At 65.7% G+C, this 227,517-nt stretch carries 213 protein-coding genes, 2 tRNA genes and 1 other RNA gene (2 of these 216 running past the window's edge); 99 read left to right on the top strand and 117 right to left on the bottom strand.

All coding sequences use genetic code 11. The features are described from left to right. A protein-coding gene (locus tag GN330_RS08800; RefSeq protein WP_156712315.1) for a hydantoinase B/oxoprolinase family protein crosses the window boundary here: on the top strand, window positions 1–179 show its end. 1,534 nt of this gene lie to the left of the window's left edge; only the last 179 of its 1,713 coding nucleotides appear in the window; the start codon falls outside the window, past its left edge; it ends in the stop codon at window positions 177–179. Between the two features lie 53 nt (window positions 180–232). Here GN330_RS08800 and putA read toward each other — a convergent pair whose 3' ends face one another. Next, on the bottom strand, window positions 233–3,844 hold the full coding sequence (gene putA, locus GN330_RS08795; RefSeq protein WP_156712314.1) for a bifunctional proline dehydrogenase/L-glutamate gamma-semialdehyde dehydrogenase PutA: 3,612 nt from the start codon (window positions 3,842–3,844) through the stop codon (window positions 233–235). Between the two features lie 177 nt (window positions 3,845–4,021). Between putA and GN330_RS08790 the strand changes: the two genes are divergently transcribed. Then, entirely contained in the window at window positions 4,022–4,471 is a 450-nt protein-coding gene (locus GN330_RS08790; RefSeq protein ID WP_106571730.1) for an Lrp/AsnC ligand binding domain-containing protein, read from the top strand. A 23-nt stretch (window positions 4,472–4,494) separates the two neighbouring features. On the opposite strand, the gene GN330_RS08785 is transcribed toward GN330_RS08790, so the two are convergent. Together GN330_RS08785 and GN330_RS08780 are read right to left on the bottom strand one after the other, a co-directional pair. Beyond that, window positions 4,495–5,700 (bottom strand): cytochrome-c peroxidase, encoded by a 1,206-nt coding sequence (locus tag GN330_RS08785; RefSeq protein ID WP_156712313.1) that lies wholly within the window; start codon window positions 5,698–5,700, stop codon window positions 4,495–4,497. A gap of 10 nt (window positions 5,701–5,710) precedes the next feature. Beyond that, entirely contained in the window at window positions 5,711–6,142 is a 432-nt protein-coding gene (locus tag GN330_RS08780; RefSeq protein WP_156712312.1) for a FixH family protein, read from the bottom strand. Window positions 6,143–6,297: 155 nt separating this feature from the next. On the opposite strand from GN330_RS08780, the gene GN330_RS08775 reads away from it, so the two are divergent. Continuing rightward, a complete protein-coding gene (locus GN330_RS08775) occupies window positions 6,298–7,227 on the top strand; it encodes a sugar kinase (protein WP_156712311.1) in 930 nt (309 codons plus the stop codon). Here the strand turns inward: GN330_RS08775 and GN330_RS08770 are convergent. The 6 genes from GN330_RS08770 to GN330_RS08745 all read right to left on the bottom strand — a co-directional run bounded on the left by GN330_RS08770 (window position 7,220) and on the right by GN330_RS08745 (window position 13,421). Beyond that, on the bottom strand, window positions 7,220–8,236 hold the full coding sequence (locus GN330_RS08770) for an aldose epimerase family protein (RefSeq protein ID WP_156712310.1): 1,017 nt from the start codon (window positions 8,234–8,236) through the stop codon (window positions 7,220–7,222). The two genes, GN330_RS08775 and GN330_RS08770, sit on opposite strands and share 8 nt — an antisense overlap. 72 nt (window positions 8,237–8,308) lie before the next feature. Continuing rightward, window positions 8,309–9,766 carry an NAD-dependent succinate-semialdehyde dehydrogenase gene (locus GN330_RS08765; protein WP_156712309.1) on the bottom strand — a complete coding sequence of 486 codons (1,458 nt, stop codon included), beginning with the start codon at window positions 9,764–9,766 and terminating at the stop codon, window positions 8,309–8,311. Between the two features lie 19 nt (window positions 9,767–9,785). Beyond that, window positions 9,786–10,793: an Ldh family oxidoreductase gene (locus GN330_RS08760; protein WP_156712308.1), complete on the bottom strand. Its 1,008-nt coding sequence runs from the start codon at window positions 10,791–10,793 to the stop codon at window positions 9,786–9,788. Beyond that, the gene (locus GN330_RS08755) at window positions 10,793–11,722 is read right to left on the bottom strand and encodes an NAD(P)-dependent oxidoreductase (RefSeq protein WP_156712307.1); all 930 of its coding nucleotides are present in this window, start codon (window positions 11,720–11,722) and stop codon (window positions 10,793–10,795) included. Before GN330_RS08755 ends, GN330_RS08760 begins: the two co-directional genes overlap by 1 nt. A 170-nt stretch (window positions 11,723–11,892) precedes the next feature. Continuing rightward, the gene (locus GN330_RS08750; protein ID WP_156712306.1) at window positions 11,893–13,074 is read right to left on the bottom strand and encodes a UxaA family hydrolase; all 1,182 of its coding nucleotides are present in this window, start codon (window positions 13,072–13,074) and stop codon (window positions 11,893–11,895) included. A gap of 59 nt (window positions 13,075–13,133) precedes the next feature. After that, the gene (locus GN330_RS08745) at window positions 13,134–13,421 is read right to left on the bottom strand and encodes a UxaA family hydrolase (protein WP_156712305.1); all 288 of its coding nucleotides are present in this window, start codon (window positions 13,419–13,421) and stop codon (window positions 13,134–13,136) included. A 119-nt stretch (window positions 13,422–13,540) separates the two neighbouring features. On the opposite strand from GN330_RS08745, the gene GN330_RS08740 reads away from it, so the two are divergent. Then, window positions 13,541–14,275 (top strand): GntR family transcriptional regulator, encoded by a 735-nt coding sequence (locus GN330_RS08740; protein WP_156712304.1) that lies wholly within the window; start codon window positions 13,541–13,543, stop codon window positions 14,273–14,275. A gap of 12 nt (window positions 14,276–14,287) precedes the next feature. Here GN330_RS08740 and GN330_RS08735 read toward each other — a convergent pair whose 3' ends face one another. The 3 genes from GN330_RS08735 to GN330_RS08725 are packed head-to-tail and all read right to left on the bottom strand — an operon-like array spanning window position 14,288 to window position 17,806. Next, window positions 14,288–15,238 carry an AEC family transporter gene (locus GN330_RS08735; protein WP_156712303.1) on the bottom strand — a complete coding sequence of 317 codons (951 nt, stop codon included), beginning with the start codon at window positions 15,236–15,238 and terminating at the stop codon, window positions 14,288–14,290. A gap of 59 nt (window positions 15,239–15,297) precedes the next feature. After that, entirely contained in the window at window positions 15,298–16,443 is a 1,146-nt protein-coding gene (locus GN330_RS08730) for a Gfo/Idh/MocA family protein (protein ID WP_246188597.1), read from the bottom strand. Beyond that, entirely contained in the window at window positions 16,391–17,806 is a 1,416-nt protein-coding gene (locus GN330_RS08725) for an L-fucose/L-arabinose isomerase family protein (protein ID WP_156712302.1), read from the bottom strand. The genes GN330_RS08730 and GN330_RS08725 overlap by 53 nt, the downstream gene beginning before the upstream one ends. Window positions 17,807–17,851: 45 nt before the next feature. Between GN330_RS08725 and GN330_RS08720 the strand changes: the two genes are divergently transcribed. Next, entirely contained in the window at window positions 17,852–18,406 is a 555-nt protein-coding gene (locus GN330_RS08720; protein WP_156712301.1) for a histidine phosphatase family protein, read from the top strand. Window positions 18,407–18,420: 14 nt separating this feature from the next. On the opposite strand, the gene GN330_RS08715 is transcribed toward GN330_RS08720, so the two are convergent. Together GN330_RS08715 and GN330_RS08710 are read right to left on the bottom strand one after the other, a co-directional pair. Next, window positions 18,421–19,467, bottom strand: coding sequence for a tagatose 1,6-diphosphate aldolase (locus GN330_RS08715; RefSeq protein ID WP_156712300.1), 1,047 nt, complete (start codon window positions 19,465–19,467; stop codon window positions 18,421–18,423). Next, window positions 19,464–20,360, bottom strand: coding sequence for a PfkB family carbohydrate kinase (locus GN330_RS08710; RefSeq protein ID WP_156712299.1), 897 nt, complete (start codon window positions 20,358–20,360; stop codon window positions 19,464–19,466). The genes GN330_RS08715 and GN330_RS08710 overlap by 4 nt, the downstream gene beginning before the upstream one ends. Window positions 20,361–20,635: 275 nt before the next feature. Between GN330_RS08710 and GN330_RS08705 the strand changes: the two genes are divergently transcribed. From GN330_RS08705 to GN330_RS08685, 5 genes are read left to right on the top strand one after another with little or no spacing between them, the layout of a single operon-like run. Then, on the top strand, window positions 20,636–20,914 hold the full coding sequence (locus GN330_RS08705) for an acyl carrier protein (RefSeq protein ID WP_343040466.1): 279 nt from the start codon (window positions 20,636–20,638) through the stop codon (window positions 20,912–20,914). A gap of 36 nt (window positions 20,915–20,950) precedes the next feature. Further along, window positions 20,951–22,126 carry a beta-ketoacyl-ACP synthase gene (locus GN330_RS08700; protein ID WP_156712298.1) on the top strand — a complete coding sequence of 392 codons (1,176 nt, stop codon included), beginning with the start codon at window positions 20,951–20,953 and terminating at the stop codon, window positions 22,124–22,126. A 34-nt stretch (window positions 22,127–22,160) separates the two neighbouring features. Then, the gene (locus GN330_RS08695; protein WP_156712297.1) at window positions 22,161–23,429 is read left to right on the top strand and encodes a beta-ketoacyl-ACP synthase; all 1,269 of its coding nucleotides are present in this window, start codon (window positions 22,161–22,163) and stop codon (window positions 23,427–23,429) included. 31 nt (window positions 23,430–23,460) lie between these two features. Next, window positions 23,461–24,489, top strand: a complete 1,029-nt coding sequence (locus GN330_RS08690; protein ID WP_156712296.1) for a zinc-binding dehydrogenase — start codon at window positions 23,461–23,463, stop codon at window positions 24,487–24,489. Between the two features lie 38 nt (window positions 24,490–24,527). Continuing rightward, window positions 24,528–25,496 (top strand): lipid A biosynthesis lauroyl acyltransferase, encoded by a 969-nt coding sequence (locus tag GN330_RS08685; protein ID WP_156712295.1) that lies wholly within the window; start codon window positions 24,528–24,530, stop codon window positions 25,494–25,496. 68 nt (window positions 25,497–25,564) lie between these two features. Here GN330_RS08685 and GN330_RS08680 read toward each other — a convergent pair whose 3' ends face one another. After that, window positions 25,565–26,404 carry a universal stress protein gene (locus GN330_RS08680; RefSeq protein ID WP_156712294.1) on the bottom strand — a complete coding sequence of 280 codons (840 nt, stop codon included), beginning with the start codon at window positions 26,402–26,404 and terminating at the stop codon, window positions 25,565–25,567. A 104-nt stretch (window positions 26,405–26,508) separates the two neighbouring features. Next, complete coding sequence (locus GN330_RS08675) at window positions 26,509–27,258, bottom strand: competence/damage-inducible protein A (RefSeq protein ID WP_156712293.1); 750 nt, start codon at window positions 27,256–27,258, stop codon at window positions 26,509–26,511. Between the two features lie 188 nt (window positions 27,259–27,446). On the opposite strand from GN330_RS08675, the gene wrbA reads away from it, so the two are divergent. The 3 genes from wrbA to GN330_RS08660 all read left to right on the top strand — a co-directional run bounded on the left by wrbA (window position 27,447) and on the right by GN330_RS08660 (window position 29,622). Further along, window positions 27,447–28,046 (top strand): NAD(P)H:quinone oxidoreductase, encoded by a 600-nt coding sequence (gene wrbA, locus GN330_RS08670; protein WP_156712292.1) that lies wholly within the window; start codon window positions 27,447–27,449, stop codon window positions 28,044–28,046. Window positions 28,047–28,163: 117 nt separating this feature from the next. Continuing rightward, window positions 28,164–28,529: a TraR/DksA family transcriptional regulator gene (locus tag GN330_RS08665; RefSeq protein WP_156712291.1), complete on the top strand. Its 366-nt coding sequence runs from the start codon at window positions 28,164–28,166 to the stop codon at window positions 28,527–28,529. A gap of 130 nt (window positions 28,530–28,659) precedes the next feature. Continuing rightward, a complete protein-coding gene (locus GN330_RS08660; RefSeq protein WP_246188596.1) occupies window positions 28,660–29,622 on the top strand; it encodes an alpha/beta fold hydrolase in 963 nt (320 codons plus the stop codon). A gap of 62 nt (window positions 29,623–29,684) precedes the next feature. On the opposite strand, the gene GN330_RS08655 is transcribed toward GN330_RS08660, so the two are convergent. Beyond that, window positions 29,685–29,760: transfer RNA gene (locus GN330_RS08655), tRNA-Thr, on the bottom strand. 154 nt (window positions 29,761–29,914) lie between these two features. On the opposite strand from GN330_RS08655, the gene GN330_RS08650 reads away from it, so the two are divergent. Both GN330_RS08650 and GN330_RS08645 read left to right on the top strand, forming a co-directional pair. Then, window positions 29,915–30,688, top strand: a complete 774-nt coding sequence (locus tag GN330_RS08650) for an NAD kinase (protein ID WP_343040465.1) — start codon at window positions 29,915–29,917, stop codon at window positions 30,686–30,688. A 205-nt stretch (window positions 30,689–30,893) separates the two neighbouring features. After that, on the top strand, window positions 30,894–32,435 hold the full coding sequence (locus tag GN330_RS08645) for a DEAD/DEAH box helicase (protein ID WP_343040464.1): 1,542 nt from the start codon (window positions 30,894–30,896) through the stop codon (window positions 32,433–32,435). Window positions 32,436–32,802: 367 nt separating this feature from the next. Here GN330_RS08645 and sufA read toward each other — a convergent pair whose 3' ends face one another. The 7 genes from sufA to GN330_RS08610 all read right to left on the bottom strand — a co-directional run bounded on the left by sufA (window position 32,803) and on the right by GN330_RS08610 (window position 39,956). Then, window positions 32,803–33,189 (bottom strand): Fe-S cluster assembly scaffold SufA, encoded by a 387-nt coding sequence (sufA, locus tag GN330_RS08640; RefSeq protein ID WP_156712288.1) that lies wholly within the window; start codon window positions 33,187–33,189, stop codon window positions 32,803–32,805. Window positions 33,190–33,282: 93 nt separating this feature from the next. Next, window positions 33,283–33,663 carry an SUF system Fe-S cluster assembly protein gene (locus GN330_RS08635; RefSeq protein WP_156712287.1) on the bottom strand — a complete coding sequence of 127 codons (381 nt, stop codon included), beginning with the start codon at window positions 33,661–33,663 and terminating at the stop codon, window positions 33,283–33,285. Beyond that, window positions 33,660–34,901: a cysteine desulfurase gene (locus GN330_RS08630; RefSeq protein WP_156712286.1), complete on the bottom strand. Its 1,242-nt coding sequence runs from the start codon at window positions 34,899–34,901 to the stop codon at window positions 33,660–33,662. Before GN330_RS08630 ends, GN330_RS08635 begins: the two co-directional genes overlap by 4 nt. A 101-nt stretch (window positions 34,902–35,002) precedes the next feature. Further along, on the bottom strand, window positions 35,003–36,268 hold the full coding sequence (gene sufD, locus GN330_RS08625) for a Fe-S cluster assembly protein SufD (RefSeq protein WP_156712285.1): 1,266 nt from the start codon (window positions 36,266–36,268) through the stop codon (window positions 35,003–35,005). 9 nt (window positions 36,269–36,277) lie between these two features. Next, complete coding sequence (gene sufC / locus GN330_RS08620; protein WP_156712284.1) at window positions 36,278–37,033, bottom strand: Fe-S cluster assembly ATPase SufC; 756 nt, start codon at window positions 37,031–37,033, stop codon at window positions 36,278–36,280. 73 nt (window positions 37,034–37,106) lie between these two features. Continuing rightward, the gene (gene sufB / locus GN330_RS08615; protein ID WP_156712283.1) at window positions 37,107–38,621 is read right to left on the bottom strand and encodes a Fe-S cluster assembly protein SufB; all 1,515 of its coding nucleotides are present in this window, start codon (window positions 38,619–38,621) and stop codon (window positions 37,107–37,109) included. Window positions 38,622–38,792: 171 nt separating this feature from the next. After that, window positions 38,793–39,956, bottom strand: coding sequence for a cysteine desulfurase family protein (locus tag GN330_RS08610; protein ID WP_156712282.1), 1,164 nt, complete (start codon window positions 39,954–39,956; stop codon window positions 38,793–38,795). 216 nt (window positions 39,957–40,172) lie between these two features. Between GN330_RS08610 and GN330_RS08605 the strand changes: the two genes are divergently transcribed. Both GN330_RS08605 and GN330_RS08600 read left to right on the top strand, forming a co-directional pair. Continuing rightward, entirely contained in the window at window positions 40,173–40,847 is a 675-nt protein-coding gene (locus GN330_RS08605; protein WP_156712281.1) for an alpha/beta hydrolase, read from the top strand. A gap of 10 nt (window positions 40,848–40,857) precedes the next feature. Then, window positions 40,858–41,508, top strand: a complete 651-nt coding sequence (locus GN330_RS08600) for an FMN-binding negative transcriptional regulator (RefSeq protein WP_156712280.1) — start codon at window positions 40,858–40,860, stop codon at window positions 41,506–41,508. A 22-nt stretch (window positions 41,509–41,530) separates the two neighbouring features. Here GN330_RS08600 and GN330_RS08595 read toward each other — a convergent pair whose 3' ends face one another. Then, window positions 41,531–42,658 carry an anhydro-N-acetylmuramic acid kinase gene (locus tag GN330_RS08595; protein WP_156712279.1) on the bottom strand — a complete coding sequence of 376 codons (1,128 nt, stop codon included), beginning with the start codon at window positions 42,656–42,658 and terminating at the stop codon, window positions 41,531–41,533. Window positions 42,659–42,785: 127 nt separating this feature from the next. Between GN330_RS08595 and tyrS the strand changes: the two genes are divergently transcribed. Then, entirely contained in the window at window positions 42,786–44,036 is a 1,251-nt protein-coding gene (tyrS, locus tag GN330_RS08590) for a tyrosine--tRNA ligase (protein WP_156712278.1), read from the top strand. A 31-nt stretch (window positions 44,037–44,067) separates the two neighbouring features. On the opposite strand, the gene GN330_RS24105 is transcribed toward tyrS, so the two are convergent. Continuing rightward, on the bottom strand, window positions 44,068–47,472 hold the full coding sequence (locus tag GN330_RS24105; protein WP_156712277.1) for a YhdP family protein: 3,405 nt from the start codon (window positions 47,470–47,472) through the stop codon (window positions 44,068–44,070). Window positions 47,473–47,568: 96 nt separating this feature from the next. Between GN330_RS24105 and GN330_RS08580 the strand changes: the two genes are divergently transcribed. The 4 genes from GN330_RS08580 to GN330_RS08565 all read left to right on the top strand — a co-directional run bounded on the left by GN330_RS08580 (window position 47,569) and on the right by GN330_RS08565 (window position 51,107). Next, window positions 47,569–48,036 (top strand): peroxiredoxin, encoded by a 468-nt coding sequence (locus GN330_RS08580; RefSeq protein ID WP_156712276.1) that lies wholly within the window; start codon window positions 47,569–47,571, stop codon window positions 48,034–48,036. Continuing rightward, a complete protein-coding gene (locus tag GN330_RS08575; RefSeq protein WP_343040461.1) occupies window positions 48,033–48,887 on the top strand; it encodes a ferritin-like domain-containing protein in 855 nt (284 codons plus the stop codon). The genes GN330_RS08580 and GN330_RS08575 overlap by 4 nt, the downstream gene beginning before the upstream one ends. 132 nt (window positions 48,888–49,019) lie before the next feature. Continuing rightward, complete coding sequence (locus GN330_RS08570) at window positions 49,020–50,288, top strand: M23 family metallopeptidase (RefSeq protein ID WP_343040460.1); 1,269 nt, start codon at window positions 49,020–49,022, stop codon at window positions 50,286–50,288. A 225-nt stretch (window positions 50,289–50,513) separates the two neighbouring features. After that, the gene (locus GN330_RS08565) at window positions 50,514–51,107 is read left to right on the top strand and encodes a plasmid pRiA4b ORF-3 family protein (RefSeq protein ID WP_156712275.1); all 594 of its coding nucleotides are present in this window, start codon (window positions 50,514–50,516) and stop codon (window positions 51,105–51,107) included. A gap of 58 nt (window positions 51,108–51,165) precedes the next feature. On the opposite strand, the gene GN330_RS08560 is transcribed toward GN330_RS08565, so the two are convergent. The 4 genes from GN330_RS08560 to GN330_RS08545 all read right to left on the bottom strand — a co-directional run bounded on the left by GN330_RS08560 (window position 51,166) and on the right by GN330_RS08545 (window position 56,303). Further along, window positions 51,166–52,092, bottom strand: coding sequence for a dimethyl sulfoxide reductase anchor subunit family protein (locus GN330_RS08560; protein WP_156712274.1), 927 nt, complete (start codon window positions 52,090–52,092; stop codon window positions 51,166–51,168). Beyond that, entirely contained in the window at window positions 52,093–52,863 is a 771-nt protein-coding gene (locus tag GN330_RS08555) for a 4Fe-4S dicluster domain-containing protein (protein WP_156712273.1), read from the bottom strand. Further along, entirely contained in the window at window positions 52,860–55,700 is a 2,841-nt protein-coding gene (locus GN330_RS08550; protein WP_156712272.1) for a molybdopterin oxidoreductase family protein, read from the bottom strand. Before GN330_RS08550 ends, GN330_RS08555 begins: the two co-directional genes overlap by 4 nt. Before the next feature lie 171 nt (window positions 55,701–55,871). Further along, window positions 55,872–56,303, bottom strand: a complete 432-nt coding sequence (locus tag GN330_RS08545; RefSeq protein ID WP_156712271.1) for a L,D-transpeptidase — start codon at window positions 56,301–56,303, stop codon at window positions 55,872–55,874. A 259-nt stretch (window positions 56,304–56,562) separates the two neighbouring features. On the opposite strand from GN330_RS08545, the gene GN330_RS08540 reads away from it, so the two are divergent. The 5 genes from GN330_RS08540 to mmsB all read left to right on the top strand — a co-directional run bounded on the left by GN330_RS08540 (window position 56,563) and on the right by mmsB (window position 60,338). Then, window positions 56,563–56,994, top strand: a complete 432-nt coding sequence (locus tag GN330_RS08540) for a L,D-transpeptidase (RefSeq protein ID WP_156712270.1) — start codon at window positions 56,563–56,565, stop codon at window positions 56,992–56,994. A 141-nt stretch (window positions 56,995–57,135) separates the two neighbouring features. After that, the gene (locus tag GN330_RS08535) at window positions 57,136–57,564 is read left to right on the top strand and encodes a VOC family protein (protein ID WP_156712269.1); all 429 of its coding nucleotides are present in this window, start codon (window positions 57,136–57,138) and stop codon (window positions 57,562–57,564) included. Between the two features lie 4 nt (window positions 57,565–57,568). Continuing rightward, the gene (locus GN330_RS08530) at window positions 57,569–57,976 is read left to right on the top strand and encodes a cupin domain-containing protein (RefSeq protein ID WP_156712268.1); all 408 of its coding nucleotides are present in this window, start codon (window positions 57,569–57,571) and stop codon (window positions 57,974–57,976) included. Window positions 57,977–58,164: 188 nt separating this feature from the next. Beyond that, on the top strand, window positions 58,165–59,340 hold the full coding sequence (locus GN330_RS08525; RefSeq protein ID WP_156712267.1) for an acyl-CoA dehydrogenase family protein: 1,176 nt from the start codon (window positions 58,165–58,167) through the stop codon (window positions 59,338–59,340). A 113-nt stretch (window positions 59,341–59,453) separates the two neighbouring features. Then, window positions 59,454–60,338 (top strand): 3-hydroxyisobutyrate dehydrogenase, encoded by an 885-nt coding sequence (gene mmsB / locus GN330_RS08520; protein ID WP_156712266.1) that lies wholly within the window; start codon window positions 59,454–59,456, stop codon window positions 60,336–60,338. Window positions 60,339–60,680: 342 nt separating this feature from the next. Here mmsB and GN330_RS08515 read toward each other — a convergent pair whose 3' ends face one another. From GN330_RS08515 to GN330_RS23455, 3 genes are all read right to left on the bottom strand, one after another. Continuing rightward, the gene (locus GN330_RS08515; protein WP_156712265.1) at window positions 60,681–61,091 is read right to left on the bottom strand and encodes a carboxymuconolactone decarboxylase family protein; all 411 of its coding nucleotides are present in this window, start codon (window positions 61,089–61,091) and stop codon (window positions 60,681–60,683) included. Between the two features lie 98 nt (window positions 61,092–61,189). Continuing rightward, a complete protein-coding gene (locus GN330_RS08510; protein WP_156712264.1) occupies window positions 61,190–62,569 on the bottom strand; it encodes an aspartate aminotransferase family protein in 1,380 nt (459 codons plus the stop codon). A gap of 50 nt (window positions 62,570–62,619) precedes the next feature. Next, window positions 62,620–62,745 (bottom strand): capsid protein, encoded by a 126-nt coding sequence (locus GN330_RS23455; RefSeq protein WP_197435099.1) that lies wholly within the window; start codon window positions 62,743–62,745, stop codon window positions 62,620–62,622. A gap of 207 nt (window positions 62,746–62,952) precedes the next feature. Here GN330_RS23455 and GN330_RS08505 point away from each other — a divergent pair, with 207 nt between their 5' ends. The 4 genes from GN330_RS08505 (at window position 62,953) to GN330_RS08490 (ending at window position 69,584) form a co-directional block, all read left to right on the top strand. Further along, window positions 62,953–64,533 carry a trimethylamine methyltransferase family protein gene (locus GN330_RS08505; protein ID WP_156712263.1) on the top strand — a complete coding sequence of 527 codons (1,581 nt, stop codon included), beginning with the start codon at window positions 62,953–62,955 and terminating at the stop codon, window positions 64,531–64,533. A 141-nt stretch (window positions 64,534–64,674) separates the two neighbouring features. Beyond that, window positions 64,675–67,251 carry a GcvT family protein gene (locus tag GN330_RS08500; RefSeq protein ID WP_156712262.1) on the top strand — a complete coding sequence of 859 codons (2,577 nt, stop codon included), beginning with the start codon at window positions 64,675–64,677 and terminating at the stop codon, window positions 67,249–67,251. A 63-nt stretch (window positions 67,252–67,314) separates the two neighbouring features. Then, the gene (locus tag GN330_RS08495) at window positions 67,315–68,073 is read left to right on the top strand and encodes an NYN domain-containing protein (protein ID WP_156712261.1); all 759 of its coding nucleotides are present in this window, start codon (window positions 67,315–67,317) and stop codon (window positions 68,071–68,073) included. A gap of 131 nt (window positions 68,074–68,204) precedes the next feature. Then, window positions 68,205–69,584, top strand: a complete 1,380-nt coding sequence (locus tag GN330_RS08490; RefSeq protein ID WP_156712260.1) for a M24 family metallopeptidase — start codon at window positions 68,205–68,207, stop codon at window positions 69,582–69,584. Here GN330_RS08490 and GN330_RS08485 read toward each other — a convergent pair. Further along, window positions 69,554–70,387: a phosphate/phosphite/phosphonate ABC transporter substrate-binding protein gene (locus GN330_RS08485; protein WP_156712259.1), complete on the bottom strand. Its 834-nt coding sequence runs from the start codon at window positions 70,385–70,387 to the stop codon at window positions 69,554–69,556. The two genes, GN330_RS08490 and GN330_RS08485, sit on opposite strands and share 31 nt — an antisense overlap. Before the next feature lie 49 nt (window positions 70,388–70,436). Further along, window positions 70,437–71,447 (bottom strand): fatty acid desaturase, encoded by a 1,011-nt coding sequence (locus GN330_RS08480; protein WP_156712258.1) that lies wholly within the window; start codon window positions 71,445–71,447, stop codon window positions 70,437–70,439. Between the two features lie 182 nt (window positions 71,448–71,629). On the opposite strand from GN330_RS08480, the gene GN330_RS08475 reads away from it, so the two are divergent. Beyond that, complete coding sequence (locus GN330_RS08475; RefSeq protein WP_156712257.1) at window positions 71,630–72,490, top strand: helix-turn-helix domain-containing protein; 861 nt, start codon at window positions 71,630–71,632, stop codon at window positions 72,488–72,490. A 49-nt stretch (window positions 72,491–72,539) separates the two neighbouring features. Then, window positions 72,540–73,559, top strand: coding sequence for a betaine--homocysteine S-methyltransferase (gene bmt, locus GN330_RS08470; protein WP_156712256.1), 1,020 nt, complete (start codon window positions 72,540–72,542; stop codon window positions 73,557–73,559). A gap of 148 nt (window positions 73,560–73,707) precedes the next feature. Here the strand turns inward: bmt and GN330_RS08465 are convergent, their stop codons facing one another. From GN330_RS08465 to GN330_RS08455, 3 genes are all read right to left on the bottom strand, one after another. Next, window positions 73,708–75,543: a vWA domain-containing protein gene (locus tag GN330_RS08465; RefSeq protein WP_425487158.1), complete on the bottom strand. Its 1,836-nt coding sequence runs from the start codon at window positions 75,541–75,543 to the stop codon at window positions 73,708–73,710. Between the two features lie 185 nt (window positions 75,544–75,728). Continuing rightward, a complete protein-coding gene (locus GN330_RS08460) occupies window positions 75,729–76,292 on the bottom strand; it encodes an RNA polymerase sigma factor (protein ID WP_197435098.1) in 564 nt (187 codons plus the stop codon). Window positions 76,293–76,386: 94 nt separating this feature from the next. Further along, entirely contained in the window at window positions 76,387–77,004 is a 618-nt protein-coding gene (locus GN330_RS08455) for a TetR/AcrR family transcriptional regulator C-terminal domain-containing protein (RefSeq protein ID WP_197435097.1), read from the bottom strand. A gap of 89 nt (window positions 77,005–77,093) precedes the next feature. On the opposite strand from GN330_RS08455, the gene GN330_RS08450 reads away from it, so the two are divergent. Both GN330_RS08450 and GN330_RS08445 read left to right on the top strand, forming a co-directional pair. After that, window positions 77,094–77,483: a hypothetical protein gene (locus GN330_RS08450; RefSeq protein ID WP_156712252.1), complete on the top strand. Its 390-nt coding sequence runs from the start codon at window positions 77,094–77,096 to the stop codon at window positions 77,481–77,483. After that, window positions 77,480–78,055, top strand: coding sequence for an anthrone oxygenase family protein (locus GN330_RS08445; RefSeq protein WP_197435096.1), 576 nt, complete (start codon window positions 77,480–77,482; stop codon window positions 78,053–78,055). Before GN330_RS08450 ends, GN330_RS08445 begins: the two co-directional genes overlap by 4 nt. On the opposite strand, the gene GN330_RS08440 is transcribed toward GN330_RS08445, so the two are convergent. Next, window positions 78,021–78,569 (bottom strand): sugar O-acetyltransferase, encoded by a 549-nt coding sequence (locus GN330_RS08440; RefSeq protein ID WP_343040455.1) that lies wholly within the window; start codon window positions 78,567–78,569, stop codon window positions 78,021–78,023. The two genes, GN330_RS08445 and GN330_RS08440, sit on opposite strands and share 35 nt — an antisense overlap. A 197-nt stretch (window positions 78,570–78,766) precedes the next feature. Between GN330_RS08440 and GN330_RS08435 the strand changes: the two genes are divergently transcribed. After that, on the top strand, window positions 78,767–80,524 hold the full coding sequence (locus tag GN330_RS08435) for an adenylate/guanylate cyclase domain-containing protein (RefSeq protein WP_343040453.1): 1,758 nt from the start codon (window positions 78,767–78,769) through the stop codon (window positions 80,522–80,524). A gap of 32 nt (window positions 80,525–80,556) precedes the next feature. Here GN330_RS08435 and GN330_RS08430 read toward each other — a convergent pair whose 3' ends face one another. Together GN330_RS08430 and GN330_RS08425 are read right to left on the bottom strand one after the other, a co-directional pair. Then, entirely contained in the window at window positions 80,557–81,255 is a 699-nt protein-coding gene (locus GN330_RS08430) for a hypothetical protein (protein WP_156712249.1), read from the bottom strand. Window positions 81,256–81,406: 151 nt separating this feature from the next. Then, window positions 81,407–82,981, bottom strand: coding sequence for a trimethylamine methyltransferase family protein (locus GN330_RS08425; RefSeq protein ID WP_156712248.1), 1,575 nt, complete (start codon window positions 82,979–82,981; stop codon window positions 81,407–81,409). A gap of 273 nt (window positions 82,982–83,254) precedes the next feature. Between GN330_RS08425 and GN330_RS08420 the strand changes: the two genes are divergently transcribed. After that, a complete protein-coding gene (locus GN330_RS08420) occupies window positions 83,255–83,953 on the top strand; it encodes a corrinoid protein (RefSeq protein WP_156712247.1) in 699 nt (232 codons plus the stop codon). Window positions 83,954–84,129: 176 nt separating this feature from the next. Next, on the top strand, window positions 84,130–84,780 hold the full coding sequence (locus GN330_RS08415; RefSeq protein WP_156712246.1) for a DUF1638 domain-containing protein: 651 nt from the start codon (window positions 84,130–84,132) through the stop codon (window positions 84,778–84,780). 63 nt (window positions 84,781–84,843) lie between these two features. Here GN330_RS08415 and GN330_RS08410 read toward each other — a convergent pair whose 3' ends face one another. Continuing rightward, window positions 84,844–85,455, bottom strand: coding sequence for a class I SAM-dependent DNA methyltransferase (locus GN330_RS08410; RefSeq protein WP_156712245.1), 612 nt, complete (start codon window positions 85,453–85,455; stop codon window positions 84,844–84,846). 514 nt (window positions 85,456–85,969) lie between these two features. Here GN330_RS08410 and GN330_RS08405 point away from each other — a divergent pair. The 7 genes from GN330_RS08405 (at window position 85,970) to GN330_RS08375 (ending at window position 93,051) form a co-directional block, all read left to right on the top strand. Next, window positions 85,970–86,635, top strand: a complete 666-nt coding sequence (locus GN330_RS08405) for an exopolysaccharide biosynthesis protein (protein ID WP_156712244.1) — start codon at window positions 85,970–85,972, stop codon at window positions 86,633–86,635. A gap of 137 nt (window positions 86,636–86,772) precedes the next feature. After that, window positions 86,773–87,075, top strand: a complete 303-nt coding sequence (locus GN330_RS08400; protein WP_156712243.1) for a virulence factor — start codon at window positions 86,773–86,775, stop codon at window positions 87,073–87,075. After that, entirely contained in the window at window positions 87,068–87,655 is a 588-nt protein-coding gene (locus GN330_RS08395; RefSeq protein ID WP_156712242.1) for a methylenetetrahydrofolate reductase C-terminal domain-containing protein, read from the top strand. Before GN330_RS08400 ends, GN330_RS08395 begins: the two co-directional genes overlap by 8 nt. Next, on the top strand, window positions 87,652–88,755 hold the full coding sequence (locus tag GN330_RS08390) for a methylenetetrahydrofolate reductase (protein ID WP_156712241.1): 1,104 nt from the start codon (window positions 87,652–87,654) through the stop codon (window positions 88,753–88,755). Before GN330_RS08395 ends, GN330_RS08390 begins: the two co-directional genes overlap by 4 nt. A 61-nt stretch (window positions 88,756–88,816) precedes the next feature. Beyond that, on the top strand, window positions 88,817–89,785 hold the full coding sequence (locus GN330_RS08385; RefSeq protein WP_156712240.1) for a methyltetrahydrofolate cobalamin methyltransferase: 969 nt from the start codon (window positions 88,817–88,819) through the stop codon (window positions 89,783–89,785). Between the two features lie 169 nt (window positions 89,786–89,954). Then, window positions 89,955–92,024: an ASKHA domain-containing protein gene (locus GN330_RS08380; RefSeq protein ID WP_156712239.1), complete on the top strand. Its 2,070-nt coding sequence runs from the start codon at window positions 89,955–89,957 to the stop codon at window positions 92,022–92,024. A gap of 88 nt (window positions 92,025–92,112) precedes the next feature. Then, window positions 92,113–93,051, top strand: a complete 939-nt coding sequence (locus GN330_RS08375) for an alpha/beta hydrolase (RefSeq protein ID WP_156712238.1) — start codon at window positions 92,113–92,115, stop codon at window positions 93,049–93,051. On the opposite strand, the gene GN330_RS08370 is transcribed toward GN330_RS08375, so the two are convergent. Then, window positions 93,029–93,928 (bottom strand): LysR substrate-binding domain-containing protein, encoded by a 900-nt coding sequence (locus tag GN330_RS08370; RefSeq protein ID WP_156712237.1) that lies wholly within the window; start codon window positions 93,926–93,928, stop codon window positions 93,029–93,031. The genes GN330_RS08375 and GN330_RS08370 overlap by 23 nt on opposite strands. Window positions 93,929–94,047: 119 nt before the next feature. Here GN330_RS08370 and GN330_RS08365 point away from each other — a divergent pair, with 119 nt between their 5' ends. The 5 genes from GN330_RS08365 (at window position 94,048) to GN330_RS08350 (ending at window position 96,305) form a co-directional block, all read left to right on the top strand. Beyond that, entirely contained in the window at window positions 94,048–94,233 is a 186-nt protein-coding gene (locus tag GN330_RS08365) for a hypothetical protein (protein ID WP_156712236.1), read from the top strand. Window positions 94,234–94,264: 31 nt separating this feature from the next. Beyond that, a complete protein-coding gene (locus tag GN330_RS08360) occupies window positions 94,265–94,453 on the top strand; it encodes a hypothetical protein (RefSeq protein WP_156712235.1) in 189 nt (62 codons plus the stop codon). A gap of 84 nt (window positions 94,454–94,537) precedes the next feature. Next, window positions 94,538–94,687 (top strand): hypothetical protein, encoded by a 150-nt coding sequence (locus tag GN330_RS08355; RefSeq protein WP_156712234.1) that lies wholly within the window; start codon window positions 94,538–94,540, stop codon window positions 94,685–94,687. A 217-nt stretch (window positions 94,688–94,904) separates the two neighbouring features. Further along, a complete protein-coding gene (locus GN330_RS23450) occupies window positions 94,905–95,045 on the top strand; it encodes a hypothetical protein (RefSeq protein ID WP_197435095.1) in 141 nt (46 codons plus the stop codon). A gap of 321 nt (window positions 95,046–95,366) precedes the next feature. Then, window positions 95,367–96,305, top strand: coding sequence for a GlxA family transcriptional regulator (locus GN330_RS08350; RefSeq protein WP_343040592.1), 939 nt, complete (start codon window positions 95,367–95,369; stop codon window positions 96,303–96,305). Window positions 96,306–96,342: 37 nt separating this feature from the next. On the opposite strand, the gene GN330_RS08345 is transcribed toward GN330_RS08350, so the two are convergent. From GN330_RS08345 to GN330_RS08335, 3 genes are all read right to left on the bottom strand, one after another. Then, window positions 96,343–97,203, bottom strand: a complete 861-nt coding sequence (locus GN330_RS08345) for a DUF1194 domain-containing protein (protein WP_156712232.1) — start codon at window positions 97,201–97,203, stop codon at window positions 96,343–96,345. 62 nt (window positions 97,204–97,265) lie between these two features. Next, complete coding sequence (locus tag GN330_RS08340; RefSeq protein ID WP_246188595.1) at window positions 97,266–98,069, bottom strand: DUF1194 domain-containing protein; 804 nt, start codon at window positions 98,067–98,069, stop codon at window positions 97,266–97,268. Between the two features lie 116 nt (window positions 98,070–98,185). Beyond that, the gene (locus GN330_RS08335) at window positions 98,186–100,747 is read right to left on the bottom strand and encodes a GcvT family protein (protein ID WP_156712230.1); all 2,562 of its coding nucleotides are present in this window, start codon (window positions 100,745–100,747) and stop codon (window positions 98,186–98,188) included. On the opposite strand from GN330_RS08335, the gene GN330_RS08330 reads away from it, so the two are divergent. Next, entirely contained in the window at window positions 100,695–102,080 is a 1,386-nt protein-coding gene (locus GN330_RS08330) for a GNAT family N-acetyltransferase (protein WP_156712229.1), read from the top strand. The genes GN330_RS08335 and GN330_RS08330 overlap by 53 nt on opposite strands. Window positions 102,081–102,086: 6 nt before the next feature. After that, a complete protein-coding gene (locus tag GN330_RS08325; RefSeq protein WP_246188594.1) occupies window positions 102,087–103,004 on the top strand; it encodes a hypothetical protein in 918 nt (305 codons plus the stop codon). Between the two features lie 42 nt (window positions 103,005–103,046). Here GN330_RS08325 and GN330_RS08320 read toward each other — a convergent pair whose 3' ends face one another. The 8 genes from GN330_RS08320 to GN330_RS08285 all read right to left on the bottom strand — a co-directional run bounded on the left by GN330_RS08320 (window position 103,047) and on the right by GN330_RS08285 (window position 113,175). Beyond that, window positions 103,047–104,243, bottom strand: a complete 1,197-nt coding sequence (locus tag GN330_RS08320) for a hypothetical protein (protein ID WP_156712228.1) — start codon at window positions 104,241–104,243, stop codon at window positions 103,047–103,049. A gap of 29 nt (window positions 104,244–104,272) precedes the next feature. Beyond that, the gene (locus tag GN330_RS08315; RefSeq protein ID WP_246188636.1) at window positions 104,273–105,703 is read right to left on the bottom strand and encodes an aspartate aminotransferase family protein; all 1,431 of its coding nucleotides are present in this window, start codon (window positions 105,701–105,703) and stop codon (window positions 104,273–104,275) included. 53 nt (window positions 105,704–105,756) lie between these two features. After that, window positions 105,757–106,764 carry an NAD-dependent epimerase/dehydratase family protein gene (locus tag GN330_RS08310; protein ID WP_156712226.1) on the bottom strand — a complete coding sequence of 336 codons (1,008 nt, stop codon included), beginning with the start codon at window positions 106,762–106,764 and terminating at the stop codon, window positions 105,757–105,759. Continuing rightward, window positions 106,761–107,192, bottom strand: a complete 432-nt coding sequence (locus GN330_RS08305) for a DMT family transporter (protein WP_156712225.1) — start codon at window positions 107,190–107,192, stop codon at window positions 106,761–106,763. The genes GN330_RS08310 and GN330_RS08305 overlap by 4 nt, the downstream gene beginning before the upstream one ends. Window positions 107,193–107,312: 120 nt before the next feature. Further along, entirely contained in the window at window positions 107,313–108,659 is a 1,347-nt protein-coding gene (locus tag GN330_RS08300; RefSeq protein WP_156712224.1) for an FAD-binding oxidoreductase, read from the bottom strand. After that, window positions 108,659–110,092, bottom strand: coding sequence for a UbiA family prenyltransferase (locus GN330_RS08295; protein ID WP_156712223.1), 1,434 nt, complete (start codon window positions 110,090–110,092; stop codon window positions 108,659–108,661). The genes GN330_RS08300 and GN330_RS08295 overlap by 1 nt, the downstream gene beginning before the upstream one ends. Before the next feature lie 210 nt (window positions 110,093–110,302). Beyond that, window positions 110,303–110,566, bottom strand: coding sequence for a hypothetical protein (locus tag GN330_RS08290; RefSeq protein WP_156712222.1), 264 nt, complete (start codon window positions 110,564–110,566; stop codon window positions 110,303–110,305). A 155-nt stretch (window positions 110,567–110,721) separates the two neighbouring features. Next, a complete protein-coding gene (locus GN330_RS08285) occupies window positions 110,722–113,175 on the bottom strand; it encodes a mechanosensitive ion channel family protein (protein ID WP_156712221.1) in 2,454 nt (817 codons plus the stop codon). A gap of 271 nt (window positions 113,176–113,446) precedes the next feature. Here GN330_RS08285 and GN330_RS08280 point away from each other — a divergent pair, with 271 nt between their 5' ends. Genes GN330_RS08280 through GN330_RS08260 form a run of 5 tightly spaced genes read left to right on the top strand, consistent with a single transcriptional unit; the run spans window position 113,447 to window position 119,599 of the window. Continuing rightward, window positions 113,447–114,706, top strand: coding sequence for a sarcosine oxidase subunit beta family protein (locus GN330_RS08280; protein WP_156712220.1), 1,260 nt, complete (start codon window positions 113,447–113,449; stop codon window positions 114,704–114,706). Window positions 114,707–114,715: 9 nt separating this feature from the next. Further along, window positions 114,716–115,048, top strand: coding sequence for a sarcosine oxidase subunit delta (locus GN330_RS08275; protein ID WP_156712219.1), 333 nt, complete (start codon window positions 114,716–114,718; stop codon window positions 115,046–115,048). Then, entirely contained in the window at window positions 115,045–118,044 is a 3,000-nt protein-coding gene (locus GN330_RS08270; RefSeq protein WP_156712218.1) for a sarcosine oxidase subunit alpha family protein, read from the top strand. Before GN330_RS08275 ends, GN330_RS08270 begins: the two co-directional genes overlap by 4 nt. Then, complete coding sequence (gene soxG, locus GN330_RS08265) at window positions 118,037–118,624, top strand: sarcosine oxidase subunit gamma family protein (protein WP_156712217.1); 588 nt, start codon at window positions 118,037–118,039, stop codon at window positions 118,622–118,624. Before GN330_RS08270 ends, soxG begins: the two co-directional genes overlap by 8 nt. Window positions 118,625–118,636: 12 nt before the next feature. Continuing rightward, window positions 118,637–119,599, top strand: coding sequence for a M23 family metallopeptidase (locus GN330_RS08260; protein ID WP_156712216.1), 963 nt, complete (start codon window positions 118,637–118,639; stop codon window positions 119,597–119,599). Window positions 119,600–119,704: 105 nt separating this feature from the next. Here GN330_RS08260 and GN330_RS08255 read toward each other — a convergent pair whose 3' ends face one another. Together GN330_RS08255 and GN330_RS08250 are read right to left on the bottom strand one after the other, a co-directional pair. Further along, window positions 119,705–120,181: a DUF1772 domain-containing protein gene (locus tag GN330_RS08255; RefSeq protein ID WP_156712215.1), complete on the bottom strand. Its 477-nt coding sequence runs from the start codon at window positions 120,179–120,181 to the stop codon at window positions 119,705–119,707. A 340-nt stretch (window positions 120,182–120,521) separates the two neighbouring features. Next, on the bottom strand, window positions 120,522–121,232 hold the full coding sequence (locus tag GN330_RS08250; protein WP_156712214.1) for a nitroreductase: 711 nt from the start codon (window positions 121,230–121,232) through the stop codon (window positions 120,522–120,524). Between the two features lie 410 nt (window positions 121,233–121,642). Between GN330_RS08250 and GN330_RS08245 the strand changes: the two genes are divergently transcribed. Then, the gene (locus GN330_RS08245; RefSeq protein WP_156712213.1) at window positions 121,643–122,833 is read left to right on the top strand and encodes a pyridoxal phosphate-dependent aminotransferase; all 1,191 of its coding nucleotides are present in this window, start codon (window positions 121,643–121,645) and stop codon (window positions 122,831–122,833) included. A gap of 28 nt (window positions 122,834–122,861) precedes the next feature. Here the strand turns inward: GN330_RS08245 and GN330_RS08240 are convergent, their stop codons facing one another. From GN330_RS08240 to GN330_RS08230, 3 genes are read right to left on the bottom strand one after another with little or no spacing between them, the layout of a single operon-like run. Then, window positions 122,862–124,457, bottom strand: coding sequence for a 5-guanidino-2-oxopentanoate decarboxylase (locus GN330_RS08240; RefSeq protein WP_156712212.1), 1,596 nt, complete (start codon window positions 124,455–124,457; stop codon window positions 122,862–122,864). Further along, the gene (locus GN330_RS08235; RefSeq protein WP_156712211.1) at window positions 124,457–125,110 is read right to left on the bottom strand and encodes a TetR family transcriptional regulator C-terminal domain-containing protein; all 654 of its coding nucleotides are present in this window, start codon (window positions 125,108–125,110) and stop codon (window positions 124,457–124,459) included. The genes GN330_RS08240 and GN330_RS08235 overlap by 1 nt, the downstream gene beginning before the upstream one ends. Continuing rightward, the gene (locus tag GN330_RS08230; protein ID WP_343040442.1) at window positions 125,107–125,976 is read right to left on the bottom strand and encodes a dimethylarginine dimethylaminohydrolase family protein; all 870 of its coding nucleotides are present in this window, start codon (window positions 125,974–125,976) and stop codon (window positions 125,107–125,109) included. The genes GN330_RS08235 and GN330_RS08230 overlap by 4 nt, the downstream gene beginning before the upstream one ends. A gap of 212 nt (window positions 125,977–126,188) precedes the next feature. On the opposite strand from GN330_RS08230, the gene GN330_RS08225 reads away from it, so the two are divergent. The 10 genes from GN330_RS08225 (at window position 126,189) to GN330_RS08180 (ending at window position 136,371) form a co-directional block, all read left to right on the top strand. Further along, window positions 126,189–127,001 (top strand): ABC transporter ATP-binding protein, encoded by an 813-nt coding sequence (locus GN330_RS08225; protein WP_156712210.1) that lies wholly within the window; start codon window positions 126,189–126,191, stop codon window positions 126,999–127,001. Window positions 127,002–127,073: 72 nt separating this feature from the next. Next, the gene (locus tag GN330_RS08220) at window positions 127,074–127,826 is read left to right on the top strand and encodes a transporter substrate-binding domain-containing protein (RefSeq protein WP_484549432.1); all 753 of its coding nucleotides are present in this window, start codon (window positions 127,074–127,076) and stop codon (window positions 127,824–127,826) included. A gap of 107 nt (window positions 127,827–127,933) precedes the next feature. Beyond that, complete coding sequence (locus GN330_RS08215) at window positions 127,934–128,659, top strand: ABC transporter permease (RefSeq protein WP_246188635.1); 726 nt, start codon at window positions 127,934–127,936, stop codon at window positions 128,657–128,659. After that, entirely contained in the window at window positions 128,659–129,471 is an 813-nt protein-coding gene (locus GN330_RS08210; RefSeq protein WP_156712207.1) for an ABC transporter permease, read from the top strand. The genes GN330_RS08215 and GN330_RS08210 overlap by 1 nt, the downstream gene beginning before the upstream one ends. A gap of 128 nt (window positions 129,472–129,599) precedes the next feature. Further along, window positions 129,600–130,637, top strand: a complete 1,038-nt coding sequence (locus GN330_RS08205) for a BMP family protein (RefSeq protein ID WP_156712206.1) — start codon at window positions 129,600–129,602, stop codon at window positions 130,635–130,637. Window positions 130,638–130,785: 148 nt separating this feature from the next. Continuing rightward, entirely contained in the window at window positions 130,786–132,306 is a 1,521-nt protein-coding gene (locus tag GN330_RS08200; RefSeq protein ID WP_156712205.1) for an ABC transporter ATP-binding protein, read from the top strand. An 84-nt stretch (window positions 132,307–132,390) separates the two neighbouring features. After that, window positions 132,391–133,440: an ABC transporter permease gene (locus GN330_RS08195; RefSeq protein ID WP_156712204.1), complete on the top strand. Its 1,050-nt coding sequence runs from the start codon at window positions 132,391–132,393 to the stop codon at window positions 133,438–133,440. A gap of 2 nt (window positions 133,441–133,442) precedes the next feature. Then, complete coding sequence (locus tag GN330_RS08190; RefSeq protein WP_343040440.1) at window positions 133,443–134,387, top strand: ABC transporter permease; 945 nt, start codon at window positions 133,443–133,445, stop codon at window positions 134,385–134,387. Next, window positions 134,384–135,679, top strand: a complete 1,296-nt coding sequence (locus tag GN330_RS08185) for an amidohydrolase family protein (RefSeq protein WP_156712203.1) — start codon at window positions 134,384–134,386, stop codon at window positions 135,677–135,679. Before GN330_RS08190 ends, GN330_RS08185 begins: the two co-directional genes overlap by 4 nt. Further along, window positions 135,676–136,371: a gamma-glutamylcyclotransferase gene (locus GN330_RS08180; protein ID WP_156712202.1), complete on the top strand. Its 696-nt coding sequence runs from the start codon at window positions 135,676–135,678 to the stop codon at window positions 136,369–136,371. Before GN330_RS08185 ends, GN330_RS08180 begins: the two co-directional genes overlap by 4 nt. Window positions 136,372–136,378: 7 nt before the next feature. On the opposite strand, the gene GN330_RS08175 is transcribed toward GN330_RS08180, so the two are convergent. Beyond that, on the bottom strand, window positions 136,379–137,548 hold the full coding sequence (locus tag GN330_RS08175) for a DUF3095 domain-containing protein (protein WP_156712201.1): 1,170 nt from the start codon (window positions 137,546–137,548) through the stop codon (window positions 136,379–136,381). A 247-nt stretch (window positions 137,549–137,795) separates the two neighbouring features. On the opposite strand from GN330_RS08175, the gene aztA reads away from it, so the two are divergent. The 6 genes from aztA (at window position 137,796) to GN330_RS08145 (ending at window position 145,738) form a co-directional block, all read left to right on the top strand. Then, window positions 137,796–138,608, top strand: a complete 813-nt coding sequence (aztA, locus tag GN330_RS08170; RefSeq protein WP_156712200.1) for a zinc ABC transporter ATP-binding protein AztA — start codon at window positions 137,796–137,798, stop codon at window positions 138,606–138,608. Continuing rightward, window positions 138,605–139,471, top strand: coding sequence for a zinc ABC transporter permease AztB (gene aztB / locus GN330_RS08165; RefSeq protein WP_156712199.1), 867 nt, complete (start codon window positions 138,605–138,607; stop codon window positions 139,469–139,471). The genes aztA and aztB overlap by 4 nt, the downstream gene beginning before the upstream one ends. 98 nt (window positions 139,472–139,569) lie before the next feature. Further along, on the top strand, window positions 139,570–140,484 hold the full coding sequence (locus GN330_RS08160; RefSeq protein ID WP_156712198.1) for a PhzF family phenazine biosynthesis protein: 915 nt from the start codon (window positions 139,570–139,572) through the stop codon (window positions 140,482–140,484). A gap of 83 nt (window positions 140,485–140,567) precedes the next feature. Beyond that, a tRNA-Lys gene (locus GN330_RS08155) sits at window positions 140,568–140,643 on the top strand. Window positions 140,644–141,103: 460 nt separating this feature from the next. Further along, window positions 141,104–144,619, top strand: coding sequence for a peptidoglycan-binding domain-containing protein (locus GN330_RS08150; RefSeq protein WP_156712197.1), 3,516 nt, complete (start codon window positions 141,104–141,106; stop codon window positions 144,617–144,619). 78 nt (window positions 144,620–144,697) lie between these two features. Beyond that, a complete protein-coding gene (locus tag GN330_RS08145) occupies window positions 144,698–145,738 on the top strand; it encodes a hypothetical protein (protein WP_156712196.1) in 1,041 nt (346 codons plus the stop codon). A 21-nt stretch (window positions 145,739–145,759) separates the two neighbouring features. Here the strand turns inward: GN330_RS08145 and GN330_RS08140 are convergent, their stop codons facing one another. The 4 genes from GN330_RS08140 to GN330_RS08125 form a co-directional block, all read right to left on the bottom strand. After that, window positions 145,760–146,197: a DUF1284 domain-containing protein gene (locus tag GN330_RS08140; protein WP_156712195.1), complete on the bottom strand. Its 438-nt coding sequence runs from the start codon at window positions 146,195–146,197 to the stop codon at window positions 145,760–145,762. Then, window positions 146,194–146,784: a biotin transporter BioY gene (locus tag GN330_RS08135; protein ID WP_156712194.1), complete on the bottom strand. Its 591-nt coding sequence runs from the start codon at window positions 146,782–146,784 to the stop codon at window positions 146,194–146,196. Before GN330_RS08135 ends, GN330_RS08140 begins: the two co-directional genes overlap by 4 nt. Window positions 146,785–147,037: 253 nt before the next feature. Next, window positions 147,038–147,688: a GntR family transcriptional regulator gene (locus tag GN330_RS08130; protein WP_156712193.1), complete on the bottom strand. Its 651-nt coding sequence runs from the start codon at window positions 147,686–147,688 to the stop codon at window positions 147,038–147,040. Window positions 147,689–147,740: 52 nt separating this feature from the next. Beyond that, window positions 147,741–148,853 (bottom strand): endonuclease/exonuclease/phosphatase family protein, encoded by a 1,113-nt coding sequence (locus GN330_RS08125; protein ID WP_156712192.1) that lies wholly within the window; start codon window positions 148,851–148,853, stop codon window positions 147,741–147,743. A gap of 193 nt (window positions 148,854–149,046) precedes the next feature. Here GN330_RS08125 and GN330_RS23760 point away from each other — a divergent pair, with 193 nt between their 5' ends. Further along, on the top strand, window positions 149,047–149,562 hold the full coding sequence (locus tag GN330_RS23760; RefSeq protein WP_246188593.1) for a BA14K family protein: 516 nt from the start codon (window positions 149,047–149,049) through the stop codon (window positions 149,560–149,562). A 151-nt stretch (window positions 149,563–149,713) separates the two neighbouring features. Here the strand turns inward: GN330_RS23760 and GN330_RS08115 are convergent, their stop codons facing one another. From GN330_RS08115 to GN330_RS08090, 6 genes are all read right to left on the bottom strand, one after another. Further along, on the bottom strand, window positions 149,714–150,004 hold the full coding sequence (locus GN330_RS08115) for a PilZ domain-containing protein (RefSeq protein ID WP_156712191.1): 291 nt from the start codon (window positions 150,002–150,004) through the stop codon (window positions 149,714–149,716). A 158-nt stretch (window positions 150,005–150,162) separates the two neighbouring features. Beyond that, window positions 150,163–151,182, bottom strand: a complete 1,020-nt coding sequence (ilvC, locus tag GN330_RS08110) for a ketol-acid reductoisomerase (protein WP_156712190.1) — start codon at window positions 151,180–151,182, stop codon at window positions 150,163–150,165. Between the two features lie 2 nt (window positions 151,183–151,184). Further along, the gene (locus GN330_RS08105) at window positions 151,185–151,865 is read right to left on the bottom strand and encodes a TetR/AcrR family transcriptional regulator C-terminal domain-containing protein (RefSeq protein WP_197435094.1); all 681 of its coding nucleotides are present in this window, start codon (window positions 151,863–151,865) and stop codon (window positions 151,185–151,187) included. An 87-nt stretch (window positions 151,866–151,952) separates the two neighbouring features. Next, a complete protein-coding gene (locus GN330_RS08100; protein WP_156712188.1) occupies window positions 151,953–153,173 on the bottom strand; it encodes an FAD-dependent oxidoreductase in 1,221 nt (406 codons plus the stop codon). A gap of 239 nt (window positions 153,174–153,412) precedes the next feature. Further along, window positions 153,413–153,991 (bottom strand): transglycosylase SLT domain-containing protein, encoded by a 579-nt coding sequence (locus GN330_RS08095; protein WP_343040589.1) that lies wholly within the window; start codon window positions 153,989–153,991, stop codon window positions 153,413–153,415. 81 nt (window positions 153,992–154,072) lie between these two features. Further along, window positions 154,073–154,822, bottom strand: coding sequence for a pyridoxine 5'-phosphate synthase (locus GN330_RS08090; protein WP_156712186.1), 750 nt, complete (start codon window positions 154,820–154,822; stop codon window positions 154,073–154,075). Between the two features lie 114 nt (window positions 154,823–154,936). On the opposite strand from GN330_RS08090, the gene GN330_RS08085 reads away from it, so the two are divergent. Both GN330_RS08085 and GN330_RS08080 read left to right on the top strand, forming a co-directional pair. Then, complete coding sequence (locus GN330_RS08085; RefSeq protein WP_156712879.1) at window positions 154,937–155,338, top strand: SpoIIAA family protein; 402 nt, start codon at window positions 154,937–154,939, stop codon at window positions 155,336–155,338. A gap of 120 nt (window positions 155,339–155,458) precedes the next feature. After that, a complete protein-coding gene (locus GN330_RS08080) occupies window positions 155,459–156,433 on the top strand; it encodes a DUF3179 domain-containing protein (protein ID WP_156712185.1) in 975 nt (324 codons plus the stop codon). Between the two features lie 14 nt (window positions 156,434–156,447). Here the strand turns inward: GN330_RS08080 and GN330_RS08075 are convergent, their stop codons facing one another. The 8 genes from GN330_RS08075 to GN330_RS08040 form a co-directional block, all read right to left on the bottom strand. Continuing rightward, window positions 156,448–157,575: an ATP-dependent DNA helicase gene (locus GN330_RS08075; protein ID WP_156712184.1), complete on the bottom strand. Its 1,128-nt coding sequence runs from the start codon at window positions 157,573–157,575 to the stop codon at window positions 156,448–156,450. A 60-nt stretch (window positions 157,576–157,635) separates the two neighbouring features. Next, window positions 157,636–158,124: a hypothetical protein gene (locus GN330_RS08070; RefSeq protein ID WP_156712183.1), complete on the bottom strand. Its 489-nt coding sequence runs from the start codon at window positions 158,122–158,124 to the stop codon at window positions 157,636–157,638. Between the two features lie 46 nt (window positions 158,125–158,170). Then, window positions 158,171–158,497 (bottom strand): nitrile hydratase accessory protein, encoded by a 327-nt coding sequence (locus GN330_RS08065; protein WP_156712182.1) that lies wholly within the window; start codon window positions 158,495–158,497, stop codon window positions 158,171–158,173. Next, the gene (nthB, locus tag GN330_RS08060) at window positions 158,487–159,155 is read right to left on the bottom strand and encodes a nitrile hydratase subunit beta (RefSeq protein WP_343040437.1); all 669 of its coding nucleotides are present in this window, start codon (window positions 159,153–159,155) and stop codon (window positions 158,487–158,489) included. The genes GN330_RS08065 and nthB overlap by 11 nt, the downstream gene beginning before the upstream one ends. Beyond that, window positions 159,152–159,766: a nitrile hydratase subunit alpha gene (gene nthA, locus GN330_RS08055; RefSeq protein WP_156712877.1), complete on the bottom strand. Its 615-nt coding sequence runs from the start codon at window positions 159,764–159,766 to the stop codon at window positions 159,152–159,154. Before nthA ends, nthB begins: the two co-directional genes overlap by 4 nt. A 51-nt stretch (window positions 159,767–159,817) precedes the next feature. Then, window positions 159,818–160,414: a LysE family translocator gene (locus GN330_RS08050; protein ID WP_156712181.1), complete on the bottom strand. Its 597-nt coding sequence runs from the start codon at window positions 160,412–160,414 to the stop codon at window positions 159,818–159,820. Between the two features lie 207 nt (window positions 160,415–160,621). Further along, on the bottom strand, window positions 160,622–161,197 hold the full coding sequence (gene ilvN / locus GN330_RS08045; RefSeq protein WP_156712876.1) for an acetolactate synthase small subunit: 576 nt from the start codon (window positions 161,195–161,197) through the stop codon (window positions 160,622–160,624). Between the two features lie 70 nt (window positions 161,198–161,267). After that, window positions 161,268–163,055 carry an acetolactate synthase 3 large subunit gene (locus GN330_RS08040; RefSeq protein WP_156712180.1) on the bottom strand — a complete coding sequence of 596 codons (1,788 nt, stop codon included), beginning with the start codon at window positions 163,053–163,055 and terminating at the stop codon, window positions 161,268–161,270. A 330-nt stretch (window positions 163,056–163,385) separates the two neighbouring features. On the opposite strand from GN330_RS08040, the gene GN330_RS08035 reads away from it, so the two are divergent. Continuing rightward, window positions 163,386–165,272: an ATP-binding protein gene (locus tag GN330_RS08035; RefSeq protein ID WP_156712179.1), complete on the top strand. Its 1,887-nt coding sequence runs from the start codon at window positions 163,386–163,388 to the stop codon at window positions 165,270–165,272. Window positions 165,273–165,416: 144 nt separating this feature from the next. Then, complete coding sequence (locus tag GN330_RS23585; protein ID WP_156712178.1) at window positions 165,417–165,554, top strand: hypothetical protein; 138 nt, start codon at window positions 165,417–165,419, stop codon at window positions 165,552–165,554. 54 nt (window positions 165,555–165,608) lie between these two features. Here GN330_RS23585 and GN330_RS08025 read toward each other — a convergent pair whose 3' ends face one another. Then, window positions 165,609–166,391 (bottom strand): GGDEF domain-containing protein, encoded by a 783-nt coding sequence (locus tag GN330_RS08025; RefSeq protein WP_156712177.1) that lies wholly within the window; start codon window positions 166,389–166,391, stop codon window positions 165,609–165,611. 111 nt (window positions 166,392–166,502) lie between these two features. Continuing rightward, the gene (miaA, locus tag GN330_RS08020; RefSeq protein ID WP_156712176.1) at window positions 166,503–167,450 is read right to left on the bottom strand and encodes a tRNA (adenosine(37)-N6)-dimethylallyltransferase MiaA; all 948 of its coding nucleotides are present in this window, start codon (window positions 167,448–167,450) and stop codon (window positions 166,503–166,505) included. Between miaA and serB the strand changes: the two genes are divergently transcribed. Both serB and GN330_RS08010 read left to right on the top strand, forming a co-directional pair. Beyond that, window positions 167,449–168,339: a phosphoserine phosphatase SerB gene (gene serB / locus GN330_RS08015; protein ID WP_156712175.1), complete on the top strand. Its 891-nt coding sequence runs from the start codon at window positions 167,449–167,451 to the stop codon at window positions 168,337–168,339. The genes miaA and serB overlap by 2 nt on opposite strands. Continuing rightward, complete coding sequence (locus tag GN330_RS08010) at window positions 168,336–168,899, top strand: GNAT family N-acetyltransferase (protein ID WP_156712174.1); 564 nt, start codon at window positions 168,336–168,338, stop codon at window positions 168,897–168,899. The genes serB and GN330_RS08010 overlap by 4 nt, the downstream gene beginning before the upstream one ends. Window positions 168,900–168,980: 81 nt before the next feature. Here GN330_RS08010 and GN330_RS08005 read toward each other — a convergent pair whose 3' ends face one another. The 8 genes from GN330_RS08005 to GN330_RS07970 form a co-directional block, all read right to left on the bottom strand. Then, window positions 168,981–170,474, bottom strand: coding sequence for a DegQ family serine endoprotease (locus tag GN330_RS08005; protein ID WP_156712173.1), 1,494 nt, complete (start codon window positions 170,472–170,474; stop codon window positions 168,981–168,983). Window positions 170,475–170,595: 121 nt separating this feature from the next. Next, a complete protein-coding gene (locus GN330_RS23755; RefSeq protein WP_343040431.1) occupies window positions 170,596–170,781 on the bottom strand; it encodes a DUF2065 domain-containing protein in 186 nt (61 codons plus the stop codon). A gap of 1 nt (window position 170,782) precedes the next feature. After that, the gene (gene hflC, locus GN330_RS23750; RefSeq protein WP_156712172.1) at window positions 170,783–171,742 is read right to left on the bottom strand and encodes a protease modulator HflC; all 960 of its coding nucleotides are present in this window, start codon (window positions 171,740–171,742) and stop codon (window positions 170,783–170,785) included. Next, entirely contained in the window at window positions 171,742–172,824 is a 1,083-nt protein-coding gene (gene hflK, locus GN330_RS07990) for an FtsH protease activity modulator HflK (protein WP_156712171.1), read from the bottom strand. Before hflK ends, hflC begins: the two co-directional genes overlap by 1 nt. 259 nt (window positions 172,825–173,083) lie before the next feature. Beyond that, complete coding sequence (locus GN330_RS07985; protein ID WP_156712170.1) at window positions 173,084–173,773, bottom strand: dihydrofolate reductase; 690 nt, start codon at window positions 173,771–173,773, stop codon at window positions 173,084–173,086. A 182-nt stretch (window positions 173,774–173,955) separates the two neighbouring features. Beyond that, entirely contained in the window at window positions 173,956–174,750 is a 795-nt protein-coding gene (locus GN330_RS07980) for a thymidylate synthase (RefSeq protein WP_156712169.1), read from the bottom strand. A gap of 120 nt (window positions 174,751–174,870) precedes the next feature. Further along, on the bottom strand, window positions 174,871–175,326 hold the full coding sequence (locus GN330_RS07975) for a YHS domain-containing (seleno)protein (protein WP_156712168.1): 456 nt from the start codon (window positions 175,324–175,326) through the stop codon (window positions 174,871–174,873). Between the two features lie 119 nt (window positions 175,327–175,445). After that, window positions 175,446–176,036 carry a TetR/AcrR family transcriptional regulator gene (locus GN330_RS07970; RefSeq protein WP_156712167.1) on the bottom strand — a complete coding sequence of 197 codons (591 nt, stop codon included), beginning with the start codon at window positions 176,034–176,036 and terminating at the stop codon, window positions 175,446–175,448. Window positions 176,037–176,125: 89 nt separating this feature from the next. Between GN330_RS07970 and GN330_RS07965 the strand changes: the two genes are divergently transcribed. The 6 genes from GN330_RS07965 to GN330_RS07940 all read left to right on the top strand — a co-directional run bounded on the left by GN330_RS07965 (window position 176,126) and on the right by GN330_RS07940 (window position 179,144). After that, on the top strand, window positions 176,126–176,917 hold the full coding sequence (locus GN330_RS07965) for a crotonase/enoyl-CoA hydratase family protein (RefSeq protein WP_156712166.1): 792 nt from the start codon (window positions 176,126–176,128) through the stop codon (window positions 176,915–176,917). A 21-nt stretch (window positions 176,918–176,938) separates the two neighbouring features. Next, window positions 176,939–177,293, top strand: a transfer-messenger RNA (tmRNA) gene (ssrA, locus tag GN330_RS07960). A 131-nt stretch (window positions 177,294–177,424) separates the two neighbouring features. Beyond that, on the top strand, window positions 177,425–177,979 hold the full coding sequence (locus tag GN330_RS07955; RefSeq protein ID WP_156712165.1) for an AAA family ATPase: 555 nt from the start codon (window positions 177,425–177,427) through the stop codon (window positions 177,977–177,979). Between the two features lie 129 nt (window positions 177,980–178,108). Further along, a complete protein-coding gene (locus tag GN330_RS07950; RefSeq protein WP_156712164.1) occupies window positions 178,109–178,669 on the top strand; it encodes an SspB family protein in 561 nt (186 codons plus the stop codon). 29 nt (window positions 178,670–178,698) lie between these two features. Beyond that, complete coding sequence (locus GN330_RS07945; protein ID WP_156712163.1) at window positions 178,699–178,896, top strand: DUF4169 family protein; 198 nt, start codon at window positions 178,699–178,701, stop codon at window positions 178,894–178,896. Then, the gene (locus tag GN330_RS07940) at window positions 178,893–179,144 is read left to right on the top strand and encodes a ribbon-helix-helix domain-containing protein (protein WP_343040427.1); all 252 of its coding nucleotides are present in this window, start codon (window positions 178,893–178,895) and stop codon (window positions 179,142–179,144) included. Before GN330_RS07945 ends, GN330_RS07940 begins: the two co-directional genes overlap by 4 nt. A 100-nt stretch (window positions 179,145–179,244) precedes the next feature. Here the strand turns inward: GN330_RS07940 and GN330_RS07935 are convergent, their stop codons facing one another. Both GN330_RS07935 and GN330_RS07930 read right to left on the bottom strand, forming a co-directional pair. Further along, a complete protein-coding gene (locus tag GN330_RS07935; RefSeq protein ID WP_156712162.1) occupies window positions 179,245–183,618 on the bottom strand; it encodes an AsmA family protein in 4,374 nt (1,457 codons plus the stop codon). Between the two features lie 91 nt (window positions 183,619–183,709). After that, window positions 183,710–185,122, bottom strand: a complete 1,413-nt coding sequence (locus tag GN330_RS07930; protein WP_156712161.1) for an FAD-binding oxidoreductase — start codon at window positions 185,120–185,122, stop codon at window positions 183,710–183,712. A 132-nt stretch (window positions 185,123–185,254) separates the two neighbouring features. Between GN330_RS07930 and GN330_RS07925 the strand changes: the two genes are divergently transcribed. The 3 genes from GN330_RS07925 to GN330_RS07915 all read left to right on the top strand — a co-directional run bounded on the left by GN330_RS07925 (window position 185,255) and on the right by GN330_RS07915 (window position 187,736). Next, window positions 185,255–185,731 (top strand): thioesterase family protein, encoded by a 477-nt coding sequence (locus GN330_RS07925; protein ID WP_156712160.1) that lies wholly within the window; start codon window positions 185,255–185,257, stop codon window positions 185,729–185,731. Between the two features lie 9 nt (window positions 185,732–185,740). Continuing rightward, on the top strand, window positions 185,741–187,372 hold the full coding sequence (locus GN330_RS07920; RefSeq protein ID WP_156712159.1) for a chloride channel protein: 1,632 nt from the start codon (window positions 185,741–185,743) through the stop codon (window positions 187,370–187,372). Between the two features lie 166 nt (window positions 187,373–187,538). Continuing rightward, on the top strand, window positions 187,539–187,736 hold the full coding sequence (locus GN330_RS07915) for a hypothetical protein (RefSeq protein WP_156712158.1): 198 nt from the start codon (window positions 187,539–187,541) through the stop codon (window positions 187,734–187,736). Window positions 187,737–187,832: 96 nt separating this feature from the next. Here GN330_RS07915 and GN330_RS07910 read toward each other — a convergent pair whose 3' ends face one another. Next, the gene (locus tag GN330_RS07910; RefSeq protein WP_156712157.1) at window positions 187,833–188,738 is read right to left on the bottom strand and encodes a sterol desaturase family protein; all 906 of its coding nucleotides are present in this window, start codon (window positions 188,736–188,738) and stop codon (window positions 187,833–187,835) included. A gap of 221 nt (window positions 188,739–188,959) precedes the next feature. On the opposite strand from GN330_RS07910, the gene GN330_RS07905 reads away from it, so the two are divergent. Both GN330_RS07905 and GN330_RS07900 read left to right on the top strand, forming a co-directional pair. After that, the gene (locus tag GN330_RS07905; protein WP_156712156.1) at window positions 188,960–189,952 is read left to right on the top strand and encodes an MBL fold metallo-hydrolase; all 993 of its coding nucleotides are present in this window, start codon (window positions 188,960–188,962) and stop codon (window positions 189,950–189,952) included. Window positions 189,953–190,211: 259 nt separating this feature from the next. Further along, on the top strand, window positions 190,212–192,815 hold the full coding sequence (locus tag GN330_RS07900) for an ATP-dependent helicase (protein ID WP_156712155.1): 2,604 nt from the start codon (window positions 190,212–190,214) through the stop codon (window positions 192,813–192,815). A 269-nt stretch (window positions 192,816–193,084) separates the two neighbouring features. Here the strand turns inward: GN330_RS07900 and GN330_RS07895 are convergent, their stop codons facing one another. The 4 genes from GN330_RS07895 to GN330_RS07885 form a co-directional block, all read right to left on the bottom strand. Next, entirely contained in the window at window positions 193,085–193,471 is a 387-nt protein-coding gene (locus tag GN330_RS07895) for a type II toxin-antitoxin system PemK/MazF family toxin (RefSeq protein ID WP_281349387.1), read from the bottom strand. A 253-nt stretch (window positions 193,472–193,724) separates the two neighbouring features. Continuing rightward, window positions 193,725–194,369 (bottom strand): GSU2403 family nucleotidyltransferase fold protein, encoded by a 645-nt coding sequence (locus GN330_RS07890; protein WP_343040424.1) that lies wholly within the window; start codon window positions 194,367–194,369, stop codon window positions 193,725–193,727. A 239-nt stretch (window positions 194,370–194,608) separates the two neighbouring features. After that, on the bottom strand, window positions 194,609–194,743 hold the full coding sequence (locus GN330_RS23970) for a hypothetical protein (protein WP_281349386.1): 135 nt from the start codon (window positions 194,741–194,743) through the stop codon (window positions 194,609–194,611). Between the two features lie 150 nt (window positions 194,744–194,893). Continuing rightward, entirely contained in the window at window positions 194,894–196,291 is a 1,398-nt protein-coding gene (locus tag GN330_RS07885) for an aminotransferase-like domain-containing protein (RefSeq protein WP_425487157.1), read from the bottom strand. 107 nt (window positions 196,292–196,398) lie between these two features. Between GN330_RS07885 and GN330_RS07880 the strand changes: the two genes are divergently transcribed. Further along, window positions 196,399–197,262 (top strand): DMT family transporter, encoded by an 864-nt coding sequence (locus GN330_RS07880; protein ID WP_156712153.1) that lies wholly within the window; start codon window positions 196,399–196,401, stop codon window positions 197,260–197,262. A 28-nt stretch (window positions 197,263–197,290) separates the two neighbouring features. Here the strand turns inward: GN330_RS07880 and GN330_RS07875 are convergent, their stop codons facing one another. Then, a complete protein-coding gene (locus GN330_RS07875; protein ID WP_343040423.1) occupies window positions 197,291–197,650 on the bottom strand; it encodes a DUF488 domain-containing protein in 360 nt (119 codons plus the stop codon). A gap of 628 nt (window positions 197,651–198,278) precedes the next feature. On the opposite strand from GN330_RS07875, the gene GN330_RS07870 reads away from it, so the two are divergent. Beyond that, window positions 198,279–199,451, top strand: a complete 1,173-nt coding sequence (locus tag GN330_RS07870; RefSeq protein WP_156712152.1) for a hypothetical protein — start codon at window positions 198,279–198,281, stop codon at window positions 199,449–199,451. Between the two features lie 71 nt (window positions 199,452–199,522). Here the strand turns inward: GN330_RS07870 and GN330_RS07865 are convergent, their stop codons facing one another. The 3 genes from GN330_RS07865 to GN330_RS07855 form a co-directional block, all read right to left on the bottom strand. Then, complete coding sequence (locus tag GN330_RS07865; RefSeq protein WP_156712151.1) at window positions 199,523–199,834, bottom strand: hypothetical protein; 312 nt, start codon at window positions 199,832–199,834, stop codon at window positions 199,523–199,525. Between the two features lie 173 nt (window positions 199,835–200,007). Then, window positions 200,008–200,643, bottom strand: coding sequence for a DapH/DapD/GlmU-related protein (locus tag GN330_RS07860; RefSeq protein WP_156712150.1), 636 nt, complete (start codon window positions 200,641–200,643; stop codon window positions 200,008–200,010). An 83-nt stretch (window positions 200,644–200,726) separates the two neighbouring features. Beyond that, window positions 200,727–201,218, bottom strand: a complete 492-nt coding sequence (locus tag GN330_RS07855; RefSeq protein ID WP_156712149.1) for a CreA family protein — start codon at window positions 201,216–201,218, stop codon at window positions 200,727–200,729. Between the two features lie 136 nt (window positions 201,219–201,354). Here GN330_RS07855 and GN330_RS23440 point away from each other — a divergent pair, with 136 nt between their 5' ends. The 4 genes from GN330_RS23440 to GN330_RS07840 are packed head-to-tail and all read left to right on the top strand — an operon-like array spanning window position 201,355 to window position 204,175. Next, complete coding sequence (locus GN330_RS23440; RefSeq protein ID WP_197435092.1) at window positions 201,355–201,498, top strand: hypothetical protein; 144 nt, start codon at window positions 201,355–201,357, stop codon at window positions 201,496–201,498. Between the two features lie 43 nt (window positions 201,499–201,541). Then, window positions 201,542–202,123 carry an SCO family protein gene (locus tag GN330_RS07850; protein WP_156712148.1) on the top strand — a complete coding sequence of 194 codons (582 nt, stop codon included), beginning with the start codon at window positions 201,542–201,544 and terminating at the stop codon, window positions 202,121–202,123. A gap of 23 nt (window positions 202,124–202,146) precedes the next feature. Further along, window positions 202,147–203,277: an FAD-dependent oxidoreductase gene (locus GN330_RS07845; RefSeq protein ID WP_156712147.1), complete on the top strand. Its 1,131-nt coding sequence runs from the start codon at window positions 202,147–202,149 to the stop codon at window positions 203,275–203,277. A gap of 25 nt (window positions 203,278–203,302) precedes the next feature. Further along, window positions 203,303–204,175 (top strand): 50S ribosomal protein L11 methyltransferase, encoded by an 873-nt coding sequence (locus GN330_RS07840; RefSeq protein ID WP_156712146.1) that lies wholly within the window; start codon window positions 203,303–203,305, stop codon window positions 204,173–204,175. Window positions 204,176–204,357: 182 nt separating this feature from the next. Here the strand turns inward: GN330_RS07840 and GN330_RS07835 are convergent, their stop codons facing one another. Then, a complete protein-coding gene (locus tag GN330_RS07835) occupies window positions 204,358–204,537 on the bottom strand; it encodes a hypothetical protein (RefSeq protein ID WP_156712145.1) in 180 nt (59 codons plus the stop codon). Window positions 204,538–204,745: 208 nt separating this feature from the next. Here GN330_RS07835 and GN330_RS07830 point away from each other — a divergent pair, with 208 nt between their 5' ends. Beyond that, entirely contained in the window at window positions 204,746–206,581 is a 1,836-nt protein-coding gene (locus GN330_RS07830) for an aminopeptidase P family protein (protein WP_156712144.1), read from the top strand. A gap of 31 nt (window positions 206,582–206,612) precedes the next feature. Here the strand turns inward: GN330_RS07830 and GN330_RS07825 are convergent, their stop codons facing one another. From GN330_RS07825 to GN330_RS07745, 17 genes are all read right to left on the bottom strand, one after another. Then, the gene (locus GN330_RS07825) at window positions 206,613–206,909 is read right to left on the bottom strand and encodes an AzlD family protein (RefSeq protein ID WP_156712143.1); all 297 of its coding nucleotides are present in this window, start codon (window positions 206,907–206,909) and stop codon (window positions 206,613–206,615) included. Further along, a complete protein-coding gene (locus GN330_RS07820; protein WP_156712142.1) occupies window positions 206,906–207,667 on the bottom strand; it encodes an AzlC family ABC transporter permease in 762 nt (253 codons plus the stop codon). Before GN330_RS07820 ends, GN330_RS07825 begins: the two co-directional genes overlap by 4 nt. A 119-nt stretch (window positions 207,668–207,786) precedes the next feature. Beyond that, window positions 207,787–209,910: an NAD-dependent DNA ligase LigA gene (gene ligA, locus GN330_RS07815; protein WP_156712141.1), complete on the bottom strand. Its 2,124-nt coding sequence runs from the start codon at window positions 209,908–209,910 to the stop codon at window positions 207,787–207,789. 84 nt (window positions 209,911–209,994) lie between these two features. Beyond that, a complete protein-coding gene (gene recN, locus GN330_RS07810) occupies window positions 209,995–211,668 on the bottom strand; it encodes a DNA repair protein RecN (protein WP_156712140.1) in 1,674 nt (557 codons plus the stop codon). 18 nt (window positions 211,669–211,686) lie between these two features. Next, the gene (locus GN330_RS07805; protein ID WP_156712139.1) at window positions 211,687–212,553 is read right to left on the bottom strand and encodes an outer membrane protein assembly factor BamD; all 867 of its coding nucleotides are present in this window, start codon (window positions 212,551–212,553) and stop codon (window positions 211,687–211,689) included. A 138-nt stretch (window positions 212,554–212,691) separates the two neighbouring features. Next, window positions 212,692–213,642, bottom strand: a complete 951-nt coding sequence (lpxC, locus tag GN330_RS07800; RefSeq protein ID WP_156712138.1) for a UDP-3-O-acyl-N-acetylglucosamine deacetylase — start codon at window positions 213,640–213,642, stop codon at window positions 212,692–212,694. Window positions 213,643–213,930: 288 nt separating this feature from the next. Next, the gene (gene ftsZ / locus GN330_RS07795) at window positions 213,931–215,550 is read right to left on the bottom strand and encodes a cell division protein FtsZ (RefSeq protein WP_156712137.1); all 1,620 of its coding nucleotides are present in this window, start codon (window positions 215,548–215,550) and stop codon (window positions 213,931–213,933) included. Between the two features lie 67 nt (window positions 215,551–215,617). Then, window positions 215,618–216,928, bottom strand: coding sequence for a cell division protein FtsA (gene ftsA, locus GN330_RS07790; RefSeq protein WP_156712136.1), 1,311 nt, complete (start codon window positions 216,926–216,928; stop codon window positions 215,618–215,620). Continuing rightward, window positions 216,925–217,854 carry a cell division protein FtsQ/DivIB gene (locus GN330_RS07785; RefSeq protein WP_156712135.1) on the bottom strand — a complete coding sequence of 310 codons (930 nt, stop codon included), beginning with the start codon at window positions 217,852–217,854 and terminating at the stop codon, window positions 216,925–216,927. Before GN330_RS07785 ends, ftsA begins: the two co-directional genes overlap by 4 nt. Then, window positions 217,842–218,768, bottom strand: a complete 927-nt coding sequence (locus GN330_RS07780) for a D-alanine--D-alanine ligase (RefSeq protein WP_156712134.1) — start codon at window positions 218,766–218,768, stop codon at window positions 217,842–217,844. Before GN330_RS07780 ends, GN330_RS07785 begins: the two co-directional genes overlap by 13 nt. 251 nt (window positions 218,769–219,019) lie before the next feature. Beyond that, a complete protein-coding gene (gene murB, locus GN330_RS07775; protein WP_156712133.1) occupies window positions 219,020–219,982 on the bottom strand; it encodes a UDP-N-acetylmuramate dehydrogenase in 963 nt (320 codons plus the stop codon). Continuing rightward, complete coding sequence (murC, locus tag GN330_RS07770) at window positions 219,979–221,385, bottom strand: UDP-N-acetylmuramate--L-alanine ligase (protein WP_156712132.1); 1,407 nt, start codon at window positions 221,383–221,385, stop codon at window positions 219,979–219,981. The genes murB and murC overlap by 4 nt, the downstream gene beginning before the upstream one ends. Further along, window positions 221,382–222,506: an undecaprenyldiphospho-muramoylpentapeptide beta-N-acetylglucosaminyltransferase gene (gene murG / locus GN330_RS07765; protein WP_156712131.1), complete on the bottom strand. Its 1,125-nt coding sequence runs from the start codon at window positions 222,504–222,506 to the stop codon at window positions 221,382–221,384. Before murG ends, murC begins: the two co-directional genes overlap by 4 nt. Window position 222,507: 1 nt before the next feature. After that, on the bottom strand, window positions 222,508–223,662 hold the full coding sequence (gene ftsW / locus GN330_RS07760; protein WP_156712130.1) for a putative lipid II flippase FtsW: 1,155 nt from the start codon (window positions 223,660–223,662) through the stop codon (window positions 222,508–222,510). Next, on the bottom strand, window positions 223,662–225,062 hold the full coding sequence (murD, locus tag GN330_RS07755) for a UDP-N-acetylmuramoyl-L-alanine--D-glutamate ligase (protein WP_156712129.1): 1,401 nt from the start codon (window positions 225,060–225,062) through the stop codon (window positions 223,662–223,664). The genes ftsW and murD overlap by 1 nt, the downstream gene beginning before the upstream one ends. Window positions 225,063–225,064: 2 nt before the next feature. Beyond that, window positions 225,065–226,147, bottom strand: coding sequence for a phospho-N-acetylmuramoyl-pentapeptide-transferase (mraY, locus tag GN330_RS07750; protein ID WP_156712128.1), 1,083 nt, complete (start codon window positions 226,145–226,147; stop codon window positions 225,065–225,067). Window positions 226,148–226,166: 19 nt separating this feature from the next. Further along, window positions 226,167–227,517 carry the 3' portion of a UDP-N-acetylmuramoylalanyl-D-glutamyl-2,6-diaminopimelate--D-alanyl-D-alanine ligase gene (locus tag GN330_RS07745; protein ID WP_156712127.1) on the bottom strand. The gene runs 89 nt beyond the window's last position, so 1,351 of the gene's 1,440 nt are visible here — the last part of the coding sequence; the start codon falls outside the window, past its right edge; its stop codon occupies window positions 226,167–226,169.

Raw genomic sequence — 227,517 nt, 5'->3', positions numbered from 1 at the left:
CGCTCAAGCCCGGCGACCGCGTCAGCGTCGGCACGCCGGGCGGCGGCGGTTACGGGAACCCGCGCGAACGCGATCCCGCCCTGGTGCGCCGCGACGTCGCACTCGGCTATTACACCGAAGCCGAGGCGGAAGAAAAATTCGGCGGCGCGCTCGACCGGCCTGTCCGCGAAAAATCCTGAGACGCGCCGACGAACCTCACCTCGCCGTTGCGCCGTCCCGGCCCGATCCGGGCTCACACGGCGGCGAGCAGGCTCGCATTGCCGCCGGCCGCCGTGGTGTCGACGCACACAGCCCGCTCATGCGCATAGGCCGCCGGATCGATCACCTCCACCAGCACCGGCACGATCGGCCCGGTGCGCTGCGCAAGCTCTGTCCTGACAGCCCGCAGCGCCCCGTCCTCGGCTGCGAAGGCGACCAGGTCGACGGCGATCTCGGAAAGCACCGCCGGCGCCACCACGCCGTCGAGCGCGTTGAGCGGCAGCCCTTTTGACAGAAGCGGCTGCAAGGCCTGCATGGCCCCCGGCGCGACCGCCACGACCGCGTTGCCGGCGGCCAGCGCCTGCACGGTCTGGGCCAGGAGCATGTCGGGCTCCGGCCCCAGGCACAGCACCCGCCCGCGCGGCGGCAGCATCAAGGTGTTCGCCTCGCCGGTCGGCCCCGGCAGGTCGTAGGGTCCGAGATCGAGGCTGGCGGCGGCCGCCACCGCTTCGGCGCCCTTGCCGCGCAGGTGCTTTCTCAGGATGGCGATGCGGTCGCCGCGTCCGGCCCAGCCGTGCTTCACCGGATCGACGAAATGCTCCACGATCATGGTGGCGTTGACCGGCTCGCCCGCCACCGGCGCCGGGCGGTCTGCGCCGGACTTGCGGAAACGGCGCAGATAATGCGGCCCGCCCGCCTTCGGCCCGGTGCCCGACAGTCCCTCGCCGCCGAACGGCTGCGCGCCGACGACGGCGCCGATCTGGTTGCGGTTGACGTAGAGATTGCCGGCATGCACGCCGTCGACGAAACGCTGCACGCGCTCCTCGATGCGCGTGTGCAGGCCGAAGGTCAGCCCGTACCCCTTCAGGTTGACCGCCGCGATCACCCGGTCGATCTCGTCGGCTCCAAAAGTCGCCACGTGCAGCACGGGTCCGAAAATCTCGCGCTCCAGTTCGCCGATCCCCGATACGCGCACGATGTGCGGGGCCACGAACCGGCCCTCGGCCGGCACCGGCAGCTTGAGCGCGACCTTGCCCTTGGCCTCCATCTCGGCGCAATAGGCGTTGATCGTCGTCTGCGCCTCGTCGTCGATCACCGGACCGACATCGCAGGCGATGTCGCGCGGATCGCCGACCACCAGCGCCTCGGCCGCCCCGCGCAGCATCTCCATCATCTTCTTTTCGACGTCCTTTTGCACGTAAAGCACGCGCAGCGCCGAACAGCGCTGGCCGGCGCTCTGGAACGACGAGGCGAGAATGTCGCGCACCGCCTGTTCGGGCAGGGCGGTCGAATCCACCACCATGGCGTTGAGCCCGCCGGTTTCGGCGATCAGCATCGCGTCCGGCGGCGCCGTCTCGGCGAGCTGGCGCTCGATCAGCCGTGCGACCTCGGTCGAGCCGGTAAAACACACCCCGGCGATCTCGGGCCGCGCCACCAGCGGCGCGCCCACCGACGGGCCGTCACCCGGCAGAAGCTGCAGGATTGCGGCGGGAATGCCGGCCTCGTGCAGGAGCGCCACCGCCCTGGCGGCGATCAGCGGCGTCTGCTCGGCCGGCTTGGCGATCACCGCATTGCCGGTGACGAGCGCGGCCGCGATCTGGCCGGTGAAGATGGCGAGCGGAAAATTCCAAGGCGAGATGCAGGCGATCACCCCGCGCGCCTGGCTGTTGGGCTGTGCCTTCGCCGCCTCGGCCGCGTAGTAGCGCAAAAAATCGACCGCCTCGCGCAGTTCCGCCACGCCGTCGGCCAAGGTCTTGCCGGCCTCGCGGGTGCACAGCGCGAAAAACTCGGCCGCATTGTCCTCGTAAAGATCGGCGGCTTTGGCAAGCATGGCCGCGCGAGTCGCGACCGGTAGCATGGCCCAGTCCGGCTGCGCGGCGGCCGCGACCCGGACAGCGTCCTTGACGATATCCGCCGTCGCCTCCTCCACCGTGCCGACCGTGTCGTCGGGCCGGGCCGGATTGACGATCACCCGTTTTGCGCCCGCGCCGGCGGCCGGCGTGATCGGTTTTGCCGTCCAGGTGAAGCCGGCATCGAACGGTTTGCGCGCCGCCTCGATCTCGGCGAAGGTGACCGGGTCGGTCAGGTCCCATCCCCTGGCGTTGCGCCGTCCGCGGCCATAAATCCCGGCCGGCATCGGGATTGCCGGATTGTGGGCGCGGCCCTGGCCGGCGATCACGGCGAACGGATCGCGCGCGATCTCCTCCGCGCTCACCTCCTCGTCGACGATCTGGTGCACGAACGAGGAATTGGCCCCGTTTTCGAGCAACCGGCGCACGAGATAGGCCAGAAGGTCGGAATGCGCGCCGACCGGCGCATAGATGCGGCAGCGCGTGCCTTCGCGCTTGCGCACCGCCTCGTGCAGCGCCTCGCCCATGCCGTGCAGGCGCTGGAACTCGAAGCTGCTTCTGTCGTCGGCAATCGCCAGGATCGCGGCCACGGTGTGGGCGTTGTGGGTGGCGAATTGCGGATAGATGCGGTCGGTCATGGCGAGCAGCTTGCGCGCGCAGGCGATGTAGGACACGTCGGTGTTGACCTTGCGGGTGAACACCGGATAGCCGGCAAGCCCGAGCACCTGGGCGCGCTTGATCTCGGTATCCCAATAGGCGCCCTTGACGAGCCGCACCATGATCCTGCGGTCGAGCTTTTCGGCGAGTGCGTGCAGCCAGTCGATGGTGAAGGCCGCGCGTGGCCCGTAGGCCTGCACGACCACGCCGAACCCATCCCAGCCGGCGAGCTCCGGGTCGGCCAGCACCTGTTCGATCACGTCGAGCGACAGGTCGAGCCGCTCGGCCTCCTCGGCGTCGATATTGAGCCCCATGCGGGCATCGCGCGCGGCATAGGCAAGCGCGCTGAGACGCTCGACCATCACCGGCAGCATGCGTTCGCGCTGGGCGAATTCGTAACGCGGATGCAGTGCCGAGAGCTTGACCGAAATGCCGGGATTGCGGCGAATGTCGTCGCCCGAAGCATGAACAGCCAGCGCCGCGATCGCATCGGCATAGGCGCGATGATACCGCTTGGCGTCGGTCTCCGTACGCGCCGCCTCGCCGAGCATGTCGTAGGAATAGAGATAGGCTTTCTGCGTATAGGCGCGGCCGCGCTTGACCGCCTCGGCGATGGTGCGGCCGAGCACGAACTGCTCGCCCATCTCGCGCATCGCCGCCGACACAGCGGTGCGGATCACCGGTTCGCCGAGCCGGCGCACCATGCCGCGCAGGGTGCGTTCGATGCCGCCCTCGCCTTCCTCCAGAACCCGTCCGGTCAGCATCAGCGCCCAGGTCGAGGCGTTGACGAAGATCGAGCTCGATTCGCCCGAATGCGCCGACCAGTCGTGCGGCGCGATCTTGTCGCGGATCAGATCGTCGACGGTCTCGGCGTCGGGCACCCTGAGCAGCGCCTCCGCCAGGCACATCAGCGCCACGCCCTCCTTGGTCGAAAGCCCGTATTCCGACAAGAACACTTCCATCATCTGCGGATCGGACGAGCCGCGCACGGCCCGCACCAGATCGGTCGCCCGCGCCGAGATCGCCATACGCTCTTCGGCCTGCAATCCGGCCAGTGCGACCAGGCGTTCGAGCGCGGCATCCTCGTCGGGCAGATAATTGGCGCGGATCAGCGCCCGATGCTTGGAAAGTGCGGACATCGTCATGGACCTCCTCTCGTCACAATAGGCTTGCCTGCCGTAGAGCGGTCAAGCTGAGCCGTCGGGAACGGTCATACCATTTCGCCAGGCATGGCAACGCCCAAAACGCTGGCATTTTCGGCGCAATTGACCTAAAAATACGGATCATCTCAAATCAATAGATTTACTGAACGAGCAATGACAGATCGTTTGGACCGTATAGACCGCAACATCGTCGCGGCGCTGGCGCGCCAGGGCCGGCTGTCCATGGCCGAACTCGCCGCCAAGGTCGGCCTGTCCAAGACGCCGGTGCAGGCGCGGGTCCGGCGGCTGGAGGCCGACGGCTATATTCGCGGCTACGCGGCAATCGTCGATCGCGAGCGCATGGGCGAAGGCCATATCGCCTTCGTCCAGGTCAAGCTCTCCGACACCCGTTCGGCCGCGCTCGACGCCTTCAACCGCGCCGTACTCGGCGTGCCCGAGATCGAGCAGTGCCACATGATCGCGGCGAGCTTCGACTATCTGTTGAAGGTGCGCACCAGGGACATCGCCGCCTATCGCCGCGTGCTGGGCGAAAAGATCTCCGCCCTGCCCCATGTGGCGCAGACCTCGACCTATGTGGCGATGGAAACCGTCAAGGACCGCTGAGGGGGTTCTTCGCAACCGAAGGCCTAGTTCAGCGTCTTCAGAAACGCCACCAGCGCCGCCTTGCCGCGCTCGGTCAGCCGCACCGGCCGCAGCTCGCTTGCGCCGGCCGGCGATGTCGGCGCGTTCGCATAGTGCTCGACCACCGCTTCCAGCGTCGCGATCTGCCCGGCATGCATATAGGGCGCGCGCAGCGCCACGCCGCGCAGCGACGGCGTCTTGAACGCCCGTTCCAGCTCGGGACCGTTGCGCAGCATGAAACGCAGCTCCGCGCAGTCGCCTTCGGCTGCGTCGCTGAAATCGCCCTGGCAGTTGAACGGGTCGGCCAGAAGCCGCGCAATCGCTCCCGCGCGCTCGCGGCCGGCCGGCGCCTGCGGATCGTCGGCAACACCGGTATTGTGGAAATGGTCGTCGGTGAAGCGCGGTCCGTTGTGGCATTCCAGACAGTTGGCGCTGCCGACGAACAGCCGGAGCCCTTCCCGTTCGAGATCGCTGAAGGCGGCATCGCCTTCGGGCGGCTCGCCGCGCGCGAGCGCGGCCGCATAACGGTCGAAGCGTGTCTTGACCGGCGGGATCGTGCGTTCGAAGGCCGCAATCGCCTTGCCGACATTGGCGAAAGCGCCGTTGACGGCCCGTCGCGCCGTCTCGTCCAGCCCAGCCCAGGCCGCCCGCTCGGAACCAGTGCCGAACGGGCCGGCGGCCGCCGGCAGAACCGCAAGCGCCGGCAGCGGCCCGAACACCGCCTCGTAGCCGGCGCGATGATGACGCGCGACCAACCGAACGACAGCGGTGCGCGTCAGCCCGTGCTCGAGCGGGTTTTCCAGCGGCTCGAGCGCCTGGCTCCACAGCGAATCCTTGCGCCCGTCCCAGAAGAAGAACAGGTTCCACGCCGCGCCGGCGAGCGGCATGGTGCGGCGCGGGCCGGTGCCGAGCGCCTGGGCGCGCGGCAGGTCGTCCTGGAACTGGCGTTGCGGATCGTGGCAGGTAGCGCAGGCGACGGCGCCGTTGGCGCTCAGCCGCGTGTCGAAAAACAGCGCCTCGCCGAGGGCGGCCGCGCCCGGATCGTCGGCCACCTTGTTGGAAACGGATGCCGGCGCAGCGCCGAGCGCGGCCAGCGACAGCGAGGCGACGGCCTCGCGCTCGGCCAGGCTCAGCCCGTCCTCGCCGCAGCCCCCAAGCAACGCCGGCGCGGCGGCGACAAGGACGCGGGCGAGAGTATTCAGGCTGGCCATGGTCTCACGGTCACAGTCTGATGTTGAAGCGGACCGTATCCTCGCCGGGTCCGGCCCGCACGGTGAAGTCCAGCACCCACCAGCCGCCCATGTTGAACCGCACCCCCTCGATCCGGTAGCGCCCCTCGCCGAGATAGGTCGTCATCTCGGGGCTGGTCGGCAGGCCGTGGCCGTGATCGGGCATGCCGCCGCCGACCTCGATCTGCGCATCCTCGACCGGCGCGCCGTCGGGCACGGTCAGCGTCAACACCCAACCGTGCAAGACACCGGTTTCGACGGGTTCCGCCTCGGGCGCGATGGCGACGATGTAAAGCCCGTTCACCGACGGTTTGGAACGCGCCAGATCGAGCGTCTCCGAGCCCGCCCCGCCGGGGTCGTAGAAATAGATCACGCCGAGGGCCAGGACGGCTGCGGCAACCAGGGCGACAAGGAATCTGCTCATGGGTCCTTTTCGAACCAAATCGCGCCGAAGACAACCGCTTCGCGACCTCGGGACGGCAGAACGCACCACAGCACTCTCGCAACGAGCCAATCCGACAATCGACATCCCAGTGTCGACCCGTGTAGGAGCAAGGTCCAGGATCGGAGAGAGACGGAATGCGGGCAGGACATATCGCGGCGGTCGGGGAATGCATGCTGGAGCTTGCCGGCGCCGAGGACGGATTGTGGCGCATGGGCCATGCCGGCGACACGTTCAACACGCTGTGGGCGCTCCGCGCGCTGACCGACACCGCGCACGCATGCGACTACGTGTCGGCCTTCGGCGACGACCCGTTCTCGGCCGCGCAGATCGGCTTCATGCAGGAAAACGGCATCGGCGTCGCGGCAAGTCCGAAAATCGCCGGCGCCCGCCCCGGCCTTTACGCCATCACGCTCGATGGCGCCGAACGCTCCTTTACCTACTGGCGCTCCGACGCCGCCGCCCGCCGGCTCGCCGACGACGCAGACCCATTGGCGAAAAGCCTTCAAAACCGGACGCTTATCTATTTTTCCGGAATCACTTTGGCAATTCTCGACGTGCCCGCCCGGCAACATCTGCTCGACGCGCTCGCCACCGCGCGCGCCGCCGGCGCGACGGTCGCCTTCGATCCCAATTACCGCCCGCGCCTGTGGCCGTCGGCCGCCGCCGCCAAGGCCGCGATCGGCGAGGCGCTGGCGCTCACCGACATCGCCCTGCCGACCTTTCCCGACGAAAACGCGCTTTTCGCCGACCCAAAGCCGCAGGCGACCGCCGACCGGCTGGCCAAGGCCGGCATCGGCGAAATCGTCGTCAAGGACGGCGCCGATCCCGCGCTGGTTGTCTGCAACGGCCGTGCCGAACCGATTGCCGCTGTCGCGGTGGAAAACCCAGTCGACACCACCGGCGCCGGCGATTCCTTCAATGGCGGCTATCTGGCCGCGCGCCTTTCCGGCCATCCGCCGCACGAGGCGGCGCGACGCGCCCACCAGGTCGCAGCGGCCGTGGTCCAGGTGCGCGGCGCGCTGGCGCCGTTTTCGATCCTGCGGGCGGCGTTCGAGCCTATCTGAAACGGTATTCCGTCACCTGGCGGTAGCGGTCGCCGGGCCACAGAACGGCCTGCGGAAAATAGGGCCGGTTCGGCGCATCCGGCCAGACCTGCGGTTCGAGGCAGAAACCGGCATGCGCACGGTAGCGGCGCCCGCCGAGCCCGTCGGCCTGCGGCGCGAGCTTGTGGCCGGCGTAAAACTGGATGCCGGGCTCGGTGGTCCACACCTCCATCTCCACGCCCGAATGCGCGCTCTGCACCCAGGCCGCCTGGCGCAGGGGGCCGCGCGCGGCCGCCAGGCAGAAATTGTGGTCGTAGGCGAGTTGAGCGTTGTGTTCGTCGGCATGACGGATCGGCCGCGGCAGCAGAAAGTCGAACGCCGTGCCTTCCACCGGCTCCACCACGCCGGTCGGGATCATCTCCGCGTCGACCGGCAGATAGGCCAGGGCCGCGATCATCGCCCGATGGTCCAGAATGTCGCCGGTGCCGCCGTCGTCGAGGTTGAAATAGGAGTGATGGGCGAGATTGCACAGCGTCGGCGCCTCCGCGGTCGCGCTCAGTTCCACCGACAGCGTGCCCGGAAGCTTCAGCCGATAGGTGCACGACATGTCGAGCTCGCCCGGAAACCCCATCGTGCCGTCGGCATCCTTCAGCGACAGGGCGACGAAATCCTCGCCGTGTGCCTCGAGCCGCCAGACGCGCTTGCCGGTCCCCGTCGAGCCGCCATGCAGCGTGTGCTTGCCGAGAAAATTGCGGTCGGTCTCGAAGCGCTGGCCCTCGATGGTGAAATGTCCGTCGCGGATCCGGTTGGCGTAACGACCGGCAATCGCCCCGAAATAGGGCGAATGCGCCGGATAATCGGCAAAACGCTCAAATCCCAGCACCAGCGGCGCGTCATGGCCCGACAAACGCAGATCCTGGACGACGGCGCCCCAGGTCAGGATGTTGGCCCGCAGCCCGCCGCCGGAAATGGCGAGGCGGTGCACCGTCTCGCCCGCCTCGGTCGTGCCGAACAATTCGGGGCCTGCCATGTCCCGCTCCGTCGATGGCTACAATCGGTGGATCGCCGCCCCCCCCCCCGCGGGGCCGGCGGCTGCGTCGCATCAGAGGCCGAGGCCGCCGATGCAGACATATTTGGTGTCGAGATAATCGTCGATGCCCTGATGGCCGCCCTCGCGCCCGAGACCGGACTCCTTGACCCCGCCGAACGGCACCTCGACCGTGGTGATCAGGCCCTCATTGACACCGACCATGCCATATTTCAGCGCCTCGGTGACCCGGAAGGCGCGGCCGAGATCGCCGGAATAGAAATAGCAGGCCAGGCCGAATTCGGTGTCGTTGGCCATGGCGACCGCCTCGTCCTCGGTCTCGAAACGGAACACCGGCGCGACCGGACCGAAAATCTCCTCCTTCATCACCCGCATGGCGGTGGTGGCGCCGGAAATCACCGTCGGCTCGAAGAACGAGCCGCCGAGGTCGTGGCGCTTGCCGCCGGTGACGACCGTGCCGCCCTTCGCGGTCGCGTCGGCGATCAGTTCCTCGACCTTCTCGACCGCCTTCACGTCGATCAGCGGCCCCTGCTGGGTGCCGTCGTCGAGCCCGGCGCCGACCTTCAGCTTGCGCGAGGCGGCGGCGAGCTTCTCGACGAAGGTGTCATAGACGCCGGCCTGGACGAAAAACCGGTTGGTGCACACGCAGGTCTGGCCGGAATTGCGGTATTTGGCCACCATCGCGCCTTCGACGGCGCGGTCGATATCGGCATCGTCGAAAACCACGAACGGCGCATTGCCGCCGAGTTCCATCGACACCTTCTTCACCGTCGAGGCCGATTTCTCGATCAGCATCTTGCCGATCTCGGTCGAGCCGGTGAAGGTGATCTTGCGCACCAGCGGATTGGAGCACAATTCGTCGCCGATCTCGCTCGCCGAGCCGGTGACGATATTGATGACGCCCTTCGGGAAACCCGCCTCCTCGCACAGCGCGCCCCAGGCAAGCCCCGAATAGGGCGTCTGCGAGGCGGGCTTGACCACCGCCGTGCAGCCGGCGGCAAGCGCCGGACCGATCTTGCGGGCCAGCATCGAGGAGGGAAAGTTCCACGGCGTGATCGCCGCGACCACGCCCACCGGCTCCTTGGTGACCAGCAGGCGACGGTCCGCCCACGGGCTCGGCACCACGTCGCCATAGGTGCGCCGCCCCTCCTCCGCGAACCACAGAATATAGGCGGCCGAGATCGCCACCTCGCCCTTGGCCTCGGCAAGCGACTTGCCCTGCTCCATCGTCAGGAGCTCGGCCAGCGGGTCCTGGTTCTCCAGGATGAGGTCGTGCAGCCGGCGCAGCAATTTGGACCGTTCGTTGGCCGACGTCTTCTTCCACGACTGGAAAGCCTTTTCGGCCGCCTCGATGGCGCGCCGGGTCTCCGCCGTGCCCGATTTCGGCACCGTGCCGATCGTTTGCCCGTTGGCCGGGTTGGTCACGTCCAGCGTCGCGCCGGAATCGGCATCGACCCATTCGCCGCCGATCAGGTTGGCCTGACGCATATAGTGGCTGGTCTTCTGCAACATAAATCGCCTCCGTACCGCGCTACCCGGCGGCAATGGTTTCAATATCCTGAATAAGCGCCGAATCGAGCGGAATGCCGTCGCGCCGCAAACGGTGTCGGATTTCGTGCCGTCTTTGCCCCGGCACTCGCGCTCCATCCGTTTCGGCGACAATTTGCGACATTTCGGCAAAACGGGCAACCGCGCTGACAGCACCGAAGGCGGCTGGATCAATCGCAATCAGAAGCTGGCCGGTTCCCGGCGGCGCGCCCTCGGCATCGAAGAACGAGGTCTGTTCGTAAGCATAGTTGGCGCCGGTCAGCCCGGCCGCCAGCAATTCCACCATCAGCGCCAGCGCGGTGCCCTTGGCATCGCCGAGCGGCACCATCGTGCCGGCAAGCGCGGCCTCGGCGTCGGTGGTCGGGTTGCCGGCGCTGTCGAGCGCCCAGCCCTCGGCAATCGGTTCGCCCTTCTGCCGTGCGGCCATGATCCTGCCGCGGGCGACTTTCGACAGCGACACGTCGACCACCACCGGCGCGCCGCCCTCCACCGGACAGGCAAAGGCGATCGGATCGGTGCCGTAGAGCGGCCGCCGTCCGCCCCAGGGCGCCATCGCCGCCGGCGCGTTGGCAAAAAGCAGCGCCACCAGCCCCCGTTCGGCCAATGCCTCCACCGTCAGCCCGGCCACCCCGGCATGGTGCGAGCGCCTGATGCCGGCAAGCGCCACGCCCTGGGCCGGCGCGATCTCGGCAAGCCGGGCGACGGCGAGTTCGAGCGCGGGATAGGCAAAACCGTGCGCGGCGTCGATCTGGACGGCGCCCGGCCGGGTCAGGGTCGCAGTCGCGGTGGCGAAGCCGTCGACCTTGCCCGCCCGCGCCTGGGCGGCATAGGCCGGCACCCGGCTCAGGCCGTGACCGCCCTGCCCGGCCAGTTCGGCGCCGACCAGCGCGCGCGCCACCGCCTCGGCATTGTTGGCCGTCGTGCGCGAGGCCGTCAGCGCCGCCACGCACAGGCGATGCGCGTCGTCGGCCGTCAAAAGACGTTCGCCCATCACCGCGCCTCCAGATGCGCCAGCACCGCGTCGGCGATCACCGCCGAGACGCGGATATTCGATTCCACCGTCACCCCGGCAATATGCGGCGTCAGGATCAGATTGGGCAGGCCGACGAATTTTTTCCCGGCCTCGGCCGTCAGCGGCTCGGCCTCGAAAACGTCGAGCGCGGCCCCGCCGATCCTTCCCGCACGCAATGCGGCGGCAAGGGCCGTCTCGTCGATCACCCCACCGCGCGCCGCGTTGACGAGGATCGCATCGTCCTTCATGCGCGCGAGTTCCGCCGCGCCGATCATGTGTCGGGTGGCCTCCGTCAAAGGCACGTGCAGGCTGACGACATCGGCCGCCACAAGCAGCGCGTCGAGCGTCATCGGCCGCGTCGTTCCCCAGGCCGGATCGGCCGCGTCGAGCAGCGGGTCGTGCGCAACGACCGCCATGCCGAGCGCGCGCGCCCGCGCCGCGACCTCGCGCGCGATCGCGCCGTAGCCGAGCAGCCCGATCGTCCGGCCCGACAATTCGCGGCCGATCAGCGTCTGGCGCGGCCAGGCGCCGGCGGCCACCGCGCCGCTTGCCGCATAGGCGCCGCGCAACAGCGTCATCGCCGTCGTGATCACATATTCGGCCACCGACAGGTCGTTGGCGCCGGTCGCCGGAACCACGGCGATGGCGCGCGCCGCGCAGGCGGCCAGGTCGATATTGTCGAGGCCGACACCGAGACGGCCGACCATCTCCAGGCGCGGCGCCGCCGCCAGCAGCGCGCCGCGCACCTGGGTGCGGTTGCGCACCACGAGCACGCGCGCTTCGGCAAGGGCGGCGGCCAGGGCATCCGGCCGGTCGACGAGCGTGGCGTCGTAGAGCGTGTCGTGGCGCTGACGCATGTGCTCCACGGCGGTCTCGTCCATGAATTCGGCGATCACGATTTCAGGCATGGGCAATGCGGTTTCCCGTTTGAACGCCGCCCGGCATCAGGCGGGCCTCCGATAATATCAAATCGCCGCCGCCGGCCGATAATCGGCACGAGCGGCGGCAAAAGGATGAGCCGCGACAGGATCGTCGCGAAATTGCGGGCGATGGAGCCCGATCTCCGCAACTGGAGCGCTCAGGCGCTCCGGTAGAGCTTGGTCATGACGAATTCGCGATGGCCAAGCGCCTCGGCGGCGGTGCTGCGGCCGCTCGCCGTGCGCACGATCATGTCGATCAGCGCGTCACCGGCATCGTCGATCGTCATCTCCCGGCGCAAGATGCCGGACACGTCGAGGTCGACATGTTCGCCCATCGTGCGCACCGTGCGCGGATTGGCGGTGATCTTGATCACCGGCACGATCGGGTTGCCGATCACATTGCCCTGGCCGGTCGGAAACGTGTGCACGACATAACCGCCGGCCGCCATCAGCGTCACGCATTCGGCTGCCGCCGACGAACTGTCCATGAAATAGAGCCCCTTGCCCGATCGGGGCGCCTCGGCCGGCTCCAATATGTCGATGAATTTCGACGTGCGGCCGATCTTTTCCAGATTGCCGAGCGCCTTTTCCTCGATCGTCGTCAGCCCGCCCTCGATATTGCCCTTGGTGGGCTGGCTCTCCGACAGATCGTCGGTCTGATGCGCGAAAATGACGTCGTCCTGATAGGCCTTCCACATCGCGTACCAGCGCTCGCCGACCTCCGGGCTGGCGGCGCGCTGCTTGCAGATATGCTCGGCGCCCGTGATCTCGGAGGTCTCGCCGAAACAGCCGTAAATGCCTTCCGGCAGCAGCTTGTCGTACATGTTGCCGACCGTCGGGCACGAGCCGAGCCCGGTTGTCGTGTCGCTCTCGCCGCATTTGGTGGACACCCACAGCTCGCCAACCGCGCAATCCTCGCGCTGCAGCTCGGTGGCGTAATGGACGAATTCCTTCGCCTTGCGCGAGGCGTCCATGATCGTCTTCAGGTCGCCGTTCTGCTCGATCGAGAACCCGGCCACCGGCTTGCCGGTTTCAGCGATTCCGTCGACGATCTTTTTGGTCCAGCCCGGCTCGATGCCGATCACGATGCAGGCGGCCACGTTCGGGTTGGCGCCGGTGCCGATCATGGTGCGGAAATGCAGGTCGAGGTCGGCGCCGAACTGCAGCCTGCCATAGGCGTGCGGCAGCGCCAGCGTGCCCTTGATATTGTTGGCCACCGCCTCGCAGGCGGCATTGGAGATGTCGTCCACCGGCAGGATGACGACGTGGTTCCTGACGCCCACCCGGCCATTGTCGCGCCGGTAGCCCTTGAATGTCAGATTGGAATAGTTCGCGGCCATCTTCGCTTTTCCCGTGCCAATTTCGTGCGATGCGGAAAACCCGTTCCCGCGTCCGGCGCCTACCAGCGCTTGGTCTTCAGATTGTGGACGTGCACGTGTTCGCCGCGCGCCACATCGGCTACGAAGCGCCCGATATCCTCGCCATATTTGATCGCGGTGTCGCCGTCGGCGATGTCGCGAAGCGCCACTTTGTGACCGATCGGAACGTCGTTTCCGGCTTCGATCTCGAAGCTGGAATCGTCCTCGGTGACGGCGGCCAGCATGCGGGTTCCCGCCGTCAGCCCCTCGACCACGACAACGCCGACATTGTCCTTCCGATCATGCACGAGCAGGTGTGGAATGGTCATGAAATCCCGTCAGCCCCCATTTGGAATGCTCAAGTCTTATATAAGACATAAGATATAAAATTCTGGCAAAGTCAATTCCGACCGGCTAGAAAATCGGGGTCCGATACGGGGATTCGGTCATGAACGAGAACGCGCCAGCCACCACATTCGCCTACAAGCCGCTCTACATGCAGGTGAAGGACCAACTCGTCCGGCGCCTGATCGACGGCGAGTGGCAGCCGGGCCAGTTGATCCCCTCCGAGATGGAGCTGGCGCGCCAGGTCGGGGTCAGCCAGGGCACGATCCGCAAGGCGCTCGACGCGATGACGGCGGAGAACCTTTTGATCCGGCGCCAGGGTCGCGGCACCTTCGTCGCCAGCCCGGAGGAAAGCCGCATCCTGTTCCAGTTCTTCCGGATGGTGCCGGACGACGGCGAGACCTCGTTTCCGCAATCGCGCATCCTCAAGCGCGACCGGGCTCGCGCGACCCGCCGCGACGCCCGGGCGCTGGACCTGCAGGCCGGCGAGGCCGTGTGGCTGACCGAGCGGCTGCGCTCGATCCGCGACAAGCCGCTCCTGGTGGAAACGATCCGCCTGCCCGCGGCGCGGTTTGCGGGCTTTGGCGACGTCGCCGACCTGCCCAACAACGTTTACGGCCTCTATTCGCAGCGTTGGGGTGTCACCATCGCAAGGGCCAGCGAGCGGTTGAAGGCGGTCGCGGCGTCAGAGGCGGACGCGGCCCATCTCGGCTGCGCAACGCACACGCCGCTGCTGGAGATCACGCGCGTGGCCTTCGACCTGGAAAACAAGCCGGTCGAGCTGCGCGTCTCGCGCTGCCTGACCGACATGGCCCATTACGCCGCCGAACTGCGCTGATCCCGCCCCGCCTCAGCCGAACACGGCCTGCAGCACCAACAGCCACAGCGAAATCGTGACCACCGCGCAGCTCGTGGCGATCATCATCGCGTTTGTCGAGATCGCCTGACCGGTTCCGAACTGGACGGCGATCAGATAGGCGTTGACGCCGGTCGGCAGCGACGCGGTGATGACGGCGACCTGGGCGGCCAGCGGCGGCAGGCCGAGCGCCAGCGCCAGGACCAGGGTCAGCGTCGGCATCAAGACGAGCTTGAACCCGGCAAGGGCGACGCCGGCGCGCAGATTGCCGGCAATGCCGTAGCGACGCAGCCCGAGGCCGATCGAAAACAGCGCCAGCGGCCCGGCAATGCCGGCCAGCGCGTCGACGAAACGCAGGCCGAGGCCGGGCAGTTGCCAACCGGTAAAGCGGAAGGCGAGACCTGCCAGAATGCCGATGATGATCGGATTGCGCAAAAGCTTGCCGAAAAAATCGGAAACCATGGCGGACGGGCGCGGCGCGCCGTCGCGGCTGCCGTCGAGAATAGCGAAAACGACGATCGAGGCCGCCATCATCACCACCAGATGCACCGACACGATCAGCGCCAGGATCTCGAATCCGGCCTGGCCGAACACGCCGAGCACCAGCGGAATGCCGAGCAGAACTGTGTTGGAAAATGAGGCCGACACGCCGCCGACCACCCCGGCGCGCGCATCGCGACCGAAGACCCGCGTGGTGACGAACTGGCCGAGCGCCCAGGCGATCGCCACCGAGGCGAAATAGGCAATCCACAACGACCAGGGCGCCGCGCCGTGGAAATCGGCGCTTTGCATGGTCTTGAACAACAACAGCGGCACCGCGACCGAGACCGCGAATTCGGCCAGCGCATCGCCGGCCTCCGCCTTCAGATAGCCGCTCACGCCGGCGAGGTAGCCAAGCGCGATCAGACCGAAAATGAACAACACGGCTTCGACTTCGGCGGACATGCCTGCCTGATAGGCAAGTCGGCGGCCGCCGGCAAGGCACGCCGCCCGCCGGCCCGGCCTCAGAGCGCGATCGCCGAGCCCGTCCTGGCGCTTTCCTCCGCCGCCTGGCCGATCATCACCGCGCGCATGCCGTCCTCGAGCGTGACTTCGGGCGTTCCGCCGTGGCGCACCATGTCGAGAAATTTCTGATGCTGGAAAAAGGTCGAGCCGTGATGATCGCCCGCCGCCAGGATGACGGGATCGACATGGATTTCCTCGCGCACGGGCTGTTTGGTGGCGCGTGGCGAAACGACCAGTTCCGACAGCCGCACGCGCCCGTCGGGCGAAAATCGGGCCGGTCCGGGCACGAACGCCTCGATCGAGGCCAGATCCCCGGTCGCGGCGATCTGTTCCTGCCAATAGGACCCTTCGGCAAACATGCACAGATCGAGCATGGCGCGCACGCCGTTATCGAAATCGACGACGACGAAGGCGTTGTCGAGAATGTCCGCCGGCCGGCCGCCATAGGTCTCGCCGACAAAATTGACGTCCATGGCGCCCGAGGCGTAGACGCGCCTGGCCTCCGCCCCGGCCATAAACCGCATAAGATCGAAGAAATGACAGCATTTTTCGACCAAAGTGCCGCCGGTACGCACGGAAAACCGGTTCCAATCGTCGATTTTCTGCAAAAACGGAAAGCGATGCTCGCGAATCGCGATCATTTTGAGCCGTCCCGCCTCGCCGGCCCGCAATTTGTCGATCAGCCGCTCGACCGGCGGCATGTAGCGATATTCCATCGCCACCCAGGCCGGAGCGACCGCCTTTTCGGCAAGCCGCAGCATCGCGCGGCAATCCTCGAGCGTCGCGCAAAGCGGCTTTTCCACCAGCACCGGCTTTTGCGCCGCCAGCACGTCGGCGAGCACCGCGGCATGGGTGTCGTTGGGACTGGCGATCACCACGCAGTCGAAGCCGCCGGCCGACAGCAGCGCGCGGTGATCCCGGTATTGCGCCAGTCCGGCGCGGCCGCCCGCCACCGCCTGCGCCAGGCTGTCGGCATTCGGATCGGCGAGCGCGGTGATTTCGGCCCCCTCGAGCAGGGCGATATTGCGCATGTGCTCGCGGCCCATCATGCCCGTGCCGATCACGGCGTAGCGTATCGTGCCGGCGCGCATGTCAGAGGTCGAGGATCGGGATGCCGAGGGTTTCGGCTGCGGCTCCGAGAGCATCGCGATGGTCTCCATAAGCGAGCGCGAGGTGATGCTCGAGCGCCGCGCCCATGACGCGATCGAGCAGTTTTGCCGCCGGGGTGTCGAAGCGCACCACGCCCGACGTGCCGGTAAAAGCCATCGGCCGCTTGAGCATCTCGCCGCCACCGATCACCGCCACCGTTCGCCCCCGCGCCTGGCTGATGCGCAAAAAGGTGACCCGGCCGGGCCTCAGCGGGAACTGGTAAAGCAGCGGCATCCTGCGGTTGGTGTGGATGGTCGCCTGCGGCGCGAAACCCGGATCGGCCATCGACAGCGGCGCCTGGCCGCAATGCCACACAACACCGCTATTGTCGGCCGCGTCGAGATCGACAAGGTCGGTCAAAAAGGCCGGCGTGCCGGCGACACGCTGCAGAAGCAGGCTCGACAAAGCGCCATAGACGTCGGCCTCGCAGGCGCACGGAACGCGCGCCTCGCCCAGCATCGCCACCGGCCCGCACACCGCCCCGCCATACTCGGTAAAGCTTTCCGGCCAGCAGCGGATCGCAAACGCATCGTAGCGATTGTCGACGCGCAACCCGTCGAGCGCGACCTTGAGACGGTAGGACCGGTCGAGCTGGCCCTGATCGATGCGGTCCAGTCCGCCAAGCGTCGTTTGCGCATGCGTCGCGACCGTTTCGACGGCGGTGTTCTCCGCCGCGCCTGCGCGGTGGAACAGGGTGTCGAGTTCGAGTTCTTCGACATGCACGCCCGCCAGCGCGGCGATCTTCGCCTCGTCGTAGGCGCAGGTATCGAAGCCGTCGGGATGCTTGCCGATGCGACCGATACGCGTACCGCGCAGGCTGAGGGCGGCCTGCCGCCCGCGCGGATCACCGCCTGTCGCCGGGCGCGTCGGCTCCGGCCGCGCGATGCGCTTGCCCGCAAGCAGCGCAGCCAGATCGCGATCGACCTCCGCCGCCTGCGGGTCGGCGTAGAGATAGCCGAACGCCCGTTCAGCCAGGCCGAGCGCGTGCGCGGCGAGGTTGAGCCCGCAAAACGCGTTCAGCCTCAACCGTCCGCCGAGACGCGGCTCCGGCACCGCCCAGATCGACAACGGGCCGGAAAAGGCCCGCGCCGCCTCGGCCACCATGCCGGCATCGGTGAAAGTGACCTGCAGCACAAGCACCTGGTCGGGGACGCTCGCCGACAGGTCGGCGATCGCGGCGCGCGCGGCATCAAGGTCGAGCAGCAGCGAGCGGGGGCCCGTCAGTTCGGCGCCGGCGCGCTCGAGCGCGGCCAGCATCGCCGCCAGTCTCTCCTCGGCAAAGGGGAGGTCGAAAGTCGGCCGCCCGAGCGGCAGGATCGCGATCTTGCCGTTGCCGGGCGCTTTGGCTTTGCTTCCCATCCCGTATCCCTATATCCAGTGTTCGGCGATCCGACAGGAAGGCGCATGATCCGGATATTCACCACCCTCGCACTGATTTTTTTCGCCCTGCCGGTCCAGGCGACCGAAGCCGGATGGGCGCTGCTGCGCGGCGGCGGCCAGGTCGTGCTGATGCGCCATGCCTATGCGCTCGGCACGATCGAACCGCCCAATTTCGATATCGAAAAATGCAACACCCAGCGCAACCTGTCCGAACGTGGCCGGAACCAGGCGCGCCGTCTCGGCTCGCTGATCGCCGCGCGCGGCGCGCCGGTGGAACGCGTCCTGTCGAGCCGGCTCTGCCGGGCCCTGGAGACGGCGCGTCTGGCCTTCGGCGCCGACGCGGTGGAAGCCTTCGCGCCGCTCGACCCGCCCGGCGAGGACGAGACGGCCACCGCCGAGGCTCTGGCCGCAACCGTCGAGGCGGTGCATGGCTTTTCCGGCTCCGGCAACATGATCATGGTCGCCGATCTGACCGTCATCAAGGCGCTCACCGGACGCGCGACGCGCGAGGGCGAGGCGCTGATCGTCGCGCCCGACGAGACCGGCCTGGTCGTGCTCGGCCGCATCGTCTTCAACTGACCCGGCAAGATGTCTCACGCCAGCTCTCCGTAGCTGTGGCGGAAACCCGCATCGGCGGGACAAAACCGCGCGCCGTTCGCGCCATAGGCCGGATGGACGTCCCAGGGCATCGCCTTTGCATCGGTCAGGCTGTTTAGGGTGCGCATATAGGCCGCCGCGTCGGTTTCCAGCGCGGCGCGCATGCGCGGCCAGTCGGGGAAATGCGAAAACGCCTCCAGCCAGATCGCCCGGCCGGCGAGATATCCCGACGCGCCGGCGCGAAAGGCATGGGTGAGTATCCTGCGGAACGCCTCCTCGCCCGCGCCCGCCGACAGCATCACCCAGGGCCGCCCCGCAAGCCGGCCCATCTCGTCGAACAGCGCCTGGACGGCGGCCGCCCCGTCGCCATCGGCGCCCGGCACGTCGTCGGCATTGACCGGGCTTTCGAGCTTGAACAGATCGACGCCGTAGTCGGAGGCAGCGAAGGTCTCGACCGATTTCAGCACGTCGTCCGCCTTCTTGCCCTTCAGTTCGACATAGTCGCGCGTCTGATGCGCATCGGCCGCCAACGGATAGACCAAAAGCTCGAAAACGAACGGGATATCAAAGCGCTGGCAGGCTTCCCCGATTCGTTTCGTGAAGTCACGTTGCTGCGCACAGACAGCAGCGCCGGCATCCGGCCGATACCAGGCCAGAACCTTGACCGCATCGCCGCCCATGCGTTTGATCTTGCCGACGGACCAGTTGTCGATCTCCTGCGACACCCGCCCCTGCCCGGTCTCGCGAAACACGGAATCCTCGAGCGTGACCACCAGCCCCTTTTGCGGCGACAGGAACCGGAGGCCGCGCGGAATGGCAAAATGCGGGTCGAGCAGCATCGCCGAGGATTCGGCCTGCAGGGTTTCGATCAGCAGCGCCTTGAAGCCGGCGACGTCGTCGTAGGGCGCCTCGTCGAGGCCGTAATGCGCCGCGATCGGCGCCTTGATCGGCGGGCGCTGGTCGACCGCTGTCATCTTGAAGCGACCGCCGGTATCGGCCAGCCTGCGCATGCCCCACAATTTTCCCGGCGAAAGCGCGATCATGCCGCTGCCCTCAAAAACCTGTCCGCCTCGATCCGGTCCGGCGTTCCTTCGCGGCCGCCAAAGCGGGTGCATTTGATCGCCGCCACCGCATTGGCGAAGCGGATCGCCTCGGCTTCCGCCTGGCCCTCGCCCAGCGCCAGCGCGAAGGCGCCGTGCCAGACATCGCCCGCGCCGAGCGTGTCGACGATGTCGACGGCAAAGGCAGGCACGCGCCCGCCCGACGCGCCGTCGAGAAAGAAAACCCCTTTCGCGCCATTGGTGTAGCAGACCCAGGCGCCGGTCTCCGCACGCGCTGTCGCCAGAGCGCGGTCGAGATCGTCCATGCCGGCGAAATCGCGCAGGCCCTGGGCCGAAAAGGCGATGTGGGAGGCATGCGCGAGCGCCTCTTCGGCCTCGCGCACCGGCGCCTCGGCATCAAGGATGCCGGGCACGCCCAAGCGCCGCGCCGCTCGCATCGCGACAGCCGCGCCTTGCGGCCAGCGCGTGTCGGCCAGGATCGCGTCGACATTCTGCGGCATGTCCGCCTCGAGCCACCCGGCATCGAAGCTGAGCTCCATATCGCGGAAATTGACGATCTGACGCTCGCCGCCAGCATCGACAAACACCGAGGAAAACGACGAACGCCCCTTGTCCAGCCGGCGCACCCGCGTGCAATCGACCCCTTCCGCCTCCAGCTCCGCAACGATCATGGCGCCGATCGGATCGCGCCCGACACGCGCGCACAGCAACGCCTCGCCGCCCAGCCGCGCCACGGCCACCGCCGCGTTGGCCGCGCAGCCGCCGCCGACGATCGCCGCATCGCGGGCGCGGTATTTTTCGGCCTTCCGCGGCATCTCGTCGACCGACATCACGATGTCGATCACGGCGACGCCGGCAAGCAGGATTTTTGTCATGGCGACCGGTTCTCTGAAGGCACGCGGAGGTTACACTGACCAGACTATCAAGTCTTATATAAGATACAAGAATAACCTTGCGAAAATCCGAGCCGTGCCCGCCGGGCGTCGTCCGTTTCGAGCCGCGCCGGCCGTTGTTTGATGTTACGCCACACCGCAAGCGCGCGTCGACGACGCCCTTCGCGCGTCGCGGCGGGCAATTCACCCTTCCCCTAAAGGCAAAAACGGACTAGACACCGCGACCGACCATTTCGAGATTTCCCAAGGATAAAACCGTGCCCTCCACGTTCGACAGAGTTGCCGACATCATCGCGGAGACCAGCGAGATCGACCGCGACACCATCACCGCCGAAAGCCACACGATCGACGATCTCGGCATCGACAGCCTGGACTTCCTCGACATCGTGTTTGCGATCGACAAGGAATTCGGCATCAAGATCCCGCTCGAGAAGTGGACCCAGGAGGTCAATGACGGCAAGGTTCCCACAGAGGATTATTTCGTCATGAAGAACCTGTGCGCCAAGATCGACGCGCTGGTTGCGGCCAAGGCCTGACGGGTCGTCATTCACTCGCAAAGACGTGACAGGGGCATGAGCGACCAGGACGTCGTCATCACCGGCATCGGCATCGTCTCCTGCCTGGGCGTGGGCAGGCAGGCGCATTGGGATGCGCTGACCGCCGACAGCCCCGCGCCGGTCGTCGACGCCGAGCGCTTCAGCCCCTACAGCGTCCACCCTCTGCCCGAAATCGACTGGAGCGCGCAGATCCCGCGACGCGGCGACCAGCGCCAGATGGAGACCTGGCAGCGGCTCGGCACCTATGCGGCCGGCCTCGCGCTCGACGACGCCGCCATCAAGGGCGACGAGGCTCTGTGCGCGACGATGGACATGATCGTGGCCGCCGGCGGCGGCGAGCGCGACCTGGCCGTCGACACTGCAATCCTGGACGCTTCGCTGACGCGCAACGACCAGGACCTGCTGTTGAACGAGAAGCTGACGACGGAACTCAGGCCGACGCTGTTTCTGGCCCAGCTTTCCAACCTTCTGGCCGGCAACATCTCGATCGTCCACAAGGTCACCGGCTCCTCGCGCACCTTCATGGGTGAGGAAGGTGCCGGCGTTTCGGCGCTGGAGACGGCGGTGGCCCGCATCCGCGCCGGCCAGTCGAGCCATCTCCTGGTCGGCGGCGCCTTCCAGAGCGAGCATCCCGACTATCTGTTGAGCTACGAGCTGGACGGCCTTCTGCATCGTGGCGACTGGGCGCCGGTATGGGCGCGCGGTGAGCGGGGCGGCATCATCACCGGTTCGGGCGCGGCCTTTCTGGTTCTGGAAACGCGCGCGCACGCACAAGAGCGCGGACGCAAAGCCTATGCCATGATCGGCCGGATCGTCTCGGAAGGAAGCAGCCGCGCGCCGGAAACCTTTCCCGACAGGATCGGCGCGCTCATCGAGACGGCGTCGAACGGTGTCACGCCGGCCTTCGCCATGTCCGGCGCATCCGGTGCCGCGGCGGCGACCGTCGCGGAAAAGACCGCTCTCGACAAACGCGGTCTGGCCGCGCGCGGCTTTTCCTCCCTGACCGGCCATTTGAAGGAAGCCCAGTTTCCCTTCGCCGTCGCGCTCGCCGCCCTGGCGGTGGAGAAAAACCATGCCCTTGCCCCCTTCGATGCCGGTTGCGAAACGGCCGCCGCCGCCGTCGGCGCCGTGGTCGCGACCACGATCGGGTATCGCCGGGGCGAAGGCGCGGCCTTGATCGAACCGGCCTGAATACCGCGGCCGCCGGCGCGGTTTGGAGCGTGAGATGAGCAAAAACGATCGTTTTGGCAGGCGTACCGTGGCAGTGACCGGGATCGGCGTCGTGACCGCGCTGGGCGTGGGCAAGCGCGAGAACTGGCAGGCGCTGACGGCCGGCAAGTCCGGCATCCATGCGATCACCCGCTTCCCCGTCGATCTGCTCTCCACACGCATTTCCGGCATGGTCGATTTCCTGCCGTCCAGCACAAGGGGCGCTTCCGCGCTGACCGACGAGCTCGCCGAAACCGCCGGCCGCGAAGCGCTCGCCGAAGCCGGGCTCGATACGGCTCTGGGCGGGCCGCTCTTTCTCGCCGCGCCCCCGGTCGAACTCGACTGGCACGAGCGCTTCGCGCTTTACCGCCATGGCCCCGAACAGGAAGAAGGCTATCGGCGGTTGCTGGCCGTCGCCCGCGACGGGCGTCGCCCCGACGCCTACGACCAGACCCAGTTCGGCATGATCGCCGAGCGGCTCGCGGAGCTGTTCGGCGCGCGTGGCCTGCCGGTCACGCTGTCGACGGCCTGCGCCTCCGGCGCCACGGCGATCCAGCTCGGCGTGGAAGCCATCCGGCGCGGCGAATGCGACCGGGCGCTGGCGATCGGCGCCGACGGCTCTGCCACCGCGGAGGCGCTGATCCGCTTTTCGCTGCTGTCGGCGCTATCGACCCAGAACGAGCCGCCCGAAAAGGCCTCCAGGCCGTTCTCCAAGGATCGCGACGGGTTCGTGATCTCCGAGGGCTCGGCGGCCCTGGTGCTGGAATCGCTCGAAAGCGCGCAGGCCCGCGGCGCCGAGATACTGGGCGTGATCCGCGGCTGCGGCGAAAAGGCCGACGATTTTCACCGTACCCGCTCCAAGCCGGACGGCTCGCCGGCGATCGCGGCCGTGCGCGCGGCCCTGGCCGACGCCGGCATGGCGGCCGACGAGGTCGGTTACATCAACGCCCACGGCACCTCCACACCCGAAAACGACAAAATGGAGCACCTGTCGCTGTCGACCGTTTTCGGCGAGCGCATGCGCGAAATCCCGATCTCGTCCAACAAGTCGATGATCGGCCACACATTGTCGGCCGCCGGCGCGATCGAGGCCGCCTTTTCACTGCTGACCATGCGCGAAGGCGTGATCCCGCCGACGATCAACTACGACACGCCCGACCCCGCGATCGAGCTCGACGTGGTGCCCAACATCAAGCGTCACGCCGACGTGGCGAGCACCTTGTCGAACTCCTTCGGCTTCGGCGGCCAGAACGCGTGCCTTGTCATGGGCCGCGAACCGGTCTAAGCGGACGCCCTTTACCAAGGACCCGCCGCCCATGCGCGCATTGCAGCTCGTCGAGGATCGTAGGCTCGAACAGGTGGACCTGCCGCCGCCGCCGCAGCCCGGCCCGGGCGAGGTGACGGTGGCGATCCGCGTCGTCGCGCTCAACCATATCGACGTGTGGGGTTGGCGCGGCATGGCCTTCGCCAAGCGCAAGATGCCGCTGGTGATCGGTGCGGAAGCCTCCGGCGTGGTCGAAACGCTCGGCGCCGGCGTCGGCCATTTGGCGCCGGGCCAACTGGTCTCGATCTATGGCGCGCGCACCTGCGGGCTCTGCCGCCCCTGCCGCGAGGGCCGCGACAATCTGTGCGAGCACGTGTCGGGCGTGCACGGTTTCCACCTCGACGGTTTCGCCCAGGAACGCATCAACCTGCCGGCGCGGCTTCTTGTGCCGGCGCCGCCCGGCGTCGACGATGTCGGCGCGGCGGTCGCCCCGGTCACCTTCGGCACGGTCGAGCACATGCTGTTCGACAATGCCCGGCTCGAGCCCGGCGAAACGATCCTGGTCCATGCCGGCGGTTCGGGCATCGGCTCGGCTGCGATCCAGCTCGCCAGGAAGATGGGCTGCACCGTCATCACCACCGTCGGTTCCGACGACAAGGCCGAACAGGCCAGGGCGCTCGGCGCCGATCACGTCATCAACTACCGCGAGGACCGTTTCGAGGGCGTGGTGCGCAAGCTGACCCGCAAGAAAGGCGTCGACGTCGTCTTCGAGCATGTCGGCGCCGACACCTGGGCCGGCTCGATGCTGTGCCTCAAACGCGGCGGCCGGCTCGTCACCTGCGGCTCGACCTCGGGCGTGTCGACCAGCATGAATTTGATGCAGCTCTTCCAGCAGCAATTGAAGATTTTCGGATCGTTCGGCTGCCGCATGGAAAACATGGCCGACGCCATGCAGAAAATGGCCGCCGGCCACGTCGCGCCGGTGATCGACACCGAGGTCGGCTTCGACGGCATCGCCGCGGCGCTGGCGCGCATGGAAGGCCGCGACGTCTTCGGCAAGATCATCCTGCGCGTGGCATAGACCGCCATGCCAGGCAGCGAGCCCTCCGGGACGGCACGATGGCTGCAACGGCACCAGACCTGACCCGCCGGGCGGCGATCCGCGCCACGCGCGCGCTGCAAACGGCGAACTACTGGCTGATCGCGAAAGTCACGCTCGGCCTGCTCGCTCTTTTGCGCCGGCTGCCGGCCGACTCCGCCCTCGCCTTCCTCGACCGCGCCGCGCGCCGCATCGGTCCGCTTGCCGGGCGCCATCGCACCGCGCTCGCCAATCTGCGCGCCGCCTACCCCGACAAGACCGAGGACGAATTGCAGGCGATCGCCTCCGACATGTGGGGCAACATGGCCCGGCTCGCCGGCGAATACGTCTTTCTGGAAAAGCTGATCGAGGAAGAGGATGAACACGGCCTGCCCGCCCGCGTCGAGGTGGTCGGCGCCGACATCTTCCTTGACCTGCGCGACAACCCGGCGCCGCGCATCCTGTTCACCGCCCATCTCGGCAATTTCGAGCTGCTGCCGATCATCGCCGCCAAATACGGCCTGCCGGTCAGCGCGCTCTACCGCGCCCCCAACAACCCCTATCTGGCGGCGGCGCTGATGGAAAAGCGCGAGGCCACGATGGGCGACCTGATCGCCTCGCGCCCCGGCTCGGTGTTCGCGCTGGCCCGCGTGCTGGAGGATGGCGGCCATGTCGGCATGCTCGTCGACCAGAAATTCATCGACGGCGTGCCGACCACCTTTTTCGGCCGGCCCTGCCAGTCGAGCCCGGTGCTGGCCCGGCTGGCCAGGCAGTTCGACTGCGAGGTCCATCCCACCCGCTGCACGCGCCTGCCCGGCAACCGCTTCCGCATCGAGATCGGCGAGAAAGTCGTCCTTCCGCGCACCGACAAGGGCCGCATCGACATCGAGGCCGCGACCCAGACGATCAACGACGTCGTGGAAGTCTGGGTGCGCGAGGATCCCGGCCAATGGATGTGGTTTCACCGCCGCTGGCAGATCAAGACGCACGGCAGGAAACGCGGACGCTGACGGCGTCCCTCGGGGCCGGCACCCCGTGTGTGCGTCTTTTTTCTACCGTCCCTGCCGGTTTGCCAGACTCAGCGCGCCAAAAGGGTCAGACAGGGCGGGTTTTCGATCGTCGTGCGCGTCGTGCCGCCGAAAAACATCTCCTTCAGCCGCGAATGGCTGAATGCGCCGAGCACGAGCAGGTCGGCCTTCTTGTCGGTCACGACTTGCGCGATGGTTTCGGCAACGGACTGGTCGCCGGAACCGCGGTTTTCAACCGTCACACGCGCGCCGTGGCGCGCCAGTGCGGCCGCGATCTCGGCGCCCGGAAGCGCGCCCTGCTCGCCCGGATTGGCGACCGGATCGACGCTCAGGATCGTGGTTTCGTCGGCCTCAACGATCAGAGCCAGGGCGTCGAACGCCGCGCGGGCGGCCTGGCGCGAGCCGTTCCAGGCGACAACGATCCGTTTGGCGCTTGTCGTCGCCGTGCCGCGCCACGGCACGACCAGCACCGGGCGCCCGGCCCCCTGGATCAGGGTTTCGATATCGGGTGATCCGGCTGCGCCCTTTTCGGGATCGACCTGGCCGGCGACCACGAGGTCGCCGCAGCGCGCGCTTTCGAGCGCCGACAGGGCGCTGTCGCCGGAAAAACTGTACATGGAGCGCCACTCCCACGACACGCTTTCGCGCTTCATGCGCTGCGAAAACAGCTTTTCAAGCCTGTCCGCGCGTTCGCGGCTCATATCCTCTTCCGCGCCCATCAGAGCGGCGTCGGGAAAGCCCATCGGCGAGGCGATCGGCACCGGCAGCGCCTCGGCGTGGACCCCGATCAGATGCGCATCCGATCTCTGGGCGAACGCGACCGCGACGTCGAGCGCGCGCCCGGCATCGTCCTCGTCCTGCAACACGGCAACAATCGTCTTGTAGACCATGACAACCTCCGTTCACGCCGGCGCACCGGCTGTCTTCGGGGAAACCCTAATCTACATCGATCCGTTCCGCTTTTGACCAAAATCAGCAAAAGCGGGAAAAAAGATCAGATCGCGGCAGCCGAGTCCGTCAACCGGGCCACCATCTGGCGCACCGCCTCCTCAGCCGGGGCCAGCGCCTCGGGCGTGCGGGCGCGCACCACCAGTTCGGTCCAGAACTTGCCGTCGAGATATTTCGGATAAGAGCCGATGATCGTGTCGGGGTGCTGCTTCTGGATCTCGCCCAGCGGGCCGCCGATCGTGCCCTCGCCGGCCGGGCAGTGGATCGAGACCGAAATCAGCCTGGTCCCGGTCTTCAGGCCCGGCACGACATTGTCGAGCATGGCCTGGAAGATCGACGGCACGCCGGCCATGACATGAACGTTTTCGATCCTGAACCCCGGCGCGATCGACACCGGATTGTCGATATGCACCGCACCGCGCGGCATCCGCGCCATCCGCTTGCGCGCCTCGGTGAAATCCATGCCACGCTCGGCATAATTTTCGGCGAGCATGGCATAGGCGCGCTCGTCATGCTCGCAAGGCAGCCCGAACGCCTTGGCGACCGCGTCGGCGGTGATGTCGTCGTGAGTCGGCCCGATACCGCCGGTGGTGAACACATAGGTATAGCGCGCCCTGATCGCGTTCAGCGCCTCGACGATGGCGTCCTCGTCGTCGGCGACGATGCGCACTTCCTTCAGGTCGATGCCGATCGCCGTCATCATCTCGGCCAGATGGCCGATATTGCGGTCCTTGGTCCGCCCCGACAGGATCTCGTCGCCGATGACGAGCATGGCCGCTGTCACGATGTCGCTCATCTGCTTCCTTTCACGCACTGCCATCGCCCCATAGCGCCCTCCGCCGACGCGGGCAATCGCGGGGAGTCAGTGAACGAACCGTCACCAATCGCGCACTTTTATCGAACGACGCCGCTCCGCACATAGGAACCATGGCCCGGCAGGAGAGTTGTCGGGCCGTGAAATACGGACAGTCAGGAGACGATTTGATGACCAAGATATTGGTGCTTTACTACTCGAGCTGGGGCCACATGGAGGCGATGGCCAAGGCCGCGGCCGAGGGCGCGCGCGACGCCGGCGTCGACGTGACGGTCAAACGGGTGCCCGAACTCGTTCCCGAAGACGTCGCCAAGGCGGCGCACTACAAGCTCGACCAGGACGCGCCGATCGCCGAGCCGTCCGAACTCGCCGACTATGACGGCATCATTTTCGGCATCTCGACGCGCTATGGCGCCATGGCCGCCCAGATGAAGAATTTTCTCGACCAGACCGGCTCGCTGTGGGCCAAGGGCGCGTTGATCGACAAGGTCGCCTCGGTGATGTCGTCGACGGCGACCCAGCATGGCGGGGCCGAATTCGCCCTGATCAGCGCCCAGGTGTCGCTCCAGCACCATGGCATGATCATCGTGCCGCTGTCCTACGCCTATGAGGGGCAGAGCGGCAACGACGTCGTGCGTGGCGGCGCGCCCTACGGCATGACCACGACCAGCAACACGGACGGCTCGCGCATGCCCTCCGAGCAGGAACTGGAGGGCGCGCGCTTCCAGGGCAAACGCGTGGCCGAACTCACCGCGCGCCTGCACGGCTGACAGCACACTGGCCATGACGCCGGCGGGCGGCTTTCGGGCCACCCGCGAGCGCGCAGCCGGCGTGCGCGGCGATTTCCTTTGCCGAACCGGCGCATTCGCGCCATTGTCGCGCGCAGCATGACCACGGTCGAACCGGACGACGACGCGCTTGCCGCCCGCTACCGCTGCCTGATCGAGGCGGAGCTGGCGCAGCTTGAGGCGCAATCGCACCAAACGGCCGCCGACCGCGCCCCGGTCGAACTCGACCAGCAAAGCGTCGGCCGGCTGTCGCGCATGGACGCCATGCAGCAACAGGCGATGGCGCAGGCGGTCGAACAGCGCCGCCAGACCCGCCAGGCCCGGCTGGGCGCGGCGCTGAAGCGCATCCAGACGGGCGATTTCGGCTATTGCCTCGACTGCGGCGCCTTCATCGGCTGGAAGCGCCTCGACGTCGACCCGACCGTGCCGCTGTGCGTGGCCTGCGCCGGCAGGTCGGGCCGGTGAGGAAACAGCGCCGAAGCCGGGCAGCCGCAACGCCGAACGCCTTGTCCGAAACCCGGTATCGGCCGCGAACCGGTTCCCATTCCGGCTTGTCCTGATATAGGCTCGCGGCCGCCTCATCGGAGCCTTGCCCTTGCTGACCTTCTTGTTGTGGTTCGTCCTGGTCGCGGTCGGCCTCGTCGCCGCTGTCGTGGCCTATTTTGCCTGGCGGACAGAAAAACTCGCCGCCGATGCCGAACGGGCCGTCCCGCAAACCGGCAAGACCGTCGAGATCGACGGCGATACGATCCACTATGTCGAGCAAGGCCGGGGCCGGCCGATCCTGTTCGTTCACGGGCTCGGCGGCCAGCTGCATCATTTCCGCCAGCCGCTTTTTCCGCTCCTGGCCGACGATTTTCGCCTGATCGCGATCGACCGGCCCGGATCGGGCTATTCGACAAGAAGCGGCAGCGCGGCCGACATCGGCGATCAGGCCCGGGTGATCGCCGCTCTCATCGACCGGCTTAAGCTGCAAAAGCCGCTGCTGGTCGGACATTCGCTCGGCGGCGCGATCGCCTTGCGCGTCGCGCTCGATTTTCCCGACACGGTCGCCGGCCTGGCGCTGCTTGCCCCGCTCACCCATCACCAGGGCGAAAAGCCGAGCGGCTTCAAAGGGCTCGACATCCCCTCGCCCGTCCTGCGCGCCGTTCTTGCCCATACGGTTGCGATCCCGATGGCGCTCAGACGGGCCGAGGCCACGCTCGATTTCGTCTTCGGCCCGCAGGCCGTTCCGGCCGACTACGCCATCGGCGGCGGCGGCTATCTCGGCCTCAGGCCGAGCCATTTTGCCGCCACGGCGGCCGATTTCGTCGCCGCGCAGACCGCCATGCCGGGCCAGCAAACCCGCTACGGCGCGCTCGCCATGCCGGTCGGCATCCTGTTCGGCGACGCCGACCGGGTGCTCAACCACGCCGTGCACGGGCTCGCGATGCGCGATGCGGTCGAAGGACTCGATCTGGAAATCCTGGAAGGCGTCGGCCACATGCCGCAATTCGTCGAGCCGGCGCGCACCGCAGGCTTCATCCGCCGCATGGCGCAAAAGGCGTTCGCCGGCTGAACGGAACGGCGGTCTCGGGCGGCAAGCCGTCCCGCGTGTCTCCGCGATGGACCGTTGGAAAATGGTGCCCCCGGCAGGAATCGAACCCGCGACCTTCGGTTTACAAAACCGCTGCTCTACCAGCTGAGCTACAAGGGCACGCCCGTCCGTTATCATATTTTCCGCACCAGTAAAGGGGTGCCTCCGGCGTTTGCCCGACACGCCGCGGCTTTGCCTGATGCCCGGCGCGTGCTAACCGGCGGCGTGCGCGCCGTTGCCCGACCGCGATCGCGCCTGTGGAGGAGAGACAAAGGTGAGCGAAAACCCGCCGAGCCTGGCCTTTATTTCGGCCGACACGCCGGACGCGCGCGAGGCCGCCAACCGTCTCTCCACGCTTTACGGCCAGGAACGGCTCGAGGAGGCCGACGTCATCGTCGCGCTCGGCGGCGACGGCTTCATGCTCCAGACGTTGCACCAGATGATGAGTTCGGGCCGCAGCATTTACGGGATGAACCGCGGCACGATCGGTTTCTTGATGAACGAATACCGCGAAACCGACCTGCGCGAGCGGATCGAGGACGCGGTCGCCGAAACCATCCGGCCGCTGCACATGCGCACCGTCGACACGGACGGCAACACGACTGACGCGCTCGCCATCAACGAGGTTTCGCTGCTGCGCCAGTCCTATCAGGCGGCCAAGCTCCGCATCACCATCGACGGCAAGGTGCGCCTGGACGAGTTGATCTGCGACGGGGTCATGGTCGCCACGCCGGCCGGATCGACGGCCTATAATCTGTCCGCGCAGGGCCCGATCCTGCCGCTCGAGGCCCCGCTTCTCGCCCTGACCCCGGTCAGCGCCTTTCGGCCGCGGCGCTGGCGCGGCGCCCTGATCCCGAACCGCTCGACCGTGCGCTTCGACGTGCTGGAACCGCAAAAACGGCCCGTCAACGCGGTCGCCGACCACACCGAGATCAAGTCGGTCGCTTCCGTGACCGTGCGCGAGGCGCACGACACGACCGCCACCATCCTGTTCGACGCAAGCCATAGCTGGGACGAGCGCATCCTGTCCGAGCAGTTCCGCTACTGAACGCCGTCCCCGGCAGATACACGGCAAATCGACAACAACCCGCCTGAATCGGGCTCCAGGGGCATCCGCGCCGCCGATATTGGGGGTAAACGGTTGACTTTCCGGCCCATGCAACGTAACGCCAGCTTCAGAAAGCGGGCTTGAGTGCCCTGCTTGCCGCGTGCGACGTGCCCGGCAACACAAGCCAAAAAGACATTTCAACATCGTGCCATCAAACGAGCAGACTGCCGAACAGGCGAAAACTTTTGCGGATCTGGGTCTGTCGCCCAAGGTCCTGTCCGCGGTCACCGACGCAGGCTACACGACGCCGACACCGATCCAGGCCGGCGCCATTCCCTATGCGCTGGAAGGCAAGGACATTCTCGGCATCGCCCAGACGGGGACCGGCAAGACCGCCTCCTTCGTGCTGCCGATGCTCACCCGGCTCGAAAAGGGCCGTGCCCGGGCGCGCATGCCGCGGACGCTGATCCTCGAACCGACGCGCGAACTCGCCGCGCAGGTCGAGGAAAACTTCATCAAATACGGCAAGAACCACCGGCTCAACATCGCGCTTCTGATCGGCGGCGTATCGTTCGACGAGCAGGAAAAGAAGCTGGAACGCGGCGCCGACGTGCTGATCGCCACGCCCGGCCGGCTGCTCGACCATCGCGAGCGCGGCAAGCTGCTTCTGACCGGCGTCGACATTCTCGTCATCGACGAAGCCGACCGGATGCTCGACATGGGCTTTATCCCCGATATCGAACGCATCTGCGAGATGATACCCTTTACCCGTCAGACGTTGTTCTTCTCGGCCACCATGCCGCCGGAGATCACCAAGCTGACCGAAAAGTTCCTGCAGGCGCCGGTGCGCGTCGAGGTCGCCCGCGCGGCGAGCACGGCCGCAACCGTGGCCCAGCGCCTGGTGAAATCGCCGGGCAAGGCATGGGACAAGCGCGACACGCTGCGCCGGCTGATCCGCGAGCAGGAAGACGAGCTGACCAACGCGATCATCTTCTGCAACCGCAAGGTGGACGTGTCGGAGTTGTTCCGCTCGCTGACCCGGCATGAATTCGACGCCGGTGCGCTGCATGGCGACATGGACCAGCGCGCCCGCATGGCGATGCTGGCCAATTTCCGTGACGGCAAGCTGAAGCTTCTGGTCGCCTCCGACGTCGCCGCGCGCGGGCTCGACATCCCCGCCGTCAGCCATGTGTTCAATTTCGACGTGCCGATCCATGCCGAGGACTATGTCCACCGCATCGGCCGCACCGGCCGGGCCGGGCGCGCCGGCAAGGCCTTCACGATCGCCACCCGCTCGGACAAGAAATATGTCGACGCGATCGAAAAGCTGATCGGCCAAACGATCGAATGGCACGACGGCGACCTGTCGACCCTGTCGGCGGACGAAGAGGACGAGGCGCCGCGCCGCGGACGCGGCAGCCGAGCCGCCAAGGGCGAAAAGACGCGCGGCAAGCCCCGCAGCAGGAAGGCCGAAACCACCGAGGAGCAGGCACCGGCGGCTCCCGTGGCGGCAGCGCCCGCGCAAACCGGCGAGACCGATGACGGCGACGCCAAGACGGCCCGCAAAAGCGCGATCAAGGCCGACAACGCCAATCGCCGCGACACGACCGGCGGTCGTGACAGCGGACCTCGCGACGCCCCCCCGCGCGAAAAGCGGAACCGCTCGCGCAAGGACGATCTCGGCGACGCGCCGGTTGGCTTCGGCGACGACATGCCCGATTTCATGAAGGTCGTGGTCAAGGTCTGAAACGTAGCCGCCGCCGCAGACGCGGTTTCACGCCCCGGCCCGCATTTCCGCTTCGAACGCCAGTCTCGGCCAGTGCGGCATCGTCGACGGCGCCGCCCAACGGCATCCGCATCTGCTTGCCGCGCAAAAAATTGACGTAGGTCCGGCGTTCCGCCCCGGCCGCCTCGTGAGCGCCGGCAACCTCTAAGTCCCTCTTCAGCATCGGGCTCGCAGCCCAGGATCACGGCGATGACGACGCCGTCGTGCCGATGCGCCCATGCCGCCAGAAAAAACCGCTTCGAGAACAGTCCTTGTTCATGGCTGATCGACGGCGGCAACCGTCCGTTCTGTCAGCGACGATACGAAAGGCACGGACCGCGCGCGTCGCTCAAACGGCGCCGGCTCCGCGCGCCTCGGCGAGCGCTTTGAGATCGGCCGGCTTCAACTCCACCGACTCGCCGCAGCCGCAGGCCGAGGACTGGTTGGGATTGGAAAAGGTGAAGCCTGAGCGCAGCGTCGACACCTCGTAGCCCATTTCCGTGCCGAGCAGGAACAGGCTCGCCTCGGGCGCGACATAGACATGCGCGCCACCATGCTCGACATGATCGTCCTTGGCGTCCGCCTCGGTCACCAGATCGACCGTATATTCCATGCCGGCGCAGCCGCCCTTTTTCACGCCGACACGCACGCCTCGCGCGCCGTCGCGGTTTTCGACGATCTCGCACACTCGCGCGGCCGCCTCGTCCGTTATCGTGATGACCTGAAACCGGCCCATGATCGTTTCTCCATTGCGCGCGGGTTCAAGGCCCGCCGAATGATGATGCTGACATTAAGATGGTAAAGATTCGCGTCTTGCGCAACCCGCCGGTCAATACCAGCCGACCGCGACCTGGGCTTCTTCCGACATCCGGTCGGGTGTCCAGGGCGGGTCGAACACCATGCTGACCTCGACGCCGGACACACCTTCAACGGTGCCGACCGCGTTTTCAACCCAGCCCGGCATCTCGCCGGCGACCGGACAGCCCGGCGCGGTCAGGGTCATGTCGATCTTGACCGAGCGGTCGTCCTCGATGTCGATCTTGTAGATCAGGCCGAGCTCGTAGATATCGGCCGGAATCTCGGGATCGTAGACGGTCTTGATCGCGCTGACGATGTCGTCGGTCAGCCGTGCCAGCTCGTCCTGCGGGAGAGCCGATGCCGGCGCCGTTTCTGCGTGCGGTGTGGTGGTGTCGTCGCTCATCTCGCTCATCCGAAAAATGTCCGCGCCTTTTCCAGCGCCTCGACCAGGGCGTCAACCTCGGCCCTGGTGTTGTAAAGGCCGAACGAGGCCCGGCATGTCGACGTCACCCCGAACCGCTTCAACAGCGGCTGGGCGCAATGGGTGCCGGCCCGGACCGCCACGCCGGAGCGGTCGATCACCATTGACACGTCATGGGCGTGTATCCCCTCCAACTCGAAGGAGATGATCGCCCCCTTGTCCGGCGCATTGCCCAGAATACGCAGCGCGTTCACCCCGCGCAGGCGCTCATGGGCGTAATCGCGCAGATCCGCCTCGTAGGCGGCGATGCGCGCCCGCCCGATCGATTCGACATAATCGATCGCCGCGCCCAGCCCGATCGCCTGGGCGATCGGCGGCGTTCCGGCCTCGAAGCGATGCGGCGGGTGGTTGTAGGTCACGCCCTCCATCGCCACGTCCTCGATCATCTCGCCGCCGCCCTGGAAAGGTATCGTCGCTTCCAGTGCCTCCATGCGGCCGTAGAGCACGCCGATGCCGGAGGGGCCGTAGAGCTTGTGGCCGGTAAACACATAAAAGTCGCAGCCCAGCTCCTGCACGTCGACCGGCATGTGCACGGCCGCCTGGCTGCCGTCGACCAGGACCTTGATGCCGCGCTCATGCGCGATGCGGCAGATCTCGCGGATCGGCACCACCGTGCCGAGCACGTTTGACATGTGGGTGATCGCGATCAGCTTGGTGCGCGCGGTCAGGCATTTCTCGAATTCGTCGAGATGGAACACTCCCTCCTCGTCGACCGGGGCCCACACCAGTTTCGCGCCCTGGCGTTCGCGAATGAAATGCCACGGCACGATGTTGGAATGATGCTCCATGATCGACAGCACGATCTCGTCGCCGTCGCCGATATGCGGCATGCCCCAGCCATAGGCGATGGTGTTGATCGCCTCGGTCGCGTTCTTGGTGAAGACGATCTCATCGACGCTCGCCGCGTTGACGAAGCCGCGCACGGTCTCGCGCGCCTTCTCATAGGCGTCGGTCGCCGCATTGGACAAAAAATGCAGGCCGCGATGCACATTGGCGTATTCGACGCCATAGGTATGGGCGATCGCGTCGAGCACGGCCTGCGGCTTTTGCGCCGAGGCGCCGTTGTCGAGATAGACCAGCGGCTTGCCGTAGACCTCGCGCGCGAGGATGGGAAAGTCGCGGCGGATCGCCTCGACGTCGTAGGGAGCGGATTCGACTTTCTGATCCATGGTCCTGCTACTCCCGGTTGGTTGGCCCGCTTGCCGGCTGCGAAGCGCTCACACCGGCGCGGTCGGCGCCGGCCGCCGAGACCGCCCCGCTTCGTCCGGCATTAGCCATGCGTGGCAAACCACGCCGTCAGCTTTTCTTCCAGCGCCTCGACCATCGCCTCGTTTTCCAGATCCTCGATCACCTCGGCCAGAAAGGCGCGCACCAGCAATCCGCGCGCGGTCTTTTCGTCGATGCCGCGCGCCATCAGGTAAAACAGATGGCCCTGGTCGATTTCCGTCACCGTCGCGCCGTGCCCGCACGCCACGTCGTCGGCAAAGATCTCCAGTTCCGGCTTGGCCGAGAACTCGCCCTCATCCGTCAGAAGCAGGGTGTTGCAAGCCATCTTGGCGTCGGTCTTCTGCGCCTCGCGCGCAACGCGTATCTGACCCTGAAACACGCCCTTGGCCTGGTCCGTGACGACGTTGCGTATCACTTCGGTCGAGACCGTGTTGGCCGCGGCGTGGTCGAGCACCATGGTCACGTCGCAATGCGTCCCGCCCGCCAAAAGGTTGACGCCGCGCAGGATGAACTCGGACCCCTCGCCCGCGACATTGACCGTCACCTCCTGACGCACCAGCTTGCCGCCGGCGTTCATGAAGAACAGCGTGAACTTCGCGTCCGCGCCGATCTCGATATTGGTCTGGCCGAGAAAAGTCGCATCGTCCGGCTGTTCCTGGAGAATGATCCAGGTCAGCTCGGCGCCGTCCTCGACCGTGATGTGGCTTATGGCCGAAACCAGCGCCTCGCCGGTCCCGGTCTGGCGCTCCACGATCGTGGCGCGTGAGTTGCGGCCGGCGTGGGTGGCAAAACGCACATGCGTCTGGCCGCCTTCATGCAGGTTTTGCAATTCGATCGGTTTGGCGATCTCCGCGCCCTCGGCGATGTCGAGCGCGTAGCCGTCGCCGACAAAGGCCGTGTTGATCGCGCCGATCGCGTCGGCCGCATCGCCGTCGAAAAGCTGCGCCGCGAGACTGCCGTCGCTCAGCCGGTCGAATATCCGCCGGATCGCGACGCCCTCGATCTGCGGCATGGACGTGACCGTGCCCGAAAGCACAGGCAACACCGTGGCGCCGCTCAACAGCGCCGGTTGCTCCTTTGCACGCGCGAGAGGATCGAAGGCCGGAACCGTGCTCAAAAGCCGGCGCAGATCGGTGTAGTGCCAAGCCTCGACACGGCGTGTCGGCAGGCCCGATTTCAGCGCCTCGACCGCCTCGTCGCGCCTGACGACAACGGCGGTGTCGCCCGGCAGATCGGAAAAGAGCTGGCCATAGGTGTCGATCAGCGCCTGTTCGGCCGCCGTCATTTGCGGGGTGGCATGAACATTCATCGTGGTCACCTACGCGGCCTCGCCGACGACACCGGCGTAACCGTTCTTCTCGAGTTCCAGCGCCAGACCCTTGTCGCCCGACTTCACCACCCGGCCGCGCGACAGCACATGCACCGTGTCGGGCACGATATAGTCCAAAAGGCGCTGATAGTGGGTGATGACGACCATGGCGCGCTCGGGCGAACGCAACGCGTTGACGCCGTCGGCGACGATCTTCAGCGCGTCGATGTCGAGACCGGAATCGGTCTCGTCCAGCACGCACAGCTTCGGCTCCAGAAGCATCATCTGCAGGATCTCGGCGCGCTTCTTCTCGCCGCCGGAAAACCCGACATTGAGCGGCCGCTTGAGCATCGCCATGTCCATCTCGAGCGTGCCGGCGGCCTCCTTGACCTTCTTCAGAAGGTCGGGAATCTTCAGCTCCGCATCGCCGCGGGCGCGGCGCTGCGAATTGATCGCGACCTTCAGAAACTCCATCGTCGCGACCCCGGGTATCTCCATTGGATACTGGAAGGCGAGGAAGACGCCGGCGGCCGCGCGCTCGGCCGGATCCATCTCCAGGATCGACTGGCCGTCATAGAGGATATCGCCGTCGGTGACCTCGTAATCCGGACGACCGGCAAGGACATAGGACAGCGTCGATTTGCCCGAGCCGTTCGGGCCCATGATGGCGGCGACTTCGCCGGCCTTCACGGTCAGGTCGAGCCCGCGGATGATCTCGGTGCCGGTCTCGGCGACGCGGGCGTGAAGGTTCTTGATCTCAAGCATTCTTGTCTCGTTTCGAAGTTTTCCAACGGCGCCAGGGGCGCGTGTTCATGTTGCGCGGACCGGAAGCCCGCGATTACCCCACGCTGCCCTCGAGCGAGATGCCGATCAGCTTCTGCGCCTCGACGGCGAATTCCATCGGCAGTTCCTGGATGACTTCCTTGACGAAGCCGTTGACGATCAGCGCGATCGCCTCCTCCTCCGGAATGCCGCGCTGCATGACGTAGAAGAGTTGATCTTCCGAAATTTTCGACGTCGTCGCCTCGTGCTCGAGCTTGGCGGTCGCGTTCTTGGCCTCGATATAGGGCACGGTGTGTGCGCCGCAATCGTTGCCGATAAGCAGCGAATCGCAATTGGTGAAATTGCGCGCGTTGGTCGCCTTGCGATGCACCGACACCTGGCCGCGATAGGTGTTGTTGGACCTGCCCGCCGAAATGCCCTTGGAGATGATACGCGACACCGTGTTCTTGCCCAGATGCAGCATCTTGGTGCCGGAATCGATCTGCTGGTGGCCGTTGGAGACCGCGATCGAATAGAACTCCCCCTGCGAATTGTCGCCGCGCAGGATGCAGGAGGGATATTTCCAGGTGATCGCCGAGCCGGTTTCGACCTGGGTCCAGGAGATCTTGGAATTCTTGCCCCGGCAGTCGCCCCGCTTGGTGACGAAATTGTAGATGCCGCCCTTGCCGTCCTTGTCGCCGGGATACCAGTTCTGCACCGTCGAATATTTGATCTCCGCGTCGTCGAGCGCGATCAGTTCGACGACAGCCGCGTGGAGCTGGTTCTCGTCGCGCTGCGGCGCCGTACACCCTTCCAGGTAGGACACATAAGCGCCCTCCTCGGCGATGATCAGTGTGCGTTCGAACTGGCCGGTGTTCTTTTCGTTGATGCGGAAATAGGTCGACAGCTCCATCGGGCAGCGCACGCCCTTGGGCACGTAGACGAACGACCCGTCGGTAAAGACCGCCGTATTGAGGGTCGCGTAATAATTGTCGCTGGTCGGCACCACCGTGCCGAGATATTTGCGCACCAGATCGGGATGCTCGCGGATCGCCTCGGAAATCGAGCAGAAGATCACGCCGGCCGCCGCCAGCTCCTTTTTGAAGGTCGTCACCACCGAGACCGAATCGAACACCGCGTCGACGGCCACTCGTCGTCCGCCATTGCCCTCGATCGCGTCGAGATCGGACGGCTCGCCCTGCTTGCGCACGCCGGCCAGGATTTCCTGCTCCTTGAGCGGAATGCCGAGCTTTTCATAGGTGCGCAGCAATTCGGGGTCGACCTCCTCGAGCGAGGTCGGACCGGAGGTGCTTTTGGGAGCGGCGTAATAGTGGATGTCCTGGAAATCGATCTCGGGATAGGACACCCGCGCCCAGCTGGGCTCGCTCATCGTCTGCCAGCGCCGAAACGCTTCCAGACGCCAGTCCAGCATCCATTCCGGCTCGTCCTTCTTGGCCGAGATCAGCCGGATGATGTCCTCGTTGAGGCCCTTCGGCGCCTTGTCGGTCTCGATGAGCGTCTCGAAACCATATTTGTACTGGTCCACGTCGATATTGCGGACCTGCTCAATCGTCTCCTGCACGGCAGGCATCAGCGTTCTCCATCCTCGCCAGGTTCAAGGCCCGGCAGTCTTCAAACTATGGCACCACTCGCGGCGTATGCCTCATGTAGTGTGCACAACCGGGAAAATCACCCCGGTAAAAGCCCGTTTCCGGCCATAGCGACAATTTTTCCTGACATTTTCGGGCAAGTTTCCCGAATGTCAGGCGGCGTGACTTTTTTCCTCTGCTCCGCGCGCGACGACACCGCGTAGGGCGCTTGCAAAACGTTCGATATCGCCGGCTCGCGTCGCCATGCCGAGCGAAACCCGCAACGCCGACGCCTCCTCGCCGTAGCCCATCGCCGCCAGCACGTGGCTCGGACCGACCTTGCCCGACGAACAGGCCGACCCCGCCGACAGCGCGATCCCGGCGAGATCGAAGCCGATCTGCGCGGTTTCGGCCTTCAGCCCCGGCACGGAAAAGAAGCTCGTATTCGGCAGGCGCGGCGCCGACGCGCCGAATATCGTTGCCCGTGGCGCGATCTCGCGGATTGCCCGTTCGGCCTCGTCGCGCAAGGCGCGCACACCGTCCATCAGCTCCACGGCCCGCGCGGCCTCGCGCGCGGCGGCGCCGAAGCCGGCAATCGCGGCCACGTTCTCGGTTCCGCCGCGATGGCCCTTTTCCTGGCCTCCGCCGCGCACCAGCGGCTCGGGCATGACCAGCCCGGAAGCGGCCACCAGGGCGCCGGCGCCCTTGGGCCCGCCGATCTTGTGCGCCGACAGGATCAGGAAATCGGCCCCGAGATCGGCGATGTCGAGCGGAATGCGCCCCGCGGCCTGCACCGCGTCGAGCGCGAACAAGGCGCCCGCCTCCTTCGCGACGCGGGCGATATCGGCGACCGGCTGGATGACGCCTGTCTCGTTGTTGGCCATATGGATCGCGACCAGGCTCTTTCCTGCGACCCCATTGGCGGCGAGTATCGCCTTCACCGCGTCCGGATCGATCAGCCCGTCGCGGTCGACCGGCAGAAGATGGACGTTTTCGTGCGCGAAATGCCCTCCGCCGAGCAGGCAAGGATGATCGCTCGCCGCCACAAACAGCCGTTCGAGTCGCAGTGGGGCACGGCCCATGCGCCAGTCCGGCAAAGCCAGCATCGAGGCCGCTTCGCTGGCTCCGGAGGTAAAGGTGACATGCTCGGCGGCGCCGCCCACAAGCGCCGCGATCTCGCGCCGGGTTTCCTCGATCAGGCGCCGCGCCGCCCGCCCCTCGGCATGGACCGAAGAGGCGTTGCCGCCGGTGTCCAGAGCAGCCAGCATCGCCGTCCGCGCCGTCTCCAGGAGCGGCGCGCTGGCGTTATAATCGAGATAAGCGCGCTGTGCGTGCATGCCTGCCGGTTCGATCCTGCTTTCCGATTTCGCGGCGCCGCGCGCAATTTCCTTGAAATCACGCCACGACACGTCCTATCTACCCGCCTTGCCAGATTGACGGCTCTTCGCCAAGTTTGGAACGGTTCTAAACTAGCTTCTATGGAGGCGTCGGCCCCGCGTCAAGGTCGGACCGGCGCCGAATAACGTCCTGATCGGACGGTTTGTGGAGTATTCATGCCCGAAGTGATTTTTGCCGGACCGGATGGCCGCCTGGAAGGCCGCTACCAGCCGTCAAAGGAAAAAAACGCCCCGATTGCCCTGGTGCTGCATCCGCACCCGCAATTCGGCGGCACGATGAACAACAAGATCGTCTACGATCTGTTTTACATGTTCCAGAAGCGCGATTTCACCACCTTGCGTTTCAATTTCCGCGGCATCGGCCGCAGCCAGGGTCAGTTCGACCACGGCACTGGAGAATTGTCCGACGCGGCGGCCGCGCTCGACTGGGTGCAGTCGCTGCATCCCGATTCGAAGAATTGCTGGGTGGCCGGTTATTCGTTCGGCGCCTGGATCGGCATGCAATTGCTGATGCGCCGTCCCGAGATCGAGGGTTTCATCTCGATCGCGCCGCAGCCCAATATTTACGACTTCTCCTTCCTGGCGCCGTGCCCGTCGTCGGGTCTCATCATCCACGGCGATGCCGACAAGGTCGCGCCACCCAAGGACGTGCAGACGCTAGTCGACAAGCTGCACACCCAAAAGGGCATCACCATCACCCAAAAGACGCTGGAAGGGGCGAACCACTTCTTCACCAGCCACGCCGACGATCTGATCGGCGACTGCTCGGACTATCTCGACCGGCGCCTTGCCGGCGAATTGGCCGAACCACGGCCGAAGCGGCTGAGATAAGGCGCGCGGGATGTATCAGCCGCCGCATTTCCGCGAACAACGGCTTGATGTCCTGCACGATCTGATCCGGGCGCACCCGCTCGGACTTCTCGTAACCGCCGGGCCGCAGGGCCCGGTCGCCGACCCCCTGCCCTTCCTGCTCGACGTCGACAGGGGAGGAAACGGCACGTTGCGCGCGCATCTGTCGCGTGCCAACCCGCACTGGAGGCTGATTGTCGACCGGCCGCAAAGACCGGTATTGGCCGTGTTCCAGGGTGCAAACGCCTATGTGACACCCTCCTGGTATGCAACCAAGCGCGAGACCGGCAAGGTCGTGCCGACCTGGAATTATGCCATCGTCCAGGCGCGCGGCAGACCGGCGATCATCGAGGACAGGGACTGGCTGGCACGCCAGATCGGCGATCTGACCCGAATGCACGAAGACCACCGCGCCGAGCCCTGGGCGGTGAGCGACGCGCCGCAACGCTTCGTCGACGCCCAGATCGGCGGCATTGTCGGCTTGGAGATCGAAATCGCCTCGATCGAAGGCAAATGGAAGGTCAGCCAGAACCGGTCCGAAGTCGATCGCCTCGGCGTCGCCGCGGGCCTGGAGAGCGAAACCGCCCCGGACGCGCAAAAAGTCGCCGGGCTTGTCCGCGCCCATTCTCGCCGCGAAGGCTGACGCGCCCGCCAAGTCCGCGCTGTCAGGGAAGCGCCAAAACGCCGCCGCTTGCCGGCTTGCGGCAGCCCGTCGTCGTCGGCCAGGTAAGCGGCAGGCCCGTGCGCGAGCGCGCGGCGAGATAGGCCCAGGCCTCGGCCTCCATCGCGTCGCCGTCCAGCCCCGCATCCTCGGCCAGGATCACGTCACCCGCGCCGCGCCGCTGCGCCTCCTCGCGCATATCGGCCACGATATGCGGGTTTTTCCGACCGCCGCCGCACAAAATCCACAACCGTGGCGTCTTGGGCAGGTTTTCGACCGCCTTCATGATCGCCGCCGCCGAGACCGCCGCCAGCGTGCGCGCGCCATCGGCAAGTTCGAGCCCGCGCGCCGGTTCGAGCGTAAAATCGGCCCGGTCGAGCGATTTCGCGCCCGTGCGTTCGAACCAGGGATTGGCGAGATAGGCTTCCACGACGCCCCCACGCACCCGGCCCTCTGACGCGATCATGCCGTCGGCGTCGAACGGCACCCCGCCCTCGCCCGCCACCCATTGGTCGATCAAGGCGTTTCCCGGCCCGGTGTCGAAGGCGATGGGGTCGCCGCGTTGCGGCACGACGCTGATATTTGAAATGCCGCCAATATTGACGAACGCCACCGGCGGCCGGCCCGCGAACTCGGCCGGAAGCGTTCTGGCGAGCGCGGCGTGATAGGCCGGAACCAACGGTGCGCCCTGGCCGCCCTGCGCCATATCGTTGGCGCGCATGTCGAACACCACCGGCAGGCCGGTTTCCCGCGCCAGCAGAGCGCCGTCGCCCAGTTGCACCGTCAACGCCCGTTCCGGGCGGTGCAGCACCGTCTGGCCGTGAAAGCCGATCAGCGTCGGTTTCGGTCCCGATTTCGGCAGGGTGTCAACGAACGCCCTGACGGCGACGGCATGGCGCCTGGTGATCTCGTCCTCGAGCGCGGCGAGATCGCCGGGCCGCTCGTGCCGCGCCTCGATCGAGCGGGCGGTTTCCAGCGCCGCCTCGAGCCGGCGCCGGAACCCGGCCTCGTAGGCGACGAAATACGAGGCGCCACGGCGCACCCGCGCATCGCCGTCGGTCTCGACCAGCGCCAGATCGATCCCGTCCATCGACGTGCCGCTCATCAGGCCGAGCACGCAAGTCTCCGTCATGGCGCGCCACCCTTCCCGTGCGATCCCAACTTTCTTGTGATTCTGCCGCAAGCGATGCTAAAGCCGCATCGTCCCGATTGCCACGGCCGCGCGCCGGGCATTTTTCACGCCACCGAAAGTCAAGACGATGTCCGCGTTCAAATCCGATTTCCTGCGCACCCTGTCCGAGCGCGGTTTCATCCATCAATTGTCCGATGAGACCGGCCTCGACGATCTGTTCGCCAGCGAAACCGTGACGGCCTATATCGGCTTCGATCCGACGGCGCCCAGCCTGCATGCCGGCGGCCTGATCCAGATCATGATGCTGCACTGGATGCAGAAGACCGGCCACCGTCCGATCGCCCTGATGGGCGGCGGCACCGGCATGATCGGCGACCCCTCCTTCAAGGATGAGGCGCGCAAGCTGATGACACCGGAAACGATCGCCGACAACATCGCCGGCATCAAGCGTGTGTTTTCCAACTACCTGACCTTCGGCGACGGCCCGCGAGAGGCGGTGATGGTCGACAATGCCGACTGGCTGCTCGACATCAACTATGTCGAATTTCTGCGCGATGTCGGACGGCATTTCTCCGTCAACCGCATGCTGGCGTTCGATTCGGTCAAAACCCGCCTCGACCGCGAGCAGTCGCTGTCCTTCCTGGAATTCAACTACATGATCCTCCAGGCCTATGATTACGTGGAACTGAACCGGCGCTATGGCTGCCGCCTGCAGATGGGCGGCTCCGACCAGTGGGGCAACATCATCAACGGCATCGATCTCGGCCACCGCATGGGCACGCCGCAGCTCTACGCGCTGACCTCGCCGCTTTTGACCACCTCGTCCGGCGCCAAGATGGGCAAGAGCGCGGATGGCGCGGTGTGGCTCAACCCGGACATGCTGGGCGCCTACGAGTTCTGGCAATATTGGCGCAACACCGAAGACGCCGATGTCGGCCGCTTTCTGAAGCTCTATACGACGCTGCCGCTCGACGAGATCGCGCGGCTGGCTGCTCTCGGCGGAGCGGAGATCAACGAGGCCAAGAAGGTCCTGGCGACCGAGGTCACCGCGATGCTGCATGGCCGCGACGCAGCCGGGACGGCGGCCGAGACCGCCCGCAAGACCTTCGAGGAAGGCGCGCTTGCCGAAAGCCTGCCGACCATCGAGATCGCCGCCGCGGCACTCGGCGAAGGAAGCGGGCTCCTCAGCCTGCTGGTCAAGGCCGGATTGGCGGGTTCGAACGGCGAGGCCAGGCGTCACGTCAAGGGCGGCGCGGTGAAGGTCAATGACGAGCCCGTTTCCGACGACCGCCGCGTCATCGGCGAACCAGATCTGCGGGACGGCGTCGTCAAGCTGTCCGTCGGCCGCAAGAAGCACGTGCTCGTGCGCCCGGCCTGACCGGACGCCCGCACGGACGATCGCGGCCGGCCTACCGAAACTCGAAGATCGAGCGAAAGATGCCGGGTGCGATCACCGAAATCGGATTGACCTGAAGCTGCGGCGATTTGGCGTTGCCCGACAGCTTGAAGGTGATGCCGATCAGACCCCGGTCGCGGCCATTGCCGAGGATCTGGCCCAGGAGCGGAATCTCCGCGAAAAGCCGGTTGAAGCCGTAGGCCGGCATGAAGGTTCCGGCGATGCCGATATTGCCCTTGGTATCGTAGAGTTGGCCGCGGAAGGTCGCGCCGATCACCGGCCCGCGCAGGATGCCGCGATCGATCGAAAGGTAGCCGTCGCCCTTTTCCACCATCGCGTAACCGCGATCGAAATGCGCCTTCGACACGTCGATGTCCCGGCGCACGGCCTCGTTGAGACTGCGCCCGTCGCCCTCCGGCGGAGCCGTTGCCACCAGCGAGCGCAGCTTGGGCTCGTTGACGATCCGGAACTCGCGCGCGTCGATCTGGCCCTTGAGCGGCCCCTTGCCTTGCGCGGCCAGCGCCAGGTTGATCGTCCCGCCCTGCATATATTCGTAGATATTCAAGAACCGCAGCACCGCGCCGGCGTCGCCCGATTCCACGGTGACGGTGCGGCCACCGGCGTCGGTCCCGTTGACGATCGCGATTTTGCCGCCGTTCGACGATTGGGCCTTCATCGTCAACATGCCGACATCGGTGCCGGTGCCGGCGAGGTCGATCGACACGGTCGACAGCACCTCGTCTCCGAACCCGGTCACCCGGTCCACCGACGCCTTCAGCGAGACGGGAATCTGCTCCACGCTCTCCTCGGCCTGATCGGTGTCGGACAGGTAGAGCTTGATGACGGAGCGGGCATCGAACGCCTTGCCGTTGATCGCGATGTCGTAGCGGCCGCCCTTGCGCACGATCGTCAGCGCGACATTGTCGCCCCGGTTGAGGGCGACCTTGCCGAACTCGGCCCTCGCCAGGCTGCCGTTGTCGAGCCTCACGTCGCCATCTACGGCAAAACTCTTGCCGGACAGGTGGAAGTCCGACAGGCGCGTCGAGCTGCCATCCGTCTCCAGGACGAAGCTCGCCTTGGCCGGCACGCCGGCACCCTTGCTCCAGCCCACCCAGGGAAATTGCAGCCGCGCCTTCGTCAGATCGGCCACGATCCGTTGCGCACCGCCCTCTTCCACCGACACATCGAGGTTGATCTCGCCGGAGAGCATCTCGTTGAGTTCCGGCGCGATCTTCTCGCGGGCCGCATCGTCGAGGGTCAAGGTGATGTCGCGGGCACGACCGGGCGCGGCGCTGTCGAGCGGCTCCGTCATGCTGATTGTCGCCGGAAGACCGTTGAGGCGCGCCTTGGCCTCGATGACCGCCTTTTGCGGATCGACCACGATCGATCCCTGCGCCTCGCTCACCTGCTGGCCGTCGATCGGCTCGGCCAGGGCCAGGCCCTGGTAGTCGAGCGACACTTTCCAGTCGAGGCTTTCGATCGGAACGTCCTTCTGCAGCGGGATCTCCGCCCAGACCTGTCCGCTGACATCGCCAGAAAAATCCGTCGGTTCGAAACGCAAATGGCGCATCGCGTCGATCGGCTTGTAGGACGCGAACTCGATGATCGAAGGGGCGATGCCGGAAACGTCGATTTGCATTGTGCCGATCAAGGGGTGGGCGCCCGCATCCGCGATCCCGAAGGTTCCGTTGCTTGCGGCGACCGTGCGCCCGGTCGGCATGAACACGGTCCCCGAATCGAGTGTTATATCGACTGCGTTGCCCCGGAAATCGACGGTGCCGAACGCGTCGCGCACGGGCGGCAGGTCGCCGGTGATGTCGAAGCGCGCATCCTCGACACGGAAGCGCCCGTTCACCTCCTCGCCCGACAGCGCGACGCCGTTGCCCAGACGGCCGGCCTCCACTTTCAGGCGCACATGGCTGTCGGTGATTGTCCCGCCGAAGACGTTCGCGATCACCCAGGCGCGCGCGCCCGGCGCGGTTTCCGTCGGCCACAATTGCTTGACATGGGCGACCGGCATCGACGGCACGTCCATGGCAAACACGATCGACGGCGCCATGTCGGCGAAAAACCGCATCGAGGCGCGGGCCAACAATTCCCCTCGACCGGTACGCACTCCGATCTCGGAGGCGGTCAGCAAGCCGGTTTTGGGACGGTAGCGGCCGGCGAGCCGAGCAAGAAATGTCAGGCTCGGCTCCGGCACGTCCGCAACGGCGGCGCGCGACTGGTCGCTGACGAACTCGTAACGATAGGCCGGTTCGCTTCCCGGCTTGGGATCCGGAACCGGCCCGGCCGCCCCGTTGAACAGGAAACGCGACCGTCCCGTGCGGACGTCGATCCGGCTGAACTCGACCTTTCCCGTTCCCGCGACCAAAGCCGCCGCGATGTCGACCTTGCCGCTGACCGGCGTGCTGTCGGGCACCGATACGACCAGGTCGGCCGTCGCGAGGCCGACCTGCAGACGATCCGGCCCGCCGAGCGCCGAGCGCGTGCCTTTCAGGGTTACGACACCGCTGCCCTCCACCAGCGGCGACGCGGCGGGCTCAGCCTTGTCGCCGGCTTGCCCGGCCGCGGGCGCCGGCGCGACATTCGCGCGCAGCTGGAAGTCGAGCCCGGGCCGATCGCCGCCGACACGCGATGCCTCGGCCGAAACCGTGAGTGGCCGGCCCGCCACGACGAACTCGCCCTCGATTCTCACCATTTCCGTACTGTCGCCGGTCAGGTCGGCGCTGCGGATGACGACGGCATGGCTGTCATCCAGCGCGAACTCCACATTTCTCAGCGAAATCAGGCGCGTCGCGCGGGCCCCCAACATATCGAGCGCTTGCTCGACCGCGCCGAAGACGAGCGATAGCACCCGGTCCGGCTCGATCAGCCCATGCGCGTTCGTCACGCGGCCAAGGAGGTCGCCGTCCCCGCCACCGGGCAGCGCACCGGGCGCGATCCTGGCATTGCCGAGTTCGATCCGGTCGATGGCGAGACGTCCGCTCAGCAGCGCGCCCAGGTCGAGGCCGAGCCGCAGGGCACCGATATCGGCGAAACTGGCGTGCTGCGAGGCAATCGACACGCTGACCTCGGGAACCTCCAGCGCGATGAACCGGCCGCCACTCAGCGAAAACCGCGCCGGACCAGACGACAGCTCGACCGGAACGCCCAGGGTCGACGACAACGCCTTCTGCGCCTCGTCGCGCAATCGCTCCGAGCCGAGCCCCATCGTGCCGGCGAGATAGAGCGCCCCCAGCGCGGCCGCCACGATCACAAAACCCGCGATCAGCCCGGCCATCGCCCAGCGCGGCACAAAACGGCGCGCGCGGCGCGGCCGCTCTTCGAGCGAGGCGGCCGACGGCAAGGAATCCAGCGCGCGGATATCCTCGCGCCGAAACCGAACCCACTGATGTTTTTCGGTGCCCTTGTTCACCTCGACGACCGTCTCGCCCTCTTGGCATGGACGAATCCATGGATTGCATTATATGGCCTTCGCGAACCCGGTCACCGAGAAAGAAAGGACAAGTCCATGGCTCAGCCAGAAATCGGCCAGCAGGCACCCGACTTCGATCTGCCGCGCGATAGCGGCGGCTCGCTCAGGCTTTCGGACCTGCGTGGAAAGCCCGTCATTGTCTATTTCTACCCGAAGGACGACACGAGCGGCTGCACCACGGAAGGAAAGGATTTTTCCACGCTCCTGCCCGAATTCGAAAAAGCCGGTGCCACCGTCATCGGAATATCGCCGGATAGCGCAAAAAGTCATGACAAATTCAAGGCAAAGCACGGACTTTCGATCATTCTTGTCGCCGACGAAGACAAGAGCGCGATCGGGGATTACGGCGTGTGGGTCGAAAAGAGCATGTATGGGCGCAAGTTCATGGGCGTGGAACGCACCACCATCCTGATCGACAGGGACGGCCGTGTCGCGCGGGTCTGGAACAAGGTCAAGGTCGCCAACCACGCCGCCGCGGTGCTTGAGGCCACGAGAGCGCTGTGAGCCCGCCGGCCGCTGTGGCGAAGACTGCCGGTGACGACAGTTTCGACAGCCTCCGCGGCGGTTGCGTCGAGGCAGTTGCCGCGCCCGACCTCGACCGCAAGGTGGCGATTGTGCGCGCCGTGCACGCGCGCTGGTCGGCGCGTACCATGTCCCTCATGCGGCCGGGCGACCCGCCCGTTCCCGATCGTCCGGGACGGCCGGCCAAGCCGGAACTGGTTGATCCCCGCAGGGTCGCCAGGCGCACGCTGAACAGCCTGCGCGGCCGGATCGCCCTGATCCACGCGCTTGCCCATATCGAACTCAACGCCATCGACCTGGCGCTCGACATCGTCGCCCGTTTCGCGCCCGAACGCCCGCCGGCTAGCTTTTTCGACGGCTGGATGCAGGTCGCCTTCGAGGAGGCCAAGCATTTCTCGCTGCTGCGAGCGCGGCTGCGCGAACTGGGCGCCGACTATGGCGATCTGTCGGCGCATGGCGGCCTGTGGGAGGCCGCCCACCAGACCCGCAACGACCTTTATGCCAGGCTGGCGGTCGTGCCGCTGATCCTGGAGGCGCGCGGCCTCGACGTCACCCCGTCGCTGATCGACAAGATGACCGAGACCGGCGATCGCCAGACGGCCGCGATCCTCAATATCATCTACACCGACGAGAAGAAGCACGTCGCGATCGGGGCCAAATGGTTCCGATTTTATTGCGCCCGCGAGCGCACCGATCCCGCCCGGCGCTTCCGCGAGCTTGTACGGGCCAATTTTCGCGGCGACCTCAAGCCGCCCTTCAACGACCGCGCACGGGCCGAAGCCGGACTGACGCCGCTGTTTTATCGCTCCCTGACCGCGACATCGAACGCCTGAGCCGGTCTCGGGCGTAATTTGGGGACAGGACCGCCGGATTTTCCAGCTCCGGAGGGGCCCCGGGCAAAAGTTTATTAACCCTAATAATGTGTACTGGACGTGGAGTTTGAGCGCAGTCTGGATTTCGTATCAGTGACAGAACCACGCACGCCCCCGGTTTTCGGCAAACGCACGGAACCGCATACCGTCATCATCGCCCGTGGCGACCAGATACGCCATTTCACGGTCAGGCCATGGGTAGCCGCGCTTGCCGGCTCGGTCATCGCCGCCTTTGCCATCGGCTATCTGCTCGCCACCTCCTATCTGGTCCTGCGCGACGACCTGATCGGCGCCACGGTCGCGCGCCAGGCACGGCTTCAGCAGGCCTATGAGGACCGCATTTCGGCGCTGCGCGCGCAGGTCGACCGGATCACCAGCCGGCAGTTGCTCGATCAGCAATTGATGGAAAACAAGGTCGCGGAGCTTCTGGGACGCCAGGCCGAACTCACCGCCCGCGACGGAAGGCTGCGCCCCCTGCTCGAACGCGCCAGCGGCGAACGCCTTCCCAGGAGCGCGCCATTGCCGTCGCAGAAACCGGATCTGCGCGCCGATTTGTCGACAATGACGGGCTACGCGGCGGCGGCTGAAAAAACCGCCGCCGTCACCGCGCTCGACGGCTTCGCCGCCGCCGCACCCGACCCGTTGACGACCGGTTCGGTCGCCGACGAGGCGGATCGGATATTCGTCCAGATCAACCAGTCCTTGCGCCGGATCGAAACCCAGCAGATCACGCGCATCCGCGATCTCACCGAAAATGCCTACCAGACGGCCGAATCGATTTCCGACGCGCTCAAATCCGCGGGCCTTTCGCTCGACGCCAGCTATGGCGAAAGGGATGTCGGCGGGCCGTTGGTCTCATTCGAGGCGCCGGCGGCTTTCGAGGCCGAAGTGGTCGAGCTCGACGACGCGCTCAACACGCTCGACGCCATCAAGGCCGCGGCAAGACGGTTTCCGATCGGCAACCCCATGCCCGGCCAGCCCGTTACAAGCAGCTTCGGCGTGCGCAAGGACCCGCTCCTTGGCCGGCCGGCCCATCATAGCGGCATGGATTTTCGCGCCCGCACCGGCCATCCGGTACGTTCCACCGGCGCCGGCGTGGTCGTGAAGGCAGGATGGAACGGCGGCTATGGCCGCATGGTCGAGATCGACCATGGCGGCGGCCTGACCACACGTTACGCCCATATGAGCAAGGTGCTGGTCCGCAAGGGCGAAAAGATCGAAAGCGGCACCATCGTCGGCAAGGTCGGCAGTTCCGGCCGCTCGACCGGCCCGCACCTGCATTACGAAGTCAGGCGCAAAGGCGGCGCCATCAATCCGCTGCGCATGCTCAAGGCCGGCAAGAAGGTCCGCGAGTTTCTTTAGAATCTCCCCGGCGTTAAACGGACTCGTTGCGCCACCGGGATTTCGGGCGCCGGTTTGGCGGCTGTCTTCAAGCAGCAGGGGCACAAGCCTTCAAATGGCCCGCGATCCGGTCCACCGGCCCGTCCTTGCCTTTCCGATCCGGGGCCGCCAATTGAACGGCATAAGCAGTCCGATATCGACGCGCTACCGCCGTGAAATTACACTGCGCCTTGACAAAGGACGGTCATGCAGATCATCAAAATTGCCGTGACCTTGCGCGATGTCGCGCCCAAAGTCGCGCGCACGCTCGAAGTCCCCGCCGACATCCCGCTCGACCGCCTGCACCAGACGTTGCAAGCGGCATTCGGCTGGCAAAGTGCCCATCTCTACCAGTTCTGCATCGGCGAGCCGTACCAGTGGGAGGCCGAACGCTGGGTCATGCCGGATTACCTCGAAAGCGCGCAGGACCTGCCCGCGGATAAAACCACGCTCATCCAGGCCCTCGGCAAAGCCGGGGACGCTGGCCTGACCTATCTCTACGATTTCGGCGATGACTGGAACCACGATATCCATGCCGCCCCGCAGGCCGCCGCTGATCCCGACAAAACCTATCCGCGCCTGACCGAGATCGCGGGACATTGCCCGCCCGAGGACGTCGGCGGACCGCCCGGTTACGAGATGTTCGTTGAGGCCATGGCCGACACAAAGCATCCCGAACACAAAGAATTCAAGGCCTGGCACGGCGGACCGTTCAATCCCGCCAAGCCGGATGAAAAGACCCTCACCGCCAATGTCGCAAAACTCGCCAAACGCTGGGCGAAAAAGCGCACAACCTCGTAGCCTGGCAGGACCGCTGGTTCGACGCGGCAGACGCACCGCGCCACCGCCCCAGCCCGGTTCACCTGCCGTAATAGTTCATCACGCTGTGCCTCGCCTCGGCGAAAAACAGCCAGCGCTCCACGAGCATCCCGGTCGCGTAGGCCGCGAGCGCCAGAAAGGCGAAAACCGGCCAGCCAAGGCCGCCTTCGGCCGCAAACAGAGCCGATGCCGCAAGCAGGACGAACGGCACACCGCCGCCGAGACCGAAAGCGATGGCGGCCAGTTTTCGGGCATGCTTGCGCGCGATGCGAAAACCCATCTCGCGGGTGAGGTAGTTTTCCGTGACATGCGGCCGTTCGAGCAACCGCACCCGTCCGAGCGCGCCGAGCCCGGTCGCGGTCTCCGGTGTCGAGGTCGATGAAAGCGCGCGCAGGCGCCGGCGCCAGACGAGTTTCGTTCCCCAGGCAAGGACAAGCAGAACCAGCGCAAGCACGGCCGTCAGACCGGCATTTCCGCCGCCGAGCGCGGCAAAAAACGTCGCCAGCATCGCACCGCCTGCCCCGGCGAAGGCCAGGAAGGCGGCCGGCGTGAGCGGCGTGTGCCAGGCCTCCACGGTCCGCAAGGAGGCATAGATCATCGCCGTGCAATAGACGGTCACCGCACAGCCGAGCGAACCGGCCAGCCCGGCTGGCCAGGAATGACGGCCCTCGAAGATCACGAACCAGGCGGACAGGCAAAGCGGCACGAAACTTACGATCGCCAGCACGCCCTCGCGCGACAGCCAGCTCGATCGCCATTGCGACAAGGCGCGCCACGCGCGCTGCGGATTGCCGAGGTGCAGCGTCGACGACAACAGACCGACCGAGATCAGGCCGAGGGCAATCACATGCGCCGCCTTGGTGGCGAATGCGGCGGGATCGAGCAGACCGAATCCGAGAAAGAAGGCGAGCCCGTAACCAAGGCCCGAACTGGTGGTGAAAACGATGATCGACAATGCGGGATGCATTCAGATCTTCTCCAGCATGGTGTCGATCCAGGCGAAAAATCCGGTCGCGCCACCGGTGTCCTCGTCGGCGGCAGGCCCGGCTTGCCCACGCGAGGCGAGCGTGGTGCGCGGCCGCGGCGGCAGATATTTGTTGACAGGCCGCGTGCCCTGCTCCGGCATCAGATCGATGCCGCCGCGCGCGGCGACCATCTTGGAGACCTGCGAGGCGGGATCGCCGAGATCGCCGAAATGGCGCGCATTGGCCGGACATGTGCGCACGCAGGCCGGCACACGATCCTCCTCGTCAAAGGTCTCGTTGTAGATGCGGTCTACGCACAGCGTGCATTTCTTCATCACGCCGGCGGCCAGATCCATTTCGCGCGCGCCATAGGGGCACGCCCAGGCGCACAGCCCGCAGCCGATGCATTTGTCCTCGGCGACCAGCACGATACCGTCCTCGGCCCGTTTATAGGAGGCGCCGGTCGGACAGACCGTCACGCATGGCGCCTCCTCGCAATGCAGGCAGGATTTCGGGAAATGCACGATGCGCGCCTCGCCCGCCTCGCCGACCAGTTCTCCGCCTTCCGGCACGATCTCGAACGTGTGGATGCGGTTGAGCCAGGCGCCCGAGACATGTTCGCCATAAGGGTCCTGGTCCGACAATGCCGCGCCGTAGCCGCCGGTGTTCCACTCCTTGCAATTGACCACGCAGGCATGACAGCCGACGCAGATGTCGAGATCGATGACCAGACCGAGTTTGGTGGCGGAAGGCTGTGAAGGCAGCGCCGTCATGAGTTCCACTCCTGCCCGTATCGTAATTCGTCCGGTGCCTTGCCGTGCCGTTCGACGGCGCGAAATTGCGGCTCGGAACGCGCGCCCGGCTCGGCCTTCTCGATCCTGACGCGCAAATCGTACCAGGCCGCCTGGCCGGTGACCGGATCGGAATTCGACCATCGCAGCCCGTCGCCCTTCGGCGGCAGCAATTCATGGATCAGATGGTTGAGCAGAAAACCCTTCTTGGCTTCGGGCGCGTTCTCATGCAGCCCCCAGGCGCCCTTACGCTTGCCGATCGCGTTCCAGGTCCACACCGTCGCGCCGTTGACGGCCTCCATGCGAGCCACCTCGACCTTGATGCGCCCGTGCGGCGAGATCACCCAGGCCCAGTCGCCATCGACCAGCCCCGCCGCGTCGCAAACGGCACCCGGCACGTAGAGCGGGTTGGTGGTATGGATTTGCCGCAGCCAGGCATTCATCGAACCCCAGGAATGATACATCGCCGCCGGCCGCTGGGTGATGGCATGCAGCGGATAGCGCTCGCGGTCGATCGCCGCCTCCTCCAGCGGCCGGTACCAGCCCGGCAGCGGGTCGAAACTGTCCAGGATGCGGGCGCGGTGCGTTTCCGGCGCGAACGGTTCGCGCAGCCCTTCGGCGGAAAGTCGGAATTTTTGCAGGTTTTCCTGGTAAAGTTGAAAAATTACCGGCTGCGGTTGGTCGAAAAACCCCATTTTGACGGCAAAGTCCTGATAGGCGCGGTTGGCGTGCTTGAAATATAGCGCTTCGGCCGGAACGGGATGGACGAAGAACGAGCCGTTTTCGATATAGCGCTCGAGCTGGGCCGGGTTGATCGCGCCGCGCCCCACCCGGTCACCCGCCGTGCCGCGAAACCCGGCCAGCGGGCCGATGCCCGGCCGGCGCTCGTGGCGCACGATATAATCGGCGTAGTTGCGGTAAAGCGGCGTGCCGCGCGCGTCGACGAAACCCGGCAATTTCAACCGCGCGCCCAGATCGAGCAGCACCGACTGGAAACCGCGCACGTCCCGGTCGGGCTCGACCACCGGCCAGCGGATCGCGTCCTGGACCGCGTCCGGCTCGGAGATCGGCCTGTCGAGCATCGAAATGCAGTCATGCCGTTCCAGATAGGTCGTGTCGGGCAGGACCAGGTCGGCATAGGCCGTCATCTCGGAGGCATAGGCATCGGCGACGATGATGCGCGGGATGCGGTATTCGCCGGTCTCGCCGTCCTTGTCCTCCAGCATCTCGATGACGCCGGCGGTGTTCATCGACGAGTTCCAAGCCATGTTGGCCATATAGAGAAACAGCGTGTCGATCGGATAGGGATCGCCGGCATGGGCATTGGCGATCACCATGTGCATCAGACCATGCGCTGAAATCGGCGCGTCCCAGGAAAACGCCTTGTCGATGCGCGTCGGCTGCCCGTTCTCGTCGATCAGAAGATCCTCGGGCCCGCGCGGAAAGCCGAGATGCGGCCCGGCCAGCGGCTGCTCGGAGCCGAAATGCTCGGCCCGCCCATGCGGACGCGGATGCGCCTCGACCGGCTTGGGATAAGGCGGCTCGTAACGGAACCCGCCCGGACAGTCGATCGCCCCGATCAGCACCTGCAAAAGATGCAGCGCGCGCGCGGTCTGAAAGCCATTCGAGTGGGCCGAAATGCCGCGCATGGCGTGGAAGGAGACCGGCCGACCGACGAAACCGTCATGGCGTTCGCCATGCATGTCGGTCCAGGGCTGGTCGACGAAGACTTCCTCCTCGAAGGCGACCCGCGCGATCTCGGCGGCAAGCCCGCGGATCGTCTCGGCCGCGACCCCGGTTTCGGCGGCGACCGCATCGGGCGCGTAACCCGCGTCCAGATATTTTTCGGCCAGCAATTGGAAGGAGGGTCGCGCGAACCGCCCGTCGGCAAGCTCGTAGCGGCCCGAGAGCGCCGGGCGCGCGCCCTTGAGATCGTGGTGAACCGCCTGCTCGGTCACGGTTTCCCAGATCAGCGCCCGGCCCTCGCGGTCGCGCGCGAAAAGCCCGTGCTCGGCCGTGCCCGGCGCATCGACGACCAGCCACGGCGCGTTGGTGTAGCGCACCAGATAGTCGACATCGATCCGGCGCGTGCGCAATAATTCGTGGACCAGCGCCAGGATCAGAAGCCCGTCCGTGCCGGGACGAATGCCGATCCAGTTGTCGGCGATGGCCGAATAGCCGGTGCGCACCGGATTGACCGACACGAACCGCGCGCCACGGCTCTTCAGTTTGGAAATGCCGAGCTTGAGCGGGTTGGAATCGTGGTCTTCCGCGACCCCGAACAGGACGAAGAGCTTGGTACGTTCCCAGTCCGGCGCGCCGAATTCCCAGAACGCGCCGCCGATCGTCATGATGCCGGCCGCCGCCATGTTGACCGAGCAGAAACCGCCATGGGCGGCATAGTTGGGCGTGCCGAACTGCTGCGCCCAGAAACTGGTTAGCGCCTGGCTCTGGTCGCGGCCGGTGAAAAAGGCGAGCTTTTTCGGGTCCGTACGACGCACGGAACCCATCCACTCGGTGGCGAGCGCGAGCGCCTCCTCCCACGAAATACGCCTGAACTGGCCAGAGCCGCGCGGACCGCTTCGCAATAACGGCCCGTCGAGACGCGCCGGCGCGTAATGCTGCATAATGCCGGCCGACCCCTTGGCGCACAGCACGCCGCGATTGACCGGGTGATCGCGATTGCCTTCGATGTAGCGGATCCTGCCATCCTTGAGATGGACGTCGATGCCGCATCGGCAGGCGCACATATAGCAGGTGGTCTTGCGCACCTCGTCGCCGACCGGGTTGGACAGCGCAAGGCGTGGTTGAGGACTCATGGGCACTCCCTTTCACGCAAGTCTTATACAAGACTCAGGTACAAGGGAATGGACGACACCGGCACTTTTCACGACAAAGCCGACGATCCTGTGCGCGCCGCCAAAATCCTGACGAAAAGACGCCGCGCCGCCCGGCCGGCGACGCGGCGCGCGATCGGGGAGGATTGATCGTCAGTTCACCACGACGATGCGCGTATTGCCGGGACCCACCTGCTTGACCAGCGCGTAGAGTTTGGCCGCGTTGGCGGTGCGCAGGCGCACGCAGCCATGCGAGGCCGGCCTGCCAAGGCGATTAACGGCATTGGTGCCGTGGATGGCGTAGCCGCCGTGATAGAAGATCGAATAAGGCATCGGCGACATATCGTATTTGCGCGAATGCCACATCCGATGCATGCGGATCGGCCGGTACTGGCCGCGCGGCGTGACATAACCCCTACGCGCCGTCGACACCTTCCAGCGATAAATCACCCGGCCGTGCTTCTTGACCGTCATGGTCTGCGCCGACACGTCGACCGTCGCCACCAGGCTCGCTGCCAGGCCGCTCCCGCTTGCCGCCAGCACGACCGCCACGGCAGAAAGGACAGTCAGAACCAGTTTTTTCATCCGTTCAACCCCAAGCCACTTTACCCTGTTACCCAGCGTAAGGCGGTGCTCGTGAACGGTAAGTGAACAGTTTTACAGAGGCCGCCGGCGTGAAACCCTAGGATAGTCTCGGCACCTTGACGTAACGGCAACCTTGTGGACAAGCTGTGGACGAACCGGCGGCGGGGTCTGACGAAAAATTGAAGCGCCGATAACGGGAAGGAAACCCCAACCTGTTATAGGGTCTTGAAATTGTTCCTGTAAGGGCGGGGTCGAGTTCATGTTTCGCTATCTGTTTTCCTTGGTTTTTGTCGGTTTCCTCATGCTCGCCACGCCAGCGGACGCACACGCCGCTCGGCTGGAGGCGCGGGTCGACCTGTCGTCGCAGACGATGACGGTCGTGCACCGCGGTGTGGTGAAATATCGCTGGAAGGTGTCGACCGCACGGCGCGGCAAGGTGACGCCGGTCGGCACTTGGCGGGCCAAATGGCTGTCGCGCCACCACCGATCGAGCCGCTACAACAACGCGCCGATGCCTTATTCGATTTTCTACAGCGGCAACTACGCCATCCACGGCACCAATGCGGTAAAACGGCTTGGCCGCCCGGCCTCGGCCGGCTGCATCCGGCTGCATCCCTCCAACGCCGCGATCCTGTTCCGGCTGACCCAGCGCGAGGGGTTGAAGAACATGCGCGTGGTCGTGCGCCGCTGATTGCGGCCGGCCCGCCACTTGAAGGACAGCGGGGGATGCGGAACCGCCGCGCGTGACCGCCGGCCGAAGGTAACATTTCTTCAAGACCGACCGGCCGGCTTCTGCGATGGATGATGCCATCGCAACGCCAGGAGCACGGTCATGCAAACCTTCACCGCCATCGAAGCCCCGCGCATCTTTCCCGCCATGCGTTTTCGTGACGCTTCAAGAATGATCGATTGGCTATGCGAGGCCTTCGGCTTCACCGTGCACGCCAAATATATGGACGGCGCCACGGTCGTCCACGCCCAGCTTGCCTTCGGCTCGTCGATGATCATGTGCGGCGACATGCGCGACAGCGCCTATGGCGATCTGGTCGGCGCCCCCGACGGTGCCGGCGGCAAATCGCTCTATATCGCCGTAGACGACGTCGACGCCCTGTGCGCGCGGGCCGCCAAGGCCGGTGCCGAGATCGTCGAGGGGCCGGTCGAGCGCGACTATGGCAGCCGCGAGATCGTCTGCCGCGATCCCGAGGGCAATATCTGGGCTTTCGGCACTTATTGGCCGAAAGCCCACGAACCGGCGGAGTGAGGCGATGGAGGACACCACTGCCCTGCCGGCCGGCGCGGTCGTACTTGGCCCCGGCGAGGGCCGCGGCTACGACATGCCGACGATGCGCGCCGTCTTCAAGGCCGACGGCGTGGAGAGCGGCGGCCGCTTCAGCGCTTCGGAATGGTGGCTCGCCCCGCGAAGCGCGGGACCCGGCCCGCACAGCCATGCCGACAATGACGAAATTTTCTACGTCGTCGAGGGAACCGCCTCGATCCGGGTCGGCGACAACTGGATCGAGGCCGACAAGGGCACTTTCGTCCTTGTCCCTGCCGGCATCACGCATGATTTCGAAAACCGCGGCGATCGACGCGCGGGGCTGTTCAACCTGTTCCTGCCGGGCGGTTTCGAGCACAACATGCCGGCCATTCTCGCCTGGTACGCCCGCGCCTAAAGCCCATAGTCCGGTCGACATCCGGCCGCCGGTCGCTGCGTTGACTGCGCTGTTGCCGGCTTGGCCAGAATCCGCACCCCGGATGCGCGAATTCGCACATCGGATTGTCGACCGTCGAGTTGCGCGGGCTCCTCATTGGTCTAGATTGGCCTCTCAGGACGGGTGAACACCGTTTCCGGGAGGACCAGATGGACGCGATCGTCGACGCCGCCGCAGGCCAGTTCGAACTCAACCAGGACCAGCGCGCGATCCAGGAGATGGCGCAGAGCTTCGCCGCCGACAAGGTCGCCCCGCATGCGCTCGACTGGGACCGCGACGCGCATTTCCCCACCGACGTGGTGCGCGAGACCGGGCCACTTGGCTTCGGCGGCATTTACGTCGGCGACGATGTCGGCGGCTCCGCGCTCGGCCGCCTCGACGCGGTGCTGATTTTCGAGGCGCTGGCTCATGCCTGCCCCGGGTTTTCCTCCTTCATTTCCATCCACAACATGGCGGCATGGATGATCGACATGTTCGGCAATGACGAACAGCGGCAAAAATTCCTGCCACGGCTGTGCTCGATGGAATTGCTGGCCAGCTACTGCCTGACCGAGCCGGGCTCGGGTTCCGACGCCGCCGCGCTCAAGACCCGGGCCGCGCGCGCCGGCGGCAATGGCAGCGACTATGTGCTGAACGGCACCAAGCAGTTCATCTCCGGCGCCGGCGGCAACGACCTCTACGTGGTGATGGCGCGCACCGGCGAGGACGGCCCGAAGGGTGTGTCGACCTTCGTGGTCGAAAAGGGCACGCCGGGGCTTTCCTTCGGCAATGACGAGCGCAAAATGGGCTGGCACATGCAGGAGACACGCCAGGTCGTGTTCGAGGATTGCAAGGTGCCGGCCGAAAACCTGCTCTCCGGCGAAGGAGCCGGCTTCAAGATCGCCATGGCCGGGCTCGACGGCGGCCGGCTCAACATCGCCGCCTGCTCGCTCGGCGGCGCGCAGTCGGCGCTCGACAAGGCGCTCGCCTATGCCGGCGAACGCAAGGCATTCGGCAAGACGATCGACCAGTTCCAGGCGCTGCAGTTCAAGCTCGCCGACATGGAGACCGACCTGAACGCTGCCCGGCTTTTGCTCTACGCCGCCGCCTCCCGGCTCGACCGCAAGACCCACGATGCCTCGAAATGGTCGGCCATGGCCAAGCGTTTCGTCACCGATGCCGGCTTCGAGATCGCCAACGAGGCGCTGCAGATCCATGGCGGCTACGGATATCTGCACGAATACGGCGTCGAGAAGCTGGTGCGCGACCTGCGGGTTCACCAGATCCTCGAAGGCACCAACGAGATCATGCGCGTCATCATCGCCCGGCACCTGGTCGGCCGATAGCCGCCGGGCAGCCGCACCGGGCGGGCCCATAGCCTGCTTGCCGGGCGCGCGCTTGTGCGCGTTTCATCATCGACCGACTATCCGCATTTCGCATATCCGGAGGAGACCCCGACATGACCACCATCGCCTTCATCGGCCTCGGCAATATGGGCAACCCGATGGCCGCCAATCTCGTCAAGGCCGGTCATCAGGTCCGCGGCTACGACCTCGTGACCGACAATCTGGCGGTGGCCAAGGAAAACGGCGTCACGATCATGGCCAACGCGGCAGCCGCGGTGAAGGGCGCGGATGTGGTCGTCACCATGCTGCCGGCCGGCAAGCATGTGATTGCGGTCTACGAGGATGTAGTGCCCGGCGCGCGCGCGGGCACCTTGTTCATCGATTCCTCCACCATCGACGTGGACTCCGCCCGCAAGGCGCATGCGATCGCCGAAGAACACGGCATGCTGTCGGTCGACGCCCCGGTGTCGGGCGGCACGGCGGGCGCGGCCGCCGGCTCCCTGACCTTCATGGCCGGCGGTGCCGACGCCGCCTTCGCCGGCGCCGAGCCGATCCTGGAACCGATGGCCGGCCGCGTCGTGCATTGCGGCGGGCCCGGCGCCGGCCAGGCGGCCAAGATCTGCAACAATATGATACTCGGCATTTCGATGATCGGCGTGTCGGAGGCCTTCGTGCTCGCCGAAAAGCTCGGCCTGTCGCACCAGGCCCTGTTCGACGTCGCCTCGACCTCGTCGGGACAATGCTGGTCGATCACCTCCTATTGTCCCGTGCCCGGCCCCGTGCCGGCCTCGCCGGCCAACAAGGACTACAAACCCGGCTTCGCCGCAGCGCTGATGCTGAAGGATCTGCGCCTTGCCCAGGAGGCCGCCGCATCCGCCGGCGCCGTCACGCCGATGGGCGCGGAAGCCGCCCAGCTTTACGCGCTGTTCAACGCCCGGGGCCATGGCGGCGACGATTTCTCCGGCATCATCAATTTTCTGCGCGGCGACACCGATTGAGCCGCGCAAGCAGCGGCGATCGCCCCGCCACACCGTCCCGTCGTGCGATGCAATCCCGCGGCGGAAATTTTTCCAGGCGCCTTAACCGGAAAAAACACCGAATTTAGACTTGCTTAAGTGCTTGCTAACCGCGCGGTAACGATGTCGGGCTAGAACGGTTCACGAGGCGGTTGCGCAAGGCCGCCCTCCGCTCCGGATCAGGTCTCGCGTACCGGAGCTGTACGTTTCGCAAGCGTGTCAGTTGTCGCGAAATGCCTGCGTATCTCGCAAAACCGCGTTCTTCCAGGCCGGAAGAACGCGGTTTTCGCATGCCTCGTCCGTGCTTTGCCGGCCCGGCCTTCTTCAGCCCTTCGGCAAAAAAGCCGTGTCGACCGGCGGACGCAGCCCGTTGGCAAGCCGGTTGGTCTCGTTCGCCATGCCGACCACGGCGAGGAGCTCCATCAGCATCGCCTCGCTCATGCCCTTGGCGCGCGCGGCGGCCGTGTGCGAGTAGCTGCAATATTCGCAGCCATTGGTCGCCGACACCGCGACATAGATCAGTTCCTTGGTGAGCGGATCGAGCGCGCCGGGCGCCATCACCGCCTTCAGGCCTTCCCACACACGCTTCAGCTGCGCCGGGTCGTGCGCCAACACCTTCCAGAAATTGTTGATCCAGTCGGTTTTGCGGGTCGCCATGATGTCGTCATAGACGGCGCGAACCTCGGGCGATGCGTCCGCGTAGTCGATGGGTTTGACGATCGGCGGATTGGCCATGAAAAGTCTCCGTTGTCCACATTGGTCCCTCATCCGACCGTCCCGCGCGCTCCTCCCATAAGGGACGGCAGACCCGGACCGGGTCAGGAAACCTTTCCCTATGCGCCTTGCAAATCCCGCCTCGCCAGGTCGAGCGCCTTCGCGATCCGTTCGCAGGCCATATCGATCGTTTCCTTCGTCCAGATCAGCGGCGGCGACAGGATCATCGTGTCGTTGACGGCCCGCATCATCAGCCCATTGGCGATCGCGTGATCGCGGACGAGTCCGGCCGCGCGCCCGACCGGGTCGAAACGCGTCTTGGTCTTCTTGTCCTTGACGATCTCGACCGCCGCCAGCAAGCCGAAGCCGCGAACCTCGCCGACGAGGTCGTGATCGCCGAGTTTTTCCCTCAAAGCCTGGCCGAGATAAGGCCCGGTTTCGTCGCGCACCCGCTCGATCAACCCTTCCCGCTCGATAATCTCGAGATTCTTGAGCGCCACCGCGCAGGCGACCGGATGGCCGGAATAGGTGTAGCCGTGAAAAAATTCGCCGCCCTTCTCGACCAGGGCCGTGGCGATGCGGTCGCCGACCAGCAGCGCCGACAGCGGCTGGTAGCCGGAGGTGAGCGCCTTGGCGGTGGTGATCGTGTCCGGCTCGATGCCCATCGACTGGGCCGCGAACCAGGCGCCGGTGCGGCCGTACCCGGTGATCACCTCGTCGAGCATCAGCAAGACATCGTATTTGCGGCAGATGCGCTGGATCTCGGGCCAATAGCTCGCCGGCGGAATCTTGACCCCGCCCGCCCCCATCACCGGCTCGCCGATGAAGGCGGCGACTGTGTCCGGCCCGGCCTCCAGGATCGCCTCTTCGAGCGCGCGCGCCGCGCGCAGACCGAATTGTTCGTCGCTTTCGCCCGCCTCGGCCAGTTCGTAGGCATAAGGCGGCATGACGTGGACGATGTTTGGCACCGCGCCGTGCAACTGGTGGTGCATGGCCGCCATCCCGCCGAGCGACGTGCCGGCAATCGTCGAGCCGTGATAGGCCCAGTCGCGCGAAATCACCCGGTTCTTTTCCGGCCTGCCTTCCAGCGCCCAGTAATGACGCACCAGCCGCAGCGCGGTATCGTTGGCCTCCGAGCCCGACGAGCCGTAAAACACCTGGTTGAGCCCGTCGGGAGCGATTTCGGCCAGCTTTTTTGCCAGCAGCACCGGCGTCGGCGTCGAACAGCGGAAGAAGGAATTGTAGTAGGGCAGCTCCCTCATCTGCTCGAAGGCCGCCTCGGCGAGTTCGTCCCGGCCGTAGCCGACATTAACGCACCACAGCCCGGCCATGCCGTCAAGGATCTCGTTGCCGTCCATGTCGTAGACGAACGGCCCGTCGGCGCGGCTGACGATGCGGCTGCCGGCGGCACGCAAATCCTTGTGATCGGTGAACGGATGTAAATGGTGCGCGGCGTCGGCCTGGCGAAGCTGCGCAAGCGAATAATTCTGATAAGTCATGGCTTTGTCGTCCTTGCTTGAATCGATCCGGCAGAAAGCCGGTGGCGACTTCAGGCAAGGCCGGGTGGCGAATAGCCGATACGCGCGCACAGCCGCAAGAGCTCGGCGTGGCGCGTTCGGGGCGACGGCGTGATCGCCGCGCTCGCGTTCTGCAATTTCCAAGGCGCAGCCTGCATGATCGCTCAAGGATGCCCGAGATGGCGCGGGTCTTCAAGCGCCGCCACAGTCCTTAGCACCCGGCCGGAGCGGGCGATGTCGCATTTGTCTTACAAGCCAACCGCCGCCATGTCGCTTTGCTTGCCCTTCTGGTCGCCGCCCCCCCTATCGGTTAGGCGCGGATAGGCGACAATGCCCTCTACCGTGAAACAACGCCGGAGCGTCGCATGAGCCTTGAAACCCCGCCGCCCTCTCCCGCAGCGACCGGCGAGCGCGGGCGGCGCGGCGGGCGCTCGGGCAAGCGCGCGGGACATGCGGCGGCGGGCATCGAGCAGCCGCCCTTCCGTCAACGCACCATTCCTTTCCAGCCGACCGCGCTGCTGTCGGACGACGAACTCGAATCGATCCATCTCGCCTCGCTGGATGTGCTCAAGGAGATCGGCCTCGACGTGCTGCACGACGAGGCGCGCGCGCTGATGAAGAAGGCCGGCGCCGATGTCGCCCCGGGATCGGCGCGGGTGCGCTTCGACGCCGACATGATCATGGAGCATATGGCGCATTGTCCGCCGGAATTCACGCTGCACGCCCGCAATCCCGAACACAATGTCCGCTTCGGCGGCAACAACGTCATCTTTTCGCTGATGGCCTCGGCGCCCAATTGCTGCGACACCGATTCCGGTCGCAGGCCCGGCAACCAGGTCGATTATCGCAACCTGCTCAAGCTCGGTCAGCAGCACAACATCATCCAGTGCACGGGCGGGTATCCGGTCGAGCCGATCGACATTCATCCCTCGATCCGCCACCTCGAATGCATCCGCGACCTGGCGCTTTTGACCGACAAGGCGTTCCACATCTATTCGCTCGGCAAGGAGCGCAATCTCGACGGCATCGAGATCGCCCGCATCGCGCGCGGCGTCTCGCGCGAACAGCTCCTAGACGAGCCTTCAACCTTCACGATCATCAACACCAATTCGCCGCTCAAGCTCGACATCCCGATGATGGAAGGCATCATCCAGATGGCGGGCGCCGGCCAGGCGGTCATCGTCACGCCGTTCACGCTCGCCGGCGCGATGGCCCCGGTCACGGTCGCCGGCGCATTGGTGGAACAAAACGCCGAGGCGTTGGCCGGCCTCGCCTTCGCGCAGATGGTGAGGAAGGGAACGCCGGTCGGTTATGGCGGGTTCACCTCCAATGTCGACATGAAGTCGGGCGCGCCCGCCTTCGGCACGCCGGAATATATGAAAGCCCAGCTCGTCGGCGGCCAGCTCGCGCGGCGCTACAAGGTCCCCTACCGCACCTCCAATGTATGCGCGGCCAACACGGTCGACGCCCAGGCCGCCTATGAAAGTGTGTTTTCGCTGTGGGGCGCGATCCAAGGCGGCGGCAATCTTCTCATGCATGGCGCCGGCTGGCTCGAAGGCGGCCTGCAATGTTCCTACGAAAAGCTGATGCTCGACATCGAGCTTTTGCAGATGGTGGCCGAATTCATGACCCCGCTCGACCTGTCGGAGGACGCGCTCGGCGTCGACGCCATGCGCCAGGTCGGTCCGGGCGGGCATTTCTTCGGCACCCCGCACACCCAGTCGCGTTACAAGACCGCCTTCTACGCGCCGATCATCTCCGACTGGCGCAATTACGAAAACTGGCAGCTCGCCGGCAGCCCGACCGCAATCGAGCGCGCCAACACACTGTGGAAGGAACGGCTCGCCGCTTATGAAAAACCGCCGATAGACCCGGCAATCGAGGAGGAGATCAACGATTTCGTCGGCCGTCGCATCGCCGAGGGCGGCGCCCCGACGGATTTTTGAGGCGCGTATCGCCATGCCGAACCTCGCCGAAGCCCGCGTAGAGCGGGTGTCACTTCGAAAAGTCGCCTCCCACCATCGCGGCGTACGCCAGCATCATCCTTCCCGCCTGAATCATCCTGCGAGAAACACAGGACCAAGATCATGAAATCACACGTCAAAACGGTTGTGATCGGCGGCGGCGTCGTCGGCTGCTCGGTGCTCTACCACCTGGCACGGGCCGGCTGGACCGACGTGATGCTGATCGAGCGCTCGGAGCTCACCTCCGGCTCGTCCTGGCATGCCGCCGGCGGCTTCCACACGCTCAACGGCGATCCCAACGTGGCCCGGCTCCAGGCCTACACGGTCCAGCTCTACAAGGAGCTGGAAGAGCTGTCCGGCCAGTCCTGTTCGCTGCATCTGACCGGCGGCGTGATGATGGCCGACACACCCGAGCGGATGGATTTCCTGCGGCTCGCGCACGCCAAGGGCCGTTATCTCGGCATGGACACCGAACTGATCACGCCGTCGGAAGCCAAGGCGATGTTCCCGCTGATGGACGAGACGAATTTCGTCGGCGCGATGTGGGATCCGGTCGAAGGTCATCTCGATCCCTCCGGCACTACCCACGCCTATGCCAAGGCGGCCAAGAAACTCGGCGCCGAGATCGTGCTGAGAAACCGCGTCACCGAGCTGACCCAGGAAGCGGACGGCACCTGGAACGTGGTCACCGAACAGGGCACGGTGAAGGCCGAGCACGTCGTCAATTGCGGCGGGCTGTGGGCGCGCGAGGTCGGCCGCATGGTCGGGCTCGAACTGCCGCTGCTTGCCATGGAGCACATGTATCTGCTGACCGAGCCGATGCCCGAGGTCGAGGCGTTCAACCGCGCGACCGGGCGCGAAATGGTCGGCGTGCTCGACTTCAAGGGCGAGATCTATACCCGCCAGGAACGCAACGGCATCCTGCTCGGCACCTACGAAAAGGCCTGCAAACCGTGGTCGCCGCAGACCACGCCGTGGGAATTCGGCCACGAATTGCTGCAGCCCGATCTCGACCGCATCGCGCCGTCGCTGGAAATCGGCTTCAGGCATTTCCCCGGCATCGAAAAGGCCGGCATCAAGCAGGTCATCAACGGCCCCTTCACCTTCGCCCCCGACGGCAACCCGCTGGTCGGCCCGGTTCAGGGGCTGACCAATTATTGGGTGGCGTGCGCGGTCATGGCCGGGTTTTCGCAGGGCGGCGGCGTCGGGCTGGCCCTGTCGAACTGGATGGTAAACGGCGATCCGGGCTTCGACGTGTGGGGCATGGACGTCGCCCGCTTCGGCGAGTGGGCGAGCCTGCGCTACACCAACGCCAAAGTGCGCGAAAACTATTCCAGGCGCTTTTCGATCCGCTTTCCCAACGAGGAGCTGCCGGCCGCCCGCCCCGCGCAGACAACGCCGCTCTACGACGTGATGGTGCGCGACAACAACGCCGTCATGGGCGATTCCTGGGGGCTGGAGACACCGCTCTGGTTCGCGCCCGAGGGCACGGAAGCAAAAGATATCGTCTCCTTCCATCGCTCCAACGATTTCGAGCATGTCGGTCGCGAGGTGCGTGCCGTGCGCGAGCGTGTCGGCGTGACCGAGATCGCCAATTTCGCCAAGTACGAGGTCACCGGCCCGGGCGCGGAAGACTTTCTCAACCGGCTGATGACCAATCGCATGCCAAAAAGAGAGCGTCTGGTGCTGACCCCGATGCTCAACGAATTCGGCAGGCTGATCGGCGATTTCACCATCGCCAAGGCCGGCGACGAGCGTTTTATGATCTGGGGGTCCTCGGCCGCCGCCATCTACCACATGCGCTGGTTCGAAAAACACCTGCCCAGCGACGGGTCGGTGCGTATCCACCGCTTCGACCAGACCCTGGTCGGCCTGTCGATCGCCGGGCCGCGTGCCCGCGACGTGCTGCAAAAACTGGCCGACGAGGATGTCTCCAACGCGGCCTTCCGCTTCATGGATTTCCGCGAAATGGCGGTTGCCGGCGCGCCCTGCATGGTCAACCGCGTCACCTATACCGGCGATCTCGGTTACGAGATCTGGATGCCGCCGGCCTATGAACGCCTGGTTTATCAGGCGATCAAGGACGCCGGCGCGGACTACGGCATCGCCGATTTCGGCATGCGCGCTTTGTTGTCGATGCGGCTTGAAAAGAACTTTCCGACCTGGTTCCGCGAGCTCAGACCGATCTACGGGCCGTTCGAGGGCGCGATGGAGCGTTTCGTCAAGCTGGAAAAGAACGACTTCATCGGCCGCGACGCGGCCGCCAGGGAGCAGGAAGCCGGCCCCAAACTGCGGCGGGTCTCGATGATCATCGACGCGCTCGACGCCGACGTGATGGGCGACGAGCCGGTCTGGGCCCGCGTTAAAGGCAAGGATTTCGGCACGATCCAGCCGCCGCACGGCTACGGCGCGCCGCGTTTCGACGCCAGCGGCGCCGAGACCCGGCTCTCCAAGGCCGATCACGGCGCCTCTTCGGTGCGCGGCATCCACGACGGCGACTGGAGCGTGGTCGGCTGGGTGACGTCGGGCGGCTACGCCCATCATGTCGGGCTGTCGATGGCGCAGGCCTACGTACCGGCGGCACTCGCCGACCAGGAGAGCGAAAGCCTGTTCGAGATCGAGATTTTGGGCGAGCGGCGGCCGGCGCGCATCACGGTCGAGCCGCCGTTCGATCCCGGCGGCGACAAGATGAGGGGGTAGCGACGCGGGCGCATCTGGTGTCTGTTGCGCCTTCAAACCGGCCCCGACTCGACGGATACCAGCATGACCAACGACACCCGCTCGCCCCGCCTCGCCGTACTGATCGACGCCGACAACGCCTCGGCGCGCATCGCCGACGGCCTTTTCGACGAAATCGCCAAGATCGGCGAGGCCAGCGTGCGGCGCATCTATGGCGATTTTTCCGGCACACGCTCCAAGGGATGGGCCGACATCCTGGCCCGTCACGCCATCATTCCGCACCAGCAATTCGCCTACACGACCGGCAAGAACGCCTCCGACATCACGCTGGTGATCGACGCCATGGATTTGTTGCACAGCGGCCGGTTCGACGGTTTCTGCCTGGTGTCGTCCGACAGCGACTTCACCCGGCTCGCAGCCCGCATCCGCGAACAGGGCGTGGACGTCTACGGCTTCGGCGAGCGCAAGACGCCGGAAAGTTTCCGTCAAGCCTGCCGCCGCTTCATCTATACCGAAAACCTCTTGCCGGGCGCCGCCGCCAATCAGGAACCCGACGCCGAAAAGGCCAAGCCGCTGCAGCCGCCGAGCGCTGCGACCCCGATCATCACCAAGGTGATCGAGCAGATGGACAGCGACGACGGCTGGGTGCCGCTGGGCGCGGTGGGCACGCATCTGGCCAATCTGGCGTCCGATTTCGATCCCCGCACCTACGGGTTTCGCAAACTGTCCGACCTGGTGCGCAAGACCAACGCCTTCGAGATCGACCATCCCGAGGGCGGCGCGCTGCGCATCCGCATCAAGCCGGAAGGCAAGGCCGGCGGCGGGCGGGCAAAAAGGGCCTGAAGCGGCGGCACGCGGCAGACGTCCGCGCGATCGCACGCCGGCGCGCGAAGGTCCGAATCCGGGCAGTTCATGTCGGCTTTGCGCATTGCCGGGCGCCGAAAGTGCCGCCAGTCTCCTTGTCAGGAGGAGACATGGAAACTTCTGATGCCAAAGGCCTTTTCGGCCGTCATCGCAAGATCATGCCGTTTTCGCCGGACGATGCGGCGATCGCCGGCCAGCCCGATGCGGCGCTGTTGCGCGCCGCCCGCGACAAGGCCGCCGCCCTCAACCAGCACGTGCTCGGCTACGGCGCGCTCGCCGAGGGCGAATGGGCGGCCGCCGGCATTCCGGCACCCGACCTGGCGGCCATGCGCACCTACCGGCTCGAGCGCATCCGCGCCGAGCTCGCGCGCCGCGACTATGCCGGACTGCTCGTCTACGATCCCGTCAACATCCGCTACGCCACCGATTCCACCAATATGCAGCTTTGGGTGACGCACAACGCCACCCGCTTCTGCTTCGTGGCGACCGACGGTCCGGTGATCCTCTACGATTATCACCACAGCGAACATCTGTCGGACCATGCCGGCGTGGTCGACGAGGTCCGGCCCTGCCTGTCGACGATCTTCATGTATGGCGGCGATTTGATCGAGGAGCGGATCGGGCGCTGGGCCGACGAGGTCGCCGCCCTCGTCGCCGAGACCTGCGGCACCAATCGCCGCATCGCCATCGACTGCCTGCAGCCCGGCGCCCATGCAGCACTGATCGCGCGCGGCATCAAGGTGCATGACGGCCAGCAGGTGATCGAGCGCGCCCGCGCGGTCAAGTCCGCCGACGAGATCGTGTGCATGCGCCGCGCGGTCGTGGCCTGCGAGCGCGCCATGGCCGAGATGGAGGCCGGCCTGCGACCCGGCATGAGCGAGAACGATCTGTGGGCGCTGCTCCACCACGGCAACATCGTGCGCGGCGGCGAATGGATCGAGACCCGGCTGCTGGCCTCGGGCCCGCGCACCAATCCCTGGTTCCAGGAATCCTCCGCGCGTCCGATCGAGGCGGGCGATCTCGTTGCCTTCGACACCGACCTGATCGGCCCGTACGGTTTTTGCGCCGACCTGTCGCGCACCTGGCTCGCCGGCGACGGCGCCCCCACCGACGAGCAGCGCGCGCTCTACCGGATCGCCGCCGACCAGGTCGCCTACAATATGGAATTGCTGCGTCCCGGCCTGTCGTTCCGCGACTTGTGGGAGACGGCGAAATCCTTGCCGGCCGACTGCCTGCCCAACCGCTATGGCTGCCTCTATCACGGCGTCGGACTGTGCGACGAATACCCGACCATTCCCTATCGCGACGACGTCGAGCCCGACATTCCCGCCGACGAGACATTGGTGCCGGGCATGGTGTTGTGCGTTGAAAGCTATACCGGCCGGCTCGGCGGCCACGAGGGCGTGAAGCTGGAAGAGCAGGTGCTGATCACCGAGGCCGGGTTCGAAAAACTCTCCGCCTACCCGCTCGACGCGCGGCTGAACGGCTGATCCGGCCCGCCGGCGGCGATCGCGCCGGCTATGCGCGCGTGCAAGGGCGCCAGCGCGGCCGCCGAAATGTAGGGCAGGCCCGGGCGCCGACCGGTCCAGCCGACCGGGACGAGGCCGGCGGCGGCCGGCTCGAACCGCTTCGCCAAATGCCAGCTCCGGCAGTCGACGGCGCAGATATCCGCCCGGCCCGCCGCGACGGCCTCGATCGAGGCGCGGTGGCCGCCGGTCTCGATGCGGTCGCCAAAGATGTAAAGGCGTTCGCCGGCGGCGGCAAGGTCGCGGGCAAGCGCGATCAGGCCGGACATCGACGCGGTTTCGTTGAAGGCCAGCCGCCGGCCCCGCAGCCGCTCAAGCGGCAGCACGGCCCGGCCGTCGCCCGGCGCGGCGACGGGAGCGGCCTCGCCGCGCCGCATCAGCACGGCGCTCGAATAGAACGGCCCCGCCCCGCCCTCGAAAGGGGAATAGTCCGGCTGGCCGACGACGCCGACATGGGCGGCGAGCCCTGTCGCCTCCATCGGCCCCCAGCAGGTCTGGGCAAGGAGCAGGCGCGGATGGCGCCACAGCGTGGCGAAATCGAGCCCGTCCGGCGACAGGGTGGCCGGATCGGGCGCGATCAGCGCCCCGGCGGCGTCGCGGATGCCGCCCGGCACCGCCGGCATGTCGGCGTTGCGCCGCACGAGTTGCGCCGGCGCGTCCACGCCGGCCGCGTGCAGCCGCCCGGCCAGCGCCGCCCATTGGGCGTCGGTCTCGGAGCGGACCTCGGGCCAATCATACATCGGCAAGGCGGCGATAAAGGCGCTCATCATCCCTTATGCGCAAGGCGAAGGTCGGCGCGCAAGACTTGGAAAAGACTCATTCCTTCGGCGGCCTGGCCGGGACCAGCGATGTTCCGGCGATACCGCCGACACCGCGACTGCGCTGACGCGGCCGAAAGGCGCGACCCGGCTCGGGCGCCCGGCGCAGCACCGGGTGGGCGACCGGCTCCTTCGCTCGGAAGGCGAAGCTGCGGAACAGTGCGAAATAATTGGCGAACACATAGCCCTCGTTGCGGGCGATCCATTCTCGGCGCCGTTCGGCAAACAGGCGCGGCAGCCGGTACCACGGCGCCTGCGGCAGCGTGTGGTGGACGAGGTGCAGATTGTTGTTGAGAAAAAGCAGCGCCAGCGGCGAGCGCTCGACGATGATGGTGCGCCCGTCGGGCCGCTCCGACCATTGGTGCTCCGCATAGGTTCTGACCGAAATCAGCGCCTGGCCGATCCACACCGGACCGACGATGTAAAGCCAGAGCGGCATCTCGAAAACGAACACGATCACCGGCGCCACGATCACCAGCCCCGCCGCATGCAACAGCCAGGCTCGACGCACCGCGCGGGCCCCGCGCAGCATCAGCCCGGCTTCGGTGATGAAAAAGCCGAGACTGCCGAGCCAGGGATTGAGCAGCACGCGCCCGACCATGGTGTTGTTGATCCGCAGGATGAGCTTCATCGCCGCCGGCATCGCCTCATAGCGCCACAAGGCCCGGTAATAGCTTTCGGGGTCGTCGAAAGGATCGGTCAGCCGCTCGTCGGCATGGTGGCGCAGATGGATCGACCGAAAGCGCCGATAGGGCCACACCAGCCCGAGCGGCAGGAAGACCAGCGCCTCGTTGACGCGCGCGTTGCGGGTGGGATGGCCGTGGCAGACCTCGTGCATCAGCGACGCCTGCAGCGCCAGCACGACCCCGAGTATGGCGATCGCGGTCATCGGCCAGTCCGGCCAGATGAATATGCCGGTGCCCAACCACGCAGCGTGGCAGATGATGATGAGGGCCATAGTCGGCCATTCGATGGCGCCGAAGCCACCACGAGCACGTTGCCTGTCCATTCCTTGTCAATTGCCTTTCATGCGGAACGCCCCGGTTCCTGACAGGAAAATGTCAGTAGCAATCGTTTCCGACAATGCGAGAACGCGCACGAAATGTTTATTTTGCGAACCTTGCCTACCTTGTGTTTACTAATGTAAACAAGAGAGTGGATGAGGCGTCGACGGGCACGAGGGAAACGGCCATGGACAAGCGCGATCTTTCCGGACAGTTCCGCGAGCGGCTGAAAGCGCTGGTGCAGCGCTCCGGCGCCAACCAGTCGGCCTTTGCCGCCGGTATCGGCATCGATCGCTCGGCGCTGTCGCAGCTTCTCTCCGGGGCCACGACCCGGCTGCCGCGCGCCGAGACGCTGATGAACATCGCCGAACGCCATCGCGTATCGCTCGATTGGCTATTGGGACTCAGCCAGGACGAGGGCCTGACCGGCGAAATCCGCGAGACTTTCGAGATCGAGGAAGGCGGCGGCGCCTTCGACCGCACGCTGCTGGCGAAATGGCACGCCGAGGCGGCGGGCACGAAGATCCGTTACGTGCCGGCCGGCCTGCCCGACCTTTTGCGCACCGACGCACTGATCGAATACGAGGCCAACATCACCAGCCGCAGTCGCGAAAGCCAGTATGACGAGACCCAGTACCGGATCGATTACACACGCCGGCCGGAGACCGACATGGAAGTGTGCATGCCGCGCCACATGCTCGACATCTTCGCCGCCGGCATGGGCGTGTGGAACGAATTTCCCGAGCGCCTGCGTCGCGCCCAGCTCGAACACATGGCGCGCCTGCTCGACGAGCTTTATCCCGCCTTCCGGCTGTTTTTATATGACGGGCTGGCGCGTTATTCGATCCCCTATACCATCTTCGGTCCCTACCGGGCCGCGATCTTCGCCGGCGACATGTACCTGGTCCTGAACGCCACCTCCGCGATCCAGACGCTGACACGCCATTTCGACAATCTGATCCGCGCCGCAATCATCAACCCGCACGAGGCCGCCGCCTACGCGGCCGCGCTGGCTGGCCCGCGATCCGGCCCGATTGACGCGATATAAGGAATTCTTTATATCGTTATATAGGTTCCTTCATCCCGAAAGTCGACCGATGCTCAACCCGATCGAGGCCCTTCTCGCCGAAAAGGGCGTGCTTCTCGCCGACGGCGCCACCGGCACCAACCTGTTCGCCATGGGGCTTCTGTCGGGCGAGGCGCCGGAGCTATGGAACGAAACCGAGCCCGACAAGATCACCGCCCTGCACCGGGGTTTCGTCGAGGCCGGTTCCGACATCATCCTGACCAACTCCTTCGGCGGCACCCGCCATCGGCTGAAATTGCACCAGGCCGAGGACCGCGTCTTCGAGTTGAACCGGCGCGCGGCCGAGATCGCCCGCGCCGTCGCCGACAGTGCCGAGCGGCGGGTGATCGTGGCCGGCTCGGTCGGGCCGACCGGCGAACTGCTGCAGCCACTTGGCGCGATGACCTATGAGGAGGCGGTGGAGGCTTTCGCCGAGCAGATCGAGGGGCTGAAGGCGGGCGGCGCCGAGATCGCCTGGATCGAGACCATGTCCTCCCCCGACGAAATCCGCGCCGCCGCCGAGGCGGCGATCCGCGTCGGCCTGCCCTACAGTTTCACCGCCTCCTTCGACACCGCCGGCCGCACCATGATGGGGCTTGCGCCCTGCGACATTCACGGCGTCGCCTCGGGCCTCGCCGAAGCCCCGCTCGGGGTCGGCGCCAATTGCGGCGTCGGCGCCTCCGACATCATGGCCTCGCTGTTCGACATCACCGAAGCCGATCCGGCCGCGACCGTGATCGTCAAGGGCAATTGCGGCATCCCCGAATTCCGCGGCTCTGAAATCCATTATTCCGGCACGCCGGAGCTGATGGCCGATTATGTGCGGCTCGCCGTCGACGGTGGCGCAAAGATCATCGGCGGCTGCTGCGGGACGTCCTTCGAGCACCTGGCCGCCATGCGTCGCGCGCTGGACGCGCATCAGCGCGCCGAACGCCCGAGCGTGGATGAGGTGGTGGCGCGCATCGGCCCGTTGCGCAACAAGACCGCCGACCAGAGCGGGCAGGCCGGCAGCACCGAGGGGCGCAGGGAACGCCGCCGCGCCCGCGGCTGATACGCCGTTCTGCGCGCTCAAGCCGACCCTCTTGCCAGCGAAAAAGGCCGGCGGGAGTAAAATCCCGCCGGCCTGCCTCACCCGCCCAAAGGAACGCCGGGTTGCTGCCCCAAGCCATTGCAGCATGCAAACGGCGTCCCGATCGCCCTCACCGCTTGGAGGCATCGAGCGCCGAGGCCAGGCGCACGAGCTGGAGGAACTCCGCGCGGTAGCCGAACGGGTCGGCGCCGCGCGCGGCGGTGGCGATTTCAAGGATGCGGTCGTAGCCGAAATCGGCGGTCTGGTCCGCATCGCGCAGTTTCTGGCCGAAGGCGGCAACGGCGACCGAAAAGCGCTGGTCGTCGGTAGCCGCGCCGAGCCGGTCGATCTCGTTGGCCGCCGTCACCGGCGTCTCGATCAGCTTGGACACATCCTCGTCCGGCAGCTTGTAGCGGATCTTGACGAAGGCATATTCGTCCGCATTGGCGATGCCGGCATCGTTGTCGACCTTGGCCTCGCCATAACGCAGATCGTCGATCATCTGCGCCGGGCTGCCCTTCGGGGTGATCTCGTAGATCGCGGTCACGGCGTGGCCGGAGCCGATATCGCCGGCGTCGACCCGGTCATTGTTGAAATCCTCGCGCTTCAGCGCCCGGGTCTCGTAGCCGATCAACCGGTATTCGGCGACCGCGTCGGGATTGAACTCGACCTGGATCTTGACGTCCTTGGCGATCGAAAACAGCGTCGAGCTCGCCTCCTGCACCAGCGTCTTTTCCGCCTCCGCCAGCGTGTCGATATAGGCGGCGGTGCCGTTGCCGTTCTGGGCGATGGTCTGCATCATCTGGTCGTTGTAATTGCCGCGGCCGAAACCGAACACCGACAGGAACACGCCCGACCGGCGCTTGGCCTCAATCAGCCGCTTGAGATCCTCGTCCGAGCTCTGGCCGACATTGAAATCGCCGTCGGTCGCCAGCATCACCCGATTGACGCCACCCTCGACAAAGCTCTCCTGGGCCAGCCGGTAGGCCTCGCGCAGTCCCGCCTCGCCGGCGGTCGAGCCGCCGGCGCCGAGCCGGTCGAGCGCACCCAGTATCTTGGCCTTCTCCGATCCCCTGGTCGGTTCCAGTACGGTTCCCGCGCTGCCGGCATAGGTCACGATCGAGATCGTGTCGTCGCCATCCATGCGCTCGACCAGAAGCCGGAAGGCCGACTTCAAAAGCGGCAGCTTGTCGGGCGCGTTCATCGAGCCCGAGGTGTCGATCAGGAACACCAGGTTCGATTTCGGCTCCGCCGCCGGCGCCACGTCGTAGCCCTTGATCGCCACATGCATCAGCTTGGTGTGATCGTTCCAGGGCGTCGGCATCACCGTTATGGTCGAATTGAACGGCGTTTCCGCGTTCTGCGGCCCCGGCCAGTCATAGTTGAAATAGTTGATCATCTCCTCGACCCGCACCGTGTCGGCCTGCGGCAGCGCGCCGTTTTTCAAAGTCGCGCGGGTGAAGGCGTAGGACGCGGTGTCGACATCGATCGAAAATGTCGAGACCGGATTTTCCAACGCCGACCTGACCGGGTTGGTGTCGAAGGCTTCAAGCCGGTCGCGGTCTTCGGCCGGAAGCGGCATGACGTCGGGTGCCGCCACCACCGAAGGCGACGGCGGCGCGGCATAACGCTTCTTGGCCAGCGCGTTCGCGCCGCCGCGCAGGTCGCGCGTCCCGCCCCCGAGCGTCTGCAACGTGCCGACCGGCGGCGCGGACATGGTCGAATCGAGCGCGATTTCGGCCTCCTCGCGCGGGCTGGCCGGCGCCGGCTCGAAGGCAAGCGAACGATCGTCCTCGCCGGCCTTTTCATCGTTAAGGCCAAGCAGGCCGCCGCCCGTCTCCTGGACGGCCGTGTCCTGGCGCAACGCGAACGGACCGTCATTCACCAGATAATAGGTGGCGTAGCCGGCGACCGGCAGAACCAGCAGGCTGGCGATGGCGGGCGTGGAAAGGAATTTGCGGTCCATGATGCGGCTCCAGATTTTTCGTGTTCCGGAGCTTTGACGCCGCCTATCGGCCGATCCTTGGGGTGCGGTCGCAAAATTTTCGTCGAACGACGTCAAAGCGGCCGAAAGCGCCCTGTCGCGCGCCGCCGCGTCGGGTTTAGGAGTGCGCGCCGTGCGCAAGATGTCCAGTTCGTCCTTGGCCATGATCAGCCTTCCCCGGCCCGGTCCGCCATCAGGACCTTGAGCCGCTTTTTCGCTTCGTGGATGTGCCAGGAGACGGTCGCCTCCGCACATCCCATCACATCGGAGGCCCGCTCGTGCGACAGGCCCTCGCCGTAGACCAGAAGCACCGCCTCGCACTGCTTGGCCGGCAGGCGCCGCACCGCTTCCCACAACGCCTCGGTCGCGTCGTCCGAACTGTCGGCGATCGCCGCCTCGCTCAGGGCGTGAACGGCATAGGCCGCCGCCTTGACGTGCTCGCGCGATGCCTTGCGGGCATGGTCGCGTGCCGCGTTAAGAGTGAGCGTGTACAGCCAGGTGGTAAGCCGGCCCTCGCCGCGAAAGCCCGCGATCGCCTTGCCGAGCCGCACGCACACATCCTGGGCGATATCCTCGGCGTCGGCCTGCCGCCCGATGCGACGGTAGGCGACCCGGTAGATGAAGTCGTAATGCCGCTCGACAAGCCGCGCGAACGCGGCCCGGTCGCCGCCGCGCGCGCGCGCGACCAGTTTGTCGTCCTCACTATCGTTGCCGGCAAGCATCAGCGCCATCATTTGTCCGTTTGACGATGCAATCCAGCCATTCCTTGGGTCAGGCGCGAAAAAATCCGACCGGATTTCCGGAAAGGACGAAAATCCCCTCGCCTCAGCGTAGCGGCGATGGGCCGAAGAGCCGGAGAAAAAGCCCCAACGCGGCCGCGGCGCGAGTTTCCGCTTCCTGCCGCGAGGGGGCATGCAGCACGCCGATCACGCGACGGATCTGAAGGTCGCCGATCAGCAGGCGGACATAGATCTCCGCCGCCTCGGCCGCGTCCGTGTCCACCAATTCCCGGGCGTCGATCGCCTTTTGCATCAGCCGTTCGAGCAATGGCACGACCGCCGCACGGCCGCTGGCGGCAATCGTCGGCCCGAGCGTGGCGGTCTCGTCGACATCGCCAACGGCGGCACGATTGAGCGCGACCGCCCTGTCGCCGGCGACGAGTTCGACAAGCAGCGGCCCGATCCGCCCGAGCGTGGCAAGGGCATCGTCGCCGTCCTCTAGGCTTCGGCTCAGCCGCTTGCGCACGGCGCGCGCGTTCGCCTCCACCAGGGCGGCAAACAGCGCCTGCTTGCTGCCGTACCAGCGATAAAGCGTCTCGTTCGATGCCGCCGCCCATTTGGCGACCGCCAGCATCGAGGTTGCCTTGTAGCCCTTCTCGGCCAGCACCTCGTAGGCGGCCGCCTCGATCTCACGCTGCCGCGCCTCCTGCCGTTCCGTTCGCACGTTCCACTCCATGCCCGACTTGACAATATCCGTACATGGGAATACGCCTTTGTCAAATCGTACACGTCTATACGGAAAAAGGAGTTCCCATGCCGATCGACGCTTCCGCCACCCCGACACGCGCCGCGCTCGCCGTCTTGATCACCCTGCAAACGGTAATGCTTTGGGCCTTGTTCGCCCGCACGCCGCCGCATCCGCCCGCCGAAATCGTGCTGTTCGGCATGGCGCCGTTTCTCGCCGTGGCGATTTCGGCGGCGCTGGCCGCCCTGTTGCTAACCGACGAACGCTGCCGCGCCGGCTCCGCTCTCGCTCTCCTGGCGGCCCTTCTGGCGCTTGTCTCCTTCGGTCCGCAAAAATGGGTCGATCCGTCGATCGCGAAGATCTGGCCCGCCGTGCTCGCGGCCGAGATCGCCGTCGCCGTCATCGCGATCCGATTGGGCACCGCCCTGCGCCGCGGCGGCCGGAGCGAGCGGCCATGAGCGAGACCAGTGCGAAGACCGCCCTCGTCCTCGCCACATTGTTGAACGGGACGATGGCCGGCTTTTTCTACGCCTTTTCCGTCAGCGTCATGCCGGGGCTCGACGCGGCGCGCCCGGCCGCGGCAATCGAGGCGATGCAGGAAATCAACCGCGCCATCCGCAATCCGGTGTTTTTCGCAAGCTTCTTCCTGACGCCCGTCGTGACGGCCGCCGCCGCGGCCCTGTACTGGCGCGCGGGGGTTGGAATGACAGCGCTTTCAGCCGCCCTGGCCGCGCTGGTCTATCTGGCCGGCGCGATGGCGCCGACCGTTCTCGTCAATGTGCCGCTGAACGAGGCGCTTGCCGCCTTCCCGCATGTCGGCGGCGAGATGCCGGCGGCCGACACCTGGCAGTCCTATTCCGCGTCCTGGACAGGCTGGAACACGGCGCGGGCCGGTTTTTGTCTCCTGGCCATGCTGATCGTCCTCGCCGGACACGCAAGCGAGACGAACGCGGCAAAAGCCAGGACGTCAACGCGCGCCCCGCGGTCGAAACCCGTCAGCGCGGCCGCGCCGGATTGCCCGCGACCGTGACGCCGGCCGCGACATCGCCGGTCACCACCGCGCCGGCGCCGACGATCGCGCCGTCGCCGATCGTCACGCCGGGCAGGATGATCGCCCCGCCGCCGACCCAGACATCGCTGCCGATCCCGACCGGCAGTGCCCGTTCCAGGCCCTGCCCGCGCAGAACCGGGTCGCGGTGGTGGTCGGCGCAATAAATATGGACCGACGGGCCGAACATCGTACCGGCGCCGATCGTGACCCGCGCCGTGTCGAGGATCACGCAGCCCGTGTTGAAATAGACGCGGTCGCCGATGAACAGGTTGAGCCCGTAGGCGCAGTGGAACGGCGCCTCGATCATGACATTGTCGCCCAGCCGCCCGAAAAGCGCGCCGAGCGCCGGCGCCAGCGCCCCGCGCACGCCGGGATGGGCGGTGTTGTGCGCATGCACGGCGGCCCGCGCCGCCGCGCGCAGGTCGTCCAGTTCCGGATCGACGCAGCGATACCAATCACCCGACTGCATCCGCTCGCGTTCGCTCGATGTCACCAGCTCTGTCCTCCGCCCTTGTGAAACCTGTTCGCCACGACCACATAGGCGACACCCCCGCGGCCAATCCCCAAACGCCGTCGCGGCCCCGCGATCGGTCTGGCATCACGGCCCCGCCTGCCCGTTCGGCCAATGGACTTTGCCTGGAGCGCCCGATAATTTTGGACAGAATCGCAAGCCATGGAAAGGCCCACCCCGTGAGCCAGCACCGCGTGCAGCGCCGGCTAGCCGCCATCCTGGTTGCCGATGTCGTCGGATATAGCCGGATGATACGCGCCGACGAGGCGACAACGCTGTCGCGACTGATGCATCTGCGCAAGGATCTGCTCGATCCCAGGCTCGCCGAATATGGCGGTCGGCTGGTCAAATCGACCGGCGACGGCTTGCTGGCCGAATTCCCGAGCGCGGTCGACGCGGTCCAGTACGCCGTCGACGTCCAGGATGCGATCGCCGCCGAAACCTCCGGAGCCGAGGCCGAGCCGATGCGCCTGCGCATCGGCATCAATCTCGGCGACGTGGTGGTCGAGGGCGACGACCTGCTCGGCGACGGCGTCAACGTCGCCGCCAGGATCGAGGGCATCGCCCGGCCGGGCGGCATCTGCATTTCCGCCTCGGTTTACGATCAGGTCCGCCACAAGCTCGATCTCGATTTCGAGGACCGCGGTCTGCGCGAGGTCAAGAACATCGCCGAACCGGTGCGCACCTATGCGGTCAACCCGAAAGGCCTCGCCCTCGACGCCGGCGATGACGGGCGCCTTGTGATCGCCGGCGCGCCGTCGATCGCCGTTTTGCCGTTCGACAATATGAGCGGCGATGCCGAGCAGGATTATTTCTCCGACGGCATCACCGAGGACATCATCACCGATCTGTCTAAAATTTCCCGGCTGATGGTGATCGCCCGCAACTCGTCCTTCACCTACAAGGGCCGCGCCGTCGACGTGAAGCAGGTGGCGCGCGAACTCGGCGTGCGCCACGTTCTGGAAGGTTCGGTGCGCAAGGCCGGCAACCGCGTCCGGGTGACGGCGCAGCTGATCGACGGCGCAACCGGCGGCCATGTCTGGGCCGAGCGCTACGACCGCGTTCTGGAGGATATTTTCGCCATCCAGGACGAGATCACCCTGGCGATCGTCGACGAGTTGAAGGTCAGGCTCGACCTCGGCGAGAAGGACCGGCTCGGCACCACCCCGTCCGCGAATGTCGAGGCTTACGACCTGGCCTTGCGTGGCCGCGAAAAGCTCATGGCCGGTGTCGACCACGCCAATATGGAAGAAGCGGTAGCCATGTTCGAGCGCGCGCGCGCGATGGACCCCCGCTTCGTGGCGCCCCATGTCGGCCTCGCCTTCGCCCACATCATGGCCTACACCAACGCTTGGCCGCCCGATCCGGATGCATCGCTCGACTACGGGCTTGAGATGGCTCAAAAGGCGGTCGATCTCGATACGAACGATCCTCTTGCGAGCCGCGCATACGCAGTCGCGCTGTTGTGGAAGCGCCGTCTCGACGAGGCCTGCACGGAACTGGGCCGCGCAACGGCGCTGGCACCCAACGACGCGGAACTGCTGGCCACTCGCGGCAACATGCTGGTCTATATGCACGACGCCGACGCCGCGGTCGAAAACCTGGAAAAAGCGATCCGTCTCGACCCGCTTTATCCAGACATGTGGCTGCATTTCCTCGGCCACGCCTATTTTATGAAGGGCGACTACGAAACGGCGGCGCGGTATCTGCGCGAGCGCATCCTTAGACAACCGAACACCGATCTCTCCCGCACCATGCTCGCCGCCGCCTACGGCCATCTCGGCCGCGCCGACGATGCGCGCCGGCTGTGGGACGAAGTGTTCGAGGTCAATCCGCATTATTCGCTGGAGCAGAAGGAACGGGTCCTGCCCTACAAGGATCCGTCGGATTGGACCCGCTTCGTCGACGGGTTGAAAAAGGCCGGCCTGCCGCGGTAGCGCCACGCCGGCCGCGCGCTATGCGGCCGGTCTTATCGATCGACCGGCGCGCCCGCAAATGTACGCATGTGGAAAGTCTGCTGGGCGTCGTCATAACGCCAGCCGGCCCCGACCGGACAGGCAAGGCGTGCCAGGCAGCCGCCGCCCATGCAGGCGCCGCCCCGGCCGGAGCGCAGATGGGCAAGACAGGCGGCGTGGTCGTGCCGGACCGACGAAACCGCATCGGCCGGACAGACGAAAAGACAGGGTTTTTCGGCACATGCATCACAGGCGTGACTCAGCGCATGAGGACGAGCCTCCGCCACCTGCGTCTCAAACAGCAGCGCCCCGCGATAGGCGTGCCACAGCCCGTATTCGGGATGGATCAGGATGCCGAGCGGCGACGGCTTCAGCCCCTCGGCGCGCATCGCCCAGCGCTGGAACGGCAGAAAGGGCTTTTCGAACGGAAACACCGCCCGCGCCGTAAACCTGCCGGCGATGGCGCCGATCGTTTCGCGCGACCAGCAATCGAGCGGATCGGCCAGATTTGCCGGCTGGTCGGCGAGCCAGCGCGAAAAATGCGGCCAGATGGTCGAACCGGCATGGCCGACCAGCACCACAGCTCCCGCGGCGGCACCCGATGGCCCGGCCGGCGCCGCCTCGTCATCGTCGAAGACGAAGCCGCCGCGCGCCATCAGCCCATGCGCGGCAAGCGCGTCCGCCAGATTTTCGGGCATTGTCGCGGCAGCCATCACCGCACGCGCACAGCAATGCCCGGCAACAGCTCCCGTACCGGCCGCTTCGCGCGCACGCCTACCCTCCGTCCGGCCCCTTGATGGCGGAGCGCCAGACTTCCTTGTGGATGATGTCGGCCACTTTAGCCCGGCCGTCCTCGGGCTTCTTTCACGTGAAGGCGTCGGGCATCGACTCCTTCTTCTTGGCCACGAAATCGTTCAACCCGTCAGCGATACCCTGATCGAGACCCGGCGCCTCGTAGCTGTCCAGCCAGCGCCGGGCAAGCCCGTTGGCGCGCTGCGGTGCGGTCTTTTCACCCTCGGCCTGCCATTGCTCGAAGGAGTTGTTGTCGGCGATTGAGGAGCGGTAGAAGGCGGTCTGGAAATTGGCCTGGGTGTGCGCGCAGCCGAGATAGTGGCTGCCCGGTCCAACCTCTCGGATCGCGTCCAAGGCTTGGCCGTTCTCCGACAGGTCGACCCCGGTCGCGAGCTTTTGCGCCATGCCGAGCTGGTCGACGTCCATGACGAATTTTTCGTAGCAGGAGGCCAGCCCTCCCTCGAGCCAGCCGGCAGAATGAAGCACGAAATTGGTGCCGGCAAGCAGCGTCGCGTTGAGCGTGTTGGCGCTTTCATAGGCCGCCTGCGCGTCCGGCACCTTGGACGCGCACAGCGACCCGCCGGTACGGAAGGGCAGGCCGAGCCGGCGCGCCAATTGCGCCGCGCCGTAGGAGACCAGCGAAGGCTCCGGCGTGCCGAAGGTCGGCGCGCCGGACTGCATCGAGATCGACGAGGCGAAGGTGCCGAACACCACCGGCGCACCCGGGCGCACGAGTTGGGTGAAGGCCGCGCCCGCCAGCACCTCGGCCAGCACCTGGGTCAGCGTGCCGGCAACCGTCACCGGGCTCATCGCTCCGGCCAGGATGAAGGGGGTGATGATCGTCGCCTGGTTGTTGCGGGCATAGACCTTGGCAGCGCCCAGCATGGTCTCGTCGAACACCATCGGCGAATTGGCGTTGATCAGATTGATGACGACGGTGTTGTTGTCGACGAACTCGGCCCCGAACAGAATCTTGCACATCTCGACCGTGTCCTGCGCCCGTTCCGGCGCGGTCACAGAGCCCATGAAGGGTTTGTCGGACAAGGTCATATGCGCCAGTATCATGTCGAGATGGCGCTTGTTGACCGGCACGTCGACCGGCTCGCACACCGTGCCGCCGGAATGGTGGATCGACGGCGCGAGATAGGCGAGCTTCACGAAATTGCGGAAATCCTCGATCGTGGCATAGCGGCGCTTGCCGTCGAGGTCGCGCACGAAAGGCGGGCCGTAGACGGGCGCGAACACGGTCGCGTCGCCGCCGATCTCGACCGAGCGCTCCGGATTGCGGGCATGCTGGGTGAACACGGACGGCGCGCTCTTCAAAAGCGAGCGGCACAGTCCTTTGGGAAAATGCACGCGCTCGCCCTTCACCTCGGCGCCGGCCTCCCGCCATAACTGCAGCGCCTCGGCGTCGTCGCGGAACTCGATGCCGATCTCTTCCAGCACCTGGTCGGCATTGGCCTCGATCAGCGCCAGTCCTTCCTCGTCCAGCACCTCGTAGGGCCGGATTTTGCGGTGGATGAAGGCCTGCTGGGCACCGGGCCCGCCGCCGGAACGCGCCGCCCTGCGCGCCGCCGCGCCGCCGCGATCACCGCGGGCGCGCCGTGATGCGCCGGCTTCCTGCTCGACTGCCAGATTCTCGACCATCGACTGTCTTCCCGAAAGTGGTTGCGGGCCGGCCGACGCTGACTTGCGCGGCGGATCCGGCCCCTTGAGCGGATCGTATTCATCGGCCTTGGCCAAACCGTCCCGCAAACGCCAAGTGCTGTCGCAAAATCGACAGGAAAGCGGTAAAAAATTCAGTCGCTTTCGTATTGGCGAACGTCGCAATTCGGCTATGCGTCGGCCGGCCATGGCGAATACACATGATGGGTGTGCCGGTCGCCTGTCATTGCCGGTTCGCACCTTTGGGAGGCGCCGATGTCCGATGATGAAATCATCCTCTCCGAACTCGACGACGACGAGCTCGTGCAGCAGATGCACGACGACCTTTATGACGGTCTGAAGGAGGAGATCGAGGAAGGAACCCGTATCCTTCTCGATCGCGGCTGGCTGCCCTACAAGGTGCTCACCGAGGCACTGGTTGAAGGCATGCGCATCGTCGGCGAGGATTTCCGCGACGGGATCCTGTTCGTACCGGAGGTCCTGTTATCGGCCAACGCGATGAAGGCCGGCATGTTCATCCTGCGCCCGCTGCTTGCCGCCACCGGCGCGCCCAAGCAGGGCAAGATGGTGATCGGCACCGTCAAGGGCGACATCCACGACATCGGCAAGAACCTCGTCGGCATGATGATGGAAGGCGCCGGGTTCGACGTGGTCGATCTCGGCATCAACAATCCGGTGGAAAAATATCTCGAGGCGCTGGAAACCGAAAAGCCGGACATTCTCGGCATGTCGGCGCTTTTGACCACCACCATGCCTTACATGAAGGTCGTGATCGACGCGATGAAGGAAAAAGGCATTCGCGACGATTTCATCGTTCTGGTGGGCGGCGCGCCACTCAACGAGGATTTCGGCAAGGCGGTCGGCGCCGACGCCTATTGCCGCGACGCCGCGGTGACGGTCGAAACGGCCAAGGATATGATCAAGCGCAAGCACAATATCCGCGCCTCGGCCTGACCCGCGCGGATACGGCGCCGGTCAGTCGCCGCCACCGTCGACATATTGCCCAGGCGTCGCGCAGCCGGAAACGGCCAGGCCGCCGACCAGCGTCAGCAGGACGGTCAAGGAGGCGATGAACTTGGTCACGGCGTTGCCTTTCCCAAAGGTGGAATGAACCGAAGCAGGATCGTAACATGACGGGCCATCACTCCCAATCTTCCCAGACGCAAAGCATGCTGGTGATCGGGTGTGGCATGATCGCCCGCGAAATCCTTGCGGTCAAACAACAGCTTGGCCTCACACATCTCGAACTCACCTGCCTGCCGGCCGAACTCCATTATTATCCCGACCGCATCCCCGCCGCGATGGACAGCGCCATCGAAAAGGCCAAGGCCGACGGCTACCGTCACATCTTCGTCGGTTATGCCGATTGCGGCACGGGGGGACTGCTTGACAAAGTGTGCGCCAAACACGGCGTCGAGCGGCTGGCCGGACCGCATTGCTTCGCCGTCTACCAGGGGTTAGCCGCCTTCGAGACGATCGCCGACGGCGACATGACGGCCTTTTATATGACGGATTTTCTGTGCCGCCATTTCGAGACCTTCTTCCTGAAGCCGCTCGGTCTCGACCGCCACCCCGAGCTGATAAACGACTTTTTCGGCAATTACGAAAAGGTGGTCTATCTCGCCCAGACCGACGATCCCGCCCTCGACCGGGTTGCCGAGCGGGCGGCACAAATGCTCGGTCTGGCCTATGAACGGCGCGCGACCGGCTATGGCGAGCTTCCCGAAGCGCTTGGGGCGGCTTACGCCCCGGCCGGTCCGGTAGGCTTGAACGACGGATAGCCGATGAGGGGGACGTCCGGTTCCGCGCGCTGCCGGACCGTGACATCCCGGCAATCAAACGATTCAGTCCAAAGACGAACGGCTCCGGGTCGTTCCAACGCCAATCAGAACGGGCAGATCCGTACCGTTCGCCGCCATGGAGAACGCCCGTCCGGCTTGTACGGACTGCAATCCGGCCTTGCCGAGCGCGCGCTCAATCCGACCCATCGTCAGCCCCGTGCCGTCATCGCCCGATGCCAGCCAATCCCATTGGACAAACCGCCCCCCGGGCTTAAGCAGTCGAGCGAGCGAAACGACCGTCTTTTCGTAATCGGGCAAAAAACCGCATACGGAGGACGCATAAATCAGATCGAAACCCGAAGGCCCGATGCGCGCGCGCAAAGCGTCGTCGAAAATGTCGCCGCAAAGAGCACTCACACGGTCGAGTTTCTTCCTCTCCAGCACCGCGATCATTTTGTCCGAAGTATCCACGGCGATCAGGCCGCCAACATAAGGCGCGACTTTTTCGGCCAGCAAACCGGTCCCGCATCCAAAATCGAGGACCCGTTTCGATTTCCAGACCGGAGCGCGTATGTCCACGGTCGAGACCAAAGAGGCAAAGGCGCGGTCGGCATAGAGCCTGACATCGCTGCTGTCATCCCAGCCGTCCGCGTAATCGTTCCAGTCTTCAGCCATGACGCAACCGCTTCGTCCTCAACCTGTGCTGTCTTGTCGGGAAAGTCGCAAATCGTCAAATCCTCGTTGCCCGCGCCGCGGTAGCGCGACGAGCCTGCGCAGGCGCCCTTGCGCCAACGGCAACGGGCCGGCCGCGAGCAGTGCTGAAAGATCGCCCCGTCTCGAAAGCGCCGAATTCTGGGTCTATCCGATCGCTCCTCCGCAACGGACACCATGCATGCGATGCGTCTTCTTCCCTGTATTCACCCTGCCCGCGGCGGAGCGTTGACGCTGGCGCTCGTCCCGCCCCCCGTTAATGTCGGCATGGCGAGGCACAATGTATAAGAGTTTCGCGCGCCATGTCGTGACACAAGGCGCGACATGGTCGAATTAGGCCGTTAAGGACAGGCTGGTGAATGGCGTGCGCAGCCGTTATTGCAGCACCGTCACAATGGGTTAACCGCTCCCGGCCTATGCTGGGTGGTGGGGCGTAGGAAACAGCCGGCGGTGAAAGCGCCACGGACAAAAACGGAACATGGACACCTTTAGCGACATGGCGGTGGAACCGCGGCCCGTGCGCCGCAGACGCCCGCGTCGGCTGTCGGAAGTCTTTGCCAGGCTTGCCGCGGAAGCGGACGGCCCGATCACCATCGGCCAGATCCGCGACGCGCTCGGCGACCGCTCCTTCGCGGCCCTGCTGGTGTTTTTCGCCGCCTTCAACCTGCTGCCGCTGCCGCCCGGCGCCTCCGTCATCCTGGGCGCGCCGCTGATCATCGTGTCGGTGCAGATGGTGGCCGGCAGCAGCACGGCCTGGCTGCCACGCTTCCTGATGCGCAAATCGCTGAGCCAGGCGCAGTTTCGGGCGCTGTCGGAACGACTGATTCCACGCATGGTACGGCTCGAGACCCTGATCCGGCCGCGCTACTGGCCGTTCTGGCGTCGCCGGGGCGACCGCGTGATCGGCGTGGTAGCGCTGATCCTGGCGATCGCCGTCGTTTTACCGGTGCCGCTCGGCAACTGGCTGCCCGCCTTCGCCACCGCGCTCATCGGACTGGCCATGTCGGAGCGCGACGGCATCTTGTTTGCCATCGCCGTCATTGTCGGCATCGCTTCCCTGGTCGTGATCGGCCTCGTCATCGCCTCGGCCGGCGCCGTGCTACACATGGTCTTCGCCCATGCCGGATCGGCGGGCTGGTGGTGAGATTGCCACCGCCCTGAACGACTGACGCCCTTGTCCGGCAGCGACGTCGCATTTGAATGGCCAGGCGTCGCCTCATAACAAGCGGCGCTCGTAGCGTTGCGGCAATGCTCCGCCAGTACCATTGCGGAGTCGGGCCGATGGCCGATCTGATCGTCGTCTACTGGCGGGATATTCCGGCTCAGGTGATTGTCCGGAAGGGCCGGGCCAACGCCAAGCGCGAATTGCCGGCCCGCTTTTCCGAGGCGATCGACATGGCCGCCATGCGCTCGGGCGCGGCCGACACCGACGCCTATCTCGCAGAATGGCGCAAGGCCGACCCCGTCAGCGTCGGCGACGATCTGGAGGCCGAGGCCGACAAGGCAGCCGCCGCACTCGAGGCCGATTACGACAAGCAGCGCCTCGTCGCGCTCGCCAAGCAGGGAGGGCGCGCCGATGGCTGAACACACCGCAAAGGTCACGCTCGCCACCCGCATCCGCAAGGCCGCCGCCCGCAAGGACTATCGTCCCGCCGACGTCTCGCCGCAGCGCCGGGTGCAGCGCCGCTATTCCATGCGGCTTTGGTCGGTGCGCCATGCCCGCTTTCTCGAGCGGCTCTACAATTTCTTCGCCGACGCGTTCCTGCTGTTGCACCCGTTCTGGAAAGCCGTCGGCTACGCTCGTGCGGAAGCCCCGGTGAAATTCGTCGAGAAGCGGGTCAAGGGGTTGTTGTTCGATTGCCGCATGTGCGGCCAGTGCGTCTTGTCGTCGACCGGCATGTCGTGCCCGATGAACTGCCCCAAGCAGTTGCGCAACGGCCCCTGTGGCGGTGTGCGCGCCAACGGAAATTGCGAGGTCGAGCCCGACATGCCCTGCGTGTGGGTCAAGGCCTGGGAAGGCTCGCGCGCCATGGCGGGCGGCGATGCGATCCTGACGGTGCAAAAACCCGTCGACCAGTCCTTGCGCGAGACTTCGGCCTGGCTGCGGGTGACCGCCGAAGCCGCCGCCGAGCGCGAGCGGGAACGCGCCGGAGAACCGGCATGAGCACGCACCGCCCCGTCCAGCCCGACGAAAATCCCGCCGGCATCGACTTACCGCTCGATCCCCTGCCCGGCCATTCCTCGCTCGGTCGGCTCGAACGCGTTCTCAGGCGCGGCGAATTCGCCGTGACCGCCGAGCTCAACCCGCCCGACAGCGCCAACCCGCACGAGGTCTACGAGCGCGCGGCGATCTTCGACGGCTGGGTCGACGGCATCAACGCCGTCGACGCCTCGGGCGCCAACTGCCACATGTCCTCGGTCGGCATTTGCGCGCTCCTGACCCGTATGGGCTACGCGACCATTCTCCAGATTTCATGCCGGGACCGGAACCGGATCGCCATCCAGGGCGACGTGCTGGGCGCGGCCGCCATGGGGGTGGGCAACATTTTGTGCCTGACCGGCGACGGCGTGCAGGCCGGCGACCAGCCCGGCGCCAAACCGGTTTTCGACCTCGACAGCATGTCGCTGCTGGAGACCGTGCGCATCATGCGCGACAAGGCGAAATTCCTCTCCGGGCGGAAGCTGAGCACACCGCCGGCCGTGTTTTTGGGCGCGGCGATCAACCCCTTCGCCCCGCCGCATGATTTTCGCGCGCATCGGCTCGCCAAAAAGGTCGCCGCCGGCGCCCAGTTCGTCCAGGGCCAATATTGCTACGACGTGCCGATGTTTCGCGACTACATGCAAAAGGTCCGCGATCTCGGCCTTCTGGAAGACGTGTTCGTGCTGTGCGGCGTCGGCCCGCTTGCCTCCGCGCGCACCGCGCGCTGGATGCGCGCCAACGTGCCGGGCGTCCACATTCCCGACCACGTTATCGCCCGTCTCGAGGGGGCGGCCGACCAGAAGGCGGAAGGCAAACGGCTGTGCATCGACATCATCAACGAGGTCAAGGACATCCCCGGCGTGTCCGGCGTCCACGTCATGGCCTACCGCCAGGAGGAATACGTCGCCGAGATCGTGCACGAATCCGGCGTCCTCAAGGGCCGCACGCCCTGGAAACGCGAGGCCCGCGCCGACGACGTCATGGTGGCCGAGCGGCTTGAGCACATCCTGCATGACGAAAGCAGCGAAACCCCGCAACAGATCGTCAAAGAGGCCGCCAACTGATGGCCACGGCGCAACCAGAAACCCAACCGGCACGGCCCCGGCCCTGTCTTCGGAGACAAGCATGACCCGCACCATCGTCGCCTCGGCGCGCAAGGAAATCGTCATCGGCTTCGACCAGCCGTTTTGCGTCATCGGCGAACGCATCAATCCGACCGGGCGCAAGAAGCTCGCCGCCGAGATGACGGAAGGCAATTTCGACACCGTGCGCAACGACGCTCTTGCCCAGGTCGCCGCCGGAGCGACCATGCTCGACGTCAATGCCGGCGTCACGGCCGTCGACCCCAACGCCACCGAGCCGGCGCTGTTGGTCAAGACGCTGGAAATCGTCCAGGACCTCGTCGACGTGCCCCTGTCGATCGACAGTTCCGTGACCGCCGCGATCGAGGCGGCGCTCCAGGTCGCCAAGGGCCGCCCGCTGGTCAATTCCGTCACCGGCGAGGAGGAGAAGCTCGAGGCGATCCTGCCGTTGATCAAAAAATACAACGTCCCGGTAGTGGCGATCTCCAATGACGAGACCGGCATTTCCATGGACCCGGACGTGCGTTTCGCCGTTGCCAAAAAGATCGTCGAGCGCGCCATGGATCACGGCATCAAACCCGAGGACGTGGTCGTCGATCCGCTGGTCATGCCAATCGGCGCACTCGGCGACGCCGGCCGGCAGGTTTTCGCGCTGCTGCGCCGGCTGCGCGAGGAGCTGAAGGTCAACACCACCTGCGGCCTGTCCAACATTTCCTTCGGCCTGCCGCACCGCCACGGCATCAACGCCGCCTTCATTCCCATGGTGATCGGTGCCGGCATGACCTCGGCGATCATGAATCCCTGCCGGCCGCAGGAGATGGAGGCCGTGCGCGGCGCCAACGTGCTTGCCGGCACCGACAGGGACTGCGCCACCTGGATCAGGACCTATAAGGACTACAAGCCCGCCGAGGGCGGCAACGCGGTCGCCGCATCCGCCGTCGGCGGCGAAGGCGCCGCCTCGGGCGGCCGGCGCCGCGGCGGGCGCGAGGCGCGTATGGGCGCGAGAGGATAGGAAAACGCTGACTCATGTGCGAGCGCGAGACAGCCACGAACGCGATGCGCCCCGCGCGCCCCACCGTCGGCCCCGCGAACCTGTCCGCGATGGCGCGGTGCGGCGGTGGGCGTAGAATGCGATGCGGATCGTGGAGCCTGATTCGCTTCGGGACCATGGATCGACACGCATGAACTCGCCACCCAACCTCACCGATCCCCTGGTTCTGTTCATGCCGTCCGGCAAGCGCGGGCGGTTTCCCAAGGGCACGCCGATCCTCGACGCCGCGCGCGAGCTCGGCGTTTACGTGGAAAGCGTGTGCGGCGGGCGGGCCACCTGCGGGCGTTGCCAGATCGAGGTGCAGGAAGGCCAGTTCGCCAAGCACAAGATCGTCTCGTCGCTCGACAACATTTCAGTCATGGGCGGCAGGGAACGCCGCTATGTCGACAAACGCGGCCTGGCGGACGGCCGCCGGCTGTCCTGCTCGGCCACCATCGAGGGCGACCTCGTCGTCGATGTGCCGCAAGACACCGTCATCAACGCCCAAGTGGTGCGCAAATCCCCGATCGAGCGCACCATCGAACGCAACCCGGCGGTCCAGCTCTGTTATGTCGAGGTCGACGAACCGGACATGCACAAGCCGCTCGGCGATCTCGACCGGCTGAAGGCGGTGCTGGAGCGCGACTGGGGCTGGGAGGATCTGCTGGTTTCCCAGCACATTATTCCGACCGTGCAGGCGACCCTGCGCAAGGGCAATTGGGGCGTGACGGCCGCCATCCATCAGGATCTCGACTCCTCGCGCCCCACCATCATCGCGCTGTGGCCCGGTCTGCACAACGAGGCCTATGGCATCGCCTGCGACATCGGCTCGACCACCATCGCCATGCATCTGGTATCGCTGTTGTCGGGCCGCATCGCCGCCTCCTCGGGCACGTCGAACCCGCAGATCCGCTTCGGCGAGGACCTGATGAGCCGGGTCTCCTACGTCATGATGAATCCGGACGGACGCGTGGCCATGACCAAGGCGGTACGCGGTGCCGTCAACGCGCTGGTCGAAAAAGTCTGCCGGGAAGGCGGCGTCGACCAGGACAACGTTCTGGACGCCGTCTTCGTCGGCAACCCGATCATGCACCACTTGTTTTTAGGCATCGACCCCACCGAACTCGGCCAGGCTCCGTTCGCGCTTGCCGTATCGGGCGCGGTCCATTCCTGGGGCAGCGAGCTCGGCCTGGCGATCAATTTCGGCGCGCGCGTCTACGTGCTGCCCTGTATCGCCGGCCATGTCGGGGCGGACGCGGCCGGCGCCGTTTTGTCCGAACAGCCGCATCACCAGGAGCGCATGATGCTGATGGTCGATGTCGGAACCAATGCCGAGATCGTGCTCGGCAACAGCCAGCGCGTCGTCGCGGCGTCGTCGCCGACCGGGCCCGCCTTCGAGGGCGCCGAAATCACCTCCGGACAGCGCGCCGCCCCAGGCGCCATCGAGCGCGTGCGCATCGACAAGGATACGCTGGAGCCGCGCTTCACCATCATCGGCTCGGAGCTGTGGTCCGACGATGAAGGCTTCGAGGCCGACGCCGCCCGGCTCGGCGTCACCGGCGTCTGCGGGTCCGCCATCATCGAGGTGGTGGCCGAAATGTATCTCGCCGGCATCATGTCCGAGGACGGCGTCATCGACGGCGCACTGGCGGCCAGGAACCCGCGCATCGTCGCCGACGGCCGAACCTGGTCCTATGTGCTGCACCAGGGCACGCAGAAGATCCTGATAACCCAGACCGACGTCCGCGCCGTCCAGCTCGCCAAGGCGGCGCTTTACGCCGGCATCCGGCTGTTGATGGAAAAGCTTGGCATCGACCATGTCGACACGATCCGCTTTGCCGGCGCCTTCGGCTCCTTCATCGACCCGAAATACGCCATGGTGCTCGGCCTGATCCCCGATTGCGAGCTTGCCGAGGTCAAGGCGGTCGGCAACGCCGCGGGCACCGGTGCGCTGATGGCGCTGCTCAACCGCGACTATCGCCGCGAGATCGAGGAGGTCGTGCGCCGCATCGAAAAGATCGAGACCGCGCTCGAGCCGCGTTTCCAGGCTCATTTCATCCACGCGATGGCGCTGCCCAACAAGGTCGATCCGTTCCCGAAACTCGCCGCGCAGGTCGCCCTGCCGCCGAGGGCGCAATCGTCCCCCGGCGGCGAACCCGGCCAGGCCGCGCCGCGCCGGCGCTCGCGCGAGGAACGGACCGCGCGCCGCGCGCGCACCTGACCTCCGGCAAGGCCGCGTCAGGCCACAAGCGCGCTTGACGGCGACACCCCTGCGTAATTCACTTCCGCGCATATGAGCGGAGAAGAATATGCAGAGCCTGAAAAGCCGCCTCGTCGCGCTGGTCCTAAAATACACCCGCAAGAAATCGTTCCGGTCGGCCGCCGCGCTGCACAAGCGCATCGCCGCCGCACGCAAGGTGGAAGATTACCGCCCACCGCAGACGATCGGCCGAAGACTGGATATCAAGCAACGGCAGGTGGAGGGTTTTCCCGTCTACGAGGTCGCCCTGCCCACGCTGCGCAGCGAAAGACGTCTGATCTATTTCCACGGCGGCGCCTATTGTTTCGAGATCACGCCGTTCCACTGGAACCTGATCGCCGAACTGGCCGAGCGGCTCGCAATCAGCATCACCGTACCGATCTATCCGCTCGCGCCCGAGCACGACATTCACGCCATGTTCGCCATGGCGACGACGCTTTATCGGCAGATGGTGGCGCAAACTCCGGCGGGCGACATCCTGCTTGCCGGCGATTCGGCCGGCGGCAACATGGCCGTGGTGCTGACCATGATGGCCGCCCGGGAGGGGCTGCCCCTGCCCGCCGCGCATCTTTTGATTTCGCCCGGCCTCGACATGACGATGACCAATCCGCAGGTCGAGGCCGCCGCGCGGCGCGATCCCTGGCTCGACATTCCCGGCGGGCTGGAGGCGGTACGGCTTTATTCGGCCGGTATCGACGTCGCCGACTGGCGCGTCAGCCCGCTTTACGGCGACCTTTCGGTGCTGCCGCCAAGCCTGGTGTTTTCCGGCACAAGCGACCTGCTTTATCCTGATACGCTGGTCTTCGTCGAAAAGGCCCGCCGGGCCGGCGTCGAGATCGAGCTCGTCACCGGCGAAAAAATGTTCCACGTCTGGCCGCTGATCGACATGCCGGAAGCGCGTGAGGCCCGCGAACGCATGGTCGCCTTTCTGTCCGAACGGCTGGCCGCGCCCCCGGCGCCACCGGTCAGAACCGCCCCGTCGTCTTGAACGCCTCGAACGTCGCGCGGATGTGGTCGGCGGCCGCGCGCACCGGCGCGCTGGCCTCCGGCGCGACCATCATGGCGAGATTGTAGTCGCTGAGTTCCGGCATGCCGTCCTTCGGGCCGAGCGCGACCAGGTCGCCCCCGATGAAGGAGCGGGGCAAGGGTGCCACGGCGAGATCCGCGAGGATTGCGGCGCGCTGTCCGGCCGTGTGCGCGCTCATATAGGCGATGCGGTAGTTGCGGCCCTGCTCGCCGAGCGCGTCGAGCGCGTTGGCTCGCCAGATGCAGCCTTCCTCCCACAGCGACACCGGCAGCGGCTCGCGCAGATGCGCCGAGCCTCCGCGCGCCCCGCCCCACACGATCGGCTCGGTCAGAAGGATTTCCGCCTCCTCCGGTACCGTCTTCGCGCAACAGGTGATGATGACGATGTCGAGTTGACGCTCGGCCATGCGCCGCTTCAGATTTACGCTCTGGTCGATGGTGACGTCGACGGCGATCGCCGGGTGGGTTTCGGCAAAGCGCCGCAGCACCGCCGGCAGCACCCGCTCGCCGTAATCGTCCGGCGAACCGAGGCGCACCACCCCGGTAATGTCGGGAATGATGAATTTCGACACCGCCTCGCGGTTGATCGCCAGCAGCCGGCGCGCATAGCCGAGCAGCACTTCGCCGTCATTGGTCAGTGATACCGAGCGTGCGTCGCGCGTGAAGACCGAACGCCCCAACACCTCCTCCAGTTTCTTGATCTGCATGGAAACGGCCGACGGCGTGCGGAACACCGCATTTGCCGCCATCGTGAAGCTGCCCGTCTCGGCGATCGCCACGAAGGTTCGCAACACATCGAGCTCGAGCAGCGGAAGCGGGTGGTTGAGTGGCGCGGTCATGGCCTGCTTTCAGTTTTCTTGAATCAAAGCATCACTTCATTTCGTTTGATTGAAACCAAAAACATTCCCATAGTCAAGGTCGAAACGGGCAACCCCCGCCAGAACCGAGGAGACAAACAATGTTGTCGCAAACCGCTTTCGTGCATTTCGTCGAGGGTTTCGCCGTCGCCCGCGCTTACACCGACCGGGCCGACCGGCAGACGGGCACGGAGTGGCCGCGGCCGGTTCGCTGGCATCACCGGTTCATCCGTCCCTTCGGCGGCGAGACTGGCGCGCCGCCTCGCCGCGAGCGATCCCCCGACTGATCCAACCCGATCCAGAAGAAAGGAAACTGTCATGTCCATGTTCAGCACCGTCGGCCGCATGTTTTATGCCTATGCCGAAATGCGCAGGTTGAGCCGCAACGAACGTATCATCGCGGCACTGCCGCCAGAGATCCAAAAGGACATTGGCTGGCCGGACGCCAGCGCGCGGAACCGTGCCGCCCGGCGGAACCCGCGCTCTCTGCAACTGTCGAGCTCGTGACATCGACGGCAAAAAATCGGCGGCCGGCTTCACCGACAACGGCACCGGCCGCCCCCTGGACTTCGTTACGCATGGGAGAAAACGATGCGCGCCCTGACCCTGCTCCGCGATTTCATCGCCGAATTCGACGCCATCTGGGATCATGCCCGCACCGGGCGGGATCCACGCAGCGCCCGCTTGCGCGACCGCCCGGCGACGGGCACGAGCCGCGCAAAAACGACAGGGCACGCATGACATGTGCGCATGGCGCCGATCTATACTTTTAACGGACTGTTTTTGTTATATTTTCAAAAGCAGCTTGTACATGCGCCGATGTCGCATTTCGCATGGTCCGCTTCGCATTTTCCGTAGCGAAACCGACCGGGCATCCCTATATGTCCGGCATAGCGAGGTGCCCCACTCCAGTGCGCGAAGGCAAACCCGTACGACCCCTAATGTATGGAGAACTGTCATGAAGCTTTTCGCCCGCATGTTCGCCGGTCACCGCAACGGCAACCTCATCACCGTCTTCGAGCGCCAGCGTCTCAGCAAAACGATGCCCGGCCAGACCGGCGCTCTGGCGGCGTCACGCCTTGGTTACATCGTCAACTGACGCCGCGGCGATCGCGGGCCCAGCGCCTGCACGGTCAATAGAGAACGCCCGTCCGGCACCGCCGGAGGGGCGTTTTTCATAGAACCACGGGCAAGTGGCGGCAGCCACCGGACCGCTATGGATCAGCATGGATTCAAGGCTACGAAAATATTCACGGCCGAACCGCCCGAGACCGTTGACAGCCAATACGTTTCAAGACGACAGTTTGATAAAGGCGACGCAGCCGCGCCGGTGGAACACAGGATTGTCATGGGGGCCGATGTGAGCATCAGGGGCACCGTCAAAAGGTCCATCGTCTTCTTTCTGGTTCCCGACTTCACCATGCTCGCCTTCTCGACCGCGGTCGAGCCGTTGCGCGCGGCCAACCGCATGCTCGGTTATGACGCTTATCGCTGGCGCCTCGCAAGTCTGGACGGCAAGCCGGTCAGGGCCTCCTGCCAGGTCGAATGCGCGGTCGACGCCTCGCTCGATGACGAGCGGCGCAAGATGTCGGGCCAAGAACGCCCATCGATGGTCGTCGTGTGCAGCGGCGTCAATGTCGAGAAATACACCAACAAGTCGACCTTTGCCTGGTTGCGCGAGGAGGCCAATCGCGGCGTGGCGATCGGCGGCCTGTGCACCGGCGCCTATATTCTGGCCGCCGCAGGCCTGCTGTCCAACCGCCGCTGTGCCATTCATTGGGAAAATCTGCCCGGCTTCGCCGAGCGTTTTCCCAAGGCAAACGTGATCGCCGACCTGTTCGAAATCGACCAGAACGTCCATACCTGCGCCGGCGGCACTGCCGCGCTCGACATGATGCTCAAGCTGATCGGCGACGATTTCGACGACGGCCTCGTCAACCGCATCTGCGAGCAGGTGCTGACCGACCGCGTGCGCAGCCCGACCGACCGCCAGCGCCTGCCGCTGCGCGCGCGGCTCGGCGTGCAGAACACCAAGGTGCTGTCAATCATCGAACTGATGGAGGCCAACCTGTCCGAGCCGCTATCGCTGGTTGAGATCGCCGACGGCGTCGGGCTGTCGCGGCGCCAGATCGAGCGGCTGTTCCGCCAGGAGATGGGCCGTTCGCCGGCGCGTTATTATCTGGAAATTCGCCTCGATCGCGCCCGCCACCTGCTCATCCAGTCCTCCATGCCCGTGGTCGAGGTGGCCGTCGCCTGCGGTTTCGTGTCGGCTTCGCATTTTTCCAAATGCTACCGCGAGCTTTACGCCCGCTCGCCGCAGCAGGAGCGCAACGACCGCAAGAGCCTGCTCGCCGCCTGAATATCCGGCACGCTCGCCGCCTGACGCGGGCACGGCTTCAATTCTCGTCCCAGAACCGCAGCCGATTTTGCCACATTCTTTCGCCGATCAGGCAATCGTAATCTTCGGCCCGTGATTGCGCCGGGGTCGCCGCGACCCGAACGACCCTCACGTCCCGAGATGACAGGTGCGCGGACTGCACCGGCTGCGGACCGGCCAATTCAAGCACGAGCTTGCGCCGGATGGCTTCAGGAAAATGCGACCATTCGGTCACCGGAATGACGAACGAGCCCGGCCCGCCGATGACGCAATGGGCGTAGTAGCGGTCGAGGTCGGGCACGTCGAAGCTGGTGGTCATACCGCTATTGGTCATCAGCGGCAGCCCGTTGACGACGATACCGCGCGCCACGATCCCGTCGCGGGTCGTATCGACCCGCGGACCTTGATTGTTGGGGCCGTCGCCCGAGACGTCGATAACCCTTTTCGTCCCCCTGAAACCGTTATCCTCAAACAGGCTTTCGGCAAAGATCAGCCCGCTGGAAATCGAGGTGCGGCGTGCGCTCCTGGCCGGGATCGCCGTTAGCAGCGCCACGAAGGCCTGCGCATCGTCGAGCGAGGCGATCCGCGTCCACGGCACCACGAGACGCTGGCTGGTTTCACCCGCCCATTCGAAATAGGTCACCGCGATCTTGCCATGCAGGCCGTCGCGGATCGCCGCGATCACCCGCTCGTGCATGAGCGCGGCCATATAGCCTTCGCGCTGGATCTTGAGTTCGCTCGGCGACATCGACAGCGACACGTCGACGGCCAGAACCAGTTCGACGTCGACCACCTCGTCGGCCTCGTCTCCGCCACCGGCCCACGCGCGGGCAGCAATGGCTGCGGCCAGCGCGACCGCGCCGACCAGCCTCAGCGCCATCCCCGGCATCGGGCCCGCGAGACGGGACGATCGGCTTTTCGGCCACCGCGTCTTCCAGACCATCAGTCCTGCTCCATGCCGCTCCACATCTTCTCGCCTATCAGGCAATCCACCCCGCGCGCGTCTTCGGTGCCGGTCCGGTTGGCGACCGTCAATACCGGCATGGCGACACCCGACAGTTCAAGCACCAGCTTCCAGCGCACCGCCTCGGCGAAATGGTCCCAATCGCGCACCGGCAGGATGAAGGCGCGCGGCCCGCCTATGACGCAGTCGGAGTAGTAGTCCTCCAGCAGCGCGATCGTCTCGTCACCAAAGGCACGACCTTCCAGGATCATCGGCAAACCGTTGATGGTGATCCCGTTTTCGACTGCAATGTCACGCCATGCCGCCACCATGCCGCCCTGATTGTTCGGGCCGTCACCGGAAATGTCGATCACGCGGCGAGTGCCGCGAAAGCCGCTATCCGCGAAAGCGCGCATTGAATGGCGGATCGCGCCGGCAATCGACGTCTGGAACAGGTTGCGCACCGGCGCCCGTTCCAGCAGCGCCGCCACGCGCTCGGCCTGGGCCATGCCGTCGATCAGGGTCCACGGCACCAGAACGCGGCGCGAATTCGACGCCCCCCATTCGACATAGGTCACGGCGACCCGGCCGTGCCGTCCGTTTTCGATCGCCCGCAGCACCTCCGGCGAACGCAGGGCCGCGATATAACCACGCCGCTGCAGGGCGAGTTCGTCGGCTGTCATCGAGCTCGACACATCGACGGCCAGCACCAGTTCCACATCGACGGCCTCGCCGCCTTCACCGCCAAAGACGCCATTCGCCGGCGCGCCAAGCACCAACGCCACGAAAACCAGTCCCGCCAACGGGCTCCAAGCGACTGACATGGGCCCATGATAGGGCAATCGTCGCGGCAAAAAAGGCAACTGTCCGGTGTTTGTCGAACCCGGCTTTCACATTTGCGCGACCGTGACTTGTCGCCTCAGCTGCGCGGCTTCAGGTTTTCGGGATCGTAGAGCGGCTTGTAACCGACCGCGGCGACCTCGACCGGGTAGGTTTCGCCAAAATACTCCACCCCCAGCCGCCGCCCCTCCTGGCAATAGGCCCATGGCAGATAGGCGAGCGCGATGTTTTTGCCGATCGTCGGGCCGTAGGCGACCGAGGTCGTGAAGGAGCGGCGACCAAGCGCGTCGACCAGCGTCTCGCCGGTGTCGGGATCGATCACCGGCATGATGCCGACCGGATAGCGCGCGACGCCGGCCGCATCGACGTTGGCGGTCATCACCAGCGTGCACAGCATCGCCGGCTGATGATCGCGGGCACGATATTCCAGATGTTTCGCCTTACCGCAAAAATCGGCGTCCTTGACCTTGGGGCGGGCGAGGTCGGCCTCATAGAGATTATATTCGGTCAGGAGGTCGGCATTCTGCAGCCGAAGGCTTTTTTCCATGCGCCGCGAATTGGCGTAGGTTTCCACGCCGAACGCCATCACGCCGGTCGCCCTGAGTGCGTCCCAGACCGCGAGCCCGTCCTCGTAGGCCATATGCAGTTCCCAGCCCTGCTCTCCGACATAGGAAAGCCGGAACGCGGTGACGTTCCTGCCGGCGATCCGCACCGGCCGAATGGCGGCGAAGGGAAAATTCTGCGGGCTGAGCGCACCCGGATCCTCGACCGCCTTTTGCAGCGTAACGCGCGCGTTCGGTCCCCAGATGCCGATCGTGACGTAGCGTTCTGTCACGTCGGTGATGGTGACGTCGAGCCCGCGCTCCTGCGCCGTCCGGCGCATATAGTGGAAGTCGCGCGGCCCGGCGTCGGCCCCGTCCACCACCCGGCACCGGTCGGCCATGCGGATCACGGTCAAATCGGCGCGCACCATGCCTTCCTCGTCGAGGAAATGCGTGTAGATGCCCTTGCCGATATTGGCGTCGCCGCCGATCCTGGCCGCGCACAGCCACTCCATCAGCGCGACATGGTCCGGCCCCTCGACATCGTAAATGGCGAAATGCGACAGGTTCACGATGCCGCAATTCTCGCTCATTTCCAGATGTTCGGCGTTGGAGACGCGCCAGAAATGGCGATTGTCCCATTCGTTTTCGCGCACCGGCACGCGCTCGGCGTATTTTTCCACAAGAGGCGCGTTGGCGGCGTAACCGTGTGCGCGTTCCCAGCCGCCCAATTCCATGAAATGGCCGCCGAGTTCGACCTCGCGCGCGTGGAACGGCGAGCGGCGTAGATTGCGCGCCTTGGAAAACGGCTCGCGCGGATGCACCGCCGGATTATAGACCTTCATCGCCGTCTCGGTGCAGCGCTCGGCAATAAAATCCTCTTCCATCTGGTGCGGATAAAACCGCGCGTAGTCGATCGCGTGATGGTCGATATGGGTGCGCCCGTCCGTCATCCAGTCGGCAATCAGCTTGCCCATGCCCGGACCGTCCTTCACCCAGATGGCGACGGCGTACCACAGCCCCCTCGCCTTCTGGCTCTCGCCGATCGAGGGGCCGCCGTCGCTGGTCACCTGCAACAGGCCGTTGAAGGAGCGCTTTTCCTCGTAACCGAGTTCGCCCAGGATCGGCGTCAGTTCGATGGCGCGTTCCAGCGGCTCCATGATCTGCTCGATGTCGAGGTCGCGCTGCGAGGGCGACAGCCGCGCCTGCTCCTTCGACTGAAGGTCGCGCGGATGGCAGAGCCTCGGCTCCTTTTCCTCGTAATAGCCCCACTCGATCATGCCGCCTTCCGAACTCGTCGGGTCGCCGGTATCGCGCATATAGGCCGAATTGCCCTGGTCGCGCATCAGCGGCCAGCCGATCTCCTTGCCGGTGCCGGCGAACTCCCGATACGGGCCGAAAAAGGTCAGCGGATGGTCGATCGGCATCACCGGCAGGTCCTCGCCCACCATCTCCGCCACCAGCCGCCCCCACAGCCCCGCGCACACCACCACATGGTCGGCCAGGATCGTGCCGCGCGCGGTCTCCACGCCCCGGATGCGGCCGTCCTCGACCACAAGCCCGGTTGCCGGCGTGTTGGCGAAAGCCTTGAGCTTGCCGGCCGCGACCCCCTGGTCGACCAGCTTGCCGGCCACCGTCTGCGAGCGCGGGATGACGAGGCCGGCATCGGGGTCCCACAGGCCGCCCTGCACCATCTCCTCCTCGATCAGCGGGAATTTCCGCTTGATCTCGGCCGGATCAACGAGATGGGCGCGTGTGCCGAAGGCCTTGGCGGAGGCGACTTTGCGCCGGATCTCGTCCATGCGCGCGTCATCGCCGGTGCGCGCGACCTCGAGCCCGCCGACGCGGGCGTAATGGCCCATCTTCTCGTAGAAATCGATCGAGTAGAGCGTCGTCCAGCACGACAGGAAATCGTGGCTGGTCGCGTAGCAGAAATCCGACGCATGCGCCGTCGAGCCGATATCCGTCGGAATACCGGACATGTCGATGCCGACGATATCGTCCCATCCGCGCTCGATCAGATGATGGGCGACCGAGGCGCCGACGATGCCGCCCAGCCCGACGATCACGACCTTGGCCCGTTGCGGAAATCCTGCCATCTGCCCACGCCTCCGGAAGCTTCGGAGGCGGACTATAAGTCGGCGCGCGGGCCCGATTGCAGCCTGTTTGCGACACAAGCCAAACGGCCCGCGACTTCAAATTTTCCATGTTCGCGACAGCAACCGAATTAACCTTGCCGGAAGCCAATCGTCCCGCTCGACCCCGAATCGTGTTAGGCGCAAACCGGGTCGGAGCAATGGGGGAAGACGCGTGTCGTATCACGTGGTCGAATCGACGCGGAAGGTTGACGCCATCAGCGGACGATCGCGCCAGCCAATCGTGGCGCAAGAAGACGATTTCGAGTTCCGCGGTCCCGATTACGCTGCCCTTTTTGACTGCTCCAATGCAACCGCCTTCCAGCACCCGGTTTGGCTGGACGCACTCTACGCGCGGTTGGCGCCGCGCCGCGACGCCGAAAAGATCGTGGTGACGGGTCGCGCGCCCGATACCGGCGCACTCGAATTCGTATTGCCGCTGATCAGGCGCAAGAAAGCCGGCATCATTCTGCTTGAGGCGACGGATCTCGGCGTAAGCGACTACGCCGCGCCGGTTTGTCGCAGATCTTTCCGGGCCGATGCCAGCCTCGCGTCGAAGGTTCGCGGTGTGCTGCCGGATTTCGATATCATGCGGCTGCGTCCGGTGCGTAGCGAGCATGTCGCGGCCTGGCAATTCTTTCTCGGAGGCGAAGCCCGAAAGCAGGATTTTTCCGCGCACGCCAGCGTGCTTGCGGACTCGTTCTCCGGCTGGCGCGACACAGCACTCGGCGCGAGCTTCAAGAAGACGCTCGACCGAAAGAAGAAGCGGTTCTTCAAACACGATGGCGCTACGGTCAGGCTGCTCGACGCCCGACACGACATCCAAGCGGCAATCGCCGCGATCGCACGCCTCAGGGCGGGCCGCTTCGAAGGCGACCTGATCCAGTCGGATTTCGTGCGCGAGTTTTACGAGGACGTCGCCGTCGAAGGCGCCCAACTGGGCCTTGCGCGCACCTATACAATCGAACTGGCAGACAGTCCGATCGGCTATGCTTTTGGTCTGACCCATGCGGGACGTTTCTACTATCTACTGATCGGTTGCGACTATGACGGCCATGGGCGGCATTCGCCGGGTCTGATCCTGTATGATTCGATGATCGAGGATTGGATCGCAAACGACGGGAAAATATACGACTTCACCATCGGTGACGAGCCCTTCAAGAAGGAGTTCGGAACCGAGGAGACGGCGATCTACGAAATCTGCGAAAATGCGACTTGGCCCGGCCGGCTAGCCACGGCCGGTCTTTCTGCCCGCGAGCGGCTACGTCGCCTGTGGGACGGCGGGAGGCGGACGTAGAAGACTATGGCCAAAGTTGAAGGGACAATGGGCGGGCGACATCCGTTTTTGAAGAATTCGGTCGTGATCGGGGCGCATCCCGACGATGAACTCCTGTGGTTCAGCTCGATCCTGCGCGATGTTGACGAGGTCGTCATCGTTTATCGCGACTTCTGGGCCCAACCAGGCCTTGGCGGCGCGCGGAGTGCGGCTATCGCCGACTATCCACGTGCGAACGTGACATGCCTGGACATCGCCGAATCCGGTGCATATGGCTGCGCCGACTGGCGCGATCCGGTGCTGACGGAACATGGCATCGGCTTGGGCATCGAGGTCGGCAAGCGCGAAGCCACGCGATTGGCCCGCAAATCGCTCTCCGCGTTGCGCGCCATCGATGGCGGCCGCATTGCCTCGTCGAGCACGGCTGAACTTTACGCGAGAAACTTCACGCGCATCTGCGCGGCGCTGGAAACCCGGCTCAGGCCGGACATGAACGTCTTCACCCACAACCCTTGGGGAGAATACGGGCACGAGGAGCACATCCAGGTCTTCCGCGCGCTGCAACTGTTACGGGACAAGATCGGCTTCAAGCTGTGGATGTCGAACTACTGCACGGAACGGGCCCTGCCGCTCGCCATGCGCTATTTCACCGACGCTCCCGAATCCTACGTCCGCCTGCCGACCGACAAGGCGTTCGCGCAGGAAGTCGCCGACATCTACAAGAAGCACGGCTGCTGGACGTGGGCCGACGACTGGAGCTGGTTCGACGAGGAATGCTTCATGCCGGCGCCGCGCGCCGAAACGCCGGCCGCCGCCCACCGGCACCTGTTTCCCCTCAACTTCTTCACCATTGGCGACGGCCCGCAGCGCAAATGGCTGCCGATTGCGCTGACCATGTCGGCGGCTTCGGCGGCGATCGCCGCCACGATCGCCGAAAGCATGTAATCGGTCTTGGCGCATATCGCGGCCGCGGTCGAGCCGGCGAGACTACCGGTCCGGCGACAGGTCGAAGCGCGGCCGCCAGCGAGCCGCCAGAAGCACGACCATGCCGCCGGTGAAGACGAAATAGAACCGGTCGTCGGGCAGCGGAAAGCTGGCGAATTTGCCCAGCGTGCCGATCGCCAGCGCGAACACCAGCATGTTGGTGCGCGGCGTCATGCGCCCGGCGCGCGCCAGCAGCGCCCAGGCTGCGACAAGCACCAGCAACAGGCCCGGCCAGTCATTGTGCATCAGCGCCACGAGCACGCCGCGCATATAACCGCGAACGAAGTCGACGATCGAGAAGTCGGGCGCGAAGCCGGCCATCGAATTCTGGATCTGGACGCAGGAAAAATAGAAATGCGCCCACCAGCCCGGATGGCCGCCCTGTTTCTGGACCAGGATGACGGTCAAAAGGGAAATGGCGAAAGTGGCCAGCATCGGCAGGGCGCGCCAGCGAAACAGCACCGCCGCAATCAACAGCGCGAACACCAGCACGATATTGTCCGGCCGGATCAGCACCGACGCGAAAAGCAGCCCGTAGGCGGGCAGATCGCGCCCCGAAGCCAGAAGCAGGATCGCCGCCAGCGACACCAGTGCCAAAAGCATGTCCGGCGTAACCGCGGTGGTCATATGGGTGTAGTCGGCCACCAGCAGGAACGGCATCGCAAACAACGCCGCCTGCCAGGCGTCGTTGCGCCCCAGCCACCACAGGCACAACAACCCGACCCCGATCGACGGCAGGATCGACAACAGGATCGAGCCTGCCGCCAGTCCGGTCAGCGGTTCGAGCCAACGCAACAGTGCTATATAGGCGATTTTGACCCGGTACATCGACAGTTGCGACTGGAAATCTGCGGGATTTTCCCACTGGTTCAGATTGTAGGGATTGCTGAATTTCAGGTGATAGAGCTGTGATTCGCGCGCGCCGGGCTCGATCACCGCCCAGGTCTCGCGATGCAGGTCCGCCGCCTCCGTATGCCGGTTTTCCAGCGCTGAGGCGACATAGGCCACCATGTCCCAATTATAGTCGGGCCGCACCCAGGCGTAGAGCGCGGTCCCCAGGATGACGACCACCATGAAGGCGGCCGCCAGACGGTCGAAGACCGGCTTCGTCGCGAGCCGGCCGAGCAGCGACCCGACGACCGGCGCACCGAGCGCCCAGTCGATCGGGCTGTTGCGCTCGGCCCGTTGCGCTGTGTTCATCTTAGAACTCCCCGCCCCTCGCCGCGTCCTCAGGACATCTGGCTTTTCACGAAATCCTTCACGATCGCGACGATGCCGCGACCAAGCAACGTGTCGAGCGCATCGACGAAGGCGTCGACATGCTCGCGGCCGCAGATCAGCGGCGGCTCGAGCCGGATAACGTTGCGGTTATATTCGGTAAAGGCGACCAGAACGTCGTGGTCGCGCAGAAGCAGCGCGCCGACGAAGCCCGACAAAGAGCCCTTGAGCTTGTCGTCTAGCACGCCGACCAATGGCCGCAGCACCATCGGCAGGGTCCGCGAAAAATCCTGGAATTCCAGGCCGACCATGAAACCCCTGCCCCGCACATCCTTGATGATCTTGGGATATTTGTCCTTCAGCGCGTTCAGCCTTTCGAGCAGATAGGCGCCGGTGTCGGCGGCATTGTCGATCAGCCCCTCGTCGTAAAGGATGTTCATCGCCTCGATCGCGGTGATCGACGCCTCGCCGATGCCGCCAAAGGTGGCCGCGGCATGGATCATCGCCGTCTTCGGCGCCCCATAGGCCTTCATGTAGATTTCGCGGCGGGCGATCATTGCCGCCATCGCCGTCTTGCCGCCGCCGAGCGATTTGGCGAGCGCGGTGATGTCGGGCACGACGCCGTAATGCTCGAAGGCGTAGAAGCGGCCGGTGCGCCCGAAGCCGCACTGCACCTCGTCGGCGACCCAGATCACCCCGTACTGATCGCACAGCGCCCTGAGCTTGACCCAGAATTCGGCCGGAGCCTGAACGATGCCGCCACCGCCCTGGACCGTCTCCAGCACGATCGCACCGATCTCGGGATCGGACCGGAAGGCGCGCTCGATGGCGTCGATGTCGCCGAACGGGACGCGCACATTGTCACCCGGCAGACGGAAATCGGCGCGGTAGAGCTGGCCGTCGGTAATCGCCAGAACGCCCTTGGTCTTGCCGTGGAAGGAGTTCTCCGCATAGACCATTTTCGGCCGCTTGGGTCCGGCCGCGCGCTCGGCGAGCTTGACGGCGGCTTCCATCGCTTCCGACCCGGACGAGCCCAAAAACACCATGTCGAGATCGCCGGGCGAGCACTGCGCGAGATTGTGCGCGAACGCGGCCGCATATTGCGACATGAAGGCGATCGCGATCTCGTGGCGCTTTTCGTCCTGGAACTTCTTGCGCGCCTCGAGGATGCGCGGGTGGTTGTGGCCAAAGGCCAGCGAGCCGAAACCGCCGAAGAAGTCGAGGATCTTGCGACCGTTCTGGTCGACATAATACATGCCTTCGGCACGCTCGATCTTCACCTTGTGGAAGCCGAGCAGCTTCATGAAATGAAGCTGACCGGGATTGAGATGCGCCTTGAACAGTTCCGTCATGCGCGGCACGTCGAGCGCCTTGGCGTCCTCGACCGACAAAAGCTCCGGCTTGGGCAGTTTTGCCGGGGCGAGTTCGGGCGCGTCCACCATGGCGCGCGCGGTCTTGATTTCAGGCTTGGCCATCACGGTCATCTGTTGGTTCCTTATTCCGCCGGCTGCAGGGTTGCGGGCACGGCGCGCCCCTCGCGCTTGGCGCGATATTCGTCATAGGCGGCGATCAGCATGTCGCCATCGTTGTATGCGGGCACCCAGCCCAGCTCGCGCTCGCCCTTCGACACGTCGAGCACGCACATCTCGTCGGCGATCAGATATTGCTCGGGATCCATCAGCGGCAGATTGATCAGGTCGAGGAAGTCGAGCGTGCGCTTGACCGCCCAGCCCGGCGTCGGCAGCAGGAAGGATTTCGAACCGGCGTGGCGAACCAGGTCGCCGAGCAGCTTGCGCACCGGCGGCGGGTTGAGCGAGCCCAGATTATAGGCCTCGTTGGGCACGCCCGCCTTCCAGCCGAGCCTCGCAGCCTCGGCGCAGTCGAATACCGAGATGAACTGGTAGGGGTTCTTGCCCGACCCGATCATCGGCACCGGCAGGTTGAGATCGACCAGCTTGAACAGTTTTTCCAGGATGCCGAGCCGGCCCGGCCCGATGATCAGACGCGGCCTGAACAGCGATATCTTCATGCCGCGCGTGCGCCATTCGGCGGCGAGTTCCTCGGTCTTCAGCTTGGAAAGCCCGTATTCGCCGAGCGGATTGGCCGGGTGATCTTCCGTCTGCGGCCACACGAATGTATGGCCGTAGATCATGTCGGTGGTGAAATGCACCAGCCGGCCGGCGCCCCTGATATCCATTTCCTGGATGATGTTTTCCGTGCCGTGGTAATTGACCGGCCAGAAGAAATCGTGCCGCTTGGCCCGAACCTGGATCGGCGACAGCATCTTGGCCGACAAATTGTAGACCATGTCGTCGGCCTTAAGCCCCACGGCCGCGACAGAGGCCTTGTCGGTCACGTCGCAATGGACGAACTGCGCCTGGCCGTAATGCGGCAACTCGCTGCGCACGATATCGGCGACGATTACCTCCTGGCCCTCGGCCAGAAGTTTCGGGGCAAGATGGCGGCCGACGAATCCGTCGCCGCCGAAAATCACATGTCTCATCGGGTCAACTCGCTGGTCTGTACGGTCGGGGAAGAAACGGTGGCCGGCTCGTCGTGCGCCCGCCCGCTCTGGGCAATCAGCACGGTGCCGACGCAGATGAAGGCGATGCCGGCGATCCTGAGCGCGTTCAAATCCTCGCGGAAAACGAAATAGGCAAACACTGCGACCGCGACATAGGCCAGGCTCAGGAAGGGATAGGCGAAGGACAACTCCACCTTCGACAGCACGAACAGATGCGACGCCATCGAGATCACGAAGGTCAGCAGCCCGAAGAACACCCACGGGCTGAACACGATCTGCAGGATCTTGAGGATCGGATTGACGCCGGCGAAGGAGAGCGGCCCCATCGTCATCATGCCGTGTTTCAGCATGAGCTGGGCCGCGGCGTTCGTCATCACCGTAAACAATATGAAGCCGATATATTTCATGTCACCACCACATCCATCCTGGACATAATATCAAAATGAGAAATAATCGTGAATCTCATTCGATTGTCTGAATGAAAAACAGATATACTTATTGATAACCATATTTTCTTCCAATTTTATCTATTCCGCCGCCATGCGCGCCGACTCGCGCGCGATCAGGCCGTCGATCACGGTGCGCCGCCAGAAATCCGACATGAAAGCCGGATCGCGCAGCGCCTCGACCCGCCGCCAGGCCGGAAAGGAGGCCGCGAAAACGTCCGGCGCCATCAAGGCGTGCTTGTAGGGATTGATCGCGCCGCCAGCCGCAACGGTGATGCGGTCGAGCTCGGCAAGCAGCGACAGGGTGCGCGCGCCGAGATCGGGAAAATCGAGCGTCAGCGTGTAGCCCGGGCGCGGAAACGACATCAGGCCCGGCGACGGCAAGTCGCCGAAGCGCTTGAGCACGGTCAGGAAAGACCCCTGGCCGGCCCGGCGCGCTGCCGCCAGCAGGGCCGGAACCGCCTCACGCGCCGTATCCATGGGGATGGCGCTTTGGTGCTGGTGCAGCCCGCGCGGCCCATAAAGCCGGTTCCAGTCCGCCACGCCGTCGAGCGGGAAAAAGAAGCCGCGCGCATTGACCCGCCCGCTGCCGCGCGCCGTCCTGGCCCGGTAGGCCGCATTGAACAGTTTGAGTGCCGGCCGGTTGAGCAGGTTGAGCGGCGGCTGGAACGGCACTTTCAGCCGCGCCTGGCGCACATCGTAGCGCAGCGTCCCGCTGTCGGCGTGATTGCCGGTCAACAAAAGCCCGCGCCCGGCATTGACGCCGGCGGCGAGCTGATCGATCCAGGCAACCGCATATTCATTGGCCGCGTCGACCGCTTCCGCGAGCGCGAAATACTCGTCGAGCCGGTCGAACGGGCGCACCTTTTGCTCGATATCGAGCGCGGCGACCGGCATCAGCCGGATCGAAGCCCCGGTGATCAGCCCGGTCAGCCCCATGCCGCCGATGGTGGCGCGGAAGAGGTCTGCATTTGCGTCCGAGCGGCACTCGAGCGCGCGCCCGTCGGACCGCAGCAGTGAAAGCCTCTCGACATGGCAGCCGAACGTGCCGCGCCGATGGTGATTCTTGCCGTGAATGTCGTTGGCGATCGCACCGCCCAGCGTCACCCATTGCGTGCCCGGAAGCACCGGCGGCAGGAATCCGTGCGGGGCGGCGTGGGCGATGATGTCGGCCAGAAGCACGCCGGCTTCGGCCTCCAGAATGCCCGTCTCGGGATCGAACGCCAGAATGCGCGCGGCCGGGCGCATGTCGACCAGCCGGCCGGAACTGTTGAGGCAGGTGTCGCCATAGCTGCGGCCATTGCCGAAGGCGAGCAGGCTTTGCGCCCTCGCCTCGCCGGAGGACAGAAGCCCGGCCGCTTCATCGAACGTCAGGGACGATTGCCGGGCCGCGTTCGGCCGTCCGAAACTCTGCAGACCGTTTTTCATCACATGCTCGCCGCTACCAGCAGCAACGCCCCGAAGCCGGCGACGAGCTGGCTGCGCCAATCGCGGATGATGAACACGACCGGGTCCTCATGCATCTCGCCGCGGCGCGCCAGCACCCAGATGCGCATGACGATGTAGAGCACGATCGGCGCCAGCGGCCACACCATCCACGGCTCGCCGTAGAGTTCGCGCACGCTGCCGGAATCGATATAGAGCGCCAGCACCAGCACCGCCGCGAAGCCCGAAGCGACACCGGACTGGCCGATAATGTCGATATCCTCGGCCCGGTAGCCGCGTCCGGCCAGACGCACGCCGCGTTCCAGTTCGCCACCGTCGAGTTCGACGAAGCGTTTGACCAGCGCCAGCGACAGGAAGAAGAAGATCGAGAAGGCAAGCAGCCAGAACGAGACTTCCGTTCCCGTGGCCGCCGCCCCGCCGAGGATGCGCATCGTGTAGAGACCGGCGAGCGTCAACACGTCGATCAGAAGCATACGTTTGAGCGACACCGAATAGGCCGTGGTGGCGACCAGATAACCCGCCAGCACCAGCCAGAATTGCGGGTCGAGAAACGCCGCCAGAACGGCGCTGGTTGCAAGCAGCACGACGATGCTGGCAAGCCCGAACGGGATCGACAGCCGCCCGGACGCGAACGGCCGGTTGCACTTGGTGGGATGTTTGCGGTCGAGCGCAAGGTCGAAGAAATCGTTGATGATGTAGATCGCCGAGGCGGCGGTGCTGAAGGAGAAGAAGGCGATCAGGCACGCCACGACCATCTCGACATTAAGATATTCGTGCGACAGCACCATCGGCACCGCGATCAGTGTGTTCTTCAGCCATTGATGCACGCGCAGCATCTTGACGACGGCGCGCAGGTCGGGCCGTTCGCCCGGCACGAGGTCGCAGCCGTGGGCGGCTTGCCAGCGCGCGGCCGCGCGGTCGGGCGCGACCACGATCGATTCGCGGGCGGCACCGAACACCTGCAGGTCGTGGCGGCTGTTGCCGACATAGTCGAACCCGCCATCGCCGAAAATTTCGACAAGCCGCGCGCGCTTGCGCGACGACGTCAGGTTAACACCGTCCTCGGTCGCCAGCACATCGTCGAACAGGCCCAGATGCGCGGCGATCGCCTGCGCGAATTTTCGCGGCGTGCCTGTCGCCAGGATGATGCGGCGCCCGGCCGCCTTTTCCTCCGCAAGCCGCGCCGTCACCGCCTGGCGATAGGGCAGGCTCGCCGGATCGATGTCGACACGCGCCGCGATTTCGTTTTTGAGCCGCGCGGGTCCGCCAAGCAGCCAGAACGGCACAAGCAGGAAGGCGAGCGGGTGCCGGCGCAGCAGCAGGAAAAGCCCTTCCCACAACAGATCCGTCGCGATCAGCGTTCCGTCCAGGTCGACGGCCAGCGGAATGGCGGTACGATCGGTGCGAGCGTCCATGTCAGGCAACCTTCACAAGCAGGGCGCGCCGGTCTTCGGGTGCGCCGTCTCGTGAAGGTCTAGCCGGGTTTGCCCTACGGAAAGTTGAATCCGAGCCGTAACACCACCCTCGTGGGCGGCTTTTCGAAACGCAGGCTTAACAGGCGGTTAGCCGGAAAGATAAAAGGCCGGACAGAGCCCGGCCTTTGCAGGCGGTGTGCACAAACCTCGCTATCGGATGCGCCCGCGCCCGCCATCTATCTCGACCGCCTCGGTGCCGGTCAACGCCTCGCGGTCGCCATTCGGCATGGTGACGAAACAGCCATTGGGGCAGAACTGGACCGTTTCGCCACCGGCCAGGACGAGTTCGCTTTGTGAGCCGCCTTCCGTGACGATCACCGTGCGCGGCTCCGAATCGCGATTGACGATGCTGGCCGCGAAGGCCGGCGCGCCCGCGACAAGCAGGGCTGCAATAGTCATGAAGGGTCTTTTCATCTGTCGAATCCGGTGTTTCCACCGCCTCTCATAGGGTTTGGACGAGCCGTGGCTCGGCTTTTGACTTAGTCTATAGGGCTTCCATGCTGAACGGCAACTGAACGCGGCAACGCGGCCCTCGTTCCCGCCGGAACTGGCCCCTCGGGTCGGCCGCCTCAACTGTCCGGATCGATACGCCCGCGCCGCCGCCGCCTCGGCTTGGGCTCGGCCGGCTCGGTCTGAGCGACGGGGGGCGCCGGATCGTCCTTTTCAACCATCCCGGCCTTGGGCGGGCCGGCCGGCCGCGCGGCGTCCCCCAGCAGGCCCGTCGCGTCCTTGATGTGGATGTCGCGCTGCGGAAACGGAATTTCGATGCCCTCGCGCTCGAATGCCTCCACGATCTGGAAGCGAATAGCGTTTTGCACCGAAAGTCCGCTCAAAATGTCGGACAAATACAGCCTGAGTTCGAAATCGAGCGACGATGCGCCGAAATCGGCGAAAAAAACGAAGGGTTCGGGATTTTTGAGCACCAGCGGGTGACTGCGTCCGATCTCCAGCAGGATATCGTGGACGCGCTTGACGTCGGAGCCGTAGGCCACGCCGATGCGGATCTCCACGCGGCCGAGCTTGTTGCGGTGGGTCCAGTTGCCGACGGCGGCGTTGATCAGGTCGGAATTGGGCAGGATCACCGTCTGGCGCTGAAAGGTTTCGATCTCGGTCGCCCGCACGCTGATGCGCTTGACGGTGCCCGTCACCGCGCCCGCCTCGATCCAGTCGCCCGCCTTGAAGGGGCGTTCGGCGAGCAGGATCAGGCCGGAGACGAAATTCGATACGATGTTCTGCAGCCCGAAGCCGATGCCCAGCGACAGCGCGCCGGCGACCAGCGCGAGATTGGACAGATTGATCCCGGCCGCCGAAACGCCGATCAGCGCCGCGACCGCGATGCCGGCATAGCCGACCGCGGTGCGGATGGAGTTGCGCACGCCGGCGTCCACGCGCCCGCGCGCCAGCACCGAGCCGTCGAGCCAGCCTTGAAAACCGCGGGTCAGGAAATAGCCGAGCGCGAACACCAGAACGCCGGTTAGGATGCCGACCAGCGAGAACGAGACCGAACCGATCGTGATCTCGTTGGCGAGCCGGTAGGCCCAACTGGTGATGTCCCCCCACTGGAAACCCCATTGCAGCAGAATCAGTGGAAAGCCGATGGCGATGATCAGGATGTTGGTGCAGACGCTGGCGACCAAGCCAAGCTGGTCAAGCGAGGTATCTTCGAGCAGGAAGCGCCGGCGCACGAAGCGCCCGAGCGCGGTGTCGATGAACGCGCCCTCGCGCGAGATCGCGCTCGCCGACAGAAAGCCGATATACATCGTCGCCCCGATCGCGCCGGTGATGACGATCTGCTTCGACAGGAAACGCGCAAAGCCGATATAGCCCAGTATCGCCGCGACCGTGGTGCCGATGCCGAGCACGAGAAAGAAATAGTTGAGCGGCCTCAGCCGACGCGGCCCCTGCGTGTCCTCGTCGCCGCGCGCCGGGCGCACGAGACCGATCAGCGTCACCAGCACACCGACGATTACCGTGGCGATCAGGCTCTTGGCGATGGTCAGCGACAGCGGCGAGCCCATCACCTGGTTGATCTTGTTCATCGCCACGTCGAGGCCGTTGATGACGGCCGTCATCCAGGCGAGCCAGAACAGGCGGAAGGCGGATTTCGAATCGACCGGAAGCAGTCGCCAGTCGGCGCGGCCCGGCGACAGCGCCGCGCGCGCCAGCCGGTTGACGAAGAACACGATCACCGCGACCTGGGCGAAGGTCGACAGCATCTCCGCGATATCCGAGCGCAGAACGTTGAAATAGTCGAAGAAGAAATAGCTGGCGCCGAAGAAAACGGCGAGCGAGGCCGACGGCAGCAGGGTCGACCAGAACGCGACCGAAAGCCGCGACAGATAGGTCGGCGACGGCTGAGCCTCGTCGACTTCCACCATCCCCGAGAAAAACCGGTTACCGATCAACAAAAGCAGCCCCGCCGCCCCGACCGCCAAAAGGGTCGCGATCAGCACCGACTGCCATTTGAAGGTGGTGACGAAACGCAGCCAGGACGCGAACGCCCTGTAGAGGTCGCGGGCCTCCGCGATCAGGTCGTCCAGCGTACCGGGGCTCAGCGCGGAGACGATGTCGTAGCGTTTCGACAGCGTGTCGGTGAACAGGTCGCGGCGCATCGCGCTGATCTGATCGATCAGCCGGTTGACCCGGAGCGATTCGCTTTCGGCGCGCCCGAGCAGCACGTTGATCTCCGCCTTTTCCCGAACCAGCGCCGCCCGTTCCTCGGCGACGATCTCCGGCTCCGGCGGCTGATCCTCTCCCGGTGCCGGTCCGAGCGTGTCGAGGCGCAGATTGATTTCGTTGAGGCGCGGGCGGAATTCGACGCCGGCCCCCAGAAACGCGGCCGCCAGATCCTCGAGTTGGAGCCGCAATTCGACCAGCCGCGCATCGTCGGTCGCGTTCTGCTCGACCAGTCGCTGGAGGTTCTCCACCCGCTTTATCAGCGCCTCGATCGCGGCCCGCTGCCTGTCGAGCAGGCTGCCGCCGGCTGCCGCCTTGGCCGTTTCCGTTTGGGCCGAGACAGGCATGACCGCCGTGCTTCCGGCCGACAGCGCCAGCCCGGCCACTACGAGAAAAAAACGGACAAATCGAAACAAGGATAAAATCACGCGCTGCTTCCGCCCACGGGCAATCGGCTTCGGCTCCATCATTAGTAACACCGCTTCGATGGAGCAAGCCGGCCAGAGGCGATGGGCCGGCGCGGCATGGTCGGTCCAGCGAAAGGCGACGGCGTATTCCAGGCTTTCCGACCGGATTGCGGGCCTATAGTGTCGCACCGACTGCGAGCGGACAGGCACCATGGCCGAATATTCCTTTTTCTCCCTTCTCAAGAACGCGTGGAACGGCAATCGCGACTGGAAACCGGCCTGGAGCAAGGCTGAACCCAAAACCGACTACGACGTCATCATCGTCGGCGGCGGCGGTCACGGGCTGGCAACGGCCTATTATCTGGCCAAGGAACACGGCATCACCAATGTCGCGGTACTGGAGAAAGGTTGGCTCGGCTCCGGCAATATCGGCCGCAACACCACCATCGTACGCTCCAACTATCTGCTGCCCGAATCGATCCGCTTCTACGATTTTTCCGTGAAATTGTGGGAGGAACTCGCGCACGACCTGAACTATAATGTGATGTTCTCGCAGCGCGGCATCCTCAATCTCGCCCATTCGCCGGCCCAGGCCGACGACTATATCCGCCGCGGCAATGCCATGCTGCACGGCGGCGGCGACGCCGAATGGCTCACCCCGGGAGAGATCGCAAAGAAGGTGCCGGGCGTCGACCTGAGCAAGTCCGCCCGCTTTCCCGTCGTCGGCGGTCTGTTGCAGCCGCGTGCCGGCACGGCGCGCCATGACGCGGTCGCCTGGGGATATGCACGCGGTGCCGACCGGCGCGGCGTCGACATCGTCGAGAATTGCGAGGTCACCGGTTTCCTGCGCGAAGGCGACCGCGTGGTCGGCGTCAAAAGCACACGCGGAGAAATCCGGGCCAAGAAAATCGCCGTGGCCGTCGCCGGCTCGACCGGCCGCGTCATGAAACTGGCCGGCATCGACGCGCTGCCGATCGAAAGCCATGTCCTGCAGGCCTTCGTCACCGAATCGCTGAAACCCTTCGTCGACACGGTGGTCACCTTCGGCGGCGGTCACCTTTACATGTCGCAGTCCGACAAGGGCAGCCTTGTCTTCGGCGGCGATCTCGACGGCTATAATTCCTACGCCCAGCGCGGCAACCTGCCGGTGGTGGAGGAGGTGATGAGCGAGATGGTGGCGCTGTTTCCCGGCCTCGCCCGGGTGCGTCTGCTGCGCTCCTGGGGCGGCGTGATGGATATGTCGATGGACGGCTCGCCGATCATCACCACCGGCCCGCTGCCGGGCATGTATCTGAATTCGGGCTGGTGTTACGGCGGGTTCAAGGCGACGCCGGCCTCGGGCTGGACCTTTGCCTGGACTATCGCCAAGGACGCCCCGCACGCCATCAACGCCCCGTTCACGCTCGAGCGCTTCCATCGCGGCGCGCTGATCGACGAAAAGGGCCAGGGCGCCACGCCCAAGCTTCACTAGGATCGCCCGATGCTGATCACCTGCCCCTATTGCGGTCCGCGCGACCTTGCCGAGTTCTCCTACCAGGGCGACGCCAACCGGCCGCGCCCCGACCAGCACGACACCGACCAGGCCCGCTGGAACGCCTATGTCTACGACCGTTCCAATCCGGCAGGCCCGCATCGCGAATATTGGCAGCACGCCGGCGGTTGCCGCAAACATCTGCTGATCGTGCGCTCGACCCTGACGCATGCGATCGAAAGCGTCGCCTTCGCGGGAGCCCAAGGCGCGACGCCGCGGCCAGCCAGGCGCTCGCCCAAGAGCCGCACGAAGACCGGACCGGCCAAAGGGAAAAAACCATGAGCCCGCGCCGCAGCACCGAGGGCGGCCGGATCGACCGCGGCCGCACGATCCGCTTCAGTTTCGACGGCAAGTCCTATCATGGCCATCCCGGCGACACGCTCGCCTCCGCCCTGATGGCCAACGGCATGAGGCTTTTCGGACGCTCGTTCAAATATCATCGCCCGCGCGGCCTGCTGGCCGCCGGCGTCGACGAGCCCAACGCGCTGGTCACCGTGCTCAAGGGCACGGTGCGCGAGCCCAATATCGCCGCCACGCAAATCGAGATCCACGAAGGCCTGACGGTGGAAAGCCAGAACCGCTTTCCCTCGCTCGATGTCGACGCCGGCGCGGTCAACCAGCTCGCCGGCGGGCTGCTGTCGGCCGGCTTTTACTACAAGACCTTCATGGGCCCGGTCGTCGGGCCGCTCAGGGGCACGCGGTTCTGGATGGCGTGCGAACATTTCATCCGCCGCGCCGCCGGCCTGGGACGGGCCGGCCGCGACGCCGATCCCGACCGCTACGAACGCATGAACGCGTTTTGCGACGTGCTCGTCACCGGCGCCGGACCGGCCGGCCTGATGGCCGCCAAGGTCGCCGCCGAGGCCGGCAAGCGCGTCATCCTGGCCGATCTCGAGCCGGTGCCGGGCGGTTCGGCAAAATGGTCCGGCGACACGATCGACGGCCTGCCGGCCGCCGCCTGGGCGCAAAGGACGATCGAGGCGCTCGGCGCCATGGACACGGTGCGGCTTTTGCCGCGCACGACCGTGTGGGGTTATTACGACGGCAACACGCTGGCGGCACTGGAGCGTGTCACCGATCACAAGCCGGCGCCCGACAAGGGCGAGCCGCGCCATCGCCACTGGACGATCCGCGCCGGCGCGGTGGTGCTGGCGACGGGCGCGTTCGAGCGCCCGCTGGTCTTTCCCGGCAATGACCGGCCTGGCGTGATGCTCGCCGACGCGGCCGTGCGCCTGCTGCGGGAATACGGCGTCGTGGCCGGCTCCAGGGTCGCGCTCTTTGCCAACAACGACGATGCCTATCGCGCCGCTGCCGCGCTGGCCGAGGCCGGCGCGACAATCGCCACCATCGTCGACATGCGCGACACGGTCTCGTCGGCCGCCCGGGCGCTCGCCGAACGGGCCGGCGCGGAGATACTTGCCGGCCACGCCGTCTCCGGCACCAAAGGCGGCAAGGCGCTCCGCGAGATCGCCGTCCAGCGCCTGCGCGAGGGCGAAATCACCGGCCAGCCGCGCAGGATCGCGGTCGACTGCCTGTTGATGTCGGGCGGCTGGTCGCCGGCGATCCACCTGGCGAGCCAGGCCGGCACGGCGCCGCGATGGGACGAAGCGCTGCAAGCGTTCCTGCCGCCGGCGCCGACCCAGAACTGGATCGGCGCCGGCGCCTTTGCCGGCCATTTCGCGACCGCCGCCGCGCTCGCCGACGGGCTCGCAGCCGGCGCGAAGGTGGCCGGCGGCAAGCCGCCGCGCAAATCCGCGCTGCCCAGGGTCGAGACCCTGGAACTGGACATCGCTCCCGCGCCGGTCTTCGCTATCCGCCCGTCCGGCAAGGCCGGCAAGGCCTTCGTCGACTTTCAGCACGACGTCACCGCCGAGGACGTGCGCCAGGCGCATCGCGAGGGTTTCGTCTCCGTCGAGCACCTCAAGCGCTATACCACGCTCGGCATGGCGACCGACCAGGGCAAGACTTCCAACGTGCCGGGGCTTGCCATCATGGCCGAGGCGCGCGGAATAACCGTTCCCGAGGTCGGCACGACGCGTTTCCGCCCGCCCTTCACCCCCGTCTCGTTGGGCGCACTGGCGGCCGAGCGCTATGGCGAGTTGCGGCCCGACCGGCTCACCCCGATGCACGACTGGCACGTCGAAAGCGGTGCGACCATGTATGCGGCCGGGCTCTGGTACCGGCCGATGGTCTATGGCGGGCGCGGCGAGACCGTCGAGCAGGCCTATGTGCGCGAAGCCGCCGCCACCCGCGCCGGCGTGGGCATCGTCGACGTCTCCACCCTCGGCAAGATCATGGTTCAGGGTCCCGACGCGGCCGATTTCCTCGATCGCGTCTACACCAATAAATTCTCCACCCTGCCGGTGATGAAGGCCCGCTACGGGCTGATGCTGCGCGAGGACGGGCTGGCCTATGACGACGGCACGACCTGGCGCCTGTCGCAGACCGATTTCCTGATGACCACCACCACGGCCAATGCCGGCAAGGTCATGCAGCAGCTCGAATATTATCTCGACATCGTCTGGCCCGACCTGAAGGTGGCGCTCACCTCGGTCTCCGATGAATGGGCCGGCGCCGCGATTGCCGGCCCGCATTCGCGCGACGTGCTGGCCGCCTGCGTTGCCGGTACGGCCGTCGACAACGACACCCTGCCCTTCATGGGCATCGTCCGCGGCGAGATCGACGGCGTGCCGGTGATGATCTGCCGCCTGTCCTTTTCCGGCGAGCGCGCCTACGAGGTCTATTGCGGCGCCGGCCACGGCCTGCATGTGTGGGAAGCGTTGATGGAGGCCGGCAAACCGTTCGCCATCGTGCCGTACGGGCTCGAGGCGCTGGGGACGCTGCGTATCGAAAAGGGCCATGTCACCGGCGCGGAGATCGACGGGCGCACCACCGGGCGCGATCTTTATCTCGACTGGATGCTGTCGAAGAAAAAACCCTTCGCCGGGTCGATGATGATGGATCGCGAGGGCCTGTGCGACGACGACCGCATCCGCCTGGTCGGCATCGTCGCCCTCGACGACAGGCCGCTCGGCGGCGGCGCCCATATCGTGGAACACAACGACCCGGCCGAAATCCGCGATTCGATCGGCCACGTCACCGCCGGCTGCTATTCGCCCGCACTGGGCAAATATATCGCGCTGGCGCTCGTCAAGGGCGGCAAGACGCGCCACGGCACGCGCGCCTTCGTCTCCGACCCGCTGCGCAAGCGTTTCGGGCCGGTCGAGATCGTCAGCCACCATTTCTACGATCCGGAAGGGAGCCGCATGCATGGTTGAACCCGTGTCGCCGCTCGGCGCGGCTTGGAAACCGGGCGCCTATCCCAACACCGCCGGCGAGACCGGTCTGGTCCTGAGCGAGACCCGGCCGGGCTCGATCGTCCAGGCCGCCGCCTGGCCCGGTCGGGAAAAGACGCTGATTGACGCTATCAAGTCGGTTACCGGCCTGGCGCTCGCCGACGGCGCCGGCGCCGGACAGGTCGATGGCGCCAAGGCCGCATTCGGCTTCGCACCCGGCAAATTTCTAGCCATCGACCAGAAGGAGGGCCTCGCCGCCGCCCTTGGCGCCGTAATCGACGTGGACACCGGCACAGTCACCGACCTGTCGCACGGCCGCACGGCGCTGCGCCTGGCCGGACCGAAGGCGGACTGGGTGCTGGCAAAGTTCTTCGCGCTCGACTTTTCCCAGACCACCTTTCCGCTCGGCGCCGGCCGCGCGACCAGCCATCACGATATTTTCGCCCAAATCCAGCGCTCCGGCGCCGAGCAGTTCGACCTTTACGTCTTCCGCTCCTTCGCCCGCGCTTTCTGGACGGCGTTGTGCCACGCGAGCGAGGAAACCGGCTACACGGTCGGCTGAAACCGTTCATTTTTGGATGAAAGCGGTTTGAGGGAACGGATTTTCGTTCCCGCACGGAGAATTCCCCGGAAGGAGGTGAGAGTGGGTTTCTTGATCATTGTTCTTCTCGCCGTCTGCATTTTTATGCCCTTGTTCTACACCGTCCGGGTCTTGCGTCTGGCCGAAGGCTCGAAAACCGGCTGGTTCATCGTTGTCGCCGACGCCACGGTTTTCGTCTCGCTGATTTTTCTCGTCGGCCGCTGGGACATCGCCGGATATTATACCCGGTTCGTCTTGTTGGGCCTGTTCTGCGCCGCGATCCTGTGGTCGCTGCGCGCGCATCTTTCGCTGCCCTGGCGCCCCGGAGCGAGCGCGTTGAAAAAACACTGGGCATCGATCGTCACGCTTGTGCTATTTACCGGCGCCCTCCTCCACGTTCTCTCAGGGATGTCCCCGCCGCCCGACACACGGCAATTGGCATTTCCTCTCCAAGGCGGGCGATTCTTCGCCGCTCAGGCCGGCGCAGTCGGAATTCTCAACCGCCACGCCGGACATTCGACACAGCGCTTTGCCGCCGATATCACCGCGCTTTATCCCAGCGGGTTCCGCGCGCGCGGGATCATGCCGAACGAATTGGAGAATTATGCCGCCTTCGGCGCCGCCGTCGTCAGCCCCTGCGCCGGCGAGGTGGTTGCCATACGCACAGACCTCCCCGATCTCGTGCCGCCGGAGAGGGACCGGGACAATGCCAGCGGCAATCACGTCGTCCTTGCTTGCGGAGACCTGGCGGTCGAGTTGGCGCATCTCATGCAGGACAGTGTGCACGTCGAGGTCGGAGAGCAGGTCTCGATCGGCGATGCGATCGGCAAGGTCGGCAATTCAGGCAACACGACCGAACCGCATCTGCATGTTCACGCCTTCGACCCGGCAACCGATAGGGGCGTGCCGATCGCATTCGATGGACGATTTCCCGTGCGCAACGACGTGTTCGAGTAGGTCGCCGCTCCCATAGCTTACCCGGCACATGGATTGCGCAACGGGTAAGGAAACACCCGTGCTACCTCCGTTGCTCCTCCAAAACCCGTCCGGTTGAGCGCCCGTTCAAGATGAGCCGCGCTGCAAGGACGCGTCCGGCTTCCAGACCAGCGCCGCCAGTGTTGCGCTCAAAAGCGCGAGGAACGTGATAACGGCGTTGATCGCATGCCCGTTTTCCCACTGCGCGCGCACGGGACGCCACGCCTGCGGCAATATCGTCCATTGCTCGGTCACCGCGTTCATCGGCGCCACGCGCGTGAGGAACACGATAAGAACGGCCGCCATCAGCACGAACGCCAGGGATGCCAGCAGTGCCGGCAGCGTTTGAGTGCGGCTGAAAAACGCCAACGCCAGTGTTGCGGCCAAGGCGCCGAAAAGCACGAAAGCAGCGTAAGACCAACCGGCATAGATTTGCTGGACCGCGAAATAGGCTTCCCGGTCCATGATGATTTTCCCGGGATATTCAATCAGGTGCGCGGCCTGAGGAACCATATAGATCGCAATGAGAATGATCGAAAGAAACTGCAAAATCCGTGCAAGCATGGCCACTGAAGTCCGATTTTCGTTCTCCTATGCGATTGCAACGCGTGGGATCGGAACCGGTTCCAGGTTCCCTCGGCGACGATACCCAGAACGGCAGCCGCGACACGGCCACGTTTCATCGTGACGGGGCACCGGACCAGTCGTATCCAACCGTCACATACGCACGATTGCCGACAATGTTACTGCGTTACTGCCGCCGTAGGCATTCGCAAAAACCGGCCGTGATCTTCCGGATACGCCCGATGCGCTTCAGCCTGTTGAATTTGGGCCTGTCTCGATCCTGAAATCGGATCCCACTTTAGCCCTGACCCGGCGAGCGAAGGGCCGTAGCCTTCCCGTTTCAGTCGATAAAGGTCACGAACTCTTCGAGATCGGCGCGCTCCGTGCGCAGCTTGTTTTCCGGCTTGGACGTGTCCTCGTGGCCGAGCGCCATGCCGCATACCACGATCTCCTCGTCGGGGATGCCGAGCACGGGCCGGATCTGGCGATGGTAGGGCGCGAACGCCGCCTGCGGGCAGGTATGCAAGCCCCTGCCACGCGCGGCCACCATGATGTTTTGCAAAAACATGCCGTAATCGACCCACGACCCCTGGTTCAGCCGGCGGTCGATAGTGAAGATCATGCCGACCGGCGCGTCGAAGAAGACGAAATTGCGGTCGTGCTGGGCACGCATCTGATTGACGTCGCGGCGTCCGATGCCGAGATGGCCGTAGAGCGAGAATCCGACCGCGCGGCGGCGTGACAGATAAGGCTCGAAGAACTGGTCCGGATAATAGCGGTATTCGTCCCACTTGGCCTTTTCGGCCCTGATCCCGGAATTGAGGATGGCATCGGCGATCTGGCGTTTCTTTTCGCCGGTCGTCACATAAACCTTCCAGGGCTGCATATTGGTGCCCGACGGCGCACGGCTCGCGACCTTGAGAATATCGCGGATCGTCTCCTGGTCGACCGGATCGGACAGAAATGCGCGCACCGACCGCCGCGAAATGATCGCCTCGTCGACGATGTCGGCGTCCAATACCGTGTCGTTGTGTTTGTCTGGCGCCAGCATCCCGCCGTCCCTAACCTGCTTCGCGTCCAGTCGCGCGGTCGTTGCGCGCCAAGACCATCCTTACCGTAACCGTCGCGGCGACGGTCGCACAACAGGCTCGTGTGCTGACCCACTCCGCTATCCCGTCCTTCCTTCGCATATTGCCGGCGACGGGTCGACTCCGCCGGGGCGCAACCCTCACACGGCGTCCCGGCGCCGATTTCCTATCATAAACCGCAAAAAGGCGATTGGACTTTTCACGACGAAAGCGGCTTTCTAGGCGGACGCGGCGGATTCTTGGCGGACATCACGCTGCGGTCGAAGCCGATACGTCAGGAGGCGCGGCTGGCGGGGTGGACAAATCACGCGCGCTCGCGAACCATGCGGACCGGCGCGCTGAGTGCGCCCTAGCGTTTTCGGAAGGCCTCCAAATGCCCAACCCTTCGTCCCGCATCTCCGGCATCACCCCCCATGGCAAGGATGGCTGGGAGGTTCATTTCGCCGCCATGACACGCAAGCAGGCCGGCGAGGACATCATGATGCTGTCGGTCGGCGATCATGATTTCGACACGCCGGCCAAAACCGTCGAAGCCTGCGTGGCAGCGGTCCGCCAGGGCCGCCACCACTACACGCAGCTCGCCGGACTGCCCAGGCTGCGCGCGGCCATGGCCGCGATTTCGGCGCAGGCGACCGGCCTCGAGACGCGCCCCGATCAGGTGATCGCCACGCCGGGCGGCCAGCTTGCCCTGTTCGCCGCCGCCCAGGCCACGCTCGACCCCGGCGACCACGCGATCATGATCGCGCCCTACTACGCCACCTATCCCGGCACGTTTCGCGCCGCCGGCGCCGATTTCACCGTCGTGGAAGCGCGCGCCGAGGACGGGTTCGAGCCGCGCGCTGAAGCGATCGAGGCCGCCATCCGCGACAATACCCGGACGCTGCTGATCAACACGCCGAACAACCCGACCGGGGCGGTCTATTCGCCCGACACGCTGGAGGCGATCGCCGCCCTGTGCCGGCGCCACGATCTCTGGTTGATCTCCGACGAGGTCTACTGGACCTTGCCCGGCAGCAAGAAACATGTCTCGCCGCGCGCCCTGCCCGGCATGGCCGAGCGCACGCTGGTGATCAATTCCATGTCCAAGAGCCACGGCATGACCGGCTGGCGGATCGGCTGGCTGACCGCGCCGGCCGATCTCGTCGCCAGGCTGGTGAGCCTCAACCTGGTCACCACCTACGGCCTCAACGACTTCGTCAGCCGCGCCGCGATCGAGGCGCTGGAAAACGCCTATGGGGTCGACGAGATCGCCGAGCGCTATGGCGCCCGCCGCAAGGCCTTTCTGGACGCCGTGCGCGGCTTCAACGACATCACGGTGCGCGGCTCGCAAGGCGGCATGTATGTCATGCTCGACATCTCGGCCGTCGATTTCGATTGCGAGCAGTTCGCCTGGCGCTTCCTGGAAGCGGAAAAGGTCGCCGTCATGCCGGGGCTCAGCTTCGGCGAGGCCGCGAGAAGCCATATCCGTATCAGCCTGTGCCAGAGCGAGGCCGTGCTGCATGAAGCCGCCGACCGGCTGCGTCGCTTCATCGCCGGCTACGGCGAGCGCCGCCGCTCCGCCTGAACGCCCTCATCGCGGACGCGGGTCTTTCTCAAAGCTCCGGCGCGCCGGCAAGCTCGATCAGCGCCGGGCCGCCGGCGCGCCGCGCCCGCGCCACCGCCGCGCCGAGATCTGCCAGCGCTCCGATCCGCTCGGCGGCCATGCCGTAGGCGGTGGCGACAGCGCAAAAATCCGGCGCCGACGGGCGCACGCCGACCGGCACGATACCGGCCGCGCGCATCGACGCCTCGATTTCTTGGAAACCGCGATTGTTCCAGACAACGAAGATCACCGGCGCGCCCTCGTCGACCGCCGTGCCCAATTCGGCCAAAACGAACTGCATGCCGCCGTCGCCGCTCAGGCAGATCACCGGCGCGCCCGGCCGGCCGAGGGCCGCGCCGATCGCCGCCGGCGGCCCGTAGCCGAGCGCGCCATAGCCGGTGGCGGCGTTGAACCAGCCGCCCGGCCGGTCGTGGTCGTAAAAAAGATTGCCGGCATAGATCGCCTGGGTGGAATCACCGACGATGGTCGCGCCGGGCACCGCGCTGCGGATCGCCTCGAGCGCGCCGACATGGGTCCGCATGCGCTGCCCGATCTCGTCCCATGCATCGTCTCGCGCCTTCCGGGCGCGTTCGGCGCCCGTGCCTGCCGAACCATCACCGCCGCCGCCGAGGGCCGCGACCAACGCCGCGGCGGTGGCCGCCGCATCGCCGGCGAGCGCGACCGCGCACGGGGTTTTCTCGAGCTGGCCGCCGTCGCAATCGACCCGCACCAGATTGGCGAGCGCCGGCATCCCGCCATCGGCATAGACGTCGTAGTCGGTCGGCCCCATTTCGGTGCCCAGCGCCAGCACCGCATCGCTGTCGGCCAACAAGGCGCGCACCGCTTTCAGGCTCGGGCTTGCCGGCACCGCCAGCCGATGGCCATGCATGATGCCGCGCGCATTGGCCGTCGAAATCACCGGCGCGTCGAGCCGTTCGGCCAGCCGCGCGACGGCGTCGGCCGCGCCGCGCGCGCCGCCACCGATCAGGATCGCCGGTCGGCGGGCCTGGGCCAGGATCTCAAAGGCGCGGTCGCGCTCGGCCTTGGCGGGCGTCGCATGTAGCGGTCGCGGCGCGGTCTCGAGGGACAGGTCGCCGGCAGGCAGGCCCATCACGTCGAGCGGGATCTCGATATGAACCGGGCCCGGCCGGCCGCAGGCGAGACGGTCGAAGGCGCGACTGACGGTTCCGCCGAGGTCCTGCGGCCGCTCGACGCGTTCCGACATCAGGCACACGCTGCGCATCAACGCGCGCTGGTCGGGCAGTTCGTGCAGATGGCCGAGCCCCCGGCCGAGGCTGTCTAGCCGGTTGACGCCGGAAATCACCAGCATCGGCACGCTGTCGGCGCGCGCCTGGGCGATCGCGGTGACGGCGTTGGTCAGGCCGGGTCCGGTGATCAGCAGGGCCACGCCCGGCCGGCCGGTCGCGCGCGCATAGCCGTCGGCCATGAACCCCGCCGCCTGCTCGTGACGCGGCGTGACGTGCCGGATAGGCGAGCCCGCAAGGCCACGATAAAGCTCGATCGTGTGGACGCCGGGAATGCCGAACACCGTGTCGACCCCATGCGCCTCCAAAAGCGCAACCAACGCCTCGCCGACTGTCTTCATCAATGCCCGCTCCCTGCACGGCCCGGCAGGTCGACGCCGAGTTGCGCGGCGACGCTGGCAATCGCGATTCCAGCCAGTTCGCCCTCGCCAAACAGGCTGCTGGCCATGCAGCCCTCGATCCATAGCCCGTCGATAATGGCGTTGATGGCGATCGCATGCCGGCGCAGCATCGCCGTGTCAGCGGGGCGGCCGGCTTCCTCCAGCACCGCGCCCACCAAGCTTTCGACCTCGTCGCGAAAACCGAGATAGCCTTCCCGGTGCACGGCGGCGAGCGCGGTATCGGCATGGGCGCGGGCGATGAAGCCGGCCCACAGCGAAAAGATGCGCGCGTCGACGACCGGCGGACCGAGATTGGCGCGCACGAAGGCGGCAAGCCGCTCGGCCGGGCGCGCCTCGCGCGCGGCGAGCGCGTCCTTGGCCTGGTCGGTCATCCTTTTGACCACCGCCGCATAGGCGGCCTGCAGGAGGTCCGCCTTGCCGGGGAAATAGTGCCGGATCAGTCCGGCGCTGACACCGGCGCGCAACGCGATCGCCCGCACCGTTGCGCCTTCGATGCCGTTTTCAGCCACGCAGTCCAGCGTTGCCTCGATCAGATCCCGGCGGCGACGCCCCTCGCCTTCGCGGCGAAACTTGCGGCGTCCATTGGTCGTCATTGCCGCAGGATCGGCCGGGTCAGGCAGGTCGGCCCGCCCTCGCAGGCAATGCACAAAGCATCGGCCTCGAAGGTCGCGACGCTGCAGCCGGCCCGTTCCATCGCCGCCTTCGTCCGGGGAAAGCCGGCAACCGCGATCGCCGCCCGCGGCGCGGTCGCCAGCACGTTGAGCGACAGCCCGTTGCTGGCCGCGAATTCGTCCGGATCGCCCTCCACCAGCACCATGCCGCGCGCCCGCAGCATCTGCCAGAACGGCGCCGGCAGCAGCGGCGCATGGACCAGCGCCAGATCGTCGGCGAGTGGGCTGATCACCGACATCAGATGCAGGCAGGCGTCGGCCCCGTGCCACAAAGGCAGGTCGAAACCGTGCACGGTCACGCCCAGCGGTTCGAGGATCGCGGCCAGTTGGCCGATACCGGCCCCGTTGGTGCGTACCCCGCGCCCCACGGCAAGCGTGGACGGGTCTAGCCACACGCAATCGCCGCCCTCGACCTGGCCCGGCGCCGCGATCCGGCCGAGAACGGGAATGCCGAGATCCCGGTAATGTGCCTCGTGCAGGCCCGGCTCCGGCCCGCGCAGCGCCTTGCCCATCGACAGGATCACCGCGCCGCGATCGGTCATCAAGGACGGATCGTGGGTGAAGACGGAATCCGCCAGCCCGTCGGCGCCGTCGAGCCAGTCGATCCGCGCGCCGGCTGCTTCCACCAGCGCGCTTAGCCGCGCATGCTGGGCCGCCGCCCTGGCCGGATCGAATTGCGGTCCGTAATGCCAGCGCGCCGGATCGGCGCCGCGCATGGCGGTGCCGGCGGAACACATCAATACGCGCTTCAGCGGCGCGGCCATGGATTGCGAGCCGTATTGCGTCACGATTTTTCCATTCCTCCGGCCCACGAAATCGGGCGCCCGTATTTATACGCTTGCATAACAAGCCGGCAAGTGCCGTAATGGCCTCGAAAAACAAAGGCCGGTCCGCCGCCACAGCGACCACGGATCCGGCGAAAGAAACGGGGAACGATGCGACAGGCGATGGCGCACCGGGTGGGTCTGCGGGTGTTCGATACGCCGCGAAAGCGTGACCGATGACGGTCGCGGCCGCGCAACCCGAAGCACAAGAGCCATCCGGCACACCGGCCGAGGCGATCCATGTGGAGGACCTGCACAAGAAGTTCGGCGCCCTGCACGTATTGAAGGGAGTGTCGCTGTCGGCGCGCGACGGCGAGGTGGTCGCCATCATCGGCGGCTCGGGATCGGGCAAGTCGACGCTGCTGCGCTGCATCAATTGTCTGGAAAACCCCACCAGCGGCATCATCCGCGTCAATGGCGAGCAAATCCGGCTGAAACCGGACGGCCACGGCGACATGATGCCGGCCGACCGGCGCCAGATCGAGCGCATCCGCTCCCGGCTCGGCATGGTGTTCCAGAGCTTCAATCTGTGGAGCCACATGACGCTGATCGAAAACGTCATCGAGGTGCCGGTGCATGTGCTGGGCATCGCGAGGGCCGAGGCGATCGCAACCGGCGAGGCGCTGCTCGAACGGGTCGGGCTGGCCGAAAAGCGCGATGTATACCCCGCCTTCCTGTCCGGCGGCCAGCAGCAGCGCGGCGCCATCGCCCGCGCGCTCGCCGTCGAGCCGCGCGTCATGCTGTTCGACGAACCGACCTCCGCGCTCGATCCCGAACTGGTCGGCGAGGTGCTCAAGGTGATCGCCGACCTCGCCGGCGAGGGCCGCACCATGGTGCTCGTCACCCACGAGATGAAATTCGCCCGCGAGGTCGCCAGCCACGTCGTCTACCTGCACCAGGGCCTGGTCGAGGAGGAAGGCCGGCCCGAAGACCTGTTCGGCGCGCCGAAATCCGACCGGTTGCAGCAATTTTTACGCACGGTCGGCTGAGACAGCAATCAGGGAACCGCAACCAAACAAAGGGAGTTTTCCATGAAATCCTTCGCCAAATTCGCCGCCGGCATGTTCGCGGCCGGCATGATGTCGCTCGGCGCGGCACAGGCAGAGACCGTCAAGGTCGGCATCGCCGCCGAACCCTACCCGCCCTTCGCCTCGCCGGACGCGTCGGGCAAGTGGGTCGGGTGGGAAGTCGAGATCGCCGACGCGATCTGCGCTGCGGCCGAACTCGACTGCGAGATTACGCCGGTGTCGTGGGACGGCATCATTCCGGCGCTCAACGCCAAGAAGATCGACTTCATCGCCGCTTCCATGTCGATCACCGCCGAGCGGATGAAATCGATCGATTTCAGCGACAAATATTACAATACCCCGACCGGGATCGCCGGCGCCAAGGGCGTCGAGATGGACGCCACGCCCGATGGGCTGAAGGACAAGATCCTCGGCGTCCAGGTCTCCACCGTGCACGACGTCTACGCCAAAAAACATTTCGGCGATGCGGTTGCCGAGATCAAGGTCTACCAGACCCAGGACGAGGCCAATGCCGACCTGGCCGCCGGCCGCATCGACGCCACCCAGGCGGATTCGCTCGCCCTCGACGCCTTCCTGCAAACCGACCAGGGCAAGGCGTGCTGCGAGATGAAGGGCAATGTCGCGCCCGATCTGGACGTGTTGGGACCGGGCGTCGGCTTCGGCGTGCGCAAGGGCGAGGACGATCTGAAGGCCAAGCTCAACGCCGCCATCGGGGCGATCCGCGACAGCGGCAAATATAACGAGATCACCAAGAAATATTTCGATTTCGATATTTTTGGCGGCTAGCCGACGCCAGAGCTTGAACGCCCCTCGATCGGCACGCCGCCGGGCGGCGCCGGCGGGGGGCGCGACGCGCATTCACCGCCGGAGACAAGCACCTGCTTGAGACCCTGCTGCAACTGAGCCTTTTCGACCTGCTCGCACCGAGCCCGCCCGGCTGGGGCGGAACGCTGCTGCGCGGCCTCGCCAGTTCCGTCCAGATCGCGCTCGGCGCGTTCGGCATCGGCCTTGTGATCGGCACCGCCGGCGCATGGGGCAAGCTTTACGGCGGCCCGGTCGTCCGCGACCTGTTGGAGGTCTACACCACCGTGGTGCGCGCGGTGCCCGAACTGGTGCTGATCCTTTTGCTTTATTACGCCGGCACCGATCTGGTGAACCGGGCGCTGGAGGCCTTCGGCTACCCGCCGGTCGACATTTCCGGCCTCGTCGCCGGCATCGCCGTGCTCGGCGTCGTCCAGGGCGCCTATTCGACCGAAGTCATTCGCGGCGCCATTCGCGCCATCCCGCAGGGCCAGATCGAGGCCGCGCGCGCCTACGGCATGGCGCCCGGCCTGCTCCTGCGCCGCATTACCCTGCCGGCAATGCTGCCCTACGCCATACCCGGCCTGGCCAATCTGTGGCTGATCGCCACCAAGGACACCGCGCTGCTCGCCGTCGTCGGCTTCAACGAACTGACCCTGGCGACCCGCCAGGCGGCCGGCGCGACCAAGGCCTATTTCACCTTCTTCGTCGCCGCCGGCGTGCTCTATCTGCTCCTGACCCTGTTTTCCAACGTCATCATCGCCCGCGTCGAGCGCTGGGCGCGTCGCGGCATGCCGCATGTCGGAGGCGCGGGCTGATGGCAAACGTGATCGAGGTCACCGGCAAGCCGCTGCCGCCGCTGCGCGCCTGGCTGAAACCGCACCGCATCGTGCTGATCGCCATCGCGTTGGCGCTCGCCGCCTATGCCGGCTGGACCATGCGCTGGGACTGGATCCCCGACTATGCCCCGCTCGCCGTCGAGGGGCTTTGGCGCACGCTGTGGCTGCTGGTCGTGACCTGCATGCTCGGCTTCGCGCTCGCCGTGCCGCTCGGCCTCGCCCAGGCGGCCGGGCCGGCCTATCTCGCCTTGCCGGCGCGCGCCTTCTGCACGGTGATCCGCGGCACGCCGCTTTTGCTGCAATTATGGCTGCTTTATTTCGGGCTCGGCTCGCTGTTTCCGCAATTTCCCTGGATCCGCGGCTCGGAACTGTGGCCGTATCTGCGCCAGGCCTGGCCCTATGCCGTGCTGGCGCTGACCATGTCGTTCGCCGGCTACGAGGGCGAGGTCATGCGCGGCGCCTTTGCCGGCGTGCCGCGCGGCCAACTGGAGAGCGCGCGCGCGTTCGGCATGAGCCGCTGGAAGATTTTCCGTCGCATCTGGCTGCCGCAGGCGATCCAGCGCGCGCTGCCGACACTCGCCGGCGAGACCGTGCTGCAGCTGAAGGCGACGCCGCTGGTCGCCACGATCACCGTCGTCGACATCTACGCCGTGTCGAGCCGTGTGCGCCAGGACACGTTCATCATCTTCGAGCCGCTGCTGCTGCTGGCGCTGGTCTATCTGGTCATCACCGGGCTGATCGTCCTCGCCTTCCGGCGCCTCGAAGCCCGCGTTCCCGCCAGGCTGGGCTGAGCGCGCGACACCGGTGGGCAACGCGCCGATCGCGATTGCCGGGCGGCAAAATTTCTTCTAGTCTTTACCAATTGATAAAAAATGAGGCGGGCAACGTCCTCGCGCACGTTCCAACCAGAGGTGGACCCATGACGAAATTCTCTCCCGGATCAGCATCGTCCCTCGTCTCGCGCCGCACCGTTTTGAAGGTCGCCGGCGCCACGGCGGCCCTTGCCGGCGCCGCCACATTGCCCACCAGACTGTTCGCCCAGGAGCCGGTCAAGGTCGCCGCGATCTACACGGTGCCGGTCGAACAGCAATGGGTCAGCCGCATCCACAAGGCCGCCAACGCCGCCAAGGACCGCGGCGACATCGACTATGTGTTTTCCGAGAACGTCTCCAACAGCGATTATGAGCGCGTGATGCGCGAATATTGCGAGGCCGGCCACCAGCTCGTCATCGGCGAGGTGTTCGGCGTCGAGGACGCCGCCCGCACCGTTGCCGCCGACTACCCCGACACCGCCTTCCTGATGGGATCGAGCTTCAAGCCCGACGACGCCCATCCCAATTTCGCGGTGTTCGACAACTATATCCAGGATGCCTCCTACCTGACCGGTATCATCGCCGGCGCGCTGACCAAGTCGAACAATATCGGCATGGTCGGCGGCTTCCCGATCCCCGAGGTCAACCGGCTGATGCACGCCTTCATGGCCGGCGCGCGCGAGACCGCGCCCGACATCGCCTTCCAGGTCGCCTTCATCGGCTCCTGGTTCGACCCGCCCAAGGCCAAGGAGACCGCCTTCGCCCAGATCGACGCCGGCGCCGACATTTTGTACGCCGAGCGCTTCGGGGTCTCCGACGCCGCCCAGGAGCGCAAGCTTCTGGCGATCGGCAACGTCATCGACACCCAGGCCGACTATCCCGAAACCGTCGTCGCCTCGGCGCTGTGGCATTTCGAGCCGACGCTCGACAAGGCGATCGCCGAGGTCAAGGGCGGCTCCTTCAAGGCCGACGATTACGGCATCTATTCCTTCATGAAGCATGGCGGCTGCTCGCTCGCCCCGCTCGGCACGTTCGAGGGCAAGGTGCCCGACGCGGTGATGGCCAAGGTGGCGGAGAAGGAAAAGGCGATCAGGGACGGCTCGTTCACCGTCGAGATCAACGACGAGGAACCGAAATCGAGCTGATCGAACGGCCTCTCCCACAAGGGAGAGGCCGGATCGGCATTTTGCCATCCGCAATCGACCCGCGATCCGGGCGAAGGCCGAGACGTCGTTTCGGCGGCCTTCGCTCCAACGCGCAGAAAGGGTCGTGACCGTCGCGACCGGGATCCCGATGACCGCCACACCCGTCCTGCATCTGCACAACATCACCAAGCATTTCGGCCCGCTTGTTGCCAACGACGCCATCTCGCTCGAACTGCGGCGCGGCGAGGTCGTGGCGCTGCTGGGCGAAAACGGCGCCGGCAAGACGACGTTGATGAACATCCTGTTCGGCCACTATGTCGCCGACGAGGGCACGGTCGAGGCGTTCGGCAAGGCCTTGCCGCCCGGCGATCCGCGTGCGGCGCTCGAAGCCGGCGTCGGCATGGTCCACCAGCATTTTACCCTGGCCGACAACATGACGGTGCTGGAAAACATCGCGCTCGGCACCCAGTCGTCCTGGTCGCCGCGCTTCGACCGCGCCACGGCGCTCGCCCGCATCCGCACGCTTGCCGCCGATTTCGGGCTCGCCGTCGAACCGGACCAGACGGTCGCAAACCTCACCGTCGGCGAGCGCCAGCGCGTGGAGATCCTCAAGGCGCTTTATCGCGACGCGCGCGTGCTGATCCTCGACGAGCCGACCGCGGTGCTGACGCCGATCGAGACCGAGGCGCTGTTTGCAACCCTGAAGAAACTGGTCGCCTCGGGGCTTTCGGTGATCTTCATTTCCCACAAGCTCAACGAGGTGCTGGCGATCAGCGACCGCGTGCTGGTGCTGCGCGCCGGCCGCCTGTCGGGCGAACGCGAAACCAAGGGCACGACGCGCCAAGAACTGGCCGCGCTGATGATCGGCCAGGAAATCGCGCCGCCGGCGATCGCCGAGGCCACGCCGGGACCGGTGCTGCTCGAATGCGAGGCCGTTTGCGCCGCGCCCGCCTCCGGTCCCGTCGGCCTGGAAAGCGTCTCGCTGGCGCTGCGCGGCGGCGAAATCGTCGGGCTGGCCGGCGTGTCGGGCAACGGCCAGACGACGCTGGCGGCACTGTTGTCGGGCATTCACCGTCCGCGGTCGGGACGGTTTCGCATCGCCGGCGAGGCGGTGGAGACGTGGTCGCCGGCGATCGCGCTGCAGGCCGGCGTCGCCCGCATCCCCGAGGACCGGCACGCTGTCGGCACGATCGGCGACATGAGCGTCACCGAAAACGTCATCGCCGAGCGTTACCGCTCGCCGCGTTTTTCCCGGCACGGCTTTCTCGACTGGGCCGCCGCGCGCGGTTTCGCCGAGGAGCTGATCCGCGATTACGACGTCAAATGCCCCTCGCCGGAGGCGCGCGTGCGCCTGCTTTCGGGCGGTAATATGCAAAAGCTGATCCTCGGCCGGGCGCTCGATCCCGATCCGAAGATCATCCTGGCCAACCAGCCGACGCGCGGGCTCGACGTCGGCGCGATCTCTTATGTGCACCAGAAACTGCTGGAGGCGCGTGCGCGCGGCGCGGCGGTGCTGCTGATCTCGGAGGACCTCGACGAGATCCTGACGCTTTCCGACCATGTCTGCGTGATGTTCAAGGGCCGGCTTTCGCCGCCCTCGGTGCGCGGCGAACGCTCGGTGCGCGAGCTTGCCGAACTGATGGCCGGCCACGGCATGGAGGCGGCATGACGGTGTTTCCCCGCCCCGCGATCGCACGTGCCGCCCGGGGGCCCGGCTGCGACATCCTCCACAAAGGCCTTGGACGCCCTCATCATGCGGCTTGAACCCAAATCCGCACCCTCGCTCGCCGCCACGCTCGCCTATCCGGCGGGCGCGATCCTGGCCACCATGGCGATCGCCGCCATTTTGGTGCTGGCGGCCGGCGCCTCGCCGCTGTCGGTGTTCGCGCTGGTGGCCAAGGGCGCGGCCGGCTCGCAATTCGCCCTGCTGGAAACCCTGACCCGCGCCACGCCGCTGATCTTCACCGGGCTTGCGGTCGCGGTCGCCTTTCGCGCCAAATTGTGGAATATCGGCGCCGAAGCCCAGCTTTACGCTGGCGCCATCGTCACCGTCGTGCTCGGCACCGGCGCCCTGCCCCTGCCGGCGATCGTCCTCATCCCGCTGATCATGCTGGCCGCGATGACGGCCGGCGCCCTGCTTCTGCTCGGTCCGGCCTTCTTGAAAACCCGGCTCGGCGTCGACGAGGTCGTCACCACGCTGTTGTTGAACTTCATCATGCTGCTCGTGGTCTCCATGCTTCTGGAAGGCGTCTTGAAGGACCCGATGGGGCTCGGCTGGCCGCAATCCGAACGCGTGATCGCGGAGGCCAAGCTGCCGCGCATCGTCAGCGGCAAGCGCCTGCATTACGGCTTCGTGATCGCCGTCATCGCCGCGCTCTGGGTCTGGGTGATCATGAAAAAGACCGCGCTCGGTTACGAGATGCGCGCCGTCGGCCACAACCCCGCGGCCGCGCGTTTCGCCGGCATCCCCGTCAACACGGTGCTGATGAAGACGGCGCTCCTGTCGGGCGGCCTGGCAGCGCTCGCCGGCTTCTCCGAAGTGTCGGGACTGAAGGGCAACCTTACGCTCGATCTGTCGCCGGGCTTCGGCTACACCGGCATCGTGGTCGCCATGCTCGCCATGCTCAATCCGCTCGGCGTCATCGCCGCGGCGATCTTCGTCGCCGGCATCTTCGTTGGCGCCGACGCCATGAGCCGCACCGCCGACGTGCCGAGCTACATCGCCAACGTCATGACGGCGACCGCATTGCTGACCATGGTCACGGCGATCATGCTGACGCGTTACCGCATCCGGTGGAGGTGAGCGTGGCCGAAGCTCTGGAAATCCTGTTCACCGCCTCGTTCTGGGTCGCCGCGATCCGCATCGCCTCACCGCTGATCTTCGCCACCATGGGCGAACTGATCTGCGAGCGCGCCGGCGTGCTCAATCTCGGCATCGAGGGTATCATGGTCGCCGGCGCCTTCACCGGCTGGTTCACCGTCTATTCGGGCGGCGATCTGTGGACCGGGATCGCGGTCGCCGCGGCCACCGGCGCGGCCTTCGGGCTGCTGCACGGCACGCTGACCGTGCCGCTCGGCCTGTCGCAGCACGTGGTCGGCATCGGCATCACCCTGCTCGCCACCTCGCTGACCTATTTCACCTATCGTCTCGCCCTGCCGGAAGTGACCTCGCCGCCGAAAATCGACTCGTTCCAGCCGCTGGAAATCCCGCTCCTGTCCGACATTCCGCTCGTCGGCCCGGCGCTGTTTGCCCAGACCCCGTTCACCTATCTCGCCTTCGTCACCGTCGCCGTGGTCGGCTGGGTGCTTTATCGCACGCCGCTGGGGCTGGCCGTGCGCGCCGTCGGCGAAAACCCGGCCGCCGTCGAGGCCCAGGGCATCGGCGTCACCGCCACGCGCATCGGCGCGGTTATGGCCGGCAGCGCGCTAATGGCCGTCGGCGGCGCCTTTTTGACCATGTCGGCCTTCAACTCGTTCTTTTTCGAGATGGTCAACGGCCGCGGCTGGATCTGCATCGCGCTGGTCGTGTTCGGCTCCTGGCGTCCGGGCAAGGCGCTGCTCGGCGCGGTGCTGTTTGCCGCCTTCGACGCCTATCAGGTGCGCCTGCAGCAGGTCACCGGCGGCGTCATCCCCTATCAGCTCTTCCTGATGCTGCCCTATGTGTTATCGGTGCTGGCGCTGATTCTCGTCGCCCGCCGCGCGACCTATCCCAAGGCGCTGATGATCCCCTACCAGAAAGGCGAGAGATGAGTTTCGACCTGATCGTCAAAGGCGGCACCCTGCCTGACGGCCAAATCGCCGACATCGCGATTGCGGGAGCCAGGATCGTCGCCATCGAGCCCGGCATCACCGCCGAGGCCGGACGCGTCGTCGACGCGAGCGGCAATCTGGTCGCCCCGCCGCTGGTCGATCCGCATTTCCACATGGACGCCACGCTGTCCTACGGCCTGCCGCGCACCAACGCGTCGGGCACGCTTTTGGAGGGCATCGCGCTGTGGGGCGAGCTGAAGCCGCTCCTGACCCACGAGGCGGTCAAACAGCGCGCGCTTGCCTATTGCGACTGGGCGGTTTCCATGGGGCTGCTGGCGATCCGCAGCCATGTCGATGTCTGCGACGATCGACTGCTCGCCGTCGAGGCGCTGCTGGAGGTCAGGAAGGAGGTCGCGCCCTATATCGACCTGCAGCTGGTCGCCTTTCCCCAGGACGGGTTCTACCGCTCGCCCGGCGCGCGCGAAAACACGCTGCGCGCGCTCGATATGGGCGTCGACGTCGTCGGCGGCATCCCGCATTTCGAGCGCACCATGGCCGACGGCACCCGCACGGTCACCGCCCTGTGCGAGATCGCGGCCGAGCGCGGGCTGATGGTCGACCTGCATTGCGACGAGACCGACGATCCGCTGTCGCGCCACATCGAGCAGCTCGCCTACGAGACCCAGCGTCTCGGCCTCGGCGGCCGCGTCGCCGGCTCGCATCTGACCTCGATGCATTCGATGGACAATTATTACGTCTCCAAGCTCCTGCCGCTGATCGCCGAGGCCGGGGTCGCGGCGATCCCCAACCCGTTGATCAACATCATGCTTCAGGGCCGCCACGACAGTTTTCCCAAGCGCCGCGGCCTGACCCGGGTCAAGGAAATGCACGCCCACGGCATCCGCGTCGGCTTCGGCCAGGACTGCGTGCTCGATCCCTGGTATTCGCTCGGCACCGCCGACATGCTCGACGTCGCCTTCATGGGCCTGCATGTCGCCCAGATGTCGCACCCGGACGAGATGCGGCGCTGTTTCGACATGGTGACGACCGAGAGCGCTGCGATCATGGGGCTTGATGATTACGGCGTCGCGGTCGGCAGCAAGGCAAGCCTCGTCATCCTCGACGCTGGCGATCCTGTCGAGGCGCTGAGGCTGCGCGCCGAGCGCCTGTGCGTGATCGCCGCCGGCAAGGTGGTGGCCGAGCGCGACCGGCAACAGACCCGGCTTGCGCTACCCGGCCGGCCATCGGCCGTCGCACGCCGCCATCGCGCCCCGACCGCACGACAGGAATGACGCGACGCCCGCGCCTGACAGCCGAGCTCGTCCGGCAGGTTCATCGCGACCTCGCCGATCCCGGGCCGATGCAGCGGCAAAAAAATGTCCCGAAAAGCTGGTTCGCCGACACCGCGACATCCTTGCGCGCCGCGCTGGCGCCCGGCGAGCCGTTGTGGGTGTTCGCCTTCGGCTCGCTTATCTGGCGCGCACCGATCGCCTTTTCCGACCGGCGCACCGGCCTCGTGCGCGGCTGGCACCGCGCCTTCTGCCTCGGCTGGGATACGCGTTATCGCGGCAATGTCGACCAGCCGGGCCTGATGCTGTCGCTCGACCGGGGCGGAAGCTGCAAGGGCGTGGCGCTGAAGATCGCGCCGGAACGTCTCGACGCCGACCTCGTTCGGCTGCTTGAACGCGAGCCGCCGATCCTGCCGCGCTGGGTCAATGTCGCCACCGACACGGGCCCGCTGCGCGCCATCGCCTTCGTCGCCGAGCACAATTATGCCGGTTATGTCGGCGGCCTGAGCGAGACCGAGATCGCCGACCGGCTGGCGGTCGCCGTCGGCTTCTGGGGCACGATGGCCGAATATCTCCTCAACACGGTCGAGCATCTCGAACGGCTCGGGCTGCATGACCGGCATTTGTGGCGGATGCAGGACCTGGTGGCCGAGCGCATCGCGGCCAGGCAACCGGACACAGGAGCCGACCGCTGAAAGCACGCTATCCCCGCCTTTTGATGGCCAACGCCGCCGTGGTGTAGCCGCCCGACGCGCCGTCGACGAAATGCACGTGGTCGTCGCTCGACACCGACGGCACGATGCAGGTCATGATCGCCTCGTCCTGCTCGAACAGGCCGTAGTCGAGCAGCCCCTTGGCCGCCGCCTCGGCCAGCATCGCCTCCAGTTTTTTATAGGTTTCGGCGTCGCAATCGATCGTCATCTTCAGACCGTCGTCGAATTTGCGGAAATCGGCGTTGGCGCTGGTCGTCTCGACATAATGGCCCGGATCGAAACCGCCGACCCCGCGCCCGGTCCTGAACAGGAAAAGCGCAAACAGGGTTTCGGCCAGGAGTCGCAGCTTGTTGAGTATCAACGAGCCGCCGCCGCGCCGGGCGCGCGCCTCCAGCTCCAGCCCGAGCGGCGGCCATTCGAAACCGGGCCCCGCCGCCGGCACCGGGTGGCCGCCGCGCTCCAGCCCGACCGTCAGCGCGATGATCCGGCGCATGGCGTCAGCGACCGCTGCTATCGGCGCGTCCGCTCTCGGGATCGCCAGCAGCGACAGGATCCTGCCGTGCCTCGCCCGCATCGGCGTCCAGCGGCACGACAGGCCGGCCAGATCGGGATATTGGTCGGCCGGCGCGGCCTCGACCCGGTAGCGCCCCCGTTTCATCTCGCCTTCCGCCCAGGCCATGCCGCCGCCGGAAAACATCGCGTAATCGACGCCGGGCGACGGCGCGTAGCGGGCGACGGCAAGCTCGTGGCCCGCCGCGCGGATCGCCCCGACCGGCACGATCGCGCCGCGCATCTCGATCTCGAACTCGCGCCTGGCCCAGCCGATCACGCGCGCCAGCGCATCGCGCGCGGCCTCCAGCCGGTCCGCTTCAAAGCTGAACCCGGCGCCGTCGCCGCCGAACACGAACGGAAACCGCCTTCCGCCGGCCGCGTTGATCTGCGCCGAGATCACCGCCGCGCCGACCGTGTTGACGACCTTGTAGCGACCGGCCGCGATCAGCTCGGTCGAACCGACAATATCGGCGGTACCGACGAACCAGTCGTCCGGCACCGGCCGGTAGGCCGCTCCGTCCGCAAGGCCCTCGAAGCCGGCATGAATAGGCAAAGCGTCGTAGAAGTCCGGGCGGAGCGCGCCGCTGCCTGCAGATTGTTCGTTCATTGGCCACCACCCGCCTTGCTGCCGCACCATCCAAGCCGGCTATGCCGCCGCCTTCAAGGTAGTTTCGCAAGGATAGACGCGCGCCACCCGGTATGGTTTCAATTCCGACCCGGTTTTACGAACACAGTTGCGTGTTTGCCGTCCGCCGGCCCCGATCGTGATCCGATCCCGCCATTGACGAACGTAATAACATCACATAACCAGACGGGATCGGCCGGCAGCGTCGGCGATTATTCCGGACATGGCAATGAGCGACGCCAGCCTGACCTTTAGCGACCTGACCCTCGGCTATGGCAGCCACCCGGCCGTCCACCATCTGAACGGCCCCGTCGAACGCGGCTCGCTGACCGCCGTGGTCGGCCCCAACGGATCGGGCAAATCCACCCTGATGAAAGGGATCGTCGGCATCGTGAAACCGATGGCCGGCGCCGTGAAGACGGCACCCGGCCAGCGTCTCGCCTATCTGCCGCAGCAATCCGAGATCGACCGCAGCTTTCCCGCCCGCGTTCTCGACCTCATTGGCCTCGGGCTTTGGCCGAAACGCGGCCTTTTGAGACGCTACGACCATCGCGACCGGGAGAACCTGCGCGACGCGCTCGACGCGGTCGGCCTTGCCGGCTTCGAGCACCGGCCGATCGACACCTTGTCCGGCGGCCAGTTGCAACGCGCGCTTTTTGCCCGCGTGCTCGTCCAGAAGGCCGATCTGATCCTGCTCGACGAACCGTTCAATGCTATCGATGCCAAGACGACCTCCGATCTGATCGCCCTCATCCGGCACTGGCATGGCGAAAGGCGCACCGTGCTGGTGGTGGTCCACGATTTCGAGCTGGTGCGCGACCATTTTCCCCAAACGCTGGTTCTGGCCCGCCGCCCGATCGCCTGGGGCCGCACGCAAGACGTCATGCAGCCCGACATTCTGGCGCGCGCGCGCCGCTTCGACGAAGCCTGGCACGACGACGCCCCCTGGTGCGCGGCCGACGGCCCGCATGCCGGCCACGACCATACCGGAACGGCGTCATCGCCGGTTCCGGCCGCGGCACAGCGCAGCGGCTCGCTATGATCGACCTCCTCGTTTCACCCTTTGTCGAATTCGCCTTCATGCGCCGCGCGTTGCTCGGCGTGGTGCTGTTGTCGATCTCCTCGTGTCCGGTCGGCGTGTTCTTGATGCTGCGCCGCATGAGCCTGGCCGGCGACGCGATGGCGCACGCGATCCTGCCGGGCGCGGCGACCGGCTTCCTGCTGTTCGGTCTCGCCATCGTGCCGATGACCGTCGGCGGGCTGATCGCCGGTGTTTTGGTGGCGCTCGGCGCCGGCGCGGTTTCGCGCCTGACCGTCCAGAAGGAGGACGCCTCGATGGCCGCCTTCTACCTGATCTCGCTCGCCGTCGGCGTCTTGATCGTGTCGCTGCGCGGCTCCAGCGTCGACCTGATGCATGTGCTGTTCGGCAGCGTGCTGGCGCTCAACGACGAGGCGTTGACGCTGATCGCCGGCATTTCGATCGCGACGCTCGCCGCGCTTCTGCTTTTGTGGCGCGGTCTGATCGCGGAATGTCTCGACCCGCTGTTCCTGCGCTCGGTCAGCGGCATCGGCCCGCTGGTCCATTTCGTCTTTCTGGGTCTGGTCGTGCTCAATCTGGTCGGCGGCTTCCAGGCGCTCGGCACGCTGTTGTCGGTCGGCCTGATGATGCTGCCGGCCGCCGCCGCCCGTTTCTGGACCGCGCGCGTCGACACGATGTGTCTGCTGGCGATCGCCATCGGCATCGCGTCGAGCACGGCCGGCCTGCTTTTGTCCTACCATTTCACCCTGCCGTCGGGTCCGGCCATCATCCTGTCGGCCGGCCTGGTCTATTTCGTCTCGATCCTGTTCGGCGGACGCGGCATCCTGCGCGTGCTCGTCACCCGCCACCGACATCGCACGGCCTGAGGCCCCGCCCATCCGGCGTACGACGCTTGCCAAGCCGGACGCAAACCGCTCTTCTGGACCTCAAACTCCCGACACCGACCCGCGAGCGGAGACGAAGAATGGCCGGACGGCGCTATGAGATCTACGATGTCTTTACCGACCGCGCGCTTGCCGGCAATCCGCTGGCGATCGTACGCGACAGCGACGGGCTCGACGGCATTGCCATGCAGGCCGTCGCCGCCGAATTCAACCTGTCGGAGACCGTGTTTGTCGGGCCGCCGCGAAATTCCACCCATGCCGCCGGCGTGCGCATCTTCACACCCAAGAGCGAATTGCCGTTTGCCGGCCACCCGACCGTCGGCACCGCAATCGCGCTCCATGAAGGCGGCAAGGCGCGGGCCGGCGACACTGCCATTCTCGTGCTTGAGGAAAAGATCGGCCCGGTGCGCTGCGCCGTCAGCGCCACGCCCGGCCGGGCGAGCTTCGCCGAATTCGACCTGCCGCGCCTGCCCAATCCCGTCGCGCTGTCGGCCGAGCCCGAACTGATCGCCGCCGCGCTCGGGCTCGACGCCGGCGAGATCGGTTTCGAGAACCACCGTCCCTCTGCCTGGACGGCGGGCGTGCCCTATGTCTGCATCCCGGTCGCCGACCTTAAGGCGGCCGGCCGGGCCCAGTTCGATCCGCGCTTGTGGCTCGACATCGCGCCGCCAGCCGACAACATCATCCCCAGCGCCTATGTCTATTGCCGCGAGACGGTCGGCGAGGACTGCGCCTTCCACGCCCGCATGTTCGCCCCGCATGACGGCATTGTCGAAGATCCCGCCACCGGTTCGGCGGCCGCCGCCTTCGCCGGAGCGCTGGTCGCCTTCGACGCCCCTGTCGACGGATTCGGCCGCCACTGGATCGAACAGGGCATCGAAATGGGCCGTCCTTCCCATATCCGCCTGGAGGTAGAGACCGCCGCCGGCGCACTTACGGCCGCACGCATCGGCGGCTACGCGGTCCGGCTGGCAGAGGGAACGCTTTTCGTCTGAATTCTTCCCCCGCCAAGGCTTGCAACCGCCGGAACGAGCGGCTATAGAGCCGCACGCTCGCGCTCCTTGAGACGCGGCTCCGTGGGTGATTAGCTCAGTTGGTAGAGCAGCTGACTCTTAATCAGCGGGTCGTAGGTTCGATCCCTACATCACCCACCAAAAATTTCCAATAAAATCAACACTTCTTAAGAAACGAAACCGGAACGCCGTGCGAGAAAAACCCGCCGTGCGAGAAGATTTTCTCGCGCGGCGGGCGCATCGCCGTCGTGACAGTCACCGCGCCGCGAAACTTCATTGATCGCGCCAGGATTGGCCTGCCCGCCTCCGTCATCAGCCGGAAGCCGTTCAGCCTGGGTTCACACGGGATCGGCAAGGTTTCGGCCAGTCAAAGGCTCCGTGGTCGAAATCGCCGAAAAGTTGAAAAATCAGCGGCGGTTTCATGCGGAAGTAAGGCTAAAACAGGAACAAGGCGCGCCTGCGCTTTACCAAGACGAGATTTCGTGCCTAGCTTTGTGTCCCGCGGGTGGTGTGAAGTGCTTCATTTACCCGGAGGGCAAGCGGACCTAGTGAAGGCCCGGATAAAAAGGGACTGATAGCCTGCCAGGAGGAGGAGCATCCCATGGCCGCCAACCCGTTACGCACCCGCCATTTTTCACGCAACGCCCTGAAAGGCAAACGTCTCGCCTTCGCCTCAGCCCTGCTTTTGGGGTCGTCCGCGCTGGTTCCCGCAGCCCTTGCCCAAGAGGCGCTGTCGGCCGGAGAGGCCTTTGCGACGCGCTTTTCCGGCACCACCGAAATCACGCTTGCCGACGGCGAGCGCCTGACCCTGATCGATGAAAGCGGCGTCGTCGGCTCCGTCGTCGACATTCGCAATCCCGGCTTCGCCGCCGACGGTCGCCACTGGATCGACGAGCCGCAACGCCTTCCCGTCACCGCCGGCCAGGTCGGCCAGGTCTTCGGCATCGCGATCGATGACGCCAGTCCGGCCAATATCTACCTGACCGCCACGTCGCAATTCGGCCTGCATCGCGATCCCGACAATACCGACTGGCTGCCCGGACAATGGGGCGAAGGCGGTCCCGGCGGGCTTTACAGGCTCAACGCCGACAATGGCTACCAGCCCGAACTGCTCGCCGCGATCACACTGGACGGGCGCGAAAACACCGGCGCCGGCCTCGGCAATGTCGCCTTCGACAAGGCGCACGGACAATTGTTCGTCTCGGACCTCGAAACCGGCATGATCCATCGCCTGGCGCTCGACGGCACGCAGATCGACCGCTTCGACCATGGCGCCGACGCGCGCGCCAGCTTCCTCGACGCCGTTACCGGCGAGGCGGCGACCTTGCCCGCGATCGCTTTCGATCCGGCCTCGACGGCCGCGGTCGGCGATTGCGCGGACGCCTCCGGAACGCCGCAGGCCTTCGCGCAGACGCCCGAATGCTGGAACTATGCCGATTTCCGCCGCCGTGTGTTCGGCCTCGCCGTGTTCACCGATCCGCTGTCGAACGAAACCCGGCTCTATTATGCCGTGTCGGGCGCGGACGGCATGGGCAATCCCGACTGGGACGGCGCCGGCGATGACGCCGCCAACAGCGTCTGGTCCATCGGCCTGGACGAAAATGGCGGGTTCGATGGCGCCGATGTGCGGCGCGAAATCGTCCTGCCGGCATTCGGCGGCGATGACGCGACGCCGCGCGCGGTGCCTGACCTGGCCATTTCAGACGAAGGCGTGATGCTGATCGGCGAACGCGGCGGCGTGCGCAATCTCGGCCTCGACCAATCGCAGCCATTCGCCAAGCCGCATGCCGCGCGCGTGCTGCAATATACGCTGACGGGCGAAGGGTTCTGGTTCCCGCTCGGCCGTTACGATGTCGGCTTTAATGACCGCAAATCGCTTGGCGCGCCGCATATCCGCGCCAATGCCGCCGGCGGCGTCGATTTCGGTTACGGCTATACCACCGACGGCACGATCGACGCCGAACGGCCCTATGGCAGCATCTGGGCCTCCGGCGATTCGCTGTGCTCGCCCGACGGGCCCTGCCTGGAGCCTTCGACCGGCGAACGCAGCGATCTCTCCGAGGTGCACGGCATCCAGGGCACACCCGCCGAAGCACTCGACGAGGTGCTGCCCGAGGCCGCTCTCGGCGCCTATCCCGCCACCGGCGATCCCTACCCCGCCGACGCGGTGCTCGCCTCCTACATGATCGACCTCGACACCAATATCGACGAGGCCGGCAATCCTATCGCCATCGAGGCGCTCAAGCACGACGCCACCAAGATCGGCGACGTGGAGGTTTACCGCGCTGGCCCTGGCGGCGCACTCCCGCCCGGAGAACCGGCACTGCCGCAGCCACAGGGCTACGATCTCGACATCGACAAGAGTGGTCCCGTCGAATGCCTGCCGGGTTCGGAATGCAGCTTCACCATCAAGCTGACGAATAACGGCCCGGCCGATTTCTCGGGTCCGGTCTATCTCTGGGACGTGATCGAACCCGAGGCCGCGCCCTTCGTCGAGACCATCGGAACGGGTTGGAATTGCTTCGAGCTCGACGCGGGCATCCAGTGCTACAATCCGAGCGTGACGCTTGGCGTCGGCGAAGCGACGGAATTCGCACTCAAGATATCGATTCCGGCGGATTATGGCTCCGACATCCTCACCAATTGCGTCAGCATCCAGTGGCTGTACGGCGAGGACGGTGGCGTCGACGCGCAGGCGATCCAGGTCGCGCTCGCGCTTCTGGGTTACGATCCAGGTCCGATCGACGGCATTCTGGGACCGCAGACCCAATCGGCGCTGGCGCAATTGCAGTCCGACAGCGGTCTCGATCCGACCGGCGAACTCGACGACGAAACGCTCGGCTTGCTCTATCCCGGCATGGTGGGGATCATCGGCGATCTCGACAGCACCAACGACCAGGATTGCCACGATGTCGGCACCGGCGATCCGACGCCCATCCATTCCAAGTGGAACTCGCATCTGAAGACGGGTTCGCCGCACAACAAGATCCAGTCGCATCTGAAGACAGGCTCGCCGCATAACAAGCTGCAGTCGCATCTGAAGACCGGATCGCCGCACAACAAGCTGCAGTCGCACCTCAAGACAGGCTCGCCGCATAACAAGCTGCAGTCGCATCTGAAGACCGGATCGCCGCACAACAAGCTGCAGTCGCACCTCAAGACAGGCTCGCCGCATAACAAGCTGCAGTCGCACCTCAAGACAGGCTCGCCGCATAACAAGCTGCAGTCGCATCTCAAGACAGGCTCGCCGCACAACAAGATCCAGTCGCATCTGAAGACCGGCTCGCCGCACAACAAGCTGCAGTCGCATCTGAAGTCCGGATCGCCGCATAAGAAGATCCAGTCGCACCTCAAGACCGGCTCGCCGCACAACAAGATCCAGTCGCACCTCAAGTCCGGCTCGCCGCACAACAAGCTGCAGTCGCATCTCAAGACAGGCTCGCCCCACAACAAGCTGCAGTCGCACCTCAAGACCGGCTCGCCGCATAAGAAGATCCAGTCGCATCTCAAGACCGGCTCGCCGCATAAGAAGATCCAGTCGCACCTCAAGACAGGCTCGCCGCACAACAAGCTGCAGTCGCATCTCAAGACCGGATCGCCGCATAAGAAGATCCAGTCGCATCTCAAGACAGGCTCGCCGCACAACAAGCTGCAGTCGCACCTCAAGACCGGATCGCCGCACAACAAGCTGCAGTCGCATCTCAAGACAGGCTCGCCGCATAAGAAGTTGCAGTCGCACCTCAAGACCGGCTCGCCGCATAAGAAGACGCAGTCGCATCTCAAGACCGGCTCGCCGCATAAGAAGTTGCAGTCGCACCTGAAGACCGGCTCGCCGCATAAGAAGACGCAGTCGCATCTCAAGACCGGCTCGCCGCATAACAAGACGCAGTCACACCTGAAGACCGGCTCGCCGCACAAGAAGATCCAGTCGCACCTGAAGACCGGATCGCCGCATAACAAGGCGCAGTCGCATAAGAAGACCGGTTCGGTGAGGCCGCACAACAAGGCGCAGTCGCACAACAAGACCGGTTCCGTGAGGCCGCACAACAAGCTGCAGTCGCACCTGAAAAAGGGCTCGGCGATCGAAAAACCGCCGGCATTCCTGCCCAAGCTCTAGGCTTGCGCAATTCAGATGCGCGGGGAGCCTACGCGCCAGGCTCCCCGGCAGTTCCCGATGATTGGAATGGAGATCGACATGACACCGGCATCATTCATGCCGCGGGGCTTTCGCTTTGCCCGGCTTTGTTTCGGCCTCGCGGCCGCAGCGATGGTTTGGGCGCAGCCGGTCGCGGCCGCATCCGCCAATACGATCACGACCAACGAAGCCTATGTGGACGCCGTGCGCGCCGCGCCGGCTTTCGACATCACCGACATCGACGCGGTCTTCGACCACGTCTTTTCCCAGCTAAACGACGAGGTCACCGTCTATCCGACTGAAAACTACTACTATTTCAAATTCATCCACGACGCGGTGCCTTATGCCGGCAATTTCCGCCTCGACATCGCCGATCGCGACGACGGCATCGTTCATTTCGCCTATTTCACCGAAAACAACCCCTTCACCGAGCAGCAACTTTCCAAGCATCGCGCCTATACGGCCGAGCTTGGCGTGACCGTGGAGAAAAAGGACAGTCTCACCTATGCGCTGACCCGCAAGGGGCGCACGGTGACGTTCCGGCTCAACGATTTGCGCGATGTCCGGGTCCCCAAATCCAAGCTCGGGCCGGGCGAGGACTATCTCGGCCCGGTCTTCGACGAAGCCGGCGTGCAGATGTTCTTGTTGTGGAACAAAGAGCTAAAAATGTTCCTTTATGTGCTCGACGAGAACGTGCCGTCGGAGGACTATTTCCAGTCTGAAACCTCGAACCAGGTCAGCATCGGCCTGCGCACCGGTTTTGCCTGGTACCAGGACCGCTATCTGGATCGCCGGATCCTGGTCGGGGTGCGCGCCTATGAAACCTCGCTCAACACCTTCTTCGACGGGCCGTTCGACCAACTTCCGGACAATTTCCTGGAAGGCGACGTGCTGCGCCGCGCCCTGCTCGAACTCAGCCCGGAAGTCGAGGGCCAGATCGACAGGTTCGGCAATTCGCGCGACCTCACCGGCCGCATGCTGGTCGATCCCTATCTGCTCTACGACGACCAGAGCGAATTCACCGTGCTCGACCAATGCGCCGCGGCCGCCGTCGACCCGGCGACCTATTATCCCTGCTTCGCCATCGGCCAGAGCAAATAGGCCGCCGGCGTGGCGCGAGGCTCACGCCTCATGCGCCGGCGCGGCAATCACCGCGTGCGCAAAACCGTCTTGCGCAATCGCCGTGCACAGTTCGGCCCATTCGCACTCGTGACACGCAGAGCGGACTTGACCGGTCGCGAAGGCGGCGCGAAGCTGACCGAGCCGTGTCGCATCCAGCACCAATCGGCCGCCGGGGCGCACGGGCAACCCCAGCACGCCGCCGAGATCGTCCATCGCGGCGCGATCGCGTTCGCTCACGCTGGCACGATGGCAATGGGGCTGCTGACCGCTTAGAAGCGGCGCGCAAATGTCGTCCGGCCCGGCCACGATGTCGACCTCTTCGCCCGCTGCCAGGCGCCCCGCTATCGCAGTCAGATTGACCGTGAAGGCGGGGCTGTAGCCCTTGCCCACATAGGTCAGGACGCAAAGCAGGTGATGCGGGCGCAACCGCACCGTCATTTGGCGGCGGGCCTTGGCTCGCGCGCCATCAGCCGGAGCGTCAACGCCCCGAGCGCCGCTTTGAGAACAGCGCCGGCGAGGAAAGGCACGATCCCGGCCATCACCGCCTGCCCGAGACCTATCAGGGCCGCCAGCCACGCCGCGCCGACGGCGAGGCAAAGCATATTGCTGATCAGCATGCCGACAAAGGCCAGGCCGGGACGATGCCCGTTCCAGCCGCGCTCGGCCAGCCAGCCCATGGCCATGCCCGCGATCGGGAAGGCAAACAGATAACCGGCGGTCGGCCCGACGAAATGATGCGCGCCCGCGGCCCCGCCGGCGAGCACCGGCAGGCCAAACGCCCCTTCCAGCAGCCAGGCGGCGATGGTCGCGCCGCCGAGACGCCAGCCATAGAGTGCGCCCACCAGCGCGACGGCAAAAGTCTGCATCGTCACCGGGACGGGAATCATCGGCACTTCGATATAGGACGACAGCGCCAGAAACAGGCTGCCGAAGAACACCGCGCCGATCTTCCAGATCAACGGACGACGCTGCAGATCGAGCGGGCTGAAGGTCGGCCTTTGCCGGACGCTGGTCGAGAGGGTCATGGCTGTCCTTTTAAGATTATAGATAATCTTGATATTCTATCGCTAATGGAGTCCACAAAACCGCGCCCATTGCAAGCCCGGCGCGCGCATCCGCCCCGCGCCAGGCGCAAATCGTTTCAGCAACAGGAAAATTGCGCTGGCCGGCACAGCGGCCGTCAGGCGACTGGGCCTATGCGTGCGGCGTCGCCCGCCGCACCCGTTCCGGCAATACGTGTTTCGTCACGATGCCGGCCGCCTGGTTTTCTGTCGCGCCCTATCGACCTGCGCCGACGGCGCCCGGCCGTTCCGGTTTTTTTCCGATCCACTGCACATGCCGCGCCAGCACGGCCGTGGCGGCATCGATGTCCCCCGCACGCAGCGCCGCGAGGATGGCCCTGTGATCGCGATCGGTCGGCGTTTCCCACTCCGCCCGCCAGCCCGAAAACAGGAAGCGGGCGCTGGCAATGTGCAGATCGTCGATGGTCCGCAGCAGGCGCGGCATGCCGCAGGGCGTTATGATCAGCCGGTGGAAGGCGCGGTTGGCGTCTTCCCAGGCGTGAACGTCGCCCGCGTGATCGCCGGCGCGCGTGGCGTCCTCGGCCTCGTCGAGAATGGCCTTGGTCAAATGCGGCGCGGCGTTGCGCAGGGCGAGAACCTCGAGTGCGGCGCGCATCTCGGCAACCTCGCGCACGTCCTCCAGGCTGAAGCCCGCCACCCGGACGCCCCGGTGCGGCTCGCTTTCGACCAGCCCCTGCGCTTCGAGGCGGCGGAAGGCTTCCCGCACCGGCACGTGGCTGGCGCCAAACTCCTCGGCGACGTGATCCTGCCGCAGCCGCGCGCCGGCACCGATCTGGCCGGAGATGATGCGGTCGGCGAGCTCGCGGCCGATCCGCGCGGCAAGAGGTTCTGATTTGTGACGCGACATAAGATTATAGATAATCCGAACGGGGTGGCGCGTCGAGTGTGCCGCCCCGGCCTTAGACCAGGTCGAGCGTGATCGCGATCGGGCAATGATCCGACGCTTTCGGCCGGTCCCAGCCGATACGCGGATAACGCTCCACCGTCTGGCCCGGCGGAAACAGGGTGCGAAACGGTTGCCCGGCGCGGACGATGTCGGGCACCGCCTTGGCATTGCCGCGCGCCAGCGCCGGCGACAGCAAGATGTAGTCGAGCTGGCACAGATGGCGCTCCTGCGGCCCCCGCGTGTGGTAGAGCGTCCAGCGGTCCAGCTCGGGCCGTCGCTCGACCGGGTTGACGCTGAAACCGTCCCTGGTCAGGAGATCGACACAGGAAAAATCCTCGCGCACCGGTGTGAAGCCATAGCCGGAAAACCGGTCGCCGCTGATGACGACCCGTTCCTGATAGTCGTTCATGTCGCCGCAAATCACCCAGCGCATGTCCTGCGCCTTGTCGGCCCCGAACCGATCCTCGATGATGCGGCGCACCGCGCTCGCCTCGGCGACCCGCACCGGCATGCTGGCGTCACGACCCGGCAGGCCGTTGCGCGGCGTCCCCATCGATTTGAAATGAACCGTGTAGATGGTCAGCGGCCGCCCGTCGACGCGGACGTCGACCTCGAGGCAATCGCGGCGGAAGATGCGGGCGACGGGTTCGATGCCGAGTTCGGCCAGTTCGGGCGTATGGAGATCGAAATCCTCGAAGGTGATGTGGGCATGGCTTGTCATGGCCACGAATTCGATCGGTTGACCGTGCCGGGTTTCGGGCCGCATCATCACCGCGACGTCGATGCCGCGACTGTCATTGCCTGTCGTCATGTATTTGTTGCGGTAGCCATGCCCGACCATCTTGAAGAGATAGCCATATTCGAACGCCTTCAGCGCGTCGATATTGTCGACTTCCTGCAGGCAGATGATGTCGGCGCCGGTCTCGGCGATGGCGAGCGCGGAGAGCTGGCGCGTGTCGTCGGTGTGGGCGATGGCGCGCGCGCGCTCGACCTCGCGATACTCGGCCTCGTCCTTGATGTCGAACAGCGCCACGGCCCGGTCTTGCCACAGCTCGTTGCGGTAACCGGAAAAATCGAACCTGTTCATCAGGTTCTCGACGTTGAAGCTGGCGATGCGCACGGACATGGGCGGCATATTTGCCTGCCGCCACCGCAAATAACAAGGCAACCTTCTTCATCTTCCCGCCCGCTTTTGCGTGTAATGGTTGAAACGGCTTCGTTCATCCCTAGTTCAGGTAGGAGTGAATACGCTTTTCGTTTGCTAATGCCTTTTGCGCCCCCGCAGGCGCGGCTAGGCTCGTACGCAAGGAGACACGACAATGTGTAGAACCTTTCCGCTTCTCGCCTGGTGCGCGGCGCTTGTCGTCGGCGCGCTGGCGATGGGCACCAGTTCGGCATCGGCCGGTGAGCGTCTTTGGCGCCACCAGGGCGGTCTGAACGCGATCGGCTGCGCCGGCGGCTCGACCGATTGCCCGACGATCATCAATCGCGGCGGCGGCGTCTATTTCGACCGCCGGGCAAAGCGCCGGCACGTTTACCGGGATCGCGACTACCGTGAACGCCGCATCTACAAGCGTCGCTATGATCGCCGCCACAACCGCCGCATTTACCGCCATGGCGGGCCGCGCATCTATCTCAACGTGCCCGGGCTGCTTTACGACGGCTATGCGCCGCGGCGCTACGTGCAACCGCGCCGTTATTACAAGCGGCATCGCGGCCTGTCGAACGCCCATGTCCAGTGGTGTTTCGACCGCTACCGGTCTTACCGGGTGCGTGACAACACGTTCCAGCCCTATCACGGACGGCGTCGCCAATGCGTGTCGCCCTATAGCTGAGTTGGTGCGGCCTAACGCCGAATAACGCAAAACGCCGCCTTTCGGGCGGCGTTTTCCGTTTCGCATCGAGGCCTTGAGGCCGCTCGGGAATTACGGCTGGCCGGCCCGCCCCACGCCGCGACCGGCCAGCCTGGCATGCGCTTGTTTTTTGTTATGTGAAGCGCACGCCGATCTCGCCGATGCCGCGCCAGCACACGTCGGCTTCGTAAGTGCTCCTCTCGCCGGCAATGTGAAGCCGGAACCGCCGCGGCACGCCGAACGTGTCGCCGAACGCGAGCTTCGCCCCCTGTTCGGACAGGTTGCGCACCACGCATTCGCTCGCCCCATATCCGTTGTTGAAGGAAAGTTTCGCGCCTTTCAGGACCCGATGGCGCAGTTCGCGGCGACGGTCGGGAAAAATGCGGCCGTCAATGGCGATCGACTTCTTGGTAATCGGCATCATGTCGAGCCTCCTCGCACTGATGCGGCTGAAGAAGCGAATTTCGTGCCAGAAAGACTGTGCCGGAACGGCACAGGCGCCGACCAGAAGGCCGGCGCCTGTGCATTTTTCAATCGTGCGAACCGGGCCGGCCGGCCGCAGCCGCCGTCAAGGCGCCCGCGTCAGTTCTTGGCCTTGTCGACCAGCTTGTTGGCCGAAATCCACGGCATCATGCCGCGCAGCTTCTCGCCGACCTGTTCGATCGGGTGGTTGTCGTTCATGCGGCGGATGCCCTTGAAGCGCGCCGCGCCCGAGCGGTATTCCTGCATCCATTCCGAAGTGAACTTGCCGGTCTGGATATCCTTGAGCACCCGCTTCATCTCCGCTTTGGTCTCAGCGGTGATGATGCGCGGACCCGAGACATATTCGCCCCATTCGGCCGTGTTGGAGATCGAGTAGTTCATATTGGCGATGCCGCCCTCATAGATCAGGTCGACGATCAGCTTGACCTCGTGCAAACATTCGAAATAGGCCATTTCGGGTGCATAGCCGGCTTCCACCAGCGTCTCGAAACCGGCCCGGATCAATTCGACCAGACCGCCGCACAGCACCACCTGCTCACCGAACAGATCGGTCTCGCATTCCTCGCGGAAATTGGTCTCGATGATGCCCGAGCGGCCGCCGCCGACGCCGCATGCGTATGACAGCGCCAGATCGAGCGCGTTGCCGGACGGATCCTGATGGACCGCCACCAGGCACGGCACGCCGCCGCCCTTCTGGTATTCGCCGCGCACCGTATGGCCCGGGCCCTTCGGCGCGATCATCAGCACGTCGACGCTCGCCTTCGGCTCGATCAGACCGAAATGCACGTTCAGGCCGTGCGCGAAGGCAATCGCGGCGCCGTCGCGGATATTCGGCGCGATCTCGTTCTTGTAGATATCGGCCTGCAATTCGTCGGGCGTGGCCATCATCATCAGGTCGGCCCATTTGGCGACCTCGGCGACGCTCATCACCTTCAGCCCGTCGGCCTCGACCTTCTTGGCGGTCGCCGAGCCTTCTTTCAGGCCGACCGCGATCTCCTTGGCGCCCGAATCCTTCAGGTTGAGCGCATGCGCCCTGCCCTGCGAGCCGTAGCCGATGATGGCCACTTTCTTGCCCTTGATGAGATTGAGATCGGCGTCGCGATCGTAATAGACACGCATGGTTATTTCCTTTCCTGGGTTTGCGTTCTGGCGGCGACGGATCCCCGCGCCGGTTTTGCTTCGTAGAGAACCAAGAACTGTCGCGTCGCGCATTCGGCGTCGCGGGCGATCTCGGCCTCGCTCATCTCCAGCCGGTCGCCGAGCAGAAACCGGATCTGGACATCGCGGCCGACCAGGCCGAAAAAGGTCCGGAACGCGGCTTCGGCGTCGCCAAAGTCAAGCAGTCCGGCCGCGCGTCCGGCCTCCAGCACCGGTTTCAGCCGTTCGCCGATGGCGAAGCGGCCATTGGCGAGCACGATCCGGCCCAGATTGCTCTTGCCCGAACCGGCATGCGACACCGCCACCCGGTTGAGCGCAATCGAGCTTTCCGACGAAATAACGCGCAGCCAGGTCGCAGCGAAATCCTCCAGGCTTTCGCGCAAGGCCGCCGCGTCGAGCCGCTGGCGCTCATAGCTGCCGGTCCTCACCTTGGCCGCCTGCCAGCGCACGGTCGCCGTCAACAAGCCGTCGCGGTCCCCGAACCATTTGTAGAGCGTTTCCTTCGAGCAGCTCGCCCGCCGCGCCACCGCACTCATGGTGAGCGCGTCGCGTCCCTCGACCAGAAGCGCGAGCACCGCGTCGAGCACCTCGCCCTGGCGCGGGGTGAGCGTTTCCACCCGTTCTGTCTCGATCGCGACCTGCAACTGGTTCTCCGGCGGCGGATGGTAATTCAGCGTACCGTACGTTACGGTTCGGTTGTCTTAGCGCCATAGCCACGCCGCGCGCAAGGCCTATATTCCGCGCCAGTCGACTTCCCGTAGCCCGATCCGACCAAACGGTCCGAACAGCGTGCCCGCCACCATCGAGGCCAGTATCTGCGGTGCCGGCGGAACACGCGCGACTGTGACCACCAACCGGTCGCGCGCAAACGGCATCACCGTCGAGTCCGACTGATAAAACGGTGTCAGGGCCGCCGAAAGCGCCTGAAAGACGCGCACATGCCAGCGCCGCATGCCGCAATAGGCCTCGAGCGCCGTCGTGACGTCGGACGCCCTGTCCAATGCGTACGCCAACGCAGCCGCGTCGAGCAGCGCCATATTGGCGCCCTGCCCCAATTGCGGACTGGTCGAGTGCGCGGCATCGCCGATCACCGCCAACCCGCGCCCGGCCGGGAATTTGAGCGTATGATGGCCATAGCGCGCCAGGGTGAGCTGGTCGAAATCCGCGATCTGATCGAGATAGGCCCGCGTTTCGGGCCAGAGCCGTTCGACCCTGGCTTTCCAGGCATCGAGCCCGGCCGCGCGAACGGCAGCCGCCTGCGCAGGCTTCAGGCTCCAGAAAAACGCCGCCTGCGCGTCGCCGTCCGGCGTCGGCCGGCCGATCGGCAGAACGCCGATCATCACGCTGGCCTTGTCGTAGCGCTGAACCAGCGCGTGCGGATCGAAACCGTCGCCGCGCCAGTCGAGCGAGGCCCAGAACGCACCATAGGCGAGCGGCCGCGGCTCGCACGGCCGGCGCGCATGCCGCTTCAGCTTCGAGCGCGCCCCGCTAGCATCGACGACGAGATCGAACGGTCCCAGCATGCGGCCGGTCGCGGTGACGATGCGCGGACGGTCCCCCGCGTGATCAAGCGCCTCGATCTCGGTTCCGGTCTCAACGGCAATGCCTGCGGCCCGAACGGCGCCGAACAGCACGTCGAACAGCGCCGCGCGATGCACGGACAGGCCGAAGCGGCCGCCGCGCCAGGCCGCGTAGCGCACATCCAGCACCGTACGACCAGAATGCGCGTCGCTACCGTGCAGCCGGTCGATTCGGCTGCCGCGCGACAGCATGTCGTCGAGGAGGCCGAGCGCGTCGAGCACCGTCAGGCCCGTCGGCTGCAGGATCAGCCCTGAGCCGAGCGGCTGCGCCGCCTCGAAACGCTCAAAAACCGTCACCCGGTGCCCGGCGCGGTTGAGAAAGAGGGCTGCGGCGAGCCCGGCCGGCCCCGCTCCGGCGATCGCAATGTCCATCCAGCCGATCCCCAAGTTTCGGCCAGCAGGTGGCACGCCGGCAAGGTTCCTGACAAGGGAAAGGCGCCGCCCGACAGCCGAAATCAACCGCCGATCGCGATAAGATCAGCCCTAAGTCGTCGCGGAGCGCAGTCGGCCCCGACCTGCCTCCGACGCCGCCTTGCTGAAGCCAGCACGATCGATCGTTTGTCGCCCGATGATTTCTTCGAAGACCGGCCATGGCTTTCAGGTGCGAAAGCCTACCGTCCGCACTGCCGCATCTGGTCGGCGTAGGAATTGGCCATATTGGCGGCCTTGCGGGCCGATTTCTGCATGCCGGCATTGCCGCGCCACACGCCGCGCGCATAGCCCGCCTGCCCGGCGTAATAAGCAAGATAGAGGCTGTAGGCGTCGTTGAGCGCGATGCCGTTCTTGCGGTGGCTGTTGTAGTGATACCAGCCGACGAACTGGATCGCGTCGGCGAAATCGGTTCGGCTCGCCCGCCAGCGTCCGGTTTCGCGCTTGTAACCCTGCCAGGTGCCGTCGAGAGCCTGCGAGTAACCGTAAGCGGTCGACTTACGCTTCCAGGGAATGACCCCGAGCAGCTTCTTGCGCGGCGGCCGGGCGTCGGAATCGAAGCCGGACTCGATGCGGATGGTCGCCATCAGGACCGAAGCCGGCACGCCATATTCGCGCTCGGTGCTCTTGGCCGCCCGATACCAATTGCCGAACCAGCCATCCTTCTGATCGAAGATAGTACACACATTGTTGATGCCGCGCGGCGTGGACCCACAGCCGGCGAGCGCGATCAACAAGACGATGGCAACGACGGTACGAATGACAAATCCTCGTGCTCTGACGAGGATGTAATCGCTAAAATCCTAATAAATCTTGACCGGGCAGCGTGGCAGCGCGTTTGTCTATTGGCCCGCGCAGGCGCGAACGAAGCGCCTGACCGTCTCCGCCATGCCGTATTCGAGCGCATCCGCTGTCAGGCCCTGGCCTATCGAGACTTCCGCCAGGTGCGGAATCGCGCGCGCCAGCGCCGGCAGATTGGCGACCGTCAGATCGTGACCTGCATTGACGCCGAGCCCGGCATCTTTTGCGAGCAAGGCGGTATTTTCCAGCCTTTCCAGTTCCTTGGCGGCTTTTCCGGAATCGTCGTAGCAGGCGCCGTAGGGCCCGGTATAGAACTCGACCCGGTCGGCGCCGGTGGCCTGCGCCGCCGCGATCTGGGCCTGCGAGGCATCGGGGTCGCAAAATAGCGATACCCGCGCCCCATTCTTCTTCAGCCGCGCGACGATGGCGCGCAAGATTTCGCCATTGGCGACGAAATCCCAGCCATGGTCGGAGGTGGCCTGTTCGGGATCGTCCGGCACCAGGGTCACCTGCTCGGGTTCGGCTTTCTCCACCAGGTCGAGGAAATCCTGCGTCGGATAGCCCTCGATATTGAATTCGCGGTCGGGGAACTCGTCGTCGATCAGCGCCCGGATTTCCGGAACGTCGGTGAAACGGATATGGCGCTGATCGGGGCGCGGATGCACGGTGAGCCCGCCGGCGCCCGCCGCGAGCGCGATGCGACCGAGACCGGTCACGCTCGGCCAGGGCAGGTCGCGCCGGTTGCGCAGCATCGCGATCGCGTTGAGGTTTACGGACAGTTTCGCCGGCATGGCTGACTCACGGAATTTTCCAACGCGACGATGTATAATCGCTTTTGCCGGAACGCACAGGACCAAACGCCGTTCATTTTATGGACAGCAAAACGGCAAATGAGGATCAGCATCATGCTCGTCAACGACAACCCGCCCACAATCAGGCGTATCGACACCACACGCGACGACGCCTACGCCTTCGACGTCACCGGTCATGTCACCGCGCCGGACATCGAAAACATGTACGGATTGCTCGAAGGAGCCTACGAGATCCACGACAAGATCGACCTTCTGGTACGCATGTCGTCCTATGAGGGCTTCGACTGGAGCGCGGCCTTCAAGGAAACGACCATGATCGGCAAGACCCACGCGCTGCGGCATATCCGCAAATACGCCGTCGTCGGCGGACCGGCCTGGATCGCCACCATGATGGCGGTCTTCAAGCCGTTCATGTCTCTGGAAATGCGCCATTTCGAGGTGGACGAGGAAGCCGATGCCTGGGCGTGGCTGGACGCCGAACCTGCTGAAGGCTGACCGCGCGCCCGGACGTGTCGCGGCGGCGGCCACCGGCCGACGAACGGCAAGGTGATTTGACCGTGAACGGTGCCCCATGGTGGGCTGAAGCCGAACTTTGTTCAGGCCCGGAGACGCGGGATGAAATTCCTGTGCAAGCTGGTGTTCGTCTGCCTCGCCGGTCTCGCCGCGACCATGGCCGCGCGCGCCGACCCCGACCGTTGGGCACGCGAAGGCTGGAAGACCGATTTTTCGCGTTCCACGATAGATTTTAACGAGATCCTCTCCGGCGGGCCGCCCCGCGACGGCATTCCCTCGATCGACGATCCAAAATTCGCCCCGGCGGCGACCATCGCCACGGTTGGCGATCGCGAACCGGTCATCCGGCTCGCGCTCGGCGACGAAATCCGCGCCTATCCGCTGCAGGTTCTGACCTGGCACGAGATCGTCAATGACGAGATCGGGGGCGTGCCCGTGGCGGTGACCTACTGCCCCTTGTGCAACGCCGCCATCGTCTTCGACCGGCGCCTGGACGGCCGCACCCTCGAATTCGGCACCACCGGCAAGCTGCGCAACTCCGATCTCGTCATGTATGATCGCCGGACCGAAAGCTGGTGGCAGCAATTCACCGGCGAGGCGATCGTCGGCGAACTGACCGGCCGGACGCTCGAACTGCTGCCGTCGCGCATCGTCGCCTTCGAGAGCTTTCGCCGGGAAAATCCCGACGCTCCCGTCCTCGTCCCCAATGATCCGGGCCTGCGCGCCTATGGCCGCAACCCCTATGCGGGCTACGACAGCGCCGCCCGCCCCTTCCTCTACCGTGGCGATCTTCCCGACAACATTTCCGCCATGGCGCGGGTCGTGGTCGTGCGCACCGACGCCGAACCGATCATCGTCAGCCTGAAACGCGTCCGCGAACAGGGTTTCGAGCGAGACGGCTATGATATCCGCTATCTCGACGGCGTCGCCTCCGCGCTCGATCGCTCGGCGATCGCCGAAGGCCGCAATGTCGGTACCGTGCGCGTCACCAGAAACGGCGAGGATGTCGCGCACGACATCACCTTCGCCTTCGTCGCCCACGCCTTCCATCCCGAGATCGAGATCGTCGCCGAATAGGTGGTCACACCGGCCTACCGCACGATGGTCAGCCGCTCTGCGGCGCGGGTGATCGCGGTGTAAAGCCAGCGCTGGCGGGTATCGCGGAACGCATAACTCTCGTCGAACAGCACGACCTCGTCCCATTGCGAGCCCTGCGCCTTGTGCACGGTGAGCGCGTAGCCATAGTCGAAATCGTCGAACCGCTTTTTCTGCTGCCAGGGTATGTCCGCCTCGGGTGTCTCGAACGCGGCTTTCAATAGCTTGATCTTGGCCACGCCCCGGTCGGGATCGTCCTCCTCGGGCGAAACCAGAAGATTAATTCCGGGCTTCACCGTTTCCTTCGAGGCCGTCATGACCTTCCACAGCGACCCGTTGAGCAACCCCTTGGCCGGATCGTTTCTCAGGCACACCAGCTTGTCTCCGGCTTGCGGCAGCGGCCCGGAAAATCCCTTGAGTTCGCGCAGGCGGTGATTGTAGCGCCGCCGCGTGCGGTTGGTGCCGACAAGCACCTGGTCCGCCGACAGAACCAGATCCTGGTCGACCTCCTCGCGCCCGATCACCTGGGCGGCGCCGAAATCGCCCTTCATGAACTCACGACCTTCGCGCACGTCGAGCGCGAGCCGGATGATCGGATTGTCGCGCGCCTGGCGATGGATTTCAGTCAACAGGAAATCGGGCTCGTGCTCGGTAAAAAAGCCGCCGCCCGAAATCGGCGGCAATTGCGCCGGATCGCCCAGCACCAAAACCGGCGTGCCGAAGGTCAACAGGTCGCGCCCGAGCTGTTCGTCGACCATGGAACATTCGTCGATGATGATCAGCTTGGCGCGTGACACCGGGCTTTGCCGGTTGAGCGAGAACGTCGGCGACATCGAGGTTTTGCCGGTGGTCTCGTCCGCGATCGCCTCCTCGCCGCGTGGGCGATAGATCAACGAGTGGATGGTGCGCGCATTGGTGGCGCCCTTGGCGCGCAGCACCTGCGCGGCCTTGCCGGTGAAGGCGGCGAACTGCACGGAGCCGTCGACATGTTCGGCGAAATGCCGCGCGAGCGTCGTCTTACCGGTGCCGGCATAACCGAACAGCCGAAAGATCTGCGGGCTGCCGGCCTTGAGCCAGCGCGATACCGCCTTCAGCGCTTCATCCTGCTGGGGAGAAAATTGCATGGCAACGACAGACAGGATTCGCGCCCGTCACGCAAGGGTGGTTGATGCATGCTGGGGTTGTCAGTCCGACCGAAGGCGCGCGTAGCCCGGCCCGACCGTCAGCGGCTTGGCGGGAACGACGGCGTCGCTGATCTGCGAGCGCACGCTCAACCTGTCGCGCCACAGCACTTCGCGCTCTTCGCGGTCCAGCACCCGGATCGCCACCCGATAGGGCCTGTCCTTTTCGACCCCGCGTACCGACGGCGAACGCAGCGAATAGCGCGCCGTGTCGGTGCCGACGCGCGTGCGCACCACGTGACCGGCCCCGCCGGCGGGGTCTTCGAACGTCGCCTCAATGATCGAGCCGGTCGGCAGCGGGCGCTCGACCAGCGCGGTGAAGCCGTAATAGACGTCGGCCACGCGGTAGTTGAACATGAAGCCGCTGCCGAGGATCTTCAGATAGGGTTTCGACGCCGGATCCTCGCGCGTCAGCCAGCCCGCCGCGAGCAGCAGCGCCAGAAGTACGGCGGTCGCGACAGCTATGCGCGGGACGGTCACCTGTCGGATCATGGCGCGATCCTAGCACCACCGGCCAGTTTCCGCCACGGTCGGGTGCCTAGCCATGCTGTCCGACCGGGTCGTTTTCCAGCAGGATCGGCGCGCCGTGCGGCGTTGCCCTGGCTGCCCTGTGCCAGGCGGCCGCCAATTCGGCGAGCCGCGCGTGGTCGGCAAGGCCCTTTTCGGCAAGCAGGGCCTCGAGCGCGGCAACCACGCCGTGATAATAGTCGCTGCCATCCGCCGCAACGCCGACGCGCGCACGTTCGCGCCCGAGAGCCGCGGCCCATTCGCCCGGCGAGACAAGCCCCTTGTCCTGCAGGGCGAGCGCCAGCGCGAAAGCCTGGGCCTGCCAGGGTTCGGCGAAGCTATTTTCCTCACCGCTCATCGGCCGGCTCCAGATAGTCTTCCCAGGCGTCGATCGACACCGAAAGCGTCGGGTCCGCCGCCTCGCCCCACAATTCGCGCGCCGAAAACACGATGGTGTAGAGATGTTGCGGCGCCTCGCCCGTGCCATGCGCGTTGGCGTCGGGAAACACGAAACCGCCGCGCGCCGCCTCGACCACGCCGACCTTGCCGCGCGCGTATCGCGGCAGGCGCGTATGGCCCTTCGGATGGATGGTGCGTGTACGAACGCGTGCGCCGACTGCGAAGCGCGGCCGGTCCGCGACGGGACGGTCGCACGGCCCGCCCCGGGCGAGCGCGGCCGGCACGTCGGCTGCCCGCAAAACGCGTTTCGGCGCCGCGCCCGCCGCGCGCGCCCGGCCGTCGGCCAGTTCGTCCTCAGTGACGAACCCGTGCCGCACCAAAAGCCGTTCCAGCGCTTTCGTCCAGATCTCGTAATAGCTCGACGCGTAATAGTCGGCCGGGTGCAGGCATTCGCGCGCGTGCCGGCTTTCGTCGATCGTCCAGTGCCCCATCCCACCTGCGGCCAGCGTGACGCCGAGCGCCCGCTTTTCCCAATCGGCATGAAAGATCGGCTCGTCGGCCTCCGGCGCCACCGCGCCGAAACCCATCTGCCCGCCGAGATCGTGCGGCCCGTTCACGATGCGGCCTCCGGCGCCAGCGCCAGTCCGGTGCCGATCATGGAATCGCGCGTCACCAGACCGGCCAGCGCCTCCTCCGCCCAGCCTTGCGTGCCGGAGGGACGTTGCGGCACGACCAGATAGCGCAGCTCGGCGGTCGAATCCCACACCCGGATCGCGGTTTCACCCGGCAATCGCAGCCCGAACTCCTCCAGGACGCCGCGCGGATCGATCACCGCCCGCGAACGATAGGGTGGCGATTTGTACCAGACCGGCGGCAGGCCGAGCACCGACCACGGATAGCAAGAACACAGCGTGCACACGACCAGGTTATGGGTGTCGGCACTGTTGAACACTGCCTGCATGTGCTCGCCCTGGCGGCCCGTAAAACCGAGCGAGGCGATCGCGGCGGTGGCGTCGCTGCGCAGCCAGTCGGCAAAGGCGGGATCTGCCCAGGCTTTGGCAACGACGCGGGCGCCGTTTTTCGGCCCGACCTTGTGTTCGTAGGTCTCCACGATCGCGTCGACGGCGGCCGGGTCGATCAGCCCCTTCTCGGCAAGCACGGTTTCCAGCGCCCGCACGCGCGCCGTCATCGGATCGAGATCGTTGTCGTGAGGGTGATCATGCGCCATGGTGGCGGAGAATATGGCGGGCGCCACGCCAGGGCAAGATGCCTCCGGCCGTCAGCGCAACATCGGCCACAGCGTCGCGGCGAGGAGCAGTCCCATGGCGATGTTGAACCATTTCAGCCGCGCCGGATCGGCAAGAAACCGCCGCAACGCCACCCCGAACCCGGCCCAGGACGACACGCAGGGCACGTTGACGATGCCGAAGGCGACGGCGACCAGAAGCACGGAACCGAACGGCTTGTCGGGGCTGGTGTAGAGCACCATCGCCGTCACCGCCATCACCCAGGCCTTCGGATTGACCCATTGGAACGCCGCGGCCGACAGGAAGGACATCGGGCTGCCGGCCGTCTTGCCGCTGTTGCCGATCGAACGCGAACTGGCGATCCGCCAGGCGAGATAAAGCAGATAGGCGCCGCCCGCGACTTTCAGCACGAGATGTAGCGAGGGGTATGCGGCAAGCAGCGCACCGAGCCCGAAACCGACCGCCAGAAGCAGGCTTACCAGGCCGGCGCCAATGCCGAGCATATGCGGCACGGTGCGCCAGAATCCGAAATTCACGCCCGAGGCCAAAAGCATGACATTGTTAGGGCCCGGCGTGATCGAGGAGACGAAGGCGAAAACCAGCAAGGCGAAGAAGACGTCGGCGGTCATGATCCGATCCCGTTTGGCACCATGCCCGCCGCGCATCATTGGCCATCGCGAGCATATATTTAGGACAGCATTATTGTCCTAAATTACCCGGAAATCGAATCCGAACTTGTCTTGGGAACAATGTCCGCGATCGAAATAACATCATGCGTCGCACGGCGCCGGGAGGAACGCCGCCCGGCCGGGACAACCAGTGCGGCCCGGCCGGTCTTACTGCATGCCCTGGGCGCCGCGATTGAGCGCTGCCACGCCGGTACGACACACTTCGACCAGGCCGAGCGGTTGCATGATGGCAATGAACTGTTCGATCTTGGAGACCCTGCCGGTGATCTCGAAGATGAAATGCTCGGTATTGGCGTCGATCACCTGCGCGCGGAAGGCGTCGGCAAGGCGAAGCGCCTCCACCCGGTGATCGCCGGTGCCCGCCACCTTGACCAGAGCCAGTTCGCGCTCCAGCGGCCGGTCCTGGCCGCGTTCGCGCGCCACCACGGTCAGATCCACCACCTTGTGCACCGGCACGATGCGCTCGAGCTGGTGTTTGATCTGCTCCAGCACATGCGGCGTGCCGCGTGTGACGATGGTGATGCGCGACAGGTGCCGTTCGTGTTCGGTCTCCGACACCGTCAGGCTGTCGATATTGTAGCCGCGGCCCGAAAACAGCCCGATCACACGCGCCAGAACACCCGGTTCGTTATCGACAAGTACCGACAGCGTGCGGGCTTCGTCACTTTCCGTCTCGCGCGCGATGAAATAGGCGGAGCCGGTCGGTTTGAGTTGAGCGTTCATCATTTGCGTCTCTCGTTGTGCCCTGTCGCAAGCCGGTTTCCGCCGTTGCGGAACGCCCACCTGTACTGCCTCACACCAGTTCCCTGCCCTTGGCGTCGATCGCGTTGGCGACCGCCTCGTCAGTCGCCTCGTCGGGCAGCAACATCTCGTTATGGGCCTTGCCGGACGGGATCATGGGGAAGCAGTTCGCCAAATTGGCCACACGACAATCGAAGATCACGGGTTTCTTCACCGCGATCATTTCCTCGATCTTGTCGTCCAACTCGCCCGGCTTTTCGCAGCGTATGCCGTAGCCGCCATAGGCTTCGGCCAGCTTGACGAAATCCGGCAGCGACTCCGTGTAGGAATGCGACAGGCGGTTGCCGTGCAGCAATTGCTGCCATTGCCGGACCATGCCCATATACTGGTTGTTGAGAATGAAGATCTTGATCGGCGCCTCGTACTGGACGGCGGAGCTCATCTCCTGGATCGTCATCAGCACCGAGGCATCGCCGGCGATGTCGATCACCAGACTGTCACGATGGGCAATCTGCACGCCGAGCGCGGCCGGCAGGCCATAGCCCATCGTGCCAAGCCCGCCGCTGGTCATCCAGCGATTGGGCTTTTCGAAACCGTAATGCTGTGCCGCCCACATCTGATGCTGGCCGACTTCGGTGGTGATGAAGGTGTCGCGGTCCTTGGTCAGCTCGTAGAGCCGCTGGACGGCGTATTGCGGCATGATGACGGTGTCATTCGGCCTGTAGGCCAGCGAGTCGCGCGCGCGCCAGCGTTCGATCTGCTCCCACCAGGGCGCAAGCGCGGCGCGGTCGGGCTTGACCGTCGCGCGCCACAGCCGCACGACATCCTCCAGCACCCGTCCGACATCGCCCAGGATCGGGATGTCGGCGTGAACGTTCTTGTTGATCGAGGACGGGTCGATGTCGATATGGATCTTTTTCGAATCGGGGGAAAACGCATCCAGACGCCCGGTGATGCGGTCGTCGAAGCGCGCGCCGATGCACAGCATCACATCGCAATCGTGCATGGCCATGTTGGCCTCGAACGTGCCGTGCATGCCCAGCATGCCGAGCCAATGTTTACCCGAGGCCGGATAGGCGCCGAGCCCCATCAGCGTCGAGGTGATCGGGAAGCCGGTCAGGTCGACGAATTCGCGCAACAAATGGCTCGCTTCGGTTCCCGAATTGACGACGCCGCCGCCCGAGTAGATCACCGGTTTTTTGGCGCCGGCGAGCAGGTGCACGGCCGCCTTGATCGCCTCCAGATCGCCTTGCACGCGCGGCCGGTACGACGTTCGAGGAGCCTGCTGCGGTGGGGTATAGATGCCCTTGGCGAACTGGATGTCCTTGGGAATGTCGACCACGACCGGTCCCGGCCGGCCGGTGGTGGCGACATGGAACGCCTCGTGGATGATGCTCGCGAGCTGGTTGACGTCCTTGACCAGCCAATTGTGCTTGGTGCACGGGCGGGTGATGCCGACCGTGTCGCATTCCTGGAAAGCGTCCGAACCGATCAGCGTGGTGGGCACCTGGCCGGTGATGCAGACCAGCGGAATGGAATCCATCAGCGCGTCCTGCAGCGGCGTGACGGCGTTGGTTGCGCCCGGCCCGGACGTCACCAGCATCACCCCCGCCTTGCCCGTCGAGCGCGCATATCCTTCGGCAGCGTGTCCCGCGCCCTGCTCGTGCCGGACCAGGATATGCTCGACGTCGTCCTGCTGGAAAAGCTCGTCATAAATGGGAAGCACCGCGCCGCCGGGATAGCCGAAGATGTGTTCCACGCCGTTGTCCTTCAGCGCCTGCACGACCATCTCCGCGCCCGTCATCTCGGCACGGCCGGCATCGTCTCTCGGGTTCACCATTGTCTTTCGTCCCAACTTTCTTCTGCGCGCTGCCGCCATGGTCCTTTAGCGGCGATCCTGACAATAAAAAAGGCCCCCGAGGGAGCCTGTCGATCGCGCATGGGGTGCTTTCGCCCGGCGGTTACACCGCCTTGCCCATGCGCGTTTCTACTACGAGAATGATCCGTGTGTTCATGGGCGCGGACTTTAGGCACGGTTTTGGCCGGCGTCAACGCGAAAACGCGCCCGCGCCCGCCCGGTGGCTCGTTAGGGAAATTTCTACCAAACCCTCACACGCCGCCTTAACCCAGCGGCGCTACCTTGGCGGCAACGAGGTACGGGGGCGTGTCGATGAAATATGCCGAGGACGGCAAGGCCGTCGGCGAAACAGTGAGCCAGGAAAGGCGCAACCCCCAGCAGCCGGACGCCCGGATGCTGGGACGCGTCATCCAGTGCGACGGCGCCCGCGCGATCATTTCCTCCTATGTGGACGCGGCCGAGGACGCGCCGACCGATTTGTGGAACATCGGCAGGCTGATCTCGGTCTCGACTGGCCAAACCCGTCTCGTCGGCCTGGTCTGCTCGATCGAGACGCCATCTGGCATCTGGGCCGACGCCGGCGCCAACCCGATCAAGGTGCATCTCGAACTGATCGGCGAGGTTCGCGACGAACCCGGCACCCGCCGCCCGATCTTCGATCGCGGCATCACCGTCTATCCCAATATCGGCTCGGTCGCGCATCAGATCAGGGCGCGCGACCTGGAGGCGGTTTACCAGTTGGAGGGCAAACGCGCGATCCCGGTCGGCCAGTTGGCCCAGAACACCAAGCTGCCGGCGCGCATCTCGATCGATTGCATGCTCAACCGCCATTTCGCGATCGTCGGCACGACCGGGGTCGGCAAGTCGTCCGCGGTTTCGCTGCTTCTGCACAAGGCCATCGAGGAACGCCGGGATCTGCGCGTTCTCATCCTCGACCCGCACAACGAATTCTCGGCCGCCTTTCCCAATCAGGCCGCGCGCATGGACCAGACGACGCTCGACCTGCCGTTCTGGCTGTTCCGGCTCGAGGAATTCACCGAGGTGCTGTTCCGCGGCCGAGACGGCGTCGTCGAGGAGATCGATATTCTCCGTGATCTGATCCCCGCGGCCAAGGTGGCCTATCGTCAGCCTTCCGGCTCCGGGCGCCTACGGCGTTCGTCCGACCACGGTTCCATCACCGCCGACACGCCGGTACCCTACCGCATCAACGACCTCATCAAGCTGGTCGATGAGCGCATGGGCATGCTCGATTCCAAGGCGGAGCGTCCGGTCCTGCGTTCGCTTCGCGGACGGCTGGAAAGCATCGTCAACGACCCGTCCTACCGCTTCATGTTCGCGCCGAGCCTGGTCGAGGATTCCATCCACGACATCATCGGCAAGATCTTCCGCGTTCCCCATCACGGCAAGCCGGTAATGTGCTTTCAGATGGCCGGCATGCCGTCGGAAGTGGTCAATTCGGTCTGCTCGGTGCTGGCAAGGCTCGCCTTCGATCTCGCCCAGGCAAGCGCGAACCGGCTGAAGCTGCTGGTGCTGTGTGAGGAAGCCCACCGCTATATGCCGTCCGACCCGCGGCTCGGCTTCGCGCCGACCCGCCACGCCCTTGCCCGGATCGCCAAGGAAGGTCGCAAATATGGCTGCTATCTCGGCGTTGTGACACAGCGCCCCGGTGAACTCGATCCGACCATCCTGTCGCAATGCTCGACCGTGTTCGCCATGCGCCTGTCCAATGACCGCGACCAGGAGATCATCCGCAGCGCGATCGCCGATTCGTCGGCCTCCACCCTGTCCTTCCTGTCGTCCATGGGCCAACGCGAGGCGATCGCCTTCGGCGAGGGCGTCGCCACGCCGATGCGCCTGAAATTCGAGGAACTCAGCCCCGAAATGATCCCCGGCGCCCACGCCGACGGCGACATCGGCAATGTGAACGAGCCGAACGACATCGACCTTTCGGCGATGATCGACCGGATGCGGCACGTCAACCGTGCCGACCCCGCCGACACCGACGATCCGCAAGACGACCCCACCTTCTTCGGCGAACCGAGCACCTTGTTGAAACGGTCCTTGCCCGGCGGCGGGCTGAATGGCGGCGACTGGAGCCGCGGCAGACAGAATGGCGGCGCGGCGGTCCCGGCGTTTGACGAGGAACCGCGACGCGCGCGACGCTTCGGCGACGAGACCTACCGCCCGATCCGCGATTAGAGCCGTTCTTCCTTGGATGGGTCCGTCTGGTCGCCGGGACTTCATGGTCTGGTCGGGAGCGTACGGCGATATTGGGCTAGGCGCTGGAAGCCGAGCGCGGCACCACTGAAGGCGCGAAAGACCAAGGTCGGACATGCCGGTTTGATGAGCGAAGTCAAAAGCCGGCACCAGTCGCGGCTTGGACGCCTTTTCGTGTCCGGCTGCCTCGAAGCCCTGTTGGAAGGAAAAATCCATTCCATCAAACGGCTTCCATTTGACGATGTCCGGCTCACGCCCGCATAAACCCGCGGGGCGAAACCGCCAATATCCGAAACGTCAAAATGCTGGAGCTTGGCCTTACGCGCAGACCCGGTTACGGCCCATGCGTTTGGCCTGGTAGAGCAAGCGGTCGGCGCGGCGGAAGAAATCCTCCGCGGTTTCCTTGCCGTCCCAGATCGCGATACCGACGCTTGTGGTCACTTTCAGGCGGATATTGCCCGACACGACGGTCAGGCCTGAGATGGCCTTGCGGATGCGCTCCGCGAGCTTGGCGAGCAACTCCTGGTCCATGTTCGGCGCGACAACGGCGAATTCCTCCCCTCCCAGCCGCGCGGCGACGTCGTGGTAGCGCGTGAAATCGCGCAGGCAGCCCGCCACCGCCCGCAACACCTCGTCGCCGACATCGTGACCATGCGTGTCGTTGACGGATTTGAAGTGATCGAGATCGAGGATCATCAACCCGATCGGTTTGCCGATGCGGCGGAACTCGTGCAGATATTCGCGCAGCGCGTCGTCGAAATAACGCCGGTTCTGCATGCCGGTCAGGCCATCGGTCAACGCCGCCTGCTCGAGCGTCTCGGAGCGTGCACTCAGCGATGCCGTCATTTCGCGCAGCTTGCCCTCTTCCTTCACCTGGGTGCGGATAAGCGGGTAGATGAAAAACATGCCGAAAAACACCGCGACGGCCAAAAGCATCACCGAGGCGAACAGGAGCTGCGACGGGCGCATGCCCGCCGTGCCGAATCCGCCCATCGCCTCATAACCGCCAAGCGTGTCGTAGGCCACGAGCGTGAAGCCCCCCGAGGTGAGGATCAGAGCGATAAACGCAAAAAACGCCGATTCCGATTTATGGAAGCGCATTGTCCACCACCGACCAGTCGAAATCGAGTTTCGCACGTGTTTGTTTACGGCCGTGTTAATGACTGCAACCTTTGCGTGAATTTTTTCTATCTGGAATGTCGCTGCCACCTCTTAAACCCGAGGGGTAAACAATCTTCCCACCGTCATGTCCGGCGTGACTTTCGTCCATGACGGGTCGAGTTGATTGCGAAACCACGTCGACTGGCGCTTGGCATAACGCCTGGTCGCGATCTTGGCGCGCGAAACGGCATCCTCGAGCGTGGTCTCGCCGGCAAGGACTGCGGCAAGCTCGGGCACGCCGATCGCCTTCATCGCCGGCAGGGCCGGATCGATGGCGCGCGCGACGAGCGCCCTCACCTCCTCAAGGGCGCCAGACGCCATCATGTCGTCGAAACGCCTGTCTATCCTGCCCGTCAACGCCGCGCGGTCGACATCGAGCACGAAGCGGCGCACTGTGTCTGAATCCACGATTGCCGGCGCCTGGCGCGCCTGCCAATCGCCGATCGGGCGGCCGGTATGGTCAAACACCTCCAGGGCGCGCACGATCCGCTGGCCGTCGGCCGGCGCAAGCCTTGCCGCGCTCGCCGGATCGCGCGCATCGAGGTCGCGGTGAAGCGCTTCGCTCCCCTCGCGCGCGAGGCGATCGCGCCAGCGGCGGCGCACCGCGGCGGGAACGTCCGGCATGTCCGACAGCCCGCCTTCCAGCGCACGAAAATAAAGTCCCGTCCCCCCGACGAAGATGAACGGGGCATTGTCGGCGCCAAAACGGTCCACAAGCGCAACGACATCGCGCAGCCACGCGCCGGTGGAATAGGCCCTTGCCGGATCGACATGACCGTAAAGATGGTGCGGCGCCCGGTCGAGTGCGGCCCGATCCGGCCGTGCGGTGATGCGTTCGAGCATCGCGTAGACCTGCATGGAATCGGCATTCACGATCCGCCCGCCGCTGCGCTCGGCCAACGCCAGCGCCAGTCGCGACTTGCCGGTGGCGGTCGGGCCGGCTATCAGGATCGCGTTTTTCAACGGCGCCCGGCGTTCCGCCGGTGCAGGATTTTTCATGGCACTCGTCGCAACAATCATTTCCAACCCCGTCGCCCGCGCGCTCAGCGAGGACGCGGCGACTATGGCGATATCGGCCCTCGGCGCAAGCCGGATCGACTGGCTCGCACCCGCCATCGCCGCCGACATCGTCGTGCCGGAGGGTGTGGATCATGCCGAGGCCGCCGCGCGGCTACGCGCCGCGCTCGAGGATTACCCCCTCGACATAGTCGTTCAGGACGAGGCCGGACGACGCAAGAAAATCCTGATCGCCGACATGGATTCCACCATGATCGGCCAGGAATGCATCGATGAGCTCGCCGATGAGGTCGGCCTGCGCGGCCAGGTCGAGACGATCACCGCCCGCGCCATGGACGGCGAGATCGCCTTCGAACCGGCCCTGCGCGAACGCGTGGCGCTTCTCAAAGGCCTGCCGGTCGAGGTCGTCGCGCGTGTGATCGCCGAGCGCATCACGCTTGCCCCAGGCGGCCGCGAGCTCGTTGCCACCATGCGAAAAAACGGCGCCTTCACCGCGCTTGTGTCGGGCGGCTTCACGCTGTTTACCGGGCCGGTCGCCGCCATGCTCGGCTTTCACGACAACCAGGCCAACCGGCTGGTCGAGGAGAACGGTGTCCTGACCGGCCGGGTCGACGAGCCGATCCTGGGCCGCAGCGCCAAGGCCGAGGCCCTGCACGCGATCGCCGCGCGTCTTGGCCTTGGCGTTCAGGACGCCATCGCCGTTGGCGACGGCGCCAACGATCTCGACATGCTCCAGCTCGCCGGAACTGGTGTGGCGCTGCACGCCAAGCCGAGCGTCGCCGCCCAGGCCCGCATCCGGGTCGACTATGGCGACCTGACGGCACTGCTCTACCTGCAGGGTTATCGCCAGTCCGAGTTCGACCGGCCATGAGACTGGAAACCCAACGACTGGTGATCCGCAACTGGCAGGATCGCGACCGCGAGCTGTTTTTCCAGATCAATTCCGACGATCGGGTGATGGCGTTTTTTCCCTTCCGCCGCGACCGCGAGCAGGCAGACCAGCTATTCGACCTGCTGCGAGACGGCATCGCCAGGAACGGTTACGGCTTCGCGGCGCTGGAACTGCGCGCCACCGGCACGACGGTCGGTTTCGCCGGCATCCAGCCGGCCGGCCTGGAACCGACCCTGCCTGCCGAAACCTTCGAGATCGGCTGGCGGCTGGCGCCGGAATTTTGGAGCAACGGCTACGCCAGCGAGGCCGCCAAGGCCCTGCTCGCCTACGGTTTCGGCGATCTCGGCTTGAGCGAGATCGTGTCGTTCGCCGTGTGGAACAACACGCGCTCGACCGCGGTGATGGAGCGGATCGGCATGCGGCGCGTGCTCGGACAGGACTTCGATCACCCGAAGGTGCCCGAAAGCCATCCCGACTTGCGCCGCCACGTCCTCTACCGCCTTGCCCGGGAGGACTGGCTGGCGCGCGCCACGCCATAGACGGCCCGACCGACCAGCAGCCCACGCTTGCCCACGGGGTCGTGCGCGGAACGGTTCTCTCGCGCCCCGTCCGCGCCGACGTCAGTTCATCCGCACCGTCACGAAACGCAGCTCGCCGCTCTTGGAGGCCAGCATCAACAGCGCGTTCTTGCGGCCCTGTTCCTTGAGCGCGGTGATGCGGTCCATCACCTGCTGCGGCGTTGACACCGATTCCTGAGCGATTTCGGTGATGACGTCACCGGCCGCGATGCCTTTTTCCATCGCCGCCGAATCCGGCGCGACCTCGGTTACCACCACACCGGACACGTCCTCGGAAATCTCGAAACGCTGCCGCGCCGGGTCGTCGAGCTCGGCGATAGTCATGCCGAGCACCGTCGCCGTTGCGACCGACGCGCCACCATCGCCGCCTTCGCCCCCGGTCTCGGCGGAGGCGAGCTGCTCGCCATCCTCCAGCCGGCCCAGCGTGACCTTGACCGTGCTTTCCTCGCCCTTGCGCACGATGACCACGTCGACCGCCTTGCCGACCGGGCTTTCCGCCACGATGCGCGGCAAGTCGCGCATGTCGATAATATCCTGGCCGTCGAAACGGATAATCACGTCACCAGGCTGGACGGAGCCGTCATCGACCGGACCGTCCTTGACGATGCCGGCCACCAGCGCGCCCTTTGCGGTCGCCATGCCGAGGCTTTCGGCGATGTCGTCGGTCACTGGCTGGATCCGCACGCCGAGCCAGCCACGCCGCGTCTCGCCGAATTCGCGCAACTGGTCGATCACGTTGACGGCGAGTTTGGCCGGGATCGAAAACCCGATACCGATCGAGCCGCCCGACGGCGAGATGATGGCGGTGTTGATGCCGATCACCTGACCGGCCATGTTGAACAGCGGTCCGCCCGAATTGCCGCGGTTGATCGCCGCGTCGGTCTGGATGTAATCGTCGTAGGGACCGGAATTGATGTCGCGATTATTGGCCGACACGATGCCGATCGACACCGAGCCGCCCAACCCGAACGGGTTGCCGATCGCCAGCACCCAGTCGCCGACACGCATCTTTTCCGAATCGCCGAACGACACCGCGGTGAGTTTTTTCTTGGTCGGGTCGACCTTCAGGATCGCCAGATCGGTCTTGGTGTCGCGCCCGATCAGTTCGGCCTTCAGCTTGCTGCCGTCGGAAAAATTGGCCTCGATCTCATCGGCATCGGCGATCACGTGGTTATTGGTGACGATGATGCCCTCTTCGGCATCGATCACGAAGCCGGATCCGAGCGACTGAACTTTGCGCGGGCGGCTGTCGTCGCCGTCCCGGTTACGGAAAAATTCGTCGAAGAAGTCCTGAAACGGCGAGCCTTCCGGCAGTTTCGGCATCGGCACCGCGTCGCGGCCGCCACGCGTGGTCTGCGAGGTCGAGATGTTGACGACCGCCTCGATCAGCCCGTCGGCGAGATCGGCGACCGAGGCCGGCCCCGCATTCTGGGCCAGGGCCTGGGGCATCGACACGGTGGCACCGGCCACCAGAATGGCGGCCGCGGCCGAAACGAGACGTGTGCGCAGCGATGGCCAAACTCGCGTCAAGGACATGCGATCGTTCTCCCGATGGCGGCGCATGACCGCCAACGCGGCCTTCGCACGATTGATTGAGACTTCCCAACAAATGCGGCGCGTTTGCGACATCGCGCGCGCCGCGCGGATAACGCCTGCGTTATCCGCGAACCAGCCACACGATCGCGACCCCGGCCGCGACCGCCGCCAAGCCGCCATAACGCAGCACATGCTCCGGCGTCTCGCGCATTTCGGCCGCGAGCCGCCGGGCAAAACCGGGAAAGCCGCCATAGATCACGCCCTCGATCACGAGGACGAGACCGATGGCGGCAACGAAGTCGCCCACCCTACTCGCCGGGCGGCGTCGCGCCGGTGGTCGTGCCGTCGGCGCGCGGACCGGCAGGAGCGTCCCCACGGGGCGCGGGAGCCCGGCCTTCGGGCGAACCGAAATAACGGAAGAACTCCGAATTCGGAGAAAGCACCATGGAGGTGCCTTCACTGTCCAGGGCCTGCGTATAGGCGGCCATGGAGCGGTAGAACTCGAAGAATTCCGTATCGCGCTCGAAGGCATCGGCGAAGATCGCGTTGCGCTCGGCCTCGCCCTCACCGCGCAGGATCTCCGATTCCCGGCGCGCCTCGGCGACGATCTCCACGACCTCGCGGTCCGCGCGGGCGCGGATGCGCTGGGCCGCCTCGCGACCACGAGCGCGCAGACGCTCGGCCTCGGCCAGACGCTCGGCTTTCATGCGGTCATAGGTTTGTTGCGAAACCTCCTGGGTGAGGTCGGTCCGGCGAATACGCACGTCCGAGATCTCGAGCCCGAGCGAATTGGCGTCCGGCCGCAACTGGTCGCGCACTTCGCGCATCATCGACGACCGCTCCTCCGAAAGGGCGGCCTCGAAGCCGCGCAGGCCGTAGACCCGACGCAACGCGGCGTCGAGACGCGTACGCAGCCGTTGCTCGGCCAGCGTCACGCTGCCCGATACCGTCTGGCGGAAGGTGCGCGGATCGGAAATGCGGTAGGCAACGAAGGCGTCCACTTCGTAAAACTTGCCGCCCGACACCTGTACGCGGATGTCGTCGAGGTCGAACCGCAGCAGGCGGTCCTCGATCAACTGCACATTGTCCGCCTCAAGAAACCCGAAGGGCAGCTTGAAATAGAGACCGGGTTCGGTCTTCACCTCGACGATTTCGCCGAAGCGCAGCACGATCGCCTGCTGACGTTCGTTGACGATGAAAAACGATGAGAATCCGAGGATAACGAGAATCGCGACCACAAACGCGATAATGGGAAGACGGTTCGACATCACTGGTCCCCTCCAGCGCGCTTCTGCAGTTCGGGCAGCGGCAGATACGGCACCACGCCCGGGCCATTGCCCTGTTCGACGATCACCTTGTTGGATCCTTTCAGGACTTGTTCCATCGTTTCCAGAAACAGGCGCTTGCGGGTCACGTCCGGCGCCTTGGCATATTCGTCGTAGACGGAGATGAAGCGTTGGGCTTCACCGCGCGCCTCCTGCACGACACGGTTCTTGTAGGCGGCCGCTTCCTCGCGAACTTGGGCCGCCTCGCCGCGGGCCTGGCCGAGCTTCTGGTTGGAATACTGATTCGATTCCTCGACGAAGCGGTCCTCGTCCTGCTCGGCGCGCTGCACCTCGTCGAACGCGTCGGCCACCTCGCGCGGCGGGGCGGCATCCTCGATCGAGATCGCGTTCACCGCCAGGCCGGAACCATATTCTTCCAGCGTCGTCTGGATGATGCTGCGCACATTATCGGATATGCCCTGGCGATCGTCGCGGAAAATATCCTGGGCCGGGCGCCGGCCGACAACTTCGCGCACCGCGCTTTCGCCGATCTGACGGATCATGTCGTCGGGGTTCTGCACATTGAACAGATAGGCGCGCGGATCGGAGACCTGATAAGCGACGGAAAAGCTGACATCGACGATGTTCTGGTCGCCCGACAGCATCAGGCCCGAGGATGTCGATCCTCTGGCGTCCCCGATATTGAGCAGCTTTTCGGCGGTATTGGCCTTTTCGACCGTTTCGATCGGCCACCAATGGAAATGCAGGCCCGGCTCGGAAATATCGTCCTTCGGCTGGCCGAAACGCAATTCGACGCCAAGTTCGTCGGGCTGGACCGTATAGACCGCCTTGAAAGCCCACAGCCCAAGCAGACCGACCACGATCAGTCCGATGATGGCGGGGCTGAAGCCGCCGCCGCCGGGAAGGGCCTGCTTGAGCCGGTCCTGGCCTCGGCGGATGATGTCCTCCAGGTCGGGTGGGTTGTTCGACGGTCCGCCCGGACCGCGCGGCCCCTGGCCCCAGGGGCCACCGCCATTACCGCCCCCCCAAGGGCCGCCGCCTCCGCTCTGATTACTCCAGGGCATGAAATTCCTTTCATTGTGCGTTCCGCCTCGCGACGGCCTGAGTGCCGGGCGGAATCCATTTGTGGAGAGTTATAGGGATGCGCTACCGCCCTTTCAACGCGGGCATGGACCTTGCGCTGTCATTTGCCGCACATGGTCGCGCTTTCCTTGCATCATAGGGCAAAAAACCGGGCGCGGCCATGCGGGCGGTCAACGCCGCTGGTAAACGGCATAACGGGTGGCGTGGCTGTCCTTCTCGCCCGGCGGGACGTCGGTGAAGCTACAAGTCCTTGAGCAAATCCAGCTGCTCGTCTTCTACCACCACATCGGGTTTCGTTCGCTCCATCATGGCCTCGTAACGTTCCCACGCTTGCCAGATATTTGGGTCAGTTCCGAAGCGTTCAGCCTTGGACAAAAACCGATGGAACGGTTTCCTTCTCACAATACAAGAAATACGAAACGAATAGTCATCTACATCAGAACGTGGAAACTCGCGTTCAAATCGAAACCACCATTCCCTTGAATCAAAATCCATCTCAAATTTGGCATCCCCATTAATAGGACCTGTATTAACATCCGTTAAGTATATCAAATTAATATAATTATGAAATATATTATATATTTCTTCTCCTCCAATTATAAAAAACTCCTTCTTTAGATTTAAGATAGAGAACTGATCTGCAAGCAAAATTGCAGTTTCAGGATTTGGAGCCCATTTGACAAATTTACTTTCTTCTAAAGGTCTCCGAGACAAAACAATGTTGCATCTCCTGGGGAGCGGGCGCCCTATTGATTCAAATGTCTTTCGGCCCATGATGACAGCATGCTCAATGGTCCTCTCCTTAAAATGCCTGAGATCGGTGCCCAAGTGCCATGGTAGCGAATTCTCAATACCAATAATCTTGTCGGGGAAACTCCTCGCTACAAGCGAAGTGGCCGAAGGCATTCTTGTTCTATTTTTGCGAGACAAATGTCGTCCTTAGAAATTCCGGCGCCTTTCGGCACACCCACTCACTGGGGTGAATTTTCTCCACCCCATCGCAGAAAAACGAAAGGCATAAAACGTATTGCACCGATCGTAGCAACCAATCTCCATTCTTGACGAGATCGACACCAAAAGTGGCCCAAATCACAGAGTAGTTAGCAAAAAACTCACACCGCGATCGGCGCCTTGATCGAGGCGTCGGCCTCGTAGCCCTCGAGGCTGAAATCGGCATAGCGGAAGGCGAACAGATCGGCGACATCGGGATTGATGCGCATTGTCGGCAGCGGCTTGGGCGTGCGGGTGAGCTGCAGCCGCGCCTGCATGACATGGTTGTGGTAGAGATGCGCGTCGCCCAGCGTGTGCACGAATTCGCCCGGCCGCAGGCCGGTCACCTGCGCCACCATCATCGTCAGGAGCGCGTAGGAGGCGATGTTGAACGGCACGCCGAGAAAGATGTCGGCCGAGCGCTGGTAGAGCTGGCACGACAGCCGACCCTCGGCGACGTAGAACTGGAACAGGCAGTGGCATGGCGGCAGCGCCATCTCGCCGATCTCGGCCGGGTTCCAGGCCGAGACGATCAGGCGCCGCGACTCCGGATTGGTGCGGATCTGGTCGACGAGTTGCGCGATCTGGTCGATCGAGCCGCCGTCCGGCGTCGGCCAGGACCGCCATTGCGAGCCGTAGACCGGCCCGAGATCGCCGTTCTCGTCGGCCCATTCGTCCCAGATCGTCACGCCGTGCTGGTTGAGATAGGCGATATTGGTGTCGCCGGACAAAAACCACAGCAATTCGTGGATGATCGATTTCAGATGCAGCTTCTTGGTGGTCAGAACCGGAAAGCCGTCATCGAGGTCGAACCGCATCTGGTGGCCGAACACCGAGCGGGTGCCGGTTCCCGTGCGGTCGCCGCGATCGGCGCCCGTGTCGAGCACGTGGGACAAGAGGTCGAGATATTGGCGCATGGTGTTCCGCGGACAGCGATTCTTTTTCGCGCGTCAGTCTAAACGATCCCCTCGGACCGCGCACGCTTCCGTCCGGCCTTTCCCCAACCGGCGAGACACGATGACCGGGAGGTGGACAAGTCAGTCCAGCACGTCCGGCCAATTGGCATTGCCCTTGGCGACATTGCCGGCAATGTCCTGCGACCATTGCGCCCGCACGGGGTCGGAATAGTTGAGATAGAGCCTGCCGCCGACGACCGTCCAGGCTTCCGGCTCGCCCTTGGCGGTATAGCCCTGGCTCACCGCCCAGGCGCAATAACCGCCATATTGCGGCAGATATTTTTCCGGGTCGGCCCGAAAAGCGGCACGGTTGTCCGCGCTGGCGAAACGGTAGCTCACGCCCTCGTGGCTGGCCTCGATCGCCGGGTCGCCCCGGATCGCGGCGTTCTCGCTCTGATAGGCCACGACATCGTAGCCGCCGACGCCAACGCCCGTCACCAGGCCGGTAAACACCTTGTCGGCGGCCAGAGCCGCGCCGGCAATACCAACCGCAGCCGCGGCGCCGACGATCAGCCCCAAAATCGCACGTCGCTTCATCCGTCTCCTCCTCGCCACGACACATCCGCCTTTTTTAGAGTGTCCAGGCTTGCCGCGCCCTACACGACGTCACACAAATGTTTGATCCGCGTGGACGGTCCGGCACCGGCTTGACCGCCTCAGCCGCTGTCGCGCCGCGACAGCGCGGCCTCGACCAGCGTAGAGGCCGCCACGCCGGCTTCTTCCATATAGTCCGGGTCGCGATGCAGCAGCACCACGGCGAACGAACCGTCCAGAAGCAGCACAATCCGCCGCGCCAGCCTGTCCGGCTCCGGCACCCCGTCGTCCGCGAACATTTCCGCGAGCCAGGCTTCGAATTTTTTCTTGTGCGCCGCGCCGATGCGCAGCGCCGGGTGGCCGGGCATGGCCGCCAGTTCCGCCGCCGTGCGCAGAAAGCCGCAACCCTTCCAACCCGGCTTGCGGGCCGACCGGGCGAGCGCGGTGAAAATGCCGCGCACCTTGTCGGCAAGCGAGCCTTCCGTCTCTTCGAACCAGCGCCGGAAAGTGGCCAGGTTGGGCTGGTCGCGCCCTTCCAGATAGGCGGCGATCAGGTCGTCCTTGCTGGCGAAATGATAATAGAGCGTCCGTTTCGTGACCCCGGCCTTGGCGGCGACCGCATCGACGCTGACGGCACGGATACCCTCGCCATAGAAGAGCTTCGTCGCCGCCTGGACGATGCGCTCGCGGGTGGGTTTTGCCGTCGTTGCCATGGCACTATGTATACCGACTAGTGAATATACACAAGCCTTCCCCGGCGCTAACCCTTCTGCCGTCCTTCAACGCACGCAGGAAAAGCACCATGCCAGAACCGGTTCTCATCGACGTCGCCGACGGCATCGCCGTCCTCACCCTCAACCGCCCCGACAAGCTCAATGCGCTGTCCCGCGCGATGATCGACCGCCTGCTGGACCTGCTCGACGACATCGAGAGCGACAGCCGCTGCCGCGCGGTCATCCTGACCGGCGCCGGCACGCGCGCCTTTTCGGCCGGCGCCGACATTCCCGAATTTCGCGAAAGCGTGCGCGCGGGCATCGACTGCGCCGTGCGCGACTTCGTGCGCCGCGGCCAGCGCATGACGGCGCGGATCGAAGCCTATCGCAAGCCGGTGATCGCGGCGGTCAACGGCTTCGCCTTCGGCGGCGGTTGCGAGATCGTGGAAGCCGCCCATCTGACGGTCGCCAGCGAGGACGCGCTGTTTGCCAAGCCCGAAATCCGGCTCGGCATGCCGCCGACATTCGGCGGCACGCAACGCCTCGCCCGGCTGGCGGGCCGCAAGCGCGCACTGGAACTGCTGTTGACCGGCGAGACGTTTTCGCCGCAACGCGCGTTCGAACTCGGGCTGGTCAACCGTGTCGTACCGCACGACGAGCTGATGGCGACAGCGCGCGACCTGGCCGGTCGCATCACGGTCCACACCGCCTCGGCCGCCGCGGCGGTCCTGGCGGCGACCACGCGCGGCCTCAACATGAGCATCGCCGAGGGCCTGCAGACCGAATGCGACCTGTTCGCCGGCCTGGTGCCCACGCACGATCTCTCCGACCGGCTCGACCGCTGGCTGGCGCGCAAGACGAAGCCGGTTCCCACCGCATAGCCCGACAAACCGCGTGCCGGCGGTCTTTTCATTTGCCGTCGGCATGCCTATATTCGTCCCGTCAGCTTGTCTGACTATGGCGATAAACTGCCGATGTAATAAGCCGTTCGGACCCGGGGGCGGTACCCGGCGCCTCCACCATGAACTGCCCGCCTGGCGGTTTTTGATGGGGGCGAAATAGGATCGACGAAGGTGTAAAGATCGGACTTTTGCCCGGCATTGTACCACCGTTATCGGGCTAAACTTGTAGTTGCAAACGACAACTATGCGGAAGCACGTCTCGCTGCGTAATGCGGCTCGACAGCTTCAATTCAAGTCCTAGCGGTTCGCACCTCTAGGCGGGGTTCGGAGGCACCTGGCAACAGAAGCCTCCACTTCTCCTCCCCGGCCGTTTCCTCCTCTCTCCCGACCATTTTTTCGCGGTTGCGATGCGCATTCCCGCGCCTTGCGCGCGTCCGCCCCCCCCTCGCGACCGGTTCCCATCGTCATCCAGCCAAGGAGCATCTCATGTCCTCATGCCAGAGCGAGCGTCTGTACGTCATTTCCGGCGGCCCCGGCTCCGGCAAGACCACGCTTCTCGACGCACTGGCCGAGACCGGCTTCACCGTCATGGACGAGGCCGGGCGCGGCATTATCCGCCAGCAACAGGCGATCGGCTCCGACGCCCTGCCCTGGGGCGACCGCACGCGTTTTGCCGAGTTGATGCTGAGTTGGGAACTGCGTTCGCACGCGCTCGCCCTGCGGAAAAGCGGCGTCGTCTTGTTCGACCGCGGTATCCCCGACGTCGCCGGTTATCTCGATCTGTCGGGGCTTGCCGTACCGGCGGCGGTGGCGCGCGCAGCCACCGATTTTCGCTACAACAAGACCGTCTTCATCGCGCCGCACTGGCCCGGGATCTACGTCAACGACGCCGAGCGCCGCCAATCGCCTGACGAGGCCCGGCGCACTCACGCCGTGATGTGGAAAACCTATGCCGCCTTCGGTTATGAACCTGTCGAACTGCCCAGGGCCGGGCTCGCCGAACGGGTGAGCTTCGTCACCAACAGCCTGCGTGCGGCATGAGAGGCTGCCGGCGACGTTCCGCCCCGCACCCCATATCGACATCGCGTGCGGGAATATCGCACTCGCCGGTTCCATCTTGGTGCAAACCACACTAAATCTAACCGGACTCACTCGATGGACCCCGACTGCATGACGGACGACCAGATTCGCTACGACATCCTTGCCCAGGAAGCCTTGCGCGGCGTGATGCGCAAGGTTTTGAGCGAGGTTGCCAAGACGGGCCTTCCGGGCAACCACCATTTTTTCATCACCTTCCTCACCGGCGCGCCCGGCGTGCGGGTCTCCAGCCGGCTGCGCGAACGTTATCCCGAGCAGATGACGATCGTGATGCAATATCAGTTCTGGGACCTGAAGGTTACCGACAGCGGCTTCGAGATCGGTCTGTCGTTTTCCGATGTGCCCGAAAAACTCGAAGTCCCGTTTTCGGCCGTGCGCGGCTTCTACGACCCCTCGGTCAATTTCGAACTCGAATTCGACGTCAAGGCCGAGGAACCGGCCGAGGAGAAGCAAAAGCCGGCGGCGGAAGAAAAGAAGGCTGCCGCTCCCGCCAAGGCGGTCGGCGCGAAAAAGCCCGGCGGCGAGCGCGCCAAGAAGAAGAAGGACGATGTCCAGCCCGAGGACCCCGCGGAGGCGGAGGCCGAGACCAAGGGCGCCCAGGTTGTCTCCCTCGATGCGTTCCGAAAGAAATAGCCGGGCCGGCTCTCCGGTCGCGAGCCCCGATGGCTGAGATCGTCAATCTGCGCCTGGCACGCAAGCGTGCCGACCGGGCCGAGCGCGAAAAGCGCGCGGACGAAAACCGCGCTCGCCACGGTCGCACCAAGATGCAAAAACAGACCGAAGCCCGGGTCGAAAAAACCGCCCGCATGGCGCTCGACGGCCACCGCCGCGACAAGCCGCAAGGCGAGGAAAAGCCGTGACCGGCGTGGGAAAGCGCTCCGTCACCATCCGTGGCCACCGCACCAGCTATTCGGTCGAGCAGGCTTTTTACGACGAACTGCGAAAATTTGCGGCACAACGCCAGTGCGCCCTGGCCGCCCTTGTCGCCGAGATAGACGAACAGCGCCCGCGCGACACGAATTTGTCGTCAGCGCTGCGTCTTTACGTCCTCGATCGGTTGCGTGAGCGCGACGCCGAACGCCGCCAGCCCCCTGAAACAGGGACTTGAAAACCGGGCGCCGGTCTGCGGCGAAGCCGTGACGGGAAGAGGAACATGATGGCGTTTCGACGACACGCGATCATGACATGGCGGTCGCCGCCTCGTTCCCTCAGCGTTCGGATGAATGTGACTTCAGAAATTCCTCGATGTCCATGGCATCGAAATCGAGCTCCGTGGCGGAGCCCGGCCGTGCTCGTTGCGGGCGGGCGGGCGGCGGCAAGGCTTCGCGGATAATCGTGTCGGCCGATGCGGCCCGGCCCGTCTCACGGACCGCGTCCCGGGCCCGCTTGCGCGCGGCCTCTTCCGCCCGAAGCCGTGCCTTCTCCTCCGCCCGCCGCCTTGCCTCGTCGTCTGCACGGATACGCGCGGCGTCCTCCTCGGCCTGGCGTTTGGCTTCTTCCTCCGCTTTCAGCCGCGCCGCCTCCTCGCCCTGGCGCTTGGCTTCTTCCTCCGCCTTCAACCGCGCCTCTTCCGCGGCCTGGCGCTTGGCGTCTTCCTCCGCTTTCAGCCGCGCCGCCTCCTCGGCCTGGCGCTTGGCTTCTTCTTCCGCCTTCAGCCGCGCAGCCTCCTCGGCCTGGCGCTTGGCGTCTTCCTCCGCTTTCAGCCGCGCCGCCTCCTCGGCCTGGCGCTTGGCTTCTTCTTCCGCCTTCAGCCGCGCCGCCTCCTCGGCCTGGCGCTTGGCTTCTTCCTCCGCCTTCAACCGCGCCTCTTCCGCGGCCTGGCGCTTGGCTTCTTCCTCCGCCTTCAACCGCGCCGCTTCCGCGGCCTGGCGCTTGGCTTCTTCCTCCGCCTTCAGCCGCGCCGCCTCCTCGGCCTGGCGCTTGGCGTCTTCCTCCGCTTTCAGCCGCGCCGCCTCCTCGGCATGGCGCTTGGCTTCTTCCTCCGCCTTCAGCCGCGCAGCCTCCTCGGCCTGGCGCTTGGCTTCTTCTTCCGCTTTCAGCCGCGCCGCCTCCTCGGCCTGGCGTTTGGCTTCTTCCTCCGCCTTCAACCGCGCCTCTTCCGCGGCCTGGCGGACACGACGCACCTCGGTAAGCTGCGTATAATAGCGCACCTCCCGCCGCAGCCGTTGCTTTTCAAGCAGTTCGGCCTGCATTTTTTCCACCCGCGCCTGTTCGCGCTCGAGCGCGCGCTGGGTCAGGAATTGCGCCAGGGGCTCGGTATCGAAACTGCGCACCGCATTGCCGATCGGCCCGTTGACCGCAAATCCGACGACCGGTTCGGACCCGACCACCGCCTCGTCGCCGGCCTCGTAGCGGAGTTGGCCGTCCATCGACACCACACCCGAATTGAGATCGGCCCGCGCCTCCGTCTCCAGGCGCGCCGCCCCGGCCTCCAGGAACAGTGGCGGCGTACGGATCACGCCTCCGGCGATGGTGAACGGGGCGACGAAATCGCCGATGCCAAGCGCGCCGTCCGCCACCAGCGCGGGCGCGAAGCCTGCCGTCTGTTCCGCCGTGATATCGCGGCCGATCTCGTCCGCCCGCGCCAGAATCGGTTCCAGCGCGATTGCACTCAGGCCGGGCACGCTGAGATCGACCAGCCGCGCCGTGCCCGATCCCGTCAGCGCCGCGATCAGCCCGCCGACGGTGCGCCCGCTTGCCGTTGCCGTCGCGCTCAGATCGGCCGTGCCGCCAAAACCCGGCGCGCGCAGCAGCGCCGCCGTGTCGGCGCCCTTGATCGCAAGCTGGCCGGAAAACAGGCCCGTCCCCTGATTGTTCTTCAGATCAGCCAGCCCTTCCAGCGAACCGCCGACAAAACCGGCCTTGAGATCGGTGAGCCGCAGCCCATCGCGATCCAGCGCCAGATTGAAGGTTGCGCTCTCCGCACTCAGCCAATCGCCGACGCCGAGCGTGTCGACCTTGAGGTCCAGCCGCCCGGTGAACGGCAATGTCGCGACCTGGACGAACGGAGCATCCGGCCAACCCTCGCCGTCATATTCGATCGCCCCCTCGCCGAGCATCACGCCGGCAACCAGCGCGAGATCGAACCCGCCGAGCGCGAGCGTGCCGCCGAGATCGGGTAATCCGTCCTTCACCCGCGCCTCCAGCGTTCCCGACACCGTATTTCCCGCGATATTCCCGACAAAATCCGCAAGCGTGAGCACGCCGCCATCCAGCGCCACGGTGCCTTTCAGATCGGCGGGAAGCCCAAGCCCCATGCCGGGTAGGGTCATGCCCGACGTCATCAGCCAGGGTTCCAGATCGTCGCCCGAAAGCCCGAGCCCGCCTTTGGCCGACAACGTCGTGCCGGTCACCGTCGCGTTGCCGGAAAAGCGAGCCTGCGCCTGCGGCGACAGAAGCGCGAACCGGACCGCCGCGCCTTGTGCCAGCGTGCCGTCCACCGCCAGTTGCGCCGAGCCTTCCCCGGTCAGGCCGAGATCGAAGGCCGGCAGGCCGGCAAAGGCCAGCAACTCGGCCGTATTCGTGGTCTCGGCCTCCAGCGACAGCGCCAGCGGCGCGCCGAAAAGGTCGCCGTCGAAAGCCTCCGACGACAGCGACAGGCTGATATCGCTGTCGCCGATATGGCCCTGCGCGCCCAGCGACGCCTGGCCCGGCCCCGCGCCGGCGCGCTCCAGGCTGGCCACCAGGTCGATCTGCGCGTCGTCCATCAGCCCCTGATAGGCATCGGCCCGGCCGGCAAGCGCGGCCGCCAGGGCGTTTTGCGGAAAGCGCGCCGCCACCAGCCGCGCGAACGGGGCCAGATCGCCCGCCAGGATGGAGGCGTCGACGGAGCCGCTCGGACGGCCGTCTATCTCGCGAAGCTTTGCCGTGGCGCTGATATTGGCGCCCGCGAAGCCCGTCACCGCCAGCCGGTCGATGTCGAGCTGGTTGCCGCGCAGCCTGAAGGCGGTATCGACCGTGTCGGCCGCCAGGCCCGACAGCCGCACCGGCCCCGCCTTCAGGCTGAAATCGATGTCGTGCCCGCCGAAATGGGTCACGCCGGCATCGCTGACGAACAGCGAGGCGAACGCCGCCATGCCGTCCACGTCCAGCGCCTCGCCTTCCAGCGCGGCGATCATCGCCGGCCGCACCGCGTCGCGCACCTGGCGATCCAGCGAACCGCGGAACCGCGCCGTGCCGAGAATCAATTCGAGATTGTTGAAAAGCTGCCGCTCGGCGCCCAGTTCGACATCGGCGGCGAAACCGGCGGCCGGCAGGCGCCGGATCGCCTCGTCGACGTCGCGCGCGAGCCAAGCCGCGAAGCCCGACGGCTGGCCGACCGCCAACAAAAGCCGGCCATCGAAGCGCATCGCCCGGCCGGCCGAAATCAGCCCGTTCGCCTCCAGCCGGGTGCGGCCGGGCAGCGTCGCCCGCAGCGTGTTGACCGTCCAGCCGCCCTCGCCCGGTTCGGCCGAGAACGACACGTCGCGAATGGTCGTATCGCCGGCCACGATCGCCGGCAGGTCGATGTCGACGGTTCCCGCGATGCCCGGCCGCGGCAGATCGAGCACGGCCTCGTTGAGCGCATCCAGGCGATCCTGCAGCGCCAGACCGGTTATGTCGCCGTCCTCGCTCTCTCCGCCGTCGAGGCGCACCTGCGCGCCGGTCGCCTGGATCAGGAAACGCGGCGTGACGCCGAAGTCGAGCAGCGCCGTGCCGTCGGCGGTGTAGGGATCGTCGAGCGTACCGGTCTCGAGCCGGAACTGCGAAACGTCGAGCCGGTTGTTGTCAACCGAGAACGCGCCCGCGAAACGATAACCGGCCGGCGCCTCGGCCTGCTGCGCTGCCTCGTCTTCGACCGCGCGCTTGCCAGCATCGAGCTTGAAGCGTCCTTCATAACTCGCCGCCCCGCCATTCATCCGCGCTCTGCCGTCAGTCTCGAGCGCGAAGGCGTAGCCGGCCGGTCGGACCCGCACGCGCAGCCGCAACGTGCCGTCGCCCTCGACCGTGCCGGTAGACAGATTGACCGACGCCGCCTGCCCGTCGAGCCGCATCGAGCCATCGAGCCGCCACGGCCCGGCAAGCGTGCGCGCGGCGATCTCGGCATTGATCTCGCTCACAATATGCTCGCGACCGCTGAGCGCGTGCCGCACCCGCACCGTTCCTTCCGCGACAGTGATCTTTTCAAGCGATATCTGGGACGGGTCGAAAAGACCGCCCGGCCGCACCGCCCAGTCGACGGTGCCGCCCTCGGCCACCGTGATGGTCGCCGACGGCCGTTCCAGCCGCATGTCGAAGATCAATATCTCGCCGCGCAGGAACGGCGACAATTCCGCGTCCATCGAAAAGCTCGCGACCGTCATCTGCGGCTCGCCGGGCGTCGCCCCGGCCACCCTGACATCGGTGAACCGCACCGACGGAAACGGCAAAAGCCGCGCCGTGGCGGTGCCCTCCACCGTCACCGCGCGGCCGAGTATCCGGCTCGCCTCGCGTTCGAAATCAGCGCGATAGCTGGTCCAGTCGACAAAATACGGCCCCACCAGCGCCGCGGTGAGCGCCAGGACGATCAATCCGCCGATGAATACGAACAGACGGGCCAGCAAACTGCTCCTGAGTCGCGAATAACCGACACCTTATCCTAATCGGAGTGTCGATAAAGTGGCGGTTCGACCTCGGTTTTCGCGGCAAAGCCCTTCAATCGAAGCTGAAGATCTTGCCCGGATTGAGGATGTTTTGCGGATCGAGCGCCTTCTTGATGGCGCGCATCACGTCAACGCCGGCACCCAGTTCCATCTGCAGAAACTTCGCCTTGCCCTGACCGATGCCGTGCTCGCCGGTGCAGGTGCCCTCCATCGCCAGCGCCCGCTCGTTGAGCCGGGCGACGAACGCCTCCGCCTGCGCGATCTCGCGCGTGCTTTCAGGATCCATCAGCACCAGCACGTGGAAATTGCCGTCGCCGACATGACCGACGATCGGTGCAACCAGGCCCATCGCCTCGATATCGCGCTCGGTCTCGGCGATACATTCGGCCAGGCGCGAGATCGGCACGCACACATCCGTCGACAGGCCCCGCGCGCCGGGCCTGAGCGGCAACGAGGCCCAATAGGCGTCATGGCGCGCCTTCCACAATTTGGTGCGCTCCTCTGCGACCTGTGTCCACATGAACGGTCCGCCGCCGTGCTCGCCGGCGATCTCGCCAAAAAGTTCCGCCTGCTCGGCAACCCCGCTCTCCGTACCGTGGAATTCGAGGAACAGGCATGGGCTTTCGGGATAGTCGAGTTTCGAATAGGCGATCATCGCCTTCATCTGGAGCTGGTTGACCAGTTCGATGCGCGCGACCGGGATGCCCATCTGGATGGTGGCGATCACCGCCTCGCAGGCCGCCTCCACGCTCGGAAACGGGCACACCCCGCCAGAAATCGCCTGCGGAATGCCCTGCAGCCTGAGCGTTAGCGAGGTGATGATGCCGAGCGTGCCTTCCGCGCCGATGAAAAGCCGCGTCAGATCGTAGCCGGCCGAGGATTTCTTGGCGCGCCTGGCGGTCGTGACCGTACGCCCATCCGCCGTGACCGCCGTCAGCGCCAGAACGTTGTCGCGCATCGTGCCGTAGCGCACCGCATTGGTGCCGGAAGCGCGTGTCGAGGCCATGCCGCCAAGGCTCGCATTGGCGCCCGGATCGATCGGGAAAAACAGCCCGGTGTCGCGCAGATAGGTGTTGAGCGCCTCGCGCGTCACGCCCGGCTCGATCGTGCAGTCGAGATCCTCGGCATTGACCGACACGATCTTGTCCATGCCCATCAGGTCGAGCGAGATACCGCCGCCCGGCGCGTTGACATGGCCTTCCAGCGACGTGCCGGTGCCGAACGGGATCACCGGCACACGGTGCGTCGCGCACACGCCCATCACCTCCTGCACCTCCGGCGTCGAGCGTGCGAACACCACCCCGTCGGGCAATTGCGCCGGAATGTAGGTGGTGGTGTGGGCATGTTGCTCGCGGATCGACTGGCCGGTCTGAAACCGCTCGCCGAAGCGTTGCTTGAGGACGCCGAGCGCGGCCTGGATGCCGTCTTCGTTGCGTTCAATGCGGACCAGATCGGCAAGCGCCATACGTTCCTCCCCTGCATTATGCCGCGCGGGCCTTGAGAAGGCGCTCCGGTTCTGATGAGTATCGGAACCGGGCCGGCGAGCGTCCGCGTCTTTATCGGCCGCGCCGGAGAGATCATCAAGCGGGGAAATTCAATGACGATCGACGCCCCTTTCCTGTCGAGCATCATGGAGATCGAAAAGGACTGGATCGACTATAACGGCCATCTCAACATGGCCTATTACAACGTGCTGTTCGACCGCTGCTCCGACGAGGCGTTCGAATTGATGGGCATGGGCCCCGACTATGCCCGTACACGCAGGCTGACGATCTATACCGCCGAGGTCCATGTCTGCTACGTCCGCGAACTGCATCTCGCCGACAGCGTGCGCGTCTCCTTCAATCTGGTCGACCATGACGACAAGCGGCTGCGCGCCTATCAGGAGATCCACCATGTCGACGGCTGGCTGGCCGCGACGTCCGAAACACTGTCCCTGCATATCGACATGGCCGGGCCGCGCGTCGCCGCCTTTCCCGACGATATAAGGCAAAAGGTCGAGGCGGTGCGCTCCGCCCACCAGGTGCTGCCGATGCCCGAACGCGCGGGCCGCTCGATCGCGATCCGGCGCTAGGTCGGCGCGATGAACGTCGTCGCCAAGCGCGCGATCGTCGCGCTCAGGGGCTGGGTCGGCCCGAACTGGCGCGATTTCCGCAAGGAACGCCAGCCGCTGGTCCTGTGCCTGGCGCTGGCGATCGGCCTCGGTGCCGGCGTAGCGGCGATCATCTTCCGCGAACTGATCGGCCTTGCGCAATGGTTCTGGCTCGGCAGCCGCTCCGAACAGACGCTGACGGCGGCCGCCGGCATGCCCTGGTGGGTGATCGTCGCCGGCCCGGTCGCGGGCGGCCTGGTCGTCGGGCTCTTGCTGAAGCGCATCTCGGTGCGGCGCGCCGGCGGGGTCGCCGACGTTATCGAGGCACGCGCCTTCACCGGGCGCAAGCTCGGCATGGCGGACGGGCTGTGGTCGGCGCTGGTCTCGGCCATCTCGGTCGGCAGCGGCGCCAGCGCCGGGCGCGAGGGACCGATCGTGCATCTCGGCGCGACGCTTGGCGGGGTGATCGCCCGCCGCGCCGCGCTGCCGGAATGGTGCCGCCGCACCCTGCTGTCGGCGGGCGTGGCAAGCGCGGTCGCCGCGTCCTTCAACGCCCCGTTCGCCGGCGTCCTGTTCGCACACGAGGTGGTTTTGGGCCATTACGCCCTGCGGTCCTTCGTGCCGATCATGATTGCCTCGACCGCCGGCAGCGTTTTGTCCAGGCTGTGGTTCGGGCCCGACGCCTCGTTTTCCGTGCCGGCCTACGCGGTCGCCTCCTATTGGGAGTTTCCCGCCTTCGTGCTTCTCGGCCTGGTTTCGGCCCTGGTTGCGATCCTGTTCCAGTTCGCGCTCTTCATCGCCGATTTCGCCGCCCGGCGCGTCGAGATGCCGCTGTGGACGCGGCCAGTGGCCGGCGGCGTGCTGGTCGGCGCGATCGGCGTCTTCTTTCCGCATATTCTGGGCGTCGGCTATGAAGTCACCAACCTGGCCCTGTCAGGGCAGTTGCCGCTGGCGCTCGCTCTGTCGCTGATCGTCTTGAAGACCGTCGCCACCGCGATCTCGCTTGCCGCCCGCTTCGGCGGCGGCGTGTTCGCGCCGGCGATGGTGGTCGGCGCGCTCACCGGCAGCGCCTTTGGCCTGATCGCCTCCAGTCTTTTCCCCGACATGGCCTCCAGCGGCGGCCTCTATGCCATGCTCGGCATGGGCGCCGTGGCCGGCGCCGTGTTCGGCGCGCCGATCTCCACGGCGATGATCGTCTTCGAACTGACCGGCGGCTACGCGCTCGCCATCGCGCTGTTGCTCACGGTGGCCGTCGCGCAAGGGGTCATCCAGGCCCTGCATGGCCATTCCTGGTTCCAGTGGCAATTGCGCCTGCGCGGCCTCGACGTGCGCGAGGGTCCGCACAAGCCGCTCGGCGCCTCGGTCCGGGTGATGGATTTCATGGAACCGCTCGCTGCCGACGGCGAACCCCTTGCCTACGATCCAGACCGCGGCGGCGCGGCGCTGAAACCGACCGACACGCTCGATGCGGCGCTGCGCGCGCTCGATACAGGCGGCTACGAGCGCCTGCCAGTCGTCGACCCCGCCGACGGGACCCGCGTCATCGCCTGGGTAAGCCTGGTCGCGGCACTGCGCCATTTCAACCAGGCCCTCGTCCAGACCTCGGTCGAGGAACATCGCTGAAGCGACTGAAAAACACCTCTATAACCGGTGCAACACTTTGTTAACCCTAACGAAGTGTTAATGTGGATAGACGGCGCCCCGCCTTGAACGCATGCGCCGAGTCGCGGCAAATGGGTCGTGGAACGAACCGGGCGGCGGGTACTTCCAACCATACCGAGGTGATGGCGTGACGACTAACGTCCAGGCGCTGGCGCGAGCGCTTGCCCGAGACCGAGGCTTTTCCGACTATGATTTCTGGCGAGCCAAGAACAATCTCGAAAACGCGATCCACGCCATCGCCGGGCGCAACGAGCCGATCCCGATCGACTATCTGAGATGGCGTGCCGTGGTGCGCCAGGCCCGCGATATCAGACGCGCGGTCTGACCCGATGAACACATCCGCCGCGATGATCGCCGGCGAGATTGCGGCGGACCGGGCCGGGATCGCCGCCGGACGGACGCAACAAGACCGTGAACGGCGTCAGCCGCGCTCGACCTCGACCGAATAGGCAGCCCGGTCGGCGTCGTCCGATCGCGCACGCGGCGCGCTTAGTCCCACGATCCACGCGCGCCCCATACGCCACCATTCCAACAGCGGCCACAACATCAGCTTGACGACGTCGTTCTGCGGCACGCCGTCGGCGCCGACCGGCTCCCTGCATGGTCCGGGCACCCGATAGGTGCCGAACAGCCAGTCGAAGATCGGAAAAATATTGGCCAGGTTCTTGCCATACGCCGTTTCGACGTCTGCATGGTGCCAGCGATGGAACCGCGGCGAAGCGAGCAGCAGCGCGAACGGACCATGATCCCAGTCGACGTCGACATGGACATACACATTATGCAGCGCCACCAGGATCGCGGCGATACCCATGGCGAGCGGCGGCATGCCGAGCCACGACAGGAGCAGGATGTAGGAGGTCCACATCACCAACGCTTCCAGCGCATGGACACGATAGGCCGTCAGCCCGTTCACGTCCGGGTCCGAATGGTGGATGGCATGCACGGGCCACACCCAGCGCAGATGCATGAACCGGTGGTTCCAGTAATTGGCGAAATCATGCACGACGATCGAGACGATGATCAGCGACCAGGTCGGAAATCCGGACCAGGCCTCGACCGGAATGCTGGGGATGCCGACCGCGTCGTAACCCTTTTGGAACCAGCCCGCCGCCAGGCCGACCAGCGGCACCAGGAGAATGTTGAGATGGAAGATCGCCACCGTGGCGACGACGCCGTTTATGGCGCGCCGCGACCAAGAAAGGCGCCAGCCCCTGCCGTAGAGGTCAAAGACCAGCAACACCAGCAGGAACCCTAGCACGCTCAGGACCCTGGTGCTGGTGAAGACCGTGCTCAGGCGCGTCAAGACGAGACTTGAGAGCTCTTCCATGATGCCTCCGGGCCGTTCCACCTTGCTGTCGAGACCCGGACATTAGCCAAGGGTGATTAAGACAGGCTGAATCGCTGCGCTCGAATGCCGGAGACCGCGCGGGGCCAAGGCGGGTTTTGTCCTGCGCGAACACCGGTTAGACTGACGAAAACGGGGGATGGGGAGTGCCTTCTTGCGGGGGAGCGACGCTCGCGAGGACTGTCGTCATACTGGCGGCGCTCGTGTTGGCTGCCTGTGCCGGACCGGGCCGAAACGCTATCGGCGAGGCACGGTTTTACGCCAATCCGGATCGGCCGGCCCCCGCGCCGCAGATCGCCGGCTGGACCGAACATCTCATGAAGATGGCTCTCAAGCTCTTTCCACACAAGGATGCGCTGCCGGCCGGCCATTGGCTTGCGTCGCCGGAAGCCGAAACACAATTCGAAAACGGACGCGGGGCGGCGCTGGCGCTGACCTGGTTCGGTCACTCCACCTTCCTGATCCGGATCGGCGGGCATACCGTCCTCACCGATCCCGTGCTTGGAAACCATGTCGGGCCCGGAAGGCTGCATCTTCATCGTCTGCCGCCGCTGCGTCCCGATCCGGGGCTGATCCGGCGTCTCGACGCGATCGTCATCTCCCACGCCGATTACGACCATCTCGATATTGCCAGCCTGGAACGGCTGGCCGGCCGTTTTCCCGACGCGCGCGTGTTCGTCCCTGAAGGCACGGCGTTTCTGGTCCGCCGGACGGGCTTCGTCCATGTCCAAGAGATGCGCTGGTACGAGACGGCGCAGATCGACGGCCTGTCGATCACCGCCGTGCCGGCCATTCATGGCGTTCGCCGCCCGCCCTTTGCCATCGACAGCATGCATTGGGCCGGCTTCGTAATCGGCGACGGGCTAAACACGGTCTATTTCGCCGGCGACACCGCCAAGGATACGATGATCTTCGCCGGCATGCGCGAAAGGCTCGGTCCCGTCGACGTGGCCCTCGTTCCGGCCGGCGCCTGGTCTCCGCACCATTTCCAGCGCCCCTACCATGTCGACCCTGACGAGGCCGCGGCGCTTGCCCGCACACTCGGCGCGCGGCTGGCGATTGGCATGCACTGGGGCACGTTCGCCCTTTCCGAGGACCCGCCTGCCGAACAGCGGCGGCGCTTTCTCGCCGCTTCGACGCCGCAAACCCGCACGACCGTGTTCCGGATCGGAGAAACCCGCGTGTTGGAGCAGTGAAACCTGCAGCGAGAGGCAACCCCGCGGCTGGGATAATTACGCTACGGGCCGGGCGGGACAGGCGCTCGTCTGCCGTTTCGTTGGCCAGGAGGGGAAACCGGGAAAATCCGTCCTGTTCGCCGTACCGCCGCGCCCGGTTGACACGGCTCGCAGCACGACGGAAACGGCCGATGGCGAAAAATGGTTCCGCCGGCGGGCTTTGGCGGTGACACGCGTCGCGCCGCTGGCCTTTCGGGCGCGAATCACTACATTCAAGGAAATGTCCAGCAGCCCAGACGATTTGCCCATCCGTCAAGGAGACGACCCGTCCGCGCCGTCCGCCGGCGGCGGACTTGCCGCGCGCGCCATGGCTGCCCGCAATCCCCAGGCCCCCGACTATCTTGCCGGCCTCAACCCCGAACAGCGGCGCGCGGTCGAGACCACCGAGGGGCCCGTGCTGGTGCTGGCCGGCGCCGGTACCGGCAAGACGCGGGTTTTGACCACCCGCATCGCCCATATTCTGGCGACCGGCCGCGCCTGGCCGAGCCAGATACTGGCCGTCACCTTCACCAACAAGGCGGCACGCGAAATGAAGAGCCGTGTCGGGCTTTTGGTCGGCGAGCAGGTCGAGGGCATGCCCTGGCTCGGCACCTTCCACTCGATCGGCGTCAAGCTCCTGCGCCGCCATGCCGAACTGGCCGGGCTGAAGCGCGACTTCACCATTCTCGACACCGACGACCAGATCCGGCTTCTCAAGCAGTTGATCCGGGCCGACGGGCTCGACGACAAGCGCTGGCCGCCGCGCCAGTTCGCCCAGATGATCGACGGCTGGAAGAACAAGGGCCTGTCGCCGGCGCAGATTGCCGAGGGCGACGCCCGCGCCTTCGCCAATGGCAAGGGCCGCGAACTCTACGCCGCCTATCAGGAGCGGCTGAAAACGCTGAACGCCTGCGATTTCGGCGATCTTTTGCTGCATCCCATCCGGCTTTTGCGGGAAAATCCCGATATTTTGCGCGAATATCAGCAGAAATTCCGCTATATTTTGGTGGACGAATACCAGGATACCAACACGGCGCAATATATGTGGCTGCGCCTGCTGGCGCAGCGGCCGCAGGCACAACGCTCCGCCTCGGCCCAGGCGCCGGCCGCGGGCGCGCCCGCGGACGAAGGCTCCGCGGTCGACCGGGGTTCGGCCGGCCAGGCCGACAGCGCAAGGGAAAATCAGCAGATAAACATTTGCTGCGTCGGCGACGACGACCAGTCGATCTACGGCTGGCGCGGCGCCGAGGTCGACAATATCCTGCGTTTCGACAAGGATTTTCCCGGCGCCGCCGTGATCCGGCTGGAACGCAACTACCGCTCCACCGCCCACATCCTTGGCGCGGCCTCGCACCTGATCGCCCACAATGAGGGCCGGCTCGGCAAGACGCTGTTCACCGAGCAGCCCGACCCCGACGACGCCAGGGTGATGGTGCACGCCGCCTGGGATTCGGAGGAGGAAGCGCGCGGCGTCGGCGAGGAGATCGAAGCCCTGCAATCCAAGGGCCACGCCCTCAACGACATGGCGATCCTGGTGCGCGCCTCCTTCCAGATGCGCGAATTCGAGGACCGGTTCGTCACGCTCGGCCTCAATTACCGCGTCATCGGCGGCCCGCGCTTTTACGAGCGCGCCGAAATCCGCGACGCGATGGCCTATTTCCGCGTCGTCGCCCAGGGCGCCGATGACCTCGCCTTCGAGCGCATCGTCAATATGCCCAAGCGCGGCCTGGGCGAGGCCTCCGTGCGCCAGCTGCACGACACCGCCCGCGCGCTCGGCGTGCCGATGCTGGAGGCCGCCCGCCAGCTCGCCGAGAGCGACGAGATGAAACCCAAGCCGCGCGCGGCGCTGCGCCAGGTGGCGGCCAATTTCGCCCGCTGGCAGGAGCTTCTGGAAACCACCCCGCATACCGAGCTTGCCGAGACCATCCTGGAGGAATCCGGCTATACCGACATGTGGAAGAACGACCGCTCGGCCGACGCGCCCGGGCGGCTGGAAAACCTGAAAGAGCTGATCCGCTCGATGGAGGACTATGAAAGCCTGCGCGGCTTCCTCGAACATGTCGCGCTGGTGATGGACACCGAACAAGACGAAAATCTCGACGCCGTCTCCGTCATGACGCTGCATTCGGCCAAGGGACTGGAATTCGAGACCGTGTTCCTGCCCGGCTGGGAGGAAGGGCTTTTCCCCCATCAGCGCGCGCTCGACGAGGGCGGCCGCTCGGGGCTGGAGGAGGAGCGCCGCCTGGCCTATGTCGGGCTCACCCGGGCCAAGAAGAACCTGCATCTCTGGTTCACCTCAAACCGCCGCGTGCACGGTCTGTGGCAGTCGACCATCCCCTCGCGCTTCATCGACGAACTGCCCGAGGCCCATGTCGAAGTCGCAGAGACCGGCCAGAACTACGGCGGTTACGCCTCCGGCGGCGGCCAGGGCAATTATGGCGGCCGGCGCAACCCCTATGGCGCCTCGCGTTTCGACGAGGCCGGCGGCTCGTTTTCCAACACCTACGCCACGCCGGGCTGGAAACGCGCCCAGCAAAACCGCACCGAGGCGACCGACCGCAACTGGGGCACGCGTTCCGGCCACGCCGTCGAACGCATCGGCTACGGCGAGACCGATTCGGGCTACGGCGCCGGGCGCGGCTCGGTCAAGGGCCGCGTGATCGACGGCGAACTGGTCGCCAAATCCGTCGCCGACCAGCCCTCGTCCTTTGCGGTCGGCGACCGCGTCTTCCACCTGAAATTCGGCAACGGCAACGTCGCCTCGGTGGAGGGCAACAAACTCACCATCGATTTCGACAAGGCCGGCCAGAAACGCGTGCTCGACGGGTTCGTGGAAAGGGTGTGATCCCCAAACGGTTTGGACACTCAATTCGAGTTGTTTGAGAAATAAATGGCGAAGGGTCTCGCAGAACGCGAGACCCTTCGATCTCAACCGAGTGCTTTCCCATTAAGCTACGGCCCCGCAAAGTGGTGGAGCCGATGGGATTCGAACCCACATTTTCCCGGCCCTGCGTCGCAGCTTCGGCTTGGAATCGCCATTTGCTGCGACGGCCCTTGGAAGGGTCTTAGACGCGGATCGCATGCGAGAGCCGCTAACGATTTTAATCTGGTGAATTAAAGGTATTTTGTCAAGGTGCTCAGACCGATTGCCCGAAGAGCGCATTGGCGAATTTGCTTTATTATTTCAGTATTTAGTGGCTCCAGAAGATACTTCCTTCGACCGGTCGAATCCTTACCCAAACGGATAAGATCAAGCCTATGAAACGCTACCGCGTTAACCATATCACCCTTAACCCACACGCCCTTACTTTGCCACGGTTTCGGGAGGGCTGGCTGCAAATCGATCCGACAATGATAAGCCATTATCGGGTCGGGCTTTTCTGTACTCAATGCCACGACCGTGCATAGGCGCGGCCGCGCTTTTATCTTTGGACTTATAACAACGACAGGTCGACGCTTTACCATTTCGGGAACACGAAAGCCCGTATTGAAGTCGCACATTACGACGGTTCCCAGCGGCGGATGCTCTGCGATTGGCATTATTACTCAACCGATTTATTCTCATTCTCCATCTATAGCACCATGTTGGAACCAAAAAAGGCGATATAATTCGTAGTTTATACCAGTCATCGAAACATGACGAATACGTCTTCGACCATCGCCAAGCAGATCACTGGCAACAAAAAATAGTTTCGTTCCGAAGTACACCCTTCTTTCAGACCAAGCTAAGCGGCCTTGCCCGCACCATGCCCCCTCATACCAGCGCTGAAAGCCGTTCCGCCGTCTCGGGCAAGCGTTTCAGACTTGCCTTAATGCGGTCGCGCCAGCGCGACCCACGCGAGAGCGCGTCCTCGTAGGCTTCCGCCAAATCGTCCGGACGGTCCAGAGAAAGGACCGCCACGAGAAACTCGGCCTGGGCACGATCCTTGCGCGCCTTCAGTTGATCCGGCCCGCCGCGGCGCCGGTCGGCGACGATCAGCTTGTGGATCGCGAAACGTTCGGGCCGCGGCATCTGCACCAAAACCCCGGAACGATAGAGAGCGACCGCATGAATGGGGTCCGCGATCAGGAAGTTCAGGTAGTTCAGCGCCTGCGCGCTCACGCCCAAAGCTGGCAGCGGCTTGACTTTTTCCTCGCCGAAGGCCGGTGTCAGAAACTCGACCATCGCTTCCGAATGGCTCTGTCGCCATTTCCAGATCTGCCGGTCGTTGAGACCGGGAAACGGGTCGAACTTGAGCAACTTGAGGATATCGGCGGGATTTTCTTCGACCGTGTCTTCCACAACGATCGAGAGCCGTTGGAAGCTGGCGAAATCGATGTCACCGGTTTGAGCCAGTTCCTCGTAATCCATCCGCACCCCGAGTTCTCCCTGATAGAGACCGTAGGCCGATGTCCCCACAAGCGTGCCACCGAGCCGGAAACACCCCTGCCCGAGCAAAGGCGAGAAGGATCGACCCGGTTTCACGATCCGTCGTGATAAGACCTTCAGCCCGGAGCGCTCTGGAAAGCCGAGCCATCCGGTTGCGGCGTGCGGCTCCGTCGACCTTGAGCGCTTCAGCGCGTTGCAATCGCGCGCAATTCCGGCTTGTCCTCGCCGAGATACCGGCTCATCATCTCCTTACCGATCCGGAAGCGCTCTTAGAGATAGGTACGCCCGTTACGCTTGCGCTCCTCAATGGTGCCGATCAGGCTGGCGGCCCGTTCGTCGAGATGGAGACGCAGCAGATCTTGATACGCCACGACGGCCGGGCGACTGTGAGCGACAATGTCCATGTCCCGCTGTGTTCCGCGCAATTTGTGTGTATCAAACTGCTTTCTGCTGCACATGGGCGCAAGTGTGCAGCAGAAAAATTACTGATGCACATGAAGCCCGTCTGTCGCCTCCGCCAACGCTCCCCGTACCCGTGCCGGCACTTAGCCCTCCTACCCGCGCGCCTCGCGGAGCGCCCGGTCGAGCGCGGCAAACACCGGTTCCGGGCATTGGGCGACGTTGAAGCGCAGGAAGCCGGTTGCCGATTGCGACACGCTGAACACGTTTCCGGGCGCAAGCACCACCTCATGCTCGAGCGCCCGCCGCGCGACGTCGGCGGCATCCACGCCCTGCGGCAGCGCGCACCACAAGAACATGCCGGCCTGCGGCTCGAGCCAGGGTTTCAGGCCGATCCGTTTCAGCCTCGTCCCCGCCTCCGCGCGGGCGCGCGCCAGCCGGGTCCTGAGCGTCTCGCAATGCTTGCGGTAGACGCTGTCGGTCAACACGCGCAGCACCAGCGCCGCGTCCAGCCGGCCGCCGCCGAACGTGGTGGCGATCTTCAAATCGACGAGCCGCTCAACCCAGTCGCCGCGCGCGGCGATGAAACCGCAACGCGCCGACGCCGACAGGGTTTTGGAGAAACTGCCGATCTGGATCACCCGCTCGAGCCCGTCGAAGGCGGCGAGCCGTGGCGCGGGCCGATGCTCGAAATCGGCGAAAATGTCGTCCTCGACCACGGTCACGGAAAAGTCTTCGGCAAGCTTCAGCACCCGGTGCGCGGTCGCCGCCGACAGCGTCGCGCCGGTCGGATTGTGGATCGCGGCATTGGTGATGTAGAGCTTCGGCCGATGGGCGGCGAGCGCAGCGGCAAAGGCAGCGATGTCGGGCCCGCTCGGCGTGTGCGCGACGCCGACCACGGTGACGCGATGGGCGCGCAGCAGCGCCTGGAAGTTGAAATAGCACGGATCGTCGACCACCACCGTGTCGCCGGGCTCCAGAACAAGCCGGCAGATCAGGTCGATCGCCTGCGTGCCGGACTCCGTCAGCACGATCCGCTCGGGTGCGGCTTCCACCCCCTTGTCGGCCAGGCGCCGCGCGATCAGCTGGCGCAGCGGCGCCAACCCCAGCGGCGTTGCGTAATCCGCCAGCACCGCCTCGTCGGCGCGCGCCAAACCGCGCAGCGCCCTGCGCACGGCCTCCTGCGGCAGCCAGGACGGCGGCAGCCAGCCGCAACCCGGCTTGAGGGCGGTCGCGCCCGCCTCCAGCGACTGGCGCGACACCCATAGCGGATCGATCGCCCGGTCGCGCAGTGGCCCGACCCGGGCCAGCTCCAGCGGCGCGGCCTGGGCTGCGACGTAAAAACCCGAGCCCGGGCGCGCGCCGATCAACCCCTCGGCAACCAGCCGCTCATAGGCCTCGACCACGGTCGAGGGCGAGACACCGGCCGTGCGCGCCATCTGGCGGATCGACGGCAGCCGCGCCCCGGCCGTCAGGGCGCGACCGGCGACACGCTGCCGGATCGTCTCCATCACCATCGCCACGCGGCCGCCGCCCCGGTCTGGAATCGTCATCCGTATTGCATCCGTTATCAGTACAGTTTGGCCAGATTGTATCGCACCGTTTCTTCCGGCGACAGCCCTGCCGGGCGATAGCGAGGCACCAACGCGAAGGAAACGGCATGGACAGGACGACACAGGGCTGGATCGCCGGTTTGATCGGCGTGGTGATCTTTTCGGCTTCCCTGCCGGCCACCCGCGTGGCGGTTCTCGATTTCGACCCGGTGTTTTTGACCGTCGCGCGCGCCACGATCGCCGGCCTGCTCGCGATTGCCCTGTTGCGGGGCTTCGGCGCGGCGCGCCCGACGCGCACCGACCTGCCCTCGCTCGCCATCGTGGCGCTGGGCGTCGTTGTCGGCTTTCCGCTGTTGACCGCACTGGCGCTCGAGCACGTCACCGCGGCCCATTCGATCGTCTTTATCGGCCTGCTGCCGCTTGCCACCGCCATCTTCGCCGTCCTGCGCGGCGGCGAGCGGCCCAGGCCGGCCTTCTGGCTGTTTTCGGGCCTCGGCAGCGCGCTCGTCGTCGGTTTCGCGCTGGCGCAGGGCGTGGCCGCCTCGCCGGTCGGCGACCTGCTGATGCTGGCGGCGGTCCTGGTCTGCGGGCTGGGTTATGCCGAAGGCGCCAGGCTCTCGCGCAGGCTCGGCGGCTGGCAGGTGATCTCGTGGGCGCTCGTCCTGTCGCTGCCGGTCATGGCGCTGCTGAGCGTAATCACCATGCCGCAAACGTTTATCGGCATCGGCGTCCCGGCCTGGATCGGCCTTGCCTATGTGTCGCTGTTCAGCATGCTGATCGGGTTCTTCTTCTGGTATCGCGGCCTGGCCGCAGGCGGCATCGCCACCGTCGGCCAGCTCCAGCTGCTGCAGCCGTTCTTCGGCTTCGCGCTCGCGGCCGGATTGCTCGGCGAGCCGGTGACGACCGCCATGCTGGCCGTCACGGTCGCGGTCATCGCCTGCGTGGCCGGCGCGCGCCGGTTCGCCGGCTGAGGTCCGATGAATGGCTCCATGCTACCGGTCAGTCCTCGCCCGGCGCGGCGAGCATCTCGCGGATGACGACGGCCTGGTTATGCCGCTCGTCGCGGGCCGAATAGACCAGCGTCAGCGGCCCGTCGCGGCCATGCACGCGCAGCGCGTCGACAAGATCGCGCCGCTGGTCGAGCTCGTCGCGATAGCGCCGGCGAAACGCGTCCCAGCGCTCGGGATCGTGGCCGAACCATTTGCGCAACGCCGTCGACGGGCCGATTTCGGGCATCCACAGATCGATCGCCGCCTTGTCCTTCGACACGCCGCGCGGCCAGACGCGGTCGACCAGCACGCGAAACCCGTCCCCGGCTTCGGCCGGCAGATAGACCCGCTTGATGCGCACCCGCCCCACGCTCGCTCTCCCGGTCGGCTCAGCCCGCGTCGATCAATGCAGTGTAGCCCGGTTTGACGCGGCCGGGAACATCGACCGGATTCCGCGCGCCGGCGTTCCAGCCACCCGGATACACGTAAAAATTGCGTCTTGCCTTTACGCGATCTCAAAAACAGCAGAGCGAATGTCTGGGCGCAGGCCAATCCCTGCACCGCCTTCCCCCAAGGCGGGGTGCTCCTCCCTTCCGTCGTGGCCCCCTGCGACGGAAGGGCTCCACCTCCGGCGCCGTAGCATCGCCACCGGTGCCGGCACCCGAAAAAATCTCCACGAAAAAATGACGACATGCCGCGGCGGCAACCCAGCGCCGGCGCGCGACACCCGATATGCCCCTGCCCCTGCAGGCGCGACAAGCCACAGATGCGATCCAACCGCCTGACCGGTTCCGCCGCCATGCAAGCAAATACAACCTGTCATTGAAACCGATCTTGACACGGCTTCCATTCCATTTCGCTAAAACTTTTCATGCAGGGCAAGTCCTGCGACCTCCGCTGTCCAAAGCGGTTTGCTCGACCCCTTCCGTCGCGCCCCCCTGCGGCGGAAGGGGCTGATGCGCATCCCATGCGCCAAAGACCAGTCCGGGAGCGGTTGCGTGCGTTTTCTGTGTCCCTGCTTGCTTGCCCTCCTCACCCTGGTTCCCACCTCGCGCGCCGCCGCCGGAGAGACGAAGTCGGGCACCAGCGTGGTGTTCATCGAAGAAGTGCACGCCACGTCCGACGCCCTCGACAGCGTCGTCGTCCTGCCCGACATTTTTCGCCGCACAAGCGTCTCGATCGAGCATGTCAGCGCCATCGAGGGCGGAGTGTTGACCCTCGGCGCCGGGTGGAACGAAACCCGTTTTTCGGACCTCGATTTCGAGGACGACCGCGCGCTTTCTCTTGAACTCAAGGCCGACATGCAACTTGGCGACAGGGTCGAATTCCGCGGCGCGCTGGGTTATGGCTGGTCTGACGAAGGCGACGACTTCCCGATCGGCGATCTCGTCTTGGGCATGCGCACGACAACACATACGCTGTCGGCGGGCGCCGAGATCGGCGTCGATCTCGGCCGCGGTTTCAGCCTGATCGTCGCCGCCGCTCAGCGCCGCTCCTTCGCCGGTGACACGCATTTCGAGGAAGACATCCTGCCCCCGCTACGGCTGGAAGCCGACAAGAGCATGCCTACCCTGGCGCTGGGCCTGCGGCACAGCCACGGCGAGCGCACATTCGGACTTTCGGCGCGTTACAGCGCCGTCGACCTCCAGCAGGGCGACGCGCTCACGGAGGCCTATTCCGCGCGGCTGCTGGCATTGATGGCGGAGCTTGCCTTGAAGCGGGAAAGCGGCGTAGCGCTCGGATTGTCTTTCGGCGTGGAGGCGCTGCGCGGCGAAGCCGGCATCGTCGAACAAGTGCGACCGGCATTACGCGCCACGGTGCAATTGCCGCTCGGTCCTCGGGTGACGTTTGCGGCCTCGCTCGCCGCCGGTTTCGACCTCGACGACACCGACGACCCGCTCGGCTCCTGGCGCGAGCGCGGCGAGATCGAACTCGCCATCGCGTTGCGCGAGGCGCTGATGCTCGGCGCCGGCATCTTTGCCGAGCGCACCAAGAATCTGGTGCTCGAGGAGACCGAACACGCCCACGGCGCCTATGCCGAGATCGAATACCGCGTGTCCGACACCGTGTCGGTGCTGTTGCGTGGCGACTGGGAGCAGATCCGCTCTCCGCTTTTCCGTCCGGCGAAACGGCGCCAATCGGCCTTTCTGCGTATCAAGGCGTCGATCTGACACCAAAAAGACGGGAGGGTGATCCCCTCCCGTCCCTGCGCGCGGTTTTGCAAGGACCGCACGTCCCCGTGCTAGCGACGACGCTTGCCGCCACGCTTGAAGATTCCGACGCCGATATTGTTCAGCGAACCGCCGAGAATACCGTTGCCGGCAACGCCGTTGAGGATACCGGTCTTGTTGCCGTTCAGGATCCCGTTGCCGTTCAGGATCCCGTTACCCGACAGCACCCGCGACCGGTTGAGCAACTTGACGTCGCCGACGTCGACCGACGGCGAGACGTTGATCAGCCCGCCCCGGCTCTTGCCACCCCAGCCGCCGGCCTGGGCCGAAAGCGGCGTGAGAGCGATCGCGGCGGCCGCGATGATCGTTGCAGTGGTTTTCATGGTAGTCTCCCTGGTTGCTTGAGGAGACCCCCGTCAGTCCGTTGGTTTGCTTTGAAAAGACAAACACAAGGCGAAAATTTTCGCAACGATTTATCAAAAAACACACCAATATACGGCGCGTTTACTTTAATCGTTATCGATAATATTTACATCTTTACTAAAATTGAACAAGTCTATTCCGACTCCCATTTCTCCAGAAACGCTTCGATTCCAAGGGCTTGCATGTCGGACACGGCCTCGAACAACTTGTCGTCGGGCCAGTCCCACCAGGCGAGCCGGATGATGCGTTCCGCGACCGGCGCGGCAAAGCGCGCGCGCAGCATCCGCGCCGGCGCGCCGGCGACAATGGCAAACGGCGCGACGTCCCTGGTCACGACCGCGTTGGCGCCGACAACCGCGCCGTTGCCTATCCGCACGCCGGGCAGGATCACGGCGCCGTGGCCGATCCACACATCGTGACCGATGGTGACGGGTTTTGCCCGCCGCCGCGCCCGAAACGCCTGGTCGACACCAAGATAGCGGAAATATTCGTTGGGCCTGTAGCTGATCTTGTGGCTGGTCAGGCGTTCGATCGGGTGGTCGAGCGCATTGATCCGGGTATTGGCCGCGATCGAGCAGAATTTGCCGATCTCGGCATAGATCGCCTCGCCATGGCGTTCGAAATAGGAATAGTCGCCGACCGTGACCTCGCGCAGCACGACGCGCTCGCCCACGGCGACATGGCGGCCGAGCCGGCAGCCCTTCAATACCGCCGTGGAATGAACGCGTGGAGCCGGATCGGTAAATCTCAGATCGGCGTTGTCGCTCATGTCCGGTCCCGGCTCCTGTTGGAGAGGACGGTTTCGAGCGCCCCCGGAGCCTTAAAAGCCGGTATACCGACGACCGGCAAGCCCTATTGCGGCTTGCCTTGGCTCCAGACAACGTCCTCGCCGTAGAGCGGCACCGTGGAGATCGCCATCTTGGCCGAGCCGTCCTGCACCTGGCGGGTGTGCGACAGATAGATCAACGTGTCGTTGGCCTTGTCGTAGATGCGGTTCACGACCTGCTTTTTCCAGACCAGGCTGATGCCCTGCTTGAAGACTTCCTCGCCGCCTTCGCCGAGCGCGATGTCGCCGATCTTGATCGGCCCGGTCTGCCGGCACGACAGCGCGCTGTTGGAAGGGTCTTCGAACCAGTTTCCCTTCTGCAGCCGGTCGATCATGCCGCGCTCGAAATATGCGACGTGGCAGGTGACGCCGTCCACTTTGGGATCGCGAATCGCTTCCACGATGATGTCGTTGCCGAGCCAGTCGACGCCGACCTCGCCCACTTCCTGGGCATGCGCGCCCGTGGCCGTCACACCCGCGGCCAGGATGACTGCGGCAAGAAGAACATTGCGGCTCATCGGATACTCCTCAATGATATGATCGGCAGATGGGGCCCGCGCGGCGGGCTCGCAAGGGGCGCCGGCGTCCGCGCGACCAAAAGCCCCTTTGCTATCGGCCCGCCGACACATTATTTTCCGGCCGAGAGGAATTTCGATGTCCGTGCACCGCGCCATCCAGGCAGGTTTGCTGGTCGCCGCCCTTGCGGCGGTCTCCGGCGTGACCTTTGCCATGTGGGCGCAGCAGGGACCGGAAATTTTCCTCGCGGTCGTTGAAAACGGTTTGGCCTGGTGTTTTTGAGATCGCTTCAACACGGATATCGGCAGGCGGGACATAAAACATCATGATGCGCGGCGTTCTGATCGGCATTCTTTTTCTCATGGCCGGCGCTGTCGGCTGGCTGACATTCGACTGGTACCGCACCACCTACGGCGGCGGGGAAGCCTTCGGCGCCCCCTTCACTCTGGTCGACCAGAAGGGCGAGGAGATCACCGAGGCGGCCTTCAAGGGCAGCCCGACCGCCCTGTTCTTCGGCTTCACCCATTGTCCCGAAGTGTGCCCGACAACGCTTTACGAACTCGACGGCTGGCTCGCTCAACTCGGCGAGGAGGGCGACGAGGTCGAGGCCTATTTCGTCTCGATCGACCCCGAGCGCGACACGCCCGAAATTCTCGACCGCTATGTCGCCAACGTGTCCGAGCGCATCACCGGCATCACCGGCGACCCGCAAAAAGTCGCCGAGATGGCGACCGCATTCAAGATCTACGCCAAGAAAGTGCCGCTCGACGGCGGCGACTACACGATGGACCATACCGCCTCCGTGCTGCTTCTGGGGCGCAATGGCGACTTTTTCGGCACCATCGCCTATGGTGAGAACGCTGAAACCGCAATCGCCAAGCTGAAGCGGCTGATCCGCGAAAGTTGACCGGCGCGGCGACGGCTTCCGCCATGGCCGTGGAGCAAGAGGCCCGTCCGCGCATCCTGATTGTCGGCGCCGGCCCGGTCGGCCTTGCGACCGCGCTCGAACTGGTCCGCCGCGGCCATCGCCCGCGGCTCATCGACAAGGCCGCCGGTTTCGCGCCCGAAGCCGAAAGCCGCGCCCTGGCGATCAATACCCGTACCCTGCAACTCCTCGAGCCATCCGGCGCCAGTGCGCGCATCGCGGCCGAAGCAAGACCAATCCGCGAGATGCGGATCTATTCACGCGACAGGCTGCTGCTGCGCTTCGAGACCCGTCGGCCCGACGATGGCACACCGGGCATGCATGCCCTGCCCCAGGGCCGCACTGAACGAATCCTGGGAGCCTGCCTCGCCGAACACGGCATTGTCCCCCAGTGGCAGAACGCCCTTGTCGACATCGACGAGCCTCACGCGCCGAAGGTCAGCCTCGCGGGTCCCCGCGGCACCGAAACGGCCGAATTCGACATACTGATCGGTGCCGACGGCGCCCATTCGACCGTGCGCAAGCAGTGCGGTTTCGACTTTCCGGGCAACGCATTGGAGGAAACGTTTTACCTCGCCGATTTCCGCTATCGCGATCCCGTCGACACCTTCTACGGCGAGGCGCGGTTTTTCGATCCGGGCGTTATCGCCCGCCTGCCCGTCTCCTCGGACACGCTGCGTTACGTGTCGACCTTGCCGGATTTCAAAAGCCGGCTGACCCACCCAGCCGCGATCGAGGCGATGCCGTGGGAATCGACATTCCATGTCTCGTTCCGCCACACGCGGGAGATGGCTAGCGGCAACGTGTTCCTGGCCGGCGACGCCGCGCACATCCATTCGCCGGTCGGCGGACGCGGCATGAATCTCGGCATCGAGGATGCCTGCTGGCTGGCATGGCTGATCGACCAGGGCCGCATGCACGATTATTCGGCCCTGCGCGCGCCGGCAGTGCGTCGTGTCATGGCCGATACCCGCCAAAACACGCGCATGATCCTGATGCGCAATCCGGTTCTGCGTGCCATGCGCAATATCGCCGTGCCGCTGCTTGCGCGCCTGCCCTGGATCAGGCAGGAAGGCCTGAAGGGCGTGCTCGGTCTCGACACCCCCGCCCCGCCCTGGCTCGACCACGAGCGCTGACATCCGGACCGGACTAACCCCCGACATGCAATGGCGTTTGTTCTTCGAAGCATTGGAACCCGACGCCAAGCGGCTCTACGGGCTTCTCGCGGCCGCGTTCGAACTCGACGGCTACACGATCGCCATCAGCGAAACCGACGAGAGCGCGGGACTGCATAGCGTCGAACTTTACGTCAATGACGCCGATCTCGATCACGCCCGTGCCGGCATGTGCGCCACGCTGGCGCGCGCCGGCGCCGCTGTCGCGATCGAAACGGAGGCGCTGCCCGACATCGACTGGGTGGCCAAATCGCTCGAGGGGCTGAAACCGGTGCGGGCCGGCCGCTTTCTTGTCCACGGCGCGCATGACCGTGATCAGGTGCATGCAAACGACCTGTCGATCGAGATCGAGGCCGCACAGGCGTTCGGAACCGGCCATCACGGCACCACGGCCGGCTGCCTGGAGATGATCGCCGACGTCGTGCGGCGGGAGCGCCCGCGCAACGTGCTCGACCTCGGCACTGGCAGCGGGGTGCTGGCGATCGCGGTCGCGAAACTGGCGCATGTGCCGGTGCTGGCCACCGATATCGACCCGATCGCCACCGCCGTGGCGGCGCGCAACGCGCGGCTCAACGGCGCCGGTGCTAATATCGAGGCGGTAACGGCGACGGGTTTCCGCCACCGCGAAATCGCCGGCCGCGCGCCCTACGATCTCATCATCGCGAATATCCTGGCCCGACCGCTGATGCGGCTGGCACCCGACATGGCCCGACACCTGCGCCCCGGCGGCTCACTGATCCTGTCCGGCATCCTCGCGCGCCAGCGCAATGCGGTGATCGCCGCCTATGCCGGCCAGCGCTTCCGCCATGTCCGCACACTGACACGCGGCGAATGGGTAAGCCTGCACCTCAAGCGTTAGGTCGCCCCGGCGCGCTGCCGAACCGTCATCGCGACCCGGCCTGCCTGCGCAGAACGCACGTCGCCCGGAACCCGGTTTCTTCGTCCCGGGGCCAAACAAAAAAAGAGCGGCTCCGCCAGGAGCCGCTCGCCTCGGCGCGGGTTGGAGGTCGTGGCCCGCGCGAATGTCCTGGAAATCGGACCTTAGTAGAAGAAGTAGCCGGTGCTGCGCTTCTTCAGCTCGGCGCGGCTGTAGCCATTGGCTTTCAGCGTTTCGTCGTCGAGCATCAATAGCGCGCCGTTGACGTAGTGGTTGGCCTGACGCATGCGCGCCTCGACCATCCTGTCGAGCGCGTTCCGGAAAAACCCACGTGTCTGTGCCATGTCTGAACCTCGCAATTGGAAGAAATGTCCTCCACGCTCCTTAGCTAGGCTCGGCGACCGCGTTCCACCAGCGCCGGGGACGCATGGAAGCCATGCGCTTGCTGCAATGCAGCAAAATCTATGCCGCGTCTGCGAAGACCGTCCGCCATTGCCTCGCCCGTTCGGCCCGACTACGGTCTGCCGGATTCGATGGAGAGCAGAGACCGCGATGTTCCAGAGTTTCGACACCGTTTCCGATCCGTCCCTGGCGGCAGGTCGGGTGGCGCGGCTGCGCGAAAGGCTCGCGCGCGACGGTGTCGACGGGTTTCTGGTCCCACGCGCCGACGAGCATCAGGGAGAATATGTGCCGGCCTGCGCCGAGCGGCTGGCATGGATCACCGGCTTTACCGGCTCGGCCGGCGTGGCGCTGATCATGAAAGAGAAGGCCTGGCTGTTCGTCGACGGCCGCTACACCTTGCAGGGCCGGGCCCAGACCGACCCCAGCCTGTTCGAGATCGTCGATCTGGTCGAGACCCCGCCGGCCGCGTTCATGCGCACCCGGCTGCCGGCGGGATCGCGGATCGGCTTCGATCCCTGGCTGCACACGATCGACGAGGCCAGGAAGCTGCGCGCTGCGCTCGGCGAGCGCGGCGGCGCGCTGCTGGCGCTTAACCGGAATCCGCTCGACGCGGTCTGGCAGGACCGGCCGGCGCCGCCGCTCAAGCCGGTCGCGATCCATCCCGAGCGTTATGCCGGCCGGCTGGCGCGCGACAAGCTGGCCGAGCTCGCCGCGACGATTGCCGGCGCGGACGCCAGCCACGCCGTGCTCACCGATCCCGCCTCTTTGTGCTGGGCGTTCAATATTCGCGGCAGCGACGTGCCGCACACGCCGCTGGCGCTGGGTTTTTCGATCCTGCCCGCCGAAGGCCGGCCGCAGCTTTTCATCGACAAGCGCAAACTGCCGATGAAGACGGAAGCCTATCTAACCCAGCTCGCCGAGCTTAGGCCGCCCTCCGCGCTGGACGACGCGCTCGCCGAGCTGGCCGAAGCCGGGGCGACGATCGGGCTCGATCCCGCGCTTGCCGCCGAAAAGCTCAGGCTGGTCGTCGAGGATCGCGGCGGCACCGTCACCGCCCTGCCCGACCCCGCCCGCCTGCCGCGCGCGACCAAGAACGCGGCCGAACTCGCCGGAAGCCGGGCCGCGCACCGCCGCGACGGCGTCGCCGTCACCCTCTTCCTCGCCTGGCTCGACCGCCAGCCGGCCGGCACCGTCGACGAAATCGGCGCCGTGTGTGCGCTCGAGGACGCCCGGCGCGCGGCCGGCGAGGCCGCGCAGATGCCGCTGCGCGACATTTCCTTCGACACGATATCCGGCGCCGGGCCGAACGGCGCCATCATCCATTACCGGGTGACGACCAAGACCAGCCGCACGCTCGGCCCCGGCGAACTCTATCTGGTCGATTCGGGCGGGCAGTACGAGGACGGCACCACCGACATCACCCGTACGGTCGCGATCGGCGCGCCGAACGCGGAAATGCGCGAGCGTTATACGCTGGTGCTCAAGGGGTTGATCGGCATCACGCTACTGAAATTTCCGCCCGGCACGCGCGGCTGCGACATCGACGCCGTCGCCCGCACGGCGCTGTGGAAAGCCGGCCTCGACTACGGGCATGGCACCGGCCACGGCGTCGGCTCTTACCTGTCCGTCCATGAAGGCCCCCAGCGCCTGGCCAGGACGGGAACCGAGAAGCTTCTCGCCGGCATGATCCTGTCCAACGAGCCCGGCTATTACAAGGAAGGCGCCTACGGCATCCGCATCGAAAACCTGATTGTCGTCGGCAAGGCGACGCCCGTTGCCGGCGGCGACAGGCCGATGCACGATTTCGAGACGCTGACGCTGGCGCCCTTCGACCGCCGGCTGATCGCCGAGGACCTGCTGACGAAGGAGGAGTTGCAATGGCTCGACGGCTATCACGCCCGCGTGCTGGCCGAGATCGGGCCGATGCTGGACGGCGAGGATCGCGCCTGGCTGGAACGCGCCGCCGCGCCGCTGGCCCGCCATTGACGCGGCCGGATCGAGCGCTTCGTTTCGTCGGCTAGCCGAAAAAGTGGCGCCCGGCGATCAAGACCGCGGCCCCGCCGAAAAACACGCTCATCATGCCGCCGCGCAGACCGATCAGGCCGGCGGCGACCAGCGCCAGCGCCTCCGCCGGTCCGGCCGTATAGGCGGCCGGCGCCACCAGCGCGGTCAACACGGCCGTCGGCACCGCGTTCAACCCCGCCTCCACGCGCGGATGGATGCGCGAAAACCGCGACAGCACGAGATGGCCGCCGCACCGCGTCAGATAGGTCAGCACAGCACTCGCCAGGATGATCCAGGTGATCTCACTCATACGCCCTGCCCCGACTGGTCCGGCGGCGGGTCGTCATAATCCGCCCGCGCCTGCGGGCTCGGCGGCATCGCCGCCGCCAGGACGACGCCGGCCAGCGCGCCGACCGAGATGTGCCACGGCGATCCGATCACGGTGTAGGCGACGATCGACACGACCGCGCTGATCAGCACCACCGGCAGCCAGAGCGGCCGCTTGCGGAAACCGACGACGAGGCCGAGAAAATAGATCGGCAACAGGAAGTCGATGCCGAGCGCGTGCGGATCGGGGATCAGCGCGCCGAAACGCGCACCGAGCCAGGAGTTGAACACCCAAAACACATAGACCGGCAACGCCATGCCCAGATACCAGGCAAAGCCGACCGACCGGCCGCTTTCGCCACGGCGTTCCGATTCCGCATATTGCGGGTCGACCAGGAAGAAAAACCCGACGGCCTTCTGCCAGGCGGTCCACCCGCCCATGCGCCGCCCGACGGCGGCGGAATAAAGAATATGGCGGAAATTGACGGCGAAGATCGAAAACACCACCAGCCAGGGCGCGATCGTCTGGCCGAACAGTTCCAGGCCGACCATCTGGCTGGCACCGGCGAAAACGGTCGCGCTCATCAACACGACCTGGAATTCGGTGAACCCGTTCTGGATCGCCAGCGCGCCGAACAAGGCGGCGAACGGCGCCACCGCCACGATGATCGGCAGGCCGAGCCGCGCCCCGGCCCAGAATTCCGACCCGTCGTCGGAGGCATAGCTTGTTTCTACGGACATGGGCTCTCCAGAACCGGCCTTATGTAGGAACGCGCGGCCGGCCTGTCACATGAATTCGCTTGAGCCAGCCATCAGCGGCGCTGATGAGCGGCGCCGGCAACCGAGCGTGCCGTGGCGGCTCATGCGTCGGCGATCCGCTCGAACCAGGTCGCCTCGTCGATCACCTCGATACCGAGTTCGGCCGCCTTTTTCAGCTTCGAGCCGGCGCCGGGGCCGGCGACCACCAGATCGGTCTTGCTGGACACCGACCCGGCCGCCTTGGCGCCCAGCTTTTCGGCCATCGCCTTGGCCTCGTCGCGCGACATGCGCTCCAGCGCGCCGGTGAACACGATCGTCTTGCCGGCGACCGGCGAATCCGAGGCGATCTTTTCGGCGTCCCGCACCCGCACCTCTCCGGCCAGCCGCTCGACCAGTTCGCGATTATGCTCCTCGCCGAAATAACGTGCGATCGCGTCGATCACCGCATTGCCGATATCGTCGAGCGCGTCCATGTCCTCGCGCGCGGTCTCGTCGCCGTGGGCAACGGCCAGCGCGGCGTCGTGAAAGGCCTGCCAGGTCCCGTAAGCGCGCGCCAGCGTGCGCGCCGTGGTCTCGCCGACATGGCGAATGCCGAGCCCGTAGACCATGCGTTCCAGCGGAATGTCGCGGCGCGCCTCGATGGCGGCAAACAGCTTGGCGGCAGAGACCGCGCCGAACCCCTCCTTGTCCTTCAGCTTCTTCAAATTCTCGTCGTCGCGCGCGGCAAGCGAAAAAATGTCGGCCGGGCTTCTGACCGGCAGGTCGGGGTCGTTGAAGAAGAATTCGATCTGCTTCTCGCCCAGCCCCTCTATGTCGAAGGCCCGGCGCGAGACGAAGTGGCGCAAATGCTCGATACGCTGGAAGGGACAGGCGAATTCGCCGGTGCAGCGGCGGATCACCCCTTCGCTGCCGCCGGCCGTCTCCTCGCGCACCACCGCCGTTTTCAGCTCGCACGGGCACACGGAGGGAAACTCGAACGCGACCGCATCGGCCGGCCGCTTGTCGAGGTCGACGCCCAGGATCTGCGGGATGACGTCCCCGGCCCGCTGCACGGTGACCGTGTCGCCGATCATCACGCCCAGCCGCTCGATCTCCTCGGCATTGTGCAAGGTCGCGTTGGTCACCACCACGCCGCCGACCGTCACCGGCGTCAGCCGCGCCACCGGGGTCAGCGCGCCGGTGCGCCCGACCTGGATGTCGATGCCGTTAAGCACCGTGATCGCCTTTTCGGCCGGGAATTTATGCGCGGTCGCCCAGCGCGGCGAACGCGAGACGAAACCGAGCCGCTGCTGCAGCGCCAAATCGTCGACCTTGTAGACCACCCCGTCAATGTCGTAGCCGAGCCCGGCGCGGCTTTCCTCGATCAGCCGGTAGTGTTCGAGCAGGCCGTCGACATCGCCAAAGCGGCGCATCAGCGGATTGACCGGAAAGCCGTAGCCGGCGAAGGCTTCGACCATGCCCATCTGCGTGTCGGCCGGCATCGCGCTGACCTCGCCCCAGGCATAGGCGAAGAAATGCAGCGCCCGGCCGGCCGTCACCGAGGCGTCGAGCTGGCGGATCGAGCCGGCCGCGGTGTTGCGCGGGTTGACGTAGGTCGGCTTGCCGTCCGCCTCCTGGCGCCGGTTGAGCGCCAGAAAGTCGGCCTGGGTCATATAGACCTCGCCGCGCACTTCCAGGATTTCGGGAAAGTCGCCCGAAAGCACGCTTGGAATGTCGGCAATCGTCCTGGCATTGGCGGTCACGTCCTCGCCGGTCTGGCCGTCGCCGCGCGTCGCCGCCGTCGCCAGCCGGCCGTTCTCGTAGCGCAGCGACAGGGACAGGCCATCGATCTTGGGTTCGGCGGTGATGCCGAGTTCGGCCTCGGCTGGCAGGCGCAGGAAGCGGCGCACGCGCTCGACGAAATCGCGCACCTCCTCATCCGAAAACGCGTTGTCGAGCGACAGCATCGGCACGCGGTGGCGGACCTTGTCGAATTTCTCCGACACCGCGCCGCCGACGGCATGGGATGGCGAATCGGCCCGTGTCAGGTGCGGAAAACGCTGCTCGATCGCCAGATTGCGGCGCCGGAGCGCGTCGTACTCGGCATCGGTGATGGCCGGCGCGTCCTCGGAATGGTAACGCCGGTCGTGCTCGGCGATCTCGGCTGCGAGGCGCTCGAGCTCGGCGCCGGCCTCCTGTTCCGAAAGATCGCCGACGGATTTGGAGGCGGGGGATTGTTTTGGCATGGACGGTCCGCAGACTGGTTGCACGAGACGGCGCCGGCGGTCCGGCGGCTGAGCGGCCAAGCTATGCCAGCTTTGCCGCAGACTTCAACTGACAGGCGCGTTCTCGCCCAGAAGCCTACCCGCGGCCGCGCGCGCCTCGTCGGTGATGGTGGCGCCGGCGAGCATGCGCGCGATCTCCTCGCGCCGCGCCGCCTCGGCAAGTGCCTCGACCCCGGTCGCGACGCTTTCGGTGGTGCCGGTCTTGGAAATCAGGAAGTGATTGGCCGCGCGCGCCGCCACCTGGGGGGCGTGCGTGACCGACAGCACCTGCACCCTGTCCGCCAGCCGCGCCAGCCGCTTGCCGATCGCATCGGCGACCGCGCCGCCAACGCCGGTATCGATTTCGTCGAAGACCAGCGTCGGCGCCGAACCGCGGTCGGCCAGCGCCACTTTCAGCGCCAGCAGGAAGCGTGACAATTCGCCCCCGGAAGCGATCTTGACCATCGGACCCGGCCGAGAGCCCGGATTGGTGCGCACCCAGAACTCGACCTGATCGATGCCGTCCTCGCGGCGGTCGTCGGGCTCGCTGTCGATCTGGACGATGAATTCGGCCCGGTCGAGCTTCAGCGCGGGCAGTTCCGCCATCACCGCCGCCGACAGCATTGCGGCCGCGGCGTGGCGGTCGACCGAAAGCGCGGCCGCGGTCCGGTCGTAGTCCTGGCGCGCCACGAGCGCCGCCTTTTCCAGTCCGGCCAGCCGCTCCTCGCCCGCGTCGAGATCGGCGAGATCGGCGGCCATACCGTCGCGCAACTCGGCAAGCCCCTCCACCGCAACATTGTGCTTGCGCGCGGCAGCGCGCAAAGCAAACAGCCGTTCCTCGGCGTCCTCGAGCCGTTTGGGGTCGAATTCGGTCGCCCGCATCGCCGCGTCGATGCCGCTTTGCGCCGAATCGAGAGCGATCAGCGCCTCGTCGAGCGCCTTGATGGTATCCTCCAGCAGGCCCGGCGCTTCGCCGGCCTTGCGCTCGAGCCGCCTGAGCAGGCTGGCAAGCTGCGGCACCGGCGAGGCGGGGCTGGAAAAGACTTCCTGCGCATCGCTGATCTCACTGGCGATCTTTTCGGCCCGCATCATCGCCGCGCGCAGGCCGGCAAGCTCCTCCTCCTCGCCCGGCATCGGATCGAGCGTGTTGAGTTCTTCCACCGATGCGCGCAGATAATCGGCCTCGCGCGCGGCGGCCTCGACGCGGGCGCGGTGCCGCGCCAGCTCCTGATCGGCAGCGCGCCACGCCCGCCAGCATGCCCGCGTCGCCTCGCTCTGAAGGCCGAGCCCACCAAAGGCGTCGAGCAGGTCGCGATGCGCGTCCGGATCGACCAGCGCGCGCTCGTCGTGCTGGCCGTGGATTTCCACCAGCGCGCGTCCGACCTGACGCATCAGCGTCACGCTGGACGGCCGGTCGTTGACGAAAACGCGCGTACGCCCGTCCGCCGTCTGAACCCGGCGCAAAACGATGTCGCCATCATCCTCCATGGCGTTGTCGCGCAGGATGGCGCGCGCTGGATGATCGGCGGGAACGTCGAAGGCGGCCACGACCTGGCCCTGCGCCGCGCCGGAGCGCACCAGCCCGGCATCGCCGCGCATGCCGAGCGCCAGGGACAGGGCGTCGAGCAGGATCGATTTGCCGGCGCCCGTCTCTCCGGTCAGCACCGACAAGCCGGCTGCAAAGCCGATATCGAGTCTTTCGATCAGGACGATATCGCGGATCGAGAGCTGGACGAGCATTGCGGACGCCCGCTCCCGTCAGCCGCCCAGAATGGCGGCTCCGGCCTTCGACAGCCACGACTTCCTGTTCTCGCGCGGCTCAAGCCCGCCGGTCTGCAGCAGCGCATAGGAATCGCGATACCATTGGCTGTCCGGATAGTTGTGCCCGAGCACGGCCGCCGCGGTCTGCGCCTCGGAGGCGAGCCCCATGGCGAAATAGGCTTCCGTCAGGCGCGCCAACGCCTCCTCGACATGGCGCGTGTCCGAATAGGCCTCGACCACCAGCCGAAAACGCTTGATGGCGGCGACATATTCGCGCCGTTCGAGATAGTAGCGGCCGATCTGCATTTCCTTGCCGGCGAGCTGGTCGCGGGCGAAACGCTTTTTGGTCTTGGCGTCCTCGACATATTCGGATTCGGGCCAACGGGTGATCACCTCGTCCATGGCCTCGATCGTGCGCCGCGCGTCCTTCTGGTCCTGGGTGACGTCGGGAATCTGGCGGAAATAGCTCAGGCCGACAATGTACTGCGCGTAGGCCGCGTCGTCCGTATAAGGGTAGAGCGAAACGTAGCGCTTGCCGGTGTTAATGGCGTCCTGGTAGTTGCCCTGCCGGTAATTGGTGAAGGCGTGCATCACCATCGCGCGGCGGGCGAATTCGGAATAGGGATGTTGGCGATCGACGGCCTCGAACTTGGCGATCGCCTCGCTCATCCGGCCGGCCTCCAGATTGGCCAGGCCCTGATTGTAGAGCGTGTCCGCCGGCTCGATGTCCTCGACATAGCTGGCGAGATCGATGTCCTTTTCCGAGGCACAGCCGGCCACCGCGAGTGGGAACGCAAGCACCGACAACGCCAACAAGAAATTGCCCGCGCGCCTGCTTGGCCGTGAAATTCGATCGGATCGCATCTGTGTTCTGGTCCCTCGGGCCGATACGGCCTGCCGACCGATGCCATTAATCATAGCATCGGCTTTCGGGCAACGCTATCGCCCCTCAATCGCGCAATTTTGTGGCGAAACGCCGTCCCCCGAGCGCCCGAACAGCTTTCAAAGCCGCCACGGCGCATAGGCCGGCGCGTTCACCGCGATCAGCTCCGCCGAGCGGCCGCGCTCGCGGCGTCCGGTCTCGACGATCTCGAAGGCGGCGGGATCGGACAACAGCAGGCGCAACGCCGAAGCGTTGAGGCTGTGCCCGCCGCGATAGGAGCGGAAACAGCCGATGAAACGCGCGCCCGCCAACGCAAGGTCGCCCATCGCGTCGAGCGTTTTGTGGCGCACGAACTCGTCCTCGTAGCGCAACCCCTCGATATTGACGATGCTGTCATCGTCGGCGATCACCAGAGAATTCTCCAGCGACGAACCGAGCGCATAACCCGCCGCCCACAGCCGCTGCACGTCTTTCATGAAGCCGAAGGTGCGCGCCCGGGCGATCTCGCGCTTGAACACGCCGGGATCGATGTCGGACGCGAACAACTGGCGGCCGATCGCCTTGCTCTCGAAATCGATCTCGATCTCGAAACGGGTTCCGTCATAGGGCAGGAACTCGGCCCACGAGCCGCCCTTCTCGACGCGGATCGGCTTCAGCACGCGGATATAGCGGCGTTTGACGGAAAGAGCCTGAATACCGGCCTGTTCGAACGCCTCGACGAAATCCTGGCTGCTGCCGTCCATGATCGGCACTTCGGGCCCGTCGATGTCGATCGAGACATTGTCGATGCCGAGCGCGAACAGCGCCGCCATGAGATGCTCGACCGTCGCGATCTGCGACCCGCCGGGTGCACCAAGCGCCGTGCACAGATCGGTCGCGCCGATCTCGGAGACCAGCGCCCGGATCTCGATCGGTTCCCCTGCCCCGTTCTGGTGCGAAAACACGATGCCCGAATCGGCATCGGCAGGATTGAAATGGATCGTAACCGGTTTGCCGCAATGTACGCCGATCCCCGACAGGGAGGCGCGCGATTTCAGCGTGGTTTGATACTCGTGCAATTCTAATCCCATAGCCCCGCCCCGTACGAGACCGCTCGACCGATCGCAAGCCCGCGGTTCTGTCGCGCGTACGTTCAGGAACTCCAATCCCCGAAAGCCCTGCACAGCGCCTGTACAAATCGGAACCGAAGATACTGTCCGCGCGGAGAGTCGCCAAATCACGGTTTCTTACTCTGTGTTACGAGATTCTTTGTTGAACCGGCGTCCATTACGCCTTGTTTTCATTGAGGAAACAGATGAAGCGGACTGAAGGTTTCCCTCCGGTCCGCTTCGGTTGTTCACAAGGCGCGCGAGGCCTCGTCAGTTGGCTTGCCGGCGCAGGAAAGCCGGGATCTCGAGCTGATCGTCCTCCTGCTGCGCGCGCGAGGCCGGCGTCAGGCGGCCATGATCGTCGAGTTGGCCCTGCCGGGGCGCGTAAAGCTGCGCGTCCTGGCTGGCGAGCCGTCGGGCTTCGGGCTGACGCACCAATTGCGGCTCGCGCGGCGCGCTCGCGCCCCGCGTCGGCTCGTCCTCGCGGCGCGACAGACCGGTGGTCAGCCGCTTCAGCAACCCCATCGGCCCCTTGTCCTCGGCAACTGCCTCGGCACTGGAGCGCGCCTGCAGCTCGGCCTTCACCACCGGCGGAAAATCCTCCACGCGCGGCATGCGGGGCTGGGCCTCGGCGGCGACCGGCTGCGGCCGTGGCGCGGCGGCCCTTGCCGGCGCGGCCGTCTGCTCGGGCGGCGCCTGGAATATCCGGCTTTGCGGCCGGAATTCCGACTGCTGGACCGCACCACCGCGTTCGGCATCGCGGATCGCTTCGGCAACCGGATCGTCCGCAAGCGCGGCCTCGGCGGCAGGCGATGGAGCCGGCGACGGGCGTGCCTCGGGCGCATGCTGCGGCGCGGCAGCGCGCGGAGCGGCTGGCTTCGGCTGCTGGCGGATTTCGACCGGCGTCGCCGCGATCTCCGAAGCCTTCTTGTCGATGCCGGTGGCAACGACCGAGACCCGGATCACGCCTTCCAGATCCTCGGCAAAGGTGGCGCCGAGAATGATATTGGCTTCCTGGTCGACTTCCTCGCGAATGCGCGTCGCCGCCTCGTCGACCTCGAACAGGGTCAGGTCGCGGCCGCCGGTGATCGAGATCAACAGGCCCTTGGCGCCCTTCATCGAGCTTTCGTCGAGCAGCGGATTGGCGATCGCGGCCTCCGCGGCGGCCATGGCGCGGCCCTCGCCGGACGCCTCGCCGGTGCCCATCATCGCCTTGCCCATCTCGCGCATCACCGAGCGCACGTCGGCGAAGTCGAGATTGATCAGACCTTCCTTGACCATCAGGTCGGTGATGCAGGCAACGCCCGAATACAACACCTGGTCGGCCATCGCGAAGGCATCGGCGAAGGTCGTCTTGTCATTGGCGATGCGGAACAGGTTCTGGTTCGGGATGACGATCAGCGTGTCGACCGACTTCTGCAGTTCCTCGATGCCGTGGTCGGCGATCTTCATGCGCCGCTGGCCCTCGAAATGGAAAGGCTTGGTGACGACGCCGACGGTCAGGATGCCCTTCTCGCGCGCGGCCTGCGCAACCACGGGCGCCGCACCCGTGCCCGTGCCGCCGCCCATGCCGGCGGTGACGAAGCACATATGCGTACCGGCGAGATGGTCGACGATCTCGTCGATGCATTCCTCCGCGGCCGCACGACCCACTTCCGGCTGCGATCCCGCGCCGAGCCCCTCGGTCACATGGGCGCCAAGCTGGATCAGCCGGTCGGCCTTCGACATCGTCAGTGCCTGCGCGTCGGTGTTGGCGACCACGAAATCGATCCCCTTGAGGCCGGCCGTGATCATATTGTTGACGGCGTTGCCGCCGCCGCCGCCGACACCGAAGACGGTGATGCGCGGCTTCAGCTCGGTGATGTCCGGCTTTTGCAGATTGATTGTCATGTCGTCGTCCTTTTCGCCTTTCTCGCCGCATCGCCGCCGCGGCCGCCAGGAGGTGTGACCCTCAACGTTAGAAACTGTCTCTCAACCATTGACCCATACGCAGGAACCGCCCGCCCGTTCCGGTCGCGCGCATGCCCATGAATTTCGATACCCGGCTGTTTTCGAATGAAGCGACCTGGGGGTAGATCATCAGGCCGGCTGCAGCCGCGAAAGCCGGCCCCTTGGCTGCTTCGGGAAGGCCGGCCACGCCGAGCGGCCGACCGATGCGCACGCTGCGGCCCAGAATGCGCCGCGCCGCCTCTGGCAGGCCGACGAGTTGGCTTGCGCCGCCGGTCAGCACCACGCGCTTGCCGATCGTGCTGCCATAGCCGGACCGGCCCAGCCTCTCGCGCACCAGTTCCAGCGTCTCCTCCACCCGCGCCCGGATGATGCGCGTCATCACCGCGCGCGGCACCTGCAGCGGCTCGTCGCCTTCGCCGCTGCCGACGGAGGGAACGTTGACGATGTCGCGCTCGTCGGCGGTGCTCGGCAAGGCCGAGCCGTGCATGACCTTAAAACGCTCGGCGACCTCGACACTGGTCGACAGGCCGCGCGCCAGGTCGAGCGTGACGTGGTTGCCGCCGACCGGGATCGATTCGGCGTGAACGAATTTCCCGTCCGCGAACACTGACAGCGTCGTCGTGCCGCCGCCCATGTCGATGCAGGCCGCGCCGAGCTCCGCCTCGTCATCGACAAGCGCCGCCAAGCCGCTCGCATAGGGCGTGGCCACCATGCGTTCGACCGACAAATGCGCCCGGTTGATGCACAATTCGAGATTGCGGATCGGCGCCGCGTCCGCGGTCAGCACATGCATGTCGACGCCCAGCGTTTCGCCGACCATGCCGCGCGGATCGCGGATGCCGCGCTCGGCATCGAGCGCAAACCCGACGGCCAGCGAATGCAACAATTCGCGCTCGGCCTCCAGCGCCTGCTTGGCGCCGGCGGCGAGCACCTTCTTGATGTCGGAGGCCTCCACGGCGTGCCCGCCGAGATTGACCGTAGCGGTCGAGACCTCGCTTTTCAGCCGGCCGGCCGACAAATTGACGATCAGCGAATCGACGGTCACGCCAGCCATGCGCTCGGCCGCGTCGACCGCCAGCCGGATCGCGTGTTCGGCACGATCGAGATCGACGACCATGCCGGACTTCACGCCCTGCGATTTCTGGTGGCCGATGCCGACGATACGAACCTGATGCGTGCGCCCCTTCAAAAGCTGCCCGTTTTCGGCCGGGCGCAGCTTGCCGATGATGCAGCAGATCTTGCTCGATCCGACATCGAGCACGGTCACAACGCCCGAGCGCCGGGCGGCGGTATCGCGGGGGGTGGTGATCCAGCTCATATCGACCGCCCCTTGCGCTTGCCCTTGGCGCGCATGCTCAAGGCCGCGTCGCGCCGCACTACCCCTTCAGGCGTCAGCTTCACCACCAGGCGATCGTCGAGCCGCATGTCGACGGCGGCGATATCGCGCGCCAACAGCCCGTGCGCCCGGTCGAGCGCGGCCAGTTCGGCGATCGCGCGGCCTTCGCCGTTCTCGGGCAATTTGACGGCAACGCCGTTGGCGAGCCGCAAATCCCAGCGCCGGTCCGCCACCCGCACATACCCTTTGACGCGCCCGGCAAGCTCGGGGTGGAGGGCGAGCTTGCGCACAATTTCCTGCGCGCGCTCGGCCGCCCCGGCGCCCACCACCAGCGGCAGCATGGCGTAGCGATCGCTGCGGTAGGGCGCGATCTCGGCCCCGTCGCGCTCGATCAGGGTCAGGTCGCTGCCGCGCTGCCAGATCGCGAACGGCTGCTTCTCGGCGATCTCGATCTCGATCGCGTCGGGATAGATCTTGCGGACCGAGGCCGAATGCACCCATGGCATCGCGGTGATGCGCGCGCGCGCCGTATCGGCATCGAAGCCGACCAGCGACGTCCACCCGTCGAGCTCGAGCCGGCCAAGGATGTCGATCTCGGAGGTTTCGCGATGGCCGGAAATCCGAACGTCATCGATGGCGAAGCCGCTGCGCGCGGTCACTCCCTTGACGATCGACGGCATATGCCCGCCAAGCACCGCGCCATAGGCGCCGGTGGCCGCGAGCACGCCGAGCGTGGCGGCAAGCATGGCGTGACGCGGCACCTCCAGCGTGTCGACATCGAGGCGCGACAGGAACCGCGCCGGACGGCGCAGCAGTCGCGGCAAAACGCCCTCCGACAAGCCGGCAAACGTCCGCGACGGGAGCGAAGCGCCCGTTTTACGGTTTTTTGCCGGTCTCAACGCAAACAAGAGGCGTCCTCCACCATCCAACGCAGGAGCTCGCCAAAACCGTGGCCGGCATGCGCGGCCAGTTCCGGCACGAGCGATGTCGGCGTCATGCCCGGCTGTGTGTTGACTTCGAGCCAGATCAGCTCGCCATTTTCCGAATGGCGGTCGTCATAGCGGAAGTCGGACCGGGTCACGCCCCGGCAGCCGATGGCTTGGTGAGCCTTGAGCGCGAGTGTCTGTATTTTTTGGTAAATATTCGGTGAAATTTTTGCGGGGCATTCGTGTTTTGAGCCGCCGGCGACATACTTTGCGTCATAGTCGTAGAAGGAATGCCCCACCGGCACGATCTCGGTGACGCCGAGCGCCACGTCGCCCATCACCGCGCAGGTCAATTCGCGCCCGTGCACGAATCGCTCGACCATGACGGTGTCGCCGTATTTCCAGTCGTGCGACTGGATGACCTGCGGCGGATGCGGCTGGTCGGCCTTGACGATGACGACGCCGAAGCTCGAGCCCTCGTTGACCGGCTTGACCACATAAGGCGGCTTCATCGGGTGCCGGGATCCGATCTCGAACCGGTTGCGGATTTTCGATTCGGCGACCGGAATGCCCGACGCCCTGGCAACCAGCTTGGCTTTTTCCTTGTCCATCGCCAGCGCCGAGGCAAGCACGCCGGAATGGGTGTAGGGAATTTCGAGATATTCGAGGATGCCCTGGACCTTGCCGTCCTCGCCGAACGGCCCGTGCAGGGCGTTGAAGGCTGCATCGGGTCGCAATTCCGCCAGCACACGACCGAGGTCGTGATCGACATCGACGCGCGTGACGCGGTACCCCTCGCCCTCGAGCGCGTCGGCGCAGGCATTGCCCGACGACAGCGAAACAGGCCGCTCGGAAGAAAAGCCTCCCAAGAGAACGGCCACATGTTTTTTCGCCATACCCCGACTTCCCCTGCTTCGGCGGGCCTCTCCGCGCATTCCGGGCTTGAGTCCGAGTCCGCCGGCGGAAGACCCCCCGGTCAAAAACGCGGCGAACGCGTGAAACGACTCAAATCAGGAAACGCTTGGCCCCAAAGAATCAGAGCTTTAGCCCGCTGGCAAGTATGGAATGTCGGGGCGTCCGCACGATAATGCCCGATCGCCCGGCTCGGCGGCGGCCTGGCCGCCGCTCCGCAGCATCGGCGGGCAGGTTACAACATCTGCCCCAGGAACTCGTCGATCTCGTGGCCGGGCTTGAAGGCGCCGATGCGCCGGATTTCCCAGGCCAGCCTGATCCCGGAGTTTTCCAGCACCCGGGCGCGCACGGTCTCTCCGAGAAGTTCGAGATCGTAGCCGGTCGCGGTGCCGGTGTTGATCATGAAATTGCAATGCATGGGCGACATCTGCGCGCCGCCGATCATCAGACCGCGGCAGCCGGCCTTGTCGATTTCCTTCCAGGCCGACGACCCTTCCGGGTTCTTGAAGGTCGAGCCGCCGGTCTTTTCGCGGATCGGCTGCACGGTCTCGCGATGGTGCTGGACGGCGTCCATCGCCGCCTTGATCGCGTCCCTGTCGGCCGGCTCGCCGGCAAATATGGCCGAGGTGAAGATCAGATCCTTCGGCGCGGCGGAATGGCGGTAAGCATAACCCATATCGGCATTGGACAGAACGTGTACCGCGCCGGCACGGTCGAGCGCACGCACCTCGACGACGCGCTCGCGCGTCTCCACGCCATTGGCGCCGGCATTCATGCGCAGCGCCCCGCCGATCCCACCGGGAATGCCGTGATAGAAGTGAAAGCCGCCGATACCTGCCTCGAGGGCCGTGGCCGCCACGCGTTTGTCCGGCGTCGCGGCGCCGGCGCGAATGCGGTTGTCGCCGATCGCCTGCACCTCGCCGAACCCCTTGGCCGACAGCCTGACGACGAAACCGCGGATGCCGCCCTCGCGCACCAGAAGGTTCGAACCGATGCCGACGACGGTGACCGGGATATCGTGCGGCACCACCTTCAGAAACGCGGCCAGATCCTCCTCGTCGGCGGGCTGGAACAGGGCGTCCGCGGTTCCGCCGGCGCGAAACCAGGTGATCTTGTCCATCGCCGCGTCGGGCGTGACGCGTCCGCGCAGCGTCGAGAGCCGGTCGCCCATGCCCTCCAGAAGCGCGCCGCCGTTCATGCGGCGGCCCCGGCCAGTTCTTCGGGCAATTGATAGGCCCATTGGGTGATGTTGCCGGCGCCCAGAAAGATCACGTAGTCGCCGTCGCGAGCAAGCCCGCGCACGATCGGCGCGATCGCCTGCGGTCCGGCAATCGCGCGCGCGTCGCGATGTCCGCCGGCGCGCATGCGCGCCACCAGCGTTTCGGCCGACACGCCTTCGATCGGGTCCTCGCCGGCCGGATAGACCGGCGCCATCAGAACCGTGTCGGCGTCGTTGAAGCAGGAGGCGAAATCGTCGAACAGATCGCGCAGCCGGGTGAAACGGTGCGGCTGGGCGACCGCGATGACGCGGCCCTTGCAGGTCTCGCGCGCGGCATCCAGAACCGCCGAGATCTCGACCGGGTGATGGCCGTAATCGTCAAAGACCTGGACGCCGTTCCAGATGCCGGTCGGGGTGAAGCGCCGTTTGACACCGCCGAAGGACAACAACCCCTTGCGGATATCGTCGGCCGAAATGCCGAGCTCGTGCGCGACCGCGATCGCCGCGGTCGCATTGGCAACGTTATGGCGGCCGGGCATTGGCAGGCGCAGGCCGCGAATGTCGTTCACCTGACCGGTCTTGCGGTCGCGTACGACGATGTCGAACAGGGAATGGGTTCCCTCCGTACTGACATTTTCGAACCGGACCGCGGCCTGCGGATTACCGCCATAGGTGATGACGCGCCGGTCCTCGATGCGCGAGACCAGCGCCTGCACCTCGGGATGGTCGATGCACATCACGCCGAAACCGTAGAAGGGCACGTTTTCGACGAATTGGCGGAACGCCTCGCGCACACCGTCGAAACTGCCGTAATGATCGAGATGTTCGGGATCGATATTGGTCACCACCGCGATCTCGGCCGGCAGCTTGAGGAAGGTGCCGTCGCTCTCGTCGGCCTCGACCACCATCCAATCGCCCTCGCCCATGCGCGCATTGGTGCCGTAGGCGTTGATGATGCCGCCATTGATCACCGTCGGATCGAGCCCGCCGGCGTCGAGCAGCGTGGCTACCATCGACGTGGTCGTGGTCTTGCCGTGCGTGCCGCCGATCGCCACGGCCTGACGAAAGCGCATCAGTTCGGCCAGCATCTCGGCGCGCCGGACCACCGGCAGGAGCCGCTCTCGCGCGGCGGCGAGTTCCGGATTGTCCTTCTTGATCGCGGTTGACACGACCACCACCTCGGCCTCGCCGAGATTGGCGGCGTCATGGCCGATGAAGACGCGGATTCCCTTGTCTCGCAGCCGCTGCACATTGGCGTTGTCGGCCTGGTCGGAGCCCTGCACCTCGTAGCCGAGATTGTCGAGCGCTTCGGCGATGCCGCTCATGCCGATACCGCCGATGCCGACGAAATGAACCAGACCGATCGTCTCGGGCATCTTCATGCTCGGACTCCTTGCTTGAATGCGTCAACCGACAGACCCGACGCAATAACGTCCGTCAAGTCGGCGAGCAACCGGGTCGCGTCCGGCTTGCCGGCCGTTCTGGCGGCCGCGGCGATGGTGTCCAGCCGGGCAGGATCGCGCATCAAGCCTTCGAGCAGATCGCGCAGCTTCTCCGCCGACAGTGTCGCCTGTGCGTGCACCTCGGCCCCGCCGGCCGCTTCAAGGGCGGCGGCGTTGGCCGCCTGATCGTGATCGAGCGCGTGCGGATAGGGCACCAGCAGCGCCGGCCGCCCGATCGCCGCGATTTCCGACACTGTCGACGCGCCGGCCCGCGCGATCACCAGATGCGCGTGCGCGATCCGCGCGGCCATGTCGGTGAAGAACGGCGATATCTCGGCCGCGACGCCGATCGCGCCATAGGCCGCGCGCACGGCCGCCTCGTCCTCGGGGCGGGCCTGCTGGGTAACGCGCAGGCGCCGGCGCGCCGCCTCCGGCAAAGCCGCGATGGCCGGCGGTACGACTTGCGAGAAAAACTGCGCGCCCTGGCTGCCGCCAAACACCAGAAGCTCGAACGGCGCGTCGGGCGCCGGCGGCCGATAGGCCGTGGCGGCGGCCTCGATCACGGCCGGACGTACGGGATTGCCGGTCTCCACGATCCGCTCGGCAAGCGCGCCTTCGGCCTTCAAAAATCCGCCGGCGATGGCGGTGACACGGGCCGACAGCGCCCGGTTGGCCCGCCCCATCACCGCGTTCTGTTCGTGGATCAGGGTGGGGATGCCGCGCCGGGTCGCCGCGAAGACCGGCGGCAGGGTCGGATAGCCGCCGAAGCCGACCACCGCTTTCGGCTTCAGCCGCTGCAGCACGACCGAAGCCTCGCGATAGCCGCGCCACAGCGCCCAGAAAGCGCGCGCGACCGCGACCGGATTGCGCGAGCCGATCGTGGCCGAGGTAACCATGTGATGGCCGTCGGCTGGAAACGAGCCGGCATAACGGGCGGCGCGATCGTCGCTGGCCAGATGCACGCTCCAGCCCCGCGCCTTGAGCGCGTGCGCCAGCGCCTCGGCCGGAAACAGGTGTCCGCCGGTGCCCCCGGCCGAGAGCAAGATGGTTCCCCGGCTCATGTCACTTAGCCGCGAAGGCGCTGCCGGGCGCAAACGGGAAATCGGACGTCTTGCGCCGTTCCGGACGACGTCGCGTCAGCGCCAGCACCATACCCATGGAGATCGCCATGGCGATCAGCGACGAACCGCCATAGGAGATGAACGGCAAGGTCATGCCCTTGGCCGGCATCAGCTGGAGATTGACGGAAATGTTGATGACCGACTGAAAGCCCAAAAGCACGACCAGCCCGCAGACGGCGTAGCGGACGAAATCGTCCTCCTCGCGCAACGCCGAGCGCAGGCCGCGCAGCACGACGAAGGCGAACAGGCCGACGATGATGAAGCAGAGCACGATGCCGAATTCCTCCGCCGCCACGGCAAAGATGAAATCGGTATGACTGTCGGGCAGGATGCGCTTGACGGTGCCCTCGCCCGGACCCTCGCCCCACCAGCCCCCGCGGATGATCGCCTCGCGCCCGGTATCGACCTGAAACGTATCGCCCTCGCCGGTCATGAAACGGTCGATACGGTCGGCGACGTGCGGAAAGATCGAATAGGCGGCGACCGCGCCGGCCGCGCCGAGCCCGCCGAGCACGGCGATCCACAGCCACGGCATGCCGGCCAGGAAGAACATCGCCCCCCAGGTGCCCAGCACCAGCATGGTCTGGCCGAGATCGGGCTGGGCGACCAGCAAGGCCAGCGCCAGGCCCAGAAGGATGATGGCGAACAGATTGCCGGGAATGTCGGGCTGGCGCGCATGTTCGGCAAACAGCCACGCGCAGATCACGACGAAGGCCGGCTTGAGGAATTCCGATGGCTGGATGGAGACGCCCAGCAACGAGATCCAGCGCCGCGCGCCCTTGACCTCGACCCCGACGAAAAGCACCAGCACCATCGCGACCAGCGACCCGGCCAGCATGACGAGCGCCAGCCTGCGGATGTTGCGCGGCGACAGGAACGAGACCCCGAGCATGGCGCCGACCGCCGGCAGCATGAAGACGATCTGGCGTTCGACGAAATGGAATTCCGACAGGCCGATGCGCTCGGCCACAGCCGGGCTGGCGGCGAAGGACAACACAATGCCGAGCACCATCAGGCTCAAAAACGCAGCCAGGAACCAGCGGTCGACCGTCCACCACCAATTGGCGACCGGCCCCTTGTCGACACGACTGACCATCAGCTTGTCCCTCCGATCGGTTCGATATTGGCAAGCGCGCATACCGACGCCTTGAAGGCGTCGCCGCGCACCTCGAAATTCCTATACTGGTCGAAGCTTGCGCAAGCCGGGGATAACAAAACCACCGCCTCGCCCGCCGGGTCGTTCTGCGCGTCGGCGGCCGCGTGCGCGACCGCTGCGTCGAGCGTGCCGGCAATCTCGTAGGGCACGACGTCGCCCAGCGTCGCCGAAAAGGCCGGCGCCGCCTCGCCGATCAGATAGGCCTTGGCGATACGCGGAAACAGGCCGCGCAGCGGCTCGATGCCGCCCTCCTTGGCAAGCCCGCCGGCGATCCAGTAGATGCGCGGATAGCTCGACAGCGCCGGCGCGGCGGCATCGGCATTGGTGGCCTTGGAATCGTTGACGAACAGCACATGCCCGCGCCGCGCCACCTGCTCCATGCGGTGGACGAGGCCCGGGAAGCTCGCAAGCCCCGCCTGGATGTCCTCGACCCCCACGCCGATCTTGCGGCAGGCGGCGATCGCGGCAAGCGCGTTCTGGGCGTTGTGCTGGCCGCGCAGCGCGCCGATTCCGGCCAGCGAGGCGAGCCGGCGCACCTTGCCCTCGCGCGCCTGCTTCAAGTCCGTGCCCTCGGCGAACAGCCCGTTGGCGAGCGCCAGCCGCTTGGAGATGCGAACCAGTTCGGCGCCGGTCTGTTCGAGACGGTCGGCGATCTGCGCGCCCCACACATCGTCGACGCCGACGATCGCCAGATCGCTGCCGGCGACCAGCCGCTCCTTGATCGCGGCATAATGCTGCATCGTGCCGTGGCGGTCGAGATGGTCGGGCGACAGGTTGAGCAGGATGCCGGCCGTCGGCCGGATCGAGGGCGCCAGGTCGATCTGGTAGGACGAACATTCCACGACATAGGACCGACCGGCGTCCGGTGGGTCGAGCGTCATCACCGCGCGGCCGATATTGCCGCCGATCTGCGCGTCATGGCCGCTATGGGTCAGGATATGGCCGATCAGCGCCGTGGTGGTCGACTTGCCGTTAGTGCCGGTGACGGCGATGAACGGCGCGTCGGGCGCGCGTGCGGCGCGCTCGCGCGAAAACAGTTCGACATCGCCGATGATCTCGGCCTCGGCCGCGCGCGCCAGCTCCACGCTCCAGTGCGGCTTGGGATGGGTCAGGGGCACGCCCGGCGACAGAAGCAGCGAGGCAACGCCGCTCCAGTCGATCTCGCGCAGGTTTTGCGTGGCGATGCCCTCGCGACCGGCCCGCGCCACACTTTCGGGATTGTCGTCCCAGGCGATCACCCGCGCCCCGCCGGCGACGAGTGCCGTCGCCGTGGCGATGCCCGACCCGCCGAGCCCGAACAGGGCGACGGTCTTGCCGTTGAAGCTGCGCGCCGGGATCATCTCTATCTCAGCTTCAGCGTCGACAGGCCGATCAGCGCCAGAATGACCGCGATGATCCAGAAGCGGATCACGATCTGGCTTTCGGTCCAGCCCATCTTTTCGAAATGATGGTGGATCGGCGCCATCAGGAAGACGCGCTTGCCCGTCATCTTGAACACCGCCACCTGGATGATCACCGACAGCGCCTCCATCACGAACAGCCCGCCGATGATCGCCAGCACGATCTCGTGCTTGGTGGCGATCGCGATCGTGCCGATCAGGCCGCCCAGCGCCAGCGAGCCGGTATCGCCCATGAAGATGGCGGCCGGCGGGGCGTTGAACCACAGAAAGCCGAGCCCGGCGCCGATGACGGCTCCGAGCACCACGGCCAACTCGCCGGTGCCCGGCACGAAATGGATCTGCAGATAATCGGCGAAAACCGCGTTGCCGGACAGGTAGGCGATGACGCCGAAGGACGAGGCCGCGATCATCACCGGCACGATGGCGAGCCCGTCGAGCCCGTCGGTCAGGTTGACCGCGTTGCCGGCCCCGACGATGACGAAGGCGGCGAACGGCACGAAGAAGATGCCCAGATTGATGATCAGGTCCTTGAAAAACGGAAACGTGAGCGAGGTGGAGAACGGTTCCTGGCCGTTGCGCATGATGATCCATGCCGCGATGCCGGCGATCAAAAACTCCGCCAGGAGCCGCAATTTGCCCGATATGCCGAGATGCGACTGTTTCGTCACCTTCATGTAGTCGTCGTAAAAGCCGATCGCGCCGAACAGGAGCGTGACCAGGAGCACGGTCCACACATAGACGCTCGAAAGGTTCGCCCACAACAGCGAGGAGCAGATGATCCCGGTCATGATCATCAGGCCGCCCATGGTCGGCGTGCCCGCCTTCTTGAAATGCGTCTGCGGTCCGTCGGCGCGGATGGGCTGGCCGCGGCCCTGGCGCACGCGCAGCGAGTTGATGATCACCGGCCCGAACATGAACACGATCAACGCCGAGGTGATCAGCGCGCCTCCCGTTCGGAAGGTGATGTAGCGAAAGACGTTGAAGACCGAGAACTGGTCGGCCGCACTTACCAGCAAGGTGAGCATGTGCTGGAATCCCCCCTCTTCATCCCTCGTCCGCCGCCGCGGCATTCTTTTGCGCGGGATGTTGTTCCAAAAGCGCGTCGACCAGCTTGGCGAAGCCGAGCCGGAGCGACGATTTGACCATCACCGCGTCGCCGCCCCTGACTTCGGCGACCAGCACCGGCTGAAGGTCCTCGCGCTTTTCGCGATATTCGACCGCGACTTCCCGCGCAAGCGCGTCGCGCAGGGCCGCCATCGCCTCGCCGGCGAGATAGACCCGGTCGAGCCTGGCTTCGATGATCGCCTCGGCGAGCCCGGCATGCAGCTTGGCCGAATGGCCGCCGAGTTCAAGCATGTCGCCCAGGACGGCGATGCGGCGTCCGTTCCGACCGGTTTCGGCACCCGCGAGCAGCGCGATCGCCGCCCGCATCGAGGCCGGATTGGCGTTGTAGCTTTCGTCGATCAGCGTGATCGGACCGTCCGGGTGGGCAAGCACGTGGCGCGCACCCCGGCCCTTCTCGGCCCGGAAGGTGCCGAGCGCGCCGGCCGCCTTGGCAACGTCTGCGCCGGCCAGATGCACCGCCCCCAGTACCGCGAGTGCGTTTTGCACCATGTGCCGGCCCGGCGCGCCGATCCGTGCCACGATTTCCGCGCCGCCGACCCGCGCCGTGATGATCGAATGATCGGGTTTCAGGGCGCACTGGGCGAGCTTGTAGGTCGCGCGCGCATGTTCGCCGAACCCGTGTATGTGCTTGACGCCGGCATCCTTGGCGGCCTTTTGCAGGATACGCCAGCGCGCGTCGTCGCGGTTGATCAGCGCGTGACCGTCCGGCTCCAGCCCCTCGAAAATCTCGGCCTTGGCGCGGGCGATGTCGTCGAGCGAATGGAAATGGCCGAGATGCGCGGCCGCGACGATGGTCACGATCGCGACATGCGGGCGCACCAGCTTGACCAGCGGGCGGATTTCGCCGGCATGGTTCATACCGATCTCGAACACGCCGAAATCCGTGTCCTCGGGCATGCGCGCCAGGGTCAGCGGCACGCCCCAATGATTGTTGAAGGAGCGCTCCGCCGCGTGCACCGTGCCCGAGCCGGATAGTGCGTGCCGGAGCGCTTCCTTGGTCGTCGTCTTGCCGGCCGAACCGGTCACGGCGATGATCTTGGCCTTCGAGCGCCGGCGGCTGGCTTCGGCCAGCCGCTCCAGCGCCACCAGCACGTCCTTGACCACGATCATCGGACAGGTCAGGCGACCGAGTCCCGGCAGGCGGCCTTCCGCGACCACCAGCAGCGATGCGCCGGCGACCATCGCCGCGGTCGCGAAATCATGGCCGTCGAACGTCTCGCCCTTGATGGCGAAAAAGGCTTCGCCGCGGTTCAGCGTGCGCGTGTCGATC

The organism is Nitratireductor arenosus (assembly GCF_009742725.1).
Classification (GTDB): Bacteria; Pseudomonadota; Alphaproteobacteria; order Rhizobiales; family Rhizobiaceae; genus Mangrovimarina; species Mangrovimarina arenosa.
The sequence above is the reverse complement of the archived record's forward strand: the minus strand, read 5'-3'. Positions and strand labels throughout refer to the sequence as shown.

Bases quoted from the DNA above. Each gene is read 5' to 3' on its own strand.
- miaA (WP_156712176.1), bottom strand. From the start codon at position 167,450: ATGAAAAATCCTGCACCGGCGGAACGCCGGGCGCCGTTGAAAAACGCG.
- GN330_RS23970 (WP_281349386.1), bottom strand. From the start codon at position 194,743: ATGGACATTGTCGCTCACAGTCGCCCGGCCGTCGTGGCGTATCAAGAT.
- GN330_RS07970 (WP_156712167.1), bottom strand. From the start codon at position 176,036: ATGGCAACGACGGCAAAACCCACCCGCGAGCGCATCGTCCAGGCGGCG.
- GN330_RS08600 (WP_156712280.1), top strand. From the start codon at position 40,858: ATGTATCAGCCGCCGCATTTCCGCGAACAACGGCTTGATGTCCTGCAC.
- GN330_RS08735 (WP_156712303.1), bottom strand. From the start codon at position 15,238: ATGTCCGCCGAAGTCGAAGCCGTGTTGTTCATTTTCGGTCTGATCGCG.
- GN330_RS08525 (WP_156712267.1), top strand. From the start codon at position 58,165: ATGGACGCGATCGTCGACGCCGCCGCAGGCCAGTTCGAACTCAACCAG.
- GN330_RS08140 (WP_156712195.1), bottom strand. From the start codon at position 146,197: ATGACGGTGCGGTTGCGCCCGCATCACCTGCTTTGCGTCCTGACCTAT.
- GN330_RS07820 (WP_156712142.1), bottom strand. From the start codon at position 207,667: ATGTCCGTAGAAACAAGCTATGCCTCCGACGACGGGTCGGAATTCTGG.
- GN330_RS08360 (WP_156712235.1), top strand. From the start codon at position 94,265: ATGTCCATGTTCAGCACCGTCGGCCGCATGTTTTATGCCTATGCCGAA.
- GN330_RS23440 (WP_197435092.1), top strand. From the start codon at position 201,355: ATGTCCGTGCACCGCGCCATCCAGGCAGGTTTGCTGGTCGCCGCCCTT.
- GN330_RS08065 (WP_156712182.1), bottom strand. From the start codon at position 158,497: ATGAGCGGTGAGGAAAATAGCTTCGCCGAACCCTGGCAGGCCCAGGCT.
- GN330_RS07855 (WP_156712149.1), bottom strand. From the start codon at position 201,218: ATGAGCCGCAATGTTCTTCTTGCCGCAGTCATCCTGGCCGCGGGTGTG.
- GN330_RS23760 (WP_246188593.1), top strand. From the start codon at position 149,047: ATGTGTAGAACCTTTCCGCTTCTCGCCTGGTGCGCGGCGCTTGTCGTC.
- GN330_RS08210 (WP_156712207.1), top strand. From the start codon at position 128,659: ATGGCAAACGTGATCGAGGTCACCGGCAAGCCGCTGCCGCCGCTGCGC.
- GN330_RS08195 (WP_156712204.1), top strand. From the start codon at position 132,391: ATGCGGCTTGAACCCAAATCCGCACCCTCGCTCGCCGCCACGCTCGCC.
- GN330_RS08495 (WP_156712261.1), top strand. From the start codon at position 67,315: ATGACCAACGACACCCGCTCGCCCCGCCTCGCCGTACTGATCGACGCC.
- GN330_RS08475 (WP_156712257.1), top strand. From the start codon at position 71,630: ATGGACAAGCGCGATCTTTCCGGACAGTTCCGCGAGCGGCTGAAAGCG.
- GN330_RS08715 (WP_156712300.1), bottom strand. From the start codon at position 19,467: ATGATCGCGCTTTCGCCGGGAAAATTGTGGGGCATGCGCAGGCTGGCC.
- sufD (WP_156712285.1), bottom strand. From the start codon at position 36,268: ATGAATGTTCATGCCACCCCGCAAATGACGGCGGCCGAACAGGCGCTG.
- GN330_RS08505 (WP_156712263.1), top strand. From the start codon at position 62,953: ATGAGCCTTGAAACCCCGCCGCCCTCTCCCGCAGCGACCGGCGAGCGC.
- GN330_RS08560 (WP_156712274.1), bottom strand. From the start codon at position 52,092: ATGCATCCCGCATTGTCGATCATCGTTTTCACCACCAGTTCGGGCCTT.
- GN330_RS07860 (WP_156712150.1), bottom strand. From the start codon at position 200,643: ATGAGCGACAACGCCGATCTGAGATTTACCGATCCGGCTCCACGCGTT.
- ftsW (WP_156712130.1), bottom strand. From the start codon at position 223,662: ATGGTCAGTCGTGTCGACAAGGGGCCGGTCGCCAATTGGTGGTGGACG.
- GN330_RS08595 (WP_156712279.1), bottom strand. From the start codon at position 42,658: ATGACGGAGACTTGCGTGCTCGGCCTGATGAGCGGCACGTCGATGGAC.
- putA (WP_156712314.1), bottom strand. From the start codon at position 3,844: ATGTCCGCACTTTCCAAGCATCGGGCGCTGATCCGCGCCAATTATCTG.
- GN330_RS08420 (WP_156712247.1), top strand. From the start codon at position 83,255: ATGTCCGATGATGAAATCATCCTCTCCGAACTCGACGACGACGAGCTC.
- GN330_RS08635 (WP_156712287.1), bottom strand. From the start codon at position 33,663: ATGAGCGAGATGAGCGACGACACCACCACACCGCACGCAGAAACGGCG.
- murC (WP_156712132.1), bottom strand. From the start codon at position 221,385: ATGAAGATGCCCGAGACGATCGGTCTGGTTCATTTCGTCGGCATCGGC.
- GN330_RS08410 (WP_156712245.1), bottom strand. From the start codon at position 85,455: ATGGCTGAAGACTGGAACGATTACGCGGACGGCTGGGATGACAGCAGC.
- GN330_RS08540 (WP_156712270.1), top strand. From the start codon at position 56,563: ATGTTTCGCTATCTGTTTTCCTTGGTTTTTGTCGGTTTCCTCATGCTC.
- GN330_RS07925 (WP_156712160.1), top strand. From the start codon at position 185,255: ATGACGATCGACGCCCCTTTCCTGTCGAGCATCATGGAGATCGAAAAG.
- GN330_RS08390 (WP_156712241.1), top strand. From the start codon at position 87,652: ATGAGCACGCACCGCCCCGTCCAGCCCGACGAAAATCCCGCCGGCATC.
- GN330_RS08460 (WP_197435098.1), bottom strand. From the start codon at position 76,292: ATGGCGCTGATGCTTGCCGGCAACGATAGTGAGGACGACAAACTGGTC.
- GN330_RS08290 (WP_156712222.1), bottom strand. From the start codon at position 110,566: ATGAAAAGACCCTTCATGACTATTGCAGCCCTGCTTGTCGCGGGCGCG.
- GN330_RS08335 (WP_156712230.1), bottom strand. From the start codon at position 100,747: ATGGCAGGATTTCCGCAACGGGCCAAGGTCGTGATCGTCGGGCTGGGC.
- GN330_RS08235 (WP_156712211.1), bottom strand. From the start codon at position 125,110: ATGACGACCAATGGACGCCGCAAGTTTCGCCGCGAAGGCGAGGGGCGT.
- GN330_RS08485 (WP_156712259.1), bottom strand. From the start codon at position 70,387: ATGAGCGCCTTTATCGCCGCCTTGCCGATGTATGATTGGCCCGAGGTC.
- GN330_RS07850 (WP_156712148.1), top strand. From the start codon at position 201,542: ATGATGCGCGGCGTTCTGATCGGCATTCTTTTTCTCATGGCCGGCGCT.
- GN330_RS08500 (WP_156712262.1), top strand. From the start codon at position 64,675: ATGAAATCACACGTCAAAACGGTTGTGATCGGCGGCGGCGTCGTCGGC.
- GN330_RS08175 (WP_156712201.1), bottom strand. From the start codon at position 137,548: ATGAACGAACAATCTGCAGGCAGCGGCGCGCTCCGCCCGGACTTCTAC.
- GN330_RS08085 (WP_156712879.1), top strand. From the start codon at position 154,937: ATGCTCGTCAACGACAACCCGCCCACAATCAGGCGTATCGACACCACA.
- GN330_RS08480 (WP_156712258.1), bottom strand. From the start codon at position 71,447: ATGGACAGGCAACGTGCTCGTGGTGGCTTCGGCGCCATCGAATGGCCG.
- GN330_RS08545 (WP_156712271.1), bottom strand. From the start codon at position 56,303: ATGAAAAAACTGGTTCTGACTGTCCTTTCTGCCGTGGCGGTCGTGCTG.
- GN330_RS08465 (WP_425487158.1), bottom strand. From the start codon at position 75,543: ATGGACCGCAAATTCCTTTCCACGCCCGCCATCGCCAGCCTGCTGGTT.
- GN330_RS08325 (WP_246188594.1), top strand. From the start codon at position 102,087: ATGGCCAAAGTTGAAGGGACAATGGGCGGGCGACATCCGTTTTTGAAG.
- GN330_RS07965 (WP_156712166.1), top strand. From the start codon at position 176,126: ATGCCAGAACCGGTTCTCATCGACGTCGCCGACGGCATCGCCGTCCTC.
- GN330_RS08075 (WP_156712184.1), bottom strand. From the start codon at position 157,575: ATGCAATTTTCTCCCCAGCAGGATGAAGCGCTGAAGGCGGTATCGCGC.
- GN330_RS07840 (WP_156712146.1), top strand. From the start codon at position 203,303: ATGCAATGGCGTTTGTTCTTCGAAGCATTGGAACCCGACGCCAAGCGG.
- murG (WP_156712131.1), bottom strand. From the start codon at position 222,506: ATGAGCCGGGGAACCATCTTGCTCTCGGCCGGGGGCACCGGCGGACAC.
- murD (WP_156712129.1), bottom strand. From the start codon at position 225,062: ATGATCCCGGCGCGCAGCTTCAACGGCAAGACCGTCGCCCTGTTCGGG.
- GN330_RS08695 (WP_156712297.1), top strand. From the start codon at position 22,161: ATGAGCAAAAACGATCGTTTTGGCAGGCGTACCGTGGCAGTGACCGGG.
- GN330_RS08685 (WP_156712295.1), top strand. From the start codon at position 24,528: ATGGCTGCAACGGCACCAGACCTGACCCGCCGGGCGGCGATCCGCGCC.
- soxG (WP_156712217.1), top strand. From the start codon at position 118,037: ATGGTTGAACCCGTGTCGCCGCTCGGCGCGGCTTGGAAACCGGGCGCC.
- sufA (WP_156712288.1), bottom strand. From the start codon at position 33,189: ATGGGCCGGTTTCAGGTCATCACGATAACGGACGAGGCGGCCGCGCGA.
- GN330_RS08605 (WP_156712281.1), top strand. From the start codon at position 40,173: ATGCCCGAAGTGATTTTTGCCGGACCGGATGGCCGCCTGGAAGGCCGC.
- GN330_RS08400 (WP_156712243.1), top strand. From the start codon at position 86,773: ATGGCCGATCTGATCGTCGTCTACTGGCGGGATATTCCGGCTCAGGTG.
- GN330_RS08205 (WP_156712206.1), top strand. From the start codon at position 129,600: ATGACGAAATTCTCTCCCGGATCAGCATCGTCCCTCGTCTCGCGCCGC.
- GN330_RS08775 (WP_156712311.1), top strand. From the start codon at position 6,298: ATGCGGGCAGGACATATCGCGGCGGTCGGGGAATGCATGCTGGAGCTT.
- GN330_RS08555 (WP_156712273.1), bottom strand. From the start codon at position 52,863: ATGACGGCGCTGCCTTCACAGCCTTCCGCCACCAAACTCGGTCTGGTC.
- GN330_RS08350 (WP_343040592.1), top strand. From the start codon at position 95,367: ATGCTCGCCTTCTCGACCGCGGTCGAGCCGTTGCGCGCGGCCAACCGC.
- GN330_RS08760 (WP_156712308.1), bottom strand. From the start codon at position 10,793: ATGGGCGAACGTCTTTTGACGGCCGACGACGCGCATCGCCTGTGCGTG.
- GN330_RS08380 (WP_156712239.1), top strand. From the start codon at position 89,955: ATGAACTCGCCACCCAACCTCACCGATCCCCTGGTTCTGTTCATGCCG.
- GN330_RS08665 (WP_156712291.1), top strand. From the start codon at position 28,164: ATGACCACGGTCGAACCGGACGACGACGCGCTTGCCGCCCGCTACCGC.
- GN330_RS23455 (WP_197435099.1), bottom strand. From the start codon at position 62,745: ATGCAGGCTGCGCCTTGGAAATTGCAGAACGCGAGCGCGGCGATCACG.
- GN330_RS08720 (WP_156712301.1), top strand. From the start codon at position 17,852: ATGATCCGGATATTCACCACCCTCGCACTGATTTTTTTCGCCCTGCCG.
- GN330_RS08050 (WP_156712181.1), bottom strand. From the start codon at position 160,414: ATGACCGCCGACGTCTTCTTCGCCTTGCTGGTTTTCGCCTTCGTCTCC.
- murB (WP_156712133.1), bottom strand. From the start codon at position 219,982: ATGAACGGCGGCGCGCTTCTGGAGGGCATGGGCGACCGGCTCTCGACG.
- GN330_RS08150 (WP_156712197.1), top strand. From the start codon at position 141,104: ATGGCCGCCAACCCGTTACGCACCCGCCATTTTTCACGCAACGCCCTG.
- GN330_RS08010 (WP_156712174.1), top strand. From the start codon at position 168,336: ATGAGACTGGAAACCCAACGACTGGTGATCCGCAACTGGCAGGATCGC.
- GN330_RS08780 (WP_156712312.1), bottom strand. From the start codon at position 6,142: ATGAGCAGATTCCTTGTCGCCCTGGTTGCCGCAGCCGTCCTGGCCCTC.
- GN330_RS08160 (WP_156712198.1), top strand. From the start codon at position 139,570: ATGGCCGGACGGCGCTATGAGATCTACGATGTCTTTACCGACCGCGCG.
- GN330_RS07980 (WP_156712169.1), bottom strand. From the start codon at position 174,750: ATGCGCCAATATCTCGACCTCTTGTCCCACGTGCTCGACACGGGCGCC.
- GN330_RS08285 (WP_156712221.1), bottom strand. From the start codon at position 113,175: ATGCCTGTCTCGGCCCAAACGGAAACGGCCAAGGCGGCAGCCGGCGGC.
- GN330_RS08185 (WP_156712203.1), top strand. From the start codon at position 134,384: ATGAGTTTCGACCTGATCGTCAAAGGCGGCACCCTGCCTGACGGCCAA.
- GN330_RS08740 (WP_156712304.1), top strand. From the start codon at position 13,541: ATGAACGAGAACGCGCCAGCCACCACATTCGCCTACAAGCCGCTCTAC.
- GN330_RS07830 (WP_156712144.1), top strand. From the start codon at position 204,746: ATGTTCCAGAGTTTCGACACCGTTTCCGATCCGTCCCTGGCGGCAGGT.
- GN330_RS08450 (WP_156712252.1), top strand. From the start codon at position 77,094: ATGCCGATCGACGCTTCCGCCACCCCGACACGCGCCGCGCTCGCCGTC.
- GN330_RS08630 (WP_156712286.1), bottom strand. From the start codon at position 34,901: ATGGATCAGAAAGTCGAATCCGCTCCCTACGACGTCGAGGCGATCCGC.
- GN330_RS08790 (WP_106571730.1), top strand. From the start codon at position 4,022: ATGACAGATCGTTTGGACCGTATAGACCGCAACATCGTCGCGGCGCTG.
- GN330_RS08300 (WP_156712224.1), bottom strand. From the start codon at position 108,659: ATGAAAAACGGTCTGCAGAGTTTCGGACGGCCGAACGCGGCCCGGCAA.
- GN330_RS08280 (WP_156712220.1), top strand. From the start codon at position 113,447: ATGGCCGAATATTCCTTTTTCTCCCTTCTCAAGAACGCGTGGAACGGC.
- GN330_RS08135 (WP_156712194.1), bottom strand. From the start codon at position 146,784: ATGACCCTCTCGACCAGCGTCCGGCAAAGGCCGACCTTCAGCCCGCTC.
- GN330_RS08530 (WP_156712268.1), top strand. From the start codon at position 57,569: ATGGAGGACACCACTGCCCTGCCGGCCGGCGCGGTCGTACTTGGCCCC.
- GN330_RS08305 (WP_156712225.1), bottom strand. From the start codon at position 107,192: ATGAAATATATCGGCTTCATATTGTTTACGGTGATGACGAACGCCGCG.
- GN330_RS07865 (WP_156712151.1), bottom strand. From the start codon at position 199,834: ATGAAAACCACTGCAACGATCATCGCGGCCGCCGCGATCGCTCTCACG.
- GN330_RS08090 (WP_156712186.1), bottom strand. From the start codon at position 154,822: ATGCCGGCGAAACTGTCCGTAAACCTCAACGCGATCGCGATGCTGCGC.
- GN330_RS08725 (WP_156712302.1), bottom strand. From the start codon at position 17,806: ATGGGAAGCAAAGCCAAAGCGCCCGGCAACGGCAAGATCGCGATCCTG.
- GN330_RS07780 (WP_156712134.1), bottom strand. From the start codon at position 218,768: ATGGCGAAAAAACATGTGGCCGTTCTCTTGGGAGGCTTTTCTTCCGAG.
- GN330_RS07930 (WP_156712161.1), bottom strand. From the start codon at position 185,122: ATGGCGCTTGCCGATCTGGTCCGCATTGAACGCAACGAAGACGGCATC.
- GN330_RS08375 (WP_156712238.1), top strand. From the start codon at position 92,113: ATGCAGAGCCTGAAAAGCCGCCTCGTCGCGCTGGTCCTAAAATACACC.
- GN330_RS08745 (WP_156712305.1), bottom strand. From the start codon at position 13,421: ATGACCATTCCACACCTGCTCGTGCATGATCGGAAGGACAATGTCGGC.
- bmt (WP_156712256.1), top strand. From the start codon at position 72,540: ATGCTCAACCCGATCGAGGCCCTTCTCGCCGAAAAGGGCGTGCTTCTC.
- sufB (WP_156712283.1), bottom strand. From the start codon at position 38,621: ATGCCTGCCGTGCAGGAGACGATTGAGCAGGTCCGCAATATCGACGTG.
- GN330_RS07895 (WP_281349387.1), bottom strand. From the start codon at position 193,471: ATGTGCGACTTCAATACGGGCTTTCGTGTTCCCGAAATGGTAAAGCGT.
- GN330_RS07975 (WP_156712168.1), bottom strand. From the start codon at position 175,326: ATGAAGCGACGTGCGATTTTGGGGCTGATCGTCGGCGCCGCGGCTGCG.
- ilvC (WP_156712190.1), bottom strand. From the start codon at position 151,182: ATGCGTGTCTATTACGATCGCGACGCCGATCTCAATCTCATCAAGGGC.
- mraY (WP_156712128.1), bottom strand. From the start codon at position 226,147: ATGCTCACCTTGCTGGTAAGTGCGGCCGACCAGTTCTCGGTCTTCAAC.
- GN330_RS08330 (WP_156712229.1), top strand. From the start codon at position 100,695: ATGCCGCCCAGCCCGACGATCACGACCTTGGCCCGTTGCGGAAATCCT.
- ftsA (WP_156712136.1), bottom strand. From the start codon at position 216,928: ATGAGCTGGATCACCACCCCCCGCGATACCGCCGCCCGGCGCTCGGGC.
- aztB (WP_156712199.1), top strand. From the start codon at position 138,605: ATGATCGACCTCCTCGTTTCACCCTTTGTCGAATTCGCCTTCATGCGC.
- GN330_RS08180 (WP_156712202.1), top strand. From the start codon at position 135,676: ATGACGCGACGCCCGCGCCTGACAGCCGAGCTCGTCCGGCAGGTTCAT.
- tyrS (WP_156712278.1), top strand. From the start codon at position 42,786: ATGTCCGCGTTCAAATCCGATTTCCTGCGCACCCTGTCCGAGCGCGGT.
- GN330_RS08680 (WP_156712294.1), bottom strand. From the start codon at position 26,404: ATGGTCTACAAGACGATTGTTGCCGTGTTGCAGGACGAGGACGATGCC.
- lpxC (WP_156712138.1), bottom strand. From the start codon at position 213,642: ATGGGATTAGAATTGCACGAGTATCAAACCACGCTGAAATCGCGCGCC.
- nthA (WP_156712877.1), bottom strand. From the start codon at position 159,766: ATGGCGCATGATCACCCTCACGACAACGATCTCGATCCGATGACGGCG.
- GN330_RS08040 (WP_156712180.1), bottom strand. From the start codon at position 163,055: ATGGTGAACCCGAGAGACGATGCCGGCCGTGCCGAGATGACGGGCGCG.
- GN330_RS07920 (WP_156712159.1), top strand. From the start codon at position 185,741: ATGAACGTCGTCGCCAAGCGCGCGATCGTCGCGCTCAGGGGCTGGGTC.
- GN330_RS08770 (WP_156712310.1), bottom strand. From the start codon at position 8,236: ATGGCAGGCCCCGAATTGTTCGGCACGACCGAGGCGGGCGAGACGGTG.
- GN330_RS07945 (WP_156712163.1), top strand. From the start codon at position 178,699: ATGGCTGAGATCGTCAATCTGCGCCTGGCACGCAAGCGTGCCGACCGG.
- GN330_RS08580 (WP_156712276.1), top strand. From the start codon at position 47,569: ATGGCTCAGCCAGAAATCGGCCAGCAGGCACCCGACTTCGATCTGCCG.
- GN330_RS08200 (WP_156712205.1), top strand. From the start codon at position 130,786: ATGACCGCCACACCCGTCCTGCATCTGCACAACATCACCAAGCATTTC.
- GN330_RS08245 (WP_156712213.1), top strand. From the start codon at position 121,643: ATGCCCAACCCTTCGTCCCGCATCTCCGGCATCACCCCCCATGGCAAG.
- GN330_RS08405 (WP_156712244.1), top strand. From the start codon at position 85,970: ATGGACACCTTTAGCGACATGGCGGTGGAACCGCGGCCCGTGCGCCGC.
- GN330_RS08755 (WP_156712307.1), bottom strand. From the start codon at position 11,722: ATGCCTGAAATCGTGATCGCCGAATTCATGGACGAGACCGCCGTGGAG.
- GN330_RS08315 (WP_246188636.1), bottom strand. From the start codon at position 105,703: ATGGTGGACGCGCCCGAACTCGCCCCGGCAAAACTGCCCAAGCCGGAG.
- GN330_RS08025 (WP_156712177.1), bottom strand. From the start codon at position 166,391: ATGCGCTTCCATAAATCGGAATCGGCGTTTTTTGCGTTTATCGCTCTG.
- GN330_RS08690 (WP_156712296.1), top strand. From the start codon at position 23,461: ATGCGCGCATTGCAGCTCGTCGAGGATCGTAGGCTCGAACAGGTGGAC.
- ftsZ (WP_156712137.1), bottom strand. From the start codon at position 215,550: ATGACAATCAATCTGCAAAAGCCGGACATCACCGAGCTGAAGCCGCGC.
- GN330_RS07900 (WP_156712155.1), top strand. From the start codon at position 190,212: ATGTCCAGCAGCCCAGACGATTTGCCCATCCGTCAAGGAGACGACCCG.
- GN330_RS08365 (WP_156712236.1), top strand. From the start codon at position 94,048: ATGTTGTCGCAAACCGCTTTCGTGCATTTCGTCGAGGGTTTCGCCGTC.
- sufC (WP_156712284.1), bottom strand. From the start codon at position 37,033: ATGCTTGAGATCAAGAACCTTCACGCCCGCGTCGCCGAGACCGGCACC.
- GN330_RS08445 (WP_197435096.1), top strand. From the start codon at position 77,480: ATGAGCGAGACCAGTGCGAAGACCGCCCTCGTCCTCGCCACATTGTTG.
- GN330_RS08005 (WP_156712173.1), bottom strand. From the start codon at position 170,474: ATGTCCTTGACGCGAGTTTGGCCATCGCTGCGCACACGTCTCGTTTCG.
- wrbA (WP_156712292.1), top strand. From the start codon at position 27,447: ATGACCAAGATATTGGTGCTTTACTACTCGAGCTGGGGCCACATGGAG.
- GN330_RS07835 (WP_156712145.1), bottom strand. From the start codon at position 204,537: ATGGCACAGACACGTGGGTTTTTCCGGAACGCGCTCGACAGGATGGTC.
- GN330_RS23450 (WP_197435095.1), top strand. From the start codon at position 94,905: ATGAAGCTTTTCGCCCGCATGTTCGCCGGTCACCGCAACGGCAACCTC.
- GN330_RS08730 (WP_246188597.1), bottom strand. From the start codon at position 16,443: ATGCTCTCGGAGCCGCAGCCGAAACCCTCGGCATCCCGATCCTCGACC.
- GN330_RS08220 (WP_484549432.1), top strand. From the start codon at position 127,074: ATGTTCGCGGCCGGCATGATGTCGCTCGGCGCGGCACAGGCAGAGACC.
- GN330_RS08395 (WP_156712242.1), top strand. From the start codon at position 87,068: ATGGCTGAACACACCGCAAAGGTCACGCTCGCCACCCGCATCCGCAAG.
- GN330_RS08535 (WP_156712269.1), top strand. From the start codon at position 57,136: ATGCAAACCTTCACCGCCATCGAAGCCCCGCGCATCTTTCCCGCCATG.
- GN330_RS07825 (WP_156712143.1), bottom strand. From the start codon at position 206,909: ATGAGTGAGATCACCTGGATCATCCTGGCGAGTGCTGTGCTGACCTAT.
- hflC (WP_156712172.1), bottom strand. From the start codon at position 171,742: ATGTCGAACCGTCTTCCCATTATCGCGTTTGTGGTCGCGATTCTCGTT.
- GN330_RS08250 (WP_156712214.1), bottom strand. From the start codon at position 121,232: ATGCTGGCGCCAGACAAACACAACGACACGGTATTGGACGCCGACATC.
- GN330_RS08100 (WP_156712188.1), bottom strand. From the start codon at position 153,173: ATGGACATTGCGATCGCCGGAGCGGGGCCGGCCGGGCTCGCCGCAGCC.
- GN330_RS08355 (WP_156712234.1), top strand. From the start codon at position 94,538: ATGCGCGCCCTGACCCTGCTCCGCGATTTCATCGCCGAATTCGACGCC.
- mmsB (WP_156712266.1), top strand. From the start codon at position 59,454: ATGACCACCATCGCCTTCATCGGCCTCGGCAATATGGGCAACCCGATG.
- GN330_RS08510 (WP_156712264.1), bottom strand. From the start codon at position 62,569: ATGACTTATCAGAATTATTCGCTTGCGCAGCTTCGCCAGGCCGACGCC.
- GN330_RS07910 (WP_156712157.1), bottom strand. From the start codon at position 188,738: ATGGAAGAGCTCTCAAGTCTCGTCTTGACGCGCCTGAGCACGGTCTTC.
- GN330_RS08130 (WP_156712193.1), bottom strand. From the start codon at position 147,688: ATGTCGCGTCACAAATCAGAACCTCTTGCCGCGCGGATCGGCCGCGAG.
- recN (WP_156712140.1), bottom strand. From the start codon at position 211,668: ATGCTCGTCCAGCTCTCGATCCGCGATATCGTCCTGATCGAAAGACTC.
- GN330_RS08370 (WP_156712237.1), bottom strand. From the start codon at position 93,928: ATGACCGCGCCACTCAACCACCCGCTTCCGCTGCTCGAGCTCGATGTG.
- GN330_RS08490 (WP_156712260.1), top strand. From the start codon at position 68,205: ATGGAAACTTCTGATGCCAAAGGCCTTTTCGGCCGTCATCGCAAGATC.
- GN330_RS08710 (WP_156712299.1), bottom strand. From the start codon at position 20,360: ATGACAAAAATCCTGCTTGCCGGCGTCGCCGTGATCGACATCGTGATG.
- GN330_RS07805 (WP_156712139.1), bottom strand. From the start codon at position 212,553: ATGCGATCCGATCGAATTTCACGGCCAAGCAGGCGCGCGGGCAATTTC.
- hflK (WP_156712171.1), bottom strand. From the start codon at position 172,824: ATGCCCTGGAGTAATCAGAGCGGAGGCGGCGGCCCTTGGGGGGGCGGT.
- GN330_RS08345 (WP_156712232.1), bottom strand. From the start codon at position 97,203: ATGGCGCTGAGGCTGGTCGGCGCGGTCGCGCTGGCCGCAGCCATTGCT.
- GN330_RS08415 (WP_156712246.1), top strand. From the start codon at position 84,130: ATGACGGGCCATCACTCCCAATCTTCCCAGACGCAAAGCATGCTGGTG.
- GN330_RS07845 (WP_156712147.1), top strand. From the start codon at position 202,147: ATGGCCGTGGAGCAAGAGGCCCGTCCGCGCATCCTGATTGTCGGCGCC.
- GN330_RS08255 (WP_156712215.1), bottom strand. From the start codon at position 120,181: ATGCTTGCACGGATTTTGCAGTTTCTTTCGATCATTCTCATTGCGATC.
- GN330_RS08430 (WP_156712249.1), bottom strand. From the start codon at position 81,255: ATGGCTGCCGCGACAATGCCCGAAAATCTGGCGGACGCGCTTGCCGCG.
- GN330_RS07885 (WP_425487157.1), bottom strand. From the start codon at position 196,291: ATGACGATTCCAGACCGGGGCGGCGGCCGCGTGGCGATGGTGATGGAG.
- GN330_RS07955 (WP_156712165.1), top strand. From the start codon at position 177,425: ATGTCCTCATGCCAGAGCGAGCGTCTGTACGTCATTTCCGGCGGCCCC.
- GN330_RS08115 (WP_156712191.1), bottom strand. From the start codon at position 150,004: ATGATGCCGATTACCAAGAAGTCGATCGCCATTGACGGCCGCATTTTT.
- GN330_RS08145 (WP_156712196.1), top strand. From the start codon at position 144,698: ATGACACCGGCATCATTCATGCCGCGGGGCTTTCGCTTTGCCCGGCTT.
- GN330_RS08675 (WP_156712293.1), bottom strand. From the start codon at position 27,258: ATGAGCGACATCGTGACAGCGGCCATGCTCGTCATCGGCGACGAGATC.
- GN330_RS08270 (WP_156712218.1), top strand. From the start codon at position 115,045: ATGAGCCCGCGCCGCAGCACCGAGGGCGGCCGGATCGACCGCGGCCGC.
- GN330_RS08275 (WP_156712219.1), top strand. From the start codon at position 114,716: ATGCTGATCACCTGCCCCTATTGCGGTCCGCGCGACCTTGCCGAGTTC.
- GN330_RS08125 (WP_156712192.1), bottom strand. From the start codon at position 148,853: ATGTCCGTGCGCATCGCCAGCTTCAACGTCGAGAACCTGATGAACAGG.
- serB (WP_156712175.1), top strand. From the start codon at position 167,449: ATGGCACTCGTCGCAACAATCATTTCCAACCCCGTCGCCCGCGCGCTC.
- GN330_RS08610 (WP_156712282.1), bottom strand. From the start codon at position 39,956: ATGCACGCACAGCGCGCTTATCTCGATTATAACGCCAGCGCGCCGCTC.
- GN330_RS07880 (WP_156712153.1), top strand. From the start codon at position 196,399: ATGGACAGGACGACACAGGGCTGGATCGCCGGTTTGATCGGCGTGGTG.
- GN330_RS08320 (WP_156712228.1), bottom strand. From the start codon at position 104,243: ATGAACACAGCGCAACGGGCCGAGCGCAACAGCCCGATCGACTGGGCG.
- GN330_RS08225 (WP_156712210.1), top strand. From the start codon at position 126,189: ATGACGGTCGCGGCCGCGCAACCCGAAGCACAAGAGCCATCCGGCACA.
- GN330_RS08295 (WP_156712223.1), bottom strand. From the start codon at position 110,092: ATGGACGCTCGCACCGATCGTACCGCCATTCCGCTGGCCGTCGACCTG.
- GN330_RS07950 (WP_156712164.1), top strand. From the start codon at position 178,109: ATGACGGACGACCAGATTCGCTACGACATCCTTGCCCAGGAAGCCTTG.
- GN330_RS08750 (WP_156712306.1), bottom strand. From the start codon at position 13,074: ATGGCCGCGAACTATTCCAATCTGACATTCAAGGGCTACCGGCGCGAC.
- GN330_RS08240 (WP_156712212.1), bottom strand. From the start codon at position 124,457: ATGAAGACAGTCGGCGAGGCGTTGGTTGCGCTTTTGGAGGCGCATGGG.
- GN330_RS08070 (WP_156712183.1), bottom strand. From the start codon at position 158,124: ATGATCCGACAGGTGACCGTCCCGCGCATAGCTGTCGCGACCGCCGTA.
- GN330_RS08035 (WP_156712179.1), top strand. From the start codon at position 163,386: ATGAAATATGCCGAGGACGGCAAGGCCGTCGGCGAAACAGTGAGCCAG.
- GN330_RS08765 (WP_156712309.1), bottom strand. From the start codon at position 9,766: ATGTTGCAGAAGACCAGCCACTATATGCGTCAGGCCAACCTGATCGGC.
- ilvN (WP_156712876.1), bottom strand. From the start codon at position 161,197: ATGAACGCTCAACTCAAACCGACCGGCTCCGCCTATTTCATCGCGCGC.
- GN330_RS08425 (WP_156712248.1), bottom strand. From the start codon at position 82,981: ATGGTCGAGAATCTGGCAGTCGAGCAGGAAGCCGGCGCATCACGGCGC.
- GN330_RS08565 (WP_156712275.1), top strand. From the start codon at position 50,514: ATGCAGATCATCAAAATTGCCGTGACCTTGCGCGATGTCGCGCCCAAA.
- GN330_RS08700 (WP_156712298.1), top strand. From the start codon at position 20,951: ATGAGCGACCAGGACGTCGTCATCACCGGCATCGGCATCGTCTCCTGC.
- GN330_RS08080 (WP_156712185.1), top strand. From the start codon at position 155,459: ATGAAATTCCTGTGCAAGCTGGTGTTCGTCTGCCTCGCCGGTCTCGCC.
- GN330_RS08515 (WP_156712265.1), bottom strand. From the start codon at position 61,091: ATGGCCAATCCGCCGATCGTCAAACCCATCGACTACGCGGACGCATCG.
- GN330_RS23585 (WP_156712178.1), top strand. From the start codon at position 165,417: ATGAGCGAAGTCAAAAGCCGGCACCAGTCGCGGCTTGGACGCCTTTTC.
- GN330_RS08785 (WP_156712313.1), bottom strand. From the start codon at position 5,700: ATGGCCAGCCTGAATACTCTCGCCCGCGTCCTTGTCGCCGCCGCGCCG.
- GN330_RS08550 (WP_156712272.1), bottom strand. From the start codon at position 55,700: ATGAGTCCTCAACCACGCCTTGCGCTGTCCAACCCGGTCGGCGACGAG.
- ligA (WP_156712141.1), bottom strand. From the start codon at position 209,910: ATGCCAAAACAATCCCCCGCCTCCAAATCCGTCGGCGATCTTTCGGAA.
- GN330_RS08310 (WP_156712226.1), bottom strand. From the start codon at position 106,764: ATGAGACATGTGATTTTCGGCGGCGACGGATTCGTCGGCCGCCATCTT.
- GN330_RS08385 (WP_156712240.1), top strand. From the start codon at position 88,817: ATGACCCGCACCATCGTCGCCTCGGCGCGCAAGGAAATCGTCATCGGC.
- aztA (WP_156712200.1), top strand. From the start codon at position 137,796: ATGAGCGACGCCAGCCTGACCTTTAGCGACCTGACCCTCGGCTATGGC.